The following is a 230,686-nucleotide window of genomic DNA, read 5'->3' as shown; positions in this document are numbered from 1 at the left end:
TGAAGAACCGCTATGGCTACAGCGCCGTTAACGACCTGTGGGCTAAAGCGCCGAAGGTGGGAAGCGCCGGGCAAAATACGACCGACCCGATCAGTGTGCTGAAGAGCAACATGGGCTGGAGCCAATCCGAGCTGAACGATTTCTTCGGCGACTGGGCGATGCACAACGTCAACTGGGACTATACCGATCCTGACGGCTACGATCGCAGCAGCTTTTATCGCCTCAGCTATGGGGGTTATGGTGCGCTAACACCCTCCCAGTCCAACGCTGATCAGCTATTGCGTACTACCGCGCTGGAGCCGGTCAGTGCCTCTGGCGTAAGACGATTTGCCGTGCCGTTTGATCAGGCACCGCAGCGCTGGGGTTACAACATTGTTCGCCTGATCCCGGACAGCGGTGCCACCAAGGTAACGGTGTCGTTTCAGGGTGTGGTGCAAAGCGCACCGGCGGTTAACCGCCTGCCGGGCTTAAAGAACGATCCGGTTTCGCTTACCCAGCCGGATTCCGATTGGCGTTGGGGGCTGGTGGCGATCGACTCCGCCGGTAAGAGCCGTTACAGCGCGCTGCAACGTGGCGCGTCGGCCCAAATCAGTAACTTTGCGGTGAAATCCAATGACAAAGGGCTGTATCTGGTGGTGATGGGGACACCGTCGCAAATGCATCAGATCACCTGGGATCAGGCGTATTACTCGTTGTACCGCTATCCGTGGACGGTGGAGCTGACTAACGCCTGGGCGGAAGGCTCACAGCCAAACGCGCCGACACCGACTGCCAAGGGCCGTCGCCATAGTAACGGCGGTGGTTGGGTGGCGAATGGTGCGCAAGTGGCATCGACCGCGTATGTCGGGCCATATGCCCGCGTGATTGGTGGCAAGGTGCTGGATTATGCCCGTATCGAAGATCATGCGACGGTGTTAAGCGGCACGGTTTCGGGCAATGCCCGTGTGGGTGGCCTCACTGTCGTGCAGGGCGATACGGTCATCAAAGACAATGCGCAGGTGAATACCGTGTTTAAAGGGCCGGGAGCATTTGAGCGTGGCGTGGTGGTGTCCGGCTCAGCGCAACTGCGCGGTGATGCGGAAATTCGTGGGGTTTCTGTCTCTCAGGGGGTGTTCTACGGCTTCATTGACGACAATGAGGTGCGGGACAATCAGGCCGGTGCCAGCCTGAGCGACGCGGTGCCTGAAGTGACCGAACGCCCGGCTTACGCCAAATAAGCCACAGATAGAATCGCGGGATGTTATCGGTGAGTCGATAATATCCGTGGTTGTCGATGTGAGTGGTTGTCGACGAGAGTGAATAAACAACGGGGCAGACGCCCCGTTGTTGTTGAACAATGCGCTGTAATTCGGATTACTGGCCGTTCCAGACACGCATCTGTTGGCTGCGTACCTGTAACTTTTGTTCTGGTGTCAGCGCGTTATAGTTGTTGCTAAGGCCGCTTTCCCAGTCGCCGTAAAGCGGGTTAGGCAATACGATGAACTGTGTGCCGAATTTCGCCCGGTTTGCACTGACAAACGCACGGCGTTCGTCGTTCAGCTTGTGGTACGTCGCTGCGCCGAAATCATTGAGGTTATCGCCGATATACAGCACGATCTGGTTGCCTTTCGCGCTGATTTCATCAAAGCGGGCTTGTTTATTGCTGCTCCCTTTGCTCAGCCACAGTGTCTGGCTGTTCACGTCCGGGAAACCGAGTTTTAGCATGTTTTCGCGGGTATCCGTGGCTTCGCTTTCCAGCCGGTTCGAGACATAGAACACCTGCCCGCCATGACTATTCACATAACGTGCAAATTCCACTGCGCCGGGTACGGCCAGAGCCTGACGGGCATGTGACCAGCGGCTCCAGCTTGCCGGACTAAAGGGCTGATGCTCTTTGGCCTGCCAGCCGCTGTAGGCGCTGTTATCCAGCATGGTTTCATCCAGGTCTACCACGACGACTTTTTTCTTACCGGCAGTCACGGGAGCGGCATCGAATGCCATGCGAGCCGAGTTGAATGCCTGATAACACAATGCCTGATATTCACCCGACTGCTGGAACCAGTTCAGAGCCAGCACCGACTGGTTAGAGAGCGTCGTCTGGGCTTGTTGTGACGGTGTGCTGCAACCGGTTAACGCCAGCATTACCATCAGAGCACCTGCGCTGAAAGTCAGCTTTTTCATGTGTTTTCCTTTCTTGTTTGGGCCTGGCAGGGTAAGTGCACCGCGCCGAAGTCATGGAGTACGTGCATCAACGTATCGAAACAGCAATGTATCAGAGAGTAAATACGCAGATTTTATTTGTACGCACTTTTTTAAGTGCTGTCACGAATCTGTGGGTGGACGAAGACGGGCTTCAGAAGGTGCCACCACGATGTGAGGGGCAGGGGAGTGAAGCACCTGTCTCATCAGGCGCTAAAAGAAATACAGTGAAAAACAAAGGACGATAATAATAAGAAAAATAACAGCGAATTAAATGTGAATAATTAATTGGAGAGGGTTATATCGGTTTTATTTATTTTAAAACAGAAAAGAAAATGAATATTGAAGCGGTAATATAAATTTGTTTCTTCGGGGAATCGTTGGTTGCCGTCTGAAAGATAGCTATGATAATTTGCGGGAGGCCATTCTTTATCTATTTTTTGTCATAGGGATGAAATAGATGGTTGATGGTTTTTCTTATTAATAGTTTTACTAAACAACGATTTTCTGATTAAAGGATTACGCGTTAACCGTAATCCCTCTCTTTATTTTTACTTTTAAAAACACGAATGGGCATGACGCCTAAGCAAAATAGAAACAGGAGATACTATGTTTTTAAAGAAGAAAGTGATTCTGGCAACTCTCCCTCTCTGGGCCGTATTTACTGTGCATGCTGATGATTTCGACAAACTGGATCAGGCATTGCCCTCCGGTGTTAACGCGGCATCGATTGCACCGGTGTTTGATTTCGATACTGATGGCTGCTTGCCCAGTGCCGGAATCAGTCGCAGCGGTCAGCAAAATGGCGGCCTCAATCCGACCGGTAGCCTGACAGGTGGTTGCCGCTGGACGACGTTTCTCGATAAATCCAATACACTACATCGGTACGCCTGCGTGAATAGTGGCGGTAACCGCTACTGCGGCCATTTTTATGCGCTCTATTTCCTGAAAGATCAGATTGCGGCGGGCGTCAAAAGCGGCCACCGGCATGACTGGGAATATGCGGCAGTCTGGACCAAAAACGGCACAGTAACGCATGGTAGCTACAGCGCCCACGGCAAGCTGACGACGGCTGCCGCTTCTAGCCTGGATAAGCAAAATGGCCACCTGAAGTTTGTCTACCATAAAGATGGCGCGCTGACCCACGCGTTTCGTTTTGCCAAATCAGGCGAGCAGGCAGAAAACCCTTATAACACCTTTGTCACGCCGGATATTGTCAGCTGGTATGCCGTGCATGGTGATGGCGTCAGCAATCAGGACATGCGTAATAAGATGAATTCGTTCGATTATGGCTCGGCAGATATTCCGATGAAGGACAACAACTTCCTGTCTAACCTGAACGCGGGCAAACCGGGTGATTACCCGAACTTCACGCAAGCCAGCGTGGACAGCGCTAAATAATGTACCGGCCGGGCCTGACAGTCCGGCTCACATCATTTTATGATTTATGTTTGTTTTTAAAGGATTTTTATACTTTCTGAGAAGGTGTGAGACGGGGTGATGGCGTCCCCAGCAGGAATCGAACCTGCAACTAGCCCTTAGGAGGGGCTCGTTATATCCATTTAACTATGGGGACCGCGTTGGCGTCGCATTATACCTGATTTAGCAGTCTTCATAAGCACTTGCCGGTGCGTTTGCTCAATCTGCCACCAGTTTTGAGCGGTATACCGGTCTTAATCATGCTATCTTCCGTTATCCGAATCGCCCTGATACGGGGATGACTGTATAGCAAGTCACTGAATTCGGTTGCGATCGCACAATGGGTGCTGGAATTTTGCGGGCGGCTAACGCAGGATCTGCACTCTGCTACGGTTGACCATCGCGTCGGCGACGGTGGCGAACCGATGAGCGTCTTTGTTCATCGTACCAGGTAAGAACCGGACAATTCCGAAGCATTGATGAGAGCTGCGTCACGTCTGGTGTTGCGATCAGGCGATTGCCATTTTCCGATATGCCGCGACAGGGCGGCACGGGCAAACCAAAGCCCGGTGTATTAAAATGATAACATGTGGCCTTGTGCGCTGACGGCCCAGTGGCAGGTCGTGCGGACCGCATGAAAGTTCAGCAGGGAGATACGTTATGAATTTTCGTCTGGGTGGTGTGGTACTGGCGAGTGTGGTGCTTGCCGGCTGTGCCAGCTCTAAAACCTCAGCGCCGGAGCAACGTTCGGATCCGCTGGAAGGATTCAACCGTACCATGTTCGGGTTCAACTACAATGTGTTGGATCCCTATGTCGTTCGTCCGGCAGCCGTAGTCTGGCGTGACTACATGCCACAGCCTGCACGTAACGGGCTAACCAATTTCTTCGTCAACCTGTCTGAACCTGCCACGATGGTGAACTATTTCGCTGAGGGGAAACCCTATCAGGCGATGATTCACCTTAACCGTTTCTTCCTCAATACCTTACTGGGTATGGGTGGCCTGATTGACGTGGCCTCGATGGCGAATCCGAAGCTGGCGAAAGAAGAACCACATCGCTTCGGCAGTACCTTGGGCTATTACCATGTGGGCTACGGGCCTTATCTGGTATTGCCGGGGTATGGCAGTGCGACATTACGTGAAGACGGTAGTGGTGTCGTGGATACGCTCTATCCACCATTGAGTTACCTCACGTTCTGGATGTCGGCGGGTAAATGGGTGGTGGAAGGGTTGGAAACCCGAGCCAGCCTGCTGGATTCCGACGGGTTGCTGCGTAATTCGTCTGATCCATACCTGATGGTGCGTGATGCTTACTTCCAGCGCCATGATTTCCTGGCGAACGGCGGTAAATCCGTTCCGGTGGTCAACCCGAATGCTAAGGCGATTGAGGGCAGTCTGGACGAAATTGATTCTAATAAATAAGTCTGGTTGTCGTGTTATACAGGTAGCTACATGGAAGTGAAACCGGAGTAATCACCGCATCAGCAATCGCTATGCAGGAAAGCAAAAGGCCGCAATTGCGGCCTTTTTTACACACACAGACGGTGTCAGAAGCTGTAGTTAAAGTTCACACCGTACAACCACGCCTGCCCTTTAGAGGTAAAGGTGTAGGAAGGCACGCTCTGGGAAATGCCCGGCTCGTGGATAGTCACTTTCTGGCCATGCATGTAAGACACACCCACATCGACTGACGCGTCTTTATTGAAGGCGTAAGTGGTACCGGTGCTCAGCCACAGACGATCCTGATCCGGAATGGAGATAGTGCGTTTGTCAGCCGGAACCGGGCTATCGTCAAACGCGATACCCGCACGGAAAGTCCAGTTGTTGTCGTAGTAGTAGGTGGTTCCCAACGCGATACGGTAGGCGTCGTGGAAACTCTCGTCTTTTTGGAACAACTGCTGGCCGTTGCTGCCGGTAGCACGCAGTTCCTGGAATGCGCTCCAACTGGTGTAGGCCAGACTGTAGTGAACGGCCCATTGCGGTGCCACACGATGGTACGCAGAAAATTCCCACATTTCCGGCAGGTTGAGCGTCAGCTTACCGGGGATGGTGGTACCACTGGTGCCGCGTGGCGCTGCCAGGTCACTTCGGAACGAACCGTTAAAGTCGATATCAACTTTGGAACGGTAGCTCAGGCCAAAACGGTTATTTTTATCCAGCTCGTACAAGAGACCGGCGTTCCAGCCATAACCCCATTCTTTACCGTCCAGATGTGTTATCTCAGCGGTTGGGCTCACGCGCAGCGCCGGGCCGATTTCACCGGCATTACGCACAATTTTGGCATCGGCGTATACGGCGTTAACACCCAGACCAAAGCTGAAATGCTGGTTGAGGCGATAGGCGGCGCTCAGGTTCAGGTTGGTCGTTTTCAGGTCGGTTTTGCCCGCAATGGAACCGGCACTGTAATTATCACTGAATTCGGTTGCCAGACCGAAGTTGGTGGTGGCAAAAGCACCTACCGCCCACTGATCGTTCAGCGGCATGATGAAATGCAGGTTAGGCACCCAGGCGTTGGGCGCGATGTTATCGGCGCTGGCGTCACGGCCGCTGCTGCTGGTGCCGTGCAGGTTGATGTCTGGGTCAATATAGGTGACACCGCCGGAAAACGACGGGCGATCAAACATCGTCATCGTGGCTGGGTTGCGGCTGCCGGAGCTGGCGTTATCTGCAATGGCACTTTCACCGGAGAAAGCACGCCCGAGGCCCGATGAAGAGAATTCATTCAACTGGAAACCCGCTGCGGTTGCATTGGATGCCATGAGCGCCAGCGCCACAGCAAGTGATGTTTTCTTTAACAGGACTTTCTGGCTCATGACCGAAACCTCACTGATATTGGCTATTTTTGTTAGCGTGTAACAAGGGACGCGCATTGTAGGGGGGCTTACTGGGCTGACAAATCAGACCAGTTACGAAAAATATAGAATTAACACTATGAAATGTTTTCTTAAAGTTCCATGTATGTTGCAAAAATGATTCAAGAATTTGGAGCTGGTTAACAAATGTTATGGTTGTGTTTAGGGTTTTTAGCTTATTTCATTGAAAAATAACGTTAATGTGTGATCTGGGTCACGTAATGCCCCTTTAGTTGGTAAGTGCTAGTGATAGGCCGTCCGTGTGAGTAAAATGAGAGCCAGATTACATTGATGGCCCGCTTCCGCTTGAGGAAGCGCCTGTCACCGCAGAGGAGTTTTGCCATGACAAACGCGATTAACAAATGTAGCGCAGAAGAAACCGCCGCCTGTTGCTGTGTGGATGTGGGAACCGTAATGGATAACACCGACTGCACGGCGTCTTACAGCCACATTTTTACCAGCCGTAGCGATGCAGAACAGATGCAGAAGCAATTAACGGAAAAAGCCCGTTCAGTTGAATCTGAACCTTGCGTGATTGATGCCCGCCTGTCTGAGGTGGACACAGGGGTCAAACTGGATATGGATTTCACCTTCAGTTGCCAGGCCGAAACCCTGATTTTCCAGCTGGGTCTGCGTTAATTCTCCGCTGTGCCAACAGCCCTGAGCGGGATCTAACCTGAGCTAACAGCGGCCCAGAACGGGTCGGGATTCCCGCACACTCTGCCTCGTTTTGTGTCTGACACGGAGCGAGGCGGTATTCCTCGCTATCATCTCGTCATTATTTCTGTCGTTCCTGCCATTTTCATTTCTGCGCTTTTGTTGTCTTGCGCCGTGTCGCTTTTCGTCTGGCTGTGCGCTGCCGTATCGCTATACCTACTGTATCGGCGTACCGGGAAGCGTGGCCGGGTTCGCTGTTTGGTATCAGCTTGTTTGCATAATGTAATCTTCAGGTTAACAATGATTTCAAACCTCCTCGACCTCTGAAAAGGGATGAACCTCATGGTTATGCGCGAAGTCACGCCGTTGCTCACCCGGCGCGGCGATCGGATTGCGATTGTCAGTGGATTGAGAACCCCGTTTGCCCGGCAGGCGACGGTATACCATGGCGTTCCGGCGCTGGAGTTGGGGAAGCTGGTGGTGAATGAGTTACTGCTGCGTAGCGGTGTTGAACCAGAGCAGGTGGACCAACTGGTCTTCGGACAGGTGATTCAGATGCCTGAAGCCCCCAATATTGCGCGTGAAATTGTGCTGGGTAGCGGCATGAGTGTGCACACCGATGCTTACAGTGTTTCCCGTGCCTGCGCGACCAGTTTTCAGGCGGTGGCTAACGTGGCGGAAAGTATTCTGGCTGGCACTATCGATATCGGTATTGCTGGTGGCGCGGATTCGGCGTCGGTGCTGCCGATTGGCGTTAGCAAAGCGCTGGCGCACACGCTGGTGTCTCTGTCTCGGGCCAAAACACTCAGCCAGCGGTTAGCGTTGCTGGCCCGATTGCGCCCCCGGGATTTACTGCCAGTAGCGCCGGCCGTCGCGGAGTATTCCACCGGCTTGCGAATGGGGGATACCGCTGAGCAGATGGCGAAAGACTACCGCATCAGCCGCGACGCGCAGGACGCGTTCGCTCACCGTTCCCATCAACGGGCGGCACAGGCCTGGGCTGACGGTGTGTTACGTGATGAAGTGATGACGGCCTGGGTGCCGCCGTATAAGCAGGCCATCAACGAAGACAACACCATTCGGCGTGACAGCGCGCCAGAACAGTATTCCCGCCTTAACCCCGCCTTTGACCGTCGCTACGGTAGCGTAACCGCGGCTAACAGTTCACCGTTGACTGATGGCGCTGCGGCGGTGTTGCTGATGAGCGAATCACGGGCCAGCGAACTGCGCCTGACCCCACTCGGTTATCTGCGCAGTTATGCCTTTAGCGCGATTCCGGTACAGCAAGACATGCTGGCCGGGCCTGCGTATGCCACGCCACTGGCTCTTGACAGGGCAGGCATCCGGCTTGATGACCTGACGCTGATTGACATGCATGAAGCCTTTGCTGCTCAAACGCTGGCCAACCTTCACCTGTTCGCCAGTGCAGAGTTCGCCCGTGACAAACTGGGCCGTAGTGCACCGTTAGGTGAGGTGGATGAGGCGCGTTTTAATGTCCGCGGTGGTTCGATTGCTTACGGGCATCCGTTTGCGGCAACCGGCGCGCGGATGATCACCCAAACGTTGCATGAATTGCGTCGACGGGGCGGTGGGTTAGGCTTGGTGACCGCTTGTGCGGCGGGTGGTCTGGGCGCAGCGATGGTGGTGGAGGTGGCGCAATGACGGAGCAGTTAGGGATGGACCAAACGGATGAGCGCGGCACCCACGCCGCTTTCCAACTGACATTTCGCCCTGACCACATCGGGGTGCTTACCGTGGATGTCCCCGGTGAAAAAGTGAATACCCTGAAAGCGGAGTTTGCTGAGCAGATGCAAGCCGTGTTGTCACAAGCCCGGCAGTACAACGGCTTGCAGGGGCTGATTATCCTGTCAGGAAAACCCGCGTCGTTTATTGCAGGCGCGGATATCGGCATGTTGGATGACTGTGCCGATGTAGCCAGCGCGCAGAAGCTGGCTGAAACCGGCCAGCACACGCTGGAGGCGATCGCCCATCTGCCGTTCCCGGTGGTGGCGGCTATTCATGGTACCTGTCTGGGTGGGGGTCTGGAACTGGCACTGGCGTGCGACTATCGGCTCTGTACCGCCGATGACAGCACCCGCCTCGGGTTACCGGAGGTGCAGTTGGGGCTATTACCGGGGGCGGGGGGGACTCAACGCCTTCCGCGCCTGATCGGCGTAGATCGTGCGCTGGAGTTAATACTCACCGGGCGACAACTGCGCGCTGCACAGGCACGGCGTATCGGATTAGTTGATGAGGTGGTGGCTCCCGCCGTCTTGCTGGAGGCGGCGCTGGGTTTTATTCGCCGGGGTAAACGGCCGGTGATCTCACCGGGCTGGCGACACCGTTTACTGATGCTGCCGTATGTTCGCCGTTGGCTGTTTGAGCGGGTGCGGCGACAGACGCTGGCAAAAACCCAGGGCAACTATCCGGCGGCGACGCGCATCATTGAGGTGGTGCGCTGTGGTCTGGAGCAGGGGCGTCAGGCGGGGTATCAGGCGGAGGCACGCGCCTTTGGGCAACTGGTCATGTCGCCGGAATCCGTGGCATTGCGGCGGTTGTTTTTTACCACCACGGCATTGAAAAAAGATTTTGGTGCGCCGGTTGCACCTGGCCCATTACGCCGTGTCGGCGTGCTGGGCGGCGGGCTAATGGGGGGCGGTATCGCCAGTGTGACGGCGCTGAATGGTCAGTTGCCGGTAAGGATTAAAGATATTCATGAACAGGGGATCACCCAGGCATTACACAGTAGTTGGCAACGGCTAAACAAGCAGGTGGCCCGTCGGCGTATGACACCGGCAGAACAGCGGCGACAGATGAGCCTGCTCTCCGGTGGCACCGATTATCGGGGGTTTGAGCATGTTGATGTGGTGGTGGAAGCGGTATTTGAGGATATCGCACTCAAACAGCAGATGGTTCGGGAAATCGAGGCGGTCACGCCACCCCATACCGTGTTTGCCACCAACACGTCATCGTTACCCATCCATCAGATTGCTGCCGGTGCCAGCCGTCCTGCGCAGGTGATTGGTCTGCATTACTTTAGCCCGGTGGATAAGATGCCGCTGGTTGAAGTCATTCCCCATGCCGGAACCGATGAGGTGACGTTAGCCACCACGGTGGCGCTGGCGAGAAAGCAGGGCAAAACGGCGATTGTTGTGGCGGATAAAGCCGGGTTTTACGTCAATCGCATTCTGGCACCTTATCTGAATGAAGCGGCTCGCTGCCTGCTGGAAGGAGAACCGGTAGAGTCGATTGACCGGGCGTTGGTACGTTTTGGTTTTCCCGTTGGTCCGTTTACCTTGCTGGATGAAGTGGGGATTGATGTGGCGATGAAAATTGTACCCGTGCTGGTCGCCGAACTGGGGGAGCGATTCTGCGCCCCTCCGGCACTGGAGGCGATAGCCAGAGATAACCGCAAAGGGCGTAAGAACGGGCGGGGGTTTTATCGCTACGATCTGTCTCGCTATGAGCAGTTGTGCAACTGGTGGCGTCGACAGCATAAAGTCTCTGATAGCCGTATCTATCGCTTGCTGGATGTCACGCCAACCGCGCATCTGGACCCGGCGTTGATGACGCAGCGCTGTGTCATGATGATGCTCAATGAAGCGGTACGTTGTCTGGATGAAGGGGTGATTCGTCGCCCTGGGGAGGGGGACATCGGCGCAGTCATGGGCATTGGGTTCCCACCGTTTCTGGGCGGGCCGTTTCATTATATGAATCAATTGGGTATCACGACGGTGGTCGGTACCCTGCGGTCACTGCAAAAGCAGTACGGCGATCGGTTTGCCCCTGCTGAAGGGCTGCTCCGGCGGCAGTCTGAACAAACCCGTTTTATCGATGACTCAATGAGTTAAAAACCTGTTCCGTTAGGGCTGATTTACTTGCCGTTTTGGTATAAGCCCCACAGGGTAAAGGCAGAGTCAGCCCCACGTTGCGTTATCTTGTTTATTCTCTCCCCCGATAGGGTGAATAAAGAGGGTAATGCATTGGAAACAGGTTTTTTGAATGACTCAACCCGATCTTGTTTAAAAAATATCATTATTTCATGACGAGAAAGCCTTCGCTGAATTTAATTTTTGGTTAAGGCTTTTAATTAATAAACGCATTAAATACAAAGACGAATTTTTTGAGGGTGTCTATTTTATCTTCTTGAAAAATAGTATTTTTAATTGGGTTATTTATAGTCTTCCTTTTACCCGGAATAACAATTCCCTGAGTGCTGGGCATAATACCGCGCTGAACTATTTAAATATGTTGTATTCGTTGCCAGTGTTGTCTGTGTTTACTATGAGTGAGGCAGCGTCTTTTTTCCAGCATTTCCCATGTTAATAAGATGAAAAAGTGTAAAAGTGTCATAAAAATAAAACCGGTGTCGGTTTGTTCTGTATTATGAGAGTTTGTAATTTTTTTATCTGAATAAAAATTATATCGCAGTTTAAAATGTTGCTAACAGAGAGGGAATTGATGGTGAATAGCATATTATGATGTGCTCATACTGATTTTCCCCTGATAAAAGCAAGGTTAATTGCCTGAAAATACGGGATGTTGGCGGTGCCGACGCGAACGTAATGGTAGGGTGGGATGACAATGGCGGTGCTCCATACAGGGGGTTGGTTGCGATTCCCTGACAATTGGGGTAAAAAAATGCGCTTTGCGTCGGTCAAAACACCATCAGCAAGACGAGGGTGGTCTCCGACACCAGGCTGTGACCTGTCGCAAAACGGCGTTGTGCCGATTCAGTTAATCTACAGCTATCCCCAGGGATTTATTGCCCTTTTTTCATCAATATAGCGGTGTAATATGCAAGTTTTTATCATGCGTCATGGTGATGCCGTACCTGACGCTGCCAGTGATGCACTCCGGCCGTTAAGCCGTCGGGGAGATGAAGAATCGCGTCAGATGGCAGCCTGGCTTAACGATCAGGCGATTGATATTGAGCGGGTACTGGTGAGTCCCTATGTGCGGGCTCAACAGACGTTACAGGTCGTAGCAGAAGTCATGCCATTACCGGAAGAGAGTGAATGCCTGCCGGAATTGACACCGGGCGGTAATGCCGAATTAGTGTGTGACTACCTGCTGGCGCTGGCAAAAGAAGGCACCAGCGCCGTGCTGGTCATATCTCATCTGCCGCTGGTAGGGTATCTGGTCGCTGGGTTGTGCCCGGCTGAGAATGCGCCCATGTTTGCCACCTCGGCCATTGCCTGCGTCGAACTGGATGATGCATCCGGAACTGGCGTTTACCACTGGCAGGTTTCCCCTTCTCAGTTAGCCGCTAAAGCAGCCAAAGCAGCTAAACTCTGAGTCGTCAATGCCCCGAGCGGTGAGCCGCATCGGGGTGAGGGTGGCTATAGCTAACAAGATGCGTCGACGATCAGTGGTTATTCATCGTCAGCGCTTTCTTGTGCCACCAGTACCAGCAAGGCGGCATCACCGCCAAATTCTTTCGGTGCCTGATGGAATGCCAACACATCCGGGTGCTGTGCCAGCCACAGCGGCGTTTGTTGTTTGAGAATATGTTTACCATGACCGTGCATCACGCAGGCACAGTAAACATGTTCGCGCTGACAGGCGGCCAACAATGCCCCGAGTTCCTGTTTGGCCTCCAGTTGCGTCAGCCCGTGTAAATCCAGAAACAGCTCCGGTGAGTAATCTCCCCGGCGCAATTTCTTCAACTCATAATGGCTGGCACCAGGACGGATATAACGTGTCGGCCCGTCGTTTTCCAGTTGCGGTTGAAATTCATCCGAAAAATAGAAACTGGCGTCCACCTGTTCCTGAATCATTCGCCGGGGCGGCAGTACGCCGGGTTTATGACGAACCGGACGGTGGACATAGGTATCCTGACGCAACCGGGTGGCACCCGCTACCGACGTGCGGAAAAGCGCCTGTTCCTCGTCATCAAGCATGAATTTTTTTTTCATTAGTGCGTTACTCTGCCTCGTCGCCGTTCTGTTTCAGAAGAGAAATACGGTATCGGTATAGAAATACGGTATCAATGTAGTCTACCTGTTCCGTGTCGGTGGCTAAACAAAACCTTATCATTCCTTGTCCATTCCCCCGACTGTTTCCCCGGCCCGCGCCGTCTGGCGGTGATATCTGCTGATTTGTCGCCGTCTTCATGGCAAACTATCGCTATCACAGAAACATGCGATCACAAGAAACAGTCGTTTGCGGAGAACACACTTGGACAAAATTTTCGTCGATGAGGCGGTCAACGATTTGCATACCATTCAGGATATGCTGCGCTGGGCGGTGAGCCGGTTTAATGCCGCCAATGTCTACTATGGCCACGGTACCGATAATCCCTGGGATGAAGCGTTACAGTTGGTGCTGCCCTCGTTGTTTCTGCCGGTCGATATTCCCGAAGACATGTACCATGCCCGGCTGACCTCCAGCGAGCGTCATCGCATCGTTGAGCGCGTGATTCGCCGCGTCAACGAGCGTATTCCGGTGGCCTATCTGACGAATAAAGCCTGGTTCTGCGGACTGGAGTTTTACGTTGATGAACGCGTGTTGGTCCCCCGTTCACCGATTGGCGAGCTGATTAACCAGCGCTTCGCCTCGCTGTTGCCGACTTCCCCGCGGCATATTCTCGATTTGTGTACCGGTAGTGGATGTATCGCCATCGCCTGTGCGCAGGCTTTCCCTGAAGCAGAAGTGGACGCGGTGGATATTTCCGCCGATGCACTGGCCGTCACCGAGCAGAATATTCAGCATCACGGTATGGAATATAACGTGACGCCGATCCGCTCCGATTTGTTCCGTGAGCTGCCTGCGATTCAATATGATCTGATTGTGACCAACCCGCCGTATGTTGATGAAGAAGACATGGCCGACCTGCCGCAGGAATACCGCTTCGAGCCGGAACTGGGGCTGGCGGCAGGCAGCGACGGCCTGGCATTGGTGCGTCGCATTATGGCGTGCGCGCCGGACTACCTGGCGGAAGACGGGGTGCTGATTTGCGAAGTCGGCAATAGCATGGTGCATGTGATGGATCAGTACCCAGACATTCCGTTCACCTGGCTGGAGTTCGACAATGGCGGCGACGGTGTGTTTATGCTGACCCGCTCTCAATTGCTGGATTGTCAGGCGCATTTCAGCGCTTACCGGGATTAATTATTCTGCAGGATGGCGCGCGGTGTGTTCCCGTCCGCCGTCTTGATGTTTTTTCAATGCTAAGGAGCCGTGATGGCAGGAAACAGTATTGGTCAGTTTTTCCGTGTCACCACCTTTGGTGAATCCCACGGTATTGCGTTGGGATGTGTGGTGGATGGCGTACCGCCGGGTATTCCGTTAACCGAGGCCGATTTGCAGCACGACCTGGATCGTCGTCGTCCGGGGACGTCCCGTTATACCACCCAGCGCCGTGAGCCGGATCAGGTACGCATTCTGTCTGGGGTATTTGAAGGGGTGACGACGGGCACCAGCATCGGATTGCTGATTGAAAATACCGATCAGCGTTCACAGGATTATAGCGCCATCAAGGACGTATTCCGTCCGGGTCATGCCGATTACACCTATGAGCAGAAATACGGTATCCGCGATTACCGTGGCGGTGGCCGTTCTTCTGCCCGTGAAACGGCGATGCGTGTGGCTGCTGGTGCTATCGCCAAGAAATACCTGCAACAACAGTATGGCGTGGCGATCCGTGGCTATCTGGCGCAGATGGGTGATGTGGTGTGCGAACTGAAAGACTGGGAGCAGGTAGAGCAGAACCCGTTTTTCTGTCCGGACCCGGATAAACTGGAGGCGCTGGATGAACTGATGCGTGCTCTGAAAAAAGACGGTGATTCTATCGGTGCGAAGGTGACGGTGGTGGCAGAGTCCGTCCCGCCGGGACTGGGTGAGCCGGTGTTTGATCGTCTTGATGCTGATCTCGCCCATGCGCTGATGAGCATCAATGCGGTTAAAGGTGTGGAGATTGGTGACGGCTTTGCCGTGGTCAACCGTCGCGGCAGTGAAAACCGCGATGAAATCACCCCGGATGGTTTTCAGAGCAACCATGCTGGCGGCATTCTGGGCGGCATCAGTAGCGGCCAAACCATTTCCGCCCATCTGGCGTTGAAACCGACATCCAGCATTACCGTGCCGGGCCGTACTATTACCCGCGACGGTGAAGCCACGGAAATGATCACCCGCGGTCGACACGACCCTTGCGTGGGGATCCGTGCAGTACCGATTGCCGAAGCGATGATGGCGATCGTGTTGATGGATCACCTGTTGCGCCAACGGGCGCAGTGTGCCGATGTGATCTGTCAGGTGCCGCGCTGGTAAGGCGGTAATACACCGTTTTTGCAGGCCACAACGAACGACATCAACAAATCGAATTACAACAGTAGATCGAATGACGACAATAGAATGAAAACAAACTGGATTGGGATGGCTGCACTGCTGTTTTGCAGCGCCGTGCTGGCGAAAACACCGTGGCAGGAGATAACGCATCCGGTGGCAGGCCAGCCTCAGGCTATCGGCGCGTTTGCCAATGGCTGCATCGTCGGGGCACAGCCGCTGGCGTTGCAGTCGCCTGATTATCAGGTGATGCGTGTTGATCAACGGCGCTATTTTGGTCACCCGGACCTGCTGGCGTTCATCCATCGGCTTAGCGCCACAGTCCATCGCACTACCGGTGGTACGGTGTTGATCGGTGATATGGGTATGCCAGCTGGTGGGCGTTTTAGCAGCGGCCATGCCAGTCATCAGTCAGGTCTGGATGTGGATATCTGGTTACAGCTGCCCCGCCAGCGCTGGAGCCAGCAACAACTGTTGCAGCCACAACCGCTGGACCTGGTCCTGGCGGATGGTAAAAACGTCAACCCGCGCGTCTGGTCGCCAGATGTACTGAAACTGGTGAAAACCGCGGCGCAGGATAACGACGTCACGCGTATTTTTGTGAACCCTGCCATCAAAAAGCAACTGTGTCTGGAAGCGGGGAGCGATCGCAACTGGTTGCACAAGGTGCGGCCGTGGTTTGCTCATCGTGCCCATATGCATGTGCGTTTGCGTTGTCCGCCGGAAAGTCTGGAGTGTCAGGAACAGGACGCACCGCCAGCAGGCGATGGGTGCGGTGCTGAACTGAACAGTTGGTTCCAGCCGCGTCAACCGGGTACACAAGCGCCGGTGAAAACAACGCCGCCGCCGTTACCGCCATCCTGTCAGGCATTACTTGATCGTCATTTGATTGCGGACTAATTCATGGAATGGTTTGTTGTCGGGCCAGATATTCTGGCCTTGTTGTTTTTGGCTAGCGTGATTGCCGGCTTTGTCGATTCAATCGCTGGTGGCGGCGGGTTGTTGTCTATCCCGGTGTTGCTGGCGGCGGGGCTTTCCCCGGCACAGGTACTGGCGACCAATAAATTGCAGGCGGTGGGGGGATCGTTTTCCGCCAGCCTGTATTTCATGCGCCGCAAAGCGGTGGATATGAAAATACTCAGGCTGACCGTGCCGCTGACGTTTCTGGGCGCGGTATTCGGTGCCTGGCTTATCCAGCAGATTCATGCTGACTTTCTGCGCAAATTGCTGCCGGTGCTGGTGATTGGCATCGGCCTCTATTTTTTGCTGATGCCGAAAGTCGGTGGCGAAGATCGGCATGCCCGTTTGTCGTTGCTGCCGTTCTCTTTGTTAGGCGGGGCCTGCGTCGGGTTTTACGACGGCTTTTTCGGGCCGGGGGCCGGGTCGTTTTACGCGCTGGCGTATGTCACCCTGCTGGGGTTCAATCTGGCCAAAGCTACCGCACACGCCAAAGTACTCAACTTCACCTCCAATTTTGGCAGCCTGCTGTTTTTCATGTTGGGCGGTCAGGTGGTGTGGGGGGTGGGTCTGGTGATGCTGGTGGGGCAAATTATCGGTGCTCGCCTGGGCGCCAGAATGGTGCTCACCAAGGGACAAAAACTGATTCGCCCGATGTTGGTTGTCATGTCTGCCCTGATGAGCATTAAATTGATTCACGACAACCACGGCAGCGAGATTGCTCGCTGGCTGGGACAGCTATTTTGATGACGATGTTGACTGACACTGAAAGTACTCACCATTACGAACAGTTGATCACTATTTTCAACCGGTGTTTTAGTGAGCAATACAATACCCGTCTGGTGAAAGGCGATGACGAGCCTATCTACCTGCCGGCCGACGAACAGGCGCCGTATCACCGCATTGTGTTTGCGCATGGATTTTATGCCAGCGCGATGCACGAAATTTCGCACTGGTGTATTGCCGGTGAAGAACGGCGCAAATTGGTGGATTTTGGTTACTGGTACTGCCCGGATGGGCGTGATGCCGAGACGCAGAGCCAGTTCGAAGTGGTGGAAATCAAACCACAGGCGCTGGAATGGATGTTTTGCGTCGCGGCCGGGTTCCCGTTTAATGTCAGTTGCGACAACCTCAGTGGCGATGTTGATCCGGACCGTATCGCCTTTCAGCGCCGGGTACACGCACAAGTGATGGTCTATCTGCAACAGGGCGTACCCAGTCGGCCTGCGCGTTTTATCGAGGCGTTGCAGGACTATTACCACACCGCGCCGCAAACGGCGGCGGACTTTCCTTATCCAGCCGATCTGTGATGTTCGGCAACGACTCCAATAACTAAGGACTATGAATGATCGCAGAATTCGAGGCGCGCATCCTGACGCTGATTGACAATTTGGTGGAGCACGGCAGTGATGATGAGCTGTTTGCCAGCGGTTACCTGCGTGGTCACCTGACGCTGGCGGTGGCGCAAGTCGAAGCGCATGACGAGCAGACCGCACAGGCGCTGCATGCACGGGTTCAGGAAAGTCTGGACCAGGCGATTAAAAACGGTGAGTTGTCGCCGCCTGATCAGGCGCTGGTCGCCCAGGTGTGGGAAGCGCTTTACCAGCAGGCGCAACGGCCTTAATACCGCTCAGGCCGACATGGGCGATGCCTGTTTCGGCCTGCCAACGCATTTTTACGCGGGGTCGTTAGCCGTGCTTTTGCCTTAACCGGAACAACAACGCCTGCCGGGCATGGGCGACGCGTGGCTGACGCAGTGCACTCGGTTGCCAGAGTAAATAGTAACTCCGGCTGGCCCGTGCTACCGGCGCGGGAATTTCAGCCAGTTCTCCTCGCTCGATATACGGTGTGCAGAGATAAGCCGGGAGCGCGCTCCAGCCAAATCCCTGGCACAATAAACTGCACAGTGCCCGTAAGTCCTGCCCGACCATGGCCGGAAGAATAGCGGGTGCCTGTACCCGATTAGCGGCAAACCAGTTATCGATAAGCGGCAGTGTCAGGCTGTAGGCCAGCAACGGCTCGGTTTGCATGGCTGCCAGCGTATCCGGTGTATTCAGCAGACGTTTGACCACCTGCGGTGCGGCGACCGCCATGATTTCATCGGTCAGCATCAGTTCGCTTTTTAAACGCGCGTCATTCGCCGGGGCCGCTGAGATCCCCAGGTCGCAATACCCTTCGATAAGACTTTGGGTAATCACGTCATAATCCCCGGTTTGCATGCGGATGCGGACCCCCACCTCCAGCAGCGGCAACAGCTGCTTAGCCACGACTTCGGCCAGAAAATCCGCATGACCAATAATTTGTAGCGCCCCGGCCAGTTCCAGCGAACGCGCCTTTGCCGATGCCAGTGCGTTTTCCGCCTCATCCAGCCTGTCACCAATATCTGCCGCCAGTTCGTCAGCAACCGAGGTTGGTACGACCCCACGCGTTTGGCGCGCAAACAACGGATGCCCCAGCGATGCTTCCAGACCAGCGATATGCTGCGATACCGCAGGCTGCGTCAGGTTCAGCGTGCGGGCGGCACCGCTAATGGAACGCTGCCGATACACCTCAATAAAGGTTCTTAGCCGAACGAGAGACATAGACTACCCATAAAAATTTTTATACCTATACCCAAATATGCTAGTTGGTCACAGCACATTAACATCAGTAAAGTGCGCTCTATCAAAGCATAACTGTCTTTTACCAGAAAATCGCCTTGCGAAGAGCAAAGAAAATTTATACCCGCAGGGCAGAAAAGACGGTACCCCCTTTTTAAGGAGCGACTACGGTGTCATTAGTACAAACAAGCAACGATTTAAAAGCGATACTGCAGACCATGAAGAATGCCCATATCGCCAATGGGCCTGCCGATGCGGCGCTACGTCGTGACCGGTTGGTACGCAGCGCTCAACTGATTCGGGAGAATTATGAATCGCTCAGCAAGGCGATGAGTGCGGATTTTGGTCATCGCAGCCGCTATCAGTCGCTGGTGGCGGATATGGCGACAACGGTAAAAACGCTGGAGCATGCCGCAGAACACGTTGCGCAGTGGATACAGCCGGAGTTTGTCGACAGCCCGATGCCGGGAATGCAGAGTTGGATACAGCATCAACCACTGGGCGTTGTTGGGGTGATAAGCCCATGGAATTTTCCCATCAATCTGGCGTTTGGCCCGCTGGCTGGTGTCTTTGCCGCGGGTAACACCGCCATGCTGAAACCTTCCGAGCTGACACCTGCCACCTCCGAACTGCTAGCTGAGCTGATCGCACGCTACTTTGACCCACTGGAGCTGGAAGTGGTGCTGGGGGATGCCACCATCGGCGCGGCATTCAGTAGCCTGCCGTTTGATCACCTGGTCTTTACTGGCAGTTCTGCTGTCGGGCGTCATGTCATGCGTGCTGCCGCAGAAAATCTGGTGCCGGTGACGCTGGAGCTGGGGGGCAAATCACCGGTGGTTATCGACCATGACGCCGATATCAGTTTGGCCGCGCAGCGTACCCTGACGGTGAAAACCTTCAATGCCGGGCAGATTTGCCTGTCTCCGGATTATGTCCTGTTGCAGGACGCGCAGATTGACGCCTTTGTTCATGCCAGCAAAGCGTTTATGACGCAGGCATTTCCGACGCTTCAACACAACCCGGACTATACTGCCATCATTTCGCCGCGGCACTATGAGCGCCTGATCGCGCTGTTAGCTGATGCGGCAAGCAAAGGGGCGACACTGGTGAGCCTCGCGCCATCGGGTGAACCGGACACGGATGCCGCGTCGCGCAAAATCGCGCCACATCTGGTACTGAATGCTACCGATGATATGCACATCATGCAGGAAGAAATTTTCGGACCGCTGCTGCCGATACGCACCTGTGCGTCACAGGAGGAGGCGATAGCGTATATCAATGCCCATCCTCGTCCGTTAGCGGCGTATTACTTTGGTCAGCAGGCTGAGCGGCAAAACACATTCGCAGAACGTACCACCTCCGGTGCACTGGTGATTAATGATGTCATGACGCATGCCAGTATCGACGCGCTGCCGTTTGGTGGCGTCGGGGCTTCCGGTATGGGGGCGTACCACGGTATTCACGGTTTTCGCCGTTTTAGCCACGACAAGCCGATTGTGGTCCAGAATGAAGAGGGGACATCCAGTCTGCGCCTGCGAGCACCCTATAGCGATAAATTGTCTCAGCTTGAAGCGTTTCTGAAGGGCTAATTCTGAACGGTTCATGCATTTGAACGAACAATGGTTTTTAACGGTTAACGTAAAGCACCCGCGACATAAAGGGTGATGTGAGGAGAATGACAATGAAAGTATTGATGGTATTAACATCCCACGACCAACTGGGAAATACGGGTAAAAAAACCGGTTTCTGGCTCGAAGAGTTTGCCGCACCTTACTATGTGTTTAAAGACGCGGGTGCCGAAATTGTACTGGCATCGCCTGCGGGTGGGCAGCCACCACTGGATCCGAAAAGTGATTTGCCGGACTTTCAAACTGAACTGACCCATCGTTTCAAAGCTGACCCCGCCGCTCAGCAGGCACTGGCATCGACGGTAACACTGGACAGCGTCCGCATGGAGGATTTCGACACAGTATTTTATCCGGGTGGGCATGGCCCGTTGTGGGATCTGGCCGAGTCAGCCACCTCGATTGCACTTATCGAAGCATTCGAACGGGCGGGTAAACCTATCGGCTTCGTGTGTCATGCGCCTGGCGTATTGCGCCATGTCAAAGCCGCTAATGGTGAACCGCTGATCAAAGGCCGTCGGGTCACCGGGTTTACCAATTCGGAAGAAGCCGCGGTGGAATTAACCGATGTGGTTCCGTTCTTGATTGAAGACGAGTTTCAAAAACTGGGCGGCGAATATAGCAAAGGCCCTGACTGGCACCCCTATCTGGTGGAAGACGGTAAGCTGATAACCGGTCAGAACCCGGCCAGCTCGGAAGCAGTCGCCCACGCATTGTTAAAGCAACTGGCTTAATTGGCTAAACCTAGAGCCTATTACAGTAGGCGTTATTGGCGCAGCTAGTTTGGACTCGGACAGCGCGGAGAACCCGGAGCGTACACGGAGTACGTGAGGAGTTCGAGCACTGCCCAGGGCCAAAATAGCAAGTGAAATAGCCCTAATGGGATAGGCTCCTAATCGGCTAAAAAGGAAATCGGCAGCATGGTCATAAAGCTACATCATCTGAATGAATCTCGCTCTACGCGTATCCTCTGGTTGCTTGAAGAGGCACAGCTTCCTTATGAGCTGATCCGCTATCAGCGTAATCCGCAGACACAACTGGCACCGGAAGAATTGAAGGCGATTCACCCGTTGGGTAAATCACCGGTGGTTGAGATTGATGGCAAGGTGGTTGCCGAGTCAGGGGCGATTGTTGAGTACATCATTCGTCGATACGCGCCACATCTGGCGCCTGACGAACAGGACGAGAGCTATGTCGAGTATCTGCAATGGATCCATTTTGCGGAAAGCTCCGCCATGCTGCCGGTGTTACTGAAAGTCTTTAACCAGTTTGAGAAGAAAAGCGGCCAGACACTGCATTTTCTGGATGACTATGCTGACACGGAATTCAGAAAAGTATTTTCTTATCTGGACGACTACCTTGCTTCACGCGAGTTTATTGTCGGGCAGCACCTGACCGGGGCCGATTTTATGCTGGGGTTCGTGGTGCAATTGGTCATCGAGCGGTTTAATTTGGGGCAGCAGTATCCCCATATTGCCCGTTATGTGGCGCGTCTTGCTGACACACCAAGCTGGCAACGGGCAAAACACCTGGATTCCACCCCGACATAACGTGCCATCGCTGGGAGGCTGTCAGAGTCTCCCGGCGACGATGCGCTAAGTGAGTAGGATCCCCTGGAAAACCGTCGGCCTGATAATTACAGATGGCTGACGGTTTTTCGTGGTTGATGGCGCTTATAGGTGATAGCGCTTATAGATGACGTCCTGCTCCATCTAGCAAAAGCGTTCCACCTCAGACAACGTTCGGATATTAATGAGCAGGTTTTCAAACAGCCGTAACGCAATACCAATACTGTTGATGTTGTAATAGAGCGCGGCATCATGCTGCTGCAAATAATGTTCGAATGTCGGTTTAGTGAGCATTTTGCTGATAGCAATCTGGCGTAAGCTCACGTGGCGGCAATTGTTGAGATAACTCTCGAACGATCGGTAATCGCTGTTGAGCAACTGCGCCAGCAAGGTCGTGAGCTGTTCAAATTCATCAACCAGCAATGCATGGTTGTCCCGGTTTTCCCTGTCGTGTTCGTCGCAGCGCATATTGTCTTTGTCGCAGTGCATAATGGTTGTTTTCCTTATTGTGTTATAGAACCTATCCCAATAAGCAATTTTCTCGCCATCTTGCCTCTGGCTGGTGCATCAACTTCCGCGCACTTAACCGTTATGGATGACGTGTACATGCGGCACCGATTACACCGGTTGGGAGAGGTTCTTTACCGGTTATCTGCGGTGGATACCGGTCCATCGCACCAGAGCAGGCTCTGATGCGATGGATTTCAGGCGGGTGGAAACCCCGCGTTAATCAAAACGTTGATAGTGGAAAGCGTCGGTTATCAGAAACTTTCCCAACTTGTTTCCCCGGCGGTGGCGACACGCTTTTTGGTCGGTGACAGAAGGCGTTGCGCGGGGGCCGATGGTGCTGATGGCGTGCCACTGGCAGCCAGTGCCGCCGCCGCATGATGACCGACGGTAAACTGTCCTACCAGTTGGTTTAAGATCAGCGCTTGTTCCTGCAAGGATTGCGATGCCGCTGAGGCTTCTTCCACCAGCGAGGCGTTTTGTTGCGTGACATCATCCATCTGGTTGACGGCCTGATGCACCTGGTCAATCCCTTTGCTTTGCTCTTCGGTGGCAGCGGAGATTTCACTCATCAGGTCGGTGACTTGCTGAATGGCCTCTTTCATGGACGACATTTTTTTGCCCACATCGCCCGCCTGCTCGGCACCGGTCAGGATCAGCGCGTTGGAGGTATCAATCAAGTCCTTGATTTCACGAGCCGCGGTAGAGGAACGTTGCGCCAGCGTACGCACTTCACCAGCCACAACCGCGAACCCACGCCCTTGTTCCCCGGCACGAGCGGCTTCCACGGCGGCGTTCAATGCCAGAATATTGGTTTGAAACGCGATGCCTTCAATCAGGGCGATAATATCGGTGACTTTACTGCCGCTGGTGCGGATCTTATCCATGGTATCGAGCATGGTCGCGACCGCGTCGGCGCTGTTGACAGATATCTGGCTGGCATTGCCTGCCAGCATGCTGGCTTGTTGCGTGTTTTCCGCGTTCTGACGTACGGTTTCGCTGATTTCCGTCATGCTGGCGGCGGTTTCTTCGAGTGAAGCGGCCTGCTGCTCCGTGCGGGAAGAAAGGTCTTCGTTACCCGCTGCGATTTGCGTTGCGGCGCTGCCAACCGATTGCGCAGAAACACTGACGGAAGCCAGTGTGCTGGCGACCCGCTGCATCAGCGCATTAAACGCCCGTGCGGTGATGCCGATTTCATCTTTACGCTGGTCGTCCGCTTTGAGAGTCAAATCCAGCGTTGTGCTGGCTGTTTCCATCACCTGGCTCATGTTGCTGAGGCTGTTGCGGATGCTCAAAATCGTTTTGATCGCCAGGAAGCTGGTCAGCAACAGTGTCAACAGCGCACCACTTAATAGGCTTATCCAGCTCTGGTTATAAATGCGGGTGTTCGTCTGGCGCAGCTCATCGCCGATTTTGACATTCAAATCGACCTGTTTACGGTAGGTGATGAGGATGTTGCGCAGGGCCTCACCGACTCCCCCCTCGCCTTGCAGCATACCCAAAGAGAGATCTTTCTGATTGGATTTTGCCGCCGTCAAAAAGGGCGGTAACGCCGACTGCAATTTTTTGGCATTGTCCATTGCAGCGAGGGCCAGCGCTTTATCTTCATCATTGGAGATATCATTCTTCATATAGTAGTCATTGAGTGACTTGATATCCTCAAGGGTTTGATTAATGCTTTGTTCTATACCGGGTAATTTACTGCTGTCTGGCGTGGTTTGATAACGGTAGAGAAAAAGCCCCAGAGCGTTGCTTTTATCCACGGCGTTATTCAGGTCCTTAATACTGGCGACAGCATTATCCTGCATATAGTCGGCGCGAGCTTGAAAGCCGGATAACAATGACAGGGTAATCACAACCAGTGCGATAAGTGCCAGAGATAGCAGCGAAAACGTTAGTAACAGGCGTTGCGTAATATTCATAACCTCTCCGTTTTATTCCTGTGATGCGTCAGATTGCAGGTGTACTGGCTTTATTATTTTGCCCCTTCATGGGCATCGCCCTGTGGGGTCGTGGTACGCGGTATTCAATATTGTTGCTATAGACCGCGTCGCTTTTTCTCATCGCTTGATTGACGTTATTGTCAGAAGGGCTACCGTGCCACTACGTCGTAAGGATCATCACGTGTCCCAGGCTGAAAGCGCAGTGGGGGAGTCGTGATGAAAATGCCAGATTGGGTTCTGCAACCCGAACTTTTGGGATACAGCTCATCGTGTAAAGCGTTGCTGAATCGTGGCGTGCCTGCGCCGGATAGGCCACCGACAACACGTGATTCATTAGCTATTATCGGCATTGAAACCGGTGTCTTGATAAGTTTGATCGAAAAAACCATTCAATGTGAAATAATTGATATGCTTTTCATATCGATATGGCGTTATTGATCGTCAAAATCATTCGTAATCCCTATCAACACCCTGCATGGAAGAAAACGTTTGCGTAGCTAACCGGATGAAAAGAAAAATAAAACACCCGTGAGCATCCGTATGCCATGCAATACTAATGATAGAAGGTCTTATGAGTGGTGGTGGAGTGATAAGGTCCACCGAATGCAGACACGCATTGTGCTATACATCAATGATGCTACATATCGATGGGTAATCACATCTGAGCTGTTGCGCGAGATAATCGGGCGGTGTTTTCCTTGCGGCTAACGACAGCCCGCGTCTTGGTATCGCTTAGCGCCCGTCCCAGTAGGCCAGAGTGGCAAGTGGAATAGCCCTAATGGAATAGGCGCTGGTTCTGTACTAACGGGTGTGTGGGCTTTTGCCTTTGAGCAATTTTCTCACCCAAAAACGATTGGGGTGCAGCGCTGCCAGCGTATCACTTGCCAGCGGCAATGGTTCGCCAAACAGTTGCGAGGCCAGGATCTCGGCCGCTAAGGGTGCTGAGCATAAACCGCGCGATCCTAATGCGCCAATCAGATAGAGGTTCGGCCAGGATGGCGCCGGTTTCACCACGGAACCAGCAGCAAGCTGTTCCGGCAGGTCCTGATAGTCCGCCAACGTTTGGTGATAATCCGGCACCTGACCGAGTAGTGGCAGATGATCACGGATGGCGCAGCGTACGCCACATCGTGCCTGTTGCCCGGAGATGTCTATCGACGTCGGCCAGTCACAGTCGGGCAGGCAGTCAATCAGCCGCTGGCGATTCTGCTGTTGATCGGTTTCGCGGTAGTCGGTGCTGGTGTCGCCACGGTGATAACTGGCACCGATACAGTGTGTCTGGTGACGCGGACTCACCGGCGTCAGGTAACCGTCATAGCACAGTACCTGACGCAACGCAGACAGCGCCGGGGTGCCAGGAATGTGGCTGACCTGACCACGTACCGCATAAACGGGCAGGTGGCGCGTGTGTTCCCAGTCGTTTATCTGATGGCCGTTTGCCAGTACTACCGTGGCATGTTGCACCTGCCGCCCATCTGCCAGTGTCAATTGCCAGCCGTTGTCAGTAGGCGTGAGTGCCGTTACATCGGTCGATAAATGAACCTGAAGTCCCTGCCGACAAGCCAGCGCGCAGGCGGAGGCGGTCAGTTCGGACGGGCATAGCCAGCCGCCTTGTGGGTAGGTGATACCGTGGGTGTGCAACGCGACACCCGCCTGCTCGGCCAGATGGTGGGCATCAACCGGTCGCACCAACGTATCGGGCCAGTTGCCTGCCAGAATCTGTGTTATCTTACGCGTGCTTTTTTCATCGTAGGCCAGTTGGCTGACGCCACACCAGTCATGTTCAAACGCCACGCCTTGTGCCGCGAGGTCGTCATAGCAGCGACGGGCGAAGCCGAACGCAGCGGCGAAGAACCCTGACAAGGCATCCTGCTTGTCGTTCAACAGCGGATAGAGTGCTCCCTGGCGATTGCCGGAGGCGCGTAGCCCTACCTGATCGTCGGCGCAATACAGTGTGACCCGTGCGCCTCGTCGCAGCAGGGCGAGCGCGGTGAGTACGGCGGCAATGCCACCGCCGACGATGGCCACCTCCTGCGGGGTGGTGGTGGCCGGGCGTGCATACCAGGGCGTAGGGTGTAACGGTTCAGTACTGTGTGACACGGTGCCGCACAGCATTTCCCGCTTCTGCCCGAATCCTTTTATTTTACTGACCTGAAAACCGGCCTGTTGCAGACCCCGGCGAACAAAACCGGCGGCGGTGAAGGTAGCGAAGGTGCCCCCGGTTCGGCACAGACGCGCCATTGCGCTAAACAACGCATCGGTCCACATGTCCGGGTTTTTGGCCGGCGCAAACCCATCCAAAAACCAGGCGTCGACACAGCGTGTCAGGCTGTGGTCCAGCGTCGGCAGCAGGGTGTTGACATCACCGAACCACAAATCCAGCGTGATGCGCCCCTGCGCCAGGATCAGCCGATGGCAGCCGGGTAGCGCCAGTGGCCAGTGCTGGCGTAATTCCTCGGCGAACGGTGCCAGTTCTGGCCAACTGGCGTGCGCGGCGGCAAGGTCTGACTGGCGCAGCGGAAATTTCTCAAAACTGATGAAGTGTAGGCGTTGTACTGCGGCCTCCGGCTGCTGCTGGCGACATTGCATGAATGCCTGCCACAGGGTCAGGAAATTTAGCCCCGTGCCAAAACCTGTTTCCGCCACGGTAACGACCGGGCCTGCATTTTCCAGGAAACGCTGTGGAAACCCATTGCCCTGTAAAAAGACATAGCGGGTTTCCGCCAGACCGTCCTGGTTGGAGAAATAGACGTCATCAAATTGTTGCGATACAGGTGTACCCTGAGCGTTCCAGTTCAGGTCCGCATGCTGGATGGAAGGGCTTGTCACGACAACTAACTCATTATTCAGGCGATGGCGGGATTCTAGCGAGTGGTTTATTAAGTCGCAAATTTGAGAAAAGTTAGTCTGATCGGACTTGTTCAGCTTACAACTGTACGCTAAAGTGCGGAGCTAAATCCAAACTCTACAAGCGGAAGAGGTATTGAATGAAACGTGCGGTGATTACGGGTCTGGGGATCCTGTCCAGTATCGGTAATAACAAAGAAGAAGTGCTGGCATCCCTGCGTGAAGGCCGTTCTGGCATCACTTTCTCTCAAGAGCTGAAAGATTCCGGCATGCGCAGTCACGTCTGGGGTAATGTCAAGTTAGATACAGCAGGCCTGATTGAGCGTAAGATCGTGCGTTTCATGAGCGATGCTTCCATTTACGCTTATTTGTGCATGGAAGAAGCCGTCAAGGATTCCGGTCTGGCTGAGGAAACTTATCAGAACAACCCGCGTGTGGGGTTGATCGTCGGTTCTGGCGGTGGTTCCCCGCGTTTCCAGGTGTTTGGCGCTGACGCTATGCGTAGCCCGCGCGGTCTGAAAGCCGTGGGTCCGTATGTGGTAACCAAGGCGATGGCCTCCGGTGTTTCCGCCTGTCTTGCCACGCCGTTCAAAATCCACGGCGTGAACTATTCCATCAGCTCTGCTTGTGCGACCTCCGCACATTGTATCGGCAACGCCGTTGAGCAGATTCAGATGGGCAAACAGGACATCGTATTTGCCGGTGGCGGTGAAGAGCTGTGCTGGGAGCTGGCGTGCGAGTTTGACGCCATGGGCGCGCTGTCCACGAAGTACAACGAAACGCCGGAACGCGCTTCCCGTACTTATGACGCTGATCGCGACGGTTTCGTGATTGCTGGTGGCGGCGGTATGGTGGTAGTGGAAGAGCTGGAACACGCGCTGGCACGTGGGGCGCACATCTACGCAGAAGTGGTTGGCTACGGCGCTACCTCCGACGGCGCCGACATGGTCGCACCGTCAGGCGAAGGCGCAGTACGCTGCATGAAGCTGGCGCTGCAGGATGTTGATACGCCAGTGGATTACATCAATACCCACGGTACGTCAACGCCGGTAGGTGATGTCAAAGAACTGTGGGCTATCCGCCAGGTGTTCGGCGACAACGTTCCGCCAATCTCTTCTACCAAAGCGATGACCGGTCACTCACTGGGTGCTGCTGGTGTTCAGGAAGCCATTTATTCACTGCTGATGCTGGAGCACGGTTTCATCGCGCCAAGCATTAACGTTGAAACACTCGACGAGCAGGCTGTGGGCATGAACGTGGTGACCGAACCGACTGAGCGTAAGCTGACGACAGTGATGTCCAACGGCTTCGGTTTCGGTGGTACCAACGCGGTGCTGGTGATGCGTAAATACGCACAGTAAACCACCAGAATCTTGTGATTGCGTAAAAATACCGGGCTTGCCCGGTATTTTTTTGCCTGAAGCTGGCTGACCGCCTATCCCGAACGCTTGGCTTGGCGAAGCGTCAGAGCAATACCCACATCAGCAACGCCACGACCACTACGGCGACTAACGCCAGACCAATAGGTTTATTGACCAGCGCCCGCCACTCCTGTGGTAACGCCATGATCAGCGGGTTGATAAACGGCTGCATGGGTGGGGTGGTAGCGTCTTGTATCTGTTGCAACCGCCGCCGGTACAGAAAAGTCACCACATCGCTAACCTGTGAGGGGGTGAGCGGCATTTGCGGCGTGAGGTTCAGGGTATTACGGGTGAAATCCTGCAACAGTTGCTGTTCTTGTTGGTCGAGCGGTTGTTTTAGCGCGGCTTGTAACGTCTGCAACGTGGTCGGTGTGTGCTGCTGTAGCAGTGCGCTTTGTGTGTTAATGAACTGACTTAACGCGTGAAAATTCTTCGCCGGTATCGGGTCGCCGATTTTTAATCCCTGCATGTCCATCAGCGTATGCCAGACTTTAGCGGGCGATTCACCGCTCAGAGCAACCAGTTTGGCAACCAATTGGTTAAGCTGGTTGTGTTCTGCGGGTAACAAGGCGCGGTCCAGTAAGGCGGCTGTTGAGGTATTGGTACCCAACCCGCCTGGTGCCACGCCAGCTTGTAACATCGCCGCCAGTTGCTGGGATGTTTGCGGCAAGGGGGAGGGGATCGTGGTCGCGGTAGGCGTTTGTGCCAACGGGAGTGTCTGCCCGTTAGCGGTATTGCCAAATGATGACGCGGCGTTACCGTCCGTAGACAACAGCGTAGCGGCCTGAGGTAACTGGCCGTTTTGCAGCAGCGTCACCACCAGTTTCAGTTGTGAAGGCGTCAGTGAACTCAGCACCGTGTGACCAAACTGCTGGCGGATAAAGTCGCTGGCCGCCTGGCGGTTATTCCCTTGCGATAGCAGGCTGGTCAATTGTTGCAGCAACTGGCGGGTATCCTGTGAGCCCTGTACTGTGCTCAGCCGGTTTTGCAAACTTTGTTCGGCGGCCGGAAACTGGCTGGCGAGCAGTTCCGCATTATTCTTGTTACCCAACTCTGCGCGCACGGTTGCCCAGACTTCTGCGGGTCTGGCACCGCTTAGGGTGGAAATCTGCGTTACCAGCTTTTCCAGCGTGGTTCGTTGTGCCAGCGTCAGCGGAAGGTCATCCGTCTGGGATGTCGCGGTTTTTGACAGCGTGGGGTCCAGCGTTTTTTCTCCCGGCAGGGAAACATTACCGGGATTACTGATCGGTTGCATGCTGCTCTCCTTACCGTAGCCGCGTGACGGATTTCGCCTCAACCCGATGACGTTATCACCATGATCGGTGTTATCTGCATGTTTATTGTCATCATAACAACGGTGCGGTATTCCCGATAGTCGTGGCGTATGAACAGGTTAATATTTCGTTAAGCAGGGCAAAAAGGCGAGAAAACGCAGAATGGGCGTGACGTCAGCGTTTCCAGTGGGCAACGCAGCACGCGGGGTGAAGAACCCACGTGCTGCGCTAGAGATTACGGTGATGTTATGTGCGCGGGACGGACTGAAGCTGAGTACGGCGATGTCGCCAGCGTTTCAATACCGGCGGCACCACCAGAATCAGCACCGCCATCCCCAGTAACGTCTGGCTGATGTGCCCTTCCCACAGGATGGATAACCCGCCGTTGCTGATGGACAATGCCCGGCGCAGGTTCTGCTCCAGCATTTCACCCAGCACAAAACCGAGGATCAGCGGCGACATCGGGAAGTGCATTTTGCGCAGCAGGTAGCCGAACACCCCCAGTCCGACCATCAGTAACAGGTCGAAGGTAGTACTGTGTACGGCGTAGACGCCAACCGCGGAAATAGCAGCAATCGTCGGTACCAGAAACCACATCGGAATCGCCAGCATACGGGTAAACAGGCCAATCATCGGCAGGTTGAGCAATAACAGCATCAGGTTACCGATCAGCATAGCGGCGATAAGCCCCCAGACGATATCCGGCTGCTCGGTAAACATGGCCGGCCCCGGCGTTATATTGTACAGCGTCAGTGCGCCCATCATCACTGCGGTGGTACCCGAACCGGGAACACCCAGCGTCAGCATCGGGATAAATGAACCACAGGCGGAGGCGTTGTTAGCCGCTTCCGGTGCCGCCACGCCGCGAATGTCACCTTTACCAAAACTGTCACTGTTGCCGCTGATTTTCTTCTCCGTCATCCAGGCCATCGCGCTGGCGATAGTGGCACCCGCGCCCGGCAGGATGCCGACAAAGAACCCCAGCAATGAGGAGCGTAATGTCGCCCCGATGCACTGCATACCTTCCCGGGCGTTAAACAGCATGCGCCCGGTCGCTCTGGTCAGCTGTTGTCCGCTACCGGTTTGTTCCAACATCAGCAGGATTTCGCTCACGGAAAACAGGCCAATGACCACCACCACAAACTGAATCCCGTCTGACAGGTGGACACTGTCGAACGTGAAGCGGTAGACGCCGGTGTTGGCGTCCACACCGACTGTCGCCATCGACAAGCCGATCAGCGCGGCCAGAAACGATTTCAGTGGGTTGTGACTCATCATGCTGCCAAGGCAGGCGATGGCGAACACCATCAGCGCGAAGTATTCCGCCGGGCCGAATGCCAGTGACCAGTTAGCCAATAGTGGCGCAAACAAAATGATACCGAGGATCGCGATACTGGAACCGACAAACGAACTGACAGCGGAAATCGACAGCGCCACGCCTGCTTTACCTTGTTGCGCCATCGGGTAGCCGTCAAGGGCGGTCATGATTGCCCCGGCATCGCCCGGGACGTTAAGTAGAATGGAAGAAATACGTCCGCCGTATTCACAACCGAGGTAAACAGTAGCCAGTAGAATCAGCGCCGATTCCGCTGGCAGTTTCAACGCGAAAGCCAGCGGCATCAGAATCGCCACACCGTTAATCGGGCCCAGACCGGGCAACAGCCCGACAACGGTACCGATAAAGCAGCCTATCAGCGCAATCATCAGGTTTTGCGGTGTCATCGCCACCGCAAAACCTTGCATCAGAAAAGACCAGATATCCATGAACCTGCCTCCCGGTTAGAGCCACGCGCCAGCGGGCAGCGTGACGTCGAGCAGTTTATCGAAGGCGTAAAACAGTGAGATGCCCATGACCGCGCCGGATAACGCCGCCATCCACCACACCGCGCCAAACAACATGCCGATACCGCAACCCAGCAATGCGGTGGTCAGCGGAAAGCCCAGCGGTTCAAACAGCCAGGCGTACAGTGCCAGCATGATGACCAGCAACAGCAAGCGCTGGCGAACAACAGCAGAAGGCCAGGTGAGGGCATCGGGTTTACGCAGCAGCATCAGAACGGCACACATTGCCATCAATCCCAGAATCGTGATGGGAAACGGGCGTGGGCCAACCGGCTCGTAGCTGTATTCGCTCTGGATTTCCCAGCCAATCACCAGACCAATCAGGCACAGCAGCAACCAGACCCCGGCAAACAGACGATCGCTCATCATGTGTTTCTCCTCTATTTAGCGACTGACATTCAGCTATTTAGCTAACCCAAACAGCTTCGCCTGCTCGCGGTAATCCTCGACCTGCTTTTTGATGTAGGCATCCAGCGCTTGTCCGGTTAGGTTGAATTCGAACAGGCCACGCAGGTCGCGTTGCTTTTTGAATTCGTCGGTGGTGGCGATGTGCTTGAACGCTTGCTCCCACCACTGGTAGCTGGCCTCGCTCACTTTAGGGCCGAGATAAAAGCCGCGAATGATGGGCCAGACTAAATCGTACCCTTGCTCTTTAGCCGTAGGGATGTTGGCCAGCGGCTCCGGCAGGCGTTGCTCGGAAAATACCGCCAGTACTCGAATCTTGCCGCCTTGCAGGTGGGGCACCATTTCGCTGATATCGCCGGAAACCGCCTGCACATGTCCGCCCAGCATGGCGGTCAGCGGTTCACCGCCGCCTTCAAACGCCACGTAGCGCATGTCACGCGGGCTGATACCGGCATGGCGTGCCAGCATCGCAGTTTTCATCCAGTCCTGGCTGCCGATAGAAGCCCCGGCTCCGACCACCACCTGACTGGGGTTTTTCTGCATGGCACCGAGCAGGTCTTTCAGTGTTTGATAAGGGGAATCGGCCCGCACGGCGATCATGCCGTAATCGGTGCCGACCGCCGCCAGCCATTTCACATCATCAACGCCATAGCGTCCGAATTTACCCTGCGCCAGATTGAGCAGCGAACCGCCGGAAAAGGCGACCACGGTGCCGGGTTCATCTGGCCGTTGCGCTACAATCGCGTTATACGCCACCGCGCCGACTCCCCCTGGCATGTAGGTGACGCGCATCGGACTGGTGAGCGTGCCAGTTTCCTGTAGCGATATCTGCAGCAATTTACAGGTCAAATCAAATCCACCGCCTGGCTTGGCGGGGGCGATGCACTCGGTTCGTGTCGGTGCGGTTGCCGGGTTGGTCGCAGCGGTGGCAATCGAACCGCACAGCAGCAGGGAAAGGGCGAGGTATTTTTTCATTGTCATTTCTTCCTGTTTTTATTATTCCCGGAACGGGACTGTTGAGGGATTGTTAATGAGGTAACCTTTCAGTTACCTTTCGGTTAGTGAAAATGTGTTCAGGATGTGATTACCGTCGCTTAAAAAAACGGCCGGTCTTGAGGGAGAATGGTTACCAGCAGGTGATGAAAGGAGAAATCAATGTGGATAAAGGCTGACGGCGATGCGACTTTTACTGGTTGAGGATCATCCTGAGCTGGCGCACTGGCTGCAAAAAGCCCTGAGCGAGGCGGGATTCGCGGTAGATCTGGTCGGCGATGGCGTGGCGGCGGATCACCTGTTGCAGCAGGAAGCCTATACGCTGATGGTGCTGGATGTGTCATTGCCGCGCATGGATGGACTGGCGTTACTGGCGCGGTTGCGTAAACGCGGGCAGAACTTACCGGTGCTACTGCTGACGGCCCGTGCCAGTGTGGCGGATAGGGTTAAAGGGCTGAATCTGGGGGCGGATGATTATCTGACCAAGCCGTTTGAACTGGCTGAACTGGAAGCACGGTTGCGCGCATTGTTGCGGCGTAGTCAGGGGCAGATACAGGATGTGCAGCGTCTGGGTTCTCTGAGCTGGCATGATGAAGGCTACTTTCTGCTACAGGACAAACCGTTGTCGCTGACGCCGCGTGAGCAGGCGGTGCTGCACACGTTGATGCAACGCCGGGGGCGACCGGTTTCACGGCAGTATCTGTATGAGCAGGTGTTTACCCTCGCCGATGAGGCCAGCACAGATAGCCTCGATCTGTACGTGCACCGTATCCGCAAAAAACTGGCGGGCAGCGATGTCATGATTGTTACGCTGCGTGGGTTGGGATATAGCCTGGAATGCCAGCATGCTGAAAGTTAATTCGCTGCGTGGCCAGTTGATGCTCTACCTCGGTGTGCCGATGGCGCTGCTGTGGGCGTTGTCGGTGTGGAGCCACTACCACAGTGCCAAAGCGGCGGCGACGCAGGCCTATGATCGCACGCTGTTGGCGTCAGCACGTACCGTGGCTGAGCGGTTGACGGTACGCAACGGTCAACTGGCGGTGGATGTGCCTTGGGTGGTGCTGGATAGCTTTGAGCGCAACATGAACGACCAACTGTATTATCAGGTCCTGACCCCGCAGGGGAATACGCTCTCTGGTTATGACGACCTGCCACCGTTGCCGCGCACGATTCCCTTGTCCCGACATTATCCGGCGCTGGCCCATTTCTATGATGCGCATTATCACGGCCGGGCTATCCGGGTGGCGGCGTTATGGCAACCGGTCAATGAGTCTGGCGTGGAGGGAATGGTGTTGATTCTGGTGGCGGAAACACTGCGCTCCCGCGAGGCCTTTGCGCACCAGCAGTTGCTGATTGCCTTGATTAGCCAAAGCGCATTGGTGTTGCTGGCGCTGCTACTGGTGCTGTTGCTGTTTCGTAAATTGCTGCGGCCGTTGCGCCAGTTGTCTGGGGTGATGGCGCGCCGTGAACCCGGTGATTTGACGCCGTTGCCCCCGCTATTACCCTGGTCCGAAATGCAGCCGTTGCTGGTGGCGTTCAACCGGTATATGGCACGACTGAGAGGTGTACTTCAACGGCAGGAACGTTTTGGCGCTGATGCCGCGCATCAACTCAGAACACCACTGGCGGTACTGAAAACGCAGGTGGGGGTGGCGCTCAATAGCCCCCAACCTGCGCAGTGGCGTGACAGCCTGACCGGCATGAGCACCACGCTGGACGATACCATCCAATTGACCGATCGGTTGTTGCAGCTATCGCGCCTGAGAGCGCAAGACAGTAAAGAACACATCTGGCAAACCGTGGATTTGGCCGAACTGGTGCGGGATGCCTGCTTTTCCCGCCTGCCACAGGCGCGCAGTCGACAGATCGATCTGGGATACGAAGGCGATGAGCATTGCCTGATTCGTGGTGAACCGTTACTGCTGGCGGAGTTGTGTGCCAACTTGCTGGATAATGCGCTGAAATACACACCGCAAGGCGGCGTGGTGACGGCTCGGGTTCAGGCGCAGCAACTGGAAATCGATGACAGTGGCCCGGGGATTCCGACGGCGGAACGCGCCCAGGCGATGAGGCCCTTTCACCGGTTAGATAACCATCACGGCTTACCGGGTGCCGGGCTGGGGTTGGCGCTGGTCAGGGATATCGCGCTCTGGCATCACGCCCGACTTCAACTGCTGGATTGCCCGTCACTGGGCGGATTGCGGGTACGCATCGCTTTTGTGGGGGACTCCTCCTGATGGTCAAATCGGTTCTGCAATACTCAACGCTTTCTTGTGTAACGCTTTTTACGAAGACGTACACTGAGCGCAATGCGCTATACGATGACCTATAGTTAATTACCGGTATAATAGTTAATTACCGGTATAAGAATGCATTCCGGAACCAGTCATAAATGCTTGGGCGTGCGGCTAGCACTGAACCTTCCCGTACTTTTTCGCCATGGAATTTGCTTACCCGTATGCCATTTTCCTGGGCGATGAGTTTGCCCGCTGCGACATCGTAATAACTGAGACCGTCTTCAAAATAAGCGTCCAGCCTTCCGATTCCGACATAGGCGAGGTCGAGTGCGGCTGACCCAAGCCGCCGGACACCAGCAGACTCCGCCATAATGCGTGTCAGCCCACAGAATAGCTGATCCTGTGTTATCACCTGCAATTGACCCGGAATGGGCAATGAGAGTGAGCACAGTGACTCTTCTGGCAATTTATCCGCTAAGCGCGCTACTCGTTGACCGTTCAGGTAAGTTCCTTCTCCCGCTATGGCGGTGAAATACTCTTCACGCAGTGGGTCGTATACTACGCCAAGGATTTCTCCTTCATCGTCGCAGAGAGCTATGCTGACGGCAAAATACGGAATGCCCCAGATAAAATTACTGGTTCCGTCGAGGGGGTCGACAACCCACATCTCTTTACGCGTTCCAGCCTGAAAGCCCGTTTCCTCGCCAAGGAACCCAAATCCTGCCGCTTCCTCAGTTAATGTGTTGAATATTGCACGCTCGGCGGCGAGGTCGGCTTGTGAGGCATAATTGGCTTGTGCCTTTTTGCTGATACCAGACGCATTCATTTTGCCAAAGCGCTTTAATAGCTCAATCCCACCGGCCAGGGCGGCCTTTTTGGCCACGCGCAGCAGTTGGTGGTTATCCAGAGAGTAGTCTGTCATGCGTGTGTTTCCAGAAAGGTTGCTTCGTCGAAGACGATACCGACCTTATTATCGACAGCGATACGTCTGGTTGTTTCTGCCCATAGGCTGTCCCAGCCGGGGATCGTCAGGCGGTAGACCCAGGCGCGTCCGATATAACGAACATCAGTGACGATAGCGTCAATGAGCCCCTGGCCTGCCTCGCAGATACGCACGTTTTCTGGACGAACAAACAGTGTGGCTGGACCACGATGAAACGCATGAGAGAGGTTAAGACAGGTACCGCTGTCAGGAGTAAAACCCTGTTCGGTTATCACGCCTTTGATAAAGTTTGCCTGACCGACGAATTCAGCCACAAAACGTGAGGCAGGGCGTGCATAAAGCACTTCTGGCGCAGACAGTTGCTCGACTTTTCCACCCTGCATAACGGCAATCCTGTCTGAGAGTTCCAGGGCTTCTTCCTGATCGTGGGTGACATAGATAGCGGTAACGCCGATACGTTTTTGTAATTCGCGCAATTCCTGACGCAGCGATACTCGCAGTTTGGCATCAAGATTTGACATGGGTTCATCCAATAACAGCAGCGGAGGATCGATAACGAGCGCGCGGGCCATCGCAATCCGCTGTTGCATACCGCCACTCATTTCGCTGGGATAGCGCTCTTCCACATGATCGAGTTGTACCTGCGCAAGCGCAAGGCGCACCCGTTTCTGGATATCCTGCCTGGGTATTTTTCGCAGCCGAAGCCCATAAGCCACATTATCGAAGATCGTTTTATTCGGCCATAAGGCATAGTTTTGAAAGACAAAACCGATATTACGATCCCACGGCGCGCGTTGCGAAACGTCGACGCCATCAAACAGGATGCGGCCATCATTGATGGGGTGAAAACCTGCAATAGCCCGAAGCAACGTCGTTTTACCGCAGCCTGATGGGCCAAGAAGCGTAAAGAACTCACCCGGCATGATGGTCATTGATATGTCATGTAGCACAAGGTGTGAGTCGTAGCGCTTCGAAACAGAGTGAATCGCCACTTCGCACCCCAGGCGACGGTTGGTGTCATCGTACATATCAGGCATGACGGTTTTTCTCCGACTGTCCATAGCGAACAACGATATAAAGGGGCACATAGACAATAAGCATGAGTATGATGGTCTGTGCTGCGCAGACGCCGAAATCGGAATCTGCGAGTGTATTTTCAAAGATCACTGCCGTCATGGGCTTCCAGGGGGGGCGATAAAGCACAATAGTCGATGATAATTCAGTCACGATGTGCAGGAATGTCAGCGTTGCTCCAGTCACTGCGCCTGCCAGCATGAGTGGTGCAGTGATAGTCAAAAATACTCTGATGGGTCTGGCACCAAGGCTGATTGCCGCTTCATCCAGTGCTGGGTGCACCTGACGCAAGGCTGCCTCTGATGCTTTGACGGTAAACGGGAGATTTCGGATAACGTAGGCCAGCACCAGGATGTACCACGTACCGGTAAGCTGAAGTGGTGCTTGGTTAAAAATAAGTATCAGCCCAATTCCCAGGACTGTGCCTGGTATGACGTAGGGCATCATGACGACGTTGTTAAGCGCAGGTGCGATCAACGTGTAGCGTTTACGTACCAGTATATAGGCAATGGCAATACCGATGGAGAAAGCCAGTAATGTGCCGACAACTCCCAGCGAAAGAGTAACCCAGGCTGAGGCCAGGCCGTTTTTCCACATTGTCAGATAGTTATCGAGAGTTGGGGTGGTGGTTGGCAACCCGGCGCGCCATTTTACAAAACTGGTGACGAGAACTGTTATATGCGGTACGAACGCCAGGAGCAGAATGAGTGCGGTAAAAAATAGGGTCAGGATATGTCCCAATCGAGATAGTCTCCGTGGCGCAGACTGCCTTGATGACACGGCGGCATACCCGCGTCTGGCAAGATATATTTGTTGCGCCATCAGGAAGAGGCTGGATAAGGTCACCAGCACCACCGCACCTGTTGCCGCGAGTGCAGGATTTCTTCCTGCTTCGCTCAGAAAAGATGTGTAAATCAAGACCGGCAGTACGTTCAGATCAAGTCCGATAATCCGCGGCGTGCCGAAGTCTGAGAGGGCGGCCATCGTCGCCAGATAAAGGCCGGTGACAATACCGGGCATAGCCAATGGAATCTCTACCGACAGCCGCACACGTAAGGGCGTCGCGCCCAGGCTTTCTGCGGCTTCGATATGTGAAGCATCGACACGGCGAAATGCGCTGTAACTCAGAAGAAAGATGACTGGAAAGACAAGCCATGCAATCACCCAGATAACGCCATACATGCCGACAATAGACGTCGTTAGTCCAAGGCTTGTGGTGATGATGCCATTGTGACCCAGTAGCAGACGCCAGGAGTAAGCCCCCAGAAAGGGAGGGGACACCGAGGCCATGGTGACCAGCAGAATGATGGCCGTTGAACCGGCGACCCGGAACCGGGCAATCATGTAAGCCAGTGATACACCCAGCATAGCGGCGAATACCGTTGCACACAGGGAAACCATCAGGCTGTTAAGCGTTGCACTACGTGTTTCCTCACGGGTGAAGAAGGAAAGGTAGTGCGTCGCTGTGAAAGAGAGGGTGGGCTCTTCAATACTGATATAGGCGTTAGCCGCATGTTGCAACACCACCGCCCCATCGGGTTGGCGTATGGCAGTCAGTGGTGTGACGGTAGTTCGGTTAAACAGGCCTCGCGGTGCCTGTTGGCTCACTATCAGTGAAAAGTCGTCAGACGCTAACTGTAATGCCCCGTTATTCAGGACGGTGAATTGAGGATTAACTGTTCCTCGAATCAGAATATTGTTCGTATCTCGCGCCAGAAAGCTGAGATGAAAGTTCGCTCCCTTACTAACATCAAGACTTCCATTTGGTTTCATGGCGATGGTAAAACCGTTGGACATCTCGGGTATAACCTCGAGCCCGGTTGGTCGATTAACGAAGGTAAAGCGACCACCATCTCCCAGCAACGAGGCACTCAGCAGGCGAGCCTGGGGCAGTAAAATGGTCGCGCAGCAAAAGAGCAGCGCAATAACGGCTATCAGTCGCCAGGGATCACGAAGTATCTTCATTTGGCGACTGCTGCCTGAAAGCGTGCGACGACAACCTGTTTAGGATCCTGTGGGGAAATAATATTGAGCTGGCTCACATTCGGCAGAACAGGGGGAGGAGCGATATCCATACGGGCTGAGCGGCGGATGGTTGCGTCACGTACCCGTTCATGAGCTGTTTTCGAGCCAAGAAAGTCGATAAAAATTTTGGCCTGCTCGATATGTGGTGCGTTTGCCACAATCGCCTGTGCGTCAATCTGGCCGGTAATGGCGTCAGTCGGATAGATAATTTTGATTGGCAGGCCATCTGCCGTCCATTTAGCACCTAAATCTTCATTGATCCAGCCAATAGCCGCTTCTCCATCGCGTATGGCGTTGAATGCATCGTCCGAGCCGGGAGCAATGCGGGCGTCTTTGACGAGACGATTGATAAAGTTCCAGCCGAACTGGCCAGCCAGCGCAGAGACAATGGTATACCCCGTCCCTGAGCGTGCGGGATCTGGGATAATCAGCGCACCTAATTTTTTCCATTTATCGTGAGCGAGATCAGCCTGAGACGTCGGCATATCGGCCGGGGGGACTCGTTTTGTGCTGACCATAATGGGTTGCAAAAGTAGAGTAAATGGGTGCCAGATATGCTGTGGATCTATGGTCACCATGCTCGCGTCAGTGTCGCTTTGAAAAGGCTGGAAAAGAGCTGTGTTCTCTTCATATGTCTGGATCGGCCCACCCCAAAGCACATCAGCCGTTGGATTAGCTGTCTCTGCACGTATACGTTCAACCACGTCCCCTGTACCGCCACGCACGACGGTCACATTAATGTCTGGGTGCGTCTTTTTAAACGCCTCAAGAACAGGCGCAGAGGTTGTTTCTCCATGAGAAGTGTAGATGACCAGTTCTGCAGCCGTAGCGTTTATGGTGGATAAAGCAGTAACAATGGTTAACGCAGTGAGATGAATATGCAGCTTGCTCATAGCGGGATAGACTCCAGACAAAAAATTAAATCCACTAAATGGTTTTATTGAGTCGATGGCGAGGGGCATTAGACGAACTTCAGGTGAAGTTATGATGACAAAAGCCATTTTTGGGAAATTTTAATTAGCTGGACACGATAAAAACGAAGCTTTTATTATCTATTTAATGGGGATAATAAAGGGCGAAGGTGCTGTCGTGCATACGGGTAACAATCACGCTTATTCTGGCCGGTACAATCGCCGACTGGTGTTTGATCTGCTACGAACTACAGGGGAATTATCCCGTAGTGACCTTGTCGAGAGCACTGGGTTGCAACCGCAAACTATCGCTAATATCACTCAGGATTTGCTTAAACGGGGTTTACTAATTGAAGAGGGGCGCTCAACCAACCGCCGTGGGGCTCCACAGAAATTTTTACGACTCAATGCACGTGCTGGCTGTGCTTTTGGCGTTCATCTGGATCGAAATGGTATCACTGCTGTTGCGTGCGACCTGTTTGCATGCGAGCTAGCTCGCAGAACTGCGCCTGTATCATGGCAAAACCCTGAGGCGAGCATTAGCAACATTGCTAAACTTGTCGCCGAACTTTCCCGGGACTGTGAAGGCATCCCTGTATGGGGGACGGGTATCGCAATGCCAACTTTGCAAGAGGCTGACTTTGAGAAGTACGTAGGATCGCCTGGATGGCAGGCATGGAGTCATGTGCCGACTGCTGATGCTGTTGAAGCGTTGTGCGGTATGCCGGTCATTGTAGAGAATGACGCGACGGCGGCAGCGCTTGCTGAACGCCAGGTTGGGTCGGCAGTTGGACTTACCCACTATGTTTATATTTTTGTTGGTCATGGACTCGGTGCAGGGATTATCGTTGACGGTTTGCCGTTTCAAGGTGCCTTCAACAATGCCGGTGAGATTGGCTTATTAAGTTGGCCATCAGAACTACAACCTGTTGCGGCTGATGTGACCCCGTTTTCATTAGAAGAACTGGCTATTACCCTGGCAGTGGATTTGAGCGCACTTGAACAGCCAGATTTTCTTAATTCGCTCTATCAGCAACGCAACAGTGAGTTGATGGCATGGCTTGAACTCAACAGTAAACGTCTGCGCATTCTGGTTTCAATCGTTGAAAACATGTTTGATCCCCAAAAAATTTTAGTCGGCGGATGCCTTCCTCCTGCACTTTTCGCATCGCTGGTGGATCGTACTTATCCACTACTTCCCTCTGTGGCCGCCAGAAAAGTAAGGCATATGCCAAGACTGGAGCATGCCATGCTGGGGGCAGAAGCCGCCGCCATCGGCGCGGCATTGCTGCCTATTATTGCGCACGGTAGCCCATTCTTCAGGCGATTGTCGCTGATGCGAGCAAGGACGGTGGTGATTGACCCCGAAATCTATTTTGATCGTGTTGCTGGCCTGCCAGTAAGCTAAATAGCCGTCATGAACCAATCCCGCTCGTCTGTGTTACCGTCAGTCGGTTTATGGCAGAATAACGCCCTTCTTTTTGTCGCGGCGACGCGGGTGTCGTCAGCGGTCTATCAGGAAAGCCAACGTGAAAATCCTTGTTGATGAAAATATGCCTTACGCTCAGACGCTGTTCAGCCGCCTTGGCGAGGTAACGGCGGTACCGGGCCGACCGATTCCGACAGAGGCCCTGAACGGGGCGGATGCCCTGATGGTGCGCTCGGTCACGAAAGTGAATGCCGAGCTGCTGACCGGCAAAGCGGTAAAGTTTGTCGGCACGGCGACAGCGGGCACCGACCATGTTGATGAAGCGTTTCTACGTCAACAGGGGATCGCGTTTTCCGCAGCCCCCGGCTGCAATGCGATTGCGGTGGTCGAGTATGTGTTTTCCGCGCTGTTAATGTTGGCAGAACGTGATGGCTTCGCGTTGACGGACCGCACCGTTGGGATCGTCGGGGTAGGGAACGTGGGGTCTCGCCTCAATGATCGGTTGACGGCGCTAGGAGTGCGGACGTTGCTGTGCGACCCACCGCGGGCGGATCGCGGTGACGAAGGGCCATTTGTGTCGTTGGATGAGGTGGTGGAGCAGGCTGATGTGCTGACGTTCCACACGCCGCTATTGCAAGCGGGGCCTTATGCCACCTTACATTGTGTGGATGCCGCACTGCTGGCTCGCCTGAAAGCAGGCACCATCCTGATTAATGCCTGTCGTGGCCCGGTGGTGGACAACGCTGCCTTGCTGGCTGCCCTTAAACGCGGCCAACACCTTAGCGTGGTGCTGGATGTGTGGGAACCCGAGCCAGAGCTATCTCTCGAACTGCTGGAACGGGTCGACATTGGCACGGCCCATATCGCCGGTTATACGCTGGAAGGCAAAGCACGCGGCACCACGCAGGTGTTCGAAGCCTGGAGCCGTTTTATCGGCCAACCGCAACAGGTCGCCTTGTCATCGTTGTTGCCAACGCCGGAACTGGCTCAGGTGAGCCTGACGGTGCCGCTCGATGAGTATCAACTCAAACGACTGGTGCATCTGGTGTATGATGTGCGCCGCGATGATGCCTTATTGCGTCAGGTCGCACAGATACCTGGTGAATTCGATCGGTTGCGTAAGTGCTATCAGGAGCGGCGCGAGTGGTCATCGTTGCATGTTGTCTGCGCTGATCGCGAAAGCGCTGAGCAACTGAACCGGTTAGGTTTCACCGCGTCGGTGAACGAACGCTAATTTCCTGTATCAAAATCAGATTAATCCGGGCGATGTCATCATCGTCCGGTGTGTTTTATTCATTATTCTTGGGGAGTACAACCACATGTCCAATGGCTGGAATATCGCGTTGCTGGGAGCGACCGGCGCTGTCGGCACCGCGTTGCTGGAGCTATTGCAGGAGCGTGAGTTTCCCGTGGGTGAGCTCTATGCGCTGGCGAGTGAAAACAGTGCCGGTGAGAGTTTGCGTTTTAACGGCCGTTCGCTGCGGGTAGAAGACGCGGCTGATTTCGACTGGTCGCAGGTGCAACTGGCCTTTTTCGTCGCCGGTGTGGAAGCTAGTGCTCGCTATGCACAAGCTGCAGGCGACGCTGGGTGTCTGGTTATCGACAGTAGCGGCCTGTTTGCGCTAGAGCCGGATGTCCCGCTGGTGGTGCCAGGGGTGAATCCGCATGTGCTGGGGGATTACCGGAATCGCAATATCGTGGCGGTGGCGGATAGCCTGACCAGCCAGTTGCTCACGGCGATCAAACCGTTGACGGAGCAGGCTGGGTTGTCGCGTCTGCACGTCAGCAACCTGTTATCGGTGTCGGCGTATGGTAAAGCGGCCGTCGATGATTTGGCGGGCCAAAGCGCACGTCTGCTCAACGGCATTCCGGCTGAAGCGAGCTTGTTCCCGAAACAACTGGCGTTCAATGTGTTGCCGCTGCTGGCCGATGGCGAAGGCAGTGTGCGTGAAGAGCGTCGGCTGGTCGATCAGGTGCGTAAGGTATTGCAGGATGACGGCCTGCCGATATCGGTCAGTTGCGTACAATCACCGGTGTTTTACGGTCATGCGCAGGTGGTGCATCTGGAAGCGTTGCGCCCGTTGTCTGCCGATGAAGCGCGTGATGTGCTGTCGCAGGCGGGTGATATCGTTCTGAGCGAAGAAGATGACTACCCGACGCAGGTGGAAGATGCCTCTGGCAATGTACAACTGAGTATTGGCTGTCTGCGTAACGATTACGGCATACCTGAGCTGTTGCAGTTCTGGTCGGTGGCCGACAACATCCGCTTCGGCGGTGCGTTGATGGCGATAGAAACCGCGGAACGGCTGATTGAGGAGTACCTGGGGTAATGACGGCGTTGCAGCATGCGGACGATGAGGCACCGCTGAAAATCGCCCTGGGGATTGAATATGACGGCAGTCGCTATTACGGCTGGCAGCGTCAGGCCGAGGTAGACAGCGTTCAGGGGTGTCTGGAAGCGGCATTATCTCAGGTGGCGAACGAGCGTATCGATGTGTTTTGCGCCGGTCGTACCGATGCCGGGGTGCATGCAACCGGACAGGTGGTGCATTTCACGACCCACGCCGTGCGCAAAGACGCCGCCTGGACGATGGGGGTGAATGCCAATCTGCCACCGGATATCGCCGTGCGTTGGGTCAACACGGTGAATGAGGCGTTTCACGCCCGTTTTAGCGCCACAGCGCGCCGTTATCGCTATGTGATTTATAACCGGCGTTTTCGGCCAGCCATCCTGTCGCATGGGGTGACGCATTATTACCTGCCACTGGATGCCGAGCGGATGCATCGAGCCGGTCAGTGCCTGTTGGGCGAGAACGACTTTACCTCGTTTCGGGCGGTGCAATGCCAGTCACGTACGCCCTGGCGTAACCTGATGCACCTGCGGGTAACGCGTCTGGGTGATTATGTGGTGGTAGACATCAAGGCCAACGCTTTTGTGCATCACATGGTGCGTAATATTGTCGGCAGCCTGATGGAGATCGGGTGCGGCAACCAGCCGGAGAACTGGATGGCTGAGCTGCTGGCGGCGAAAGATCGCACGCTGGCTGCCGCGACGGCAAAGGCGGATGGATTGTATCTGGTTGCTGTGGACTATCCAGCGCATTTCGGGATTCCCTGCGCGTCGATGGGACCGCTCTTTTTGCCTGATGAGATAAGCGACACCGACGTGACGGCGAAGCCGACATTGATATGAATTGAGTCGGTATTGAACTGAATAAGGACGCGATTATGCTCGATATTATACGGTTTATGATTGATTTTATCTTGCACATTGATGTGCATCTGGCTGAGCTGGTGGCGCAGTATGGCATATGGGTTTATGCCATATTGTTCCTGATTTTGTTTTGTGAAACCGGGTTGGTAGTGACGCCGTTCCTGCCTGGCGACTCGTTGTTGTTTGTCGCTGGTGCGCTGGCTTCGCTGCCGACCAACGACCTGAACGTCCACACCATGGTAGCGCTGATGTTGGTCGCAGCCGTGCTGGGGGATGCGGTGAATTACACTATCGGTCGATTGTTCGGTGAAAAATTGTTCCGCAATCCTCACTCACGCATTTTCCGCCGCAGCTACCTGGATCGCACCCATGCGTTTTACGAGCGTCACGGTGGCAAGACAATAATTCTGGCGCGATTTGTACCGATTGTGAGAACATTCGCGCCCTTTGTCGCCGGGATGGGGCATATGCGTTATCGCGAGTTCGCGCTGTATAACGTGACCGGGGCCGTGTTGTGGGTGTTGTTATTCACCTATGCCGGTTACCTGTTTGGCGACTTGCCGGTGGTGCAGGAGAACCTGAAGTTATTGATCGTGGCGATCATCTTCATCTCCATTTTGCCGGGGTTGATCGAGTTCTGGCGGCATAAGCGCGCCATGACGCGGCAAAATATGAAATAAGTGGAAAATTATTTTAACATCCGGTTTGACCAGTTTTTTATCCACACGCCCGGATCGTTATGGTTTAATGAGCAGCATTTACGGCTGTGTTTGTATTAACAAGCCTTAATACCCCTGTCTTGCCCCGGCTTGCCGGGATAGGACATCGCTTTATCGGCGGCGTTGCCAGGGATTGGGCAATGTGTAGCAGCGTACTGGCTGGTGCCAGGTTCAAGCAGAAAGGTTATCAATGAGCTGGATTGAACGAATTCTCAATAAAAGTAATGTCACACCTACCCGTAAGGCGAATATTCCTGAGGGAGTTTGGACGAAATGTGACAGTTGCGGTCAGGTGCTTTATCGCGCTGAGCTGGAACGTAATCTGGAAGTGTGCCCGAAATGTGATCACCACATGCGGTTATCTGCCCGGGCTCGTCTCCATGCGTTTCTGGACAAGGAAGGTATGGTCGAACTGGGCAGCGAACTGGAGCCCAAGGACGTCCTGAAGTTCAGAGACTCGAAGAAGTACAAAGACCGTATTGCTTCAGCGCAGAAACAGTCTGATGAAAAAGACGCGCTGGTGGTGATGAAAGGGACCTTGTACGACATGCCGGTGGTTGCCGCATCGTTCGAGTTTTCTTTCATGGGCGGTTCCATGGCGTCGGTGGTAGGTGCACGCTTCGTTCGTGCCGTAGAACAAGCGCTGGAAGATAACTGCCCGCTGGTTTGCTTCTCCGCCAGTGGTGGTGCCCGTATGCAGGAAGCGCTGATGTCGCTGATGCAGATGGCGAAAACCAGTGCGGCGCTGGCGAAAATGCGCGAGCGCGGTTTGCCGTATATTTCGGTACTGACCGACCCGACCATGGGTGGCGTATCCGCCAGTCTGGCGATGCTGGGCGACCTGAATATCGCCGAGCCGAAAGCGTTGATCGGTTTTGCCGGTCCGCGTGTTATTGAGCAGACCGTTCGTGAAAAACTGCCGCCGGGCTTCCAGCGTAGTGAATTCCTGTTGGAAAAAGGCGCTATCGACATGATCGTTCGTCGTGCAGATATGCGCCATAAACTGGCCAGTATCCTGTCCCGGTTGACTAACCATCCGGAACCGCAGGAACCCGCTGTGGTGCGGTTGTCCGCCTCGCACGAATCACAGAGTGATGCCTAATCAATGATGAACCGGGAGCAGGGCGGCGTTGTTGCCGTGTTCCCGGCAGTAATCAACCGTAAGTCAGTGAACGGGACTCATGGACAATCTTCAGACACCTCAAGCCACGTCGCCTTTGGCCACGTGGCTTCACTATCTTGAACATCTGCACAATCAGGCCATTGATCTGGGTCTGGATCGCATCCGGCATGTTGCGGAACGCTTGCAGCTACAACAACCTGCACCCCGCGTATTTACCGTGGCGGGAACCAACGGCAAAGGCACAACCTGCTGCACGCTGGAATCCATTCTGAGCGCTGCCGGGTTACGTGTTGGTGTGTACAGTTCGCCACATTTGCTGCGTTACACCGAGCGCGTGCGCATTCAGGGTCAGGAATTAGCAGAATCACTGCATGCTGAAGCCTTTGCGGCGATCGAAGCCGGTCGCGATGGTACGTCGCTGACCTATTTTGAATTCGGTACGCTGGCGGCATTGTGGCTGTTTAAGCAGGCACAACTGGATGTGGTGATACTGGAAGTGGGTCTGGGTGGTCGCCTGGATGCCACCAACATTGTGGATGCTGATGTCGCGGTGGTAACCAGCATCGCGCTCGATCACACCGACTGGCTGGGTAACGACAGGGACAGCATTGGTCGGGAAAAAGCGGGGATATTCCGTGGTAACCGACCGGCAGTGGTGGGTGAGCCGGACATGCCGGTATCTATCGCCGCCGTTGCGCAGGAAAAAGGTGCCCGACTGTTTCGCCGTGGTGTGGATTGGCAGTTCTCATTGCAGGATGACGGCTGGCGTTGGCAGAGCGGTGACGTGTGCTATGAGGCGCTGCCTATCCCCTCCGTGCCGTTGGCCAATGCAGCCACCGCGCTGGCAGCGTTGCAGATCTCTGATATCACACTGAGTGTTGATGTGATTTGCCAGGGGTTGCGTCAGGCGCAGCTACCGGGCCGTTTCCAGATTGTGAGCGAAAAACCGTTGTTGATTCTGGATGTCGCGCATAATCCTCATGCAGCCGCTTATCTGGCTGCCCGGCTGGCTGATTTGCCGCGTACCGGTCAGGTACGGGCGGTGGTCGGTATGCTGGCCGATAAAGATATTCCCGGTACGCTGGCGCATCTTAAGCCGCAGGTTGATGTGTGGTACTGCGCGCCGCTGGAAGGCCCGCGCGGAGCCAGTGCCGATCAGTTGGCTGAGCATCTGGCGCTTTGTACCCGGTATTCGGATGTGGCGACAGCCTGGCGGCAGGCGATGCAGGACGCCGGAGAAAATGATGTGGTGATTGTTTGTGGTTCTTTCCATACTGTCGCGCATGTGATGGAAGCGTTGGACGGGAGCGGAATGCATGGCGAGTAAGTTTCAGAATCGCCTGGTGGGAACCGTTGTGCTGGTGGCGCTGGGTGTTATCGTGCTGCCCGGGCTGTTGGATGGCAAAAAAAGCATTACGAAGACGAGTTTGCCGCCATCCCACTGGTTCCCAAGCCGGGCGATACGCTGGAGGCGGAGTCGATGCCGCCGGTCAATCAGTCGTTGCCTGCCCAGCCGCCTGAAGGCGCTGAAGCCGCAATGCAAAACAAAAATAACGCTGATGCCGACACGGTACCTGAGCCGACCCCGGCACCCGCTGTACCGGAGCGCCGTGGGGCATCGCCGTCGTCTGCCCATCCGGCGACGCCTGTCGCCCCGCTGGTGACAGAACCGCGTCAGCCAGTGCAGCAACTGGCTCCACCCGCGATGAAAGCGCAGCCAGCGAAACCGGAACCGAAAAAGCCGGAAACGAAAGCGGACACCCGGCCTAAGCCCGACGTGAAAACAGCAGAAAGCAAAACGGCAGAAAGCAAAACGGCTGATAACAAGTCATCTGACAGCAAGCCGAGCGAAAAACCGGTGGCGGAGGCTAAAACCGACACTCGATCAACAGAAAACCGATCGACAGAAAACAAGCCGGCGGACGCTAAAGCGGCATCGCAGGAGCAGGCTCCGGCAGGTCAGGCTTTTGTGGTGCAGTTAGGTGCATTGAAGAACGCTGATAAGGTTAATGAGATTGTCGCGAAGCTGCGTTTGTCGGGATATCGCGCCTATACCGTGCCATCGGCACCGGTAGCCGGGCAGATTACCCGTATCTACGTCGGGCCGGATGCATCGAAGCAGAAACTGCAGTCAGCATTGGGAGACTTGCAGCAACTGAGCGGGTTGAGCGGGCAGGTTCGGTCGTACAGCGCGCGCTGAGTCGGCCGACCGTCAGTTACAGTACATTGAGGGGTAGGGGAGCGTAGCGACCTTGCCCCTTGTGTTTTGTGGGACGAAGCAAGACGGCGGGTAGCGAACAACAGGCGCTATTTGTCGGGCGACAGGCGGTTTTTTTAATTTCTTCGCCTATCGAAAAAATCGGCAGGAAATACGCTACGCAAACGTTTTCTTTTTCTGTTAGAATGCGCCGCGAACAGGATGAGCGGCGCTATGATTGTCATCGTTCATAATTAGGATAGTTCATGGTTTGGGTTGATTACGTCATTATCGGTATTGTCGCATTCTCGGCTCTGGTCAGTCTCATCCGGGGGTTTGTACGTGAAGCGCTGTCGCTGGTGACCTGGGGGGCGGCGTTCTTTATCGCCAGCCACTACTATGCCTATCTCGCGGTCTATTTCACGCGGTTTACTGATGAGCTGGTGCGCAACGGTATCGCTATTGCCATTCTGTTTATTGCGACGTTGATTGTGGGTGCTATCGTCAATTATGTGATCGGTTCGTTGGTTGAACGCACCGGATTATCGGGCACTGACCGGGTACTGGGGATTTGCTTTGGTGCCTTACGGGGTGTGTTGATAGTCTCTGCGTTACTGTTTTTTCTCGATACCTTCACCGGTTTTTCACAGAGTGCTGACTGGAAGCAGTCCCATTTGATCCCGCAATTCAGTTATATCATCAGGTGGTTTTTTGACTACCTGCAAAGCACGTCGAGTTTCTTGCCGCGGCATATCTAGCCGCGGTAGCGCTGATGAGGAAAAGACCACATGTGCGGTATTGTCGGTATCGCCGGTTTTACACCGGTCAACCAGTCGATTTATGACGCGTTAACGGTGTTACAGCACCGTGGGCAGGATGCCGCAGGCATCGTCACCATTAATGAGACCAATTGCTTTCGCCTGCGAAAAGCAAACGGTCTGGTGAAGGATGTGTTTGAAGCCCGGCACATGCAACGGTTGCAGGGCAATATGGGGATCGGCCACGTGCGCTATCCCACCGCGGGCAGCTCCAGCGCCTCAGAGGCCCAGCCTTTCTATGTCAACTCTCCGTTCGGAATTACGCTGGCCCACAACGGCAATCTGACCAACGCCCATGAACTGCGTCAAAAGCTGTTTGAAGAAGGCCGTCGTCACGTCAATACCACGTCGGACTCCGAAATTCTGCTGAACGTCTTTGCCAAAGAGCTGGACCGTTTTCAGCACTATCCGCTGGAAGCGGATAACATTTTTGCAGCGGTGGCAGCCGTGCATCAGCAGATTCGTGGCGCTTACGCCTGCATTGGCATGATTATCGGCCACGGCATGGTGGCGTTCCGTGATCCAAACGGTATTCGTCCGCTGGTGATCGGCAAGCGTGAGCTGGAAGATGGGCGTAACGAGTATATCGTGGCGTCAGAGAGTGTCGCGCTGGATACGCTGGGCTTTGAATTTCTGCGTGATGTGGCACCGGGCGAGGCGGTATACATTACCGAAAACGGTCAGCTGTTTACCCGCCAGTGTGCGGAAAATCCGAAAAGCCACCCGTGCCTGTTCGAGTATGTCTATTTCGCGCGTCCTGACTCCTTCATCGACAAAATTTCAGTCTACAGCGCACGTGTGCGGATGGGGCAGAAGCTGGGTGAGAAAATTGCCCGCCAGTGGGAAGAACTGGATATCGATGTTGTGATTCCGATTCCCGAGACCTCTTGCGATATCGCGTTGGAAATCGCTCGTATCATCAATAAACCGTACCGCCAGGGGTTTGTGAAAAACCGCTATGTCGGCCGTACCTTCATCATGCCGGGGCAGCAAACCCGCATTAAATCCGTGCGCCGTAAGCTGAACGCTAACCGGGCAGAATTCCGCGGTAAAAACGTCCTGCTGGTGGATGACTCTATCGTGCGCGGCACCACCTCTCAGCAGATTGTTGAGATGGCGCGTGAAGCGGGCGCTCGCCGGGTTTATCTGGCGTCCGCCGCACCGGAAATTCGCTTCCCGAATGTGTACGGCATTGATATGCCAAGCGTGAACGAGCTGATTGCCCACGGCCGTGAAGTGGAAGAAATCCGTAAGATTATTGGTGCCGATGCCCTGATTTTCCAGGACCTGACCGATTTGATCGAAGCGGTGCGGGAAGATAATCCGGAAATCGTCCAGTTTGAATGTTCAGTGTTCAACGGTGTGTATGTCACCAAAGATGTGAATCAGGATTATCTCGACTATCTGGAAGCGTTGCGCAATGACGATGCCAAAGCGATGCGTAGCCAGAATGAAGTCGAAGACCTGGAACTGCACAACGAAGGTTAAGCATCATCAGCTATCGACCGATAACAATACAGGGAGCGCAAGCTCCCTTTTTTGTCGCTGTTATTCTTGCCAATCTGTAGGTGATGCGGCAAAGTCAGCGCACAAGTTGTGAGTACCGCCGCTGCGGCGGTGGCCCGTGAGGTGAAAATGAAACGACTGATTGTCGGTATTTCTGGCGCCAGCGGCGTGATATATGGGGTGCGGTTGTTGCAGGTGCTGCAACCGGTAACTGGGGTTGAAACCCATTTGGTGATGAGCCCGGCAGCCCGACAAACACTGGCGTTGGAAAGCGATCTAACCGTGCGCGATGTCCAGTCGCTGGCTGATGTGGTGCATGATTCCCGTGATATTGCCGCCAGCATTTCATCCGGTTCGTTTAAAACCGCAGGGATGGTGATTCTGCCGTGTTCTATCAAAACGCTATCTGGGATTACCCACAGCTATACCGATAGCTTGCTGACTCGTGCGGCTGACGTGGTGCTGAAAGAGCGCCGCCCGCTGGTGTTGTGTGTGCGGGAAACGCCACTTCATATCGGCCATTTGCGGTTGATGAATGCTGCTGCAGAAATGGGGGCGGTCATCATGCCGCCGGTGCCTGCGTTTTACCATCGCCCACAAACTGTGCAAGATATCGTCGATCAGACCGTTAATCGGGTACTTGATCAATTTGATATCGAATTGCCGCAAGAGCTCTTTACACGCTGGCAGGGCGCGTAAGCCTCTCATGTGATATCCCTTCGCGGCGCGATTATCGCGTCAGGCTGCCTGACGATAGTGTCATGAATTGCACTATTTTGATGCATATTGTTTTTATGGTGCACATTGTTGCACCATTGTTGTGCGCATCATGCGGGGCCGTGTTGCGCCATCCTCTCCCTCTGTCGCTGATACCAGGATAATTTATTGATTATATTGATGTGATTGTCATGATCACGGGGGCTGACTTTATGCAGAGTGGCATATTTTTTATGGCATAAAATTTGCTATATTTTGCCAAACAGCACATAAATTAATGCACACAGCAAACGTATTCATCACAACGGTTTTGCGTTCGCAGTCAACATCACTTAGGCATAGACAATCATAAAATAAGGGTAATGCAATGAAAAAAATGTTGAAACTTTTGCCCCTTGCACTGGTATTCGCGGCAGGCAGTGCGTTCGCCGAGGTTCCGAAAAATATCAAGATTGGTACCGACCCGACGTATGCGCCGTTCGAATCCAAGGATGCCAGCGGCCAACTGGTTGGGTTTGATATCGACCTGGCAAAAGACTTGTGCCAACGCATTAAGGCCAATTGCACCTTCGTGGAAAGTGATTTCGACGCGTTGATCCCATCACTGAAAGCGAAAAAGATCGACGCTATCATCTCCTCCCTCTCTATCACTGAAAAACGTCAGCAGGAAATTGCGTTCACCGACAAGCTGTACGCCGCGAATGCTCGCCTGATCGCGAAAAAAGGCTCGCCGATTGTGCCGACATTGGACGCACTGAAGGGTAAACGTGTCGGCGTATTGCAGGCATCCACGCAGGAGGCTTACGCAAACCAGTACTGGCAGCCGAAAGGGGTGGATGTGGTGGCCTACCAGAACCAGGATCTGATCTATGCCGACCTGACTTCCGGGCGCATCGATGCAGCCTTCCAGGATGAAGTGGCGGGCAGCGAAGGTTTCCTCAAGCAGGCGGCGGGTAAAGATTATGCGTTTGCTGGCCCGGCGGTGAAAGACGACAAACTGTTTGGCGTTGGTACTGGTATGGGGCTGCGTAAGGACGAAACCGATCTGAAAGTGGCGCTGGATAAAGCGTTTGCTGATATGCGTAAAGACGGTACCTACGACAAACTGGCGAAGAAGTACTTTGACTTCAACGTGTACGGTGATTAAGCCTTCCTGATTAACCACTGCCTGCCCGGTGCGGGCAGTGGCATGTCTTTTCTGAGCGGATTGATGTAATGCTTTATGGCTATTCCGAGTTAATCATGGATGGCGCGCGCATGACGCTGCAACTGGCGTTGTGCTCACTGGTGCTGTCACTGCTGATTGGTCTGGTGGGCGCGGCGGGGAAGCTCTCATCCAGTCGACTGTTGTCCGGCTTTTTTTCTGGCTATACCACCCTGATTCGCGGCGTACCAGACCTGGTGCTGATGCTGCTGATTTTTTATGGGTTGCAGATGGTGCTTAACAGCATCACCGAAACGCTGGGCGTGGATCAAATCGACATCGATCCGATGGGTGCCGGGATTATTACGGTGGGATTCATCTACGGCGCGTACTTCACTGAAACCTTCCGTGGTGCCTATCTGGCAGTGCCGCGTGGCCAGATTGAAGCGGCTGTTGCGTTTGGCTTTACTCCGATGAAGGTGTTTCGCCGCATTATGTTTCCGTCGATGATGCGATTTGCGCTGCCGGGCATCGGCAACAACTGGCAGGTTATCCTGAAAGCGACGGCGCTGGTGTCGCTGCTGGGGCTGAGCGATGTGATCAAAGCAACGCAATTGGCGGGGAAAGGTACGCACCATCCGTTCTTTTTCGCCATTGTTGCCGGTGTGCTGTATCTGATTTTTACCACCCTTTCCAACGGGGTGCTGTGGTGGCTGGAAAAACGCTACTCGCAGGGAGTCCGGAAAGTAAATTATGAGTGAGATTCTACAACAATATTGGCAGGCACTGCTGTGGAGCGACGGCTATCGCCTTACCGGGCTGGCGATGACACTGTGGCTGCTGATTATCTCGGTAACCATCGGGGGGCTGATGGCGGTTCCGTTGGCGGTGGCCCGCGTTTCGCCGCGTCGTCGTTACTGGTTGCCGGTATGGGTTTTTACCTACGTGTTTCGCGGTACACCGCTCTACGTACAACTGCTGGTGTTTTATTCTGGCGTGTACAGCCTGGAGATTGTGCGCGGTACCGATTTGCTGAACGCCTTTTTTCGTAGTGGTCTGAATTGCGCTATTCTGGCGCTGGCGCTCAACACCTGTGCCTATACCACGGAGATTTTTGCCGGTGCTATTCGCTCGGTGCCGCACGGTGAAATCGAAGCGGCACGCGCCTATGGCTTTTCGCGTTTCAAACAGTATCGCTGCATCATTTTGCCGGGTGCGTTGCGCATCGCCTTACCGGCTTACAGCAACGAAGTGATCCTGATGCTGCATTCTACTGCGCTGGCCTTTACCGTCACGGTGCCGGACTTGCTGAAAGTAGCGCGCGATATCAATGCCGCCACCTATCAACCGTTTTACGCCTTTGGCATTGCAGGGGTGATGTACCTGGCGATATCGTTCGTACTGATTGCGTTGTTCAGGAAGGCCGAACGCCGCTGGTTACGGCATCTTCACACCCGTTCATCCCATTAACCGTTCATTCCATGAAATAGTGCAGGAACAGATAAAGCATGCAGAATAATAAGCTGATGGTGACGGAATTGCGTAAGCGTTATGGTCAGCATGAGGTGCTGAAAGGCATTTCATTAGAGGCTAAAGCCGGGGACGTTATTTCGATTATTGGATCATCGGGGTCGGGGAAGAGCACCTTATTACGGTGTATCAACTTTCTGGAAAAACCGTGCGAAGGGTCTATCCATGTGAATGGACAGGAAATTCACATGGTGCGGGACAAAGACGGTCAGCTCAAGGTCTTTGACAAAAAGCAGCTACAACTGCTGCGTACCCGGTTGACGATGGTGTTTCAGCATTTCAACTTGTGGAGCTTCATGACAGCGCTGGAAAACGTCATGGAAGCGCCGGTACAGGTGCTGGGGCTGAGTAAGGCGGAAGCCCGTAAACGCGCGGAGTTCTACCTGAATAAGGTGGGGATCACCGGGGCGTCACAGGAGAAGTACCCTTCTGATTTGTCTGGTGGTCAACAGCAGCGTGTTTCCATTGCCCGCGCACTAGCGATGGAGCCGGAAGTGTTACTGTTTGATGAGCCGACTTCCGCGCTGGACCCTGAGCTGGTGGGCGAGGTGCTGCGTATCATGCAGCAACTGGCGGAAGAGGGCAAAACCATGGTGGTGGTGACCCATGAAATGGAGTTTGCCCGGCATGTGTCGAGCCACGTGATTTTCCTGCATCAGGGCGTCGTGGAAGAAGAAGGCCCGCCGGATGCGGTATTCGGCAACCCGCAAAGCCCTCGTTTACAGCAGTTCCTGTCTGGTGCGCTAAAATAACGCGGCGCACGTCACTTGCTCCTCGCGCGGGTTGAGACCACTCAGCTGGCGCGAGGGTGCAACAAGTCGTTCAAGGCTTCTTCCAGCTCAAAAAAGCGAAAACCGAATCCGGCTTTCTCCAGTTGCTGGGGAATGGCCCGCTGTCCGCCCAGTAACAGTGTCGCAGCTTCGCCCATCAGTATTCTGAGCGCCCAGCCAGGCGTGCGCATAAAGCCAGGGCGATCCAACACATTCGCCAGCATGGCGGAGAATTTCTCGTTACGCACCGGATAGGGCGACACCATGTTGAAGGGGCCGTTCAGCATGGGGGTATCCAGCAGGTATAAAATCGCGTTGGTCATATCATCGATATGAATCCATGGCAGGTATTGCCTGCCAGAGCCTATCGGGCCACCTAACCCGAGGCGGAAAACCGGTAGCATTTTTGCCAGCGCGCCGCCTTCTGCCGATAGCACCACCCCGGTACGCATCAGGCATACACGGGTCTTATCGCTTTCTGCCTCCAGCGCCAGTGCTTCCCAACGGGCGCAGAGCTCATGGGTAAAGTCATCGTGAGGTGGCTCATCTTCAGTCACCAGCGCTTGCCCCTGATCGCCGTAATAGCCAACGGCTGAGCCGGACAAAAACACCGCGGGCGGCGTCTGGCTATGGCGGATCAGCTGTGCCAGTTGCTGGGTGATGTCCCAGCGGCTATGGCACAGACGGGCTTTCTGGGCTTTGGTCCAGCGCTTATCGGCGATAGGCTCCCCCGCCAGATTGATAACGCCATCGAAGCCATCCAACGAGGTCTTATCTTCCAGTCCATGCCAATACGTAACCTTATCGCCCAAGAGTCGTCGTGCGCGTTCTGGCGAGCGGGAAACGACGGTGACCTGATGTGACAGGGACAACAAACGCGCAATCAGATGACGCCCAATAAGGCCGGTTCCTCCGGTAATCAGTAGCTTCATATGCTGGCCTCGCTTTGTGTATCAGGTTATTCCCCTGGAATTGACGGTGGTGCTTTATACGCTGGAATCGCGTTGACCCACTCTGATTTCAGCATAGATGATTCATCTGTACCTGCCGGTGATATTACCCACATCTCAGGGAATTTTTATCAGCGGAACAAGCACTTTTCCGCTTAGCTGAAACAGCATAGCGTGATGGGATAACAACAGAAAGCGTCGCGATAATCCGCGAGATGATAATCGAGAGTGAAGGGATGGTGTGCAAGAATAAACCACGCCCGATTAACCGGGCGTGGGGCTTCTCATTCGGTGTCTATCAGGCTTTTGCGGCCAGTTGATAGGCTCGCTCTGTGGCCGGACGTTCGCGAATGCGTTCAAACCAGCTTTTCACCGCCGGGAAGTCGTTAAGATCAATTCGCTGGCGTTCATGTGACACCACCCAGGGATAGGTAGCGATATCGGCAATACTGTACGTATTGCCAGCCAGCCAGGTGTGCTCGGACAACTGCTTGTTCAACACACCGTATAGCCGTTCCGTTTCTTTCTGATAGCGGTCGATAGCATAGGGCACCGGCTGCGGAGCATAGTGATTGAAATGATGGTTTTGTCCCAGCATTGGGCCAAAGCCTGCCATTTGCCAGAATAACCATTGTAGGGTGGTAGCGCGCTCCCGCATGTCGGTACTCAATAGTTTGCCGGTTTTTTCCGCCAGATAGAGCAAGATAGCCCCAGATTCGAACAGGCTGAGCGGAGCGCCCTGATCTGCCGGTTGGTTATCCACAATCGCGGGGATTTTGTTATTCGGGGAAATTGCCAGGAACGCCGGTTTAAACTGGTCGCCTGCGCTGATATCGACCCTGTGCAATTGGTAAGGTAGTTGTGCTTCTTCCAGGAACAGGGTGATTTTGTGACCGTTAGGCGTCGGGGCATAATACACATCAATCATGAATCATCTCTCCAGTGGGGGAATCATTGCCTTGAGGCTGAGGACTCCGAAAAGCAGTTAGCAGACAAAAGCCTAGCACCTTAGTGGATAAAACATAAATAACCGTTATGGCTATTCTTTTTCTTTCATACAGATAGCACGGCGTTATCGTGGTTGAATGAAAAGCGTCAGGGCTGATAATTTTGCCATGTGATGACATGGGTTTTTGGTACTATAGCGAGACTGAATGTATTCACACATCGGGATAGAACCATGAAACTGATGTTTGCCTCTGACTTGCATGGCTCACTGTCAGCCACTGAAACCCTGTTGGACCGTTTTGAACAAAGCGGCGCTGACTGGCTGATTCTGCTGGGCGATTTTCTTAATCACGGCCCCCGCAACCCGTTGCCGGATCGCTATCAACCTGCGGATGTGGCGAGTTTATTGAACCGTTATGCGTCGCAGATTATGGCGGTTCGGGGTAATTGTGACAGTGAGGTTGACCAGATGCTGCTGCAATTCCCCATTACCGCCCCCTGGCAACAGGTGCTGCTGCCAGGCAATCGCTTGTTTTTGACCCACGGGCACCTTTATCATCCGGAAAAACGACCACCGCTGCACGCCGGTGATGTGCTGGTGTTTGGTCATACCCATATCCCGGTAGCCGAGCGGCGTGATGATATTTTTTGCTTCAACCCCGGTTCTGTTAGCTTGCCGAAGGGCGGTTACCCTGCCAGTTACGGCTTACTGGACAATGGCGTGTTGCAGGTTGTGCCATTACACGGTGGGGAGGCTATTGCGCAGGTTGTGATTAGCCACTAATTTAGACGCTACTACTCTCAGGTTACATCGATAATTCCAATATTTCTAAAAACAGATGCGCATCAGCGCGTGATGACGAAAGGGTTTCAGAGGATGGTGGAACAAACACAGACGGCAGGTACAGAGTGGGTCGACATCGTTGATGAGAACAACGAGGTGATTGCCCAGTCTAGCCGCCAACAGATGCGTGCTCAGCATCTGCGACACCGCGCTACCTATATTGTCGTACATGATGGCATGGGCAAGATTCTGGTCCAGCGCCGTACCGAAACCAAAGATTTTTACCCCGGCTGGCTGGATGCAACCGCAGGCGGCGTGGTGCAAACGGGTGAGAATCTGCTGGAGTCGGCGCGCCGTGAGGCGGAAGAGGAATTGGGTATCGCGGGTGTTCCGTTTGCCGAACACGGCCTGTTTTATTATGAAAGCGATGATTGCCGGGTGTGGGGCGCGTTGTTCAGTTGCGTCATGCATGGCCCGTTTGCCCTGCAAGCCGAAGAAATTGACGAGGTGAGCTGGCTGACACCGGAGGAGATTACCGCACGTTGTGATGAGTTCACCCCGGATTCACTCAAAGCGTTGTCGCTTTGGCTAAGCCGCAACAGTGGCAGCAACAATGATTACATCAAGCCGACACGTGTGACGTCACGCGCTCAAAACGAGGAGCCGAGCGGAACACAAGACCATGATACCGTAGAAGAAGAGCATTAATTGTCGTTACGGTGACGATGGGTTGAATAAAAAACGCCAGCGGATGCTGGCGTTTGTGTTCCTGTCGTAGCGACGTATCAGTTGATGCGCCGCCACACACCCTCATCAGGCAATCTGGGTAGCCTGAATAGCAGTCAGGGCTACGGTATAGACGATATCGTCTACCAGTGCGCCACGGGACAGGTCGTTAACCGGTTTACGCATGCCTTGCAGCATTGGCCCGATGGAAATCAGGTCGGCAGAACGCTGTACCGCTTTGTAAGTGGTGTTACCGGTGTTGAGGTCCGGGAACACGAACACGGTGGCTTTACCCGCAACCGGTGAGTTCGGTGCTTTGGACTGTGCAACGTCAGCCATGATAGCCGCGTCATACTGCAGCGGACCATCGATGACCAGATCCGGGCGTTTTTCCTGCGCCAGACGGGTTGCTTCACGAACTTTATCTACATCGCTGCCCGCACCAGAGTTACCGGTGGAGTAGGAGATCATCGCCACACGCGGGTCGATGCCGAAAGCGGCAGCCGAGTCGGCGGACTGGATAGCGATTTCAGCCAGCTGTTCAGCAGTCGGGTCCGGGTTGATGGCGCAGTCGCCATACACCAGCACCTGTTCTGGCAGCAGCATGAAGAACACGGAAGACACCAGTGAGCTGCCCGGTGCGGTTTTGATCAACTGCAACGGCGGACGAATGGTGTTAGCGGTAGTGTGAACGGCACCGGAAACCAGACCGTCAACTTCGCCTTGTTCCAGCATCAGGGTACCCAGAACCACGTTGTCTTCGAGTTGTTCGCGGGCGACCACTTCGGTCATGCCTTTGCTCTTACGCAGTTCAACCAGACGCGGGACATAGCGTTCACGGGCTTCAACCGGGTCGATAATCTCGATACCTTTGCCCAGTTCTACACCCTGTGCAGCGGCGACACGCTGGATTTCATCCGGGTTGCCCAACAGCACACACTGTGCGATACCGCGTTCGGCACAGATGGAAGCAGCTTTAACGGTACGCGGTTCGTCGCCTTCCGGCAGAACGATACGTTTGCCAGCCTGACGTGCCAGTTCGGTCAGCTGATAGCGGAACGCTGGCGGAGACAGGCGACGTGAACGCTCAGAGGTGGCGGTCAGGGAGTCGATCCACTGGGCATCGATGTGGCGGGCCACGTATTCCTGCACTTTTTCCACACGCTCATGGTCGTCCGGCGGCAGTTCCAGATTGAAGCTCTGCAGGTTCAGTGAGGTCTGCCAGGTATTGGTCTTGACCATGAACACCGGCAGGCCGGTCTGGAAGGCACGTTCGCACAGCTTGCTAATAGCCGGGTCGATTTCGTAACCGCCGGTCAGCAGCAGGGCACCGATTTCAACACCGTTCATGGCAGCCAGACAGGCAGCAACCAGTACATCCGGACGGTCAGCAGAGGTCACCAACAGTGAACCAGGGCGGAAATGTTCCAGCATGTGCGGAATGCTGCGGGCGCAGAACGTTACCGATTTCACGCGACGGGTCTGAATGTCGCCGGTGTTGATCACGCGTGCGTTCAGGTGGTTGGCCATATCGATAGCGCGGGTGGCGATCAGATCGAAACTCCAGGGTACGCAACCCAGAATCGGCAGCGGGCTGTTGGCAAACAGCAGCTTCGGATCGATGTTGGCCACGCTGGCTTTGGTCGAATCGTCAAAGATCTCAGACAGATCAGGACGGGTGCGACCCTGTTCATCGACCGGTGCATTCAGTTTGTTGATGATAACGCCGGTGATGTTTTTGTTCTTGCTACCGCCGAAGCTGGAACGGGCGATGTCGATACGCTCTTTCAACTGTGCCGGGGAGTCATTACCCAGCGCCAGTACGAAGACGATTTCCGCGTTCAGCGTTTTGGCGATTTCATAGTTCAGCGCGTTGGCGAACTGGTGTTTACGGGTCGGAACCAGACCTTCAACCAACACGACTTCTGCGTCTTTAGTGTTTTCGTGGTAGCGAGCGATGATCTCTTCCAGCAGAACGTCCTGCTGGTTGCTGCTCAGCATGGATTCCACGTAGCTCATTGCCAGCGGTTCAGCGGCTGGAATGGCGGATGTGGCGCGAACGATAGTGGTGGTCTGATCCAGTGTGCTATCACCGGAACGTGGCTGGGCGATAGGCTTGAATACGCTCAGACGCACGCCTTTTTGTTCCATGGAACGAATGACACCCAGGCTGACGCTGGTCAGGCCCACGCTGGTGCCAGTAGGAATCAACATGATTGTACGGGACACGGCTTAACCTCTGTTTGCGGTTGCTCGTTGTTCAAAAACGATGCTGCTAAAACAACTCCGTCAGCCTGGGCTGACGGAGTGGGGGAGACTTAGGCGGTCAGGCTCAGTGCATCCTGAGCGATGACCAGTTCTTCGTTGGTCGGGATAACCAATGCCGGACGGGTGCCGTCTTTAGCGATGTTGCCGCCTTTGCCGAAGCGGGCAGCCAGGTTACGCTCGTGGTCAACTTCGAAGCCCAGCAGACCCAGTTGCTTCAGCGTCAGCTCACGGACCATGGCAGCGTTTTCACCGATACCACCGGTGAAGATAACCGCGTCCAGACGGCCTTCCATCAGTGCGGAGTAAGAACCGATGTACTTCGCCAGACGGTGGCAGTACACGTTCATCGCGCGCTTGGCGTCTTCTTTGGTTTCGTAGTTATCTTCCACGTAACGGCAGTCGCTGGTCACTTCAGTCAGGCCCAGCAGGCCGGATTCTTTGGTCAGCAGTTTGTTGATGCTGTCTACGCTCATACCCAGAGAATCGTGCAGGTGGAAAACCACCGCCGGGTCGATGTCACCACTGCGGGTACCCATCACCAGACCTTCCAGCGGTGTCAGACCCATAGAGGTATCAACGCATTTGCCGTTGCGAATCGCGCTAACGGAACCGCCGTTGCCCAGATGGCAGGTAATGACGTTCAGTTCGTCTACCGGCTTGTTCAGGACTTTTGCCGCTTCACGGGAAACAAAGTAGTGGCTGGTACCGTGAGCGCCGTAACGACGGATGTGATGTTCTTTGTATAATTTGTACGGCAGGGCGTACAGGTAGGCTTCTTCCGGCATAGTCTGATGGAACGCGGTGTCGAAAACAGCGACGTTCTTGTCTTTCAGGTGCGGGAATTCTTTCAGTGCTTCTTCGATGCCGATCAGGTGAGCCGGGTTATGCAGCGGTGCGAATGGAACCGCATCTTTGATACCCTGCAACACTTCGTCGTTGATCACAGCGGACTGGGTGAACTTCTCGCCGCCATGTACGATACGATGACCAATCGCGACCAGTTGAGCGGAGAGTTCCGGCTTCTGACTGAGGATGGTGTTAACGATAAAACTCAGTGCTTCACTGTGGGCGGCACCGGCACCCAGTGCGGCTTCCTGTTTGCCGCCATCGATTTTCCATTTGATGCGCGCTTCTGGCAGATTGAAACACTCGGCCAGACCAGACAGGTATTCATCCCCGTTAACGGCATCAATGATGGCGAACTTCAGAGAAGAACTACCGCAGTTAAGAACCAGTACTAACTTACTCGACATGGAAGTACCTACTTGTTATACATGGTTAAAAAAATGTCATACAACGACTAGCGTAGCGCAGAAGACGGTTGACATTTATGATTAACATCATGGCCGGGTCAACTTTCCAGACATGACAACGGAAAACACCGATGTTGATCGACTGGCGGCGTATGGACGCCCTGACGAGGTGACATCGGCGCAGCAAAAAACGGCGACAGCAAATACCCGTGAAGGGGGCTGCGCGCTAAATCAACAGTGGCCCGACTCGCTGAATGACAGGGTAACACGCTGCCTGAAAATACACAGACACGACAGTAACACGACAGCGAATACCAAACGGCGTCAGACGGCTTTTATCGCGGCCAAAAGGCTATTTTAGGATACCGATAGCAATCATTAAACACAAAATATATTTTAAGTTTGTCAATTGCAGTTGGTGATTTGTACGAATTTTTTATTTTTTATACATGAAATTGAGGTTAAGCGTGACAACGAAACCCTCCGATAAAACAGGATGGCTACAACGGTTCCGTCTTGGTCAGCACTATATGAAAACCTGGCCTGCGGATAAGCGTCTGGCGCCGGTGTTTCCTGAAAATCGAGTGGTGCGAGCCACCCGGTTTGCCATTCGCATCATGCCGCCACTGGCTGTATTTACCCTGACCTGGCAAATTGGATTGGGCGGGCAATTAGGTCCGTGCGTGGCAACGGCTCTGTTTGCGCTTAGCCTGCCAATGCAAGGGTTATGGTGGCTGGGACGTCGTTCGGTGACACCGCTACCGCCTTCTTTATTACACTGGTTTCATGAAATTCGTAATAAGCTGCTGGCGTCGGGGATGGCGTTGGCACCGGTGGAAGGGGAGCCCACTTATCAGATGCTGGCGGATGTGCTGAATCGTGCCTTCAAGCAACTTGATAAGACATTCCTGGACTCTCTTTGATGTAAACCCGGTTTTTAGCCAAAGACGCTGAGTTTTTTTCCATTCGATTCTGTTTTAAATCAAGAAACGACTGCCAGTCAGTGTGCGATTCTGCTGTCAATATCCCTTTCGTCGGAATCAGATTCAGGAGTGCACCATGGAAATGACCAATGCTCAAAGACTTATCCTGTCTAACCAGTACAAAATGATGTCGATGCTGGATCCCGATAACGCAGAGCGTTACCGTCGTTTGCAAACCATTATTGAGCGAGGATATGGGTTGCAAATGCGTGAGCTGGATCGCGACTTTGGCGATTTGAGCGAAGATGTATGCCGCACCCTCATCAATGTCATGGAAATGCACCATGCGTTGCAGGTGTCCTGGGCCAACCTGAAAGAAAAACCGGATATGGATGAGCGCCGCCTGGCGTTTCTGGGGTTCGATGCGGCAACGGAGGCGCGTTATCTTGGTTACGTGCGCTTCATGGTACATGTGGAAGGCCGTTATCCTCATTTTGATTCCGGCACACATGGCTTTAACTCACAGACCAAAATGTGGGATAAATACGTCCGCATGCTGGCGATTTGGCAATCCTGCCCACGTCAGTATCACCTGAGTGCGGTAGAGATCGCGCAAATCATCAATGCCTGATTCGGTTCAGGGGCAGATAAGTAAAGAAGGGGCTTTTTGTGGAGTGTAAAGGTTTTCTATTTGATCTTGACGGCACGCTGGTGGATTCATTGCCTGCGGTGGAACGAGCCTGGAGTAACTGGGCCATAGATCATGATATCGCGCCGCAAACGGTCCTGGATTTTATTCATGGTAAACAAGCTATTACCTCGTTGCGTCATTTTCTGGCAGGTGCCAGCGAAGAGACTATCCAACGAGAGTTTGTTGAGCTGGAGCAGGTTGAAGCGACGGATACGGCAGGTATTGTCGCTATGCCCGGTGCACAGGCGTTGCTGACTCGTCTGGATGAACTGGATATCCCGTGGGCGATAGTGACGTCAGGAACGGTGCCGATTGCCCATGCTCGCCATCGTGAGGCGGGGCTGTCTGCTCCGCGTGAGTTTATTACCGCAGAGCAGGTGGCGCGTGGTAAACCGAACCCGGATGCTTATCTGCTGGGTGCCGAACGATTGGGTCTGTCACCCGCAGAGTGTGTCGTAGTGGAGGATGCGCCAGCCGGTGTGCTGTCGGGCTTAGCCGCCGGGTGCAAGGTTATCGCGGTGAAGGCGCCAGCCGATACGCCACGTTTGGATGAGGTGGATGCCGCATTATCTTCTCTTGAGCAATTGCAGATTTCGCGTACAGCAGAGGGCTGGGTGAATATCACCCTGAAATGATGACGTAAACCCTGCTAAACATGATCAAGACCCTGCTTTGTCAGGGTTTTTTTATGGCATTCTGGGTTTAAGCGGCTCCCTTGGAGGAACAACTTCTGACCGGAGTGCCGCCTGATGAATAAGGACCGTTAACGTCAGGAGGAGGCATGTTGAGCAGTTCGCTAGTCTGGGTCGTCATTCTGTTATCGATTGCCATTGTGTTGTTTGCCACCGGTAAGCTGCGCATGGATGTGATCGCGTTGCTGGTGATTGTCGCGTTTGTCTTGAGCGGTACGCTAACGCTACAGGAGGCACTGATTGGTTTCAGCGATCCAAACGTATTCCTGATAGCGGCATTGTTTGTGATTGGTGAAGGTCTGGTGCGAACGGGCGTCGCTTATCAAGTCGGCGACTGGTTGATGCGTGTGGCCGGGCAGAGTGAAACCCGCATGCTGATTCTGCTGATGTTTACGGTAGCGCTGCTCGGGGCTTTCATGAGTTCGACCGGTGTGGTGGCTATTTTTATTCCCGTGGTGCTGAATGTTGCCGCACGAATGAAAACGACGCCAGCCCGTCTGATGATGCCGCTGGCTTTCGCTGGCCTTATCAGTGGGATGATGACGTTGGTGGCGACGCCACCCAATATGGTTGTCAGCAGTGAGTTGATGCGAACCGGAATGGCTGGGTTCAGTTTTTTTAGCGTCACGCCTATCGGTGCCGTCGTTCTGTTGACCGGGATTGTGTATATGCTGGTTGCGCGTTTCTGGCTGACCACAACAGATAGCGATGGTCAGAAAGACGGGTGGAAGCGTAAAACGTTTCGGGACCTTATCAGGGAGTATCGGCTGACCGGGCGGGCGCGTCGGCTGGCGATCCGAACCGGATCACCGCTCATCGGCCAACGTCTGGACGATTTGCAATTACGCCAGCGCTATGGTGCCAATGTGGTCGGGATTGAACGCTGGCAAAAGTTCCGACGCATTATGGTGAGCGTGAGTGGTAATAGCGAGTTACGGCTCAATGATGTGTTGCTGGTCGATATGTCGGCGTCGGAGGTTGACCTGCGTGAGTTTTGCGCCACCCAGCGGCTGGAGCCGATGGTACTGCGCGGCGAATATTTCTCTGAGCAGGCGCGCGATGTCGGTATGGCAGAGGTCTCGCTTATCCCGGACTCCGGGCTCTTGGGCAAAACGTTGCAAGAGGTCGCATTTCGCAGTCGCTATGGGTTGACGGTTGTCGGCATTCGCCGGGACGGTGAGGCGATGGAAGGGACGCTGGCTGACGAAGCGTTAAAGCTGGGCGATATCCTGCTGGTCATCGGCGACTGGAAAAACATCCGTCTGCTGCATCAGCATAAGCGTCATTTTATTGTGCTCAATTTACCAGCGGAAGTCGATGAAGTCGCCCCCGCCAGCAATCAGGCCCCACACGCGTTATTTTGTCTGGCGCTGATGGTGGCGATGATGCTCACCGACGAAATTCCTAACGCGATTGCTGCCTTGATTGCGTGTCTGTTGATGGGGCAGTTCCGCTGTATCGACATGGAAAGCGCCTACCGCGCAGTACACTGGCCGAGCCTGATTCTTATCGTCGGGATGATGCCGTTTGCGCTGGCATTACAGCAAACCGGTGGGGTCGCGCTGGTAGTAAAAGGGCTGATGGAAATTGGCGGTGATGCCGGGCCGCATGTGATGCTGGTATGCCTGTTTCTACTGTGCGCACTGACGGGGTTGTTTATTTCCAACACGGCGACGGCGGTATTGATGGCACCAATTGCGATTGCCGCGGCAGAACAGATGCAGGTTTCGCCTTACCCGTTTGCAATGATCATCGCGATTGCCGCTTCGGCTGCATTTATGACGCCGGTTTCCTCGCCGGTGAATACGCTGGTACTGGCACCAGGTGGATATCGTTTCAGCGATTTTGTTCGGGTCGGTGTGCCGTTCACCCTGGTAGTGATGGTCGTTAGCGTGGTGATGGTGCCTTGGCTATACCCATTCTGACCGTAAAACCGTAAATAAGGAAAACAGCCTGAGGCCTGACTCAGGCTGTTTGAGTTGACCTGCAAGAGCGATTACAGCGGCGATTCCTGGCTGATTTCGTCCAGTGACAGGCTGAAACTCGGAATAAACACTGTCATGAAGTAATCCATTTCCGGGCTGTGGCGTTGCTGGAGCGTTTTTTCCAGTCGCGCTTTGGCCAGCAGAAATTCATTATTGCCTGCCGATAGCTCTTCCAGACATTTCAGGTACGCGCAAAGCGCATCCGCCTGTTTAACAATCGCCTGCTCCTCTTCACTGATGTGGGATTCGTCCAGCAGTGGGCTGAAGTCCTGTTGCAGTTCGGCAGGTAACATGGTGATCAGGTTATGGCGGGCAATTTTTTCGATTTTCTTATATTCGTGGGCAATCTGTGCGTTGTAATACTTAATCGGCGTGGGCATGTCGCCGGTCAACACTTCGCTGGCATCATGGTACATAGCAAGCAAAGCAATACGGCCAACATTGATATTGCCGTTGAATTTACGGTTTTTGATCACGGCAAGCGCGTGCGCGACAAAGGCGACTTGCAGACTGTGTTCGGAGACATTTTCTGTCCGGACATTGCGCATCAGCGGCCAGCGGCTAATGAGTTTCAGGCGGGATAAATGAGCGAAGAAGTGACTCTGGACCATGAACATCTCTCGGCGTAAGGCAATAGAGGTTTATTGTGGCGGCTCTGACACCAAGAAGCAAATCAGGGCCAGCCTGAAAAAGCCGATGTGGTAAAAGGAGCAGGAGAAGATAAAGGTTCAGAATAAAAGGAAGGTGCGTTCGGCACCGTGTAGTGCCGAACGCAACGCATTACTGGTGATACCCTTCCAGGAAACGGCCCAGTTTGTTGATTGCCATGTCCAGATCATCAACACGTGGCAGCGTCACAATACGCAGGTGGTCCGGTTCCGGCCAGTTAAACGCGGTACCTTGCACCAGCAGCACTTTTTCCTGCAACAGCAAGTCCAGTACCAATTTCTGGTCGTCGTGGATATTGAACCGTTTGGCGTCAATGCGGGGGAACATATACAGCGCACCATTGGGTTTCACACAGGAAACACCGGGGATCTGGTTAATCAGTTCCCATGCACGATTGCGCTGTTCATACAGGCGTCCGCCCGGATGAATGAATTCACTGATACTCTGGTAACCGCCCAGCGCCGTCTGGATCGCGTGCTGCATCGGCACATTAGCGCACAAGCGCATGGATGCCAGCATTTCCAAGCCTTCAATATAACCGCGGGCGTGTTTTTTCGGGCCATTGAGCACCATCCACCCCTGGCGGAACCCGGCGACGCGATAGGTCTTGGACAGGCCGTTGAAGGTCACCGTCAGCAAGTCCGGTGCCAGTGCGGCAATGGAATGATGCTGGGCGTCGTCATAAAGGATTTTGTCGTAAATTTCGTCGGCAAAAATGATCAGGTTATGCTGACGCGCGATTTCAACCACTTCCAGTAGCAGTTCTTTGCTGTATACCGCTCCGGTCGGGTTGTTCGGGTTGATAATGACGATCCCGCGGGTACGGGGGGTGATTTTGCTACGGATATCATCCAGATCTGGGAACCAGTCGGATTCTTCGTCACAACGGTAGTGCACGGCGTTGCCGCTGGAAAGCGAAACCGCAGCGGTCCACAGTGGATAGTCCGGTGCAGGCACCAGCATTTCGTCACCGGTATTCAGCAACGCCTGCATTGACTGGACAATCAGTTCGGATACGCCGTTACCGATATAGACGTCTTCCAGCGTGACATCACGCATATCGCGGGCCTGATAGTGTTGCACGATAGCCTTACGAGCAGAGTACAACCCTTTTGAATCACAGTAGCCTTGCGCGGTTGGCAAATTGCGGATGACATCCACCAGAATTTCATCCGGGGCATCAAACCCAAAAGGTGCCGGGTTGCCGATGTTCAGCTTAAGTACCTTGTTGCCTTCTTCTTCCAGTCGTTTTGCTTCTTTTAGTACTGGTCCACGAATATCGTAACAAACGTTTTCCAGTTTTTTCGATTTTTCTATCGGTGACATTTAACAAGCCTTTTACAGGATCCTATTCCTGATGAGTAATCGCCTAACGCCTCTAATGTACTCTTCTCGTTGTGTGTTTTGAAGAATCATTACTATGGCTGTGATGATGCTTCCAGATTAGTGATTATTGACACAGCGGCGATAAATAGTCTTTGTTGTTAACGGAATGTTCTGAAACTGTGTCGGCGTTTTTGTTTTTCGACCTCGACTGCGAAGTAGATGACCAGAAAAAAACCATTTGGTTTCGCCCGATAATACGATCTGTCTCGCATAACGACACGTTAATCATCTTATGGTGAGGGGCTGGAGAATAATTTCGGTCACTTATTGACGTAATTGAGATACCTGTTTTAAGCGCTGAAACCGGTATCATAAAATGGCGGACGAGTTCTTGCGCCATAAAAACCATTTTTAAAATAGGGTAATAACAGAAGAGCAAGCAAATGTTTCTCTATAGAGCAGCACGGAATGTTTCCTTATTGGTGATAAAATAAAAGCTATCCAAGGTGCTGATAATAAAAAACCAGACTATTTAATCGAATAGCGTAAATGACCGAGCAGGAATAAAAAGATCAGGCATCTCCTAGAGTAAATACGATAATTATTTTCTCGTTGGAATTCGCTGCGCATAACTTCATGAAAGTTTATGTTACACATGACATTTTTGTGTATTTTTTGATTCTTTTACAAAAAAGAAATAATCTTTACATAAAAAATGTGTCACAGACTGATAGTAACTCACTGTATTAGTTGTAGTTGTATCCGGAGATTGCAGAGCACTTACGGATGGCAGGTTAGTGACAAAAACATCGATAGACACAGATTCATCAGGCTGGTTGATGGGTTTTGCGATGGGATTAAATCGCCATTTTAAACGGAATAGTTTGATCCGAAGGCCTGCCGATGTTTTGTGCGTAATGTCTTTTTCAAGCAAACAGACAATCAATGATGCACAAAGTATGCGTCAAAAGTGGAAAATAAGAGATGTCGTATATTTTGATGGCAGCAGCCCGTAAAGTAAGCGCAATCAGAATCTTATATCTGCTGACAGTAAATTGTGGTGCAGTGAGATAGCTGGTGTTTTTTTCATTTTTATTTTACTATCTAAAATAATAAAAGGGTTCTTCTTGATGGTCTGATTCCGTAATAAGATGCTTAAATAAGGAGGGTAGGGGAGAGAGGTGATTCGGGGAAAGGAATATAGTAGAGATAGCCTTTTACCGTAACCGTTCGTCTGCGATACTGTTCGTCTTTTATTGTGCATCCGACCGTTGTCGGGGCATCAACATCAACACCAGGTATGTTTGTTAAAAATTAAAATAGATAAGTGAAGAGCCGTATGACAAATACAAGTCGCCCTGTCCTCAACCTGGATCTCGATCTGTTGAGAACGTTCGTTGCTGTTGCAGATTTGAATACGTTTGCGGCAGCCGCTGTCGCTGTGTGTCGAACGCAGTCGGCAGTAAGCCAGCAGATGCAGCGTCTGGAACAGTTAATTGGTAAGGAGCTGTTTGCCCGCCACGGGCGAAACAAGCTGCTCACTGAGCATGGCATCCAGTTTCTCGGGTACGCCAGAAAAATTCTGCAGTTTAATGATGAGGCGTGCGCCTCACTGATGTATAGCGATATTCAGGGTACGCTGACTATCGGTGCTTCGGATGATACGGCGGATACTATTCTGCCTTTCATCCTGCAGCGTGTGACTACCGTATTCCCGAAATTGTCGATTGCGGTCAGCATCAAACGCAGCGCAGAAATGGCGGATATGCTGCAACAAGGGAAAATTGATCTGGTCATTACTACGTCTAATGCCGAGGATTTACCCCATGTGTTGCTGCGTACGTCACCGACGTTGTGGTATTGCGCTGCCGACTATCAGTACCAGCCGGGAGAGACCGTTTCCCTGGTGGTATTGGATGAGCCGAGTCCGTTCCGTGCGTTGGCGCTCGAGCAACTGACCGCGGCGGGTATCCCGTGGAAAATTTCCTATGTTGCTTCTACGTTGTCTGCGGTGCGTGCGGCGGTGAAAGCAGGTCTGGGGATTACGGTTCGTTCAGTCGAAATGATGAGCCCGGAGTTGCGCGTGTTGGGTGAAGAGGAAGGGTTGCCTAAGCTGCCTGATACGCGTTACTACCTGTGCAAAAATCCGGATCATGACAATGAGCTGACGAACGCCATTTTCAGCGCTATCGAGTCGGGTACGCGGTCTCATCTGCTGCCGGTGAGTGCTGGGGCAGAAAGCGATATGCGCGAGCCGCCCAACGACTGATCTGTTACGCGATATTATCGATATCACGACATAGCGGGGCGAGAAGCCCGCTATGTTCTGTCTTTTGGTTCCGTTTTTGCCCTGCCGACACATTCCCCGCTTTGCGCCCTGCTCGGGGAGTATCATCACATTTTCCAGTCGCTTATCACCATTTAGTACCGTCTAGTACCGTCGTTGTGTTCCCGTTTTATTAAAACTGCTTTTCTTTTTTTTAAATCTATGTTGACCGAATGAAAAGGTTAATGGCTGAGCAACTGGCTCAATTTTTTTACTAACATAAATGAAAAAAGTGTGTTCTGGATCAAAAAATACCCCTATTAACCCTATGGGGGAACAGGAATTCTTGTCGAAAATGGTATAGTCACCCAGCCTCTTAAGGGGTTTTTGCAGGAGGAATCGTTAACGTGAGGCGATTGACTGACTCGATTTAGTTACCGTGTTACACACAAAATGTTAACGAAACCACGTGCATGTAAAGTAATGTGCTGTTATTTTTAGTGGCGTTGAAAATAAGGTTACATAACAGGGAATCAGACCGCATTAAAGCGCTGCTTAACCTTATACGTTGTGGCGTTTTTGTGGCGAAAAATCCTTCCTTTTAATCGATGTGGCGACAAACTGCCGGGTAAAGAGCAGGTGTCTGATCACTTTTGATGAGTAAGCAAGAGTATGTCAACAACTACTGAAGTCCTCGCCCATCACTGGGCCTTTGCGCTATTCGTTATCATTGCTGTAGGTCTCTGCGGCTTTATGTTACTCGGCGGCTTCCTGCTAGGAGGCAGAGCCCGGGCACGACACAAAAACATCCCTTATGAATCAGGTATCGCTTCTGTTGGCTCAGCGCGGTTGCGCCTGTCTGCCAAGTTTTACCTGGTTGCCATGTTTTTCGTTATTTTCGACGTTGAAGCTCTCTATCTTTACGCCTGGTCAGTTTCTGTCCGGGAAAGTGGGTGGATAGGCTTCGTCGAGGCTACAATTTTCATTTTGGTGCTGTTGGCTGGTTTGGTCTATCTGGTGCGCATCGGCGCGTTGGACTGGACGCCTGTGCGTTCCAAAAGACAAGTCGTGAAATCCAATGTCGTGACCCAGACCACTAACACTCATCAGCAGTAATAGCGAGGCATTTAGAAGATGGATTATACGCTCACCCGCATTGACCCGGACGGTGAGAACGACCGTTACCCCCTCCAGAAGCAAGAGATTGTCAGCGATCCGCTTGAGCAGCATGTCAATCGCAGCGTTTTCATGGGCAACCTGGAACAGTCGCTGCACAGCATGGTCAACTGGGGGCGCAGCAATTCCTTGTGGCCTTATAACTTCGGTCTTTCCTGTTGCTATGTAGAAATGGCGACATCTTTTACCTCAGTGCACGATGTGGCGCGCTTTGGTTCCGAAGTTATTCGTGCTTCACCGCGTCAGGCGGATTTCATGGTCGTGGCCGGTACGCCGTTCTTAAAAATGGCGCCGGTCATTCAGCGTTTATACGACCAGATGTTGGCACCTAAATGGGTTATCTCCATGGGAGCCTGTGCGAATTCCGGCGGTATGTACGATATTTATTCCGTAGTGCAGGGGGTTGATAAGTTCCTGCCGGTCGATGTGTACATCCCTGGATGCCCGCCACGTCCGGAAGCCTACATGCAGGCACTGTTGCTGCTGAAAGAGTCTATTGGTAAGGAACGCCGTCCTCTGTCATGGGTGGTAGGCGATCAGGGGGTTTACCGCGCGAACATGCAATCCGAGCGCGAACGTAAACGAGGCGAGCGCATTGCGGTAACCAACCTGCGTTCTCCTGATGAGATTTGACCCCTGTGAGTGAAGGCTGTAGTGGCTACGTAAGATCACGGTAAATTCATATCACGATAAACGTGTGTAGCCATCATCAGTCACAGAAATAGCACATTTACTGTGGTGACATAATTTATGACAGATTTAACGACGCACGATGTCGCTCTGCCTGCATGGCAAACCCGTGATCACATGGATGATCCGGTCGTTGGCGAGCTGTGTAACCGTTTTGGGCCGGAAGCATTCACCATCCAGGCAACCCGTACCGGTCTGCCGGTAGTTTGGGTGAAACGCGAGCAATTGCTGGATGTAGTGGTTTTCCTGAAAAAACAGCCTAAACCCTATGTGATGCTGCTTGACCTGCATGGTGTGGACGAACGTCTGCGTACCCACCGCCAGGGGTTGCCGGATGCTGATTTTACCGTTTTCTACCACTTTATTTCGATTGAGCGTAACCGCGATATCATGTTGAAAGTGGCGCTGTCTGAAAACGATCTCAACATGCCTACCCTGACCAAACTGTTCCCTAACGCCAACTGGTATGAGCGTGAAGTGTGGGACATGTTTGGTATCACCTTCAAAGGTCACCCTCACCTGACGCGCATCATGATGCCGCAGACCTGGCAGGGTCACCCGCTGCGTAAAGATTTCCCGGCGCGTGCTACCGAATTCGATCCTTTCGTGCTGACCAAACAGCGCGAGGACATGGAGATGGAGTCCCTGACCTTCAAACCAGAAGAGTGGGGGATGAAGCGCGGTACGAATAACGAAGACTTCATGTTCCTGAACCTGGGGCCGAACCACCCGTCTGCGCATGGTGCCTTCCGTATCATCCTGCAGCTCGATGGTGAAGAGATTGTCGATTGTATTCCTGATATCGGCTATCACCACCGTGGTGCGGAAAAAATGGGTGAACGCCAGTCCTGGCACAGTTATATCCCTTACACCGACCGTATCGAATACCTCGGCGGTTGTGTAAATGAAATGCCTTATGTGCTGGCGGTGGAAAAACTGGCAGGTATCGAGGTGCCGGAACGCGTGAATGTGATTCGCGTCATGCTGTCCGAACTGTTCCGTATCAACAGCCACCTGCTGTACATCAGTACCTTCATTCAGGACGTCGGTGCCATGACGCCGGTGTTCTTCGCGTTTACCGATCGTCAGAAAATCTACGATTTGGTCGAAGCGATTACCGGCTACCGTATGCACCCGGCCTGGTTCCGTATCGGCGGTGTTGCACATGACCTGCCGCGTGGCTGGGAGCGTCTGCTGCGAGAATTCCTTGATTGGATGCCAGCGCGTCTGGACACCTACATCAAAGCCGCGCTGCAAAACAGTATTCTGAAAGGGCGTTCACAGGGTGTTGCCGCTTACAACGCTAAAGAAGCGTTGGAGTGGGGCGTAACTGGCGCAGGCCTGCGTGCTACCGGCATCGCGTTCGATGTGCGTAAAGCCCGTCCTTACTCTGGCTATGAAAACTTCGACTTTGAGATACCGGTGGGTGATGGCGTTAGTGATTGCTACAGCCGCGTCATGCTGAAAGTGGAAGAGCTGCGTCAGAGTCTGCGTATTCTGGAGCAGTGCCTGAAGAACATGCCGGAAGGTCCGTTCAAGGCTGACCATCCGCTGACTACGCCGCCACCGAAAGAGCGCACGCTGCAACATATTGAGACGCTGATTAACCACTTCCTGCAGGTTTCCTGGGGCCCGGTGATGCCGGCTAACGAATCATTCCAGATGATCGAAGCGACCAAGGGAATTAACAGTTATTACCTGACCAGCGACGGCAGCACCATGAGTTACCGAACCCGTATTCGCACGCCGAGCTTTGCGCACCTGCAACAGATCCCGGCGGTGATTCGTGGCTGTCTGGTATCCGACTTGATCGTATACCTCGGTAGTATTGATTTTGTCATGTCAGATGTGGACCGCTAATTATGCACGACCATAACAACACTCAGGATTCTATCGATGCTCCGGCGCAGGCCGCCAGCGATGTTTTTGTGTTAAGTGACACAGAGCGTGATGCTATCGAGCATGAAAAACACCACTACGAAGATGCGCGCGCGGCGTCTATCGAAGCGCTGAAAATTGTACAGAAGCAGCGTGGATGGGTACCGGATGGCGCGATTAACGCCATTGCCGATGTGCTGGGTATCCCAGCCAGCGACGTAGAAGGCGTAGCGACGTTTTATAGCCAGATTTACCGTCAGCCGGTAGGGCGCCATGTTATCCGCTACTGTGACAGCGTCGTGTGCCACATCACAGGCTACCAAGGCATTCAGGCTGCGCTGGAGAAAAAGCTGAATATCAAGCCGGGTCAGACGACATTTGATGGTCGTTTTACATTATTGCCGACCTGCTGTCTGGGAAACTGCGACAAGGGGCCGACGATGATGGTCGACGAGGATACCCATAGTCAGCTGAAGCCTGATGATCTCGATTCGTTACTGGAGCAGTATCAATGAGTAAAAACATTGTTCTGACGGCTGAGCAGCATCCTTTGACCTGGCGTTTGCGTGCCGACAAACAGCCGGTATGGCTGGACGAATACCGCAGCAAAAATGGTTATGCCGGTGCTAAAAAAGCGCTGACTGGTATGGCGCAGGATGAAGTCGTCACCCTGGTTAAAGATGCTGGTTTGCGTGGTCGCGGCGGTGCAGGTTTCTCCACGGGTCTTAAGTGGAGCCTGATGCCGAAAGACGAAAGCATGAATATCCGCTACCTGCTGTGCAACGCGGATGAGATGGAACCGGGTACCTACAAAGACCGCCTGTTGATGGAGCAGATGCCGCATCTGCTGGTGGAAGGCATGTTGATCGGCGCTTATGCGCTGAAAGCCTATCGCGGTTATATCTTCCTGCGCGGTGAATACGTTGAGGCGGCGGCCAATTTGCGCCGTGCTATCGCTGAGGCGACAGAAGCCGGGCTGCTTGGCAAAAACATCATGGGCACCGGCTTTGATTTTGAGCTGTTTGTCCACACCGGTGCGGGTCGTTACATTTGCGGCGAAGAAACAGCGCTTATCAACTCGCTGGAAGGTCGTCGTGCCAACCCTCGTTCTAAACCACCGTTCCCGGCTTCTGCTGGTGCGTGGGGTAAACCCACCTGCGTTAACAACGTAGAAACGTTGTGCAACGTACCTGCCATTATTGAGCATGGTGTGGAGTGGTATCAGGGGCTGTCAGCTGGCAAGAGTAAAGATGCCGGCACCAAACTGATGGGTTTCTCCGGACGTGTGAAAAATCCAGGTCTGTGGGAACTGCCGTTTGGCACAACTGCCCGTGAAATCCTGGAAGATTATGCCGGTGGTATGCGCGATGGTCTGACCTTAAAAGCGTGGCAGCCTGGCGGAGCGGGTACCGATTTTCTGACCGATGCCCATCTCGACTTACCGATGGACTTTGAAAACATCGGTAAGGCCGGTAGCCGTCTGGGTACGGCGCTGGCGATGGCGGTCGATAATGAAATCAACATGGTATCGCTGACCCGCAATCTGGAAGAGTTTTTCGCCCGTGAGTCCTGCGGCTGGTGTACGCCTTGCCGTGACGGCTTGCCGTGGAGCGTGAAGATTTTGCGTGCACTGGAGCGTGGTGAAGGGCAACCCGGCGATATTGAAACGCTGGAACAATTGTGCCGCTTCCTGGGGCCGGGCAACACCTTCTGCGCGCATGCGCCGGGTGCGGTCGAACCGTTGCAGAGCGCTATTAAATATTTCCGGGACGAATTCGAGGCAGGCATCGCCAGACAGGTGGTCAGTAACGCCAAACCGATTGGCGGCATTCAGCCCAACCTGCTGAAACAGCGCTGGTAATCACGTTGCCCGGTGTGTTGAGCATCATACCGGGAGTCAACGTTGATTCATCCCGCAGACAGAATTTTTGATTAGTGCCCGCCTGAGGTGGGCTGTTATGGAAGCATGCTGACTATGGCAACGATTCATGTAGACGGCAAAGAATATGAAGTGGACGGAGCGGATAACCTGCTGCAGGCTTGTCTGTCTTTGGGACTTGATATTCCTTACTTTTGCTGGCATCCGGCGCTGGGGAGCGTCGGTGCTTGCCGCCTGTGTGCGGTCAAGCAGTATCAGAACGCGGAAGATACCCGTGGTCGTCTGGTAATGTCCTGTATGACGCCAGCGTCGGATGGCGCTTATATCGCTATTGACGATGACGAAGCAAAGCAGTTCCGCAAAACCATTGTGGAATTTCTGATGACCAACCACCCGCACGACTGTCCGGTCTGTGAAGAGGGGGGGAACTGTCATCTGCAGGATATGACCGTAATGACGGGCCATAACTTCCGTCGTTACCGTTTCACCAAGCGTACGCATCACAACCAGGATCTTGGCCCGTTCATCTCCCATGAGATGAACCGTTGTATCGCTTGTTACCGTTGCGTGCGGTATTACAAGGATTACGCCGACGGTAAAGATTTGGGTGTTTACGGTGCGCATGACAACGTCTATTTCGGTCGTCCGGAAGATGGCGTGTTGGAAAGCGAATTTTCCGGCAACCTGGTGGAAGTGTGCCCGACTGGGGTCTTCACCGACAAAACCCATTCTGAACGTTACAACCGTAAATGGGATATGCAGTTCGCGCCGAGCATTTGTCAGCAGTGCAGCGTGGGATGTAACACCAGTCCTGGCGAGCGTTATGGCGAATTGCGCCGCATCGAAAACCGCTATAACGGCAGCGTGAACCATTATTTCCTGTGCGACCGCGGTCGTTTCGGTTATGGCTACGTCAACCTGAAAGACCGTCCTCGTCAGCCGTTGCAACGTCGCGGTGATGACTGGATTGCCCTGAATGCCGAGCAGGCATTGCAAGGTGCCGCCGATGTGTTGCGTCAGGCTAAACGTGTCATCGGTATCGGGTCGCCGCGCGCCAGCGTAGAAAGCAACTTCGCGTTGCGTGAGCTGGTCGGTGCCGACAACTTCTACACCGGTGTATCGCAGGCTGAGCAAAACCGTCTGCAACTGATGCTGAAAGTGTTGAAAGAGAGTGGTGTCCGTACGCCTTCTCTGCGTGAAATCGAAAGCTATGACGCAGTGCTGGTGCTGGGTGAAGATCTGACCCAGACCGGGGCGCGTATTGCACTGGCGGTCCGTCAGGCAGTGAAAGGCAAAGCGCGTGAGCTGGCGGCAGCCCAGAAAGTCGCTGACTGGCAGATTGCGGCCATCCTGAATATCGGTCATCACGCCAAACACCCGCTGTTTGTTACTAACGTCGATAGCACCCGTCTGGATGATATCGCGGCCTGGAATTACCGTGCACCGGTAGCAGAACAGGCTCGCCTGGGCTTCGCGATTGCCCATGCACTCGACAATGCTGCCCCGGCAGTTAGCGATTTACCTGCTGATCTTACCCAGAAAGTGGACGTCATCGTTCAGGCACTGGCTGGCGCTCGCAAACCGTTGATTATTTCTGGCACCAATGCCGGTAGCGACGATGTGATTGCAGCGGCTGCCAACGTTGCCAAGGCGCTCAAAGCCCGCGGTTCTGACGTCGGCATTACGTTTGTCGCCGCTTCTGCCAACAGCATGGGTGTGGCGATGATCGGTGGTGGTTCGCTGGATGATGCACTATCGCAGTTGGAAACCGGTGAAGCCGACAGTGTGGTGGTGTTGGAAAATGATCTGTATCGCCATGCGCCTGCGGCACGTGTCGATGCGGCGCTGGCAAAAGCAACCAATCTGATTGTGTTGGATCACCAGCGTACCGCGATCATGGATAAAGCCAGTCTGGTGCTGTCTTCCGCCAGCTTTGCAGAAAGCGACGGTACGCTCATCAGTCAGGAAGGTCGTGCGCAGCGCTTCTTCCAGGTTTACGAGCCGACCTACTACGACAACAAGGTGGTTATGCTGGAAAGCTGGCGTTGGCTGCATTCCCTGTATATCACCTATAACAGCCGTCAGGTGGACTGGACACAACTAGACCACGTTATCGACGCCTGTGTCAGCGCACTGCCGCAATTGGCGGCAATCAAGGACGCTGCACCGGATGCCTCGTTCCGCGTCCAGGGTCAGAAACTGGCACGTGAACCACATCGTTACAGTGGTCGTACCGCGATGCGCGCCAACATCAGCGTGCATGAGCCGCGTCAGCCACAGGACCGTGACACCATGTTCGCCTTCTCAATGGAAGGGAACAACAGTCCGTTGGCCGAGCGTCAGCAGGTGCCGTTTGCCTGGGCACCGGGTTGGAACTCACCGCAAGCGTGGAACAAATTCCAGGATGAAGTGGGCGGACATTTGCGCCACGGTGATCCGGGCGTGCGCCTTATCGAAGCGGGTGAGGGTTCGCTGCCATACTTCAGTCAGATCCCCGCGCCGTTTGCTCCTCAGCAAGGGCAATGGCAGGTTGCGCCTTACTACAATCTGTTTGGTAGTGACGAGTTGTCGCAGCGTTCTGGTGTGATTCAGCAGCGTATGCCACAGGCTTGTGCGGTCGTGAGTCAGGCGGATGCCGCGCTGTTAGGGGTTAATGCCGGCGCGTTGCTGGACATCACCTGTGGTGGTCAGACGTTGCGTCTGCCGGTGCGGTTAAGCGCTGAACTGCGTCAGGGCCAGATTGGTTTGCCGCTGGGCTTCCCGGGCATTGCTCCGGTGCTGGCGGGTGCGACCGTTGAAATGCTGCGGGAGGCTGCACAATGAGTTGGTTGACTCCGGATGTACTGGATATTCTGGCTACCGTCGGCAAAGCAGTGGTGATTCTGCTGGTCGTAGTCAGCTGCGGTGCGCTGATGAGTATGGGGGAGCGCCGTTTGCTGGCGCTGTTCCAGGGGCGTTACGGACCTAACCGCGTAGGCTGGGGCGGTTCGTTGCAACTGGTCTCGGACATGCTCAAGATGTTCTTCAAAGAAGACTGGACGCCGCCGTTTGCCGACAAGGTGATTTTCACCCTCGCACCGGTAATTGCGTTTACGTCGCTGCTGCTGTCGTTCGCTATCGTACCGGTTAGTCCAACCTGGCAGGTTGCCAACCTGAACATCGGGGTGTTGTTCTTCCTGATGATGGCAGGGCTGGCAGTTTACGCCGTGTTGTTTGCCGGTTGGTCGAGTAACAACAAATACTCGCTGTTGGGTGCGGTACGTGCGTCGGCGCAAACACTGAGCTATGAAGTGTTCCTCGGGTTGTCGCTGATGGGCGTGGTCGCGCAGGCGGGTTCGTTCAACATGGCGGATATCGTTAACGCGCAGTCCACGGTGTGGAACGTTATCCCGCAGTTCTTCGGCTTTATCACCTTTGCGATTGCGGGTGTGGCGGTGTGCCACCGTCATCCGTTTGACCAACCGGAAGCGGAACAGGAACTGGCAGACGGCTACCATATCGAGTACGCCGGGATGAAATTCGGTCTGTTCTTCGTCGGTGAATACATCGGTATCGTGACGGTCTCTGCGCTTATCGTCACGTTGTTCTTCGGTGGCTGGCATGGTCCTTTCCTGCCTCCGTTCGTCTGGTTTGCGTTGAAAACGGCGTTTTTCATGATGATGTTCATCCTGATTCGTGCGTCGTTGCCACGTCCGCGTTATGACCAGGTGATGGCATTCGGCTGGCGCGTATGTTTGCCACTGACGCTGCTGAACCTGCTGGTGACCGCTGCGGTCATTCTGTACAACGCTTGATAGGGGTGAATAAACCATGACACTGAAAGAACTTTTGATTGGTTTCGGCACCCAGGTACGCAGTATCTGCATGGTGGGTTCCAACGCGTTTAAAAAGCGTGAAACCAAAATGTATCCGGAAGAGCCGGTGAATCCACCGCCGCGCTTCCGTGGTCGTATTGTACTGACCCGTGATCCGGACGGACAGGAGCGCTGCGTCGCCTGTAACCTGTGCGCCGTGGCCTGCCCGGTGGGCTGTATCTCTTTGCAGAAGGCGGAAATGAAGGATGGCCGTTGGTATCCGGAGTTTTTCCGTATCAACTTCTCCCGCTGTATTTTCTGCGGTATGTGTGAAGAGGCCTGTCCGACGACGGCAATTCAGCTGACCCCTGATTTTGAAATGGGTGAGTTCAAGCGCCAGGATCTGGTGTACGAAAAAGAAGATCTGCTGATCTCGGGGCCGGGTAAATATCCGGAATACAACTTCTACCGGATGGCCGGTATGGCTGTTGATGGGAAAGAGAAGGGCGAAGCCGAAAACGAAGCCAAACCCATTGACGTCAAAGGCCTGCTGCCCTAAGGAGCCAAGCATGGAATTCGCTTTTTATGCGACTGCGATTATTGCGGTACTGGCAACACTACGTGTCATTACCCATACCAATCCAGTACATGCATTACTTTATCTGATTGTTTCGTTACTGGCGGTTGCCGGTGTGTTCTTCTCGCTGGGGGCGTATTTCGCCGGGGCGCTGGAGATCATCGTCTACGCTGGTGCCATCATGGTGTTGTTCGTCTTCGTGGTCATGATGCTGAACCTCGGTAATTCGGTGGATGAACAGGAAAAACTGTGGCTGAAACCTGCGGTATGGATAGGGCCGGGGGCGCTTTCTCTGATTCTGCTGGCGGTGATCGTCAAAGGGATTACCAGCATCACCGACCAGAATATCGTCGGTAATATGGTTGATGCGAAAGCGGTGGGTATCAGTCTGTTCGGGCCGTATGTACTGGCGGTTGAACTGGCGTCGATGCTGTTGCTGGCCGGTCTGGTGGTGGCTTTCCACATTGGCCGTGAAGATAAGCGCGGAGAGCTGATTGCCAAAGATCAGGATGCCGATAAGAAAATAACGGAGGAACGCGCATGATTCCGCTACAACATGGTTTGCTGTTGGCGGCCATCCTCTTTGTGCTGGGGCTGACCGGGCTGGTGATTCGCCGCAATCTGCTGTTTATGCTGATTTGTCTGGAAATCATGATTAATGCTGCGGCGCTGGCTTTTGTGGTTGCAGGAAGCTACTGGGGACAATCGGATGGTCAGGTGATGTATATCCTGGCTATTACGCTGGCCGCAGCGGAGGCCAGTATTGGTCTGGCGTTGCTGCTTCAGTTGTATCGTCGCCGTCAGACCCTGAATATTGATACTGTCAGTGAGATGCGCGGATGAACTTACTCTACTTAACTATTCTGTTTCCGCTGATCGGATTCTTGTTACTGGCTTTCTCTCGTGGACGCTGGTCGGAAAATGTTTCCGCGACCGTCGGGGTGGGGTCGATTGGCCTGGCCGCGCTGGTCACTGGCGGAGTGGTGATGGATTTTCTCAGCCAGCAACAGCCTGGCGGGGTGACCTTCTTCAGTCAGCATCTGTGGAGCTGGATGACGGTAGGCAAGTTTGACATCGGCGTTACGCTGGCGTTGGACGGTCTGTCGTTGACCATGCTGTCGGTAGTGACTGGCGTGGGTTTCTTCATCCACCTGTTTGCTTCTTGGTATATGCGCGGTGAAGAGGGATATTCCCGCTTCTTTGCCTACACCAACCTGTTCATCGCCAGCATGGTTGTGCTGGTGTTGTCAGACAACCTGCTGCTGATGTACCTCGGCTGGGAAGGGGTGGGGCTGTGCAGTTACCTGCTGATTGGTTTCTACTACACCAACCCGAATAACGGTGCGGCGGCGATGAAAGCCTTCATCGTTACCCGTGTGGGTGACGTGTTCCTGGCGATTGCGTTGTTCATCCTGTATCGCGAACTGGGTACGTTGAACTTCCGTGACCTGATGGTACTGGCACCGCAGCATTTTGCTGAAGGTTCTCCGGCTATCACCTGGGCAACACTGATGCTGTTGGGTGGCGCGGTAGGTAAATCGGCTCAGTTGCCGTTGCAGACCTGGCTGGCGGACGCGATGGCGGGTCCGACACCGGTTTCCGCGTTGATTCACGCGGCAACCATGGTGACCGCAGGCGTGTACCTGATCGCTCGTACCCACGGCCTGTTCCTGCTGGCACCGGATGTACTGCATCTGGTGGCCAATGTGGGTGCTATTACCTTGCTGCTGGCGGGTTTCGCCGCACTGGTGCAGACCGACATCAAGCGTGTGTTGGCCTACTCCACCATGAGCCAGATTGGTTATATGTTCCTGGCTCTGGGTGTTCAGGCATGGGACGCTGCTATCTTCCATCTGATGACGCATGCGTTCTTCAAAGCTCTGTTGTTCCTGTCGTCCGGCTCGGTCATTCTGGCCTGTCATCATGAACAAAACATCTTCAAGATGGGTGGCCTACGTAAGACCATTCCGCTGGTGTACGCCTGTTTCCTGGTGGGTGGCGCGGCGCTGTCGGCATTGCCGATGGTAACGGCTGGTTTCTTCAGTAAGGACGAAATCCTGGCTGGTGCCTGGGCCAACGGTCATATCAATCTGGTAGTTGCCGGTCTGGTGGGCGCGTTCATGACGTCGCTGTATACCTTCCGGATGATTTTTATCGTGTTCCATGGTGAAGCAAAAACCAAAGCCCACGCAGGTAAGGGAATCTCCCACCACTTGCCGTTGCTGGTGCTGCTGGTGCTGTCCACCTTCGTTGGCGCTCAAATTGCGCTGCCACTGCACGGCGTACTGCCTGCTACGACCGAACTTGAGCATGGCCAGGTCATGACGCTGGAAATCGCCTCCGGTGTGGTCGCTATCGCCGGTATTTTGCTGGCAGCCGCACTGTGGCTGGGCAAACGCCAGTTGGTGACCAGTGTCGCCAACAGTGCACCGGGTCGCTTCTTCTCAACATGGTGGTTCCATGCCTGGGGATTCGACTGGCTGTACGACAAGGTGTTCGTCAAACCGTATCTGGCCATTGCGACATTGCTGCAGCGTGACCCGCTGAATGCGTTGATGAATATTCCAGCCATTATTACCCGTTGGGGTAACCGTGCGCTGGTCGTCAGCGAAAACGGGCAGGTGCGCTGGTATGCCGCTTCAATGGGCATCGGCGCTGTGGTGGTACTGGCGCTGCTATTGCTGGTTTAAGCGATGCGGTAATGCAGAGGGGCGGGGCACATCACATTGCGTGGCCCCGCAGGCAGCAAGTTTTTCGTTTTCTTTAATTTAGGGACACAAAACGCCATGCTACTACCTTGGCTGATTCTTATCCCCTTTATCGGCGGCCTGCTGTGCTGGCAGCTCGAGCGTTTCGGCACGCGTGTGCCGCGCTGGATCGCGCTGATTTCAATGGGGTTAACACTGGCGCTGTCATTGCAGTTGTGGCTGCAAGGCGGCTTTTCGCTGGCGACACCGACGGGCATTCCGCAGTGGCAGTCGGAGTTCATCCTGAACTGGATACCGCGTTTCGGTATCTCTATTCACCTGGCACTTGATGGTCTGTCATTGCTGATGGTGGTGCTGACCGGCCTGCTGGGTGTGCTGGCGATCCTCTGTTCCTGGCGTGAGATTCAACGCTATCAGGGCTTTTTCCACCTGAACCTGCTGTGGATCCTCGGCGGGGTGATTGGTGTCTTCCTGGCTATCGACATGTTCCTGTTCTTCTTCTTCTGGGAAATGATGTTGGTGCCGATGTACTTCCTGATCGCGCTGTGGGGGCACAAAGGGTCTGACGGTAAAACGCGTATCGCCGCTGCGACTAAATTCTTTATTTATACGCAGGCGAGTGGTCTGGTGATGCTGATAGCCATTCTGGCGTTGGTGTTCGTTCATCACAACGCCACCGGCGAATGGACCTTTGACTATTCCCGTCTGCTGAAGACCCCGATGTCTTACGGACTGGAATACGCACTGATGCTCGGTTTCTTCATCGCTTTCGCGGTGAAAATGCCGGTAGTACCGTTGCATGGTTGGCTGCCCGATGCGCACAGCCAGGCACCGACCGCAGGCTCCGTTGACCTGGCAGGTATTCTGCTGAAAACGGCGGCGTACGGTTTATTGCGATTCAGCCTGCCGCTGTTTCCGAATGCTTCGCATGATTTTGCGCCTATCGCCATGTGGTTGGGGATTATCGGTATTTTCTACGGCGCCTGGATGGCCTTCAAACAAACCGATATCAAACGCCTCATCGCCTACACCTCGGTATCGCACATGGGCTTTGTGATGATTGCCATCTACTCCGGCAGTCAACTGGCTTATCAGGGCGCTGTAGTGCAGATGATTGCACACGGTCTGTCAGCGGCGGGTCTGTTCATTATCTGTGGTCAGATGTATGAACGTCTGCATACGCGCGATCTGCGTCAGATGGGCGGATTGTGGGGCCGTATTCGTTACTTGCCTGCGCTGTCGCTGTTCTTTGCAGTGGCTACCCTCGGGATGCCGGGTACCGGTAACTTTGTTGGCGAATTCATGATCCTGTTCGGCAGCTACCCTGTCGTGCCGGTGATTACGGTGATTTCAACGTTTGGTCTGGTGTTTGCTTCTGTGTATTCGCTGGTGATGATGCAACGTGCGTTCTACGGTGCCGCCAAATCGGATGAGCCGCTGCAGGGTATGACCGCACGTGAACTGTCACTCATTCTGCTGCTGGTGGTACTGCTGGTGCTGTTGGGTGTTTATCCGCAGCCGATTCTGGACACGTCCAGTGCGGCGATGGCGAATATCCAGCACTGGTTTACGTCATCGGTTCAGAGTTCAACAATTTCAACGACAGGGCTGTAATTCGCCATGACAATAACTCCTCAACAACTGATCGCGATGTCGCCACTGTTAATCGTCGGATTGACAGTTGTGGTTGTGATGCTGTGCATTGCGTGGCGACGCAACCATTTTATCAACGCAACGCTGACGGTCATCGGCCTGAACATTGCGCTGTTGTCGCTGTATCTGGTCGGCCAGGTTGGGCCGACCGACGTGACTCCGCTTATCCGGGTCGATGGTTTCTCGATGTTCTATACCGGTCTGGTGTTGGCAGCGAGCCTGGCGACCAGTACCTTTGCGTACCCGTGGCTGGAAGGTTTTCCGGACAATAAAGACGAGTTCTACCTGATGGTGCTGATTGCGGCGCTGGGCGGTATTCTGCTGGCGAGCGCAAACCATTTGGCTGCGTTCTTCATTGGTATCGAGCTTATCTCCCTGCCGTTGTTCGGTATGGTAGGGTATGCCTTCCGTCAGAAGCGTTCGCTGGAAGCGGCTATCAAGTACATGCTGCTGTCTGCCGCTGCGTCCTCATTCCTGCTGTTTGGTATGGCGCTGGTGTATGCCGATTCCGGCAGCCTGAGCTTTGCCAGTCTTGGCAAGAGCCTCGGAGATCACCAACTGCACGCACCGTTGCTGCTGGCTGGTCTGGGTATGATGCTGGTCGGCTTGGGCTTCAAACTGTCGCTGGTACCATTTCACCTGTGGACTCCCGATGTTTATCAGGGGGCACCGGCACCGGTGTCTACCTTCCTGGCGACCGCCAGTAAAATCGCTATCTTTGGTGCGGTAATGCGTTTGTTCTTGTACGCACCGCTGGTTGATAGCGAGTCGGTACGCACTACGCTCGGTATCATTGCTTTCGCATCGATCCTGTTTGGTAACCTGATGGCGGTGGCGCAGAGCAACATCAAGCGTCTGCTGGGGTATTCCTCCATTGCGCACCTGGGTTATCTGCTGGTGGCGTTGATTGCTGTCCAGACGCATCAGCTGGCACTGGAAACCATCGGTGTGTATCTGGCAGGTTACCTGTTCAGTAGTCTGGGCGCGTTTGGTGTGGTCAGCCTGATGTCCAGCCCGTACCGTGGTCCGGATGCAGATTCACTGTTCTCTTACCGTGGGTTGTTCTGGCATAAGCCGATTCTGTCTGCGGTGATGACGGTGATGATGCTGTCACTGGCCGGTATTCCGATGACGCTGGGCTTCTTCGGTAAATTCTATGTTCTGGCGGTAGGTGTTAACGCTCACCTGTGGTGGTTAAGTGCTGCTGTCGTGGTAGGGAGTGCCATCGGTCTCTATTACTATCTGCGCGTATTGATCAGTCTGTACCTGAGCGCACCACAGACACTGAACCGCGACACGCCGAACAACTGGGCATTGACCGCGGGTGGTGTTGTCGTGCTGATTTCATCGGTGCTGGTGTTGCTGCTGGGTCTTTACCCGCAGCCGCTGATTTCGCTGGTACAACTGGCGCAGCCACTGATGTAATCCTACTTTCTGTAATACTGAAAGCCGCGCATGTCGCGGCTTTTTTTTACGCTGAGCATCAGGCAAAGGCAGAAGAACGTCGATGACAGACAGAGCGAAATGTGCTGGCGTAAGATAAGAGCGGAAAACCGGATGACTATGCTGGAGACTAAAATCAGAAAAAGCTTGCGGAAAACTAAAGCCAGAAAGGAAATCGAGAATACGGTAAGGGAAACACCAGGAAGGGATAAAAACTAAAGCCGCCTGATCGAAGTGGGCGGCTTTTAGTCTGCGGCGTTCATCTTAAAACGGGCTGATGATAGAGCCGATACGTTCGCAGTAGCTAACGTAGATGTCGCCGAGTTTTTTGAAGAAGCTGATGAATGCGTTCATGTTGTATCTCCATTATTGTTGTTGGGGTTTTATGTGATGTTCATCACGGTTTTGATAATAATGGATAAGGAACGGCATTTCAACTTTTTCGTGATAAAAGTCACATTATTTTTACGGGTGTCGTGTGTGATGGTGAATAACGAGCCGCTAGCGGCAGGCTCGTCGTCAGATGGGTAACATCAGAAAGCACGCATCAGAGGGTGATGTGCCCATCAATCAAGGTGGTGCTGTAACCGCCAATCCACGGTTGACCATCAATGTAGGAAACGTTAACCCGGCCATCGCGGTACAGCATGGTGCCCTGACGTACCCGATAACCAAGCCGATGGTCTGCCTGCTCCGGTAACGGACTGTGCTGAATCACCCGGGCAATACAAGCGTTGGCGCTACCGGTTACCGGGTCTTCCACCACGGCATCATTCAACATAAAGAAGGCGCGCACTTCATAGTCGGTAGGCGTGCTATCGTCATGCGGTCCGTAGATAGCTACGCCATTGGTCTGGGCGAGTTGCTGCAAGCGTTGCAGGTGAACGGCGTCCGGACGAGCATTCAGGCAGGCTCGTGCACTTTCCATTCTTACTGTCAGCCAGCGTATCCCCATGTGGACATTGACAGGTCGGTTGTCTGCATGGCGTAAATGACTACCGATAGCGGCGTCGAGTAACGCGTCATGCTGAGGGTCGAGTTCGGTCATGGTGACCTCTGGTGCACGAAACGCAAGTTGACCGTCATTGCTTATCGCAACAGGTACCAGACCAACGCCACACTGCTGGATAAGCTGATGAGGAACATGTGGTGTCAGACCAGACTCCAATAGCGCGTGCGCGGTGCCAAGCGTAGGGTGACCCGCGAAGGGCAGCTCGTCTTGCGGGGTGAAGATTCGAACCCGATAATCGGCTACCGGGTCATCCGGTGCCAGCACAAACGTGGTTTCCGACAAATTAGTCCAGCGGGCAATCGCTTGCATTTGTTCGTCGCTAAGCCCATCGGCGTCCAGAATAACGGCGAGCGGATTTCCTTTAGCAGGATGCTGGCTGAATACATCGACTTGTTTGAAACGGCGTGATGACGGCATCTGATTTTTCCTTGTGCAAGCTGGCTCAGCATTCATTATGTACGCCTGGTTACACGCTGTCGTGCCCGTTTTCAATTCGCGTTTGGTGTGCATGGCGCAGATAGCGGCCAGCTCCCCTCCATCTGATTAAAAAATGTGCTTTAATCGCCGGGATTCTGGGTCCCGCTTGTGGCATAATGCGCGCCAAATCACATTCCGAATCGAGTAAGTGCTGTGCTGGTAACCAATAATATTACGATGCAATTCGGCAGTAAGCCGTTGTTTGAAAACATTTCTGTCAAATTTGGCGGCGGTAATCGCTATGGCCTGATCGGCGCCAATGGGTGTGGCAAATCGACGTTTATGAAGATCCTCGGCGGCGATCTGGCACCGAGTGCGGGTAACGTCGCTATCGATCCGAATGAGCGGATCGGTAAATTGCGTCAGGATCAGTTCGCGTTTGAACAATATACCGTGCTGGATACGGTCATCATGGGCCACGTCGAACTGTGGGAAGTGAAAGAAGAACGTGACCGTATCTATGCGCTGAGTGAAATGAGCGAAGAAGACGGTTACCGGGTGGCCGATCTGGAAGTCAAATACGGCGAAATGGATGGCTATAGCGCCGAGTCACGTGCAGGTGAACTGCTGTTGGGCGTGGGTATTCCGCTGGAGCAGCACTATGGGCTGATGAGCGAAGTCGCCCCGGGCTGGAAACTGCGTGTGTTGCTGGCACAGGCTCTGTTTTCCAACCCAGATATTCTGTTACTGGACGAACCAACCAACAACCTGGACATCGATACCATCCGCTGGCTGGAGCAGGTGCTGAACGAACGCGATAGCACCATGATCATCATTTCCCATGACCGTCACTTCCTGAATATGGTGTGCACCCACATGGCGGATCTGGATTATGGCGAACTGCGCATTTATCCGGGCAATTACGATGAGTACATGACCGCGGCAACGCAGGCGCGTGAACGTCTGCTTTCGGATAACGCTAAGAAGAAAGCGCAGATTGCCGAGTTGCAGTCGTTTGTCAGCCGCTTTAGTGCTAACGCGTCCAAGTCACGTCAGGCAACATCCCGTGCGCGCCAGATAGAAAAAATCCAGTTGGAAGAGGTGAAAGCCTCCAGCCGTCAAAACCCCTTTATTCGTTTCGATCAGGATAAGAAACTGTTCCGTAACGCGCTGGAAATCGACAGCCTGACCAAGGGGTTTGATAATGGGCCGCTGTTCAGCCAGCTAAAAATGCTGGTGGAAGTCGGGGAAAAAGTCGCGATTCTGGGTACCAACGGGATCGGTAAATCGACCTTGCTGAAAACACTGGTGGGTGAACTGGAGCCGGAATCTGGCCTGGTGAAGTGGTCTGAAAACGCGCGTATTGGCTATTATGCGCAGGACCATGAGTACGAGTTTGACGATGAACTGACAGTATTTGACTGGATGAGTCAGTGGAAGCAAGAAAACGATGACGAGCAGGCGGTACGCAGCGTGCTGGGTCGTCTGCTGTTTTCTCAGGACGATATCCGTAAAAAAGTCAAAGTGCTGTCTGGTGGGGAAAAAGGGCGGATGCTGTTCGGCAAGCTGATGATGCAAAAGCCGAACATTTTAGTGATGGACGAACCGACCAACCACCTGGATATGGAGTCTATCGAGTCGCTGAATATGGCGCTGGAGCTCTATCAGGGGACGTTGTTGTTCGTGTCGCATGACCGTGAATTCGTCAGCTCACTGGCGACCCGAGTTGTCGAGATCATGCCGGGTAAAGTGATTGATTTCAGCGGCAGCTACGAAGACTATCTGCGCAGTCGTGGAATCGAATAACATTCAGCGTATTGACGAGAAGCAGCCATTACCGGCTGCTTTTTTTATTGCGCGAAATGTTAAAACGTCGCGCAGTAGAATCATGATGGCGGTGAGATAATCAAAATCCTGAATAAAAAACCACCACAGGGCATACTTTTATCTTTGCGACTGGCAGCAATATTATCCTGCAATTACACTTTTAAAAGTAAAATAGCTAAAGTAACCGATTGAAGCGAAAGTGAGTGATAAAGATAAATCAATAATTAAAGAATGAAATCAAATAAAAACATGATTTAATAAAATCCTTTAAAATCAATATTATGACAATTTTATTATAACTGATATAAGGCGTAGTTAAATCGATTAAGCAATTCTGGATCACAAAAAAATATGTGTTTGTCACGCATTGAGATATTTTCTCATTTAATCTCAGTCCGGTGCTTTTAAAAAAGGAATGTCGCGAAGAACTTCACAGAAGACGCATAAATAGAATGGTTATTCCCCGGCCGATTGATAGAGATCAAGTCGGTGACGTTATTCTCCTCATTATTCTATGCCGACACGGAAATGTGTTACTCCGACTTGGCTACAGGAGAATAATAAAGAATGAATGGGGAAAATATGATGCTTTCCCATCACGGTATCAATCGCCGTGATTTTATGAAGCTATGTGCAGCACTTGCCGCCACCATGGGGTTAAAAGAGGCCGCTGCCGCAGAGATGGCACAGTCACTGACGTCTCCCCAGCGTCCGCCGGTGATCTGGATTGGCGCTCAGGAATGTACCGGGTGTACCGAATCCCTGTTACGTGCTACCCACCCGACCATTGAAAATCTGCTACTAAATACCATTTCGCTGGAATACCACGAAGTCCTCTCTGCCGCGTTTGGCGAACAGGCTGAGGAGAACAAGCACCGTGCTATCGAACAGTACAAAGGTAAATATGTTCTGGTGGTAGACGGTTCTATCCCGCTGAAAGATGGCGGCATCTATTGCATGGTGGCCGGTAAGCCGATTGTCGAGCATATTCGCGCCGCCGCTGAGCATGCTGCTGCTATCGTCGCTATTGGGTCTTGTTCTGCCTGGGGCGGGGTACCCGCCAGCGGTTCTAACCCAACGGGAGCCGTCAGCTTGCAAGCGGTGCTGCCGGGTAAAACCGTTATCAACATTCCCGGTTGCCCACCCAACCCGCACAACTTCCTGGCGACCGTGGCGCACATCATTACCTATCAGCGTGCGCCCGCACTCGACAGCCAGAATCGTCCCACCTTTGCTTATGCCCGCCTGATTCACGAGAACTGCGAACGTCGTCCGCATTTCGACGCGGGTCGCTTTGCCAAAGAGTTTGGCGATGAAGGGCACCGGCAGGGATGGTGCCTCTATCATCTTGGCTGCAAGGGGCCGGAAACGTACGGCAACTGCCCGACGCTGGAGTTTTGTGACGTGGGCGGCGGCATTTGGCCGGTGGGGATTGGGCATCCATGCTACGGCTGCAACGAGCAGGGAATCGGTTTTACCAAGGGTATTTTCCAACTGGCGAATGTGGAAAATCCGACGCCACGTGTTGAAAAACCGTCGGTGACCAGCCCGGAAGGCGGCAACAGCTCCGCTACCGCGACAGGGCTTATCGGCGGCGTGCTGGGGGCGGTAGCCGGTGTCAGCCTGATGGCAGTACGCGAATTGGGTCGGCAGCAAAAACAGCAGGACGCCGGCAACGCATCCCGGGAGGGTTAAGCCGTGAACAGACGCAATTTTTTCAAGCTGGCGTCCGCGGGAGCACTGCTGGCGGGGACGCCGCTTGCCAGTCAGGCGCAGGCCACCAACCGGCCGCCAATTCCTGGTGCGCTCGGCATGCTGTACGACTCGACGCTGTGCGTGGGCTGTCAGGCATGTGTAAGCAAGTGCCAGCAGGTCAACAAGCTGGAGTATAAACCGGATAGCACGGTCTATTCCGGTGGCGCGGCGACCTGGTCCAACAATGACAAGCTCAGCCCTTACACCAACAACATCATTCAGGTGTGGCGTAGCGGCGACGGCAAGAACAAAGATCAGGAAAAAGACGGTTACGCCTACATCAAGAAGCAGTGCATGCACTGCGTCGATCCCAACTGTGTGTCGGTGTGTCCGGTATCGGCGTTGAAAAAAGACCCGAAAACCGGCGTGGTGCATTACGACGCCAGCATCTGTACCGGGTGTCGTTATTGCATGGTGGCGTGCCCGTTCGATGTGCCGAAGTACGACTATGAAAACCCACTGGGCAAAATCCACAAATGCGAGCTGTGCAACCAGCCTGAGCTGGCCAGACTCGACAAAGGCGGCATGCCGGGGTGTGTGGAAGTCTGCCCGACCGGTGCGGTGATTTATGGCACCCGTGAGCAACTGCTGGAGGAAGCAAAACGTCGACTGGCGCTGAAACCGGGTGATGAATACGCCTATCCACGCCAAACGTTGGACAGGAAAGACACCTACCAGCACACCGTGCCACGCTACGAACGCTATGTCTATGGCGAGAAGGAAGCGGGCGGGACGCAGGTGCTGGTGTTGTCTGGGGTGCCGTACTCAAATCTGGAAATGCCCGCGTTGGATTCACTGTCTACCGGTGCACGTTCAGAGCACATCCAGCACACGCTGTACAAAGGCATGGTGTTACCGCTGGCGGTACTGGCTGGGTTATCCGTACTGGTGCATCGCAATACCCGTGCTGAGCGTGAGGAGACGCACGACGACTCACAGGAGAAACCTCATGACGGCGCATAAAGCAAGTCCGTTGGGCGGTCGGCTGGTGAGCTGGCCGGTGATGCTGCTGGCTCCGCTGGTGGCGATTTGCGCGATCCTGATCGTGAAACGTCTGTTTCTGGGGATAGGCTCCGTTGCCGATCTGAACGGCGGCTACCCGTGGGGGATCTGGATCGCGTTTGACCTGTTGGTCGGTACCGGTTTTGCCTGTGGCGGTTGGGCGTTGGCCTGGGCGGTGTATGTATTCAACCGTGGCGAATACCACCCATTAGTACGTCCGGCGTTACTCGCCAGCCTGTTTGGCTATTCGCTGGGTGGACTGTCAATCACCATCGACGTCGGCCGTTACTGGAACCTGCCGTACTTTTATATCCCCGGTTATTTCAATACCAACTCGGTACTGTTTGAAACCGCCGTATGTATGACTATCTACATCGGGGTGATGGCGCTGGAGTTTGCACCGGTCGTATTGGAACGCTTCGGTTGGAAGGTGTCGCTGAAACGACTCAACAAGGTGATGTTCTTCATCATTGCGTTGGGGGCATTACTGCCGACGATGCACCAGTCATCGATGGGATCGCTGATGATTTCCGCCGGTTATAAAGTGCATCCGCTGTGGCAAAGCTATGAACTGTTGCCGCTGCTGTCGCTGCTGACCGCGTTCATCATGGGCTTTTCGATCGTCATTTTCGAAGGCTCGATGGTACAAGCTGGGCTGAAAGGGCGTGGTCCGGACGAACAGGCGCTGTTCCGCAAACTGACCGGACTGGCCCATGTGCTGGTGCTGCTGTTTGTGGTGCTGCGCTTCGGTGAAATCATCTGGCACCAGAAAACCGCACTGTTGTTCGCTGGTGACCGGTTTGCGGTCATGTTCTGGTGTGAAGCCGCGTTGATGGTCTTGCCGCTGGTGCTGCTGCGCTTGAAACGCTGCCGTCAGGATGCCCGCTGGCTGTTCGTCAGCGCGCTGTGCATGCTGTTTGGCGCGGCCCTGTGGCGACTGAGCTATTCGCTGCTGGCGTTCAACCCAGGCAACGGCTACCACTACTTCCCTAAAGCGCAGGAGATCCTGATTTCCATTGGCTTCGTCGCCATTGAGGTCTGCGCCTACATCTTGTTAATCCGCCTGCTGCCGGTACTGCCCGCGCTGAAAGGCGAACATACGCATCATCAGGCTGAGGTAAAGCATGAGCCAACGCATCACCATTGATCCCATTACCCGTATCGAAGGGCATCTGCGCATTGATTGCGAAATTGAAAACGGCAAGGTCACCAAAGCCTGGTCATCCGGCACTATGTGGCGTGGCATGGAAGAGATTGTCAAAGGGCGTGACCCGCGTGATGCCTGGATGATCGTGCAGCGTATCTGCGGCGTGTGCACCACCGTGCATGCTATCGCTTCCGTGCGTGCGGTTGAGAATGGGCTTGGCCTGAATGTGCCGGTCAACGCCCAGTACATCCGCAACCTGATTCTGGCCGCGCACAGTATCCATGACCATATCGTGCATTTCTACCAGTTGTCGGCGCTCGACTGGGTGGATGTGACCTCCGCGTTGAAAGCCGACCCGCAGAAAGCGGCGACGCTGCTTAACGGGTTATCCACGTGGCCGCTGAATACCGCTGCCGAGTTCACCAAAGTGCAGCAGAAGCTCAAAGATCTGGTTGCCAGCGGTCAGTTGGGTATTTTCGCCAACGGCTACTGGGGCCACCCGGCGATGTCGTTGCCGCCGGAAGTGAACCTGATTGCCGTCGCTCACTATCTGCAGGCGCTGGAATGCCAGCGTGATGCTAACCGCATCGTGGCGATCCTGGGTGGTAAATCGCCACATATTCAAAACCTGGCGGTTGGCGGTGTGGCTAACCCCATCAATCTGGATGCCCCGAGCGTACTCAATCTGGAACGGTTGATGTATGTGAAGAGCTTCATCGACCGGTTGGGTGATTTTATCGAGCAGGTCTACAAAGTGGACTGCGCGGTGATTGCTGCCCATTACCCACAGTGGTTGTCGCTGGGACGCGGTGCTGATCATTACCTGAGCGTGCCGGAACTGCCGACCGACAACAAGAACGGTAGCTTCCTGCTGGCGGGCGGATATATCGAAAACAGCGATCTGTCGACGTACCGACCGATCACCAGCCACAGCGATAAGTTCCTGATAGACGGTATCCGTGAGAGCGGTAAACACGCCTGGTATCAGGACGATCAGCCGCTGGCACCGTGGGAAGGGCTGACCCGACCGAAGTACACCGGCTGGCATGAAGACGGCAAATACTCCTGGGTGAAATCGCCGACTTTCTATGGCAAAACCGTGGAAGTGGGGCCGCTGGCCTGGTTGCTGTGCGGTCTGGCTGCGAAGCATAAAGACACGTTGACCCATTTCTCTCAGGTTAAAGCCGCTTATCAGACGCTCAGTGGGCACCAACTGGAAGAGAAACATTTGCACTCCACGTTGGGTCGTGTGATTGGCCGTACGGTGCACTGCTGCGTACTGAAAGATACGCTGGCGCAGCAATGGCAGGCGCTGGTGGACAACATCGGTAAAGGTGATCATCAGACCTTCATCAAACCGGACTTTTCACCTGATACCGAGTTTCACGGTGTGGGCTTCGGGGAAATGCCGCGCGGTATGCTGTCGCACTGGGTGGTGTTTAAAAACGGCAAAATCACTAACTATCAGGCGGTAGTGCCGTCGACCTGGACATCCTGCCCACGTAACGGTGAGGACAAGCCCGGCCCGTACGAGCAGTCGCTGGTCGGTACACCGGTGGCGGACCCGCATAAGCCGTTGGAAGTGGTACGTACCATCCACTCCTTCGACCCTTGTATGTCTTGTGCGGTGCACGTAGTGGATACCGTGAATGGCAATGAAGTGACGCGGGTGAAGGTGCTGTGATGAATATACTGGTGTTGGGGATCGGCAATATTTTGCTGAGTGATGAAGGGGTTGGGGTGCGTCTGGTGGAACAACTGGAGCAGTGCTTTGACTGCACACCCGCCATTGATGTGGTGGACGGTGGCACCTGCGGCATGGAGCTGATGGAATGCATGGCCGGGCGTGATCACCTGATCGTTGCCGATGCGGTATTGACCGGCAAGGCACCGGGCAGTGTGACGGTGCTGCGTGACCGTGAAGTTCCGGCGTTGTTTACCCGCAAGATCTCCCCGCACCAGTTAGGTCTGGCTGATGTGCTGATGGCGTTGCAACTGACCGGTGAATTTCCCCGCCAACTGACACTGGTTGGCGTAGAGCCGGAAGCGCTCGATTCCGGTATCGGCTTGTCCGATACCGTGACCCGGGCGCTGGAGCCGGCGTTACAGCACATTATCGTCGCGCTGCGTCAAAGTGGCGTGACGGTGACGGAGAAAACCGCGCAGGAGGTGTGTGGTGACTGATATTTTTTCTGCTTCGCCACACGATGGCGGTAATAATCCGTCGGTAATACCCGATGAGCGCAAAGAATTGGCGTGGATTGCGGGGCATGATCAGAGTCCGGTGGCCTGGCTGGAAGCCGAGTTCAATCGTATTGCGCAAGAACGCATGCGGTTGTTGCCGTTTTATCGTGACGGTATTCCGGTGCGGGCCTGTGGATTTACCCTGTTTGAACAGCAGTGGTTCGGTTGCCTGTTGACGCCGTGGATGTTGAGTCTGCTGGTGCTGCCGGGGCCGGGGCAACAATGGCCCCGACGTGAGCTGTCCACCCGACTGGCATTAGCGCTGCCGTGCGGCAGCATGAAGTTTGTGGTCAGCGAAAGTGATGACGGGCAGCAGTATCTGTCCTGTTCACTGATGTCGCCGCTGGACTCGGCACTCGGTGCGGAACAGGCGTTGCAGTTGGCACAACAAAGCGCACGTATGGCGTTGTCATTGCCGGTGCAGGATGCCGATGCGCCAGAGAACCTGAGTCGCCGCGCGCTGTTCAGCCGTTATCGGAGTCAGCGGCATGCATGAAGTGTCCTTGTGCTACAACGCACTGGAGTTGATTGAACAGCAGGCGCGTCAACATGGTGCCCGCCGGGTTACCGGCGTCTGGTTGGAAATCGGCGCGCTGTCTTGCATTGAAGAAAGTGCGTTGCAGTTCTGCTTTGAGTCGGTCTGCCGTGAAACCATGGCAGAAGGCTGCCAGTTGCATGTGTCGGTGCGTCCGGCACAGGCCTGGTGTTGGGAGTGTAGCCAGCCAGTGGAAGTGACCCACCACGACAGCGGCTGTCCGCATTGCGGCAGCCATAGCCTGCGAGTTGAAAGCGGAGGCGATAGCCTGCAACTCAAGCAACTGGCGGTTGAATAAAACACGCTACGTTTTCAACGCGACGTGTCATCAGTAGAAAGCGGTCTGGTTGACCGGAGGAGTCGTATCAATGTGTACCACATGCGGTTGTGGCGAAGGAGAACGCCGGATAGAGGGCGATGAACCTGCGCATTCACACCACCATCCCCATACGCACGATCACCACCACGAACATAGCCACAGTCATGATCATGCGCATTCGCATCCTCACCATCATGACCACGATCACGGGCATGACCATCATCATGACGACGTAGCGCCCGCGCCCAGTGTGATTATCCATCATCACCATTACTATTATCACCACGGCGACGTACACCATCATTATCATGGCGCATCACGTCCGCTGGCCGTGCGTCACGCGCATGAGCATCATGCCCATACGCACGATTCGCATGACCACCATGATCACGACAACCATGATCACCACCATGAGCATGCTCATTACAGCCATGCTCATCATGGTCATGACCATCACGCACATTCACACGAACACCATCAGCAGGAAGAACGGTTCCAGCCGGTAGAGCAGGAAAATCATCTGCACTATGGGCAGGGCGCGGCAGGCACCCATGCGCCGGGTGTCGGTCAGCAACGACTGCTACAGATAGAAATGGATGTGCTGAGTAAAAACAACCAACTGGCGGCGCATAACCGCGAGCATTTCGACGCCGACCAGATTCTGGCGTTGAATCTGGTGTCCAGCCCCGGTTCCGGGAAAACCACGCTGCTGACCAATACCTTGCACTTGCTGCGCGAGCGCGTGCCGTGCGCAGTGATCGAAGGCGACCAGCAAACCACGAACGACGCCGAACGTATTCGGGCCACCGGTGTACCGGCGATTCAGGTTAATACCGGCAAAGGCTGTCATCTGGATGCACAGATGGTGCATGACGCCATGCACCGATTGCAGTTGCCAAACCAGAGCCTGCTGTTTATCGAAAACGTTGGCAACCTGGTGTGTCCGGCTGGTTTCGACTTGGGGGAACGGCACAAAATCGCCGTCTTGTCGGTCACCGAAGGCGAAGACAAACCGCTTAAGTATCCGCATATGTTTGCCGCTGCATCGCTGATGATCATCAATAAGATCGATCTGCTGCCGTATCTGGATTTCGATCTCGACGCTTGTGTTGCTAACGCGCGTCGCGTTAACCCGCAGATCGAGGTAATCGCGTTGTCAGCGCGTACTGGCGAAGGGATGGAAGCCTGGTTGGCCTGGCTGGAAGCCCAGCTTATGGGGGCGCAAACGCCGTCACAACCGTCACTGCTGTCAGGAGTCTAACCATGTGTTTGGGCGTTCCCGGTAAAGTGGTCGCTGTCGGGCCGGATTTACATTATCCGGCACGGGTGGATGTGTGTGGTGTACAGCGCGAGGTCAATATTGCGTTGGTATGCGAAGGCGACCCGGCAGAGTTGGTAGGGCAGTGGGTACTGGTGCACGTCGGTTTCGCCATGAGTCTGCTCGATGAGCAGGAAGCGCAGGAAACGCTGGCGGCGCTGCAATCCATGCAGGCGGTTGGACTGGAGCTGGATGAAGTCAGGCAAACCGGAGCCATTTATGCAGTACGTTGATGAATTTCGTGATCCCGAACTGGCGAAATCGTTGTTACAGCGCATTCAGGCGTTGGTTGACGACATGCCGCAGTTAAAGGCGCGCCCATTGCAACTGATGGAGGTGTGCGGCGGGCATACCCATGCCATTTTTAAGTTCGGTATCGACCGGCTATTGCCGCCGGAAATTGAGTTTGTGCACGGGCCGGGTTGTCCGGTGTGCGTACTGCCGATGGGGCGGATCGATGCTTGTCTGGAGATAGCCGCTCGCCCTGACGTGATCTTTTGTACCTTCGGCGACGCTATGCGGGTGCCGGGTCGTAATGGATCGTTGCAGGATGCCCGACGCCACGGCGCTGATGTCCGGGTGGTTTATTCCCCGCTGGATGCGCTGGCGCTGGCGGAGCAACACCCTGATCGACAAGTGGTGTTTTTCGGCCTGGGATTTGAAACCACCATGCCGAGCACCGCACTGACCCTGCAACAAGCCAAACGTCGCGGTATCGATAATTTTTCGCTGTTTTGCCAACACATCACTATCATTCCCACGCTGAGAAGCCTGCTGGAGCAACCCGATTTGCGTATCGACGGTTTCCTGGCGCCGGGGCATGTCAGCATGGTGATTGGTGCGTATCCTTATCAACCGCTGTGCGAGCAGTTCCATAAACCGTTTGTGGTCACCGGTTTCGAGCCGTTGGATATCCTGCAAGCGCTGCTGATGCTGGTGCAACAACTGCATGATGAACGTTGCGAAGTGGAAAACCAGTATCGTCGTATCGTGCCGGACAGTGGCAATACGCTGGCGCAGCAGGCGATGGCCGAGGTATTTGAAACCAAGGCCAGCAGTGAATGGCGTGGGTTGGGCGAAATTGCCAATTCCGGTATGCAGTTGCGGGCAGAGTATGCGGCATTTGATGCTGAGCGCCGTTTTAAACCACAGCAGCAGCAGGTGGCGGATGAGCCGCTGTCACGTTGCGGTGATGTGCTCACCGGGCGTTGCAAACCGGGTGATTGCCCGTTGTTTGGGCAGCGTTGTACGCCGCAAAATGCTATCGGCGCGTTGATGGTGTCCTCAGAAGGCGCTTGTGCCGCTTATTACCAATATCGACGGGAGTGCGCCTGATGAAGAACACCTTATTGCCAAAAGAGATTACCCTGGCGCATGGCAGCGGTGGGCAGGCGATGCAGCAACTGATCGAAGGTCTGTTCCTGCAGGCGTTCGATAACCCATTATTAGCGGAACGTGAAGATCAGGCGCGTTTATCGCTGGCGGAGCTGAATGCCGAAGGCGATCGGCTGGCGTTTACCACCGACAGCTATGTTATCGACCCGATCGAATTTCCCGGCGGTAATATCGGCAAGCTGGCGGTATGTGGTACCGCCAACGATCTGGCGGTCAGTGGTGCTGTGCCGCGTTATCTCTCCTGTGGTTTTATTCTGGAGGAAGGGCTGGCGGGAGAAACGCTGCTGCGCATCGTCAGCTCGATGGCACAAACTGCCCGCGAGGCTGGCATCCAGATCGTCACTGGTGATACCAAAGTGGTGCCGCGCGGTGCGGCGGACAAAATTTTCATCAATACCGCCGGTATTGGCGTGATTCCGCCGCATGTGCAGTGGGGAACCGGTGAAATTCGCCCCGGTGACCGTTTGATCGTCAGTGGTACGCTGGGGGATCACGGTGCCACCATCCTGAATTTGCGTGAAAAGCTGGGGCTGGAGGCCGAATTGACCAGCGATTGCGCGGTACTGGCACCGTTGATTGCGCCACTGCGCGAGATTGATGGCGTACGCGCTCTGCGCGATGCCACCCGTGGCGGGGTGACGGCGATCCTGCACGAATTCGCACAAGCCAGTGGTTGCGGCATGGAAATACAAGAGAGCGCGTTACCGGTCAAAACGGCGGTGCGTGGTATCTGTGAACTGCTGGGGCTGGAAGCGCTCAATTTCGCCAATGAAGGTAAACTGGTGCTGGCGGTGTCGCCAGAAGCGGAAAGCCGGGTCCTGGACGTTTTACAGTCTCACCCATTGGGACGCGATGCCGCGGTAATCGGCAGCGTCACCGACAAAAAACAGGTACGCCTGTGCGGCGTATTCGGCACCTCCCGCCTGCTGGATTTACCCCACAGCGAGCCCATGCCGAGGATTTGCTGACAAGCAGCTGTTGATAAACAGCCGAACTGTTTTTATCGACAAGATAGTGAGGGATTTCGTGCGCGATAAGCCATATGGTTTCTCTGTTATTTCGTCGCACGCACGACAAGGAGAGGCTCAAACGCCGCCTCTCCTTGACCACTGGCTGGTAGCTAAACTGTGCCGCTGCGCGGTGCCTTCGGCGTTCGCCTTCGCTGTTCGGGCCGCCCGTGACGCATTCCCGACGCGGCACGGGCTTTCGCCGCATCCATGCGGCTCACCCGGCGAAGTCGCCCACCTCAGCACAGTTTTTGACGCAGAAAAGACGAACATTCGTGTCTTTGCTGTAGAAACTTCATCCTATAGATCCCAAGTATAGGTTCTTACCTATGTCAGCAATTAATGTACAGACGACATCAGGCGTTGAAATTCGCGTTAAGGGCAAAGTGCAGGGGGTGGGGTTTCGGCCTTATGTCTGGCAAATTGCTCACCGGCTTGGTGCCAAAGGCAGTGTGCTGAATGACGGCGCGGGGGTGTTAGTCCGGCTGTGGCCGGTGAGCGCCGAGGCGGATTTCATCGCTGCGTTATACGCTGAGTGCCCGCCGCTGGCGCAGATTGACCAGGTCACCTGTCAGCCTTATTGCTGGGCAACACCGCCGGACGATTTCATCATTGAACACAGCGGTGCCGGGCAGATGGATACCCACATTGTCCCGGATGCGGCGACCTGTGACGCCTGCCGTCAGGAGCTGTTTGATCCGCGCGATCGTCGCTACCGTTATCCGTTTATCAACTGCACCCATTGCGGCCCGCGTTTTACTATCATCCGCCAGATGCCATATGACCGCCCGAATACGGCGATGGCGATGTTCCCGTTTTGCCCCACCTGTCAGCAGGAATACCAACATCCGGCGGATCGGCGTTTTCATGCTCAACCCAACGCCTGCCCAACCTGCGGGCCGCAGGTGTGGCTGAGTGATGCCTCGGGTGTCGTGGTACGTGGCGATGACGCTATTATGCAAGCGGCCGCCGCATTATGTGCCGGGCAGATTGTGGCAGTAAAAGGGCTGGGTGGTTTTCATCTGGCTTGTGACGCTACCCATGCGCAGGCGGTGGCACGACTGCGTGAGCGTAAACACCGCCCGGCCAAGCCGCTGGCGGTGATGTTGCCGGGTGCTGACTGGCTCGAGCAATGCAGTCGAGCGGAAAACCCCGCGCCCGCGCTGCGTCTGATGAAAAGCCCGGCGGCACCTGTCGTGCTGCTACCGCTGCGCCACGATGGCGTACTGGCAGCGGGCATTGCCCCCGGTCTGGATGAAGTGGGATTGATGCTGCCTGCCAACCCATTGCAGCACATGCTGTTGGCGGCGGTGGGTCGACCGCTGGTGATGACCTCTGGCAATGCCAGTGGTAAACCGCCCGCGCTGGATAACACGCAGGCGCTGGCTGAACTGGCGGCTATCGCTGACCTGTGGTTGCTGCATGATCGCGATATTGTGCAGCGGGCCGATGACTCGGTGGTGAGAATACAAGGCGAGCAGGCGGAGATGCTGCGGCGCGCACGCGGCTACGTGCCGGATGCCCTGCCGCTGCCGCCGGGGTTTAGCCAACAGTCCGCGTTACTCGCCATGGGGGCCGACCTCAAAAATACCTTCTGCCTGCTGCGTGATGGCTCTGCCATCGTCAGCCAGCACCTGGGCGATCTGGCTGATGACGAGGTGGAACAGCAGTACCAGCAGGCGCAAAGGCTGTTTGCTGATATCTACCGGTTTACCCCGCAGGCCATCGCGGTGGATGCCCACCCGGGGTATGTCAGCCGTCGTTTAGGGCAGCAACAGGCGCAACAGTTGGGCATCCCCTGTATCGAGGTGCTGCACCATCACGCGCATATCGTTGCCTGTCTGGCGGAACACCGCTGGCCGCGTGATGCCGGGCCGGTCATCGGGCTGGCGTTGGATGGTATCGGCTATGGCGGTGATAACCGCTGGTGGGGCGGTGAGTGCTTGTTGGTGGATTACAGCCAGTGCCAGCATCTGGGCGGGTTGCCTGCGGTGGCGCTGCCGGGCGGCGACCTGGCGGCACGCCAGCCGTGGCGTAATCTACTGGCGCAGTTTCTGGCATTTGTACCGGATTGGGCGTCACTGCCGCAAGCGGGTGTGATTCCTGTCGCGGCGCGGCCGTTGCTGACGCGTGCTATTGAGCGTGGCCTGAATGCGCCGCTGGCTTCATCCGCTGGCCGGTTGTTTGATGCCGTTGCCGCCGCCTGTGGGTTTGACGGCGAACAAAGCTGGGAAGGGGAGGCGGCATGCTGGCTGGAAGCGCTGGCCCGGCAACATCAACAGACCCGATCGCCGGTGACGCTACCGTTATCCGGCTACCAGTTAGATCTGGCTACGTTCTGGCGGCAGTTTCTGGCCTGGCACGCGACACCGGCTGACCGTGCGTTTGCGTTTCATGTGGCGTTGGCTGACGGGCTGGCGGCACTGGTGCGTCAGGCATTACGGGAGTATGGGCTGAATACGGTGGTGTGCTCAGGTGGGGTGATGCATAACCGTTTGCTGGTTGCACTGCTGCGTGAACGGCTGGCGGATGTGACGTTGCTGATGCCGTCACGTTTACCGGCCGGCGACGGTGGGCTGGCGCTGGGGCAGGCGTTGATTGCCGCCAGCCGTCTGTCAACACAAGGGTAACTGTTATAGCTTTTTTTCACCGGACTGTATCTGTTCTGATGGGGTGCGCCGTGCTACCGTTGCGCACCAATACGCAGCGGCAGAGGATTCGGTATGGACGAAGTGAAACGTATTCTGAATGAAGAAATCGAACGTCTGAATCGTGAGGAACGGCGCGATAATCGCATCCGTTTCAGTCGCCGGTTTATGGTAACCCACCCTTACTTGTTCGGCGGCATGCTGGCGAGTTATGTGCCGGTGGCGTTGATTTTGTGGTACGCACCCTATTTCGGCCTGCCTTATGTGGTGGGGTTTACGTTGTTTCTGGCGCTGATGTCGCTGGCGATGTCGATGGATATCAACCCGCGCTATCGCTTTGACGATATCGACACGCTGGATCTGCGGGTGTGCTACAACGGCGAGTGGTATAACAGTCGCCATGTGTCGGCACAGACGCTGGAGGCCTTGCTGCATAATCCACAGGTCGCCGCCGCGGTAAAAGAGGGGATCGCCCGTTTGTTGCAAACCAAGGGGTACCTCTATTTCTACGATGTTTTCTCTCTGGCCTACCGTTCAACCGCTGCGCGTTGAGGGACTGTGCGCTTTTATCGCTGTGAATAAAAATCAACGGTATGAAGCGATGACAGGGTGCGTCCTGCGTGATACGTTCAAAACTCATCTTGTTTACCGTTCTTCGAGGCCAGCGACGCGCTATGACGATGCGAAACGCAGATTGTCCCTCCTCATCACGTTCTCCTTCTTTACTCATCGTACAGATGGGTGAACCCCCCGAGCCTATCGCGCAGGCTGTCGGTCAGCAGGCTGACTGGTTTTGCAGCGCGTTGGCGGCGCAAGACGTGCAACTGCATGTGGTGCGGCCAGACGCTGGTGACGCCTTGCCGCACCCCAGTGAGCATGATGCTGCCATTATCAGTGGCTCCTGGTCGATGGTGACTGACCGGCTGGACTGGAGCGAGCGCACCGCCGAGTGGCTACGCCAGAGCGTGCAGGTCGGGTTGCCGGTGCTGGGCGTGTGCTACGGCCATCAGTTATTGGCGCATGCGTTGGGCGGCACGGTGGCAGATAACCCGAATGGACGTGAGATGGGGCTTAAGATGGTAACGCTGCATGACCATGCCGCGAATGACGCGTTGCTGACGGCGGTACCGACGCAGTTTAGCGCTTACCTCAGCCATCTTCAGTCTGTGGTGACGCCACCGCCGGGTGCTCAGGTGCTGGCGGCGTCAGAACAAGATGGATGCCAGATTATTCGTTACACGCCGCATACCTTGTCATTCCAGTTTCACCCCGAGATGGATGCTGCAGTAATGAACGCCTGCCTGCGACACTGCGCCTTGCCGGAAATAACCCATAGCGCTGAGCCGGTGTGGGCGCGGCGGTTGCTGCTGGATTTTGTCCGGCAGGCGTTGTCCCGCTAAGGAGCATGACACTGGCTAAGTTCGAACAACTGGCTGACCAGATGCGCGAGCAGTTACAGTCGGGTATCTGGCAACCGGGGGAAAAACTGCCGTCGTTGCGCGAAAAGGCGGTGCATTCGGGCCTGAGTCTGATGACGGTGCTGCATGCCTATCAGCTACTGGAAAGTCAGGGCTGGATTGTGTCGCGCCCGCAATCGGGTTATTACGCCGCCCCGCGCATTGAACGCCCGTCTGCGCCAGTGAGCGAGGGTGAAGCGGTGCATCTGACGGAAAATGTTGACGTTAACCGCTTCATTTTTGATGTGCTGCACGCCAGCCGTTCGCCCGGCGTGGTGCCGTTTGGGTCGGCTTTTCCCGATCCCCGGTTGTTTCCTCAGCGCCAGTTAACCCGTTCATTGGCGACGGTAGCACGCCGTATGCAACCGGAGAGTGCGCTGGATAACCTGCCGCCCGGCAATGAACGTTTACGCAAACAGATAGCCCAGCGTTATGCGCTGCAAGGTATCGCGGTATCGCCGGAGGAAATAGTCATTACCAGTGGCGCCATGGAGTCACTGAACCTCAGCCTGCAAATGTTGACCCGGCCCGGCGATTATGTGGTGGTGGAGTCGCCGTCGTTTTACGGCGCATTGCAGGCTATCGAACGTTTGCAGTTGAAGGCGATTGCTATCGCCACCCATCCGCATACCGGTATTGATCTGGCGGCATTGCGACAGGCATTGCAGGACTATCCGATCCGCGCCTGCTGGCTGATGACCAATTTTCATAACCCGCTTGGTTGTACGCTGGCATGGGAGAAAAAGCAGCAACTGGCCGCGCTGTTGAGCGAACATCAGGTACCGTTGATTGAAGATGATGTCTACAGCGAGCTGTACGCCGGCCCCCATCGTCCGCTGCCGGTCAAAGCGTTGGATACGCAAGGGCAGGTATTGCACTGCTCTTCGTTTTCAAAAAATCTGGTCGCCGGATTTCGTGTTGGCTGGGTGGCGGCAGGTCGCTTTGCACAAGGTGTCCAGCGGCTGCAACTGATGAGCACGCTGTCTGCCAGTGCACCGATGCAATTGGCGGTGGCCGATTATCTGGCGACCAGTAGCTACGATAGTCATCTGCGGCGTCTGCGGCGTACGCTGGAGCAACGCAAACACCGCTTATATCTGGCAATGAAAGCGCATTTCCCGGCCGGTGTGGATATTTACTACGCCGATGGTGGCTATTTTCTGTGGCTGGGGTTGCCAGATGGCATCAACAGTATTGACCTGTATCAGCAGGCACTGGCTCTGAATATCAGTATCGCGCCGGGCCGCATGTTCACGACCAGCGATAAGTTTGACCGCTACTTTCGTATCAATACCTCTTTCGAATGGCAGGAGAAAACGGAAAACGCCATTATCGCGTTGGCGACATTGTTGAGAAACGCACTCTCCTCGTCCTGATCGGTAACCCGCGTTATTTATCGTTCCCCATCAAAAATAATCGATTCACGGTCATATCATGCCGGGCGTTATTTATTTTACGTCGTCTGCGTTATTTATTTTCTTATCGTCAGACCGGTATTCCTCTTTATTCGTCGAAGCAACAGATACTCTGTTTTCTTTATAAAGAAAATCTTAATTATTTCTCATTGGTATAACGTGGCGAAGGGCATTCGTCTGCAATCGATATGTAAATAAATATATAGCGATACAAGGGGTTGGGGTCTTTTGATAATGAGAATGATTATTCTTAACTGCGTGATAACGTTAAAAAACAGCTACCCCACGATGAATTGTGACTTATTTGTTGTTATTGAGATAATTAATTGGCGCTTTTTATTCGTCGGTACATAATACATATGTTTGATAGGGGTTTATGCACTCCCCCCGTCAGCATTCATTCATATTAATAAAGCATTAATACATAAAATACGATATTACCCCCAATAATCAGAGTTGCGGGACAACGTGTTGAACAACGCCGCGCGTTGCCTTTTCAGGGTAGGGCTCAGGTGGGCCTGATAGCACTGCCGATGGACCTGCAATTCGATGTATGAGGGGTATCGCTCTGAGTGATGTCGTGCGAGGAATCTCCCATGCAGGTCAGCAGAAGGCAGTTCTTTAAAATATGCGCAGGCGGTATGGCCGGAACGACGGTCACCGCTCTGGGGTTCTCGCCCAGTGCGGCGTTAGCCGAAACGCGGCAATACAAGCTATTGCGAGCCAAAGAAACCCGGAATAATTGCACTTACTGTTCAGTCGGGTGCGGTATTCTGATGTACAGCCTGGGCGATGGGGCCAAAAACGCCAACGCCTCCATTTACCACATTGAAGGGGATCCGGATCATCCGGTGAGCCGTGGTTCGTTATGCCCGAAAGGGGCCGGTCTGGTCGATTTTATCCATAGCGATCAGCGCCTGAAATACCCGGAATACCGCGCGCCTGGCTCGGACAAATGGCAGCGCATCAGTTGGGAAGAGGCGTTCGAACGCATCGCCACATTGATGAAAAAAGACCGCGATGCCAATTTCGTTGAGAAAAACGCCGCTGGTGTGACGGTTAACCGTTGGCTGACGACCGGGATGCTGTGCTCCTCCGCTGCCAGTAATGAAACCGGAATACTGGATCAAAAATTTGCCCGCGCACTGGGTATGATCGGCATCGATACGCAAGCGCGTCTGTGTCATGGTCCAACGGTAGCGGCACTGGCACCGACCTTTGGTCGCGGTGCGATGACCAATAACTGGGTCGACATTAAGAACGCCAATGTGATTCTGGTGATGGGGGGCAACCCGGCAGAAGCACATCCGGTCGGATTCAAATGGGCCGTAGAGGCCAAGATTCACAACGGCGCCAAACTGATAGTCGTCGATCCGCGTTTTAACCGCTCGGCCGCCGTTGCCGACATGTATTCGCCGATTCGCGCCGGGTCCGATATCACCTTCCTGCTGGGTGTCGTCAATTATCTGCTTATCCACAACAAAGTGCAGATGCCGTATGTGAAGGCGTATACCAACGCCAGCCTGATCGTGCGTGACGATTACCACTTTGATGAAGGCCTGTTTAGCGGTTACGACGAGAAAGAGCGTAAGTACGACCGCACCAGCTGGCAGTATGCGCTGGATGAAAACGGTTTTGCCAAACGTGATGACACACTCAGTGATCCGCGCTGCGTCTGGAATCTGCTCAAAGAGCACGTCAGCCGTTATACGCCGGACCTGGTAACCAATGTGTGCGGCACGCCGAAGCAGGATTTCCTGACCATTTGTGAGCAACTGGCCTCGACTTGCGTACCGGATCGTACGGCTACCATCATGTATGCCCTTGGCTGGACGCAGCACACCGCAGGCGCACAGATTATCCGTACCGCGGCCATGGTGCAGTTGTTGCTGGGTAACGTTGGTATGGCGGGCGGCGGTGTGAACGCACTGCGCGGTCACTCGAACATTCAGGGCTACACCGATTTGGGGTTGTTGTCGCTGAACCTGCCGGGCTACATGCCGCTGCCATCGGAAAAACAAACCTCGCTGTCGATGTATCTGGATCAGATAACACCGAAAGCGCTGCTGCCGGATCAGGTCAACTACTGGAAGAATACGCCGAAGTTCTTTATCAGCATGCTGAAGAGTTTCTGGGGCGATAAAGCGACCAAAGAGAATGACTGGGGGTATGACTGGCTGCCGAAGTGGGACAAGAGCTACGATGCGCTGGCGTATTCCCGGATGATGCTGGACGGCAAGGTCAACGGCTATATCGTGCAGGGGTTCAACCCGATGGCGGCCTTCGCGGACTCCAACCGGGCTCGTGATGCCCTGAAAAAGCTGAAATATCTGGTGATCATTGACCCGCTGGCGACTGAAACCTCCAACTTCTGGCAGAACCACGGTGAGCTGAATGATGTCGACCCCAGTAAGATTCAGACTGAGGTGTTCCGCCTGCCGTCGAGCTGTTTTGCCGAAGAAAACGGCTCCATCGTTAACTCCGGCCGCTGGCTGCAATGGCACTATCAGGGCGCTGAGCCGCCAGGTGAAGCGCGCCACGACGGGGTGATTATCGCTGGCCTGTTCCTGCGTCTGCGTGAGTTGTATGCCAAAGAAGGTGGCGCTAATCCTGAGCCCGTGTTGAACATGAGCTGGAATTACCTGCAGCCGGAAGACCCGTCCGCCGAGGAAATTACCAAAGAAGCCAACGGCCGCGCGCTGGCGGATCTGTACGACGATAAAGGCAACCTGTTGTTGAAGAAAGGGCAACTGCTGCCTGACTTCTCGGTGCTGCGCGATGACGGCAGCACGGCCAGCTTCTGCTGGATTTACGCCGGTTCGTGGACCGAGGCGGGTAACCAGATGGCGCGTCGCGACAACGCCGACCCATCAGGTTTGGGCTGTACGCCGGGCTGGGCCTGGTGCTGGCCGCAAAACCGTCGCATTCTTTACAACCGTGCCTCGGCTGACGAACAAGGCCGCCCGTGGGATCCAAAACGTGAACTGATTCGCTGGAACGGCCAGAAGTGGACGGGGATAGATGTGCCCGATTTCGCCGCCACTGTGCCGCCGGGTAGCGCTGCCGGTCCGTTTATTATGAACGCCGAAGGGCTGGGGCGTCTGTTCGCTCTCGACAAGATGGCCGAAGGGCCGTTCCCGGCACACTATGAGCCGCTGGAATCGCCGCTGAAAACCAACCCGGTTTACAGCAAGGTTCAGGTTAACCCGGCTGCCCGTATTCTGCCTGCCGACCGCCCGTATATGGGAACGGTGGAAGAATTCCCGTTTGTTGCCACGACCTACTCGATTACCGAGTTGTTCCGCCACTGGACGAAACATGCGCGTCTTAACGCCATCGTTCAGCCGGAGCAGTTTGTGGAAATCGGCGAAGGGCTGGCGAAGCAGAAGGGTATCCAGGCCGGCGATGTGGTGAAAGTCAGCAGTAAACGAGGATATATCAAGGCGAAGGCAGTCGTTACCAAGCGTATCCGTACCCTGATGATTCAGGGCAAACCGGTGGAAACCATCGGCGTGCCTTGTCACTGGGGCTTTGAAGGCACCACCCAGAAAGGCTTTATGGCGAATATCTTGACGCCGCATGTCGGTGACGCCAACAGTCAGACGCCGGAATACAAGGCGTTTCTGGTTAATGTGGAAAAAGCGTAGTCGCGGAGAAACATTATGGCAATGCAATCACAAGATATTATCCGTCGCTCCGCGACTAACTCACTGACGCCACCGCCGCAGGCCCGCAACCATAAAGAGCAGGTGGCCAAACTGATCGATGTGACCACTTGTATCGGCTGTAAAGCCTGTCAGGTGGCCTGTTCCGAGTGGAACGACATCCGTGACGAGGTGGGGCATAACGTAGGGGTGTACGACAACCCGACCGATTTGAGCGCTAAGTCCTGGACGGTCATGAAGTTTGCCGAGTTCGAGGAAAACGGCAAGCTGGAGTGGCTTATCCGTAAGGATGGCTGCATGCACTGTGCCGACCCGGGCTGCCTGAAGGCGTGCCCGTCGGAAGGCGCGATTATCCAGTACGCTAACGGCATCGTCGATTTTCAGTCCGAGCACTGCATCGGTTGTGGCTACTGTATCGCTGGCTGCCCGTTCAATGTGCCGCGCATGAATAAGGACGATAACAAGGTGTACAAGTGCACCTTGTGTGTCGATCGTGTGGAAGTCGGCCAGGAGCCGTCGTGCGTGAAAACCTGCCCGACCGGTGCGATTCATTTCGGTACCAAAGACGAGATGAAAGTGCTGGCGGCCGAACGGGTGAAAGACCTGAACAGCCGCGGTTATCAGAATGCCGGTCTGTACGACCCGGCAGGGGTGGGGGGCACACACGTGATGTACGTGCTGCACCATGCAGACCGGCCAGAGCTGTATAACGGTCTGCCTGCTAACCCGACCATCAGCCCGGCAGTTACCTTCTGGAAAGGCATCTGGAAGCCGTTGGCGGCCATCGGTTTTGCCGCCACCTTCGCGGCCAGCGTATTCCACTACGTGGGTATCGGCCCGAACCGGGTAGAAGACGATGACGAAGCGCACCACGAGGGCAAGCAGCATGAAAAAGAGTAATCGAATTCAGCGTTACAGCGCCCCCGAGCGCATTAATCACTGGATTGTGGCGTTCTGCTTTGTGTTTGCCGCACTCAGCGGATTAGGGTTTTTCTTCCCGTCGTTCAACTGGCTGATGAGTGTGCTGGGCACGCCGCAACTGGCGCGTATCCTGCACCCGTTTGTCGGCGTGGTGATGTTTGTCGCCTTCCTGCTGATGTTTTTACGTTACTGGAAACACAACCTGATTGAGCGCAGCGATTTGGAGTGGGCGAAAAACATCCACAAAATTGCTCGTAACGAAGAGGTTGGTGATACCGGTCGGTACAACTTCGGTCAGAAGTGCGTTTTTTGGCTGGCGATTCTCTGTCTGCTGCTGTTGCTGGCAAGCGGGATTGTGATTTGGCGGCCTTACTTTGCGCCGTCGTTCTCCATCCCTGTGATCCGTGCCGCTCTGGTGGTGCACTCGGTATCCGCAGTCGGTTTGATCCTGACCATCATGGTGCATGTGTATGCCGCGCTGTGGGTGAAGGGCACCATCACCGCGATGGTGGAAGGCTGGGTATCCAGCGGTTGGGCGAAGAAACACCATCCGCGCTGGTATCGTGAGCTGCAATCCAAAGGGCAGGATAAGCACTGATCCTCATTACAAACCAGGTCAAGGAGAGGCGGCGTTGAGCCTCTCCTTGTCGTGCGTGCGATGAGGTAACAAAGAAATGACACCGTTTACCTCGCACGAAACTCTTCCCTGATCAGACAAACTTATTCGTTCACAAAGCAACATGGCTGTTTGCCTACAGCCTAACTCACCTATTTACCAGTTTTGCCGGTAGTGCCACTACCAACAGCGAACTGAGCAACAGGCAGAAAGCAAAGAACCATAGCGCGCCATTACCGCTACCGGTTAACTCCATCGCAAAACCCATAATTGAATTGCTGACCAGACCGGCGATATTAGCCAGTGAACAAGCCAGCGCAAAGCCGGTGGCCGCGGCGGTACCGGTGAGAAAGGTCGCTGGCAGGCTGAAGAACACCGGCACGGTGCCAATGATGGCGGCCTGCGCCACCGAGAACAGCAACACCGTCATCACGATATTGTGGGTGAAGAGGGTACTGGCTGCCATGGCTGCCGCACCGAGCCAAAATGGCACAATGATATGCCAGCGTCGTTCGCGTAGCCGGTCAGAACTGGCTCCCAGCAGCACCATACCTGCCAATGCTGCGATACTGGGGAGGGCGGTCAGTACGCCAATCTGTCCGATGTCAGCCACACCGGCTTGTTTAATGAAGGTCGGTAGCCAAAACCCCATCGCATAAGCACACAGCAAAATCGAAAAGTCGATACCACCCAGCATCCAGACTTTCAGGTTCAGAAAACCGTCGCGAAAGCGGTGCTTCAGGTACGGCGCTTCACGGGTGTCAATGGCCAAATCGGCACGCACCTGCATTCTTTCCGCTTCGTTCAGCCAGTGTGCGTGTTCAATGTTTTCCGGCAACAGCCAGAAGGTCAGCACACCCAGTAGTACACTTGGCAGCCCCTCCAGCAGGAACATCCACTGCCAGCCATGTAGCCCGTAAGCGGAATCAAAATGCGACATGATAAAGCCAGACAGAGGCGCACCCACCACACTGGAAAGCGGCAGGCCAATCATGAACAGGGAAATAATGCGACCGCGTCGCCAGGAAGGGAACCAGCGCGTCAGGTAAAACAGCACGCCGGGGAGAAAACCGGCTTCGGCGGCACCCAGCAGAAAACGCAGGACATAGAACTGGCCTGGTGTGGTGACAAACAGGGTTCCGGCGGATAGCAGCCCCCAGCTTATCATGATGCGTGCAATCCATAGTCGTGCGCCGACACGTTGCAAAATCAGATTGCTGGGCACCTCAAACAAAATATAGCCGACGAAGAATAGCCCGGCACCCAGACCGAAGGCGATGTCGCTGAGTGCCAACTGGTTCGCCATCTGAAGTTTCGCCAGCCCGATATTGATGCGATCAAGGTAGGCGGCGAGATAGCACAGACACAAAAAGGGAATCAATCGCCAGGCGATTTTGCGGTAAACCCGAGTGGTGCCTGATGGAGGCGTGTGAGAAGCAACGGCAGTCATAGATGTCGTTTCCAGCATGTAGACAGAATTATCGCGATACCTATCGACAGTGCTGCTTCGACATCATGCTTACCTCAAGACAACATGAACGAAAGCGAAAGCAGACTGACGGTCAGCAAGCACAGTCGTTCCATTGTGCGGTTGATGACCCGTTGTGTCCATCTTGTTTCGTTGATGTATCCACTCCGAGGTAGGCGGCGGAAAATCCTGCTGATTGTGGGGAATAACCTGCTAACATGAGGGCATCAGAACGGGGCCTTCGCCGCGAGCGCCGCGTCTCTTCAACATAGATAAACAGGAAGCATCACCTGATGAGTATTCGTATTGTGCCGCAGGAGCAACTGGCTGACAGTGAGAAAACCTCAACCATCGGCGTCATTCCTCCTTTGTTGTTTGCCAACCTAAAGAGCTTGTACCGTGGCCGTGCTGAGCGCTTGCGTCAACTGGCGCAGGATCATCCGCTGGCGGATTACCTGCTGTTTGCCGCGAGTGTGGTAGAGGCGCAGGACAAAGTGCGTCATGACCATCCGTTGGAGAAAGATCTCTCTGGGTTGCTACACCGCGGTGATTTACACGATAACGTTGCCGCGCGCCCGCCGCTGCATATCACCACCCTGACCCGCGACCCGCACTGGCATCGGTTGTTGCAGGCGTTGATCGAAGAACTCAAGCCCGCTGCCAGCGGCCAGGTGCTTGCCACGCTGGAGAATCTGGAAAAAATGTCAGCCCAGCAGTGGGATTCACTGGCGGATGCCCTGCTCAGCCAGCAGTTCACAGCGGAAAATAACGATAAAGCCCCGTTTGTCTGGGCGGCGTTGTCGCTGTACTGGGCACAGATGGCGACACAGTTGCCAGGGCGGGCACAGGCAGAACAGGGCGAACATCGCCAATTCTGCCCGGTATGCGGCAGCATGCCGGTCTCCGGGGTGGTACAGATTGGCACCACCAGCGGCCTGCGTTATTTACACTGCAATCTGTGTGAAACCGAGTGGCACATGGTGCGTGTCAAATGCAGCAATTGCGAGCAGGCAGGCAAATTGCACTACTGGTCGCTCGATGATGAGAACGCGGCTATCAAAGTGGAAAGCTGCGACGACTGTGGGACGTACCTGAAGCTGCTGTATCAGGAAAAAGATCATCGGGTCGAAGCGGTGGCGGACGATTTAGCCTCGCTGGTACTGGATGTGAAAATGGAAGAAGAAGGTTTTTCCCGCAGCAGTATCAACCCGTTCCTGTTCCCGGACAGTAACCAATAGGCTAGATAACTCAGCCTGTTGGCATGCACGGTACTGGTATTTTGGCGTCAGCGTCTGTGTCAGGCGTTGGCGTTGTATCAGTGACCCTGCTTCGACGCGTTACAATAATCATGTGCCAACGCGCTGTGTTGTCCAAAATGCAGCGCATTTTATTCTGCAACTTAAGTTATTTAGGATATATTCTTTTAAATCCCACTCTTGTGAATTATTGCATTCGTAATTAATTCATTTTAAAAATAAGACCATAAATAAAGAGAGGTGACGTTATTTTTTTGCTATCTCTTTTTTATAATAAAGCGTGTTCTTTCTAATGTGTTGGCGTTCTTCCCCTTACCAACAAACAAGCCTGATTTTTTTATATTCTGAATGGCAAGTATAGTGGCGTTGTTCAAAAAGTATTATCTGAACATGTCGTCATATTTAACTTGCCACTACATCGGTATGATGGCTTGGTTTATTTTACGTCTTTTTATTTTCGCTGTTATCTTGTATTGATAAATTAATTTTTATTTACCTTACCGTAAAAAGTCGATGTATTGCGTTATTCAATGCGCAATTCGGCTGTTATTCGGGAAATGGTGAAATATGGCTATCAGGAATTATCGCCTGACAGGCGATTGTAAAATATTTTATCTAAATCATTTAAGGACTTATTTATTATGGCTAATTCAACGAATGTTAATAATCTGATGGGATATACTAAAGGTGCACAGGTTATTCGTGTTAAACCTGTACGCCAACAAATTGATGCGCTTAATGATATCGTTTATTCCCAGATTAAAAGTACACAAAGAGTACAGCAGTTGGAAATGTCGTTGCTTGTCCCACGTACGACGACACTTAAACCGGCGATTGTCTATTTCCCCGGTGGTGGTTTCGCTTCCGCTGCGTATGCCAAATACATTGATGTGCGAATGGCGCTTGCGGAAGCTGGTTTTGTCGTCGCGGCGGCGGAATATCGTGTGGTGGCCGACAAATACCCGGCACTGATTGAGGATGCCAAATCGGCAGTGCGTTACTTGCGTGAACACGCAGCGGAATACGGCATTGACCCGAACCGAATTGGTGTGTTGGGTGATTCCGCCGGTGGTTATGTTGCGCAAATGACCGGTGCGACGAATGGGCTGCGTAGCTTTGATAAAGGGCGCTTTCTGGATAAATCGTCGGATGTTCAGGCGGTGGTTTCGGCGTACGGTATTTCCAATTTGTTGAGCATTGGCGAAGGCCTTCCAGAAAACCTGCTCGTAGTGCATGATTCGCCGGCGGTAACGGAAGCGTTGTTGGTTAATGGCACGGCATTTGGGGATTTCCCTGGCGCTACCATTACCAGCGACCCGGTCAAAGCGCTAAATGCCAGCCCGATGGGGCATATCAACGGGAAAAAACCGCCGTATCTCATCATGCACGGCAGTGCGGATACCGTCGTTTCACCGTTGCAGAGCAAGCAACTGTATGAAGCGCTGGTCGCTGGCGGGAACAAAGCGGAGTACGTGCTGCTGGAGGGCGCTGGTCATGGCGATATTAACTGGTTCCAGCCGGTGATCATCAACAAGATCGTGAATTGGTTCAAACAAACGCTGGGTGAGCCTATCACGCAAACGGCTCCGACCGGGGTAACGGTACCGACGGTCAGCTGTAATAATCAACCCAGGCTACCGGTTATGCGGCCTGGGTTCTGGTAAAGAAAGATCACCTTCACGGGGCCTACCCGTGAAGGTTGATGTCTTTCACGTATTCTTCTCCTGCCTTTTTTCCGCTCACGCTTTTCGGGCGAGCGGTTGCGGCGATAACAACAGATAGGCGGTAACCGCCAACAAGTAGCACCCCAAAATCACTAGCGCCATCGATAACGCGCTGGTGCTCCCGCCCAGCCCGGTAAACGGCACGCTCAGCGCACCAAACATGAACATGTTCAGACCAATCAAGGCCGACGCGCTGCCCGCTTTGTCGCCTTGGCTCTGCATCGCCAGCGATGACGCACAGGGGCCGACAATCCCTATCATGGCGATGGCAAAAAACAGCGGAATGAGAATAGCGATGAGCGGCGCATGTAACAAACCCGCCACCGTCAGCACCAGTGCTGCAGTCACCGCGATAGCCAGCCCGGCGCGCAGGACGCGCTGTTCGCCAAAACGCAGGCTAAAGTGGGCGGCCAGTTGTCCGGCGGCGATAAGCCCGATGCCGTTGACCGCAAAACACAAGCTGAACGCCTGCGGGCTCAAACCGTAGACCTCTTGCAGCACAAATGGCGAGGCACCGATGTAGGCGAACATGCCGGCACCGCACAGTCCTTGCGCCAGACACAAACCCATGAATGTCCGCTCCCGCAGCAGGCTACCCAATGATGACAGCATCGACCCGACACCGCCGGTGATGCGTCGTTCGGCAGGCAGCGTTTCATGGAGCCGCAGCGCGCTCATCGTCAGTAGCAAGCAGGCGATCACCGCCAGCAATGCGAAAATACCACGCCAGCTGGTGATACCCAGCAACAGCCCGCCGAATACCGGCGAGAGGATAGGCGCCAGGCCATTAATCAACATCAGCAGTGAGAAAAAACGCGTCAGTGCATGGCCGATGTACAGATCCCGTGCGGTAGCCCTGGAGAGTACTGCGCCACCCGCACCGGCGATGCCTTGCAACAAGCGGGCAACGATCAACTGACCAATATCCTGCGCCAGCGCACACCAGATGGAGGTCAACAGCAGCATGACCAGCGAGAGCAGCAGCGGCAGGCGTCTGCCCAGCTTGTCGCTCAGCGGGCCGAAGATCAACTGACCGGCACCCAGCCCGAGTAAACCGGCGGTCAGGCTGAGTTGGGTGGCGGAGGTCGAGGTGGCAAACGCGGTAGCCATCTGCGGCAGCGCAGGGAGATAGAGGTCGATACACAGCGGGCCGAGGGCGGCCAGTGACCCCAGAATCAGGGCGTACTCAAGCTGCGAACGGGATGATTTTTCAGTCATGGTGTTTTCTCTGGGAATAACGAATCAATCAGGGTCTGATACAACTGCTCCAGTACCGCAACCGGGGCGTGCTGCGGAATTAAGCTGCGAAACGTCGTGCCTTCGCACAATACGGCGATCAGTTCGGTTCGTGCGGCGATGTCCTCATCCGGAAAATGCGGAAAACGTTTTTTTATCAAGGTACTGGTGTGGGTGAACATTTTCTGCTCGGCATCCCGCATGATGTCGGCTACGCGTGGGTTGCGGGTCGCTTCAGAGGCCACTTCCAGCATCAGCAGGTTGTCATCGTCATCGCCGCCGAGGTCAGCCGGCAACTGGCGGTGGGCCAGCAGCGGGATAAAACGCTGGGGTTCGCCGTTTTCAGGCGTCATGCGCTGGAGCCGAATATCGACAATGCGACGCACGATCTCCTCGATGATGTCGTCTTTATTGACGAAGTAACGGTAAATCTGCCCGACGCTAAGCTGCGCCTGTCCGGCTATTTCCGCCATGCTGGCACCGTGAAAGCCCGAGCGACGGAAGCACAGGCGGGCAGCAGCGACTATCTGGTCACGCCGGGTCTGGGTTTTCTCTTCATGTTGGGGTGATGACATAACATTGCTCCAATGCCTGGACAACCTTGTTAACGTTATCCTTGCAAATTTTATAAGAAGTCTGACGTCAAATTTTTTATATTGAGAATGAACGTTCATTCTCAATATTAGGACAGGGACTGATGAGAGGTAAGAGCTTTATTGTAACAGCCGGTATGCTCACCGTGCTGCTGACCGGATGTGAGCGCAACACCGCTTCATCAGAGGCGATACAACCAGTATCGGTGACCGTGCAGACGCTGCATAGCGCCCCCGTGACCTTGCACAGCGAACTGACCGGCCGCGTAACAGCGGCGATGGTGTCTGAGGTTCGCCCACAGGTCGATGGCATTATCCAGCAACGGCTGTTTACCGAAGGGAGCGAAGTCAAAGCCGGGCAGGTGTTGTATCAGATAGACCCAGCCAGTTATCAGGCGGCGTTCGATCAGGCGGCGGCGACGTTGAAAAACGCCCAGTCCACGGTGCGCTCGGCCAAACTGAAAGCCGAACGTTACGCCCGCTTGTTGAAAGACGAGGGGGTAGCGCAGCAGGACGCGGATGACGCTCAGGCCACGTATGAAGAGGACGTCGCCAGCGTGGCGGAGAAAGCCGCCGCGCTGAAAACCGCGCAAATCAACCTGGCGTACACGCGGATTACCGCACCGATATCCGGTCGTATCGGCATTTCATCGGTAACGCCGGGTGCGCTGGTCACCGCCAGTCAGAGCACCGCGCTGGCGACCATTCGCCAGTTAGATCCGATCTATGTCGACCTTACCCAGTCAAGCAGTCAGCGGCTGGCGATGCTGGCACATCAGAAGCAGCAACAGGCGGCGGTGACGCTGACGCTGGAAAATGGCCAGCCTTACGACCAGACCGGCAAGCTGAAACTGGCGGAAGTGGCTGTGGACACGTCCACTGGCTCGGTAACGTTGCGCGCTGAGTTCCCCAACGCGGGCCATATGCTGTTGCCCGGCATGTTTGTGCGTGCGGCGGTGGAGACCGCTAACGTGCCCGATGCCATTCTGGCACCCCAGCAAGGCATCCTGCGGGATACCAAAGGCAATGCCTACGCGCTGGTGGTCAATAACCAGCAGGTGGTGGAGCGGCGTGAGGTGGAAACCGGCGAGGCGATCGGTAACCGTTGGTTGATAACCCGGGGGTTAACGGCCGGAGATCGTTTGGTGACGGAGGGGACCGACAAGGTGCGTGAAGGCGATAAGGTTACCGCCGTTGAGGCGACGAGTCAGCCAGCGCCGAGCGCGTCAGGCACGACGGAGGCCCGCTAATCATGTTCTCCCGTTTCTTTATTCATCGACCCGTGTTTGCCTGGGTACTCGCTATCGTGATTATGCTGGCGGGGGCGTTGTCAATAGAGTCGCTGCCGGTGGCGCAATACCCGGATGTGGCTCCGCCGTCTATCGCTATCAAAGCCAGTTACCCCGGCGCTTCCGCTGATGTGCTGGAAAACAGTGTGACCCAGGTGATTGAACAGCAGCTCACCGGGCTTGACGGGCTACTCTATTTTTCGTCATCCAGCGATTCGAGTGGTGATGTCCGCATCACCGCCACCTTTGCGCAGGGCACCAACCCGGATACCGCGCAGGTTCAGGTACAAAATAAAGTACAGCAAGCCACCACGCGTCTGCCTACGGAAGTGCAGCAACAAGGCATCACGGTGACCAAATCCCAGCAGGATTTCCTGCTGATTATGGCGCTGTACGACACAACCGATAAAAGCACGGCTGCGGATATCGCGGACTACATGGTCAGCAACCTACAGGATCCGCTCTCCCGGGTGGAAGGGGTGGGCAGCATACAAGTGTTTGGTTCCCAGTATGCGATGCGGATCTGGATGGACCCGACCAAACTGGCGGCGTACAGCCTGATGCCATCGGATATTTCCTCCGCGATTGAAGCGCAAAACACCCAGGTTTCCGCCGGGAAAATCGGCGCGCAGCCTGCCAACCGCGATCAGCAACTGACCGCTACGGTTACGGCGCAATCGCGGTTGAAAACCCCGGAGCAGTTTCGCGACATCATCGTGAAAAGTGAATCCAGCGGTGCGCTGGTACATCTTGGCGATGTGGCGCGGGTTGAGCTGGGTAATGAGGACTACACCACCACCACGCGGTTGAACGGCCACCCGGCTGCCGGTATCGCCGTGATGCTGTCATCTGGTGCCAACGCGCTGGCAACGGCGGAGCGGGTGAAAGCCAAAGTGGCGGAATTCACCGCGCAGATGCCGAAAGGCTATGCGGTGTCTTACCCGAAAGACAGCACCGACTTTATCAAGGTATCGGTAGAAGAAGTGGTGCATACCTTGTTTGAAGCCATCCTGCTGGTGGTGTTGGTGATGTTTCTGTTCCTACAGAACCTGCGTGCCACGCTGATCCCGGCGGTGGCGGTGCCGGTCGTATTGCTGGGTACCTTTGGCGTACTGGCGGTATTCGGGTATTCCATCAATACCCTGACGCTGTTCGGTATGGTGCTGGCGATAGGTCTGCTGGTGGATGATGCCATCGTGGTGGTGGAGAACGTCGAGCGGCTAATGCGCGACAAGGGCTTGTCGCCGGTGGCGGCGACGGAACAGTCGATGCGCGAGATTTCCAGCGCGCTGGTGGGGGTAGCGCTGGTACTGAGCGCGGTGTTCCTGCCGATGGCGTTCTTCGGCGGTTCGACCGGGGTTATCTACCGGCAGTTCTCCATCACCATTGTCTCCTCGATGTTACTGTCTGTCGTTGTGGCGCTGACGCTGACACCGGCACTCTGTGCTGCGTTGCTCAAACCGGTGGCGCATGCGCCGTCTAACGGTAGCGGCTTTTTCGCCCGCTTCAACCGGGGCTATGAAAATGTGCAGCAACGCTATACCGGACGCGTGACGCATGTGATAACCGGCCCGTGGCGTTATCTGGCGCTGTACGGCGTAGTGATTGTCGTCATGGGCGTACTGTTCGTGCGGCTGCCGGGCGGCTTTCTGCCCAATGAAGATCAGGGCGACGTGATGGTGATGTTCACGCTACCGGCAGGCGCCACCGAAGCCCGTACCAGTAAAGTCGGGGAGAGCATTGAGCACTATTTTCTCAATGAAGAGAAAAACAATGTTGAGGCTATTTTCGTGATTTCTGGCTTTAACTTCAGCGGCAGTGGGCAGAATGCCGGGATGGCGTTTGTGGCACTCAAGAACTGGAGCCAGCGCCCCGGTCAGGCGAACAGTTCCGTCGCGATTGCCCAACGCGCCATGCAGTCGTTGTCGGTTATCCGTGACGCTCAGGTATTCACCATGTCACCTCCGGCGGTACAGGGGCTGGGGCAGTCGGATGGTTTTACCTTTGAATTGCAGGCGACCGGCAATACGGATCGCAGCCGCTTGCTGGCGTTACGTAATCAATTGTTGGTTGCGGCAGCGAAAGACCCACGGCTGGCAGCGGTACGTCCTAACGATCTGGAGCAGATGCCGCAACTACAGGTAGACCTTGATTACGCCAGAATTCGTGCGCTGGGGTTGTCGATCAGTGATGTCACCAGCACGCTGAGCAGCGCCTGGGGCGGGACTTACGTCAATGACTTCATCGATCGCGGTCGGGTAAAAAAGGTTTACATTCAGGGGGATGCCGAGTCTCGCGGTCAGCCATCGGATCTCGATAAGTGGTTTGTCCGCGGAACCGATAGCAGTGGCAACACGGTGATGACGCCATTTTCCTCGTTTGCGTCTACTCGCTGGAGTTACGGCCCGGAAAGCCTGTCGCGTTATAACGGCCTGGCCTCCTATGAGATTCAGGGTACCGGTGCGCCCGGTGTCAGCTCCGGTAAGGCGATGGATGAAATGGAAGCGCTAGCCCGTGCGCTGCCCGCCGGTACAACCTTTGCCTGGAGTGAACTCTCCTATCAGGAGCGGCTGGCCAGCGGGCAGGCAATGTCGCTTTATGTCATGTCGATTCTGGTGGTGTTTCTATGTCTGGCGGCACTGTATGAAAGCTGGAGTATTCCTTTTTCGGTGATGTTGGTGATTCCGCTGGGTGTGGTCGGCGCGGTGCTGGCGGCGACAGTGCGTGGGCTGGAAAACGATGTGTATTTCCAGGTGGCGCTACTCACCACTATCGGGTTGTCGGCCAAAAACGCCATTTTGATTGTGGAATTCGCCGAAGCGGCTTATCAGCGAGGGGCCACCCTGTATGAAGCAGCACTGGAGGGGGCAAGCACCCGTCTGCGGCCGGTACTGATGACGTCGCTGGCGTTTATCGCCGGGGTGTTCCCATTAGCGATAGCGACCGGTGCCGGTGCCAACAGCCGCATCTCCATTGGTAGCGGTATTGTCGGCGGTACGCTGACGGCCACCGTACTGGCGATTTTTCTGGTACCGATGTTCTTTGTGATGGTCAGACGGGCCTTCCCCGGTCGCCGCACGCCAGCAGCACCGTCAACGGTAGAGTCTACCTCTACACAGGGAGAAAACTGATGCGCGTTATCATGATGGTATTGGGCGGCAGCCTGCTGTTATCCGGTTGTTCACTGGATCCGCACTATCAACGGCCATCCGCACCGGTGCCTGCCGCCTGGCCGCAAGGCGCATCCTATCCGGCGACAGCGCAGGCTCACCCACCCGCAGAGGATATTCCCTGGCGAGAGGTGATGGTGGATGACAAATTGCGCCAGGTGGTGGAGATGGCGTTATCGGATAACCGGGATCTGCGTAAAGCGATTGCCGATGTGGAGGCGGCACGGGCGCAGCTTGGCGAACAACGGGCAACCTTGTTGCCGACGATTAACGCCGGTATAGACGGTGATCGCAGCCGGTCACTCATCAGTGGCAGTGACAGCACCGTGCTAAGCAGCAGTTATGGTGCCAGCTTATCTACCAGCGCATTTACGCTCGATCTGTTTGGGAAAAACCGCAGTCTGACGGGGGCGGCGCGGGAGGCGTATTTGTCCAGTGCCGCGACCGCCACCAGTACCCGCCTGACGCTGATTGCCGATACGGCGACAGCCTGGGTGGCGCTGGCAACGGCCCGCAGCAATCTGACGCTGGCACGCCAGACGATGGAGAGTGCCGGACAATCACTGGCGGTAACCCGCAGCCGATTGCGTAATGGTGTGGCATCGGCGGTGGATGTCGCGCAAGCGGAAACCGTCTATCAACAGGCTCGTGCCGATGTCGCCAGCGCGCTAACCACCGAAGCGCAGGATAAAAATGCGCTCGATTTGTTAGCCGGACGACCCGTACCGGAGGCGCTACTGCCGGGCGATGTGGCATCGTTGTCGCAGGCGGTGAAACCGGTTGCCGCCGGTATTTCGTCTGCCGTGTTGTTGCGCCGTCCGGATGTACAGGCCGCAGAACATACGCTGAAATCGGCCAATGCCAATATTGGCGCGGCCCGTGCGGCGTTTTTCCCCAGTATTACCCTGACTGCCAGCAACGGTTTGAGTAGCGAGGCGCTGTCATCACTGTTCAGTGGTGGTGCTCACGTGTGGTCGCTGGCACCGTCCGTCAGTCTGCCTATCTTTGACGGGGGAGCCAATCTGTCGGCGTTACGCTATGCCGAAGCAGAAAAGCAGGGTTATGTCGCCAGTTACGAGAAAACGGTGCAGACCGCATTTCGCGAAGTGGCCGATGCGCTGGCGCGTAAAGGAACGATTGATGAGCAACAGGCGGCACAGCGAGATTACGTGACGGCGGCCGAACGTAGCTATCAATTGGCCAGCAACCGCTACCAGGCAGGGGTCGATACCTACCTTAACGTACTGGATGCCCAGCGCACGTTGTACAGTGCCCGTCAGTCGTTATTCAGCCTGGAGCAGTCGCGGCTGGATAATCTGATCACGCTGTATAATGTGTTGGGCGGCGGGGGGAAATAATTTAGCCTTGGCAGGCTGGGTATTATTCCCCAGCCTGTCTTTTCTCATGTCGATAATATATTCAAGCTATTATTTTTATGCCGATAATTTTTTATTTTGATATTTTTAAGTTAAATATTATTTAATGCTGATGCATTCTGGCCGTTAAGTTTGTGTCATTATTTTGATGTCGATGGAATTGTTGATAGTGAAATAAATCTTCAATTATGTGATGATTTATTCGTGCTATTTGTTTTTGAAAGATATTCAACGGTCTATTGCACCAGGCTGTTGATAAGATGTTTGCATGATTTGAGTTTCGTTGCATAAAAATAAAAATCTGTTTTTCAGGATGTAGAATATAGATAAAATCACAAGGAGAATATCTCATGAGTAAGTGTAATAAATTAATAGCCGATTTTGCTGATCGGGTGCCGGTAAATGGAAAAGGCACGTCCGATTGTCAGCATCCGGCCTCCCGGCGCAGACTTGTTGGCAACATGGCGCTATCGATGTTTTTGCTGGCTGGGAGCCCGACACTTTCACTGGCAGCTACATCCAGTTATGTGCTAACGATCACGGCCTCAACTCAGGGTACGATTACCGGTGCCGTTTCCGGTACCAGCTATGCATCCGGCACCAGGCTGACGCTGAAAGCCAGCCCGTACGGTAGCTATAGTGTGAAGGCCTGGACCGGCGATGCCGCTTCATGTGGCAGTAACCCGACCTGTACGTTGACGATGAATGGTAAAAAAAATGTTGGGATAAGCTTTAAAAGCGTACCGGTCGGTTTTGGTGCAGGGGTTACCGGGGGAGATGGCGGCGAGGTTATTACCGTAGCCACAATGGATGAATTGAAACGAGCGTTGTGTAATAACGAATCCGGTGGCACATGTAAGGACACCACACCGCGTGTTATCCAACTGAAATCGGTGATTGATTTCCGCGGACAGGACGGAAATGAAAGTAGTCTTGGTTGTACAATTTCTCATAATGACTGTGCAGTAAATGGTAAGCCTGAACGTATTTTGGCTGTGGCTAATTATTGTGATGGTCATCAGACCTATAATGTTACCTACGATGCTGCGGGCAAAAAACCACTCTTGATCGGTTCCAATAAAACATTGATTGGTATTGGCAAGAATGCTGGCATCAAAGGCAAAGGGGTTGCTATACGTAACGGTGCTTCGAATGTGATTGTGCGTAACCTGTCTATTACCGATATTAACGAAAGTGTTGTCTGGGGTGGAGATGCCGTCAGCATAGATAATGCCAGCCGAGTTTGGGTTGATCACAACTATATTGCCCGTATTGGCCGTCAGATGATTGTAACCGGCTGGGGTACTGCGGCCAATGTGACCATTTCCAATAATTTCCTGGATGGCACCACCGAAGTCGGACATTATTGCGATAAACGCCATTACTGGATGATGCTGCTGTTAGGCGAAAACCAGAGTGTGACGCTGACTGGTAACCGGATTTATAATTCCTCTGGCCGTTCTCCTGAAATAGGCAAACAAGATATCGCTAAAAGCGGTGGTATCGTGCATCTGGTGAATAACTTGTTTGATTCGAATTACAACATGGGGCTTCGTGGCGATGACAATACGATAGCCTTTGTGGAAGGGAATTATTTCACTTCAACCAATCTCCCTTTCTTACCCATCATGCTGTACGGTAGTAATCCGCTAAATAATAAAGTGTTTGCAACACTTGATTCGACCGTAGGCGCGCAACAGTCGCAGTGTCGTTCGGTGCTGGGTCGTGACTGTGTCAGCAATTATGCAACTAACAACACCGATAAATTTATTGTCAATCCAAAAGTGATGAACGATATCAATGCTTCGTCGGCCATGAAAAAAGGGCTGGGTAGTGTGACGCCGTTCAGTTACTCGCAAGTGAAATCAACGGTGGGGAATAACGTCGGTCCGCAGAATAATCTGGATAGATAATCCTTCAATAATACAGCGCGAATGCTCCATCTCGTCGTTACGTTGATGCCGACGTCCATTATCGTACCGCCCGGCATAGTCTGTCGGGCGGTGCTGTTTTCCCGCAGTCGGTGTTCCTATGCAACTTTGTTGCACTAAAGGTGTGATTAACTTAATTCACGTGCTGGTTTTATGCCTGCCCAGCCTGTTGGTGGCGGTACTTGCTGTGCGGGCGCACTATTTGCATGATGTATCATAATGTGGCAATCAGTGGTGTAGAGAGAAGAGAGAATGATAGCGGACCCTTCAACGACAATTCGTTTTCTGATGGCATCGCGCCAGTGTGAGCTGAACAGCCTGCGCGGTTTGCTGCAAAGCGGCGAACTGGTGGGGCGCATCAGTCAGCTGGTGCATATGCTACAGCGTGAGCGCGGAACCGCTAACCTGTTCCTGTGCTCGGACGGGCGGTTATGTGCCGATGAGTTGTCGCAACGCGAGCAGGATGTGCAGCAGGCCGAATTGCAGTTTATGGCGCAACTCGACGATCTGGCGCAGCGTGCCAGCCTGTTGCCGCAGGCCAGCCGACTGTTCAGCCGTGCTGCCAGCGTGGTGTATACCCTGGGATTATTGCCATCGATGCGCGAGCACATGCGCCAGCGTACGCTTGCGCAGTCATCGGTGATGACGCTATTTAACGACAGTATTCGTCATTTGTTGACGCTGGTATTTGAAGTGTCGGATACCGCGGCGGAGCCGGTTATCGCCCGTGCACTGGTGGCGATGTTTAGCTTCATGCAAGGTAAGGAACTGGCTGGGCAGGAGCGGGCGGTTGGTGCCGCGGCGTTTGCCGCCGGTGAGTTCCCGGTCAATGTTCAGCAAACGCTGATGGATTTAATCGACCGTCAGGAGCGGTGCTTTGATACCTTCGCCACCTTTGCCGATGATGCCAACCGGGAGAGCTGGCAATCGCTGGTCACCGACCGGGAGTTTGAGCGGTTACGCCGCGTCGCCTGTACCCGTGCGCCGGAGAACTTGCCGCCGGAAGGCGGTTTGCAATGGTTTGCCCTGGCAACGGCACGTATTGATGCCATGAAGCAGATTGAAGACCGGTTGTCGCAGACGCTGATGCACCTGTGCCGTGAGCGTATTGCCGCCGCGGAGCAAGCCTGCCTCGACCAGCAAGCTGATGTCGCCAGCCTGATGGCGCAACAGCAAGGTGATGACCACAGTTATTCGGTGTTTATCGCTCGCTCAGAGATGGAGCAGAGCAGTACCGGGCAAAGCGGCTGGCTTGATAGCGACGGTGTGCGGCCGCAGTTGGGGCGTTCGTTGTTGTCGCTGGTACAGCAGCAGGCGCGGCGCTTGCAGGCGTTGGACCATGAACTGGCAGCGATGCGGGCAACGCTGGATGAACGCCGCCAAATCGACCGGGCCAAAGGGTTGTTGATGCAACATCGTGGATTGAGCGAGGAAGAGGCTTACAAAACCCTGCGCCGCATGGCGATGAACCAGAACAAGAAACTCATCGAGATTGCTACCGCGATGCTGGCGGTGGCGGATGTTTTTCAGGATATGCCCTGACGGTTGCACCGCGATAAGCGGTGATACGGGCGTTGAATGCACATAAAATGTGCGCAACGTGCCAGATAACGGTGCAGCTCAGGGTAATATTTGCCGTGCAGGCCCCGCGTTTACTGAGGCTGATAACGGTTTTTCAATCTCTCGGATATCCCTGCTGAATTGATCCAGCTCAATATTTGCTATGCCACTGACGAGCAGAATAGCGTCATCGGGACTCGTCAGCTATCCGGCGCGGCACAAATGAGTTATTCAATGTGCCGTCAGATTATCGGGATATCTGACAGATTGGCACACACCTTGCTTCATCTCCGGTAACAATTCACTGCGACTTTTCCGTGCTAATGGCGGTACGGGAAAGCGCTGGGCAAAGGCGCCCATAAGCGTGCGATTTTCGCATGGCTTATGGGCGCCTTTTTGTTTTTGCCGTCGAAGGGCGGGTTGCCGAGGTGTCGTTAATGAGTGATTCCACAACCGATAAGAAAACCAGTAACCAAACACAGGCGTTTTCCCGTCGCCAGTTTTTGGTAGGGAGTGCCGCACTGGGCGGTGCCATGTTGCTGCCGGGAATGCCGGGAATAATGAACAGCGCCTGGGCGGCCGGTTCCGACGCCCCAGAGAAGAACGAGGTGCGTGTCGGCTTTATTCCATTGACTGATTGCGCCTCGGTGGTGATGGCCTCGGTCAAAGGGTTTGACAAGAAATACGGCATTACCATTGTGCCGAGTAAGGAAGCGAGCTGGGCTGCGGTACGTGACAAGCTGGTATCGGGCGAACTGGATGCTGCCCATGTGCTGTATGGGTTGTTGTACGGCTTGCAAGCCGGTGCGTCAGGGCCGCAGCACGATATGGCGGCATTGATGACCATCAACAACAACGGCCAGGCGATCACCTTGTCCAACGCCTTGCGTCAGGCAGGGGTGACGGATGCCGCCAGCCTGAAAAAATTCATCTCAGCCAGCCCAGCGGGGACCTATACCTTCGCCCAGACGTTTCCCACCGGCACCCATGCCATGTGGCTCTATTACTGGCTGGGTGCCGCCGGCATCAACCCGTTTGATGACGTGCGCACGGTGGTGGTACCGCCACCGCAGATGGTGGTGAACATGAAGATCGGCAACATGAGTGGTTTTTGTGTCGGTGAGCCCTGGAACCAGCGTGCGATTACCGATGGACTTGGCTTTACCGCCGTGACGTCGCAGGAGATTTGGGCGGACCACCCGGAGAAAGTGCTCGGTACCAGCGCTGCCTGGGTAAACGCTAACCCTAACACCGCACGGGCATTGACGGCGGCAGTACTGGACGCGTCGCGTTGGATAGACAGCTCGGACGATAACCGACGTGAAACGGCCAGCGTGATCGCCGGGCGGGCATACGTCAATACCCAGGAGGAGACGATTGTCGGGCGCATGTTGGGGCAATACGACAACGGCGCCGGTAAACACTGGCAGGACGCGCACGCGATGCGCTTCTACCACGACGGCGAAGTGAACTTCCCGTATCTGTCGGACGGCATGTGGTTTCTCACCCAGCACAAGCGCTGGGGTTTGCTGACGCAGGAGCCGGATTATCAGGCGTTAGCCCGTCAGGTCAACCGCATCGATATCTACAAACAGGCGGCCAGCATGGTCGGCAATGTACCGCTGCCGTCCAGTGAGATGCGCAGCAGCGTATTGATTGACGGTAAGCGGTGGGACGGCAGCGATCCGGCCGGTTATGCCAACAGCTTCAGCGTGAACGTCAGCGTGAAAAAGTAACGGAGAGCGACCATGAAAACGCAAGCCCAGATTCTTTCGATCGTCCCTGACGCTGAGTCGGAAAACACGACTACCGCCGACGCTGTGGTTATCACGCTGCCTGACGCCGCCACCGTCGCGCCACCGGAGGAACCGGTAGTGGCGACGCCGCGCCCTGTCTGGCGGCAGCGTCTGAGTAACGGGCTGTCCCGGTTGTTGCCGGGAGGACTCGGTATGTTGCTACTGCTGGCGGTATGGCAGATGGCGGCACTGAGCAGCAAAGGTTTCCCGACGCCGTGGCAAACCTGGCTGGCGGCGCAGAGCATTTTTGCCGACCCCTTTTACGTGGCAGGCCCTAACGATCAGGGCATTGGCTGGAATGTGCTGGCGTCGCTCAAACGCGTCGGTATCGGGTTCGGTCTGGCGGCGCTGGTGGGCATTCCCGCCGGTTTCCTGATTGGCCGTTTTCGGTTTATTGCCGCGATGTTCAACCCGATTATTTCGCTGTTGCGTCCGGTCAGCCCGCTGGCGTGGCTGCCCATCGGCTTGCTGTTGTTCCAGCGTGCCGAACCGGCATCCAGCTGGACGATTTTCATCTGCTCTATCTGGCCGATGATCCTCAACACCGCGGAAGGGGTACGCCAAATCCCGCAGGATTACCTGAATGTGGCGCGGGTGTTGAAGCTGTCTGAGTTCGCCATCATGCGCACTATTTTGCTACCGGCGGTACTGCCGAGTGTGCTGACCGGGGTTCGGTTGTCTATCGGTATCGCCTGGCTGGTGATCGTGGCAGCAGAAATGCTGACTGGCGGTATCGGCATCGGTTTTTGGATTTGGAACGAGTGGAACAACCTCAACGTGCCCAACATCATCACCGCTATTTTGGTGATTGGCGTGGTCGGGTTGTTACTTGAGCAAGGGCTGATGTTGCTGGCCAAACGCTTTAGCTATGAAACCCGTTAAGGAGAAACCGATGCGCCATCAACCGATTATTCGTATTCAGCAGGTTAGCCAGCGTTTCTCCACCGCCAACGGTTCGTTCGTGGCGCTTGATAACGTGAGCTTTGATATTCATGCCGGGGAAACCCTGAGTCTGATTGGGCATTCCGGCTGCGGTAAATCAACACTGCTTAACCTGATTGCCGGGCTGACGCTGCCGACGCACGGTGGCCTGTTGTGCGACAACCGTGAAATCGACGGACCGGGGCCGGAGCGGGCGGTGGTATTCCAGAACCATTCGCTGCTGCCGTGGCTCACCACCTACGACAACGTGGCGCTGGCGGTGAAACAGGTGTTTCGCGGTCAGATGACCAAGGCGGAAATGCACGAGTGGATTGTCCACAACCTGGAACTGGTGCACATGGGGCACGCCCTGAACAAGCGACCACATGAAATTTCCGGTGGGATGAAGCAGCGGGTGGGCATCGCCCGTGCGCTGGCGATGAAACCCAAAGTGTTGCTGATGGATGAGCCCTTCGGCGCGCTGGATGCGCTGACCCGTGCTCATTTGCAGGATGCGGTGATGGATATTCAGCAGCAACTGAATACCACCATCGTGCTGATCACCCATGACGTGGATGAAGCAGTGCTGCTGTCCGATCGGGTGCTGATGATGACTAATGGCCCGGCCGCGACCGTGGGGGAAATCATGACGGTAGCGCTGGAACGTCCGCGTTCTCGTGTCGCGCTGGCGGACGACCCGCGTTATCACCAGTACCGCCAGCAGGTACTGCATTTCCTCTACGAGAAGCAGCCGCACGCGGCCTGACGGGAGGGAGCGATGAGAGCGCATCTGGTTGTCATCGGTAACGGCCTGTCCAGCGCCCGGCTGGTAAAGAAACTGGGGCAGCTTGCAGCGCAACGCTACCGCATCACCCTCATCGATCGTGAGCCGCGTGCCAGTTATAACCGCGTACTGCTCTCGTCGGTGTTGGGGGGTGAAAAAACGTTTGAGGAAACGCAGTTGGAGCCGGTGCCCGAGTCGATGGACGTCACCGTCCTGACCGGTGAGTCGGTACTGCGTATCGACAGGGCCGCGCGGGAGGTGGTCACCGGCCGCCGCCGTCTGGCGTATGACCACCTGGTACTGGCGACGGGGTCCCGTCCGTTTATGCCGCCATGGCCGGGCATCAACCTGTCGGGAGTAACCGGGTTTCGCACACTGGATGATGTCGAGCGGATGTGGGCGGCAGTACGGCAAAAGACGCCAGTGGTGGTGATAGGTGGCGGGGTATTGGGGATTGAGGCCGCCGCCGCATTGCGCCTGCACGGTGCCGAGGTGACGTTAGTACATCGCCACACCCGGCTGATGGAGCGCCAGCTTGATGATGTCGCCAGCGATTTACTGGCTACCCGGTTGCGAGAGCGTGGCATCCGTTGCCTGACCGGTGTGCAGATCGAGTCGTTTATCGGTAATGAAAAGCGCGGGAGCGGCCAGGTTGAGGCGGTGGAGCTGGCCGACGGTACGCGTCTTCCTGCCGGTCTGGTAGTGGTGGCGACCGGCGTACAGCCGGTATGTGAGCTGGCTCGCGACAGCGGCCTGCCATGCGGACGCGGCATTGTGGTGGATGGCCAGTTGCGTACCACCGACGAGGCTATCAGCGCGCTCGGCGAATGCGCTGAAATCAATGGAGAGACAGTGGGGCTGGTGGCCCCCTGTCTGGCGCAGGCCGATGTGCTGGCGGCCAGATTGGCCGGGCAGCCGGTAGCGGATTACGTGCCGACGCCGCTGGCCACGCGCCTGAAGGTAACCGGGATTGACGTAGTGAGCGCAGGAGAACTGCATCCGCAGGCGGGCGATCAGACTCACTCATTGTCAGACCCACTCGGCGGTCATTACCGCCGTCTGATATTCCGCGACGATCGGTTGTGCGGTGCGTTGCTGTTCGGTCATGTCAACGACAGCCCGCAACTGCTGGCGGCCATGGAGACCAGGCTGCCATCGGCACCGTCATCGCTTTTATTTGGTCTTTCTTTTCCTGAAATAGACATACGGCCTGAAGCCGTAAGGATTTCTGTTATGAGTAAACCCGTATTGGTGGTAGTGGGACACGGCATGGTCGGTCACCACTTTCTGGAGCAACTGGTGGAGCGCGGCCTGCACCAGGAATATCACGTGGTGGTGTTTGGTGAAGAACGCTACCCGGCCTATGACCGGGTACATTTGTCCGAGTATTTCGCCGGGCGCAGCGCCGAGTCGCTGTCGATGGTCAGTGACGGTTTTTTCGAGCAGAGCGGTATTGAGCTGCGTACCGGCTGTCAGGTGATGGCCATCGATCGCCAGCGCCGCTGTGTGCGCGATGCGAATGGTCAGGAAACGCCTTACGATCGTCTGGTGCTGGCCACTGGTTCCTATGCGTTTGTACCGCCAATCAAAGGCAATGATCGCCCCGGCTGTCTGGTCTATCGCACATTGGACAATCTGGATGCGATTGCCGCCGAAGCACGCGAATCACGCAGTGGCGTCGTCGTGGGCGGCGGACTGCTGGGGCTGGAAGCCGCTAACGCACTGCGCCAACTGGGGCTGGAGACCCATGTGGTGGAGTTCGCGCCCCGGCTGATGGCGGTGCAACTGGATGATGGCGGCGCGCAGTTGCTCCGGCGCAAAATCGAAGCGTTGGGTCTGCATGTACACACCAGCAAAGAAACGCTCGCCATTACGGCAGGCGAGCAGGCGCGTCACCGCATGAACTTTGCCGATGGCACGTCGCTGGAAACCGATCTGATACTGTTTTCCGCCGGTATTCGCCCACGCGTTCGTCTGGCGAGTGAGGCTGGGCTGGAGATAGGTACGCGTGGCGGTATCGTGATTGACGATCATTGCCAGACGTCGGATGACGCTATCTTCGCTATCGGCGAGTGTGCGGTATGGCAAGGGCAGATATTCGGACTGGTGGCACCGGGCTACCAGATGGCGCGCACCGTTGCCGCCCAACTGGCCCGATCGGCGCAGCAGGAACAGCAGCAACAGTCTTTCACCGGCGCTGACATGAGCACCAAGCTCAAGCTGCTGGGGGTTGATGTCGCGTCAATCGGTGATGCCCACGGCAACACCGAAGGCAGCCAGAGTTATCAGTGGAACGACGAGCCGAATCAGGTCTACAAAAAAATCATTGTCTCGGCAGACGGCAAACGACTGCTGGGGGCGGTGCTGGTCGGCGACAGCAGCGATTACAGCACACTGCTGCAAATGAAACTCAACGACATGACGTTACCCGATCATCCGGAAAGCCTGATTCTGCCCGCATTGGATGGGGCGGCACCGAAAGGGCTGGGGGTGGCGGCACTGCCGGACAGCGCGCAGATTTGCTCCTGCCACAACGTCAGCAAAGCGGACATTTTCGCGGCGGTAGACAACGGTTGCACCGATCTGGCGTCACTGAAAGCCTGTACCAAAGCAGGCACTGGCTGCGGTGGTTGTGTGCCGTTACTCAAGCAGGTGATGGAATACCGGTTGCAGCAGTCAGGCATTGAGGTGAAAAAAGACATCTGCGAACACTTTGCCTATTCGCGTCAGGAACTGTACCACCTGATCCGCGTCAACCGTATCCACAGTTTCGGCGAGTTGATCGCCCGTCACGGCCACGGGCTGGGGTGTGAAATTTGTAAACCGCTGGTGGGGTCGATGCTGGCATCGTGCTGGAACGACTATGTGCTGAAACCCGAACACGTGCCGTTGCAGGATACCAATGACCGTTTTCTGGCCAACATCCAAAAAGACGGTACCTACTCGGTGGTGCCGCGTATCCCCGGTGGGGAGATCACGCCTAAAGGGTTGATTGCCATCGGTCAGGTGGCGGAACGCTACCACCTGTACACCAAAATTACCGGCGGTCAGCGCGTCGACCTGTTCGGGGCGCGGCTGGAACAACTGCCGGCTATTTGGCAGGAACTGATCGACGCCGGTTTTGAAACCGGTCATGCCTACGGCAAGTCGCTGCGTACCGTGAAATCCTGCGTGGGGTCAACCTGGTGCCGCTATGGCGTGCAGGATTCCACCGGGCTGGCGATTGCGCTGGAGCATCGTTACAAAGGGTTGCGCTCGCCGCATAAGCTCAAGATGGCGGTTTCCGGTTGTACCCGTGAGTGCGCCGAAGCGCAGGGTAAAGACATCGGTGTGATTGCCACCGACAAAGGCTGGAACCTGTACGTGTGCGGTAATGGCGGTATGAAGCCACGCCATGCCGACCTGTTCGCCAGCGATCTGGATACCGAGACGCTGTTCCGGTTGATCGACCGCCTGCTGATGTTTTACATCCGTACCGCAGACCGGCTCCAGCGTACCAGTGTGTGGCTGGATAATCTGGAAGGCGGCGTTGATTACCTGCGTCAGGTGGTGATCGACGACAGTCTGGGGATTGCCGATGAGCTGGAAAGCGAGATGCGCCATGTTATCGACAGCTACCAGTGCGAGTGGCAAACCACACTGGCGCATGACGAAAACCGGGCATTGTTCCGCGCCTTCCTCAACAGCGACACCCCGGATGAGGCGGTGGTGATGGTCCCCGAACGTGGTCAGATTCGCCCGGCACGTTTAGAGGAGAAAAAACCGATCACCGTATCCGAGACCCTCGGGGCCGATGGCTGGCAGTGCGTCGGTTTCCTCAGCGATATCCCGGCGAATGCAGGGATGGCAGCGCGAGTCGGGCATCGGCAGGTGGCGTTGTTCCATCTCCCGGCGTCGCAACCGGGCCAGGCGGCACGCGTGTTCGCGCTCGATAACCTGGAGCCGGGAAGCGGTGCTAACGTGCTGTCGCGCGGCATTGTCGGCGACGTGGACGGTGAGCCGGTGGTGATTTCGCCGTTGTACAAAAAACGTTTGCGTTTGTGTGATGGTGTCAGCCCGGATGACAGTCAGTTGCGGGTACGCGTCTGGCCGGTACGTGTCGTTCAGGATCGTATCTGGGTGGCTGATGAACCGATGAAGGTGGTAGCGACCGATATGGCGGAGGCGTTATGACCGACTGTCGCACCACTTGTCCTTATTGCGGCGTGGGTTGCGGCGTGATTGCCACGGCGCAACCGGACGGGAGGGTGACCATAAAAGGCGACAGCCAGCACCCGGCTAATCAGGGACGGTTGTGCGTCAAAGGTTCAGCGCTTGGCGACACGCTGAGTCTACAAGGGCGGTTGTTATGGCCGCTGGTAGATGGGCAGCGCGTCAGTTGGGATCAGACGCTGGACCGGGTCGCGCAATCGCTCGGCGATATTATTGCGCAGCACGGCCCGCAGGCGGTGGCGTTTTACGGTTCGGGGCAATTACTGACCGAAGACTATTACGTCGCCAACAAGCTGATGAAAGGATTCATTGGCAGCGCCAACATGGATACCAATTCCCGGCTGTGCATGGCCTCAGCGGTCATCGGCTACAAACGAGCGCTGGGTGCCGACGCGGTGCCGGGTAACTACGAGGACATCGAACAGGCGGATCTGGTGGTGCTGGTCGGCTCCAATACCGCCTGGGCGCACCCGGTGGTGTATCAACGGCTGATGCAGGCCAAACAACAGCGTCCACACATGAAGGTCGTGGTGGTGGATCCTCGCCATACCGCTACCTGCGATGCGGCAGATTTACATCTGCCGCTGGCACCCGGCAGCGATGCCGGGTTGTTCAACGGACTGCTGCGCTGGCTGGCGCAGCAATCCGCGCCGTTGCCCGATGCGCTTAGCGGTGTGGAAGCGGCGCTGGCGGCGACCGATGAGTGGACGGTAGAACAGGTGGCGCAATTCTGCCGGTTACGACACGAGGACATCACCTGCTTTTACCAGTGGTTTAGTGAGACCGGCAAGGTAGTCACGCTCTACTCGCAGGGGATTAACCAGTCTGCTTCCGGTAGCGACAAATGCAACGCGATTATCAATGTGCATCTGTTCAGCGGCCGTATCGGTCGTGCAGGTTGTGGCCCGTTTTCGATTACCGGTCAGCCGAATGCCATGGGGGGCCGGGAAGTGGGCGGGTTGGCGAACCAACTGGCGGCGCACATGGGGTTCAGCCCGCAAGAGGTGTCGCGGGTTGGCCGCTTCTGGGGCAGTGACCGGGTGGCTTCGGCACCGGGGCTGATGGCGGTGGACTTGTTCCGCGCCATCGAAGCCGGGCAGGTGAAGGCGGTGTGGATCATGGGGACCAACCCGGTGGTGTCAATGCCGGAGGCCGATCGCGTGCGGCAGGCGTTGTTGCGCTGCCCGCTGGTGATTGTCTCTGATGTGATGCGCCATACCGATACCACCGAATGCGCCCATATCCTGCTACCGGCATTGGCGTGGGGAGAAAAAGACGGCACGGTCACCAATTCCGAACGACGTATTTCCCGCCAACGCGCGTTCTTGCCTGCGCCGGGCGAGGCGAAAGCAGACTGGTGGATTGTGTCGCAGGTCGCGACGCGTATGGGGTTTGGCGAGGCGTTTGATTACCGCCACCCGGCGCAAATTTTCCGTGAACATGCCGCGTTATCCGGGTTTGAGAATCAGGGGCAGCGTGCTTTCAATATCAGCGCGCTGGCAACGCTCAGCGATGAGCACTGGCAGCAACTTACCCCGGTACAATGGCCGGTGCCCCCTCATGCCAATAGCGGTACCGCACGCTTATACGCCGATGGCCGCTGCTGGCATCCAGACGGTAAGGCGCGGCTGCTGGCAATCACCCCACAGCTGCCGGTCAATCCACCGTCCCCGGCGTATCCACTGGTGCTCAACACCGGGCGGGTACGTGACCAGTGGCACACCATGACCCGCACCGGCAAGGCGGCGCGTCTGATGCAGCATTTGCCGGAACCTTACTGCGATCTGCACCCGCAGGATGCGCTTAACGCCGGTGTACACGATGGTGAACTGGTGCGTATCAGCGCCGGGTCCGGCTGGATGTTGGCGCGGGCGCAGGTTCAGCGTGGTCAGCAGCCCGGCAGCATTTTTGTGCCCATGCACTGGAACCGGCAATTCAGCGCACAGGCGCGCGTCGATAGCCTGGTGGCGGCAGTGACTGACCCTTACTCCGGTCAGCCGGAAAGCAAGCAGGCGCGAGTACGCATCCAACGCTGGCCCGCCGTCTGGTTCGGCGAGCTGTTTGTCCGCGGCGATGTCGCCGTACCGGACTGTGGCTACTGGAGTCGAGTGACTGCGGACGGGGTGTCGCATTACGTGATCGCCGACGAGCGCACACCGGAACACTGGCTCGACTGGCTGACCCGGCAATATGACCTGAGCGACGTTGAATTTCAGCAGGCTCAGGGGGACGACCGGCTGTTTCATGCGATTGGCTGGCGAGGCACACAGGTCGCCGTGGCGCTTTATGTGGGGGCGCATCGTCCGCAACTGGCGCGTGAAGCGGTGCTGGCGGCATTTACCGTACCGCCACAGCAGTCGTCTGATCGACTGGCGTTGCTGGCGGGGTGTGCCCCACAGGGGGAAACACCGCAAGGCGCGACCATTTGCAGCTGTTTCGCGGTTGGTGAGCAGCGCATTATCGACGCTATCCGTCAGGGGTGCCACAGCGTGACGCAACTGGGTGAACAGCTACAGTGCGGGACTAACTGCGGATCTTGCGTACCGGAACTGAAGGCGTTGCTGCAACAGTATGCGACGCCAGACACATTACGCCGGGCGGGCTGAGCCGCGCCCGGAAGAAGGAGTCATTCTATGAACCTTACTCTGAATACGCTGATGGCGCAGGGCCATCAACGCCAGCCGTTACTGGCAGGTGATGTCTGGCTGGTGGGTGCCGGTCCCGGCGATGCCGAATTACTGACTATCAAGGCGCTGCGAGTGATTCAGCAGGCGGATGTGGTCGTGCATGACCGGCTGGTTTCCGCCGACATTATGGCGTTAGTAGCGCGTGACACTTTGCGCATTGATGTCGGTAAACAGCAGGGCAACCACGCACTGCCACAACCGCAAATCAATCAACTGTTGATGGAACTGGCGCAAGCCGGGCAGCGTGTCGTGCGCTTAAAAGGCGGCGATCCGTTTATTTTCGGGCGTGGCGGTGAGGAAATGGATTACCTGCATCAACAGGGTGTGCGTTGCCATGTGGTACCTGGGATTACCGCCGCGACCGGCTGTGCGGCGGCGGTAGGGTTGCCGCTGACGCACCGGGATTGTGCTCAATCGGTACGGTTTATTACCGGCCATGCCCGTGATGGCGAGCCGCAACTGGACTGGGAAACCCTGGGCGCAGGCCAGCAAACACTGGTGTTTTATATGGGGCTGAGTCATGCCAGCCGTCTGTGCCAGAAGTTAATAGCACACGGCCTGCCTGCCAGTACGCCGCTGGCGATTATTGAGCGTGGCACACAGCCGGAGCAACGCGTGATGACCGCGACGCTTGCGACCTTGCCTGCACTGATGGCGCGTTATCAGCCGCAGTCGCCCAGCTTGTTAGTGGTCGGCGAAGTGGTGCGTTTTTGTCGCCATCCGGCACTGACGGTGGCCAGCGAAGCGATGATGAAAGTGGGAACGGTGGCGGCATAAGCGACTGCCGCCCGACAGTGGGCGGTAGCCTGATGAAAGGATGTGTTATCTTCTGAGCCCGATCTCATCGACAAGCGCATTCATTTGCTCGGCAATCAGAACGGTAATGTTTTCATCTTTCAGGTTGCCCTGATCGTCGAAACCACCAGCAAAAGCGTTAGCGAAAACTTCCGGCTTGTTCAGCACATGCACATTCAGGTAGACGCAACTCTGGCGCAAATGATACTGCGCTCGCGAGGTACCCATACCGCCGCCCGCACCCATCAATGCTGCCGGTTTACCGCTTAAAATGGTGGTATCCGGCAAGCGGGATAACCAGTCCAGAATATTCTTCAGTGCCGGTGCCATGGAGTAGTTGTATTCGGTACAGGCGAACACAAAACCATCCGCCTCACTGGCCTGACGGGCGATGCGCTGCACGGATTCAGGTACCTCAGTCAAATCAGCGTTATAAAACGGTACATCCAGCAGGTCGGCAATATCCAGCGTGGCATAAGCGGGCAGTACCGACTGCGCGGCACGCAGCAATCCCCGGTTGGCAGAGGCTTTACGCAGACTGCCGGAAATACCTAACAATTTGATTTGATTCATGGTGTTGTCCTTTTTGTGTGAAAAAAATCACCAGGATAACGTCGGCGCGCGTCGCGTCAGCGTTTTCCCTGACTCGTCATAGCATAGAGCGTGGGGGGAAAATTGCCATTGAGGCGTGTGGACTATTCCGTGAGGATATTGGCGTTTTTGTACTTTAAATCTGAAGATATTAGGCACCGTAATAGCGGTCCATCAGCGGACGGTCGTTATCCAGCAGGTAGTGGTTGAAACGCTGGTAGAGATCGCTTAACTGTGAAGGATTATCACCAATCACATCCATCCCCTGATCGTCGTAGGGGAAAAGCTGCACCATCAATGACCTGTATAGTCTTCTATTTTTTTGATTACGATGCTTAATCTATTTCCGTTATAGTATCAGCTCTCTTTCTTATCTGTTTATTTAATATGAAATTATTAACATTAGCCTCAAGGATAGTGGTGCTGGGTTTCGTTTGTCTGGTTGGGGTCACTCAGGCTGACGATGATTTTCCCGTTTATCGCGGCACTATAGGCAATACCACCATTGTGGTGGAGCTGTATAACGCCCCCGGTCAGCCAGAGAACCAAAGTATTAATGGGCGTTATTTTTATACTAAATACCGCAAAGACATTGGATTATCCGGCTCACAGGATGTACAGGGCAATCTGGTGCTGTCGGAAGGCGATGATTCGATGGATGAGCAACAAGCACTGGCTGGCAAAGATCCGATACCGGTGATGGTGCTGCGTAGCCGCGATCAGAACACCTTGCAGGGCGAATGGCGCAACGGTAAAGGTAAATCCTATCCGGTGGTGCTGTCTCTGGTTACCGAATTGCCTGCGACAGCCTCACCGTTTATGCAACAGGCGTATCAGCATTCACGTTATGAATACCTGCGGCATGAAAGAGCTGAGCCAGTTATGACAAAGCAGGAAACGGTGAATGGGTATGATGTGGAATGGTGGCGGGATCCATTATCTGGCATGACGACATTTCAGTTACGCAGCGGCTATCCGGCAGAACAATTGTCGGGGTTGAATGCGATGTTGCGCAAGGAACTGTGGCAGGAGGTATTAAATTACTACCGTTGTATGCAAGGGACAGATAAAGGCTCCTATACTGAGCAAGTAAACATCAACCAGTTACTACCTTGGGTAGTGAGTTACTCTATCGCTGGCAGTGAAAGCTGTGGCAATGGTTATAACTCTGGTGTTAGAAGTGAAAGCCTATATGCTAGTGATGCTAGTCATATGGAGTTAAAGGATTTGTTCTGGGTTGGCGAGCAGCCAGCACCAGATAATACGTTGGAACCGAAAGATTACAATGATGGAATACTCCCACATTGGCTGGCTGAGCAATTCTCTGTGATGTATCCAGCAAGAATGGCTAATACGGTAAATAGTGGTGGAGGTAATACTCTGTGTGATTATCGGCGGCCTGAGGTCTGGATGTTTCCAACATGGAGCCTGACTGCTCAGGGCATTCTTTTCCACCCGACTTTCCCGACGAGTGACAGCGTTTGTGATGATGCTCCCTGGGCCATCGTACCGTGGAGTGTCGTGAAGCAACATCCTGGTCGTTTGAAGAATTTGCCGCTACCTTAATATGCACGACGAATGCCCCGGTTTGCGTGTATCCAGACCGGGGTACTCATTGTGATTCCCTGTATATACCCATCTTTCTGCAACTCGAATTATTTGGGATAGGATCAGAATACTGTATGGTTTTTGATTACGATGCTTAATCTATTTCCGTTATAGTATCGGCTTTCTTTCTTATCTGTTTATTTAATATGAATTTATTAACATTAGCCTCAAGGATAGTGGTGCTGGGTTTCGTTTGTCTGGTGGAGATGGCTCAGGCCAAGCCTGTAATATATAACGGCACGCTGGGGACAACGCCGGTAGTGATGGAGTTGGATGTTAACGTAGATGGGCGTGTGGAGAGTCGCTATTTCACTACCCCAGAGCGAGTGACTCACCATATTAATGGTCAGCACAGCAAGCAAGGGCAGTTGACGCTGAATGTCGATGTCGATGCGTTGGAGAATGACGACGAGGCCGATGCTGAGGCAAAGCCCACCAACAGCCCGGTCATCACGTTACAACCTGCCAATAATAACGGCTGGCAGGGCGAGTGGCGTCAGGGGCAGGGGACACCGATCACTGTGGTACTGTCGCCAATAGCACCGATAGCTACCGCCGGATTGTCGCCCTTTATGCAGTCACTCTACCAAGTCTCGCCTTATGACTATCTGTTGCGTGCAACGGCCGAGCCGGTGATGGTCAAACAGGGCGTCGTCAACGGCTATAACGTGGAGTGGTGGCAGGAACCGAGCGCTAAGCTGTCGATGTTTCAGTTAACCTCTGGCTATCCGGCGGAACAGCTTGCTGCCTTGAACGCTGCGCTACGAGAGAGCTTCTGGCGGACGGTGATGGCCGCTACGCAGTGTGAACATTCAGATGACAAGGTAAAGATTAGCCTGCTATCAGAGAAAATGATCAGCTATGTGGTATCCGGCGACAGGAGCTGCGGCGGCGCACACGGTTATATGGATGTATCGCCCCATAATTTGCGTGTCTCTGATGCGAGCTGGCTGACGCTGTCTGATTTGATGTGGGTAGGCGAATCACCGGTGCCGGATGATTCGGCCATCCCAGATGATTATTTGCAAGAAAACTTGCCGACATGGCTGGCGGCTGAGTTTGTCCGGCTTTATCCGAAACAGACCGCGGCGACGGATGATGAAAGCGAAGATGTTTGTGACTACAGTTCATCGGAGGTGTGGGCGAACGCGCCCTGGAGCCTGACACCCCAAGGCATCTATTTTCAGACCATGACTTCTAATTTTACGTCGCTGTGCAAAGGGTCCGGCTGGGAAATCCTGCCTTGGGATATCGTCAAACAACATCCCGGACGGTTGAAGGATTTGCCGTTGCCGTAACAGGCATCTTTCCGCGTTTGGTTGGTTAAATGCAATAAGGCCCGCATATATGATGCGGGCCTTGTCATGTTATAGCTGTCTTTCAGTGCATGAGTCGGTGATAACGGTTGTTATTGCACTCGTACGTCGAAACCGGGGAAGTATTGTTTCGCCAGTTTCTCGACGGTGCCATCGTCTTTCACTTGTTTGATAGCCTTGTCCAGTTCGGTTTTTAAGGCTTCATCGCCTTTGCGCAGGCCGAAACCGATGCCGCTGCCCAGAATCGAGGTGTCTTCTACCGGTCCGCCGATAAAGGCGTAGCCTTTACCTTCTGGCTTATCCAGGAAACCGGACTGACCTGCCGCCGCCATCACCAGCGTGCCGTCCAGACGGCCTGCCGCCAGGTCGTCATAGGCCAGGTTTTGATCTTTGTAGCTTGTCACCGTCACACCTTTCGGCTCCCAGTGCGCCTTGGCATACACTTCCTGAATCGAGCCCTGCAACACACCGATATTTTTGCCTTTCAGCGCTTCGGCCGTCGGGGCCAGACCGGTATTGGGTTTGCCGACTAACTGTGTCGGAATACGGTAGATAGGCTGGGTGAAGTCGATCGCTTCTTTACGTTTTTCCGTGATGTTCATAGCGGAGTTGATAGCGTCGAATTTTTTGGCCTGCAGTGCCGGGATCAGGGCATCAAAGGAGGTTTCTACCCAACTGCATTTGAAGTTACCGGCCTTACAAATGGCGTTGCCCAGATCGATATCGAACCCTTCCAGTTGCCCTTTGGCGTTTTTACTCTCAAACGGCGGGTATTCCGCTTCCAGACCGAAACGCAATTCAGTTTGTGCCAGTGCAACGGAAGAGGACAACAACCCCAGTGACAACATCAGTATGCTTAGTTTTTTCATAGTGGGAACGATCTCCGGTGAATCAATAAGTAGTGTTCAAATCATGATTAAACAACGGTGGCCTCAGGTAACAGCCAGGTACAGCGCTCTCTATGTACACATGACGGGTACGTGGCGACCTATTAACGACCTGTTACCTGACACAAGGCTTTTGCACCCGCCAGTAGCGTAGCGTCATCTTTAGAGAAGGAAAGACGAATTAATTTATTATCCGTACCATCGGTGTAAAACGCCGAGAGCGGAATAGTCGCCACGCCGTGCTCGACAATCAGTCGTTTGACCATATCGCTGTCGCTCTCATCGCTGAAATGCGCGAAGCTGGCCAGTATGAAGAAGGATCCGGCAGAAGGCAGCAATTCAAAGGGGCTACCTTGCAACGCGTGCGTGAGCAGATCGCGTTTTTGTTGATAGAACTGCCCCAACGACAGATAAGTCGCGGGGTCCGCCATGTACTCGGCAAAGGCATACTGCATCGGCGTGTCGGCGGAGAACATCATAAACTGGTGGATTTTAAGGATCTCATCCATCAGCGCTGCCGGGGCCAGACAGTAACCGACGCGCCAGCCCGTGACGTGAAACGTCTTGCCAAACGAGGAGACAATCACACTGCGCGCAGCCAGCTCGCTGTGGGTTGCCATGCTGTGGTGTTGCTGCCCGTCAAAGACCACGTGTTCGTAGACTTCATCAGACAGGATCACGATATCGGTGTTGCGCGTCAGGCGAGCCAGTTGCGCCAGATCATCGGCACTCAGCACCTGACCACTCGGGTTATGGGGCGAGTTAATGATAATCATGCGGGTGCGTGACGTGATGGCGGCCTGAACTTCATCCCAATCAATGCTAAAACCCGGTAACGCCAGTTTCAGTGCAACCGGTGTCGCGCCTTGCAGTCGCACAATTGGCGCGTAGCTGTCAAAGGAGGGTTCGAAATAAATGACCTCATCGCCCGGGTGTACCAATGCAGAAATAGCGGAGTAGAGCCCTTCGCTGGCGCTGGCGGTGATCGTGACCTCCTGCCCGGCGTCATAATGCTGGCCGTACAAACGCCGCACTTTTTCCGCCACCACCTCTTTGAGCGACACCAGTCCGGACATCGATGCGTATTGATTATGACCAGCGGTCATGGCGCGCGTCACCCCGGCGATCAACTCGGGAGAGCACGGAAAACTGGGCGCGCCTTGTGACAGGTTAATGGCGTTATACTGGCTGGATAACTGACCAATGACGGTGAAGATAGTGGTTCCTACATCCGGTAATTTGGAACTAAAGCGCACCGGGGTGTGAATCGGCATACGTGATCTCCGTGGGTTGCCGTTAATACTCGTACGTTAGTAACACGAGACGTTAATAACACAGTACGTCAAAACGTAATAAATGAATAACTATTCATGCATTAGACGTTGCCGGTAGTAGTACCACAATCGAATTGTTGTCATAATAGCCATGAGAAAAATGCATGGCTTGAGGCCTTTCCTGGTGATTTTATCCTCTGTCAGCGATAAGTTGCTGTGATGATGAGCCGCATACTTGATGAAATGAGCGGCCATTAGTACCAGTAATGCAGGATTAACAGGTCAGAGGTAGTGCCGACTTTTCTGCATAGTTATGTAATCAATTTACTTATGGCTACCGGCCAAAGGGCATTGCTGAACATGAATAAACGTATTCCGCCACTCAATGCGCTACACGCGTTTGTGGTCACCGCCCGCCATCTCAATTTCACTCGGGCGGCAGAGGAACTGTTTGTGACCCAGGGGGCGGTAAGCCGTCAAATCGCGTCACTGGAAGCGTGGCTGGGGTTTGCACTGTTTCAGCGTCATGCGCGCGGTTTGCGGCTCACCCCGCAGGGCAGCCAGCTACTGCCAGACGTCCGTGAGGTGTTCGAGCAACTGTTTCGGGTAACCGATCAGGTGCGTGAAAGTCGCTCGATCCGCATGAAAGCGCCGACCTGCGCCATGCGCTGGCTGGTGTCACATTTGATGCTGCTGGAGCAGTCACGGCCGGATATCCATGTTGCCCTAACCACCACTACCGAACACGGGGTCGATTTTCGTCATGAAGATTTCGATGTGGCGGTGGTATTTGCGCCACATTCAGCACCGACGCAACATGACGGCAAGCTGTTTGACGAGGTACTCTCGCCAGTACTGGCACCGCACTTGCTGTCAGTTGGGCAGACGACACTGATGCCGGAGCAACTGTCCCGGTTGACGTTACTGCATCCCACCCAGGATCAGCGTGACTGGAAATTGTGGCTCAAAACGCAGGGCATCAGCGAGCAGGTAATGCGTCGTCATCAGCAGTTCGATACGATGGATTTAGCGATCAGTGCCGCGATTCAAGGGTTTGGGATTGCGATTGCCGATGTGACGCTGGTAGAAGAAGATCTCCGCCGCCAGCGGTTGGTGATGCCCTTCAGCAGTACGGTGAAGACGGGAGCAGCCTATTATCTGGTGCACCGGCCCGGCACACAGCCGGAATGGCTGACGGATTTTCTGACCAGCTTCACCGCATGTTTATCGACGGATCAGGGCTGATGTAGCCAGGGTTCACACAGTCTGACCTGGCCTGCGTCGAAATCGACGCTGACCTGTACCCCGAGTGGCATTGTTAACATCGGGTGGGTATGGCAGCAGTCGAAATCCGCCAGTACTGGCAGCGGTTGTCCCTTAAGCACCTCGCGTAATACGGTTAACGAATCACGGCCGCTGCCCTTGTCATCGAACAATTCGTGTTTACCCAGGATCACGGCGGCCACCCGCTCAAACACGCCGCAGAGTTTCAAGTGCGCAAAGGCGCGCTCTACGGTGGAGATGTCCTTAAGCGAGTCTTCCAGCAGCAGAATGTCGCCCTCATTAATTTCCGGCATAAACGGGCTGCCCCAGATCCCGGCCATGGTGTTGAGATTGCCACCGATAAGTCGCCCCTGATACGAACCGCTGCCCTCAAAACGCCACTGGTTGGTATAGGTGGTTTTGGCACGTGACTGCTGGTTCCAGTCCACCCGTTCGTCGGTCCAGCGTGATGGCGGAGCATATGTTTGGCTGGGCTGCACAGTGCTGGTCAGTGCGACGAAACTGGCAAAGGTCTCGTCTACCAACGGTGGGAATTCGCCAAACGAGGCCACCAGCGCGGGGCCGTAAAACGTCACCAGTCCGGTACGGGCATAAATACCCAGTAATAACGCGGTCACGTCGGAGTAACCGATGATGATTTTAGGATCCCGACACAGTGCGTCGTAGTCGAGATAGGGCAGCAGTGCGTTGCTGTTGTTACCGCCGATAGTCGACATGATGCAGCGTACCGCCGGATCGCGAATCAGCGTATTCAGCTCGTCGGCACGGGCGGCAATACTGCCGGAGCGGTAGTAATCGCTTTTACCGGTCAGCGAACCGGCACGCAGGCGGTAACCGTGCTGTTGGAGAAAAGATTTCGCCCGCTCAAAACGGGCCGGCGCGAAGTGCGTTGCCGGTGAAGAGGGGGAGAAAAAACCGATGGTGTCGCCCGGATGCAACGGTGGGGGCAGTAACAGGGTATGCGACATGAATTCCTTTCTCCGAACAGGTGCCATAGGGTGGCTATCAATCATAAGTGTTTCTTCTCAATCACCGATCACTATAAAAAATAATTTCCGATGTTTTTTATAAATGGCGGCCTTCAATAACATAAGTAACATTTACCGTTCTGAAAAGCGGTAACAGCGATGCGATTCTGCTTGTGAAATGCCATTCCATTCTATTTTATTCGCCGGGTGTGAAAATTGATAACCTTCTGTCATTACAAGGTTTTATATATAGTTCATCTCTTGTTTTCGCGTCACCTCGCAGAAAAACATTTTCCCGACCGGATAAGTACGGGATAGCCATATGGTCAATGAAGACATAACAACAGACGACATTACACAGCACAGGCTTTGCAACAATGAAAATTTCGACACGATTATGGAGTTTCACCGGGATGCTATCGTTGGGCATCCTAATCATGGGCGCTATCGGCATGTTTACCGCAGAAAAGGCCAATCACTCGCTTAAGACCGTGTATGAAGACCGCACGGTGGTACTGGCCCAACTGGAAAAGATGGAATGGCTGATGCAGCGTAATCGGATATTACTGATGGATATGCTGTTATTACCGGACGCGGGCAATAAACAACAACGCGTTGAAGAACTCAATCAGAATACGACCCGGATCGATCAGGTGTGGCGTGAGTACCGTGCAACATATTTGACACCGGATGAAACGCGTCTGGCGGATCAATTCGCTGAGAATTTGCAACGCTATAACCGCGAGGGGATACAACCTACTGATTCAGCGATCCGTGCCGGACAAATGGAACAGGCAATGCGTCTCTATGACAGCAAAGTCAGCCCGCTGGAAAAACAAAGCCATGCCATACTCAGCCAACTGGTGACGTTGCAAGTTGATGTGGCTAAAGAGGAATACACCGACTCTGTGCAGCGTTACCAGTGGCTAAAAACGCTGGCTATTCTGGCGGTGCTGGCCGGTATTAGCGGCGCGGTGGTATTTGGCTGGTTGATGGTACGTGGCATCGTCCGCAGTCTGTTGCAGGCACAATCAGCCGCCGAAGCCGTCGCGAATGGCGATTTAACCTACCCGATCATCGTCCGTGGGCGTGATGAAATTACCGTCGTACTCAATACGTTGTCGCATATGCAGGAAAGTCTGGGACGCATTGTCACACAGGTGCGTCATGGTGCTGAATCGGTGAGGATGGCCAGTGGTGAAATCGCGCATGGCAATCATGATTTGTCTGCACGTACGGAATCCCAGGCTAGCGCGCTGGAGCAGACGGCCGCGTCGATGGAGCAACTATCCGCGACGGTGAAACAGAATGCGGATAATGCCCGTCAGGCAAATCAGCTGGCCCAGACGGCTAGTCAGGTGGCGGAGCAGGGTGGAAGCGTGGTCACTGAGGTGGTGGACACCATGCGGGAGATCAATGATAGCGCCCAGCGTATTGCTGACATCATCAGTGTTATCGACGGTATCGCGTTTCAAACCAACATTCTGGCGCTGAATGCGGCGGTGGAAGCGGCCCGTGCCGGTGAACAAGGTCGTGGATTCTCGGTGGTGGCGGGTGAGGTGCGGGCGCTGGCGCAGCGCAGTGCAGAGTCAGCCCGTGAGATCAAAACGCTGATTTCCAGCAGTGTCGAGCGCATCGAAAGCGGCAGCACGCTGGCTGATAAAGCCGGTAGTACCATGCATGATGTGGTCAATAGTATCCGCCGGGTGACCGACATTATGGGGGAGATCAGCTCAGCCAGCCACGAACAGAGTAGTGGCGTATCGCAGATTGGCGAGGCGGTGGTGAGCATGGAGCGCACGACCCAGCAAAACGCGGCGCTGGTCGAAGAGATGGCGGCAGCAGCGGGAAGTTTGAGTGGGCAGGCAGAAGAACTGGTGCAGGCCGTAGGGGTATTTCGACTCTCGGAGCGGGCGCCCGGCGTGGTACCGGACACCCGTAGTACAGAACAAACTACAGAACAAGCGTGGTTACCGGGTTATCAGTAACCGATAGCGGCGCCGGCGGGTCGGCGTGAATCGTTGGCGCCGTACAGATACCCTTCACGAACCTTGCCAGACACGGCTGAGTCGTTGCCGGAGTTAGCAGGGATGACTCCCTCCACACCGGGCAGACCGACCATGATCAGTTCGGTGGCACCCCAAGGGGTCTGTTCTACCATTTTATAGCCGCGTTCTTTTAACAGCTTGAGGGTATCGGCTGACAGACCTCGTTGTTCGTAGTACACCTCATCGGGTAACCACTGGTGGTGGATGCGCGGTGCATCCACCGCTTCTTGCGGCAGCATGCCAAAATCAAGAATATTCAGCGCGCTTTGCAGCGTAATGCTGATAATCCGCGACCCACCCGGTGAGCCCAGTACCAGGAAGATTTTGCCGTCTTTGGTCACCAGTGACGGGCTCATTGACGACAACGGGCGTTTACCCGGGGCAATGGCGTTGCGTTCTCCTTGCACCAGTCCATACAGGTTCTTCTCCCCGACTTTGACAGTGAAGTCATCCATCTCGTCGTTAAGGAAGAATCCGGTGCCGGGAGCGATAACGACCGCGCCGAAGCGGCCGTTCACCGTATAAGTGGTAGAGACGGCATTCCCCAGATTATCGACGATCGAATAGTGGGTGGTTTCCGGTTTTTCATGCGGTTCCATGCCGGGTTTGACCTGTTCAGACGGTGTGGCGTTGGTCTCGTCGATTTTTTTGCGGATTTGGGCTGCATAGTCTTTGCTCAACAGCCGTTCCGTGGGGTTTTTAACGAATGCCGGGTCACCCAGATAGGTGTTGCGGTCCATGTAAGCGTGTCGCATGGCTTCAGTCATCACATGGATAGCTTGCGCCGAGTTAAATCCCATACTCTTAAGGTCGTAACCTTCGAGAATATTGAGTGTTTCACACATCGTGATCCCACCGGAACTGGGCGGTGGTGATGAGATGAACTGATAACCGCGATAGCTACAGGTGATAGGTTTGGTTTCCGTTACCCGATAGTTGGCGAAATCGGCCGCTGTCAGGATACCCCCCCCTTTTTTGGACGCTTCCTCGATAACCTGAGGAAGGGTGCCGTGGTAGAACGCATCAGGGCCTTTGTCGGATATCGCCTGTAATGTGTTGGCTAAGTCAGTCTGTACCAGTCGGTCGCCCGGTTGTAAGGCGGAGCCGTCCGGGCGCAGAAAAATGCGCGCAGACTCGGGATCTTGCTTAAACCGTTTGACAGTCGTGTCGAGGATATCAGTATCGCCGCGTGTCAAAACAAAACCTTCTCGCGCCAGTTTGATGGCCGGTGCCATAACCTGCGCGCGGGTCAGCTTGCCGTATTTTTCGCGGGCCGTTTCCAGCCCCAGTACCGTACCGGGAACACCCGCTGCCAGATAGCCATACAGACTGGCATCCTTTTTAACGTTGCCGTTCGCATCCAGATACATATTGGCGGACGCGGCGGCAGGCGCTGTTTCACGGAAATTGATAAACGTATCCTGACCATCTGCCAGATGGATTGTCATAAATCCACCACCGCCGATGTTGCCGCAGCAGGGATTGACGACGGCCTGCGCATAACCGACCGCTACCGCCGCATCAATGGCGTTCCCCCCCATTTTCAGAATATCGACACCAACTTGTGATGCGAGGTACTGTGAGGTGACCACCATACCGTTTTTCGCTTCCACTGCCGGTATGGAAACCGCGTGGACTGCACCGCTGACCAGTAATGCCGTCAGACTTAACGGTAGCAGCCATTTTCCCGATGCCATAAAACCCCCTTGTTACCGGATTGATGTTGTTGTCTTTGAGTATCGTTGTGGTTGTGTCTCTATAATGCATGCCGCGTGCCACTTTATTGCTGAACACGATGACGCTTTCAGTGTAGCTGCGACAGCATGCAATACCTGGAAAATCATCAAGAATGTTACCGATTTGTGCTGTCTTAGCCTGATAAGGCGTGAGTCCAACGGTGTGTTCAGTAGAGCATGACCCGAAGAGGGATTAACCTGGGGATGAATGGGATTTTGCGGTATGCCTGGCATAGGCATCGCATACCGTTGTGACGATTTGCTCACCGACAACCTGCCCGGGAAGGCATTGCTGGCGAATGCGCTGGCAATTCTCTGCGATCTCGGGGTCGTCCAGCAGTTGGTGTAATGTCTCCTCGAACCTGTCGATCTCGTTGTCTTTAAGCCAGGCACCACACTTCATGGCTGTCACCCGACGCGCGTTATCGAACTGATCAAAGGCACTGGGTATCACCAATTGGGGGATACCGGCGGCGAAGGATTGCGCCATCGTACCGATACCGCCGTGATGGATAATGGCCGCACACCGATGCAAGTAGTGGTTCAGATTGACATGGCGTTCGATACGGATACCGGTATCGTTTGCTAAGTCATCATTGGGCTTGCCAACGATTAAACATTGATAACCACGTCGGCGGATTTTTTTTACCAGAGAAACCATCAATGCCTGTTTGCTACTGAGCGCCCAACTCGGCATAAACATGATGGTCGGCCCCTGTGCAATAAACTGCGCCAGAGAGTCATCTTGCTGATTATCCAGCAGGTTAAACAACGGAAATCCTACCTGACGGATATGTGGCGGCCAGTCTGGCAAGGGGGAGGCGAACCACTCAGGAAACAAACACAGTAACGTCGAGTCCGTACGATGTGCCCAGGAGGTCAGTACACGTTCGATACGCGGTAATCGTAGTTGATTTCTAAAGCGATTGATAAAAGGTGCCAGTGTTCTGTCAATCAGGTATTTCTCTGCGAGATGCAAAAACAGGCGGCGCAGCCGAATCGGTAACAGACGGCCCCAGGCCAGTTGGCGGTGATAGGGGGGATCGTAACTGGAGATAAATGTTGATGGCGTGACGCGCACCGGGATAACACAGCAGCCACGGGTTTCGCTGAACATTTTGGCGGAGAACGACCAGAGAGAGGTGAGAATGACCGAGTTACTGTCGACCCACGGTTCCAGCGCATCATAAGCGGCTTGCTGTTGGGCATTCATATACATCACCATTTCACTGAATGCGGATTTTTGATTCCATAAGCGTTGTGAATTAACGGCACGTAAATATTCCTCGCTACTACCTACCGGGATAAACTGTAATCCTCTTTCTTTTGCCGTTTTTTCAAAATAAGGATTGGTACAAAGGTAAACCTCCAGTCCGGCATTCTTTAATGCTTCACCTATTATAATGAATGGATAAACATCTCCGGCAGATCCCAGCGTGGATAAAAATATCCTCATGACTCCCTCCTGTGTGCACCAGAATTCTCTGATGTAATTTCATCCTTGTGATTTATTACGGTAATTAATAGTGGTGTGAAAAATAACCTCTTAGCCGACTTTTATTGTCTATTATTCCTTACCCGATGCGTGCGCGGCACTGAAGGTAGGATGTCTTACCGCTCTTTTTGCATAAGATTGTGATAGTCAATATCGGCTGGCCGGTAGCGCATTATCGCGAGTATAGGGGAGGGGATATAAGTCTGTACAGGTATTATTCTCGGGCCGGTTTATTGACTTTTGTATCAGGTTTTATTCTAAGTAAGAAATAAAATAAGCAGCAGGAAAATAACAATAATTGATTGTCACGTTAGTTTTTCTATTATAAGCAGATAATTAATACTGCTTAATTAACATGGGCTGATTATCACGGCTTATTAGGCTGAACATTAATCATTATCTGACGTCATATCTGATTAATGCCTCCACGATGATGAACCTGAACCTGACAGCACGGCGATGACATAACGGAGTGTCGGGCCATACAAAGAAAAACGCCTCGCAGTTCTTTATGAACTGCAAGGCGTTGAATTTGGCTCCTCTGACTGGACTCGAACCAGTGACATACGGATTAACAGTCCGCCGTTCTACCGACTGAACTACAGAGGAATCGCTAAGTGGTGTGGATGATAGCGGCAGCCTGAGTGCTTGTCAAAGCATGATAGCGCTGGGGATGACTGTTTGCTGAACTTATAATCAAATTATTGAAATTATTGCGGTAGTCGGCGTTTTTCACACCAGGCGATGGTCGACATTGTTCAGGAATGCACTTTCAGATAGCAATCTTTGCACTACTTTGGTGCGAGTGGGCCACGTTACGGGTGGGTAGCGGTTCATGGTGGGGAATTAGTATTGTTACTGTTGCGGCTATCACCATTGCTTTTACTTATTTTTAAGTGGGTTAAGCCATGGGAGCACTTTTTTTGATAATAGTGAAATGATCTGGCGCGCTTCTTGCTACTACTAAGCCGTAACTATTCGGGAGGTACACATGAATCTGAGACGGCTCAAATACTTTGTAAAAATCGTTGATATTGGCAGCCTGACCCAGGCCGCTGAAATGTTGCATATTGCGCAACCAGCGCTGAGCCAGCAAGTTGCCACGCTCGAAAGCGAAATGGAGAAGCAATTGCTGGTACGTAGTCGTCGTGGCGTAACGCCGACTGAAGCGGGCAAGATTCTGTATTCACATGCACAAACTATTTTGAATCAGTGCGAACAAGCAAAGCATGCGGTGAACGGTGTACGACAAACAGTAAGTGTTTAATCGGATACGGTCAGCTATACCAGCAGGTGTAGCTGACCGTATTGAATTCCAGACTTTTTTAGCGTTTGGGGTTTACGCCTCAACCTGTGCTCTACGACGGCGAATAAGCTGGTAGGCTATCGCCAACACGACAAACCACACCGGTGTCACCATCAATGCCTGTAGTGTATCTGGCTGCAGCGTCAGTAATACCAGTACGAAAGCAAAGAAAGCCAGACAAGCCCAACTCATCACAATACCGCATGGCATTTTGTATGAAGAGGACTGGTGTAGCTGTGGGCGATGCCGACGGTACGCCAGATAAGAGCATAGGATAATGCTCCATACGAACATGAACAAAATGGCGGACACGGTCGTGACCAGAGTAAACACCGTCATGACGTTGGGAATTAAATAGATCAACACCACACCGGAAAGTAGGCACAGGCATGAAAAGAGCAGGCCTGCTGAAGGTACGGCGCGTTTAGAGAGCTGGCCAAAGCGTGCCGGTGCGTCCCCTTGTCTGGCCAACCCGAACAGCATGCGACTGGTAGAGAAGACCCCACTATTGGCGGAAGACGCTGCGGATGTCAGTACCACAAAGTTAATGACGCTGGCCGCCGCCGGTAACCCTACCAGGACAAACATTTCCACAAACGGACTGCGATCGGCTGCGATATGACTCCACGGCGTCACGGACATAATCATGATCAGCGCAAAGACGTAGAACATGATGATGCGTATGGGGATGGCGTTAATAGCACGTGGCAGCACCACATTAGGATTTTTAGTTTCTGCCGCGGTGGTGCCAACCAGTTCTATACCAACAAAGGCAAAAACCGCGATTTGAAAGCCGGCGAAAAAGCCGCTGAGCCCTTTCGGAAAAAATCCCCCGTCTTGCCACAGATTGCTCACGGATGCGACCGCACCAGAAGGTGAGGTGAAGTGCATGATAACCAGTCCGGCACCGATCACGATGAGTGCGACGATGGCGACTATCTTAATCATGGCGAACCAGAACTCCATTTCGCCAAACAGCTTAACGGTAGCCAGATTCAACGTCAGGAGCAGTAACACACAAAGCAGAGAGCTAATCCACTGTGATAAATCCGGCAGCCAGAATTGTGCATAGGCACTGATGGCGACGACATCGGCAATACCAGTGACCACCCAGCAAAACCAGTATGTCCAGCCGGTAAAAAATCCGGCCCACGGTCCGAGCAAGTCGGCAGCAAAATCACTAAATGACTTGTAATTAAGGTCGGAGAGCAGTAGTTCTCCCATCGCACGCATAACAAAAAACAGCATGAAACCGATGATCATATAAACAAATATGATCGATGGGCCGGCAAGACTGATCGTTTTTCCCGACCCCATAAATAGGCCGGTGCCAATAGCGCCACCGATGGCGATTAACTGGATGTGGCGGTTGGTGAGATTGCGCCGCAGGTCGCTATGCCCGGTGTTATCCGGGGAATGAGGCGTTTGTTCTGTCATTTGTTGTAGTTTCCGGATCCTGTCTGTCGTGATAAAGGGGAGAGTGAGTCACCCACAAGTGATAAGAAATCAGAATGATTAATAATAACACGGTATTCATCTGATGATGAGTTGAGAAGATTGCGCCTGTCTATCAGGTAAAGCGGTATCCGGTGAACGCTGGGAAAAGCTACCTACCCATCCGCATCGGGTTGCCATCAGGGTGAAGTAAACCGGGAGCGGAAAATAGTGATGGGTTACAAGGTGTTCGCCGAATAGTTCGAGGTTGAAAAAAGTAGGATGAACTATTTGACAGATGGCGTTAAGAGGAGAATAATCCGTCCCCGTTGGGTCGTTAGCTCAGTTGGTAGAGCAGTTGACTCTTAATCAATTGGTCATAGGTTCGAGCCCTATACGACCCACCAACACTTCCTTTCATGAGCACGGTCGTTAAGCTCATATGAGTATTTCTCTAAGAATTTAATTACTAAGATGATTTCTTGTTCTGCTTTATTTCATTCGAAAAATTTCATCGTAAATAAAATCGATTAAATACAGCTCCGATATGTATCTGGCAAATTTATTTGCTGACGAAATATAAATCATCTTGTCAGTATTTGTGTATTGTTATTTCTATTTCTGTTTTTTTATTAATCAGGTAAGCGTGATTTATACCCACCGAACAATTGCGGTTATAATATTGTTCGGTGGGATTTGATTAGCGGCGGTAGACTGTTTTGATTTGCTTAATAGTTGTGTTGAATATCTCGGCCTGGGTTGGGTCTTCCAGTTGAGCCGCGTATTTCTCCATGTTAACGATCACTTTTCCAGCATCAGCCTGACCGATGGATTTCAGCATCAACGTCGTCAGTACTTTCAGACAGCTCACTTCATGAGCCAGTGTTTCTGGTATAGACGCTGTCGGGAAGTCATTGTTATTCATAGAATCTCCTGTGGGAAACGGAAGTCGGCGAGCAGCCCCTGAGGGTGGTCTGCACCCAATGCTTGTCGACGACATAACAAAATTTGGACCTATTATACCATACATGACAATCCATCTGGCGAGGAAAATAATCCTGTCAGAAGGTGAAGTTGTATTGTTTTTATCTGTTTATGCCACATTCTGCCTATATTTTGTTAACGTATTTTTTGGCTTTTAAATGCGTTTGATTAGAAACATTGCAACTTTTATATGGATATTTTGGGGCAGGTGTATTATTTGTAGTAAACAGTCGGTGCAACAACGTGACAAGACGGTTACAATGATGGAAAAAGTCGTCGTGTGACTGATTGCCTATACTCGTAAAACTTGATAATCTCTTGATTGTATTTATTTTTTGAAATTTTTAGACGGTAATGCCGTCTGTTTCTCTAAAAAACCAGGTTTGAAATATGAATACTGTGATGGTGGAGAGTTCCTTGTCTGATACGCACTCGGTATCATTCAGGAGCTTAAACAATAATACCACATAGTAGAATAAAAAATACATTTTTAATTAAAAAGTGTATTCATTTTTTCTAAACCATGTAGTACCACCTGCAACAAACGCGTCTGTAAGTGTTACTCTTTTTGGAGAATTGTTCTTTGATTAGCGTTTTTCTTGTTGATGACCATGAACTGGTGCGAGCAGGGATACGGCGCATTCTTGACGATATCAAAGGCCTCAAGGTTGTTGGTGAGGCGCAGTGCGGAGAAGATGCGGTCAGATGGTGCCGTAATAATAGTGTGGATGTTGTGCTGATGGACATGAACATGCCAGGAATAGGCGGTCTTGAGGCAACGCGCAAAATTGTGCGATTTTCCCCTGAAATTAAAGTTATAATGCTAACGATTTACACAGAGAACCCCTTGCCAGCTAAGGTGATGCAGGCAGGTGCGGCGGGTTATCTCAGTAAAGGGGCAACCCCGGAAGAGGTGATTTGCGCCATTCGCTCTGTGCATGCTGGTAAGCGATATATTGCGTCGGACATTGCTCAGCAGATGGCATTAAGCCAGCTGGAGCCGCAGACGGAAACACCGTTGGAGTGCCTGTCTGAGCGTGAGTTGCAGATCATGATAATGATCACGAAAGGGCAGAAGGTGACGGAGATCTCTGATCAACTCAATCTTAGCCCGAAGACGGTCAACAGTTATCGCTATCGAATGTTCAGCAAATTGAATATTAATGGCGATGTAGAGCTGACGCATCTGGCGATTCGTCATGGGCTCTTTAATGCGGAGACATTGATTAGTAGTGACTGACTGTTTTGATGCCCAGGCTTTTCTGAAGACCGTAACCAGTCAGCCTGGGGTTTACCGCATGTATGATGCCAGTGATACGGTTATCTATGTCGGTAAAGCTAAGGATCTGAAAAAACGTCTTTCCAGTTACTTTCGTGCTCATGTTGCCAGCCGCAAAACAGAGGCTTTGGTCAAAAGTATCCGTCAGATTGATGTGACGATCACGCATACTGAAACCGAAGCCCTGTTGCTTGAACACAACTACATCAAGCGTTATCAGCCACGTTATAACGTGTTGCTGCGTGACGATAAGTCCTACCCCATGATTTTTCTCAGCGGGGATACACATCCCCGGCTGTCTGTCCATCGAGGCGCTAAACATGCCAAAGGCGAGTACTTTGGTCCGTTTCCTAATGGGAATGCAGTTCGTGAAACACTGATGCTACTGCAAAAACTGTTTCCCATTCGCCAATGTGAAAACAGCGTGTACCGCAATCGCTCGCGTCCGTGCCTGCAATATCAGATTGGCCGCTGTCTGGGGCCGTGCGTTAACGGCCTGGTTAGCGAAGAGGAATACCAACAGCAGGTCGATTATGTTCGTCTGTTTCTGTCAGGTAAGGATCAGCAGGTATTAACCCGCCTGATTGAACGAATGGAGGCGGCCAGCCACGCACTGAAGTTTGAGGAAGCCGCCCGTATCCGTGATCAGATTCAGGCTGTACGCCGTGTTACCGAAAAACAATTTGTCTCTGGCGATGGTGATGACCTTGATGTCATCGGTGTGGCGTTCGATGCTGGTATGGCATGTGTGCATGTGCTCTTTATTCGTCAGGGGAAAATACTGGGTAGTCGGAGCTATTTCCCCAAGGTTCCTGGAGGCACCGAACTGGCAGAAGTGGTACAGACCTTTGTTGGCCAGTTCTATTTGCAAGGGAGTGTTTCTCGTACTTTACCATCCGACATCCTGCTAGATTTTTCCCTACCTGAGTATCAGTTGTTAGCTGAATCTCTGACTGAACAAGCGGGTCGAAAAATTCAGATTCAAACCCGACCTCGCGGCGACCGGGCGCGTTATCTCAAACTGGCTCGTACTAATGCGCATACCGCACTGACAACCAAGTTGTCACAGCAATCGACTATTCAGCAGCGTCTGACGGCATTGGCTTCTGTGCTTGGAATCGAAAAAATCAACCGCATGGAGTGCTTCGATATCAGCCACACTATGGGTGAGCAGACGGTGGCCTCCTGTGTTGTATTTAATGCGGATGGTCCGCTACGTTCGGAGTATCGACGCTACAATATTACGGGTATTACACCAGGTGATGACTATGCAGCGATGAATCAGGTACTCAGGCGGCGATATGATAAATCAATTGATGAAAGCAAGATTCCTGATGTGATCGTCATTGATGGTGGTAAAGGGCAGTTGGCGCAAGCCAGAGATGTTTTTGCGTCATTGCACGTAACCTGGGATACGACCCGCCCTGTATTGCTGGGCGTTGCAAAAGGCAGCGATCGTAAAGCCGGTCTGGAAACCCTGTTCTTCGAAGCGACGGGTGAAGGTGTAGCTCTACCGGCTGATTCACCAGCACTGCATGTGATTCAGCATATTCGTGATGATTCACACAATCATGCTATCAGTGGTCACCGTAAACAGCGTGCCAAAGTCAAAAGTACCAGCTCGCTGGAAACGATTGAGGGGGTTGGGCCAAAGCGTCGCCAAATGCTGTTGAAATACATGGGTGGATTGCAGCCGCTGATGAATGCCAGCGTGGAAGACATTGCCAATGTGCCGGGAATTTCGCATGCGTTGGCAGAAAAAATCTTTCATGCATTGAAACACTAGAGGCAATGTAGCAACATAACCCTATTATCTTTCGGGCCAGACAGTTACCCAGACGCTATGCGATTTAATATACCAACGTGGCTTACCCTGTTTCGTGTTGTGCTAATCCCATTCTTTGTGCTGGCGTTTTATCTGCCATTTAGCTGGGCGCCGATGGTATGCGCTGGCATCTTTGTTTTTGCCGCGGTAACCGACTGGTTTGATGGTTTCCTTGCCCGTCTATGGAAGCAGACCACGCGTTTCGGGGCCTTTCTGGATCCGGTGGCTGACAAAGTCATGGTGGCGGTGGCGCTGGTGCTGGTCTGCGAGCATTATCACTCGTGGTGGATTACGTTGCCTGCCGCGACGATGATTGCGCGAGAGATCATCATTTCCGCATTGCGTGAGTGGATGGCTGAACTGGGTAAACGCAGTAGTGTGGCGGTTTCCTGGATTGGCAAAGTTAAAACTACTGCGCAGATGGTGTCGTTGGTCGGTTTGCTGTGGCGACCTGAACCTATGGTTGAGGCGGCGGGGGTTGCGGCTCTGTATGTGGCGGCTGTATTAACGTTCTGGTCAATGTTCCAGTATTTGAGCGCAGCCTGGCGTGATTTGCTTGAACATTGATCGCCTCGCCTTAAAAAACAGCAAACGATTCTGGTGAGGTGATAATTTTATTGACTCACTGCGTCAGGTAAGTAGAATGCACCGCATCGACAGCAACACGGTTTATTGAAATTACTTAATAAACAATGCGTTCTGTAGAATGCGGGAATAGCTCAGTTGGTAGAGCACGACCTTGCCAAGGTCGGGGTCGCGAGTTCGAGTCTCGTTTCCCGCTCCAAGTTGATTTAGTTGTAGCGTTAAAAATGGGGCGCGTTGGCAGAGTGGCCATGCAGCGGATTGCAAATCCGTCCACCTCGGTTCGACTCCGGGACGCGCCTCCAAATTCTGAGCCCAGATGGTGGAATCGGTAGACACAAGGGATTTAAAATCCCTCGGCGTTCGCGCTGTGCGGGTTCAAGTCCCGCTCTGGGCACCATGCGTTAACGCCTTGTAATATAAGAAAATAATTAAAAGAACATGACCGCCACAAGGCGGTTTTTTCGTGCCTGTAATTTGGTAAGTGGCAGCAAAATAGCGACAGCGCTTTTCGCGGGCGTTGATAATGACGGTTTTATAAGCCGTAATAAGGCCGAATTTGAAAAAAGTTTTATTCATGAATTGTGATTAAAAATTCAGGGCGGTTCGTCCGTTTGCTTTCGGATGCTGTGGTACGGAGCTAAGTTAGTTCCAACACGATAGAAAATGCTGTGGTGTTATGCCCCAATTACCACCGTGCTTTGCATTATGCCGTGAATAAAGATGTGCTGCGCGAAGGGATGTATCAGGCGCTTTCACGGCTAATTAAGGTATAGCCATCATGTTTAGTTGGTTCAAACCAAAGCAGAATAACTGCGTGCAGGTAGTTGATAGGCTTCGTCAGATTGAAACGGTTTTTGCGCCAGAAGGATGGGAGCGACACGCAGAAATCGCTGTTGGCGGATTGAGTGAAATCGGCTTCTCAAAAGTGACTCATCACCTGTTAGTTGTTTCATCCAATGGTCGTGGGGTTATCGACTGCCAGACAGGGGAGCGTGTAGCCAGAGATTATGAAGCATATGGCTCCTGGTACGACTCGCTGAATATGACTTGCCTTGGCATTGGCCCGCTTGATGGTGAGCTGATCTCCATTGCTGGGTTATGCGGTGGTGGATTGCCAGTATACAACCGCTATGGGGAGAGACTGGAAGTCGCTGCACCAGAATGGCCTGATGAAGACGTTTATTTTTGCCCGCCGAATAAGTCAGCGTTTATTAACGGCCATCAAGCTGGATGCTGCCGTATCTTCCGCGACCAGATTCTCAGTATGGGCTTTTCCTGGAATGGGGAGTTTATGGCGGTCGCAACATCCAGCGATTTCACTGTTTGGCAACGACAAAGCCCCTGATTCAAGGTGCGTAGATATGCAAAACTCTAATCAGCGGCCCGATAGTTGTACGCGCTATCTGAAGCCTATGCGATGTCAGTGACAGCCCAAATAGTCGCCCCCGTTTTTCAGATACAAAAAAGGTGGCCTTCAGTCAGCCACCTAATAACGGAGCATTATTACGGTTCCTTCCGCGCCTGGGCCACTTGAGCTGCTGGTAGAGTCGTGCTGCCATTTGCAACATTACTTGTTGCCTGACACTCGATGATTGTATCCACCTGGTCGGCACAGGTTGCCAGTGCGGCTTCAGTTTCATCCAGCAGGGCGTTTAATTCACCGTTGGTTTGTGGGTTGGCTGGTGGAAACCGGCAGGGAGTCAGTCTGGGACAACCATTCACGGTAAGCACGGCCACCTGAGAGGGCGGGGCGCTGGCGCAACCGGATAATATCAGCAGGCAGCTCAGAATCAGCCCAGCGTTTAAACGCTTCATTTTCATGTTGTAATCTCACTATCATTTTTTGTCTCTCGGAAAGAGCCACCTGGGTGTCTGCGGCCATGTCGCGTAAACGTGCCTGCTCAATGTTGCTACGTTCAGCCTGTGCAGACAGCGCTGTTAACTGACTGGATTTTTCATTCAGTGCTGTTTGTTGCAACGACAGTGTTTGTGCTTGCTGCTCTGTCAACTGCCGGTTGGTGTGCAGCCTCCAGGACTGCACACCGATTCCAGCGCTAAGTAGCATTATGATGGCAGCAATGATCATGCTGCTTTTCATGCCAGTTCTCCTCCCGCTTGCTGATAGGCGGTAAGGAGGCGATCTATACTATGCTCGCGTTGACCATAGCCCGCTCCCGGTAATGAAGCCCATATGTTGCTACACCGAGTAATGGCGCTGGTGATCTGACCCTGTGCGATGTCTTCCAGTGCCCGCTGTTCCCGGATTAGCTGAATAGCTAGTGTGTCTTGTGAATCGGGCCCGAAATCCGGCAGTTTTAACTGCGCTTTGTATGTCGGCCAATAGCGGTAGAGCTGTTGATAGCGCCCTGCTGCAGTCGAGCGTTGTCCTTGCTTGTTGAAGATTTTTCCCGGGCGACCGTTAGCGAAGGGGTGATCATGGTAGTCGGTGAAGATCTCTGGCTTACCATCAATGCCGGTAACAATGACATCGTAGCCACGATTACGGGTAAGTGGGTGCGTTGCCGTCCCTTCGGAAAATGCCAACATATCCAGAAAGGCAGTTAGATTGGGGGAGTTAGTGGGCATCGTCACTTTCCCCCGATTTGGTCTGTTCGCTCAGTTGTTGAACACGGCGTTGAATAAGCAGTTCAATAGCCTGGTAACCAGCGATGCCGAGTGCTGCGCCAATGCCGTTAATGGCAACAGGTGACAGGTCGGGGAATTGAACCAGTGCGATACCCGCCATCATCGAGACGAATCCTCCCAGCATCACACGCCCTACAAATAGTCGGAGTGTGATGGGTTTACTGCTTGCCAGCACTTTGCCGACGGCAATCAGCGTGCCGATAATAAATAGGGAGACAATGCTTTTATCAGTTTCATTCATGTGTAAGTCCAGTCGTTGGTGTTGGAAATGGAGCAATAAAACAACAGAGATAACGGCGTGTTTTTACGTGTTGTCTCGTGGTATACGCCCGCTATTAAACCAACTGGTACAAGGCGATGGCAGCGATGGGTGATGGTTCAGTTATCAGCAAACAGGATGTTGCCGATTGCGTGATTTCTCATTTTTGAATTCATATACTAATAATGAAATTTTTATTTAGGTGAGAGAGGAATAACTAAAACTACATTATCCTTGTTATTTTATAATGTAATATGATTTTCTAGTGGGATAAATTTCTTTGGCTTCTGGATGTTGCCAGAGGCTTAATTATATTCATACAGTGTAAAGATAGTATACTCACCTCACCCCAATATGCAGGATGCAATGTATTCAAAACAGCCTTTGTTCACGGATAATCGAAGGAATATCATTTTCTTTTAACATAGTATTTACCGTGACAGGTGGGTTAAGTCTTACAAGGCTGATTCATTCAGCCATTAATGTCACTATTGATGTGAGATAGATAGCACCATAACGATTTATCTTTCTGATGACATAGTCTGATGTAGGCATCTTGGGGCCGACGGATAAATGATTTCTACAATATAATGGGGTAAGGAATGAAGTATTTAAACTGTTTCATCAGTACCGGGTTAGCAGCATTCTTCTTGGTAAATAGCACCTCTGTTCTGGCCGCAGATTGCAGTTCTGATCTCACTAGTGGAATTAGCACTAAACGTATTTATTACGTTGCACCTAATGGCAATGGTACCAACGATGGTAATAGCTTTAATTCTCCAATGAGTTTTTCTGCTGCGATGGCGGTAGTTAACCCAGGTGAGCTGATTCTTCTCAAACCAGGAACGTATACCATTCCTTATACCCAAGGGAAAGGTAATACCATTACGTTTAATAAATCAGGAAAAGAAGGATCGCCGATTTATGTGGCGGCGGCTAATTGTGGGCGCGCAGTATTTGATTTTTCGTTTCCAGATAGTCAATGGGTACAAGCGTCATATGGATTCTATGTGACGGGTGATTATTGGTATTTCAAAGGTGTTGAGGTAACACGGGCTGGTTATCAGGGCGCCTATGTCATCGGTAGTCATAATACCTTTGAAAACACCGCGTTCCATCATAATCGTAATACTGGTCTTGAGATCAATAACGGTGGTGCATACAACACTGTTATTAACTCAGACGCTTACCGTAACTATGACCCTAAAAAGAATGGTAGCATGGCCGATGGTTTCGGTCCGAAGCAGAAGCAAGGTCCGGGGAACCGCTTTATTGGTTGTCGGGCCTGGGAGAACTCAGATGATGGGTTCGATTTATTTGATAGCCCACAAAAGGTGGTGATTGAGAATAGCTGGGCATTCCGTAATGGTGTCAACTATTGGAATGATAGTGCCTTCGCTGGCAATGGTAATGGATTTAAATTGGGTGGTAATAAGGCGGTTGGTAATCACCAAATTACCCGCTCTGTTGCGTTTGGCAATGTGAGTAAAGGCTTTGATCAGAATAATAATGCTGGTGGCGTGACGGTAATAAATAATACGTCATATAAAAACGGCATTAACTATGGTTTTGGTAGCAGTGTGCAATCGGGACAGAAGCACTATTTCCGTAACAATATTTCAGTGGCTGGCTCGGTAACGGTGAGCAATGCGGATGCAAAATCTAATTCGTGGGATACAGGGCCTGCAGCTTCCGAGTCTGATTTCGTTAGCCTGGATACCTCGCTGGCTACGGTAGCGCGTGATAACGATGGAACATTACCGGAAACATCATTGTTTCGTCTTTCGGCTAATTCAAAGCTGATTAATGCCGGTACAAAGGAGAGTAATATTAGTTATTCAGGAAGTGCACCTGACCTTGGTGCGTTTGAACGTAATTAAGCGAACGATATGTGCATCAGGGCTGCAATGTGCAGCCCTGTTTTTGATTTTAAATCAAAGTATTGTAAGTAGGTTAGTTACAACTGCCCACCAATGCCCAGGATGAATCACTGCCTGGAAGGGATGTCGTGTACCAGTTCGCGGTATAGAGGCTGCCTTTATAAACAATCGACTGTCCCGCTTCGTTATGATCGGGTTGGCCACCAGCCCAATCTTTACTGACCCAGTTAGGGTAAATATTCACATTGGCACAACTAGTCGTTGCCGAGGAGTCCGGCGCGTTAGCACTGTCATTGGTCATGTCTGTAGAAACATCGCTGGATGATTCAGATTCAGACATAGCACTAGCGGCATTACTGGTTTTATAGGGCCAACTTTGAATAATCGATTTTACTTTCTTACCTGACTCAGTCAGATTTTTAGAGTCAGGATAATAGGTTGAAGCCCCTTCATTTTTATCATTCAATGCCCAGTTCGCATTGCTGATATTGTTATCACGCATAAACGTGACCCAGGCGTCTGTCTCTGAATAATTCACACCACCATTTCCATCTGCATTAACGCTACCCCACTCGGTAACAAAAAGTGGAATACCGTTATTTATCGCTTGTCGTGCCTTATTCCGCAGTGACTCGCCGTGTGTTCCTGCATAGAAGTGCAGCGTATAAGCAATGTTTTTGGCATTGATGGGGTCACGTGATGCTTCATCAACATTTTGTGACCAACTAGGGGTGCCAACAACAATTAGATTATCAGGGTCAATAGCGCGGATGGCAGAAATAACCGCTTCTGCATAGGGCTTGATGGTATAGCTCCATGATACCTGGAGCGGCTCGTTATAGATTTCATAAATCACATTTGGCTTGTCGCCATATTTTCTGGCCATCTCCTGGAAGAAGCTGATAGCTTCACTACGGTTGTTTTCTGCTGAATGCGAGTGCCAGTCTATGATTACATACATGTCGTTGGCAATCGCTGCATTGACTACCTTTTCAACCCTGGCTTTATTATTGGTCGGATCCTGGAGGTAACCGCCGTATTCCTGCACCCCCATTGCTGCACGAACAATACTGGATTTCCAGTCTTTCTTTAGTGAGGCAACCGTCTCGGCCGTATAGAATTTCTCGGCATTCCATCCGGTATTACTCCAAAATAGACTATTACCGGAAAAACTCCTTACCTTTCCTCCTGCATAGATTTTACTTCCGCTGACAGATAGCGGTTCAACACTTGCCCATGTATTACTGGAAAGACAAATCAGGCTGAGGCCTACGCAGCTACAGGAAAGAAACAGTTTTTGACGAAAGGTGTGTTTTTTTCTATTAACGGTAGCATTATTTTTTGAATCAAACAGAGGCATAAATGAATCTCCATTTCAGATAGCTATATTTCAAAGTGAGTAATAAGTAGAATGCGCAATATTGTCATTCTACCCGTTAAGGCCCTTATTCATATCGATGCATCGAATATAATAAAAGGCACTGTAATGTTATAGTCTATTTCTCCAATAGTTCCAATCCCCTTAACCATTGTGTGTGTTTTAATTTATCCTGCATGATGGAATCTAAATGCCTAATATCAGCCAGACATACCGAAGCCTATTTTTCGATGGTTAGTCATGTTAGTGAATGAAAGTCTCTAAGAATGAGATGATGCGCTAAATTAAAATAATACGAGAATTTTTCTGACAAAACCAAAATTGCTGGTGGTAAATGCCTGCGGGGTTAGCGTGATAACAACAGTTCTACTCCGATGGGTAGGTTTACGCTGTGCTTTTAATTAAGCATTGGTGAGGTAGAACAGGAAAACGCAGCAGTGATAATAAACTTCACTGCTGCAATGGAATCACGACGGATTATACGCCCAGTTTTTTGTGGTACTCTGCGCGAGTTTTCTTCAACTCATCAGTAGCCGCTTTTGCTTCCTGAAGTTTGCCTGCATCAACCAGTGCAATGGCTGCGTCAATTTGTTTGAGCAGTTTGTCCAGACCTTCATTGAAGACCTTGCTGTTTGGACTATTGTTGAATTCTGGGTCTGCTTTAGCCTTGGCTGCATGTGCTTTCATGTTCAGCAGGTCGGCTTTCAGTGTGGCGGCATCCGTGGCACTTGAGGCCCCTTTATAGCTCTTTGCCATCGCACCCATTTCATCTTTGACCGCAGCCTGACTGGCGAACGGCAGTGTGACTGCAGATGCCGCGATTGCCAGACTGATAGCCATAATAGTTTTTTTCATTGCTCACTCCTGTTAGTTAGCCTGATGGCGGGGTTCATACCCTTTATTAGTTTTCGGCAGTATTCACGACCACCTATGTATGGTCAAATGGATTTTACAATGCAGCGCCACGATAATGATGAAAGATAAAAGTCAGGGGAAGACATCCCGACTAACGCATTACATATCATGAAGATTTTGTCACTGCTGACGTAAGTGGAACATCACCGGTAGTCGATTTTTTTATTGATCGCTCTTGTTTGGTGTGGTGTAGCGCCATAGCCATTTTCCACTAACCATACGGTGATAAAACAGAACGCCACGGACAATCCAGTCAAAAAACATACCCATCCAGACGCCGACCACGCCAAAACCCAACATGATGCCCAGAATATAACCTGCGATCACCCGACACCCCCACATACCAGCCAGTGCTACCCACATGGTATAACTGGCATCTTTGGCTCCTTTTAACCCGGCTGGCAGTACCCAGGATGCCGCCCATACGGGCATAAATAGCGCGTTCAACCAGAGCAGGTGTTTAACAACCTGAATCACCTCAGGTTCATTGGTATACATTGCAGCCAACAATCCGGCGGTGGGTACTGACAGTAGTGCTAACGCACACAGGCCAATGTTCGAAAGCCAAAAGATATATTTCAGCTGTCGCTCCGGTTGCATGCGTTGCCCTTTACCCAGTCTGGAACCGACAACAATGGTTGACGTCGAGCCCAGGGCATTACCCGGCAGGTTGATCAGTGCAACAATCGAAAAAGCGATAAAATTGCCAGCGATAACCTCCGTTCCCATACCTGCGACAAAACGCTGGGTGATCAATTTACCGACATTAAACATCACCGACTCAATGCTGGCCGGGATGCCAATGCTGAGTACTTCGTAGAGGATGGCCGTGGTAAACGGAGCGAAATAACTCTGAAAGGGGATACGCAGTGCACCATTGAAACCTTTTGTCAGTGCGAACACTACACAAAACGCCCCCACGTAACGGGAGAGCGTGATCCCTAATCCGGCCCCGATAAACCCCAGTCCTTGCCATGAAGCGACACCGTAGATCAACAGCCCGCTAAATAGAATGTTCAGGATATTCATCCAGATATTAATAACCATCGGCAATCGGGTATTGCCAGCGCCCCGTAACGCTCCACACCCTACCAACGTGACCGCCAGTGCAGGGTAACCCCAGACGGTGAGGCGCAGGAATGTCAGCGCCAGTGACTTGACTGCGGGTTCGGCACTACCGGCAATCAGATCGATGATGGACTGGCCCGCGATTTCAACCAGTATTACCAGTAGCACGGAAATTAGCACCAATAATGAGATTGATTGGCGTGCGGCGTGTCGAGCCTGCTTACGGTTACGCTGGCCAAGACTAAACGCGACGACAACTGCCGTCCCAAGCGCGACAGCGGTGAAAAAAGCAATGATCAGCATGTTGAAGCTGTCCGCCAGCCCCACGGCTGCCATGGCTTCTTTACCAAGCCAGCTCACCAGAAAGGTACTGAAGATTCCCATCAGTACCACACACAATCCTTCAATGAAAATGGGAACGGCCAGCGGCGTGATTTCGCGCCTGAGTAAGACTCGGTTGGAGTGACGTTTTTTGTACCAGGCGGTATTTTTTAGCGTGCTTAACAGCTGTTTGGCTGCGTTCGAGATCATATAACCTATCTTCTTGTATTACAGGTGGACACATGGTGCATGCCTCAAGCCTTTTTTATCGCGCGTTACGTGATGATGGGGTAAAGCACCATGCTGTAGTTGAAAATATGAATCCCAGACAGCGGTTTTCCTCTTCATCCAGTGGATTGTGGCCGAATTACATGTTCGGATAACAATTCACTGAGGCGATTATAAAAGTATGTTGCGCAGAGTGGGGATGCCAATATCAGAAAAATAATAATTTAGATGAAACGGTGTTTTAAGTGGATGCGGCGATATATTCAACTGCCTGCGGCAATAACTCCGCAGCGATGTACCAAAATAATGTATCGGTAAATAAAAGTGGGAATGTGTCTTATTCGTCCAGTGTGGCCGTTGCGCTTATGATGAGTAATAGGGTGGTTGGCTGGTACGACGACCGGGATATGGAATAACAGAAGGAAAAAATATGTTCAGTCACATTATTCTTGGTGCCCGAGATATCGACATGATGATCCGGTTTTATTCGGTGATCTTGGCCGAATTAGGCTTCGTTCGGGTTCAGGAAGAGCCAGGAGGTCCTGCCGGGCAGGGATGGCATATTCCAAGGCGGCGCTGGCCTCAGTTTTATGTCCAGATTCCGGTCAATGGCTTGCCCGCGACCTGGGGAAATGGGACGCAAGTGAGCTTTGCAGTCAGTTCGCCACAGGCTGTGCGCCACGTGTGGGAAACAGCATTATCGTTGGGCGCTTATGATGAAGGGGCACCGGGTCTTCGCCCATACTATGCGGCTGATTATTATGGCGCTTATTGTCGTGACCCTGAAGGGAACAAGTTGTGTTTTGTTTATACGCCTGAGTTTGACAATACTATCGGCGGATTGGCATAAACGATTGAACAGGCTGCAGATTGAAGATGAGTGACGAATAAGGTGAACATGTGAACGTAAATGATGTGGTAACCGTAAAAACAGATGGTGAAACACGCCGAAAAGGAACGATTCTGGCGGTAGAGCCCTTTCAGGAGGGGACGATGTATTTGATCGCTCTGGAAGATTATCCCGAAGGGGTTTGGTTTTTCAATGAACGGGATAATCCAGAAGGCATCTTTGTCGAACCACATCAGCATGCCGATAAATAAACAGGCCGATACCGTTATTGGTATCGGCCGAAGTGGCTTAGAAGGTTTCCCAATTATCGCTGCCGGATTTGGCACCTAACGCAGCGGTTGCTGTCGCCGATGTCGCCAGCAAGGGTTTCGACGTAAGTGGGGCACGAGTGGGAGTCGTGTTATGGATAGCGTTGGCAAGTTTGAACGCTGATACGGCACGGGTCAGTACCATTGCCTGCTCTTCGAGTGAGGCAGCAGCAGCGGAAGCCTGTTGCACCAACGCCGCATTCTGCTGCGTGACGCTATCCATCTCTGAAATTGCCTGACCAACCTGGGTGATGCCGCGGCTTTGCTCATCCGATGCAGAAGCGATTTCATTCATAATATCAGTCACATTGGTGACGGCCTGAACAATTTCGTGCATAGTTTGGCCGGCTTTATCCACCAGCTCTGAGCCGCTGTGAACCAGTGAAACGGATTCAGAAATCAACCCTTCGATTTCCTTGGCCGCCTGAGCACTGCGCTGAGCCAGACTACGCACTTCACCGGCCACTACCGCAAACCCTCGGCCTTGCTCACCCGCACGCGCTGCTTCTACCGCGGCGTTCAGTGCCAGAATGTTCGTCTGGAAGGCAATACTGTTGATCACATTCGTGATTTCAGAAATTTTCCGTGAGCTGCCGGAAATACTGTTCATGGTATTAACGACATTTTCGACAATCTCACCCCCTTGCTTCGCCTTGCCTGAAGCATTGGAAGCCAGTTGGCTGGCATGGTGCGCGTTATCGGAGTTCTGTTTGACGGTGGCGGTCAACTGTTCCATGCTGGCAGCCGTTTGCTCGATTGCTGCCGCTTGCTGTTCAGTACGGGAAGACAAGTCGGTGTTGCCGGCGGTTATCTCAGTGGTTCCCTGATAAATGGAATCTGCGCTGTCACGGACGGTGGAAACGGTATGCACCAGCGATACCTGCATTTGCTGGATATTGTAACCCAGTATGCCGATTTCGTTCTTACCATAGATTTCGTCCGGTTGGGTCAGGTCACCTTGAGCAATACGTTGGATACGCTGCACCAGGCGATTCATCGGCTTAATCAACGTACCACGCAAGAAGAAGAAGGTGAGCATGGTCATGACAATCGCGATGGCGAAGCTGACAGCCATCAGGGTGTACCCCATTTTGGCCTCGTACTGTGCATTACTATTGAGTGCTTTGGCTCGTTCAGTACGAAAAGCAATGGCTTTCAGTAATGGCTTGTTATAGGCATCATCGAGAAGACGAACCTCTTCTGATTCGTGCGTCAGGATTTCTTCAAAATAGCCGTCTTTAGCTGCCTTGAGCATCGGCATGATGCCTTTCTCAAGATAGTCGTTATAGGCTTTATTCAACTCGGGGTCGATCGCCAAATCCGTATCGGTTTTGACGCTTCGGTTTTGATAAGCTTTGAATGCCTCTTTCGAGGCGGCAATGCGCTGTTCTGCCTGTTTTAGGTTGTTGTTGAATACGTCAGTGTCCCCAACGCGCACCGCAGCGCCAGCCTGAATAATCAACAGACGGGCTGTTCTGAGATGGTTCGAACTGTTTGACAGCCCAAGACGGACGTCAATTTCCTGAGTGACATAATCCAGACTCTGATTAGCACGCACCAGAAAATAACTGGACGTCCCGATAGCCAGGGCAAACAACAGCATAATGCCGCCCAGAATGATGACAAATAACGGCACCAGTCCAAGATTACCCAGTATGCCGGTTTTACCCTGTTGTTCAGACTTTGACATCATTTTCATATCCATTCGCTCATTTTCAGGAAAAATATATGTACATCAACCGTACTACTTGCAGGTGTAGTTTGGGTGCTTTTGTTTCTGGAAACAGCTGTGTGGCGATCCGTTTTCAAAATACCAACATAATCTAACATCGTCATATAATGTGGAACATTCATGAATTTCAATGCGATGTCGATCACGAATCTGCTGGCAGAAGGATATCAGGTTCTGTCTCTTTTTTATTCAGCCAATCGGTAGCTATTCAACATAACGGATACCTAAAAATAGGAAAATAGCCCCCTTGGAAACACAGGTGTGCATGGTCTACCAGTTTAGCAGGAACCTGGCTAATCGCTCTGATGTAAAACCCGGGGGGACTGTGGCCCCAATTTCCTTTCTGGTCCCCTTGCCGGGAAAGCAAATAAAGGAGGGGAGAGTTGAATAAAATGTCGACGCTGACGAGTTATGCTGGCAGTAGGCGGTCATTTCTGGCGGGCTATAGTGTAAGTAATCACGCATGAGGGCCTTCATCTGGTGAAGTCCAACGATATTGCGCATTTTTTCAACGAAAGGGTAATTAATGTGCCTGTATCGGTAGCGAAGTAACCCAGAATTTAACGACGTTAGCGCTTCTTCTATTAAGTTCAGCGATTGCTTTCAGCAATTCTCGTTTGTACTTTGCAGCAGGCTGAACAAACCTGGCGTAAGCTCAGGATACGTATGGGAACTTTCGCCATGACATTGCCGCTTTGCGTGATAGTAACGAGGGGGGCTCGCTCAGGTACTAAGATGTCGGGAAGAAATATGCATCTGTTATGGTCAGTCTTCTGGTGGACCCGGTGACACAGGTTGGTCAGAACATAAAGGAAACTTATAAAATAATAACCCATGTTATAAAATTAGAAATATTAATGTAAATCAAGGTGGTCGCAGAACCAGGATAAAAATTGGTAGTCATCGGATTTGTTTTTTGTTTTTAATATCAATTGCTTATGATTTTTTGTCAAAAGAGTGGGGTGACATGGGGAGTTTTTTTCTTCTGTTATGAGTATATTGTGTTCAGGAAAATTTCACAGCAGAGCAAAAATCAGTGAAATATTATGTTTTGCCCCTTTCATTTTTGTGATCGCAGTCACATAATTATCAAAATGCTGATAGGCTTGCGTTGTATGAATCAGGCTGAAGGCGGTACAGTGGCGTAGCATTAGGATTAATCCTACGTTCTATGTTGGACGCAATACAGGGAAAGGATGAGCCTGACGTTATGAAGAGATGGGATCTCAAACTTATCAACATTGATGCTGTATTTTTCGTCATATTAGAAGATTATAAAGTAATAGAATTGTCTGGCACCGATAGTTTTCATGCCACCTATGGAGAGTGATTGTTTAGCGGGTGAGCACTCTATCACCTAACTTATGTTTGAAACATAGTCTGTCGGGATGGGAATATGGGTACCTCTGAATTGCTAAAACACATTTATGACATCAATTTGTCTTATTTGTTACTGGCTCAGCGATTAATAAACGACGAAAAAGCATCAGCGATGTTCCGGTTGGGTATCAATGAAGAAATGGCTGATGCATTGATGCAATTGACCTTACCGCAAATGGTCAAACTAGCTGAAACCAATCAGCTGATATGCCACTTCCGTTTCAGTGATCACAATACGATTAAGTTATTAACACAAGAATCCCGGGCCGATGATCTGCAACAGATTCATACCGGTATTTTGTTGTCGAGTCATTTATTACAAGAGCTATCTTCAAAAGAAGAGAGCTTGCCTAAGAAAAGGGCATAATGATGGCTGAGAAAAGTATTGTTCAGGAAGCTAAGGACATACAGCTGGCGATGGAGCTCATTTCATTGGGCGCACGCCTCCAGATGCTAGAAAGCGAGACCCAGTTAAGCCGTGGCCGCTTGATTAAGCTCTATAAAGAATTGAGAGGTAGCCCCCCGCCTAAAGGGATGCTGCCGTTTTCTACCGACTGGTTCATGACATGGGAACAGAACATCCATTCTTCCATGTTTTATAACGCCTACCTGTTTTTGCTCAAGAATAGTCAATGCAGCGGTGTTGAAGCGGTCATCAAGGCTTATCGCCTTTACCTCGAACAATGTGCCCCTCAAAGCGATGTGCCGTTGCTGGCGTTGACCCGCGCCTGGACACTGGTACGCTTTGTCGATAGCGGCATGTTGCAGCTGTCCTCATGCAATTGCTGCAAGGGCATGTTTATCACCCATGCACACCAGCCTAAAAACAGTTTTGTCTGCAGTTTATGCCAGCCACCTTCCCGAGCAGTAAAAAGACGTAAACTTTCGCCGAGTGTTGCCGATATGATACCTCAACTGCTGGACGAACAGGTTAAGCATGCAGTCTGAGCCTGATGGCGATTTTGTGGTTCTGTCATCGTGCGTTCATTGCTCGATGGCAGTATCCCCTCCAAATAAGTCGTTGGTAAGACTGCATTTATAACTCTCTCAGCTACCCTTTTACTATCTATAAGGAATTCTTGTGCTGGTTATATTGGGTTATCTTGTCACTATAGGCTCCATACTTGGCGGTTATCTTATCGTTGGTGGCGAGTTGGGGGCGTTGTATCAGCCTTCTGAACTGCTGATTATCGGTGGCGCGGCAGTAGGGGCCTTTATTGTCGGTAACAATGCCAAAGCTATCAAAGCGACGATGAAGGCTTTGCCGGTGCTATTTCAGGGCTCCAAATATACCAAAGCTGTGTATATGGACCTGATGGCAGTTTTATTCCGGTTGATGGCCAAGTCTCGCCAGCAGGGTATGCTTTCTCTGGAATTTGACATCGATAACCCGAAAGAGAGTGAGATATTTTCCAATTATCCCCGCATTCTTGCTGATAACTACATTGTCGAATTCGTTACGGATTATCTGCGTTTGATGGTTAGCGGCAACATGAATGCGTTTGAAATTGAAACGCTGATGGATGAAGAGATCGAAACCGTCGAGCATGAAGTTGAAGTACCGGCTACCAGTTTGAACCTGATGGGGGATGGTTTGCCCGCATTTGGTATCGTAGCTGCAGTTATGGGGGTGGTGCACTCTCTGGCGTTCGTTGATCGTCCTGCGGCGGAGCTGGGTATGATGATTGCTCACGCTATGGTGGGGACGTTCCTGGGTATTTTGCTGGCTTACGGTTTCGTGTCGCCTTTGGCATCACTGTTGCGTCAGAAGAACTCAGAGAAGCTCAAGGTGCTACAATGTATCAAGGTAACCCTGTTATCCAGCCTGAATGGCTATGCGCCACAGATTGCCGTTGAGTTTGGACGTAAAACGCTTTATTCAACCGTGCGCCCTTCATTTACTGAAATGGAAGAGCATATTCGTAATGTGAAGGCTCCGGCACAGCAGGCATCGGAAAATGACGCATGAAACACCAGCATCCCATTATCCGCAAAAAACGTAAATCGGGACATGCCGCTCACCATGGTGGTTCATGGAAGATTGCTTATGCTGACTTCATGACCGCTATGATGGCGCTTTTTTTGGTCATGTGGTTGATTGCCATTTCCTCGCCTTCCCAGTTGGCTCAGATTGCTGAGTATTTCCGTACACCACTAAAAATTGCTATTACATCTGGTCCGAAGATTAGTGATGCTTCCAACCCTATCCCTGGTGGCGGTTCTGACCCCACACAGCAGGAAGGGGATGTGAAGCGGCAGATTGATACAATGGATGGGCGTCTTGAAGAAATTAAGCTGAATAAATTGCGGGAACGACTCGATCAATTGATTGAAGCGGATCCGCGCCTCAGAGCATTAAGGCCGCATCTGTTGATTGAAATGGTTGATGAAGGTTTGCGCATCCAGATTATTGATAGTAACAATCGCCCCATGTTTAAGACGGGGAGTGCGCAAGTCGAGCCTTACATGAGTGATATTTTGCGAGCCATCGCGCCGATTTTAAATGATATTCCCAATAAGATCAGTTTATCGGGCCATACTGATGATGCGCAGTATGCGATGGGAGAGCGTGGCTATAGTAACTGGGAGCTTTCAGCTGATCGTGCTAATGCTTCCCGGCGTGAGTTAATTGCGGGCGGACTGGCCGATGGCAAAGTTTTGCGTGTTGTGGGTATGGCTGACACGATGAATTTGAAGCAGGCGAAAGGCGGCAGTGATGCCATCAACCGGCGAATCAGTCTGGTTGTCCTGAATAAGCAGGCTCAGGAGAATATCGAACGTGAGAATGCTGAAAGCAGTGCAGTAAACATTGATAAAATAGAAAATTTACAAAACATGGGGATGGATAAAGCCAAGCCAGTTACCGCGCCTGCCGATAACGGTAACAGTACGGCTACACCACAACCCGAAACCAATGGGACGCCTGTATCTGGCTCAACTGTGGCTCCTGTTCAGGCACCCGCAACAGCGGCGCCTGCGCCGGGAGCGAACGGCTCATCGGCAACAAGCCGTCGGCAGCCTACGACAGCTTTGCCAGCAGCACCTGATAGCCAGGCGACACCTTCTTCAACAAGCCGCGATTCACAGCAGAGGTGACCCACGTGAGCATGGACATGAGTGCTTTTTATCAAACATTTTTTGATGAAGCAGATGAATTGTTGGCGGACATGGAGCAGCATCTATTGCAACTTGATCCGTTAGCGCCCGATACGGAACAGATGAATGCCATATTTCGTGCTGCTCACTCGATTAAAGGGGGCGCGGGAACGTTTGGTTTCACTGTATTACAGGAAACTACTCATATACTAGAAAACCTGTTGGATGGTGCCAGACGCGGTGAAATGCGACTGAGCACTGACATTATCAACCTGTTTTTGGAAACCAAAGATATCATGCAGGATCAGTTGGATGCTTACAAAACCGCGCAAGAGCCCAACGCCGAAAGCTTTGAGTATATCTGCCAGGCTCTGCGCCAGCTTGCTCTGGAGTCCAAAGATAATGGCACTGCCGGAGCGGCCGCCCCTGTCAAAGCAGCAGAGGCTGAACAATCGGTTTCCGCACCCTCAGCCGCGGCGTCTGCTGGTGGCCACTCGGGATTGCGTATAGCCCTTACCAACCTGAAAGAATCGGATATTCCTCAGTTACTCGAAGAGCTGGGTAATCTCGGAACAGTCAAGGACTCCGTCCAGACTAGTAACAGTGTTGAACTGACGCTAGATACATCAGCCAGCGAAGATGATATCAGTGCTGTTCTGTGTTTTGTGCTGGAGCCCGATCAGATTAGCTTCAAGTCAGCTACCGGTGAGGCACCCGTAGCCCAAGCTGCACCTGTCGCTGCCGCCGAACCTGTCGAGGACGCTCCTGCGGTTGCACCAGCGCAGCCTGCTGCACCGGTTGCGGCTGCACCTGCACCTGCACCTGCGGCTAAGCCTGCTGGTGGCAATAATGATGCCGCTAAAGGCAGACAGAAAACAGGTGATACCAGTATCCGTGTAGCGGTGGAAAAAGTTGACCAGCTCATTAACCTGGTTGGCGAATTAGTTATTACTCAGTCTATGCTGGCTCAGCGTTCCAGTGCTCTTGATCCTGTTGCGCATGGCGACCTGCTCAATAGCATGGGGCAACTGGAAAGAAACGCCCGCGATCTGCAAGAGTCAGTGATGTCCATCCGTATGATGCCGATGGAATATGTGTTCAGCCGTTTCCCGCGTCTGGTGCGCGACCTGGCGGCTAAATTGGGTAAAGAAGTTGAGCTGACTTTGCAAGGGAGTTCAACTGAACTGGATAAGAGCCTGATTGAACGCATCATTGACCCATTAACGCACCTTGTGCGTAACAGTCTTGATCACGGTATTGAGTCACCCGATAAGCGTATTGAATCAGGTAAGCCTGCGGTAGGGAACCTGACGCTGTCCGCGGAACATCAGGGCGGCAATATTTGCATCGAAGTGATTGACGATGGTGCTGGTCTGAATCGTGAACGTATTCTGGCCAAAGCGTTGTCCCAGGGGATGGCTGTCAGTGAAAGCATGACTGACGAAGATGTCGGTATGCTGATCTTTGCTCCAGGTTTTTCTACTGCAGAGAAAGTGACTGATGTGTCAGGCCGTGGCGTGGGTATGGATGTGGTGAAACGGAATATTCAGGAAATGGGTGGCCATGTTGAAATCCATTTCGTGAAAGGTAAAGGAACGACAATTCGCATTCTGCTGCCGCTGACACTGGCCATACTTGATGGGATGTCAGTCAAGGTTAACGATGAAGTCTTTATTCTGCCACTTAACGCCGTGATGGAATCTCTGCAGCCTCAGTCTGAGGATTTGTATCCTCTGGCAGGGGGAGAGCGAGTGTTGCAGGTTCGTGGCGAATATCTGCCACTGATTGAGCTGTATCAGGTATTCGATGTCGCTGGAGCAAAAACGGATGCCACTCAGGGTATCGTCGTTATTCTGCAGAGTGCTGGCCGTCGTTATGCCTTGCTGGTTGACCAGTTGATTGGTCAGCATCAGGTTGTTGTGAAAAACTTGGAAAGCAACTACCGCAAGGTGCCAGGCGTTTCAGCCGCAACTATTTTGGGTGATGGTAGCGTAGCGCTGATTGTGGATGTTTCTGCGTTGCAGGCGCTTTATCGGGAAAAGCGTGTGGTTGAAACCGCAGCTTAACAGCAAATTACAGCTATAGATTAAAGGTGAGAAACATGACTGGACTTGCAAATGTCACAAAATTAGCAGGCGAGACAGTAGGTCAGGAATTTTTGATTTTCACGCTGGGTGATGAAGAATACGGCGTGGATATTTTGAAGGTTCAAGAAATTCGCGGTTACGATCAAGTTACCCGTATTGCCAATACCCCAGAGTTTATTAAAGGTGTAACCAACCTGCGTGGCGTTATCGTGCCAATTGTCGATCTGCGCATCAAATTCATGCAGCAGGAAGTCGAGTATGATGACAATACCGTTGTTATCGTATTGAACCTGGGACAGCGTGTTGTGGGCATCGTGGTTGATGGCGTTTCTGATGTTCTGTCCCTGACGGCTGAACAAATTCGCCCGGCACCGGAGTTTGCTGTAACACTGTCAACAGAATACCTCACCGGACTGGGTTCGCTGGGGGAACGCATGTTGATTCTGGTAGATATTGAAAGGCTACTCAGTAGCGAAGAAATGGCGCTAGTTGATAGCGTCATGAAGGTTTGATAAAAAAGCCATACTGGGCCACTTCGGTGGCCCATATCATTTATCACCCCCAATCTCTGGAAGTTAAAAGGTTATAGAGATACCAAAGCATCAGGGATCGTTGCAATTAAGGTTTTAATATGCTGAATCGTATAAAAGTTGTTACTGGGCTTGTTATTATTCTTGGACTATTTATTGTTCTCCAAATCATTTCCGGCGGACTATTTTTTTAATGCGTTGAAGTCGGACAGAGATATCTTCACGACGACAAGAATTATTAACCAACAAAAATCAGAGCTGGAATCGACCTGGTCTTACTTATTGCAAACGCGTAACACGCTGAACCGTGCAGGAACACGTTACGCGATGGATATCTCTGGTGGGGTTTCCGGCGGGGTATCTGCGAAAGATCTGATTGAGCTGGCGAAAAAGCAACTGGTGATCGCCAATACCCATTTTGCCAATTATGAAAAAATTCCGTATACAAATCAGCAAGATCCGGCTGTTGCTCAGACGGTAAAAGATAATTACACCGCACTGAACAATGCATTAAGTGAGTTGATTGTCTTTATCTCTACTGGAAAGCTGAAGGAATTTTTTGATCAACCTACCCAGGGTTTTCAGGACAGGTTTGAGAAGGCTTATTATTCTTACAAAGACTCTTACGATAAAGTTTATGCCAGTGCCGTAGAAGAGAATAATGCGTCTTATTCGACGGCGTTGTGGTTGTTGGTTTCTGTCACTATATTTGTTGTAGTAATGGCGTTGATCGTCTGGTTGGGTATCAACCGTTCGTTGGTTCAGCCATTGCATAATCTTATTGAACATATTCGTCATATGGCGAAAGGTGATCTGACGACCCGGATTGATTTTCATGGCACCAATGAGATGGGCATTCTGGCTGACAGTCTGCGACATATGCAAACCGAGTTTTTTACAACGGTGAGTGCGGTTCGACAGAGTGCAGAAGCTATTTACACCGGTGCATCGGAAATCAGTGCTGGTAACACTGACTTGTCCTCAAGAACGGAACAGCAGGCTGCTGCACTTGAAGAGACCGCCGCTAGCATGGAACAGCTCACCTCTACCGTGAAGCAGAATGCTGAAAACGCCCGGCAGGCAAGCCAACTGGCTTTGAGTGCGTCTGAGACTGCGCAAAAAGGCGGGAAAGTGGTCGATAATGTGGTGAAAACCATGCATAACATTGCGGGAAGCTCGCAGAAGATTGCTGATATCACCAGTGTGATCGATGGTATCGCGTTCCAGACTAATATTCTGGCGCTAAATGCCGCGGTTGAGGCTGCCAGGGCAGGGGAACAGGGACGAGGTTTCGCTGTTGTTGCGGGAGAAGTCCGTAGCCTGGCTCAGCGTAGTGCGCAGGCGGCGAAAGAGATTAAGTCTCTGATTGACGACTCGGTAAATCGGGTTGAAGAAGGTTCCGTACTGGTTGAAAGCGCCGGTGAAACGATGGGAGAAATAGTGGGTGCTGTTACTCGCGTGACTGACATCATGGGAGAAATCGCATCGGCTTCTGAGGAGCAAAGTCGCGGTATCGACCAAGTCGGTCAGGCGGTGACCGAAATGGATCGGGTTACCCAGCAAAACTCCGCGTTGGTTGAAGAGTCGGCTTCTGCGGCCCACTCGCTCGAAGAGCAGGTTCGAGTGCTGAATCAGGCTGTAGCGGTGTTCCGTTTATCGGAAAATAACGCCATGACAAGCCGGCCTGCTGCGGTTGCTGCTTCGACACGTGGAGTTGCCAGACCCGCGTTGCTGGCAACCTCAGTAACGACGGACGTAGAGAAAAAGGTCAGAGCCAGTAAAACCACGGATAACTGGGAAACCTTTTAATCGTTTTTAATGACTGAATCGGGTGGGTCGGGATATGGCCTACCCGATTGATAGTTAGATAGTAATGGAAATTTATCCTGAGCAATGATGTTGAGTATAAATTTCCGATTGGCTAATTTTTCGGCTTTCAGTTCTATTTCTGATGAAAGTGGTGTCGCAGAACAGAAAAAATAGCTGATAAGATCTATATTTATGCTGTTTACTTAAGATTTTTTTAAGGGATTTTGTGCAGTAATAGTCCCTAGGCTACACAGAGGAACTGACGGTTTTGAGACAAATGTTGCAGTTTTAATTTTTGTTGCCGTTATGACGCCTCTTTAGTTAAAGAAAGGTTTAATACAGCCGATTTATATAACTAATGCCAATTGTATAGGCGTATTTTAGCGAGCCTCAAAGGGCGGCTCTCAGTCAGCAGCGTTGGTTGGTAACGATGGTGCTACTCAGGGAGTGTGGCGACGATGAAGGTTGAATTGTTTTAGTGTGAACAATCTTCATGATGAACAATGTCAAACGCATCAATTTAAACCATTGTATGATTACCGCTATTAATTCGTCGGAAAAAGACGGATAAAAGCAGGTTTCCCAGTGGTATGTTGATAGATAGCGTTCATCGCGTGGCGCAGCTTGAGATAAGGCATTAGACCTGTAATAGTCATAATGGGAAGTCTGATTGAAAAACAATAAAATCATCTATCCATTTTCGGGCGGTCAGATATGAATAATACACCATCGCCAAATCGTTCAGGTTCTACATCTATTTTGAGCCAGATGGTTGAACGGTTGCCGCTGTCTGATGTTCACTTCCGGAGAATCAGTCAGCTCATCTATCAACGTGCTGGTATTGTACTGGCCGACCATAAGCGTGAAATGGTCTATAACCGTTTGGTCAGACGATTGCGTTTGTTGGGAATCAATGATTTTGGTCAGTACCTCGCGCTATTGGAATCAGATCCCAATAGTGCTGAGTGGCAGGCGTTCATCAATGCGTTAACAACTAATTTGACGGCATTTTTTCGCGAGGCACATCATTTTCCTATCCTTGCTGAGCATGCCCGCAAACGACCGGGTGGGTACAGCATCTGGTGTACTGCAGCCTCCACAGGGGAGGAACCGTATTCTCTGGCTATGACGCTGGCGGAAGTTTATGGCGATCGCGCCAGTAACTGCCAGATAACAGCCAGTGATATTGATACACAAGTTTTAGAGAAAGCGTCTGCAGGTATTTATCGACAGGAAGATCTTCGATCGCTTTCTCCACAGCAGATGCAGCGCTTCTTTTTGCGTGGAACCGGGCCGCACAGTGGTCTGGTCAGGGTTCGTCCGGATCTGGCGAACATGATTCATTTTCAGCAAGTGAATTTGTTGGCGCCAGAGTGGTCTGTACCTGCGCCGTTTGATGCGATCTTTTGTCGTAATGTAATGATTTATTTTGATAAAGAGACTCAGGAACGCATTTTACGTCGTTTTGTTCCGCTACTTAAACCAGGCGGATTATTGTTTGCCGGACACTCAGAGAACTTCAGTCAGATCAGTCGGGAATTCTACCTGCGCGGGCAGACTGTTTATGGGCTGGCTAAGGAAAGATAATGAGCAAAATAAAAGTATTATGTGTTGATGATTCTGCCCTGATGCGACAGATCATGACCGAAATCATTAATAGTCATCCCGATATGGAAGTGGTTGCTACTGCACCTGACCCATTGGTGGCACGCGATCTGATCAAGAAATTCAACCCGCAGGTGTTGACGCTTGATGTGGAAATGCCACGTATGGATGGCCTTGATTTTCTTGAGAAGTTAATGCGCCTTCGCCCAATGCCGGTGGTGATGGTGTCTTCGTTGACGGGGAAAGGTTCTGAAATTACTTTGCGGGCGCTTGAACTTGGGGCTATTGATTTTGTTACCAAGCCTCAATTGGGTATTCGCGAGGGGATGTTGGCATACAGTGAGCTGATTGCGGAAAAAATCCGCATGGCTGCCAAAGCACGCCTGCCGCAGCGTAGTACGGGGGTTGCACCTTCGGTATTGCTCCCCAGTATGCCGCTGCTCAGTAGTGAAAAGCTGATCGCAATTGGTGCGTCAACCGGTGGGACTGAGGCAATCAGACATGTTTTACAACCACTGCCGCCAACCAGCCCGGCGTTACTGATTACTCAGCATATGCCGCCAGGATTTACCAAGTCTTTTGCTGAGCGACTGAACAAGCTGTGTCAGATTACAGTAAAAGAAGCTGAAGATGGTGAACGTGTCCTGCCAGGACATGCTTATATCGCACCTGGCGCTCGTCATCTTGAGCTGGCGCGTAGTGGCGCGAACTATCAGGTAAAATTGCATGATGGTCCGCCGGTCAATCGTCATCGTCCTTCTGTTGACGTACTGTTCCACTCTGTTGCACAGTACGCCGGACGAAATGCAGTAGGAGTAATCCTAACCGGCATGGGGAATGATGGTGCCGCAGGAATGCTGGAGCTTCATAATGCGGGAGCCTATACGATCGCGCAGAATGAAGCCAGTTGTGTAGTATTCGGTATGCCTCGAGAGGCTATTGCACTCGGTGGTGTCGATGAGGTGGTGGATTTGCACCAGGTGAGTCAGCGGATGCTGGCACAAGTTTCTGCCGGACAGGCATTACGTATATAGCAGCTCCGGGGTGAGCAATAATATTAGGAGTAGGTATGGCTGATAAAGAACTCAGATTTTTAGTAGTGGATGATTTTTCGACAATGCGCCGTATTGTTCGAAATCTACTAAAAGAACTGGGCTTCAACAATGTGGAAGAAGCGGAGGATGGCGCTGATGCTCTGAACAAACTTCGTTCAGGCGGTTTCGATTTTGTCATTTCTGACTGGAACATGCCTAATATGGACGGATTGGAACTGTTACAGGCTATCCGTGCCGACGGCGCGCTTTCCAAGCTCCCAGTGTTGATGGTAACCGCTGAAGCAAAGAAAGAGAATATTATTGCTGCAGCACAGGCTGGTGCCAGCGGTTATGTTGTTAAACCGTTTACTGCCGCTACGCTTGAAGAAAAGCTGAGTAAGATTTTCGAAAAGCTTGGTATGTAAGGAGATGCCATGAATCCACATCCGATGCCCATTAACGATCATGCGTCTGCTACAGAGATTATTTCTCGTATCGGGCAATTGACACGCATGCTGCGTGACAGCCTGAAAGAGCTTGGTTTAGATCAGGCGATCACCGAAGCGGCCGAAGCGATTCCTGATGCTCGTGATCGTCTTGATTATGTTGTTCAAATGACTGCGCAGGCTGCAGAGCGTGCATTGAGTTGTGTTGAAGCAGCCCAGCCTCGTCAGAACCAACTGGAAGAAGAATCTAAAGCCCTGAAAACCCGTTGGGATCAGTGGTTTGAGAATCCGATTGAACTCTCTGAGGCACGCGAGTTGGTTACTGATACGCGTAGCTACCTTGAGTCCGTTCCGGATCATACTGCGTTTACCAATGCCCAGTTACTGGAAATCATGATGGCACAGGATTTCCAGGACTTAACCGGGCAAGTTATTAAACGCATGATGGATGTTGTTCAGGAAATCGAAAAACAACTGCTGATGGTATTGCTGGAAAACATTCCAGAGAAACCGTCTGATGCACGTCGTGCGAACGAAGGCCTGCTTAACGGGCCTCAGGTTGATAAAACCGCTGCAGGCATTGTTTCCAATCAGGATCAGGTCGATGACCTGTTGGATAGCTTGGGTTTTTGATTTCACCCCGACACCCATTGCATCCTTCGTATGAGTGGGCATCGTGGCGTAAAGTATGTGGATTTTTACGGTCGGGCTTGTCCCGATCGTAAATTCCTGCCTCCTTTCTTATGCAATAAAATAAATAGCCACTTATTTTCTCCTTTGTTCTACCCATAAGAATTTGCCGGATTTTGTCATGCTAGCGTTGTATAACTTTATGTCAGCGAGCGTTAACAGGAGCGGCTCTAGTGGCAGATGATAGCGATCTGGAGAAAACAGAAGCTCCCACCCCCCAACGAACAGAAAAAGCCCGAGAAGAAGGTCAGATCCCCCGATCGAAGGAGCTGACGTCAGTGTTCATGCTGATTGCCGGTCTCGCTATTTTATGGGGATATGGTTCCAGTATGGCTGGCAGATTGTCCGATATGATGGCTAAGGGGTTGATTTTTGACCACGGCTTCATCAATGACGAACGGTTGATCATCTCCCATGTTGGTTCGTTGCTCGAGCAGGCGGTGCTGGCGCTTGTTCCTATCTTGTTTGGATTAGTCTTGGTCGCCTTGGCCGCTCCCGTATTGCTGGGTGGCCTGATTTTCAGTACTAAGGCGATAAGTTTCGATTTTGGCAAGATGAACCCGTTATCTGGGTTGAAGCGGATGTTTTCGACCCAGGTGTTGGCTGAGTTATTTAAAGCAATCCTTAAAGCCGTTATTGTCGGCCTTATTACTTTTTGGTTTCTCCGGCACAACTGGAATAGTATGTTGCACCTTGTGTCGGAACCTATGGGGATGGCGATAAAAGATGCGCTGAATATCGCTTTCCTGTGCTGTTTTTGGGTGATCCTCGGGCTGTTCCCTATGGTGGGCTTTGACGTGGGGTGGCAGATATGGAGCCATATTAAGCGGTTACGCATGAGCAAGCAGGAAATTCGTGACGAATACAAAGAGCACGAAGGGGATCCGCATATTAAAAACCGCATCCGCCAACAGCAGCGGGCGATGGCACAGCGCCGAATGATGTCAGATGTACCAAAAGCAGATGTTATCGTCACCAACCCGACTCATTATGCTGTTGCACTGAAGTATGATGAAAAGAAAATGAGTGCACCTCGGGTACTGGCCAAAGGTGCTGATCGCATAGCGCAGCGTATACGTGAACTCGGTACAGAGAATCGTATCCCGATACTGGAAGCGCCCCCGTTGGCTCGAGCTCTTTACCGTCACACTGAAATTGGGCAGCAGATCCCGACCGGATTATATGCCGCTGTTGCCGAAGTGCTTTCGTGGGTCTATCAGCTCAAACGCTGGAAACGTGAAGGCGGATTGATTCCGCGTAAACCTAAAAACTTACCTGTGCCGGATGCACTGGATTTTGCTAAAGAGAAAACAACCGATGGCTAACCTGGCCTCTTTACTTCGCCTACCTGGCAATATGAAAGGTTCGCAATGGCAGATTCTGGCAGGACCTGTTCTGATATTGCTTATCCTGTCGATGATGGTTCTGCCGCTGCCACCGTTTGTTTTGGACCTGCTATTTACGTTCAACATTGCACTGTCCATTATGGTGTTGCTGGTTGCGATGTTTACCCAGCGTACACTCGATTTTGCGGCCTTCCCGACTATCTTGTTGTTTTCCACACTGTTGCGTTTGTCACTTAACGTTGCGTCGACACGTATCATTCTAATGGAAGGGCATACTGGCGCTGGTGCGGCAGGGAGAGTGGTTGAAGCCTTTGGTCACTTCCTGGTAGGGGGTAATTTTGCCATCGGTATTGTGGTGTTTATTATCCTGGTTCTGATCAACTTCATGGTCATCACCAAGGGTGCTGGGCGTATCGCGGAAGTTGGCGCACGCTTTACCCTGGACGGGATGCCCGGTAAACAAATGGCGATTGATGCCGATTTGAACGCCGGGTTGATTGGTGAGGATGAAGCCAAAAAACGTCGCTCTGAGGTCACCCAGGAAGCGGATTTCTATGGCTCCATGGACGGTGCGAGTAAGTTCGTGCGTGGTGATGCTATCGCCGGGCTGATGATTATGGCCATCAACATCATCGGTGGCTTACTGGTAGGGGTCGTTCAGCACGATATGGTGCTGGGGCAGGCTGTTCAAAACTACACGCTTCTGACCATCGGTGATGGTCTGGTTGCACAAATTCCGGCACTGGTGATTTCAACCGCTGCCGGTGTGATTGTGACTCGGGTCAGTACCGATCAGGATGTCGGTCAACAGATGGTGAGCCAACTGTTCAATAACCCACGTGTCATGATCTTAAGTGCGGGGGTATTGGGGCTGATTGGTCTGGTTCCTGGCATGCCTAACTTTGTCTTCCTGCTGTTTACCGCAACGCTGTTGGGGTTGGCCTGGTGGATGAAGAAAGGTGACGAGAGTAAAGCCGCATTTGCCGCGACAGAGGCAGCGACTGCGACCCCGACAGCACCACAGGTGATAGAGGCCAGTTGGTCTGACGTACAACTGGAAGACCCGCTTGGAATGGAGGTGGGATACCGCCTGATCCCTATGGTGGATTTCCAGCAAAACGGTGAGTTACTTGGGCGTATCCGTAGTATCCGCAAGAAGTTTGCTCAGGAAATGGGGTTCCTTCCACCAGTAGTGCATATTCGGGATAACCTGGATTTGCAGCCAGCCAGCTATCGCATCCTGATGAAAGGGGTCGAGATCGGTAGTGGTGAAGCACATCCGGGGCGTTGGATGGCGATTAACCCTGGCAATGCGGTGGGTACGCTACCGGGGGATCTGACTAAAGATCCGGCTTTTGGTTTGCCTGCTGTCTGGATAGAAAGTGCATTGAAAGAACAGGCACAAACTCAAGGGTTTACTGTAGTTGAAGCCAGTACAGTGGTAGCGACACACCTGAATCATTTGCTTAGCTTGCACGCCAGTGAGTTGTTTGGCCGTCAGGAAGCGCAACAACTGATGGATCGCGTATCTCAGGAAATGCCAAAGCTAACCGAAGATTTTATCCCGGGCGTAGTGACGTTAACCACGTTACACAAAGTACTGCAGAATTTGTTAAGCGAGCAGGTATCGATCCGCGATATGCGCACGGTCATCGAAACGTTGGCTGAGCATGCGGCAGTACAAACGGATCCTAATGAACTGACGACTGCTGTACGCATTGCACTCGGACGGGCTATCACTCAGCAGTGGTTCCCGGGTGATACGGAACTTCAGGTCATCGGTCTTGATGGCGCACTGGAACGTTTGCTCTTGCAAGCGCTTCAGGGGGGCGGCGGTCTGGAACCAGGATTGAGTGACCGGTTACTGGATCAGGCTCGACAGGCATTGCAACGACAGGAGGTACTGGGGGCACCGCCGGTATTGTTGGTCAACCACGCACTGCGTGGGTTGTTGTCGCGATTCCTGCGCCGCAGTCTGCCACAAATTGCCGTACTGTCGAACCTTGAGATCAGCGATAGTCGTCAAATCAGGATGACATCAATGATTGGTGGCGAGCTTTCCTGATGAAGAAAATCATGATGGCCGCGCTTTGGGGGATGGCGGCAGCAATATCATCGCCCTCAGCCTATGCTCAGCAGGGCGGCTGGAATGCCAGCCTGACAGGGCCGTCATTTCAATACAAAGGGATGTTAGCATCTTCCCCTGCTTTTCTCCCGCCCCCCGGATTGGGTGTTAGCACTGCCCAATCCGTCACAGTAATCTACTGGCGATATCAATTGAAATCTCCCGCACCGATAGATTTGGCTGTTAAGCTCTGTGCGGCTAATCGATGCGTTAATCTGGATGGTGCCAGTGGGCAAACCTACGGATTACAAGGTATACCGGCGAATAGTGAGTTTAGAATGCTATTTTATGTACCTGGCTCTGGGCGTATGGCAACGTCCGTCGATGTGGCGTCTAACGAGATATCAGTAAACTACAAGTAACCCATTCGTAATGAACGGTGATGGCTTACAGGCAGCAGTCACCGGTATAGTGAATGAGTAAATAAAGCGGAACGAGATTAGATACTAATCCGACGCCCAGAGATTGAATTGCTCCGTGACTGACCGTCAGGCCCATACAGAGACTGTGCATGGCGTGGTTTTAGTACCGCCAGTGCTTTTTCATTATGATCGAGGTGGTAGCCAAGCAACAACCCGTTGTGCTGGTTTTTATCACGTAGTGCTTCACTTAACTCGGTAACCTGCTGCCAGACTTGAGCGACAGTCGGGTGAGAACTGTAGGGGGCTTTTACTCGTAATGCAGACTCGCCCTGAAGACGGATCTTATCCAGGTGCTGGATAGTTGTTAACAACGAACTCTTTCTATCGGTGATCACTTGTAGAGCAGGGCCATCAACATGACCGGCGCAGAGCAACGACTGCTCATCAGACAACACGGCTTCAAGTTCACGCATGTTGAGCAGTAGTTGCTCTAGCAGCTTTACAAGTTTTTCCATTGAGTTACTCGCCTGAAATCAAGTCCTGAGCATTTTTGATTAATGCATCAGCAATTTTACCGACGTTCATTTTTAATGAGCCGTCACGAATAGCCTGTTTCAGCGTTTCGACACGCTGTACATCGATATCCTGGGCAGATGGCTGCATAAGTTTGGACTGAGCGTCACTCAACTTCACCTGAGTACCCGTCACAGAACTTTGCTGCCCGGTTTCTTCTTTACGCTTTAATTTTGCTACGTCGCCAGTATCCCGTGGCTGAACCTGGCTTACCGGTTTGACTGACTGGGTCCGATCAATGCTCATGGTAGTGTGCTCATGTCATAAAAGGTATAAATGATGATAATCAGTGAGATAGGTTTAATTGCCCACTCAGGTTGCTAACTTGACCAGCATTATCATCAGCGACTATGTTCATCATATCGGCAGTATTGAGCATTACTTTAGCAAATTATTGTGAGATCAGAATAATCCCATCCCCGTTCGCGATACCAGAAACAACCTGTCCTGACGCTGTACGAGCTCGCGCTTGCTGCCCTGATGCTGCATTGTTCATTGCCTTCCCTTCGCTGCGGACACTAAAGCCATCGCCTTGCGCAAGAATCTGGACGTTTTGCCCGGCACGGATCACCCATGGCTTTCTGATCATCACTTGGGTGATGGCTTGGCCGGGGGCGATATCTCGCAACGCAATGGCACCCTGGACGTCTTCTTGTGTAAACAAAGCATGAGGAGGCAGTTGGTCTATCCTGCCGCGGACCATCCGGATATCTCCAGATGCCAGCTCGGTACCCCGGCTAATCGGAGCCGCTGCCGCCACGTAATTCCCAGTAACTTGTACTTCAACCTGAACAAAACGTCGGTCCTGATTGCAACGCACTGACACGGAAAGGTTACCCCACATCCTTGCGTTTCCTGGCAACGAAATCTGTGGGTTGTCACAGACGAGCCATTGCGCTTCGGGCGTTTTCACGACGACGTTTACGGTATTGGATGAGCCTTTGAAGTTATCAGAAAAAAAACGGGATAACTGTGATGCAAGATCGGCAGCATTCACCAGTATCGGGGTAAACAGCAAACCCAAGATCGATAACTGTATGTATTTTCTGATATCCCGCATCTGTTTTATGCTCTCTCAAACCCGGTTAATTTCACGCTACCAGTGTAACGGCACTTGCTTACAGTTAAGGCAATAAATAGCGCTTCATTTTATGCCTATTCTTGCGATGATTTTTGCAGGATGAGAATTATCCTACGCAGACTAAAGTTTAAATTGCGGAGGGAGCATGCTCGATAAATTGGATGCGGCGCTACGGTTTCAGCAAGAAGCGTTGAATCTCCGTGCCCAACGTCAGGAGATTCTGGCGGCTAACATTGCTAACGCCGATACCCCTGGTTATCAGGCGCGTGACATTGATTTCGCCAGCGAACTGAACAAGGTCATGGAGCAAGGGCGTACCAGCCCTCAATCCGTCTCGCTGAGCCTGACGTCTACACGTCACATTCCTGCGCAGGCTGTAGAACCACCCGCGCTCGATCTGCTCTACCGCGTGCCGACTCAACCTGCGCTTGATGGCAACACTGTTGATATGGATCGCGAGCGTACCAATTTCGCGGATAACAGTCTCAAGTATCAAAGTAGCCTGACCCTCATCAGCGGGCAGATTAAAGGGATGATGTCGGTATTGCAGTCCGGGTCATCATAACAGTATTGGTGACAGATATAAGGTTGATGTCTCATGTCGTTACTTAATATTTTCGATATTTCCGGCTCGGCGCTTTCTGCCCAGTCTCAACGCCTTAATGTCAGCGCCAGTAACCTGGCTAACGCTGACAGCGTTACAGGGCCTGATGGTCAGCCTTATCGTGCCAAGCAGGTAGTTTTTGAGGTCGATGCGGCTCCGGGGCAGGCGACCGGCGGTGTGAAAGTCGCCAAAGTGGTTGAAGATCCTTCGCCGGAAAAATTGGTCTATCAGCCGGGTAATCCGCTGGCCGATGCCAAAGGTTATGTCCGCATGCCGAATGTGGATCCGGTCAATGAGATGGTGAACACCATTTCAGCATCCCGAAGCTATCAGGCGAACGTGGAAGTATTGAATACCACAAAATCGATGATGCTAAAGACTCTCACCATTGGTCAGTAATCTGGAGAAATCATGGCTACTACCTCTTCTGTCAGTAGTGCTCAAAATACGACATCGACGACGTCGACATCGTCTATTAGCGGAAGCAGTGCTGCTGACTTACAGAACAGCTTTCTGACTCTTCTGGTTGCTCAGCTGAAGAATCAGGATCCCACAAATCCGATGGATAACAACCAACTGGTTTCACAGCTGGCTCAGTTAAACACGGTGAGCGGTATCGAAAAACTGAACACTACCCTCGGCTCCATCTCTACGCAAATCAATAGCAATCAATCTATCCAGGCTGCGTCATTAATCGGTCATGGTGTTTTGGTGCCCGGTAGCACCGTATTGGTTGGCAAAGAAACCACCACACCGTTTGGCGTTGAACTGGAAAGTGCAGCGGATAGCGTTAGCGTCAACGTCACTGACAGCTCAGGAAAAGTGATTCGTACCATTGATCTGGGAGCATTGAGCGCCGGGGTTCATGCATATTCCTGGGATGGCAAGGCTACTGATGGTACAACGGCACCGGATGGTTCTTATACTATTTCAGTGTCTGCGACCTCAAACGGTACTCAACAGGTTGTTCAGGCTCTGAATTATGCCTATGTGAATGGTGTTGTGACCAATAGCAGCGGTGCATTGCTGGATTTGGGTCTGAGTGGCCAGTCCACGCTGGATAATGTACGCCAGATTTTGTAGCAGTTACGGATATAACGCGCGTCACTTTTTAGTGAATAACAGTTCATCAATATTCAGGAGAGCATCATGAGCTTTTCTCAGGCGGTCAGTGGCTTAAACGCTGCCTCTAGTAATCTGGACGTCATTGGTAACAACATTGCCAACTCCGCTACTGTTGGCTTTAAAGCCAGCAACATCTCTTTTGCCGATATGTACGCAGGCTCCAACGTAGGCTTGGGTACCAAAGTCGCGTCCGTACTGCAGGATTTCGGCAACGGTTCCATCAACAACACATCGCGTGCGCTTGATGTAGCCATCAACGGTAACGGTTTTTATCGACTGCTCGATACTAACGGTAGCGTGGTTTATAGCCGTAACGGCCAGTTCACGTTGGACAGCAGCCGTAATATCGTCAACTCTCAGGGCCTGCAATTGACGGGGTATCCCGCCACCGGTACACCACCGACCATTCAACAGGGTGCAAGTCCGGTTGCGCTAAGTATTCCCGAAACGACTATGTCGGCTAAAGCGACGTCGACGGCTTCGATTATTGCCAACCTGAACTCTTCTGACAGCACCAATACCTGGAACGCAACCGACCCGACCAACACCTCAAACTACAAAGGTTCTATTACTACCTACGATAGCTTGGGTAACGCACACAACTTCGGGCTGTATTTCGTGAAAACCGCTGCTAACAGTTGGGACGTGTACGCACAGGACACCAGCATTAGTGGTGCCGGTTTCCAGGGGCCGACGACATTGTCTTTCAACACGAGCGGTGCACTGACCACCACCACGCCTGCAACCATCAGCATGGCGTCACTGAACGGTTCTGCTGCCAGCACCTTTACGCTTGCCTTTACCGGTACAGTTCAGCAAAACAGCGGTTCCAACAGTACCAAAACGCCAACACAGGATGGTTATGCGCCGGGCGAACTGACCGGTTACAGCATCAGCGACGATGGTACAGTTGTCGGTTCTTACTCCAACTCGAAAACTCAGGTACTCGGTCAGATTGCATTGGCTAACTTTGCTAACCCGGAAGGGCTGTCTCCTCAGGGGGATAACGTTTGGGCGGCAACCAGCAATTCTGGTCAGGCGGTAGTCGGTCTGGCGGGTTCCGGTAACCTCGGGAAGCTGGTAGGCAAGGCAACAGAGAGTTCTAACGTTGATATGAGTAAAGAGCTGGTTAATATGATCGTTGCTCAGCGTAACTATCAGTCAAATGCTCAGACGATCAAGACGCAGGATCAGATACTCAACACGTTGGTTAACCTGCGTTAATTATCATAACGAGGATATTGCATGGATCACGCTATCTATACAGCGATGGGCGCGGCAAGTCAGACGCTGGAGCAACAAGCTGTTACGTCGCATAACATGGCTAACGCCTCTACGCCGGGTTTCCGTGCGCAACTGGCTGCGATGCGTGCCGTGCCAATCCAGGGGGTTACGAATGAAACCCGCACACTGGTAGTGTCCTCGACACCAGGGGTGGATACCACCCCGGGTTCTATGGATTACACCGGGCGTTCTATGGATGTTGCACTTTCTCAGGACGGCTGGCTGGCAGTACGAGCAGCGGACGGCAGTGAGGCTTATACCCGTAATGGTAATATGGAGATTAATTCCAACGGGCAACTGACCGTTCAGGGCAACCTGGTCATGGGTGATGGCGGGCCGATCGAGGTTCCACCACAAACCCAACTGACTATCGGTCCCGATGGCACCATCAATGCCCTGAACCCCAGTGATGCCGCCAATACGGTAACTCAAATCGGGCGTTTGAAATTGGTCAAAGCGACAGCGAATGAAGTGGTTCGCGGCGATGACGGTTTCTTCCGTGTTTCACCTGCTGTACAGCAGCAGCGTGGTGCGGTACTGCAGAATGACGCCACGGTCAGAGTCATGCCTGGGGTACTGGAAGGTAGTAACGTCAATACGGTTGAATCGATGGTGGAAATGATCTCCAACTCGCGCCGTTTTGAGATGCAGATGAAAGTGATTAGCAGCGTTGACGATAATACGCAGCGTGCTAATCAGATACTTGCGATGAATTAAGTGCCCTTGCGCACAGGAGTGACTCGATGATCCGTTCTTTATGGATTGCCAAAACCGGTCTGAACGCCCAGCAAACCAATATGGATGTTATATCCAACAACCTGGCAAACGTCAGCACCAACGGTTTTAAACGTCAGCGTGCCGTATTTGAAGACCTGATGTATCAAACTGTACGCCAGCCGGGGGCGCAGTCTTCTGAACAGACCACTCTGCCGTCAGGTCTGCAGTTGGGGACGGGGGTGCGTCCGGTTTCGACCGAGCGTATCCATACGCAAGGGGGGTTGACTGAAACCGGTAATGCTAAGGACTTGGCAATCAACGGCGCAGGTTTCTTTCAGGTATTGATGCCGGATGGCACAACCCAGTATACCCGTGATGGCTCTTTCCAACTGGATTCAAATGGACAGTTGGTGACATCCAGCGGTTTTCAGGTTCAACCAGCGATCACTATTCCGGCGAATGCAACCAACATTACAGTTGGTCGTGACGGTGTGGTGACCGTGACTCAACAGGGACAAACTGCACCTGTTCAGGTCGGACAGCTCAACCTGGCCATGTTTATCAACGAGGCCGGATTGCAGAATATGGGTGAAAACCTGTACGCAGAAACAGCCAGTTCTGGTGCACCGACCCAGAGTACGCCTGGATTGAATGGCGCAGGCCTGATTATGCAAAAATATGTTGAAACATCGAACGTGAATGTGGCTGAAGAATTGGTTTCCATGATTCAGACTCAGCGCGCGTATGAAATCAACAGTAAGGCTATCTCGTCCACGGACCAGATGCTGCAAAAACTGACCCAGTTATAATCTTTCCTGGGTAGCGTTTGTGTATAAGATAGGGTGGCTTTTTACTGATTTGTGCGTAGCGTGCAAATGGGTGAAGTAGCCACCTTGATTCAATGTGTGGATAGGTTACTGAAAGTAAGGCGATATCCGTAGTGATGATGAATACGAAGTCGGTTGCCGCATTGCAGCCGTGTCGGCCCCGGTTGCTGGCATACGTGATGATGTTAACACTGTCCGGTTGCGCCTATGTACCTCATGATAAGGTTGTCACTGGACCAACGACAGCGCAACCGGCATCGCCGTTACAGGCTATCCCTAATGGGTCTATTTTCCAGACCGGTCAGGCGATGAATTACGGGTATCAGCCGATGTTTGAGGATCGTCGACCGAGAAACGTCGGGGATACGCTGACTATCGTGTTGCAGGAAAACGTCAGTGCCAGCAAGAACTCGTCGGCGAATGCCAGCCGGGATGCATCCAGTTCCTTTGGTATGACCACGACACCACGTTTACTTGAAGGGCCTTTGGGCAACAACCGGGCGGCACTTGATGCTACCGGTAAAGATGCGTTTACCGGGAAGGGCGGCGCTAACGCGAATAATACCTTCACTGGCACAATCACCGTGACGGTCGATCAGGTGCTGACAAATGGCAATTTGCACGTCGTTGGTGAGAAACAAATCGCCGTTAATCAGGGAACCGAGTTTATTCGCTTCTCTGGGGTGGTAAACCCAAGGACTATCAGCGGCAGCAACACCGTGCCGTCGACGCAAGTGGCGGACGCGCGTATGGAATATGTGGGTAATGGCTACATTAACGAAACGCAGACCATGGGCTGGCTGCAGCGCTTCTTCCTTAATGTTTCGCCGTTCTAAATTGATGAGGCACATAATGCGGATCACTTCAGTTTTTACTCTTTTTCTTGCTTTGTTGGTGATGGTGGCTCCGCCAGCATCAGCTGAGCGTATCCGCGATTTGGTGACGATTCAGGGGGTGCGTGATAACGCGCTCATTGGTTATGGTCTGGTTGTCGGGCTGGATGGTACGGGTGACCAGACCACTCAGACTCCGTTCACCACTCAAAGTTTGAATAACATGCTGTCCCAATTAGGGATAACCGTTCCTGCCGGCACCAATATGCAGTTGAAAAACGTAGCGGCAGTCATGGTAACAGCTAAATTACCACCGTTTGCTCGTGCAGGGCAGGCTGTCGATGTGGTGGTTTCCTCTATGGGTAATGCCAAGAGCCTGCGAGGCGGTACATTGCTGATGACGCCGCTGAAAGGTGTAGATAATCAGGTCTATGCTATCGCTCAAGGTAACCTTTTGATCGGCGGCGCAGGTGCGGCGGCTGGTGGCAGCAGTGTTCAGGTCAACCAGTTATCAGGTGGTCGTATTAGTGGTGGTGCGATTATTGAACGTGAGCTGCCGAACACTTTTGGGACCGGCAATACGATTATGCTGCAGTTAAATCAAGACGATTTCACCATGGCGCAGAGTATCAGCGATGCGATTAATCGCTTCGGTCGAGGCGGTTCTGCGGCACCACTGGACTCCCGTACTGTGCGGGTTATCGTACCAGCTGGCAACAGTGCTCAGGTTCGCTTCCTGGCGGATATGCAGAATATTGAGGTCAATGTCGGTACGCTGGATGCCAAAGTCATCATTAACTCCCGTACCGGCTCAGTAGTGATGAACCGCAATGTTCAGTTGGAAAACTGTGCCGTTGCACAGGGCAACCTGTCTGTGACAATCAATCAACAGAATGTGGTGAGTCAGCCCAATACACCGTTGGCCGGTGGGCAGACGGTCGTTACGCCGCAAACGGAAATTTCTATGCGTCAGGAAGGCGGGGCATTACAGCGCGTGAACTCGAGCGCTAACCTCAACAGTGTGGTTAGGGCCTTGAATTCACTTGGTGCCACGCCAATGGATTTGATGTCAATTCTTCAGGCGATGGAAAGTGCAGGTTGCCTGAGAGCGAAGCTGGAAATCATCTAATGAGTGACATGAAGACGTTTAACAACCCGGCCTATGAAACACAGTCGCTTAACGCGCTAAAGCGGGATGTATCAAGCCATCCCCAAAGCCGGGAAGGGATCCGTGCTGTGGCCAAGCAGTTGGAAGGCGTCTTCGTGCAAATGATGATGAAGAGCATGCGTGATACGCTACCGAAAGATGGTATGTTCAGTAGCGATCAGACGCGCATGATCACCTCAATGTATGATCAGCAACTGGCGCAGCAGATGTCATCTGGTAAAGGGGTCGGACTTGCGGCGCTCATTGAAAAACAGATGATGGGACAGGGTATTGTCGGGATTGAGCAACCTGCACCATCGACGCCCTTTAAGCCTGATGGTCAGTTGGCTCGCAATATGCCTTCATTTGTGATGGAGCAGATGGTGCGTAAAGCGATGCCTAAGTTGCCGGAAAAATCATCGCCATTACCCATGAGTAGCGCTGATTTTATTTCCCGTTTATCTACACCTGCGATGCTGGTTAGTCAGCAAAGTGGTATTCCGCATCACCTCATTATGGCGCAAGCCGCCCTTGAATCAGGTTGGGGACAGCATGAAATCCCTACTACCGACGGGCGTCGTAGCCACAACATTTTCGGTATTAAAGCTGGCAGCAACTGGGATGGACCGGTCACGGAAATCACCACGACAGAATACGAACAAGGTGTTGCCAAAAAAGTCACTGCGGCCTTCCGTGTGTATGGTTCTTATCTGGAAGCGTTGAATGACTATGCCAAATTGTTAACCCAGAATCCCCGTTATGCCGGCGTGTCTGCGGCGGCAACAGCGGAACAGGCTGCCGTAGCATTACAGCAGGCTGGGTATGCGACGGATCCGGCTTATGCGAAGAAGCTGGTGAGCATGATCCAGCAGATGAAAAACTCAGGCGAAAAGGCAGTTCAGGCCTATACACATGATCTGAGCGGGATTTTCTAATTTTTCTCAAGTTTTCAGCCCGCCTGCCGATAGCTATACAAGTTAATTTATAACGGCGATATCTTTTTGTGCCCGGCAATAGGTTGTGCCCTGTCTGCGCATGAGTAAGAGTAAAAGGAACCCAGCATGTCCAATTTGATTAACACCGGAATGAGTGGTTTGAGTGCAGCACAAGCGGCACTGAGCACTGTCAGTAACAACATCAGTAATCAGGCTGTTGCAGGGTATAGCCGTCAAAACGCGCTGTTGGCACAGAGTAATGGTACAACAACCTCTGCTGGTTACATTGGTAATGGGGTTACGGTTGTCAGCATTAACCGTGATTACAACGATTTCATCGCCAAGCAGTTGCGCGCAGCGCAGGCAACCAGTAGTGCTACGACTTCTTATTACGACCAAATCTCTAAGATTGACAACCTGCTATCGAGTAGCTCATCCAGCCTGTCAACCTCTATTCAGGATTTCTTTAAAAACCTGCAGAACCTGACGAGTAACTCCAGTGATTCGTCCGTTCGTCAGACTGTGTTGGGTAAAGCGAATGCGTTGGTCAATCAGTTCAAAATTACTGACCAGTATTTGCGCGATATGGACAGCAACATCAATGGTGAGCTCTCCGTCACTGTGACGCAGATCAATACCTATGCCCAGCAAATCGCCGATATCAACGATCAGATTGTACGCCTGAAAGGCGCGAATAATGGCGCGGCACCAAATGATTTGCTGGATCAGCGTGATTCACTGGTTGATTCGTTGAATAAGCTGGTCGGCGTTGATGTCGCGGTTCAAGACGGCAATATGTACAACGTCTCTCTGAAAAACGGCCTGACGCTGGTACAAGGTAAAAGCTTCAATACGCTTGTTGCTACGACATCCAGTACTGATCCTACCCGTACTACTATTGCTTACAACGATGCCATAGCCGGTGTGAGCGAAGTGAAAGAGAGCACAATTACCGGCGGCTCTCTCGGCGGTCTGCTGAATTTTCGCACTAGTACGCTCGATAGCGCTCGTAACCAATTAGGTCAGATGGCGCTGGCGTTTTCTGATGCTTTCAACCAGCAGCACAAAGCGGGTTTTGACCTGAACAATGCTCAGGGAGGCGATTTCTTTAACGTGGGGTCATCAGTTACGTTAAAAAGTGCCAATAATACGTCTACTGCCGAATTGAGTTCCTCCTATCTCAGTGATACCTACTCAATGCAGTATAACGGAACGTCATGGAGTGTTACCCGGTCTGATGGTACTACTGCCAGTTCAACGTTATCGGGTTCGGCGTTAACGTTTGATGGTTTCACTATCGATATTTCCGGTTCTGCCGCTTCGGGTGATACCTTCAGCTTTAAAGTATCACCAGGACAGTCTTCAATTTCGCAGACCGCGCCAGCGACAACCTCCGCTGCGTCGTTGACACGCAATGATAACAACTACATCAAAGCGAGCGATTACACCGTTAAATTCGTTGGCCCAGCTGCCAGCGACTGGTCAATTACTCGTCTGTCAGATGGTTCTAACTTGTCTTCTTCTGCGACCTATACCGCAGCCAGTGGGTCAACACCTGCCAGTCTGATTTTTGATGGTATGAAACTGGATATCACCGGTACACCAGCGGCAAAAGACGTGTTCACTGTGAAAGGTGTGCGTGACGTAGTCGTCGGTATGTCTGTTGCCATCTCGGACTCTTCCAAGATAGCAGCGGCCGGTTCTTCGTTGACCTCCGCTGGTGGTGGGGTTAGTGATAATACGAATGCTAAAGCATTACTGAATTTGCAGACAGTTAAGGTCGTTGAAGGCAAATCGAGTATCAGTCAAGCATACGCTAGTCTGGTTGGGGACATCGGTAACAAGACGAGTACAGCTAAGGTGACTGATACATCCCAGAAGAATGTGGTGTCGCAGTTAACCACCGAACAGCAGTCTGTGTCCGGTGTAAACCTGGACGAAGAGTATGGTGATCTTGTTCGTTTCCAACAGTATTACATGGCGAATGCCAAGGTAATCCAGACGGCTTCGACGATCTTTGATTCCCTGTTAGCGATCCGGTAACTAAGTTTGTGACGATAAAATCAGTAAGGAAATAAGTTATGCGACTGAGTACCAGTATTATTTTTCAGCAAAGTATGCAGGGCGTCACAGACGGGCTGTCAAATTTCAGCAAAACGGGCCAACAGTTAGCCAGTAATACCCGAGTGGTTAACCCTTCTGATGATCCCATCGCGGCGTCTAAAGCGGTGATGGTCAATCAGGCACAGGCGCAGAACGATCAATATTCTTTGGCGCGTACGTTTGCCGAAAATGGCATGAATAGCGAGCTGTCCGTACTGACTAACGTTGCGACTGCATTGACCAGCGCCAGTACCACACTGTTAAGTGCTGATGGTACAAAGAATGATAACGATCGCCAGCTTATCGCCACGTCGTTGCGTGGGTTGAAAGCCCAGTTGCTCAACCTGGGAAACAGCACCGATGGTAATGGTAACTTTGTCTTTGGTGGTTACAAAACCGATGCTCAACCGTTTACTACCAATGCTGCCGGTACAGTGAGCTATGTGGGTGGTAATCAGGCTATTTCTCAGCAGGTGGATGCTGATCGTGTCATGACGGTTGGACATGTCGGGTCTGACGTATTTAATAATGCTAGCGGCACCGCAGATATCTTCGGCGCTTTGGACAGTGCGATTAGTGCATTAGAAACACCGCTGGAAGGGGCCACTGATGCAGTGAAGGCTGCGAATACGGCCTCTATCAACGCGGCTAGCCAGAGTCTCAAAAATGCGCTGACGAATGTTTCTTCTGCGCAAGCGACCCTGGGGGTTCAATTGCAGGAAGTCGATACATTGAACAGTATTGGTACTGATCGCAGCAATGCCAATAAACAAACATTGAGTGACTTGGTTGATATCGATATGGTCGCAACCATCTCCACATACATGATGCAACAGCAATCCTTGCAGGCATCATATAAAGCATTTAGCGATATGCAGGGCCTCTCGCTGTTCCAGCTAAACAAATAACATGGAATAGCGGTCCAGTATTTGGATACGCTTAAACCGGGCGTATTCTTTTTGGCATGTCATCCTTCATAAGATGACATGCTTTTTTTTATTGTACGCCGTGCATAAAAAAGCTCGAGGACACCAACGCGCGAGGGATTATCCGGCAAATTGGCTTAGCAAATCAGCCAGTAGATCATAGGTTTCGCCAAACAGTTTTTCGGCATAAGGGGAAATAAGGAAAAGCAGGAATCCTACGGTAATAATCCCGGTAAAGAGGGTGATAGGAAAACCGATAGCGAAGATGGTTAATTGTGGTGCCAGCCGGCTTAATAACCCAAGCGCCATGTTAATGGTGAGCAGTAATGTAATGAGCGGGAGAGCAAGCATCAGCCCGTTAGAGAAGATCCTTCCGCCAGCGCCTGCCAGGGACATAAATACGTTACCGCTGACAGGTGCTGCCCCTATGGGAATGGTATGGAAACTGTCAACCAGCAGTGAAATCAGCCATAGATGCCCATTCATCGACAGGAAAAGTAACAATGCCAGCAGGTTCATGAACCGGGCGATGACAGGCATATTGGGGCCACCGCTGGGGTCAAAGAACGTAGCGAATGACAGCCCCATCTGGAGGCCGATAATCTCTCCCGCCAGTCGGATCGCAGCAAATGCCAGTTGCATGGTGAACCCCAGCATGACCCCGATCACGACTTGCTGAAACAGCATCCATACGCCTGTTGCAGAAAAGATAGGGATCGAGGAATGCGGGATATTCGGCGCAATGACAATAGTGATGAGCACACCTATGCCGATTTTCACACGGCGGGTAATAGCCCGTTCGCTAAAAATGGGGGCGGTGCTAATCAGTGCCAGAATCCTGACCAGTGGCCAGAAAAACTGATTAAACCAGCCGATCATATCAATGCTGCTGAGGGTAACCATACCTACCCGATCATGTTAGGGAACTGGCTGAACATTGCACGCATGTAGTCAAGAATGACGCTGAGCATCCACGGCCCGGCCACCACAAGGGTAAAAAACACCGTTAGCACTTTAGGGATGAACGACAAGGTCATTTCGTTGATTTGTGTAGCCGCCTGAAGCATGCTAACAATCAAGCCACTCACCAGCGCGGCGATAAGAGGGGGGCCTGCCAGCATCAGTGCTATTTTCATTGCTTCATAGCCTAAAGCCATAACGGATTCAGGAGTCATACAGGCATTCCTCTGATGTGGTGGACAGCAGCATCCGCACTAACTAAGTATAGAAACTCTGGGCCAGCGACCCCAACAGTAATTGCCATCCGTCAACCAACACGAAAAGCATCAGTTTGAACGGCAATGAAATCGTCGCAGGAGGGACCATCATCATACCCAGTGCCATTAATACGCTGGCGACAACCAGGTCAATCAGCAGAAAAGGAATAAAAATCGTAAAACCGATCTGAAAGGCGGTCTTCAGTTCGCTGGTAACATAAGCTGGCACTAACACTCGCATTGGAACAGCTTCCGGGCCTTGCAGCGAAGGAATCTGAGCCAAACGGGTAAACAATGCTAAATCCGCTTCCCGGGTTTGTCGCAGCATAAACTCACGCAGCGGTTTCGAACCTTTATCAATAGCAACTTCCATGCTGATTTTGTCTTCACTGAACGGGCGGTAGGCCTCGTCGTAAATACGGTTCAGTACGGGAGACATAACAAAAAAAGTCAGAAACAGACTGAGACCCAGCAGAACCTGGTTAGGCGGTGCCGTAGGCGTACCTAACGCGTTACGCAACAAGCTCAGCACGATGATGATACGAGTAAAGCACGTCATCATCAGCAACACGGCTGGAATAAAGCTCAGCGCAGTGATGAAGATCAGGGTCTGAACGGGCAAGGACCAGCTTTGTCCACCATTAGGCAGTGGGTGGCTGATAATGCTGGGCAACTGTGCCAATGCATGAGGCGCCATCAGCAACAACATAGAAGCCGCAAGATAACGAAGCAGGCGGAACCAGGTAGCAAGTGAAATCGGACGCTGGGGGGTACTCATTCGGTTTTTTCCGGACGCTTGGTCGCTTTCTTAAGAAACTGAAGAAAATCGGCTGGCGCGATGCTTTCTGCCGACGCAGCATCGTTAATGGGGCGAGCAGGCAGGGTGTGCAAATGGGTTATTTGTTGGGCTGTAACCCCCAATACAAGCCAGGTGTCATCAACTTCAACGATCACAATACGCTCACGTTGTCCAACCTGATAGGCCGACACCATTTTCATGATATTGCTGTTTTTAGTCTGTGGCGCAAAACCCAGTTTTCGTAGTGCCCAGGCAACCAGCAAAATCAGCAATAACACGCCGCACAATGCGGTACCAACTTGCGACAAGAGCGCACCGCCAGAAATAACGGATTCAGCAGCCACAGGTGGCTGCTGAATGGTCGATGTAGTCTGTTGTGCGGTGCCAGCCATTAACGGCCTAGCCTGCGCATACGTTCTGATGGCGTAATAATATCGGTGATACGCACACCATACTTGTCGGAAACGACAACTACTTCACCCTGAGCAATCAGATACCCGTTAATCATGATATCCAGTGGCTCACCGGCCAAACCGTCTAGTGCCACGACTGAGCCCTGTGACAAGCGCAGCAGCTCTTTAATCGTCATTTTGGTTCGACCTAACTCCACGGTCAATTTAACCGGGATATCCAAAATCAGGTCGATATCCTGCATTGACCCCTGGGTATCCTGCACATCAAAGTTTTTGAAGATATTTTCAGTACTACCCGACGCGCCTTTTTCTGCCGACTGCTGCTCATTAAATGCATCAGCCCACAGATCGTCCACGGAATCCGTTTCTTCGGACGGTTTCTTGATGTCACTCATTGAGCGGTTCCTCGTCATTCAGAGAATTTAAAATGGGGTTAATCAAGTGTTCAACACGCAAGGCATACTGACCATCTAACGTACCGTATTGGCATGTCAATACAGGCACGCCATCCACATGTGCTACCAGGCGTTCAGGTTTATCAATCGGCAAAATATCTCCGGGCTTGAGTTTTAATACCTTTGACAGTCGAACCGGAATATCAACAAAGTTAGCAACCAGCTCTAACTCTGAGTGCTGCACCTGTTTTGCCAGTGTTTCACGCCAGTGCTGGTCTTCCTGCTGCGAGTTTTCCAGCGGCGGGTTGGCGAGCAGCTCGCGTAAAGGTTCAATCATGGAGAAAGGAATACAGATGCTGAATTCACCGGTCAGCGTACCAATTTCCAGGTGGAAAGGGGTGGTTACCACAATATCGTTTGGCGACGTAGTGATATTGGTGAATTTTACCTGCATTTCCGAACGCACGTACTCCACATCGAGCTTATAAATCGCGTTCCAGGCGTCACTGTAGGATTCGAGAGCCAGTTTCAGCATGCGACGCACTACGCGCTGCTCGGTGTGTGTAAATTCTCGGCCTTCAACCTTGGTAGGAAAACGGCCATCGCCACCGAACAGGTTGTCGACGGCAATAAAAACCAGACTGGGTGAAAACACGAATAGCGCAGTACCGCGCAAGGGCTTCAGGTGTATCAGGTTGAGGTTGGTTGGAACCGGCAGGTTACGTGCAAACTCATGATACGGCTGAATCTTGATGGCACCAACGGTAATATCAGGGCTACGACGAAGCAGGTTAAACAAGCCCATACGAAACTGGCGCGCGAAACGCTCGTTGATGATCTCCAACGCTTGCAGACGCTCACGGATAACGCGTCGCTGTGTATTGGGATCATAGGGCTTCACATCCCCGTCTTTTTGGGAAGCGGTGCTGCTGGCATCAGCGCTACTATCACCACTGTCACCGTTTAGCAGAGCATCAATCTCTGCTTGTGAAAGAATGCTGTCACCCATAGTGATTACCGCAAAATGAAAGCAGTGAACAGGACATCGCTGACGACCTGGTTAGGTTGTCCAGGGACCAGCGGTGGGCTTAATACCTGCTTGATATCTTCAACCAGTTTTTGTTTACCTTGTTCCGTTGCCAGAACAGATGAGCTCTGGCGGGAAAACAGCATAATCAAACGACTGCGAATTTCTGGCAGATAGTTCGTCAGGCGTGCACGGGTTGCTTCATCCGGCAATCGCAGGGTTATTCCCACGTACAACACCCGATCCGGGTTGTTATCCGGAGATAACAGGTTAACAGTGAATGTATCCAAAGGCATGAATACAGGTGCCGGCGGCGGCGGCGGCTCGCTGGATGCCGTCTCGGTTTTTTTATGATTCAAGAACCACCAGCCAGCACCCGCTCCAGCTGTAGCTGCTAGGGCGATAACAATCAAGATTATCAGCCAGAGGGAGCGTTTTTTACCACCTGACTGGGCTTTCTTATTAGACGTAGCCAATGATGTATCCTGTTATTTATCAGTATCTCATGGCAATGTTAGCCATGAGATAAATGCGTGATATCATGATTATCCTGCCTATTCACCGCATCAATACAATGAATAAACAATAAAAAAAGCGTTAACTTTTTCATTAGGCAAAGATATCAACGCCATTAAGCCCCGTTGCCATTGACTGCAACTGTGCTGGTACTACCAGTGTTTCTGCTTCAGCGCCGGTACGATCAGACTGACCAAATTGCTGTTGGTAAGACGACGTATTACCACCGCCATTTCCATTGGCATTACTTGCCACCTGCTGCTGAGACTGCTGCCAGCTACTGGCGTCTGAGCCTACGCTGCTTTGTCCCAGATTGATACCATTCTCAGCCATAGCACTGCGCAGATGGGGGAGAGCGGATTCCAATGCGGAGCGCACCTGACTATTGCCAGAGACCAGATGAATCTGGGCCTGATTATCTTCGATTTTCAACGTGATATGCAGTGACCCGAGCTCTTCGGGATGTAGTTTCAATTCTGCTGTCTGCTGCCCGTTACGGGTAAACATAACAACTTGTTGACCCAGTGCGTCATTCCACTGTTGGGTGCCCAAGGGCGCATTAATCTGGCTGGTGACATGCTGTGCTGCCGGCTGGGTTGGCGTCGCATTACTGGCAAACAAGGTAGATAGTGCTTGTAATGACGAGTGTGTGCCTGCGTCGGCAGTTGCGGTGGCGGCAACCGGGTTGCTGGCACTGTCCTCTTTACGGGAGACCAGCAGAGCATCCTCTTTGGACTGGTCGTAGCCATTTTCAGTAGCGCGTAACCCGGCATTTTGGGCAGCCGTAACGGATGCACCGGTGCCAGACAGCGTTGAGCCTGTATTTGCCGCTGTTGCAGATGTGTTCAGTGCAAAATTGCCTTGTGCTGATGTATCAGTGTTTTTTGTCGAGCTGATTAACGAGCTCAGAACACTGTTGTCGCCTTTACCCTTTTTTAGTGCATCCAACGCATCAGATACCGATTGCGCCGAGCCTGTGCCGTCAGTGGTCAATTTCCCCTGGGCAGAGGTTTGTGCCGGAATCATAGCGAACAATGCCTGCATGGCTAATGCGTCGGTATTTGCTGTTTTTTCGTCTTTTACACTGTCTTTTTTCTGCGCTTTTGCCAGCAGTGACTCAAGGGAATTACCCGACTGCAGATCACTCAGTGTCAGCGTTCCTTTGGTCAACGCACTCAGAATGGCATTCAACTCATCGCTGTTTGCCTCAATACCACTTTTGGCGAGCGCATCTTTGAATTCAGCCGCTTCCTGATCGCTAATGGCCGTTTTCTTGGTCGATTGCGTTGCCGAGAGTTTTTGCGACAGTAATTGCACAAAATTTTCTGGCAGTTGATCCTTGCCCAGCAGCGCAAGTAGAGAGTTCCCCTGAGGCGTAGTCGTGCTTGCGTCAATCGTTGTAGTAGTTGGCATTGCTGGCAAGTTCATAATTATGTTTTCCTCATTGATGCACGTTGGGCGAACTCATCCATCCGCTTTTGTTCCAGGCGATTTTCGTGCGCCAGCATTTTGGTTTGTTCACGTTGTTGCAGCGTACTAAATGCATTTAACCGCTGTTGTTTTTCCTGCCAGGCTTTCACCGCCTGATCCAAACGTGAAGACCAATTTAATAACTGATGCTGGTGCTGCTCAATCGCTTTTTCCAGAGTCAAAATAAATTGCTGGTAATTCTGCCAGGCGGTATTGGCCATGCCTTCGGTCATTGAATCGCTGAGCCGCTGGCGATAATCATCATGGTAACCTAGCAACATATTCAATTGCTGTTCAGCCTGCGAATAGGCTTTTTGTACCTGGCCCAGATGCGTTGTTGCCGCATCGACTTCCTTTTGGGCTAAATCACGGAGCATGACGAAGGTTGATTGACTACTCATTCGCCCTCCTATCTATTATACGGGAAAATGTTATTGAGTGCCTGACAGGCTTCATCAAATGAACTGCGCTCAAACATTCCCTGCTGCAAAAAATGTTGCATTTGCGGATACAGCTGTATCGCCCGATCAAGCATAGGGTCGCTACCAGCGGCATAGGCACCCACATTAATCAGGTCGCGATTGCGCTGGTAACTGGATAACGACTGTTTGAACTGCCTCACCGCAGAATAATGGTTCTCATCGATTAATGCTGTCATAGCACGGCTAATCGATGCTTCTATATCAATCGCCGGATAATGCCCGGATTCTGCCAACTGACGGGACAACACAATGTGGCCGTCCAAAATCGCGCGGGCAGAGTCAGCAATCGGATCTTGCTGATCGTCACCTTCGGTCAACACCGTATAAAATGCAGTGATCGAACCACCGCCTGAAATACCGTTACCTGCACGTTCTACCAGTGCTGGCAGTTTCGCGAAAACTGAAGGTGGATAACCTTTGGTTGCTGGTGGCTCGCCAATTGCCAGTGCAATTTCACGCTGGGCCATCGCATAACGCGTCAGCGAATCCATAATTAACAATACATGATGTCCACGATCGCGGAAATCTTCTGCGATACGTGTAGCATAAGCCGCACCCTGCATACGCAGCAGGGGAGAGACGTCCGCTGGTGCTGCGATCACCACTGAACGTGCGAGCCCTTCAGTACCGAGGATGTTTTCAATGAAGTCTTTGACTTCACGCCCACGCTCCCCGATTAACCCAACGACAATCACATCAGCTTGAGTATAGCGCGCCATCATACCGAGAAGCACACTTTTACCCACGCCGGATCCAGCGAAAAGCCCCATGCGTTGACCACGGCCAACGGTCAGCAAGGCATTAATAGCCCGAACACCGACATCCAATACATGTTCGATCGGCGTACGCTGAAGAGGGTTAAATGGCGCTGTCATCAGCGGGGCGCTGTAGCCGGTATCCGGCGTCGGCAGACCATCCAGTGGCTTGGCACTCCCGTCCAGCACTCGTCCCAGCAATGCCGGACCTAATGGCAATTGCTTGCCCTGGCTGCTGCCTGACAGGCCAACACGTTCGTAGACACGAGCGCCGGGGATGATGCCTTCGACTTCTTCAAGCGGCATCAGGAACAGTTTCTGACCATTAAATCCGACGACTTCACTTTCAACTTCGTCAACCTGATTGCCGGTTTGCCGTTCAATCAAACAGGTCGAACCTAATGGCATATGCAGGCCAGTTGCTTCAAGCACCAATCCCGTTGCCCGCGTTAGCCGTCCGTAACGGCGTATCGAAGGTGTATTGGTGATGCGTTTTTCAAATGCATCGATGGAAGAAAGCCAACGGGAGAGACGCACTGTCATCACAGTTCTCCCGGCGCAGCCAGTCGGCAAAGTTCATGCCAGCGTGTGGCAATGCTCGCGTCGAGATCCCCTTCTTCAGCGCTGACTTTGCATCCACCGGGATGTAACTGGTTATCCGCCAACAACCGCCAGCCATGCAGACTGAGGGTTGGCCCGAGGTGCTGCTCTACCATCTCCAGATCTGAAGGGTGCACCCGCAACTGCGGTTTACCGCTAAACATAGGTTCTTGCTGAATAAGCTGCTGTATTTGCCCCATCAGTGCGGTGCCGTCACAAACCGGCGATTGACCAATGACCTGTCTGGCGGCGGTTAAAGCCAGTTGCATCAGCCGTGAAACGATGACGCTGTCAAGAGAATCCAATGTTTGCTGGAATTCATTGACCATTTGCTGCATCTGGGCAATAACCGGCTGCTGCTGCTGAACTGCATTTTGCAATCCCTGCTGTGTACCCGCCTGCAGTCCATCCTGATACCCTGCTGCGTATCCCTGTTGTTTGCCTTCAGCAAACCCGGTTTCGCGAGCCTGTTGCAGTACCTGTTCACGCAATGTTGCCAGGTCATCCTGCGGTTGCTGAAAATCAGACATAGCGAAAAAGCCGTTATCATCTTCCGATGACACCGGGGTTGACGCGGAAGAGGGCGCAGCCGCTGTTGCCGCCTCTTTAACTGCAGGGGCGGTAGGGGCGGAAAGGTCATCCAGCTTCCACGGTTGCCAGTCAAGATCACTGGAAGAATTAGACAAACGCGTCATCACCACCACCGATAATCATTTCTCCGCTGTCTGCCAGACGACGCACAATAAGCAGAATGGCTTTCTGTTCGTTTTCCACCTGAGACATACGGACTGGGCCACGGGTCGCCAGGTCGTCGCGCAGAATTTCTGCCGCACGCTGCGACATGTTGCGCAGGAACTTCTCGCGTAGCGGCTGCTCGGCGCCTTTCAGAGCGATCAGCAAAGACTCGGACTCCACTTCCTGCAGCAGACGCTGGATACTGCGGTCGTCCACTTCCACCAGGTTTTCGAACAGGAACATTTCGTCGATAATTTTTTGCGCCAGTTCGCCGTCGAATTCGCGTACTGCATCGATAACGGCTTCTTCGTGCTGCGTTTTCATCAGGTTGATGATTTCTGCCGCAGTACGAACACCACCCATCTTACTGCGTTTGAGGTTTTGACCATCCAACAGTCCGTTAAGCACTTCGGTCAATTCCGCCAGTGCCGACGGCTGCACGCCACCAAAGGTGGCGATACGCAACATAACGTCATTACGCATACGTTCATCGAAATGCGCCAGAATATCCGCCGCCTGTGCACGTTTGAGGTGCACCAGAATGGTCGCGATAATCTGCGGATGTTCGTCGCGAATAAGGTCAGCAGCGCTTTGCGGTTCCATGAAGTTGAGCGTTTCCATACCAGTAGACGTTTCTTTGCTTTCAAGAATGTCTTCCAGCAGGCTAGAGGCACGCTCTTCACCCAGCGCTTTAACCAGCACAGAACGGAGGTATTCGCCTGCATTGACGCCCAATGCGGCATACTGCTCAGCTTCAAGATCAAACTCGCGTAGCACTTCCAGTAACTCAGACTGAGATACCTGCTTCATGTTGGCCATCGCAGCACTGAGATGCTGAACTTCACGCGTTGAAAGGTGCGTAAATACTTCCGCTGCACGATCTTCGCCGATGGTCATTAATAAGACGGCGCTTTTTTCTGTACCTGTCAGACTCATAGTTCGTTACTCATCCAGTGGCGGATTACCAGTGCGACAACACGAGGATCGTTCTCGGCCAGCTCACGAATACGCTGGCTGTGCATCTCGGCATGAGCCCGCTGTTCGGATTTCTTCTGTATTTCCTCTTCCATTGCACTGATGGTGACGGAGACATCCGAATCCTGACCACGCAGCGCAGCAGCAGCCTCGGCAGCTTGTTGTATCTGAGTACGTCTTTGCAACTGCGGACGCACCAGTTTGCGATACATAATCCAACCAACAATCAGTACCAGCAGCCAGCGGCCTGCTTCAATCAGCAGATCGAAGAATGCTTGTTTCTTCCAGAAGGGCAGTTCACCCGCAGAAGTGTCAGTGACGGTGAATGGCGTGTTGACTACGTTCACGGAGTCACCACGATCACTGGAGAAGCCCATGGATTCACGTACTAACGCTTCGATTTTCTTGAGCTGTTCATCACTGAGCGCTGCTGGCTTACCATCTTCGCCTTGTGTGTAGTTAACTACTACGGCGACAGACAAACGCTGAACGCTTCCAGTGCTTTGTTTGGTATGGCGAATGGTACGGTCAACTTCATAGTTGATTGTCTGATCACGACGGCTGTTGAATGTCTGGTTTGCCGAATTGCTTGCCGATGTTTGGGTATTGTTCCCCGTAGCATTAGCGTTGTTCGCGTTATTGGTATTGTTAGCGTTATTGGCATTATTCGCGTTGTTTGCCGGCGGTGTTGAAATAGGCGCTGTCGGCGCTGGGGTCGGGGTATTAGACAGCGCGCCAGGCACACCACCTACATTCGGCCCACCACGCTGGTCGCTTTGACTGGTCTGCTGAGAACGTACCGCGGCCTGATTGGGTGTCTGGTTCGGCTGATATTGTTCATCAGTCTGTTCACGATTGGCAAAATCGATTTGAGCAGTGACCTGCGCATGTACATTGCCCGCGCCGACTACCGGAGTCAGGATGGCTTCAATGCGGCGCTGGTAATTACTTTCTACCTCGTTGGCATATTTCAACTGCGCGGCATTCAGATCACGTCCCGAACCATCGTTTTGCGTCAGCAGTTTGCCTGTCTGATCAACGACGGTCACCTTGTCGGCGGGGAGTCCGGCTACGCTGCTGGAAACGAGGTAGGTAATCGCGTTGATTTGGCTATCATCCAGTGCACGGCCTGGTTGCAGTGTGACGGTAACCGCTGCAGAGGGAGATTTTTGCTCGCGTACAAACAATGAGGGTTTAGGAATAGCCAGGTGAACGCGAGCACTCTGGATTGGCCCCAGCGTTTCCATGGTTCTTGCCAGCTCACCTTCAAGGGCTCGCTGGTAATTAATTTGTTCGCTGAACTGGCTGATACCGAATTTTTCTTGATCGAGCAGTTCAAAACCGACTGCACCACCTTTCGGCAGACCTTGCTGGGCCAGTTTCAATCGGGTTTCATAGACTTTGTCTGCCGGGATCAGAATGGCTGCACCGTTTTCCGCAAAGCGGTAAGGGATATTCATTTTTCCCAGTTCGGAAACAATGCTGCCACCATCGCGCTCGTTAATATTGGTATAGAGCACGCGATAATCTGGGCCACGAGCCCACAATGACAAGGCGACAACAATAGCAATCGTTGCTGCCGCAGCAATCAACAAAGGGATTTTAGGATTGGCACGCAAACGGTTGAGTATCTCGCCAAAGCTTTTCCCACCGGTAGCGGCTCCGGATGTTAAGGCGTTCATACTCTATCTCTGCCTGGTTGCTGAACGATATGGATAACGTTGTAACGTAACAAAACAGAACTCCCTGATTGCGCAATCATAAAAACTCATCACCGACATTTACCGGCATGCCATTATTTTCCGTAACGCGAAAATTGATGGGTCGATAAGCTGGCATTTTTAATGTCATTTATACGATTTACTACCTTACGGATATGATAGCGTAGTAAACCGGTAAAGAGATGTATGTGAAATAAACTGCGTTACCAGCGGTTTTTTCTTGCTGGTGTTATGTATGTTTATAATTTATTTCGTTTTTATTATGTTCTCAATCTTTAGTTGAGGAATAGAGCATGTCTATTCAGGGTATTGATGCGGTATTGCAGCAAATGCAGGTTACCGCAACCAAAGCTGCCGGTGGACTGGATTCCACTGCAGCGTCGCAGTCTGGCTTTGCCAGTGAGCTGAAAGCTGCAATTGAGAAAATCAACGAAACGCGCACACAAGCTCAGGCACAAGGCGAGGCGTTTACGTTAGGTAAGCCGGGGGTTGCCCTGAACGATGTGATGATTGATAACCAAAAGGCTTCCATTGCTTTGCAGATGGGCGTTCAGGTGCGCAACAAACTGGTGTCAGCCTACCAGGAAGTGATGAATATGACGATATAATCGCAAGTCAATGATTTTGCGATGCAATCCAGGAGCGTTATATATTGCGCTTTTGTATCAGGGTGAATAGTCACTGGCTATTCACCCTGATTTTTAAGAAAAATGTATGTACCTAAAATAATTCGAGTTGCAGTACAACACGCCAGCGTGTTGAACAACGTCACGCGTTGGCCCTTTAGAGCCCTGTAACGTAGCGATCGAGCGACAAATTCGTTGGGAACGAATTTGACCAGCCAACGGCTGGCCTCCGGTGAGAGACAGGATGTCTCTCATTTCATCCCCAGGAGCTTACACAAAAAAATGACTGGGGTGAGTGACAAATTGGCATAAGTCTATTTGAACGCAGCCAACGCACCTGTAACTTGAAGTATGAAGGGTATAGTCATAAATATCGTAGCGATGAGCCCGTTCTTAGTGGTCAGGGCTCGTCAGTGAATAAGGCGGCGGTGTTAATCAGGACTGGGGTTTCCCAGGAAGAATATCGTTGGAAAACTCGGCGTATGTATTATTGACTGATTTTTGGTTTTGAGACTGCTGGATCAAGACTGCCAGCTCTTGCATTCTGTTTTGTAGCAGTTCCTTCACCTGCGCTTCCGTATCCAGTATATCCTGAAGCAGTTGCCGGAACTGTAATTGCACCGTGCTGGGGATATTGGCAGGGACTGTAATCTGGCTGATTCTCTCTATTGACTGAATATAAACAATTTCCTGTTCAACAACATCATCCCATAATCCATTGAGGGCCATGGTTTTGATATTCCGGATGAGTGTGAGTAACCCCTGATACTCAGTTAGTAATGGAGAGAGATTTTCCATTAGCGCGTTTCCGTCGTTGATTGATAACCCGGCCCAATTTGTTTCCATGCATCCGCAATGTTATCAAGGAGAGCTTCCACTTCCATAATTGCCTGCAAATCATTATTAATATTGGCATGCAATAATCGACGCACCATGTAGTCGTAAAGGTCGGCAAGGTTTTCTGCCAGTTCGCCGCCGTTTTCCATATCTAATCCGAGCTTCAAGCCATTACTGATGATATCAATGGCTTTAGATAGCGCATTCCCTTTGCCGACGACGTCATTCTGCTCAAGAAGAATTCTTGCCCGGACAAGTGCACTTTTAGTCCCGTCAAATAGCATAACGATCAGATGATGTGGGCTGGCGCTCATTACTGCGCTTTCCACACTTACCTGAGCATACGCCTGACTGGCACTCTTTCTATACATGACCATGCGTTGAATAACCGATTAATAATGATAAAAAATAATACTTATCGTTATCTGACGTGCTACAAAATAGAGCACGTCAGATACATCTGGGCTAATTAGCTGCTGCTGGTTTTATTAAACTGCTGTGTCAGGTAACTACTGGTTGACGACAGTGTAGACAGCAAAGTGTTGAGCTGGGTAAATTGAGTCTTATAGCGACTCATCGTCGCATCAATACTGTCCTGAATACTGGCAAGCTGTTTAGTTACGGTTGCCTGACTCGTCTTGATGCCAGCCTGAGCTGATTTGATCAATCCATCACTTGAATCCAGCGTCTTGCTCAGATAATTCCCTGCCTGGGTTGCGAATCCGGTAGTGGAGCCGTCGCCGGTGAGGAATGTCGTTACACTACCCGCGCTGGTTTTGAGTGTATTTGTCAGTTTGGTGTTATCGACAAGCAGTTTGCCGTTATTGGTTGGATCCTGAGTAATTCCCAGGTCAGCCATGGTATGCAGACTACCACTACCAGTTTGTAGGTTGGTCATCAAACTCTGTAACTGTCGTTGAATGGTACGAACGGTACTGTCACCAACCAGTGCGCCGTTACTGGCAGATTGGCTGCCGCTACTTTGCTCGGCTGCAGTCGGTGCAGTGTAGTTAGTCTGCTTGCTTATAGTATCCAGTACGTTGTTGTAGGCTGTGACCCAGTTCTGGATTGCTTGTTGTGTACCGGTAGCATCTGAGGAAATGCTCAGACTTTCTGCAGATGAACCGGTCGTTGATGCTGCTTTAAGATTCAGCGTTACGCCAGTGATAGCGGTAGTCACCGTATTGCTTTGGCTAGTGACCGACATGCCATTAAGCGTAAACGACGCATCTTTGGCGGCTACCTGTTCAGTGAAACTACCCAGCGGGCTGGACAGGTTACCGCTTACGGAGATAGTCATTGCAGATTGCGTACCGGTATTTTTTGCGGTCAGCATCAGGTAGTTGCTGGTGCCGTTATTAATGATACTGGCGCTGACGCTGCCACCGGCATTGTTAATAGCGTCACGGATATCATTCAATGACGTTTTGTCATCCGTTAAAGTAATACTCAGAGGGGTCGACTGGCCAGGCTGAGAAATTGTAATTGTACTGCTGGTGCTAGATGTGCCGCCGGACACCAGAGCAGTCGAGGCACTGCTAAAAGCCCCTGAGATTTGCGACTGTGCCTGAGCCAGGTTATTAACAAAAATGCTATAAGTCCCGGCCACAGCGGTACTGTCTGTGCTTGCACTGAATGCCGTGTTAGTGCTTGTCACTGCAGTCGATGTAATATTCTTTATATTCTGCAGTGTTGTGGTTGCAGTCTGCAGACTCTTCATCGACGCTTCGACTGCGCTATAAGCAGTTGCTTGTGCGCTCAGCGAGGTTTGTTTGTTTTGGTAAGGGGTCAAACGCTGTTCTTCGACAGTTTGCAGCTTGGTGAGCAGAGAACTCAGGTCGAGTGAGGAACCACTGACCGAGGTACCCAAGTTCATACCTATCGAAGAGATAATGTCTGCGTTACTGCTAACCGTCGTAGCCATAGGAATACCCTTGCATTGAAATTGTGAACTGACAATCTTATCGGCACTGTATCCGAAAAGTTTACGGGCGTAATGTAAATTTCAGCGTAATCGTTAATCGCCTTGATTTCCATCACACCAACATACTCTGGTGACTCTATCACGGTATTATGAACGTAATGCAAAGAAACAGTACTGCGTTGGTGCTCATGGCCGGGCAAGTGGTACATCGGATGTCGTGCGTCTGGACACTGGCTATCAATCAAATAGTACGCGTGTTTTCCATCCATGGTCTTTTGATATGACATCAGCAACGAGACATCAACAAAGGCGATGTGTAATTGTGTATGGTGAACTTTTATCCGGTTGGCCTTTTAGATGGTCTAATAAGCCGCCATTTATATAAGATGTACGTGGTTAGCGTATTCTATCATCGCCTTTTCCCCTTCATCTCATCTTTGCAAAGGCCGTCCAGTCTGGGTTTTTAAGGGATCAGCGGAAATTTCAAAAAAAACTAAAGGTTGTTTTACCCCGGCCGATACAGTTAGTGACGGTGATGACACCGGGGGCAACAGCCCATCCCCATTAATAGAGATGAAAGGAATACAATTATGGCAGTCATTAATACTAACAGCATGTCGCTGTTGGCCCAGTCCAACCTGAACAAATCTCAATCTTCCCTGCAGACTGCTATCGAACGTCTGTCCTCTGGTCTGGCTATCAACAGCGCCAAAGACAACGCAGCAGGCTCTGGTATCGTTAACGGCATGACTGCTCAGATCAAAGGTCTGACCCAGGCTTCCAAAAACGCCAACGACGGTGTGTCTCTGGTTCAGACCGCTGAAGGTAACCTGGACACCATCAACGACAACTTGCAGCGTATCCGTGAACTGGCCGTACAGGCAGCGAACGACACCAACGGTACTAACGACCGTTCTGCAATCCAGACTGAAATCAACCGTCGTGTTGACGAAATCAACCGTGTTGCTGCCAGCGCAAACTTCAACGGCAAAAAACTGCTGGACGGTTCTGTTACCGCTACTGGCTTCAACATTCAGGTTGGTGCTGGTACCACTTCTAACGACTCCATCTCTGTTGGTAGCTCTGCACTGATCAACGCAACTGCTGGTGGCCTGGGTATCACCGCTACCAATACCGACGTATCTAATGCTGCTGGCGCTACTGCACTGGTTGCGGCAATTGATACTGCTCTGCAGACCGTCAACACCGCTAAGGCAAACATTGGTGCGACTCTGAACCGCTTCCAGTCTACCATTGACAACCTGAGCAACACCATCAACAACCTGAGCGGTGCTCGTAGCCGTATTCAGGATGCTGACTACGCGACCGAAGTATCTAACATGAGCCGTGCGCAGATTCTGCAGCAGGCTGGTACTTCAGTACTGGCTCAGGCTAACCAGGTTCCGCAGACTGTTCTGAAACTGTTGCAGTAATCTCGGTTTACGCAGTGATGAATTCAGAAACCAACCCTTCGGGGTTGGTTTTTTTATTCTGTGATGTTATCGCGATAAATAAAATTATCAGAATAAAAATCGACTTCTTAAGCGATGAAATAGGGAAGTTATAATTTGATGCTCAGAGGATTGGTGAAAAAGGTTTTCTTATATACTGGAAGCAATTTTATCTCCGCATAAAGTATTGAAGGAAATGCCTTGTGACCATGCCAGATACACAGCCTTTAGCGAATAATACTGACCTGGGTGAAGATACTGGTAAAGCACCACTGAGTTCGATGTCACCTCCCATCCCTCACACTGCCCCCTTTCATTTGCAAGCCACAGCACATCTTTACGGCATCAAGTCCGCTGCGCCGGAAAAGGCGCGTGTACTTGAGATTGGGTGTAAAGATGGTGGCAATTTGTTGCCTTTTGCGCTGGCAAATCCACAGGCGCAGGCTGTCGGGGTCGATCTTGATGCGGAGCAAATTGAAAAAGGCAACGGACTGATACAGCAGCTCGAATTGGAGAACATTGCATTATTCGCACTGGACCTGGAGTCTCTACTGGCCTGCGATCCTGGGACATTCGATTACATTATTATCCACGGTTTGTTTAGTCTCATTGGCGGTGAAACGCGAGATGCTTTGCTGCGATTCTGCCATCAGCATCTGACAACTGAAGGCATTGTCTGCTATTGCTACAATACTTACCCAGGATGGAAAACCGGCGAAATTCTACGGGATGCTATTCAGCTTCATAGCGGTCTTGCTAGCGATGAACAGACGGCGAATGCCAGTGCCCGAGCCATGTTGACCTACATGTCTTTAGGGACTGCGCCGGATAACCCTCAAAATGCCGCACTGAAATCGTTCATTGAACAAGCTGAAAAACAGTCTGATGTAGACTTCGCGTTGCTCTATCTACAAGGGCTGAATCAGCCTTGCTATTTTGTTGATTTCTATTCACAAATTACGCAGGCTGGCTTCTCCTATGTAGGAGATGTTCGCGCATACACCGAGCTGGCGGAGCATTATGGCGATCAGGTTTCGCATTTGCATGAGACGATTTGCCCTGAAAATACGGTCTATTTGCGCCAGCAGTATCTGGATTTCGCTGTCAACCGTTCTCAGCGTTTTAGCATACTGGTTCCGCAGGAACGCGCAGGCGATATCCTGTCCGGGCCTGATCTGGCAAAACTTGCAGATTTCAATTGGGCTGGAAATTTCCAACGTGTCAGAGCCGATGGCAATAGAATATTAAACGCCCACACCTCCAGTACCGGCGAAACCATCAGTACTGACAACCCAGTGGTTTTAAGTATTCTCGATGCGTTAGGTGAGTCTTGGCCTGCCAGCCTGAGTCTGGAACAATTGGTCTTTAATACGCGTTTCCCGGAAAAAGAAACGGATAATCACCAGCAGGATGTGCTGGATGCGCTCAGAAGTTTGTTTGCAAAAGGGATCGACGGTGTTTACGTTCGGATAGGGAATTGTCCTTATCGTAACAGCCGACACAAGACGCTGACCGGGTTGCCAGGGCTTGCTACAACTGACCTGGCATTCAATTTTTGGCATGAGCCGGTTTCACTCGATAGTGATGAGCGACTTTTTCTGCAGCATTTACCCCCATCGCTTAAGGATAACGACAACGCCTTTTATAGCCAACTCTGGGCGTTACGTAATAAAGGCGTGGTATGGGGAACGCCACGGGCATGGCGAGATTACCTGCAGGAAGCGATAGTAAAAGCGGATGCCACGCAGGTTGCCGTCTATATTCAGTCACTGGTGGTGTACGTCAGTGAAACGAATGCGGGTGGCTTCATCGAACCAGAAAAGCCCGTGACACATAAAAAGAATAAACTACAGGATAAGAATCCGCTTAGTCGCAAGGTATACGAAGAGATGGATCGCCTCACTGCGCTGGGGCATTTCGCTGAAGTCAGAACGAAAGCAGAAGAAATTATTAGTACTTACCCAGATAACCTGAGTGTCTGGTACCCCTTCGTGAATACCTATGTGCGCACCGGCGATTTTGATGGCGCACTGGGCGTCATTACCCGGGCCATCGCATTGATGCCTTTTAACTGGGATTTCTATGTCGATTTATCGGTGTGCTTCTGGAAAAAGAATGAATGGCACCATGGCATGGCACTGACCAGAAAGGTACTGCGTTGCGATAAGCGAAAAGGACTGGCATGGGATACGTTGGCGGTATTGTTGAACATTACCCATAACCTTGATTCGGCGTTTATTTGTATGGAAAAAGCACTACAAATAGACCCTGAAAACCCCAACTTTATCAGCCATATGGGGATGATTTGCCATAATCTGGGCCGTAAGGACGCCATCAAGTATCACCGTAAAACGATTGAATTGATGCCAGAGGCGTTCCATCTGTACAGTAACTTGTTACTGGGGCTGTCCCATGATGTCGACGTGACGCCGCAAGCGTTGTATCAGGAGCATGTCTTATTTGGTAACCGCGTTGAAGCCGCTGCTGCGAATTATCATCAGCACTTTAGTTATATACAGAACAAAGATAGCCAACGCCCGTTACGTATTGGTTTTATTTCCGGCGATTTTGGTGATCATCCGGTAACTAACTTCCTGGAACCTATCTGGAATTCGCTTGATCGCAATCTATTCTCTCTTTACGCCTATTCAAGTTTTCAACGTAATGATGCAAAGGCTGAAAGTTTAAAACAGACTGCGGCCAATTGGCATAACGTCGATAAGATGGGCGATCTGGAATTGGCGATGCTCATCAATCAGGATGAGATAGACATCCTGATCGATCTGTCCGGCCATACAGCGTATAACCGCCTGCCTGTTTTAGCACTGAAGCCTGCACCGATCCAGATGACCTGGATTGGTTATCCCGGCACCACGGGGATGAAGACGGTTGACTACATTCTGCTTGATGTGCATTACCGTCAAGGTGGGGCACTGGATCCGTATCTGACAGAAAAAATCATTTATTTGCCCTCGGTTAAATACTTTGAGCCAGTTAAAGACAGCCCGGATGTAAACGAGCTTCCGGCCTTAAAGAATGGCTATCTGACGTTTGCCAGTTTTAACCGCCCGCAGAAAATTTCTGATGAAACACTGGCTTTATGGGCTAAGGTCCTGACGACGATACCGAATTCTCGTCTGATCATGGGATACATGACGGGCCAGGAAACAATAGATTATTTCCGTACGCGACTGCTTGAGTGTGGTGTCAACGAGGAGCAGCTATCTTTCCGCATGCGAACCGGCCTGAAAGAGTATTTGGGAATGCACCGCGAAGTGGATCTGCTGCTGGATACCTATCCGTATACCGGCGGAACGACGGTGAGTCATGCGGCCTGGATGGGGGTTCCTGTACTGACCCGTGAAGGGGAGTCTATTGCCTCACGACAAGGCAGTGTCACGATGCGCATTCTGGGGCTGGATGATTTTATCTCGACGAGTGAAGACGAGTTTCTCCAAAAGGCGTTGTACTGGAGCCAGTCGTTGGAAAAACTGAGTGATGTGCGTGCCGGTATTCGGGGACGCATTGCCGCCAGAATGAATTCCGTCCTGTCTCCGTCTGTGTATTTCGAACATGCGATACGTAATGCATGGCAGATTTATTGCGAAGGAAAAGAGCCCAGCTCATTCAGCATTGACTGGGAAAGTGAGTCATAAAACTGACGAAGGTACCGCTGTTTTCGTCTGTGTGGCAAGGTGTGGCGGGAGCAGTGATAGCGATAAAAAATAGATAACGCTGCGTTATGCATGGCGACATAAGCGCAAGGACAGGTGAATGATGAGCAAGAATATCTATGTAACGAGCCCTTTACTGCCTCAGCTTGATGAGTTTATGCCTTATCTGGAAAAGATATGGGATAACAAGTACCTGACAAATGGTGGGCCTTTTCACCAACAGCTTGAGCAGGTATTGGCCGAGTATCTGGGTGTTAAGCACCTGTGCTTGTTTACCAATGGCACGCTGGCGCTGCTGACGGCATTGCAGGCGTTGCGTATCACTGGTGAGGTTATCACCACGCCTTATTCGTTTGTGGCGACATCGCATTCGTTATTGTGGAATAACCTGAAGCCTGTCTTTGTGGATATCGATCCGGTCACCTGTAATCTAGATCCTAAAAAGATCGAAGAGGCGATTACGCCACTTACGTCCGCTATTCTTCCTGTGCATTGCTACGGTATTCCTTGTGATGTGGATAAAATTCAGGAAATTGCCGATGTATATGGTCTGAAAGTGATTTATGACGCAGCGCACTCTTTTGGCGTAAAAAAAGAGGGAACCAGTATTCTGAATTACGGCGATCTCTCTATTCTGAGTTTTCATGCAACTAAGGTATTCAACACCATCGAAGGCGGTGCGATTATCTGCCCTGATGCGAAAATGAAGAAACGGATTGATTATCTGAAAAATTTTGGTTTTGCGGATGAAACGACTGTTGTTGCGCCCGGTATTAACGGCAAGATGAACGAAGTGCAGGCCGCGTTTGGCTTACTGCAACTGAAATATATTGATCAGGCGCTGGAAGATAGAAAACACATTTATCACTATTATCGTGACGGGTTGGCCCGGATTAATGGTTTAACAACGCTGAGTGTACCTGACTCAATTGACTGGAATTATGCCTATTTCCCGCTCTTTATGGATGATTGCTCATTCGATACTCGAGAAAAGCTATATAGTGCGTTAAAAGCGCAGGGCATTATGTCTCGCCGGTATTTCTATCCGTTAATCAGCAGTTTCCCAATGTACCGTGGTATTAACAGCGCGAGTGCCGCTAACTTGCCTGTAGCGACGAATGTGGCCAACTCAGTATTGTGCCTTCCTATTTACCCAGGGCTGGAAACTGAAGACCAGGATCGCATCATTGAGATTATCGAACGCACGTTGAATGAAAACGTGTGTTAATGAACCGCTCTCCTTATCGCGACTGAACGCGAGCAGGGGGCTTATCTCCTCAGGAGATACCTGAAATTTTGTAACAGAGAATGGATATGTCTACGATAGATGCCTTAATGCTTGATGCCGGTTTTTCTGCGTTACCACTGCTGGAAGCGTGCCTGGAGCAGGGGATTGCCATCGGTGTGTGTAGCGGTAAACCGGGCGATCCAGGTCATATCCGTGCAACCCGGTCGATTGTTGAAGATTATTCGGACAAAGAGGCAATTCTCGGTATTGTCAGAAAGGAAAATATTAAAATTATCCTGCCTGGTGTGACGGATGTGTCTTACGAAACCGGGGCCTGGGTTGCTGAATCATTAGGTATGCCGGGTTTCGATTCGGTTGAGACAACCAACATTTTGCTGAGAAAGGACGAATTCCGTACTTATGCTCAGCGCAAAGGCTTACCTGTTCCTACCGCGGTACGTGATATTGCCTGTGCCGGAGAACTTTCGTACCCGATTTTAGTGAAGCCTGTGGATGCCTATAGCGGGCGTGGCATTACGTTAGTCCAATGTGAGCAGGATATTTTACCTGCTTACCAGATGGCGGCATCGGCGTCGGCAAGCGGTCAAGTCGTGATAGAAGAGTTCAAACAAGGCTCATTGCACAGTCACTCTGCCTTTATTCGTAATGGAGAGATAGCCTGTGAGTTCTTCGTTAATGAATATTGCACCGTTTACCCTTATCAGGTGGATAGCAGTTGTATTGCCCATCAGATGAGTGAAGCGCTGAAAAATGCTGTGAGCGATTGTATTAACAGCATTGTTGCTGATCTGAAATTATGCGATGGCTTGCTGCATACACAGTTTATTGCCAATGGTGATAACTTTTGGCTGATTGAGCTAACCCGACGTTGCCCGGGCGATCTTTATTGCCAGCTGATTCGTTATTCCACAGATGTGCCGTATGCAGAATATTTTGTGGCGCCTTTTTTATCGTCATCCACGATATTTGCCAATAAGCGACCGCCTGCCCACCACTATGTCGCCAGACACACGGTATCGGTATCTGAAAAGACTATCTTTAACGCGTTGCGCTATCACCAGTTGCCCGGTGAGTTACTGGAAAGTGTTTTATTGAAGAAAAGTGGTGAAATGCTGAATCCGGCTCCAGGTGATCGCGCTGCGGTGGTCTTTATGACCTTTTCTGATCAAACTCAGTTGTTAGGTAATACCGAGGGTCTGAAACATCATCTGACGGTGAGCCACTCTTTTCTGGGAAAAACGAAATGAAAAGTATAACCAGCTCCGGGGGAGCACTCAAAATCGGGTTCATCGGTGGTGGTATTAATTCGGCGATTGGCGAGACACATAAGATCGCTTCGCAAATGGATGGCCATTTCGAACTGGTGTCGGGTTTCTTTAGTCGTCATGAGAATATTAATCAGCAGACTGCCGCCAGCTGGGGAATCCCTGAGGATCGCGTATATCGTGACCTGGATAGTTTCTTACAAGCGGAAGCCAGTAAACTGGATGCGGTCGTTATCCTGACGCCGACACCGACGCATAAAGATATTGTTATTGCCTGTATTGAACATCAATTGCCGGTCATTTGTGAGAAATCGTTAGCCACTAATGTTGAAGAGGTCGCAGCCATTCAGCATGCTCTGGAAAAAATGAACGGAACCTTGCTGGTTACCTTTAACTATTCTGGCTACCCGATGGTTAGGGAACTGAGGCAGCGTATTGCCAGTGGTGAGCTGGGCCAGATTAGACAGGTGATGGTTGAGATGCCTCAGGAGGGATTTCTGCGCCATGTCAAAAGTGGGGCGGTACCTCGCCCACAAGACTGGCGGCAGCATGATGGTGTGATCCCTACCGTGTCATTAGATCTGGGCGTTCATGCTCATCAGATGGTGGATTACATTATTGGTGAGCAGGCCCAGGACGTGTATGCCGTACACCACCGTTTTGGCGAGATCCCTGATGTTGTGGATACCGTTCATTGCATTTCCGGTTATACCAACCAGGTTGTGTGTAATTACTGGTACACCAAAGCGGCGTTGGGGTGCCGCAACGGTTTACGTATCCGGATTTACGGCAGCAAAGGGGCGGCGGAATGGTTACAGATGGATCCTGAACATTTGAAACTCAGCAATATCAATGGCATTTCCAGCGTAATAGACCGAACTCACCCAGATAATCTGGTGGCGTCACAAGCGCGATACCACCGTTTTAAAGCTGGGCACCCGGCTGGATTTATAGAAGCGTTCGCCAACTATTACGAGGACATCGCTTCTTATCTTAAAGACGGCGCGTGTGAGTATGTGTTTGGTAGCGATGTTGCGATGAGGGGGATTCGCTATCTTCAGGCCGCTGCCACCAGCGCGCATAAAGGAGAAAAAGTGCGGATCACGGAATAAGCGATGCCCTGATGAAATATAAAACAATGTGTTGCTGATTTTGTACTGTATCGGTTTAGAGATCACCCGGTGTTATTACTGTCACTAAACTTTTACTGGTAAAACTGCGATGACGGATAACAGCCATGTCAGAGCGGTGCATGATGAGGGTGATGACTCATGGCGATATCAGAAGGTATTGGAGAGAAGACGAATGAATACAACCAGTAAGCCCGCGGCAGTTAATAGCGCAACAGCTAACTTTTTTGAGCGGTTTACCCGTGTCGATGGGACTAAGCGCTATGTATTGGGCGTGAACCCGTATGCAGAAGCGGTCGCCAGAGTCGCACCGGTTGATGGTTTTATTGACGAGTACACTACCCTAACGACATGGTTAGGCAAGCCGGTGCTGCGCCTGAATCAAGTCGAGAAAGACAGCATGGTGGTGTCTGCGGTGACCAATTCTCGTCCTAAAACTGGCGTAGCGAAACTGAGAGCGGCTGGCGTCAAAGAGGTGATGGACTATTTCGCGTTTGCTGATCTGAGTAACGGTACCGTTCCACAGCTTGAATGCATCACGGACATGCGCAAAGAACATGCGACCAATACCGCGAAATTTGAGTGGATTCGTGGGTTGCTGGTAGATGATGAGTCTCGCCAGGTATTTGACGATATTTTGCGTTTTCGTCTTGAAGCCAATCTGTCAGCCATCGAAAAATATGATTTTTGTGTCGACAGACAGTACTTCGAACCATTTGTCGCATTTTCCGAGGGCGAAGTCTTTGTCGATGGTGGTGGGTTTGATGGTTTTACCAGCCTGGAATTTGCTAAGCGTTGCCCAGAGTATGGCAGTATTCATTTCTTCGAACCGGGCAGTGATACCCTGGTGTTAGCGAAAGAAAATATGCGTGATTTGCATAACGTTAACTATCATCTGCTGGGGTTGTTCGACCGGAATACTACGCTGAGCTTTTCTTCGGGTGACGGTTCAGCCAGCCATATTTCGGAAGACGGAGATGTGAAAATTGAAGTCGCGACGCTGGATAGCGTCGTGAATGAACCGGTCAGCTTTATCAAACTTGATCTGGAAGGAGCGGAAATCGCCGCATTAACCGGAATGAAACAGCATATTCTGGATGATCATCCGAAGCTGGCGGTGGCGGTTTATCATTATCCTAGCGACTTTTGGAAGATCCCCGAATATATTCTGAGCCTTCGGAGTGATTATCGCATTTATTTGCGTCATTACACCGAAGGGTGGGCTGAAACCATTATGTTCTTTATCCCTGTGGCCGACTGACACGTCCTTATTCGGGTGATGGTATTAATCACCCGAAAAGACATTCTGTTATATGTATGGTCATGTTGCTGTAACAGTAAATACAACAATTGAAGGTTGTTTATGGCGGATTACACGCAGGTAAAATCAACACATCAATACTATCGGGATGTGTTCAGTCGTGAATTGATGATTGGCAGCATTGGTGATTTGCCGAAAAAAATTGTTCTTGATGTCATCGTCAATAGAAGCAGCGATCTCTATGCCCTAAACAAAAATCTGGCCGCCAGTCAGAGCAATTTACCCGAGGCCCAGGATCGCGCATTAAAATTACTGCTTAATGCGATAGCGCTGTCTAATCTGTCTTTGGATGAAAAGTGGGACGGTCAGCAGGTACGTATGCCGACCGAATACATTAATAGTGTTATCAGCTATCTTAGCGATGTGCTGGAGTTGGCTCCGAATATTGAGTATTTAGTTGCATCGATCCAGCTTCTTTTCCGTATTGGCGCGGTAGAGCAGGCGATTGGACTCATCGAGAACAATTTAGATACTCTGCAAGATGTGCCTGTTATCTTTAAGATTTTACTGCTTACTTGTATTCTGGAAGAGGATTACGAGTATGCATTCTTACTTGTCAAAAAAATGACGGCGAACTCCTATCTTATTGGTGAAGATCCGTTAGCTTTATTGATGGTTGTGTCGACCATATTCAAAAATGGTGGTTACCCCGACTCCTATATTGATTTTAGTTCACTGATATCAAAAACAGAAGATATCAACTACGATCATTATCAATGGCTACTGAAAAGAGAGTTAGATAATGATAAGCCTACTGTATTGATTGCCTGTGATATCAAGTATTACCATCAGCATGCTGCGTATCTGATTTACTCTCTTTACGAGACGAACCGTGAAAAATTCAATGTGCATCTGCATGTTTATAATATTGATGATGCAACGGCAGAAGATATCAAAACCAAGCATGCCCAATTTCCTGAGTTAAATATTTCTTGTACATCCGAATTCATTGCTGATGTAACGGGTATCAATGTGCACTACGCTTGCAGACGATTTGTTGCGGCCAATTATCTGTTACCTATCATGAAAGGCCCGTTGATCGTTGTCGATGCAGATTGTCTGATGAGAAATGACTGGCAATTTGTCGGACATAAAATAGGAAGCGCTGACATTGCTTTGACGAAAAGTGAGAGTGCACCGTTCTGGGAAAAAGCGATTGCTGGGTTTGTTTATCTAAATGGTGGTGAGGAATCCAGACGTTTCGTCAAAAAAGTTGCGCTTTTTATATGGAATAACTTGATGAAAAATAACGCCGTCTGGTTTTTAGATCAGGTCGCGTTATCTGCTGTCCTGGATGGTATTGGAAAGTCGACCCATATATCACGTATTGATGCTTCTTTTGTCTGTGATGTTAATCACAGGGAAGGCTCATTTTCCTGGGTGGTGACGACTATCAAGGATGCCCAAAATCGCTATGCAGAATATAAAGATTATCTATCTGAAAAGTATGGTAATAAAATTAATCACTAAAGTCAGTCGATGATTGGGAATAAGGTGGTGGTTTACACCACCTTATTTAGCATAAAGCGGATTGTAGAGTAATAGCAGTCTGATTTTTCCTTCATCATGACAATTATTGTGTTAATAGTTTCTTTCATTATCAGTCAGTAACTGCACATCAATATCACAAAAAATGCGCCTTTCCTGTCGGGGTAGGTATCCACCTTGCGCTATAGCCGCTACAATTTTCAGAAATGGGAAATTGGCAGCATATCTGAAAAAAGCCTTTTTTCTGCACCTATTCTTCCGATTGTCATAGTATGCTAAACGCATAATGATGTTGAGCACCTTAATTTTATAGGTATTTATCACTGTGAGCGAACTGTATACCGCTGAAGGCACAATGGATAAAAATTCATTATGGAAGCGCTATGTTCCGTTGGTGCGCCATGAAGCCTTGCGGTTGCAGGTTCGTCTTCCGGCAAGCGTTGAGCTTGATGACCTCCTGCAGGCAGGGGGCATTGGGCTGCTCAGTGCCGTAGAGCGTTATGATTCGTTGCAAGGTACGGCATTTACTACCTATGCCGTGCAACGTATTCGTGGCGCGATGCTGGATGAGTTGCGCAGCCGGGACTGGGCGCCACGTAGTGTCAGGCGTAACGCCCGGGAAGTGGCTCAGGCAATGCAGCAGGCTGAACAGTCACTCGGCCGGGCCCCAACCGAACAGGAAGTGGCCCAAACCCTGAACATCTCGTTAGAGGAATATCGTCAGATTCTGCTGGATACCAACAATAGCCAGCTGTTTTCTTACGATGAGTGGCGGGAAGAGCATGGGGATAGCGCTGAGGCGTTACTGGAAGGGAATGAGGATGCCAATCCATTAAACCTGTTGATGGACGTAAATCTACGTCAACGGGTGATGGACGCGATTGAAAACCTGCCGGAGCGCGAAAAAATGGTGTTGACTCTCTACTACCAGGAAGAACTGAACCTGAAGGAAATCGGTGCGGTTCTTGAGGTGGGTGAGTCGCGCGTTAGTCAGTTGCATAGCCAGGCGATAAAGCGTCTGCGTGCAAAATTAATGAGTGACGTTTAATTTGGAGCACACAGACATGTAGTTGTACCACCCTACAGTCAGGAATGGACTCATGCCTCAATCAACCAGGAAGAAGCAGCTTCTTAGCCGTTACTTGAAGGACTTCAAACACAGACAAACACACTGCGCTCATTGCGCCAAAGAACTGGATCGTGTGTCGCTGGTATTTCGTGATCAGCTCATCAACAAGAAGTCGATTGCCATGATGGATAGACTGATTGACAACACGATCTGGGAGTCTGTGCAGGAAGAACTCATCCCGCTATGCCGTTTTTGCAGCGAGGTCTCCTGCAATACGCACGCCAATTACTTCGATATCAAAGCGTTTACACAGTATTTGATAGAGCAGACAGAAGTGCGACACAGCACGATGCGTGAATATGTCATTCGCTTACGACGTCTGGATGAATTACTGTTGGCGAAAAATTACCCACAGGAAAGTTTCACCTCAGACGGTAATATTCAGCAGCGTGTCTGCGATTATTTACCTGATATCGAGCAAAATACATACCGCAGCGCTCTGCGCAAGTACGATCAATATCTGCATTGGCAGAAACATTACTAACCTCCGAACTCCTCCGTCAACTGGCGGAGGATATCTCCCCAGCACGCGTCCCTTGTGTGACTCATCGAATATATACCCGCCATCATTCAGGTTACTGGCGCGTTGCCCTGCAACTCGAGTAATTTGGTATAGCTTGCCTGACGCAGAGTGGGCGCAATATAGAGTTTTATGTTATGGCTATGCAAAAATACTTGCCATGAAGGGGCAAAATAGAGCACTGTCATCGTAATGACATCTAAGGACGGTAATTTTACCCCAGATGTCGGATGCCTGATGCGGTCAATCATTATTCATCCGAATAGTTATTGTCACAGTGAGGAACGCGAATGGTAGAGTCCTTCCCTGGACGGAATAGTCAGCAAATTCGCCCGTTTCTGCCGCCTTATCAAGGCGGAGGTTCTCTCTCCCGCTCCGTTTTTTCACTGTCTCCCGGTTGTTGTGATAATCCCCATAGAGCGATTTCCGCTCCATTCACTTATGCCAATGTCGAACGCACATCTTCGCAAGAGGAGCGGTGTCGGTTATGTATTGGTTTTCGTCATTTCCAACGCTACGGCTTAATAAGGAAGCCAAACCTCATTTGTGAACAAAACACCGTCGATCTCAGGTCGTTCGGTCAGTGAAACAAACTGTAAGGTGCCACTATGGGAAGACAAAAAGCAGTGATCAAAGCGCGTCGTGAAGCCAAACGTGTTATCAGACGTGAATCGCGCAGTCATCGTCAGCGTGAAGAAGATTCGGTCACTTCTCTGGTTCAGTTGGGCGGCATTGAAGCTATCGGTATGGCGCGTGAGAGCCGTGACACCTCAATAATTGAGGCCCGAAACCCGGCGCAGGAACACTACTTGTCTGCAATAGAAAATAAACAGTTAATCTTTGCCACTGGCGAGGCTGGTTGTGGCAAAACGTTTCTCAGTGCGGCCAAAGCGGCTGAAGCACTGCTTCATAAAGAGGTTGAACGCATTATCGTGACACGGCCGGTCTTGCAGGCTGAAGAAGATCTTGGCTTCCTGCCGGGCGACATTGCGGAGAAGTTCGCGCCGTATTTTCGCCCTGTCTATGACGTGTTGCAACGTCGACTTGGCTCCTCTTTCCTGCAGTATTGCCTGCGACCGGAAATCGCTAAAGTGGAAATTTCGCCGTTTGCCTACATGCGTGGGCGGACGTTCGAAAATGCCGTAGTGATTCTGGATGAGGCCCAGAACGTTACCGTCAATCAGATGAAGATGTTCCTGACACGCTTGGGCGAGAACGTGACAGTGATTGTTAATGGAGACATTACCCAGTGTGACTTACCTGCTGGTGTGAAATCCGGTCTGCGGGATGCGCTGGAGCGATTTACGGAAGACGATATGGTCAGCATCGTGACCTTTGGTAAAGAGGATTGTGTGCGCTCGGAATTGTGTCATCGCACCCTGGTGGCCTATTCCTGATACCAGGCCTACATCCAAGTAAAAAGGGTTGCTCGCGCAACCCTTTTTTATCGCTATACCTGACGACTTAGCGGTGGCTCAAACGTAGGTGACCGGCACCACTCATGGTGTGTGAGTCAGTAAAGTGTGCGCTCGTTTCGAGTTTGAAAACTTCGACCGACTGACGCAACTTGGTTGCCTGCTCGTTCAGTGAGTCTGCGGCCGAAGAGGCTTGTTCCACCATGGCGGCATTCTGCTGTGTGACGGCCTCCATCTGGTTAATGGCGGTATTGATTTGGGAGATACCGCGACTCTGTTCTTCTGAAGCCAGCGAGACTTCGTTGACCAGGTTGGACACGTTTTGAATCACGCCCTTCACGTTGCTGATAGCATCGCGGACTTCATCGGCTTGCACCGCACCATGTTTCACCGCGGAAATCGCACTATCGATCAGGTTTTTGATCTCTTTGGCTGCAGACGAAGAACGCTGCGACAGTGTACGAACTTCACCAGCGACCACCGCAAAGCCTCGGCCATGTTCACCCGCCCGGGCTGCTTCCACCGCGGCATTCAGCGCCAGAATATTGGTCTGGAAAGCGATGCCTTCAATCAGGTTGGTGATATCGGCAACTTTGGCGGAGCCGCTGGCGATATCTTCCATGGCATGCATCATACGTTGTACGGCTTCATCACCGTGCTGAACCGCTACACTTGCCTGCTGGCCCAACTTGTTGGCCTGTGCCGTATTGTCGACGTTACTTTCGATCGTGGATGAAATCTCATGCATGCTGGCGGCTGTTTGTGCCAGAGACGAAGCCTGCTCTTCTGTGCGGGCAGAGAGGTCTTCATTGGCTGCGGCAATTTCACCGGATGCCGTCGATACACTTTCACTGGCAGAACGAACGTCGGACAATACCATCGCAAAACGTTGGATCAGATTATTGAACGCGCCTGATGTCTGGCCAATTTCATCATTTTTACTGGCATCGGCATGCAAGGTCAGGTCCAGGTTTTCACTGACGGTGATCAGCGTCTGGCGTAAGGCATTCAGGCTGTTGCGCACGTAACTGATAATTACCGTGGAGAAGGTGCCGGCAACCAGTAATGCCACCACAATCAAGCCAACCAGTCCGAAGAACGCTTGCTTGAAGCTGGTATTATTTTGCTCCTGTAGTCCACCAGCCAGCGTGACGTTATAGTCGTACTGCTCCTGGAACCCTTTCACCAACTTTTCCTGTGCCAGAGTGAGGTACCCCTGAGAGGAAAAAGCCTTTTCTGCTGCCTGCGTGTCGGTTTGTGATTGCTGGAACAGCTTATCTTTCGCGGCACGGAAATCATTCAGGTATTGCAGATTATCATTCGCCATCTGTAAATCTTTGGGATCAGAAATCAGATCCTTTTTGTAAATGGCATTCAGCTTTTCCACTTTGGCGAGTGAGTCATCGAGTGCACGTTTTAAGGTATTCCGTTGTTGTTCTTCTCGGGTCAGAAAGATGAGTGCCAATGCACTGCGAGCATCATTTAATGCATTATTGGACCGCACCAGATTGTCGAGGCTGGGTAAGGTATTCACCATCACATATTCCAGACGGTCCTTTGACTGGCTAAGTGATTGAAGCCCAAAGCCACCTACGCTAATCAATGCGAGGGCGAAGATACTGATTACGATAGCTAGTTTTTTTACGATAGTCATGTTGGAATACTCCGCCAAGGAAATACACGATGGTAAAAATACAAGGGTACAATGTTCTTTCAGAAATAAATTTATTTTATTTAGATTAAGTGAACATTAATGGAAATAAAAAACCGCTTTGTATTTTCTTCCACCGGTTAAGTATAACCTGAGTGACTAATTATCGTTTTAACTTTTTTGTTTTACATCAATGTTTTGTCTGTTTAATTCACCAGATACCGTTTTGTTTTGCTCGGAAGATATGAGTAAGACAGGTGTATGGAGCGGATTATTATATGAAATAAACGTTAATTTTATTCTGATACAAGAGAAACGGTGTTTTATGATAAGTACCGATATTTCTCTCATTCACCAGGTGACGACATATTGCGTTTAACTGTCTGGGAGAAGGAAATGTCTGGTCGGGATTGACTCGCGCGTGGCGCTCGCCCTGCGGGCCGCCTGCAGCGGTCCAAAACGGTAAGGCTGTTTTGTCGAACCCTGTCGGGGGCTCTCATCCGTCCCATCATCGGTTAAAAGC

Annotated in this window: 194 protein-coding genes, 6 tRNA genes and 3 pseudogenes (1 of these 203 only partly in view); 139 read left to right on the top strand and 64 right to left on the bottom strand. The window is 52.5% G+C overall.

The window, feature by feature from the left end; all coding sequences use genetic code 11:
• Window positions 1-1,217: the 3' portion of an Svx/AvrXca family virulence/avirulence protein gene (locus tag DZE2538_RS13280; RefSeq protein WP_038916536.1), read on the top strand. The gene continues 640 nt to the left of window position 1, outside the view; the window shows 1,217 of its 1,857 coding nt (coding positions 641-1,857); its start codon lies off the left edge, out of view; the stop codon is at window positions 1,215-1,217.
• A 136-nt stretch (window positions 1,218-1,353) separates the two neighbouring features.
• Here DZE2538_RS13280 and DZE2538_RS13275 read toward each other — a convergent pair whose 3' ends face one another.
• Window positions 1,354-2,160 (bottom strand): 5'-nucleotidase, lipoprotein e(P4) family, encoded by an 807-nt coding sequence (locus DZE2538_RS13275; RefSeq protein ID WP_038916535.1) that lies wholly within the window; start codon window positions 2,158-2,160, stop codon window positions 1,354-1,356.
• 627 nt (window positions 2,161-2,787) lie between these two features.
• Here DZE2538_RS13275 and DZE2538_RS13270 point away from each other — a divergent pair.
• Complete coding sequence (locus tag DZE2538_RS13270) at window positions 2,788-3,579, top strand: NPP1 family protein (RefSeq protein ID WP_019844054.1); 792 nt, start codon at window positions 2,788-2,790, stop codon at window positions 3,577-3,579.
• A gap of 100 nt (window positions 3,580-3,679) precedes the next feature.
• Here the strand turns inward: DZE2538_RS13270 and DZE2538_RS13265 are convergent.
• Window positions 3,680-3,754, bottom strand: a tRNA-Arg gene (locus tag DZE2538_RS13265).
• A 503-nt stretch (window positions 3,755-4,257) separates the two neighbouring features.
• On the opposite strand from DZE2538_RS13265, the gene mlaA reads away from it, so the two are divergent.
• The gene (mlaA, locus tag DZE2538_RS13260; protein ID WP_038916534.1) at window positions 4,258-5,019 is read left to right on the top strand and encodes a phospholipid-binding lipoprotein MlaA; all 762 of its coding nucleotides are present in this window, start codon (window positions 4,258-4,260) and stop codon (window positions 5,017-5,019) included.
• Window positions 5,020-5,144: 125 nt separating this feature from the next.
• Here mlaA and fadL read toward each other — a convergent pair whose 3' ends face one another.
• Window positions 5,145-6,410 carry a long-chain fatty acid transporter FadL gene (fadL, locus tag DZE2538_RS13255; protein WP_038916533.1) on the bottom strand — a complete coding sequence of 422 codons (1,266 nt, stop codon included), beginning with the start codon at window positions 6,408-6,410 and terminating at the stop codon, window positions 5,145-5,147.
• A gap of 381 nt (window positions 6,411-6,791) precedes the next feature.
• On the opposite strand from fadL, the gene DZE2538_RS13250 reads away from it, so the two are divergent.
• The 4 genes from DZE2538_RS13250 to sixA all read left to right on the top strand — a co-directional run bounded on the left by DZE2538_RS13250 (window position 6,792) and on the right by sixA (window position 12,404).
• Window positions 6,792-7,088: a YfcZ/YiiS family protein gene (locus DZE2538_RS13250; RefSeq protein ID WP_023640267.1), complete on the top strand. Its 297-nt coding sequence runs from the start codon at window positions 6,792-6,794 to the stop codon at window positions 7,086-7,088.
• Window positions 7,089-7,454: 366 nt separating this feature from the next.
• Window positions 7,455-8,768: an acetyl-CoA C-acyltransferase FadI gene (gene fadI, locus DZE2538_RS13245; RefSeq protein WP_038917190.1), complete on the top strand. Its 1,314-nt coding sequence runs from the start codon at window positions 7,455-7,457 to the stop codon at window positions 8,766-8,768.
• Window positions 8,765-10,957, top strand: coding sequence for a fatty acid oxidation complex subunit alpha FadJ (gene fadJ / locus DZE2538_RS13240; RefSeq protein WP_038916532.1), 2,193 nt, complete (start codon window positions 8,765-8,767; stop codon window positions 10,955-10,957). Before fadI ends, fadJ begins: the two co-directional genes overlap by 4 nt.
• Window positions 10,958-11,903: 946 nt before the next feature.
• On the top strand, window positions 11,904-12,404 hold the full coding sequence (gene sixA, locus DZE2538_RS13235) for a phosphohistidine phosphatase SixA (RefSeq protein WP_019844036.1): 501 nt from the start codon (window positions 11,904-11,906) through the stop codon (window positions 12,402-12,404).
• A gap of 77 nt (window positions 12,405-12,481) precedes the next feature.
• Here the strand turns inward: sixA and smrB are convergent, their stop codons facing one another.
• Complete coding sequence (gene smrB / locus DZE2538_RS13230; protein WP_012885447.1) at window positions 12,482-13,024, bottom strand: endonuclease SmrB; 543 nt, start codon at window positions 13,022-13,024, stop codon at window positions 12,482-12,484.
• Window positions 13,025-13,286: 262 nt separating this feature from the next.
• Here smrB and prmB point away from each other — a divergent pair, with 262 nt between their 5' ends.
• The 6 genes from prmB to DZE2538_RS13200 all read left to right on the top strand — a co-directional run bounded on the left by prmB (window position 13,287) and on the right by DZE2538_RS13200 (window position 17,973).
• The gene (gene prmB, locus DZE2538_RS13225; protein WP_038916531.1) at window positions 13,287-14,219 is read left to right on the top strand and encodes a 50S ribosomal protein L3 N(5)-glutamine methyltransferase; all 933 of its coding nucleotides are present in this window, start codon (window positions 13,287-13,289) and stop codon (window positions 14,217-14,219) included.
• Between the two features lie 72 nt (window positions 14,220-14,291).
• Window positions 14,292-15,377 (top strand): chorismate synthase, encoded by a 1,086-nt coding sequence (gene aroC, locus DZE2538_RS13220; protein ID WP_012885445.1) that lies wholly within the window; start codon window positions 14,292-14,294, stop codon window positions 15,375-15,377.
• Between the two features lie 84 nt (window positions 15,378-15,461).
• Entirely contained in the window at window positions 15,462-16,292 is an 831-nt protein-coding gene (mepA, locus tag DZE2538_RS13215; RefSeq protein WP_023640260.1) for a penicillin-insensitive murein endopeptidase, read from the top strand.
• A gap of 3 nt (window positions 16,293-16,295) precedes the next feature.
• Window positions 16,296-17,096 carry a sulfite exporter TauE/SafE family protein gene (locus tag DZE2538_RS13210; RefSeq protein ID WP_012885443.1) on the top strand — a complete coding sequence of 267 codons (801 nt, stop codon included), beginning with the start codon at window positions 16,296-16,298 and terminating at the stop codon, window positions 17,094-17,096.
• Window positions 17,096-17,659, top strand: coding sequence for an elongation factor P hydroxylase (locus DZE2538_RS13205; protein WP_012885442.1), 564 nt, complete (start codon window positions 17,096-17,098; stop codon window positions 17,657-17,659). The genes DZE2538_RS13210 and DZE2538_RS13205 overlap by 1 nt, the downstream gene beginning before the upstream one ends.
• Window positions 17,660-17,694: 35 nt before the next feature.
• Window positions 17,695-17,973 (top strand): YfcL family protein, encoded by a 279-nt coding sequence (locus DZE2538_RS13200; protein WP_019844033.1) that lies wholly within the window; start codon window positions 17,695-17,697, stop codon window positions 17,971-17,973.
• Between the two features lie 64 nt (window positions 17,974-18,037).
• Here the strand turns inward: DZE2538_RS13200 and DZE2538_RS13195 are convergent, their stop codons facing one another.
• Window positions 18,038-18,931: a LysR family transcriptional regulator gene (locus tag DZE2538_RS13195; RefSeq protein ID WP_016941126.1), complete on the bottom strand. Its 894-nt coding sequence runs from the start codon at window positions 18,929-18,931 to the stop codon at window positions 18,038-18,040.
• 188 nt (window positions 18,932-19,119) lie between these two features.
• On the opposite strand from DZE2538_RS13195, the gene DZE2538_RS13190 reads away from it, so the two are divergent.
• The 3 genes from DZE2538_RS13190 to DZE2538_RS13180 all read left to right on the top strand — a co-directional run bounded on the left by DZE2538_RS13190 (window position 19,120) and on the right by DZE2538_RS13180 (window position 22,124).
• Window positions 19,120-20,538: a coniferyl aldehyde dehydrogenase gene (locus DZE2538_RS13190; protein ID WP_023640258.1), complete on the top strand. Its 1,419-nt coding sequence runs from the start codon at window positions 19,120-19,122 to the stop codon at window positions 20,536-20,538.
• 92 nt (window positions 20,539-20,630) lie between these two features.
• A complete protein-coding gene (locus DZE2538_RS13185; protein WP_019844031.1) occupies window positions 20,631-21,308 on the top strand; it encodes a type 1 glutamine amidotransferase domain-containing protein in 678 nt (225 codons plus the stop codon).
• A gap of 186 nt (window positions 21,309-21,494) precedes the next feature.
• Window positions 21,495-22,124, top strand: coding sequence for a glutathione S-transferase family protein (locus tag DZE2538_RS13180; RefSeq protein ID WP_038914310.1), 630 nt, complete (start codon window positions 21,495-21,497; stop codon window positions 22,122-22,124).
• Between the two features lie 162 nt (window positions 22,125-22,286).
• Here DZE2538_RS13180 and DZE2538_RS13175 read toward each other — a convergent pair whose 3' ends face one another.
• A complete protein-coding gene (locus tag DZE2538_RS13175; protein ID WP_019844029.1) occupies window positions 22,287-22,631 on the bottom strand; it encodes a hypothetical protein in 345 nt (114 codons plus the stop codon).
• 272 nt (window positions 22,632-22,903) lie between these two features.
• Window positions 22,904-24,571 carry a methyl-accepting chemotaxis protein gene (locus DZE2538_RS13170; RefSeq protein ID WP_038916530.1) on the bottom strand — a complete coding sequence of 556 codons (1,668 nt, stop codon included), beginning with the start codon at window positions 24,569-24,571 and terminating at the stop codon, window positions 22,904-22,906.
• Window positions 24,572-24,808: 237 nt separating this feature from the next.
• Here DZE2538_RS13170 and DZE2538_RS20910 point away from each other — a divergent pair, with 237 nt between their 5' ends.
• Window positions 24,809-25,030: a hypothetical protein gene (locus tag DZE2538_RS20910; protein WP_152486143.1), complete on the top strand. Its 222-nt coding sequence runs from the start codon at window positions 24,809-24,811 to the stop codon at window positions 25,028-25,030.
• Between the two features lie 363 nt (window positions 25,031-25,393).
• On the opposite strand, the gene mnmC is transcribed toward DZE2538_RS20910, so the two are convergent.
• Window positions 25,394-27,421 carry a bifunctional tRNA (5-methylaminomethyl-2-thiouridine)(34)-methyltransferase MnmC2/FAD-dependent 5-carboxymethylaminomethyl-2-thiouridine(34) oxidoreductase MnmC1 gene (mnmC, locus tag DZE2538_RS13165; RefSeq protein ID WP_038916529.1) on the bottom strand — a complete coding sequence of 676 codons (2,028 nt, stop codon included), beginning with the start codon at window positions 27,419-27,421 and terminating at the stop codon, window positions 25,394-25,396.
• 158 nt (window positions 27,422-27,579) lie between these two features.
• On the opposite strand from mnmC, the gene fabB reads away from it, so the two are divergent.
• Complete coding sequence (gene fabB, locus DZE2538_RS13160; RefSeq protein ID WP_019844026.1) at window positions 27,580-28,800, top strand: beta-ketoacyl-ACP synthase I; 1,221 nt, start codon at window positions 27,580-27,582, stop codon at window positions 28,798-28,800.
• 103 nt (window positions 28,801-28,903) lie between these two features.
• Here fabB and flk read toward each other — a convergent pair whose 3' ends face one another.
• The 4 genes from flk to DZE2538_RS13140 all read right to left on the bottom strand — a co-directional run bounded on the left by flk (window position 28,904) and on the right by DZE2538_RS13140 (window position 33,362).
• Entirely contained in the window at window positions 28,904-30,115 is a 1,212-nt protein-coding gene (gene flk, locus DZE2538_RS13155) for a flagella biosynthesis regulator Flk (RefSeq protein WP_038916528.1), read from the bottom strand.
• A gap of 265 nt (window positions 30,116-30,380) precedes the next feature.
• On the bottom strand, window positions 30,381-31,898 hold the full coding sequence (locus tag DZE2538_RS13150) for a tripartite tricarboxylate transporter permease (protein ID WP_038916527.1): 1,518 nt from the start codon (window positions 31,896-31,898) through the stop codon (window positions 30,381-30,383).
• A gap of 15 nt (window positions 31,899-31,913) precedes the next feature.
• Complete coding sequence (locus DZE2538_RS13145; protein WP_023640251.1) at window positions 31,914-32,342, bottom strand: tripartite tricarboxylate transporter TctB family protein; 429 nt, start codon at window positions 32,340-32,342, stop codon at window positions 31,914-31,916.
• A gap of 36 nt (window positions 32,343-32,378) precedes the next feature.
• Window positions 32,379-33,362: a tripartite tricarboxylate transporter substrate binding protein gene (locus tag DZE2538_RS13140; RefSeq protein ID WP_038914306.1), complete on the bottom strand. Its 984-nt coding sequence runs from the start codon at window positions 33,360-33,362 to the stop codon at window positions 32,379-32,381.
• Between the two features lie 196 nt (window positions 33,363-33,558).
• Here DZE2538_RS13140 and tctD point away from each other — a divergent pair, with 196 nt between their 5' ends.
• A complete protein-coding gene (tctD, locus tag DZE2538_RS13135; RefSeq protein WP_019844022.1) occupies window positions 33,559-34,233 on the top strand; it encodes a transcriptional regulator TctD in 675 nt (224 codons plus the stop codon).
• Window positions 34,220-35,611, top strand: coding sequence for a sensor histidine kinase (locus tag DZE2538_RS13130; protein WP_038916526.1), 1,392 nt, complete (start codon window positions 34,220-34,222; stop codon window positions 35,609-35,611). Before tctD ends, DZE2538_RS13130 begins: the two co-directional genes overlap by 14 nt.
• A gap of 118 nt (window positions 35,612-35,729) precedes the next feature.
• Here the strand turns inward: DZE2538_RS13130 and DZE2538_RS13125 are convergent, their stop codons facing one another.
• Genes DZE2538_RS13125 through DZE2538_RS13110 form a run of 4 tightly spaced genes read right to left on the bottom strand, consistent with a single transcriptional unit; the run spans window position 35,730 to window position 40,546 of the window.
• Window positions 35,730-36,533 (bottom strand): inositol monophosphatase family protein, encoded by an 804-nt coding sequence (locus tag DZE2538_RS13125; RefSeq protein WP_023640248.1) that lies wholly within the window; start codon window positions 36,531-36,533, stop codon window positions 35,730-35,732.
• Window positions 36,530-37,591, bottom strand: a complete 1,062-nt coding sequence (locus DZE2538_RS13120) for an ABC transporter ATP-binding protein (RefSeq protein ID WP_050568690.1) — start codon at window positions 37,589-37,591, stop codon at window positions 36,530-36,532. Before DZE2538_RS13120 ends, DZE2538_RS13125 begins: the two co-directional genes overlap by 4 nt.
• Window positions 37,584-39,593, bottom strand: coding sequence for an ABC transporter permease (locus tag DZE2538_RS13115; protein ID WP_038916525.1), 2,010 nt, complete (start codon window positions 39,591-39,593; stop codon window positions 37,584-37,586). Before DZE2538_RS13115 ends, DZE2538_RS13120 begins: the two co-directional genes overlap by 8 nt.
• Entirely contained in the window at window positions 39,590-40,546 is a 957-nt protein-coding gene (locus DZE2538_RS13110; RefSeq protein WP_038916524.1) for an extracellular solute-binding protein, read from the bottom strand. The genes DZE2538_RS13115 and DZE2538_RS13110 overlap by 4 nt, the downstream gene beginning before the upstream one ends.
• Before the next feature lie 310 nt (window positions 40,547-40,856).
• On the opposite strand from DZE2538_RS13110, the gene DZE2538_RS13105 reads away from it, so the two are divergent.
• The 15 genes and pseudogenes from DZE2538_RS13105 to hisP all read left to right on the top strand — a co-directional run bounded on the left by DZE2538_RS13105 (window position 40,857) and on the right by hisP (window position 55,713).
• Window positions 40,857-41,972 carry an ROK family protein gene (locus tag DZE2538_RS13105; protein WP_236616966.1) on the top strand — a complete coding sequence of 372 codons (1,116 nt, stop codon included), beginning with the start codon at window positions 40,857-40,859 and terminating at the stop codon, window positions 41,970-41,972.
• A 121-nt stretch (window positions 41,973-42,093) separates the two neighbouring features.
• On the top strand, window positions 42,094-43,227 hold the full coding sequence (gene pdxB, locus DZE2538_RS13100; protein WP_038916523.1) for a 4-phosphoerythronate dehydrogenase PdxB: 1,134 nt from the start codon (window positions 42,094-42,096) through the stop codon (window positions 43,225-43,227).
• An 85-nt stretch (window positions 43,228-43,312) separates the two neighbouring features.
• Window positions 43,313-44,323 (top strand): aspartate-semialdehyde dehydrogenase, encoded by a 1,011-nt coding sequence (locus DZE2538_RS13095; RefSeq protein WP_038916522.1) that lies wholly within the window; start codon window positions 43,313-43,315, stop codon window positions 44,321-44,323.
• Window positions 44,323-45,186 carry a tRNA pseudouridine(38-40) synthase TruA gene (truA, locus tag DZE2538_RS13090; protein ID WP_050568688.1) on the top strand — a complete coding sequence of 288 codons (864 nt, stop codon included), beginning with the start codon at window positions 44,323-44,325 and terminating at the stop codon, window positions 45,184-45,186. Before DZE2538_RS13095 ends, truA begins: the two co-directional genes overlap by 1 nt.
• A 35-nt stretch (window positions 45,187-45,221) precedes the next feature.
• Window positions 45,222-45,887 carry a DedA family protein gene (locus DZE2538_RS13085; RefSeq protein ID WP_012885423.1) on the top strand — a complete coding sequence of 222 codons (666 nt, stop codon included), beginning with the start codon at window positions 45,222-45,224 and terminating at the stop codon, window positions 45,885-45,887.
• 229 nt (window positions 45,888-46,116) lie between these two features.
• A complete protein-coding gene (gene accD, locus DZE2538_RS13080; RefSeq protein WP_019844012.1) occupies window positions 46,117-47,028 on the top strand; it encodes an acetyl-CoA carboxylase, carboxyltransferase subunit beta in 912 nt (303 codons plus the stop codon).
• 79 nt (window positions 47,029-47,107) lie between these two features.
• A complete protein-coding gene (gene folC, locus DZE2538_RS13075; protein WP_019844011.1) occupies window positions 47,108-48,376 on the top strand; it encodes a bifunctional tetrahydrofolate synthase/dihydrofolate synthase in 1,269 nt (422 codons plus the stop codon).
• Window positions 48,366-49,249: pseudogene (gene dedD / locus DZE2538_RS13070) on the top strand (cell division protein DedD). The gene folC and the pseudogene dedD overlap by 11 nt, the downstream one beginning before the upstream one ends.
• A gap of 263 nt (window positions 49,250-49,512) precedes the next feature.
• Window positions 49,513-50,004, top strand: a complete 492-nt coding sequence (cvpA, locus tag DZE2538_RS13065) for a colicin V production protein (RefSeq protein WP_019844009.1) — start codon at window positions 49,513-49,515, stop codon at window positions 50,002-50,004.
• A gap of 30 nt (window positions 50,005-50,034) precedes the next feature.
• Window positions 50,035-51,552, top strand: coding sequence for an amidophosphoribosyltransferase (purF, locus tag DZE2538_RS13060; RefSeq protein ID WP_012885418.1), 1,518 nt, complete (start codon window positions 50,035-50,037; stop codon window positions 51,550-51,552).
• Window positions 51,553-51,699: 147 nt separating this feature from the next.
• Window positions 51,700-52,269, top strand: coding sequence for a UbiX family flavin prenyltransferase (locus DZE2538_RS13055; protein WP_023640239.1), 570 nt, complete (start codon window positions 51,700-51,702; stop codon window positions 52,267-52,269).
• Window positions 52,270-52,654: 385 nt separating this feature from the next.
• Window positions 52,655-53,434 carry a lysine/arginine/ornithine ABC transporter substrate-binding protein gene (locus tag DZE2538_RS13050; protein WP_019844007.1) on the top strand — a complete coding sequence of 260 codons (780 nt, stop codon included), beginning with the start codon at window positions 52,655-52,657 and terminating at the stop codon, window positions 53,432-53,434.
• 68 nt (window positions 53,435-53,502) lie between these two features.
• Window positions 53,503-54,192, top strand: coding sequence for a histidine ABC transporter permease HisQ (locus DZE2538_RS13045; protein ID WP_023640237.1), 690 nt, complete (start codon window positions 53,503-53,505; stop codon window positions 54,190-54,192).
• Window positions 54,185-54,901, top strand: a complete 717-nt coding sequence (locus DZE2538_RS13040; RefSeq protein ID WP_019844005.1) for an ABC transporter permease — start codon at window positions 54,185-54,187, stop codon at window positions 54,899-54,901. The genes DZE2538_RS13045 and DZE2538_RS13040 overlap by 8 nt, the downstream gene beginning before the upstream one ends.
• Before the next feature lie 38 nt (window positions 54,902-54,939).
• On the top strand, window positions 54,940-55,713 hold the full coding sequence (gene hisP / locus DZE2538_RS13035; protein ID WP_023640236.1) for a histidine ABC transporter ATP-binding protein HisP: 774 nt from the start codon (window positions 54,940-54,942) through the stop codon (window positions 55,711-55,713).
• Between the two features lie 41 nt (window positions 55,714-55,754).
• Here hisP and DZE2538_RS13030 read toward each other — a convergent pair whose 3' ends face one another.
• Window positions 55,755-56,663: a TIGR01777 family oxidoreductase gene (locus DZE2538_RS13030; RefSeq protein ID WP_038916521.1), complete on the bottom strand. Its 909-nt coding sequence runs from the start codon at window positions 56,661-56,663 to the stop codon at window positions 55,755-55,757.
• 316 nt (window positions 56,664-56,979) lie between these two features.
• Complete coding sequence (gene yfcG, locus DZE2538_RS13025; protein ID WP_019844002.1) at window positions 56,980-57,609, bottom strand: GSH-dependent disulfide bond oxidoreductase; 630 nt, start codon at window positions 57,607-57,609, stop codon at window positions 56,980-56,982.
• 252 nt (window positions 57,610-57,861) lie between these two features.
• Here yfcG and yfcE point away from each other — a divergent pair, with 252 nt between their 5' ends.
• Together yfcE and yfcD are read left to right on the top strand one after the other, a co-directional pair.
• Complete coding sequence (gene yfcE / locus DZE2538_RS13020; RefSeq protein ID WP_038916520.1) at window positions 57,862-58,413, top strand: phosphodiesterase; 552 nt, start codon at window positions 57,862-57,864, stop codon at window positions 58,411-58,413.
• A gap of 93 nt (window positions 58,414-58,506) precedes the next feature.
• Window positions 58,507-59,121: an NUDIX hydrolase YfcD gene (yfcD, locus tag DZE2538_RS13015; protein WP_016941091.1), complete on the top strand. Its 615-nt coding sequence runs from the start codon at window positions 58,507-58,509 to the stop codon at window positions 59,119-59,121.
• A 105-nt stretch (window positions 59,122-59,226) separates the two neighbouring features.
• On the opposite strand, the gene pta is transcribed toward yfcD, so the two are convergent.
• Window positions 59,227-61,368: a phosphate acetyltransferase gene (pta, locus tag DZE2538_RS13010; protein ID WP_016941090.1), complete on the bottom strand. Its 2,142-nt coding sequence runs from the start codon at window positions 61,366-61,368 to the stop codon at window positions 59,227-59,229.
• Window positions 61,369-61,457: 89 nt separating this feature from the next.
• Window positions 61,458-62,660 carry an acetate kinase gene (ackA, locus tag DZE2538_RS13005; RefSeq protein WP_012885407.1) on the bottom strand — a complete coding sequence of 401 codons (1,203 nt, stop codon included), beginning with the start codon at window positions 62,658-62,660 and terminating at the stop codon, window positions 61,458-61,460.
• 467 nt (window positions 62,661-63,127) lie between these two features.
• On the opposite strand from ackA, the gene yfbV reads away from it, so the two are divergent.
• The 4 genes from yfbV (at window position 63,128) to DZE2538_RS12985 (ending at window position 66,891) form a co-directional block, all read left to right on the top strand.
• On the top strand, window positions 63,128-63,583 hold the full coding sequence (yfbV, locus tag DZE2538_RS13000) for a terminus macrodomain insulation protein YfbV (protein WP_019844000.1): 456 nt from the start codon (window positions 63,128-63,130) through the stop codon (window positions 63,581-63,583).
• 136 nt (window positions 63,584-63,719) lie between these two features.
• Window positions 63,720-64,214: a YfbU family protein gene (locus DZE2538_RS12995; RefSeq protein WP_012885405.1), complete on the top strand. Its 495-nt coding sequence runs from the start codon at window positions 63,720-63,722 to the stop codon at window positions 64,212-64,214.
• A gap of 38 nt (window positions 64,215-64,252) precedes the next feature.
• Window positions 64,253-64,909, top strand: coding sequence for a sugar phosphatase (locus DZE2538_RS12990; protein WP_038916519.1), 657 nt, complete (start codon window positions 64,253-64,255; stop codon window positions 64,907-64,909).
• 146 nt (window positions 64,910-65,055) lie between these two features.
• The gene (locus tag DZE2538_RS12985; RefSeq protein WP_193744566.1) at window positions 65,056-66,891 is read left to right on the top strand and encodes an SLC13 family permease; all 1,836 of its coding nucleotides are present in this window, start codon (window positions 65,056-65,058) and stop codon (window positions 66,889-66,891) included.
• Window positions 66,892-66,962: 71 nt separating this feature from the next.
• Here the strand turns inward: DZE2538_RS12985 and yfbR are convergent, their stop codons facing one another.
• Together yfbR and DZE2538_RS12975 are read right to left on the bottom strand one after the other, a co-directional pair.
• Window positions 66,963-67,562, bottom strand: coding sequence for a 5'-deoxynucleotidase (yfbR, locus tag DZE2538_RS12980; protein ID WP_016941083.1), 600 nt, complete (start codon window positions 67,560-67,562; stop codon window positions 66,963-66,965).
• Window positions 67,563-67,731: 169 nt separating this feature from the next.
• Window positions 67,732-68,946, bottom strand: a complete 1,215-nt coding sequence (locus tag DZE2538_RS12975; RefSeq protein ID WP_012885401.1) for a pyridoxal phosphate-dependent aminotransferase — start codon at window positions 68,944-68,946, stop codon at window positions 67,732-67,734.
• 1,339 nt (window positions 68,947-70,285) lie between these two features.
• Between DZE2538_RS12975 and lrhA the strand changes: the two genes are divergently transcribed.
• The 14 genes from lrhA to nuoN all read left to right on the top strand — a co-directional run bounded on the left by lrhA (window position 70,286) and on the right by nuoN (window position 86,992).
• Window positions 70,286-71,215: a transcriptional regulator LrhA gene (lrhA, locus tag DZE2538_RS12970; RefSeq protein WP_038916518.1), complete on the top strand. Its 930-nt coding sequence runs from the start codon at window positions 70,286-70,288 to the stop codon at window positions 71,213-71,215.
• 669 nt (window positions 71,216-71,884) lie between these two features.
• Window positions 71,885-72,328, top strand: a complete 444-nt coding sequence (locus DZE2538_RS12965) for an NADH-quinone oxidoreductase subunit A (RefSeq protein ID WP_012885399.1) — start codon at window positions 71,885-71,887, stop codon at window positions 72,326-72,328.
• Window positions 72,329-72,346: 18 nt separating this feature from the next.
• Entirely contained in the window at window positions 72,347-73,021 is a 675-nt protein-coding gene (locus DZE2538_RS12960; RefSeq protein WP_012885398.1) for a NuoB/complex I 20 kDa subunit family protein, read from the top strand.
• A 117-nt stretch (window positions 73,022-73,138) separates the two neighbouring features.
• Window positions 73,139-74,938: an NADH-quinone oxidoreductase subunit C/D gene (gene nuoC / locus DZE2538_RS12955; protein ID WP_019843996.1), complete on the top strand. Its 1,800-nt coding sequence runs from the start codon at window positions 73,139-73,141 to the stop codon at window positions 74,936-74,938.
• Between the two features lie 2 nt (window positions 74,939-74,940).
• Window positions 74,941-75,471 (top strand): NADH-quinone oxidoreductase subunit NuoE, encoded by a 531-nt coding sequence (gene nuoE, locus DZE2538_RS12950; RefSeq protein ID WP_019843995.1) that lies wholly within the window; start codon window positions 74,941-74,943, stop codon window positions 75,469-75,471.
• Window positions 75,468-76,817 carry an NADH-quinone oxidoreductase subunit NuoF gene (gene nuoF, locus DZE2538_RS12945; protein ID WP_012885395.1) on the top strand — a complete coding sequence of 450 codons (1,350 nt, stop codon included), beginning with the start codon at window positions 75,468-75,470 and terminating at the stop codon, window positions 76,815-76,817. The genes nuoE and nuoF overlap by 4 nt, the downstream gene beginning before the upstream one ends.
• Window positions 76,818-76,931: 114 nt before the next feature.
• Window positions 76,932-79,658 carry an NADH-quinone oxidoreductase subunit NuoG gene (nuoG, locus tag DZE2538_RS12940; RefSeq protein ID WP_038917186.1) on the top strand — a complete coding sequence of 909 codons (2,727 nt, stop codon included), beginning with the start codon at window positions 76,932-76,934 and terminating at the stop codon, window positions 79,656-79,658.
• Window positions 79,655-80,629 (top strand): NADH-quinone oxidoreductase subunit NuoH, encoded by a 975-nt coding sequence (nuoH, locus tag DZE2538_RS12935; RefSeq protein ID WP_019843993.1) that lies wholly within the window; start codon window positions 79,655-79,657, stop codon window positions 80,627-80,629. Before nuoG ends, nuoH begins: the two co-directional genes overlap by 4 nt.
• A 16-nt stretch (window positions 80,630-80,645) precedes the next feature.
• Window positions 80,646-81,188, top strand: a complete 543-nt coding sequence (gene nuoI / locus DZE2538_RS12930) for an NADH-quinone oxidoreductase subunit NuoI (RefSeq protein WP_012769140.1) — start codon at window positions 80,646-80,648, stop codon at window positions 81,186-81,188.
• A 10-nt stretch (window positions 81,189-81,198) separates the two neighbouring features.
• The gene (gene nuoJ, locus DZE2538_RS12925) at window positions 81,199-81,750 is read left to right on the top strand and encodes an NADH-quinone oxidoreductase subunit J (protein ID WP_019843992.1); all 552 of its coding nucleotides are present in this window, start codon (window positions 81,199-81,201) and stop codon (window positions 81,748-81,750) included.
• Window positions 81,747-82,049 carry an NADH-quinone oxidoreductase subunit NuoK gene (gene nuoK, locus DZE2538_RS12920; RefSeq protein ID WP_012885391.1) on the top strand — a complete coding sequence of 101 codons (303 nt, stop codon included), beginning with the start codon at window positions 81,747-81,749 and terminating at the stop codon, window positions 82,047-82,049. Before nuoJ ends, nuoK begins: the two co-directional genes overlap by 4 nt.
• Window positions 82,046-83,896, top strand: a complete 1,851-nt coding sequence (gene nuoL, locus DZE2538_RS12915; RefSeq protein ID WP_019843991.1) for an NADH-quinone oxidoreductase subunit L — start codon at window positions 82,046-82,048, stop codon at window positions 83,894-83,896. Before nuoK ends, nuoL begins: the two co-directional genes overlap by 4 nt.
• Before the next feature lie 96 nt (window positions 83,897-83,992).
• Window positions 83,993-85,528: an NADH-quinone oxidoreductase subunit M gene (gene nuoM / locus DZE2538_RS12910; protein ID WP_019843990.1), complete on the top strand. Its 1,536-nt coding sequence runs from the start codon at window positions 83,993-83,995 to the stop codon at window positions 85,526-85,528.
• A gap of 6 nt (window positions 85,529-85,534) precedes the next feature.
• Window positions 85,535-86,992, top strand: a complete 1,458-nt coding sequence (gene nuoN / locus DZE2538_RS12905) for an NADH-quinone oxidoreductase subunit NuoN (RefSeq protein WP_012885388.1) — start codon at window positions 85,535-85,537, stop codon at window positions 86,990-86,992.
• 565 nt (window positions 86,993-87,557) lie between these two features.
• Here nuoN and DZE2538_RS12895 read toward each other — a convergent pair.
• Window positions 87,558-88,439 carry a PhzF family phenazine biosynthesis protein gene (locus DZE2538_RS12895; RefSeq protein WP_038916517.1) on the bottom strand — a complete coding sequence of 294 codons (882 nt, stop codon included), beginning with the start codon at window positions 88,437-88,439 and terminating at the stop codon, window positions 87,558-87,560.
• Window positions 88,440-88,652: 213 nt separating this feature from the next.
• Between DZE2538_RS12895 and DZE2538_RS12890 the strand changes: the two genes are divergently transcribed.
• From DZE2538_RS12890 to fdoI, 19 genes are all read left to right on the top strand, one after another.
• Window positions 88,653-90,245, top strand: coding sequence for an ABC-F family ATPase (locus DZE2538_RS12890; protein WP_038916516.1), 1,593 nt, complete (start codon window positions 88,653-88,655; stop codon window positions 90,243-90,245).
• 588 nt (window positions 90,246-90,833) lie between these two features.
• A complete protein-coding gene (gene hybO / locus DZE2538_RS12885) occupies window positions 90,834-91,961 on the top strand; it encodes a hydrogenase 2 small subunit (RefSeq protein WP_012885385.1) in 1,128 nt (375 codons plus the stop codon).
• A 3-nt stretch (window positions 91,962-91,964) separates the two neighbouring features.
• Complete coding sequence (hybA, locus tag DZE2538_RS12880; protein WP_012885384.1) at window positions 91,965-92,984, top strand: hydrogenase 2 operon protein HybA; 1,020 nt, start codon at window positions 91,965-91,967, stop codon at window positions 92,982-92,984.
• The gene (gene hybB, locus DZE2538_RS12875; protein WP_019843986.1) at window positions 92,971-94,170 is read left to right on the top strand and encodes a Ni/Fe-hydrogenase cytochrome b subunit; all 1,200 of its coding nucleotides are present in this window, start codon (window positions 92,971-92,973) and stop codon (window positions 94,168-94,170) included. Before hybA ends, hybB begins: the two co-directional genes overlap by 14 nt.
• Window positions 94,148-95,854, top strand: coding sequence for a hydrogenase 2 large subunit (hybC, locus tag DZE2538_RS12870; protein ID WP_016941064.1), 1,707 nt, complete (start codon window positions 94,148-94,150; stop codon window positions 95,852-95,854). Before hybB ends, hybC begins: the two co-directional genes overlap by 23 nt.
• Window positions 95,854-96,354: a HyaD/HybD family hydrogenase maturation endopeptidase gene (locus tag DZE2538_RS12865; protein WP_019843985.1), complete on the top strand. Its 501-nt coding sequence runs from the start codon at window positions 95,854-95,856 to the stop codon at window positions 96,352-96,354. The genes hybC and DZE2538_RS12865 overlap by 1 nt, the downstream gene beginning before the upstream one ends.
• Window positions 96,355-96,400: 46 nt before the next feature.
• Window positions 96,401-96,910, top strand: a complete 510-nt coding sequence (hybE, locus tag DZE2538_RS12860) for a hydrogenase-2 assembly chaperone (RefSeq protein WP_050563630.1) — start codon at window positions 96,401-96,403, stop codon at window positions 96,908-96,910.
• Entirely contained in the window at window positions 96,903-97,247 is a 345-nt protein-coding gene (hypA, locus tag DZE2538_RS12855; RefSeq protein ID WP_012885379.1) for a hydrogenase maturation nickel metallochaperone HypA, read from the top strand. The genes hybE and hypA overlap by 8 nt, the downstream gene beginning before the upstream one ends.
• A gap of 70 nt (window positions 97,248-97,317) precedes the next feature.
• Window positions 97,318-98,529: a hydrogenase nickel incorporation protein HypB gene (gene hypB / locus DZE2538_RS12850; RefSeq protein ID WP_050568687.1), complete on the top strand. Its 1,212-nt coding sequence runs from the start codon at window positions 97,318-97,320 to the stop codon at window positions 98,527-98,529.
• A gap of 2 nt (window positions 98,530-98,531) precedes the next feature.
• Window positions 98,532-98,819, top strand: a complete 288-nt coding sequence (gene hybG / locus DZE2538_RS12845) for a hydrogenase maturation factor HybG (RefSeq protein ID WP_013318684.1) — start codon at window positions 98,532-98,534, stop codon at window positions 98,817-98,819.
• The gene (gene hypD / locus DZE2538_RS12840) at window positions 98,806-99,921 is read left to right on the top strand and encodes a hydrogenase formation protein HypD (protein WP_038916515.1); all 1,116 of its coding nucleotides are present in this window, start codon (window positions 98,806-98,808) and stop codon (window positions 99,919-99,921) included. Before hybG ends, hypD begins: the two co-directional genes overlap by 14 nt.
• Window positions 99,921-100,949, top strand: coding sequence for a hydrogenase expression/formation protein HypE (gene hypE, locus DZE2538_RS12835; RefSeq protein WP_019843980.1), 1,029 nt, complete (start codon window positions 99,921-99,923; stop codon window positions 100,947-100,949). Before hypD ends, hypE begins: the two co-directional genes overlap by 1 nt.
• A 368-nt stretch (window positions 100,950-101,317) precedes the next feature.
• Window positions 101,318-103,618, top strand: coding sequence for a carbamoyltransferase HypF (hypF, locus tag DZE2538_RS12830; RefSeq protein ID WP_038916514.1), 2,301 nt, complete (start codon window positions 101,318-101,320; stop codon window positions 103,616-103,618).
• Window positions 103,619-103,711: 93 nt separating this feature from the next.
• The gene (locus DZE2538_RS12825; RefSeq protein WP_023640220.1) at window positions 103,712-104,188 is read left to right on the top strand and encodes a YlaC family protein; all 477 of its coding nucleotides are present in this window, start codon (window positions 103,712-103,714) and stop codon (window positions 104,186-104,188) included.
• Between the two features lie 122 nt (window positions 104,189-104,310).
• The gene (locus tag DZE2538_RS12820) at window positions 104,311-105,036 is read left to right on the top strand and encodes a glutamine amidotransferase (protein ID WP_330217004.1); all 726 of its coding nucleotides are present in this window, start codon (window positions 104,311-104,313) and stop codon (window positions 105,034-105,036) included.
• A gap of 11 nt (window positions 105,037-105,047) precedes the next feature.
• The gene (locus DZE2538_RS12815; RefSeq protein ID WP_023640219.1) at window positions 105,048-106,469 is read left to right on the top strand and encodes an aminotransferase-like domain-containing protein; all 1,422 of its coding nucleotides are present in this window, start codon (window positions 105,048-105,050) and stop codon (window positions 106,467-106,469) included.
• 635 nt (window positions 106,470-107,104) lie between these two features.
• The gene (fdnG, locus tag DZE2538_RS12810; protein ID WP_019843975.1) at window positions 107,105-110,155 is read left to right on the top strand and encodes a formate dehydrogenase-N subunit alpha; all 3,051 of its coding nucleotides are present in this window, start codon (window positions 107,105-107,107) and stop codon (window positions 110,153-110,155) included.
• A 15-nt stretch (window positions 110,156-110,170) separates the two neighbouring features.
• A complete protein-coding gene (gene fdxH / locus DZE2538_RS12805) occupies window positions 110,171-111,073 on the top strand; it encodes a formate dehydrogenase subunit beta (protein ID WP_012885369.1) in 903 nt (300 codons plus the stop codon).
• A complete protein-coding gene (fdoI, locus tag DZE2538_RS12800; RefSeq protein WP_023640218.1) occupies window positions 111,060-111,692 on the top strand; it encodes a formate dehydrogenase cytochrome b556 subunit in 633 nt (210 codons plus the stop codon). The genes fdxH and fdoI overlap by 14 nt, the downstream gene beginning before the upstream one ends.
• 166 nt (window positions 111,693-111,858) lie before the next feature.
• On the opposite strand, the gene DZE2538_RS12795 is transcribed toward fdoI, so the two are convergent.
• A complete protein-coding gene (locus DZE2538_RS12795) occupies window positions 111,859-113,160 on the bottom strand; it encodes an MFS transporter (protein ID WP_038916512.1) in 1,302 nt (433 codons plus the stop codon).
• 311 nt (window positions 113,161-113,471) lie between these two features.
• Between DZE2538_RS12795 and fdhE the strand changes: the two genes are divergently transcribed.
• Entirely contained in the window at window positions 113,472-114,416 is a 945-nt protein-coding gene (gene fdhE / locus DZE2538_RS12790; RefSeq protein ID WP_038916511.1) for a formate dehydrogenase accessory protein FdhE, read from the top strand.
• Between the two features lie 659 nt (window positions 114,417-115,075).
• Window positions 115,076-116,098, top strand: a complete 1,023-nt coding sequence (locus tag DZE2538_RS12785) for an alpha/beta hydrolase (RefSeq protein WP_236616965.1) — start codon at window positions 115,076-115,078, stop codon at window positions 116,096-116,098.
• Between the two features lie 75 nt (window positions 116,099-116,173).
• Here DZE2538_RS12785 and DZE2538_RS12780 read toward each other — a convergent pair whose 3' ends face one another.
• Window positions 116,174-117,376, bottom strand: coding sequence for a multidrug effflux MFS transporter (locus DZE2538_RS12780; RefSeq protein ID WP_038916510.1), 1,203 nt, complete (start codon window positions 117,374-117,376; stop codon window positions 116,174-116,176).
• On the bottom strand, window positions 117,373-117,969 hold the full coding sequence (locus tag DZE2538_RS12775; RefSeq protein WP_038916509.1) for a TetR/AcrR family transcriptional regulator: 597 nt from the start codon (window positions 117,967-117,969) through the stop codon (window positions 117,373-117,375). The genes DZE2538_RS12780 and DZE2538_RS12775 overlap by 4 nt, the downstream gene beginning before the upstream one ends.
• Window positions 117,970-118,091: 122 nt before the next feature.
• Between DZE2538_RS12775 and DZE2538_RS12770 the strand changes: the two genes are divergently transcribed.
• From DZE2538_RS12770 to cobA, 11 genes are all read left to right on the top strand, one after another.
• Window positions 118,092-119,237: an efflux RND transporter periplasmic adaptor subunit gene (locus tag DZE2538_RS12770; RefSeq protein ID WP_050568686.1), complete on the top strand. Its 1,146-nt coding sequence runs from the start codon at window positions 118,092-118,094 to the stop codon at window positions 119,235-119,237.
• 2 nt (window positions 119,238-119,239) lie between these two features.
• Window positions 119,240-122,407, top strand: coding sequence for an efflux RND transporter permease subunit (locus DZE2538_RS12765; protein WP_038916507.1), 3,168 nt, complete (start codon window positions 119,240-119,242; stop codon window positions 122,405-122,407).
• Complete coding sequence (locus DZE2538_RS12760; RefSeq protein ID WP_038916506.1) at window positions 122,407-123,804, top strand: efflux transporter outer membrane subunit; 1,398 nt, start codon at window positions 122,407-122,409, stop codon at window positions 123,802-123,804. The genes DZE2538_RS12765 and DZE2538_RS12760 overlap by 1 nt, the downstream gene beginning before the upstream one ends.
• Before the next feature lie 368 nt (window positions 123,805-124,172).
• The gene (locus tag DZE2538_RS20040; RefSeq protein ID WP_050568685.1) at window positions 124,173-125,735 is read left to right on the top strand and encodes a pectate lyase family protein; all 1,563 of its coding nucleotides are present in this window, start codon (window positions 124,173-124,175) and stop codon (window positions 125,733-125,735) included.
• Between the two features lie 270 nt (window positions 125,736-126,005).
• On the top strand, window positions 126,006-127,295 hold the full coding sequence (locus tag DZE2538_RS12750) for a nitrate regulatory protein (RefSeq protein WP_023640210.1): 1,290 nt from the start codon (window positions 126,006-126,008) through the stop codon (window positions 127,293-127,295).
• Between the two features lie 455 nt (window positions 127,296-127,750).
• Window positions 127,751-129,049 (top strand): ABC transporter substrate-binding protein, encoded by a 1,299-nt coding sequence (locus tag DZE2538_RS12745; protein ID WP_038917183.1) that lies wholly within the window; start codon window positions 127,751-127,753, stop codon window positions 129,047-129,049.
• A gap of 12 nt (window positions 129,050-129,061) precedes the next feature.
• A complete protein-coding gene (gene ntrB, locus DZE2538_RS12740; protein ID WP_012885357.1) occupies window positions 129,062-129,991 on the top strand; it encodes a nitrate ABC transporter permease in 930 nt (309 codons plus the stop codon).
• 10 nt (window positions 129,992-130,001) lie between these two features.
• Window positions 130,002-130,796 (top strand): ABC transporter ATP-binding protein, encoded by a 795-nt coding sequence (locus DZE2538_RS12735; protein ID WP_038916505.1) that lies wholly within the window; start codon window positions 130,002-130,004, stop codon window positions 130,794-130,796.
• A gap of 12 nt (window positions 130,797-130,808) precedes the next feature.
• Window positions 130,809-134,987 carry a nitrite reductase large subunit NirB gene (nirB, locus tag DZE2538_RS12730; protein ID WP_080638986.1) on the top strand — a complete coding sequence of 1,393 codons (4,179 nt, stop codon included), beginning with the start codon at window positions 130,809-130,811 and terminating at the stop codon, window positions 134,985-134,987.
• Window positions 134,984-137,632: a nitrate reductase gene (locus tag DZE2538_RS12725; RefSeq protein ID WP_038916504.1), complete on the top strand. Its 2,649-nt coding sequence runs from the start codon at window positions 134,984-134,986 to the stop codon at window positions 137,630-137,632. Before nirB ends, DZE2538_RS12725 begins: the two co-directional genes overlap by 4 nt.
• Window positions 137,633-137,659: 27 nt before the next feature.
• Window positions 137,660-138,490 carry a uroporphyrinogen-III C-methyltransferase gene (gene cobA / locus DZE2538_RS12720; RefSeq protein WP_038916503.1) on the top strand — a complete coding sequence of 277 codons (831 nt, stop codon included), beginning with the start codon at window positions 137,660-137,662 and terminating at the stop codon, window positions 138,488-138,490.
• Window positions 138,491-138,535: 45 nt separating this feature from the next.
• On the opposite strand, the gene DZE2538_RS12715 is transcribed toward cobA, so the two are convergent.
• Together DZE2538_RS12715 and DZE2538_RS20405 are read right to left on the bottom strand one after the other, a co-directional pair.
• Window positions 138,536-139,081: an NADPH-dependent FMN reductase gene (locus tag DZE2538_RS12715; protein ID WP_019843959.1), complete on the bottom strand. Its 546-nt coding sequence runs from the start codon at window positions 139,079-139,081 to the stop codon at window positions 138,536-138,538.
• A gap of 169 nt (window positions 139,082-139,250) precedes the next feature.
• Window positions 139,251-139,394: a DUF3885 domain-containing protein gene (locus DZE2538_RS20405; RefSeq protein WP_228669689.1), complete on the bottom strand. Its 144-nt coding sequence runs from the start codon at window positions 139,392-139,394 to the stop codon at window positions 139,251-139,253.
• Window positions 139,395-139,486: 92 nt separating this feature from the next.
• Between DZE2538_RS20405 and DZE2538_RS12710 the strand changes: the two genes are divergently transcribed.
• Window positions 139,487-140,665 carry a hypothetical protein gene (locus DZE2538_RS12710; protein ID WP_038916502.1) on the top strand — a complete coding sequence of 393 codons (1,179 nt, stop codon included), beginning with the start codon at window positions 139,487-139,489 and terminating at the stop codon, window positions 140,663-140,665.
• A gap of 221 nt (window positions 140,666-140,886) precedes the next feature.
• Window positions 140,887-142,005: a hypothetical protein gene (locus DZE2538_RS12705; protein ID WP_236616964.1), complete on the top strand. Its 1,119-nt coding sequence runs from the start codon at window positions 140,887-140,889 to the stop codon at window positions 142,003-142,005.
• A 110-nt stretch (window positions 142,006-142,115) separates the two neighbouring features.
• Here the strand turns inward: DZE2538_RS12705 and DZE2538_RS12700 are convergent, their stop codons facing one another.
• Window positions 142,116-142,892, bottom strand: coding sequence for a transporter substrate-binding domain-containing protein (locus DZE2538_RS12700; protein WP_019843955.1), 777 nt, complete (start codon window positions 142,890-142,892; stop codon window positions 142,116-142,118).
• A 122-nt stretch (window positions 142,893-143,014) separates the two neighbouring features.
• On the bottom strand, window positions 143,015-144,184 hold the full coding sequence (locus tag DZE2538_RS12695) for a pyridoxal phosphate-dependent aminotransferase (RefSeq protein ID WP_038916500.1): 1,170 nt from the start codon (window positions 144,182-144,184) through the stop codon (window positions 143,015-143,017).
• A gap of 360 nt (window positions 144,185-144,544) precedes the next feature.
• Here DZE2538_RS12695 and DZE2538_RS12690 point away from each other — a divergent pair, with 360 nt between their 5' ends.
• A complete protein-coding gene (locus DZE2538_RS12690) occupies window positions 144,545-145,429 on the top strand; it encodes a LysR family transcriptional regulator (RefSeq protein ID WP_026357830.1) in 885 nt (294 codons plus the stop codon).
• Here the strand turns inward: DZE2538_RS12690 and DZE2538_RS12685 are convergent.
• On the bottom strand, window positions 145,420-146,436 hold the full coding sequence (locus tag DZE2538_RS12685) for a S66 family peptidase (RefSeq protein ID WP_038916499.1): 1,017 nt from the start codon (window positions 146,434-146,436) through the stop codon (window positions 145,420-145,422). The genes DZE2538_RS12690 and DZE2538_RS12685 overlap by 10 nt on opposite strands.
• Window positions 146,437-146,813: 377 nt before the next feature.
• Between DZE2538_RS12685 and DZE2538_RS12680 the strand changes: the two genes are divergently transcribed.
• Window positions 146,814-148,424 (top strand): methyl-accepting chemotaxis protein, encoded by a 1,611-nt coding sequence (locus DZE2538_RS12680; protein WP_023640200.1) that lies wholly within the window; start codon window positions 146,814-146,816, stop codon window positions 148,422-148,424.
• Here the strand turns inward: DZE2538_RS12680 and ggt are convergent.
• The 3 genes from ggt to DZE2538_RS12665 form a co-directional block, all read right to left on the bottom strand.
• Window positions 148,418-150,181, bottom strand: a complete 1,764-nt coding sequence (gene ggt / locus DZE2538_RS12675) for a gamma-glutamyltransferase (protein WP_019843950.1) — start codon at window positions 150,179-150,181, stop codon at window positions 148,418-148,420. The two genes, DZE2538_RS12680 and ggt, sit on opposite strands and share 7 nt — an antisense overlap.
• 232 nt (window positions 150,182-150,413) lie before the next feature.
• Window positions 150,414-151,676, bottom strand: coding sequence for a glycosyltransferase (locus tag DZE2538_RS12670; protein WP_038916498.1), 1,263 nt, complete (start codon window positions 151,674-151,676; stop codon window positions 150,414-150,416).
• A 572-nt stretch (window positions 151,677-152,248) separates the two neighbouring features.
• Window positions 152,249-152,324 (bottom strand) — tRNA-Asn (locus tag DZE2538_RS12665).
• Window positions 152,325-152,706: 382 nt separating this feature from the next.
• Here DZE2538_RS12665 and DZE2538_RS12660 point away from each other — a divergent pair.
• Window positions 152,707-152,973 (top strand): annotated as a pseudogene (locus DZE2538_RS12660) (LysR family transcriptional regulator); the annotation flags it as partial.
• A gap of 81 nt (window positions 152,974-153,054) precedes the next feature.
• On the opposite strand, the gene cycA reads toward DZE2538_RS12660, so the two are convergent.
• Window positions 153,055-154,458 (bottom strand): D-serine/D-alanine/glycine transporter, encoded by a 1,404-nt coding sequence (gene cycA / locus DZE2538_RS12655; RefSeq protein WP_038916497.1) that lies wholly within the window; start codon window positions 154,456-154,458, stop codon window positions 153,055-153,057.
• Window positions 154,459-154,786: 328 nt separating this feature from the next.
• Here cycA and DZE2538_RS12650 point away from each other — a divergent pair.
• A tRNA-Lys gene (locus tag DZE2538_RS12650) sits at window positions 154,787-154,862 on the top strand.
• Window positions 154,863-155,155: 293 nt separating this feature from the next.
• Here DZE2538_RS12650 and DZE2538_RS12645 read toward each other — a convergent pair.
• The gene (locus tag DZE2538_RS12645; protein WP_019843897.1) at window positions 155,156-155,380 is read right to left on the bottom strand and encodes a DUF2594 family protein; all 225 of its coding nucleotides are present in this window, start codon (window positions 155,378-155,380) and stop codon (window positions 155,156-155,158) included.
• A gap of 642 nt (window positions 155,381-156,022) precedes the next feature.
• On the opposite strand from DZE2538_RS12645, the gene uvrY reads away from it, so the two are divergent.
• The 7 genes from uvrY to DZE2538_RS12610 all read left to right on the top strand — a co-directional run bounded on the left by uvrY (window position 156,023) and on the right by DZE2538_RS12610 (window position 160,473).
• Window positions 156,023-156,679 carry a UvrY/SirA/GacA family response regulator transcription factor gene (gene uvrY, locus DZE2538_RS12640; RefSeq protein ID WP_019843896.1) on the top strand — a complete coding sequence of 219 codons (657 nt, stop codon included), beginning with the start codon at window positions 156,023-156,025 and terminating at the stop codon, window positions 156,677-156,679.
• Window positions 156,672-158,504 (top strand): excinuclease ABC subunit UvrC, encoded by a 1,833-nt coding sequence (gene uvrC, locus DZE2538_RS12635; RefSeq protein WP_038913647.1) that lies wholly within the window; start codon window positions 156,672-156,674, stop codon window positions 158,502-158,504. Before uvrY ends, uvrC begins: the two co-directional genes overlap by 8 nt.
• 57 nt (window positions 158,505-158,561) lie before the next feature.
• Window positions 158,562-159,110 carry a CDP-diacylglycerol--glycerol-3-phosphate 3-phosphatidyltransferase gene (gene pgsA, locus DZE2538_RS12630; protein ID WP_019843894.1) on the top strand — a complete coding sequence of 183 codons (549 nt, stop codon included), beginning with the start codon at window positions 158,562-158,564 and terminating at the stop codon, window positions 159,108-159,110.
• 141 nt (window positions 159,111-159,251) lie between these two features.
• A tRNA-Gly gene (locus DZE2538_RS12625) sits at window positions 159,252-159,327 on the top strand.
• A 29-nt stretch (window positions 159,328-159,356) separates the two neighbouring features.
• Window positions 159,357-159,430, top strand: a tRNA-Cys gene (locus tag DZE2538_RS12620).
• 8 nt (window positions 159,431-159,438) lie between these two features.
• Window positions 159,439-159,525: transfer RNA gene (locus DZE2538_RS12615), tRNA-Leu, on the top strand.
• A 381-nt stretch (window positions 159,526-159,906) separates the two neighbouring features.
• The gene (locus tag DZE2538_RS12610; protein ID WP_038916496.1) at window positions 159,907-160,473 is read left to right on the top strand and encodes a hypothetical protein; all 567 of its coding nucleotides are present in this window, start codon (window positions 159,907-159,909) and stop codon (window positions 160,471-160,473) included.
• Window positions 160,474-160,631: 158 nt separating this feature from the next.
• Here DZE2538_RS12610 and lysC read toward each other — a convergent pair whose 3' ends face one another.
• The 4 genes from lysC to DZE2538_RS12595 are packed head-to-tail and all read right to left on the bottom strand — an operon-like array spanning window position 160,632 to window position 162,015.
• Window positions 160,632-160,901 (bottom strand): Rz1-like lysis system protein LysC, encoded by a 270-nt coding sequence (gene lysC / locus DZE2538_RS21275; protein WP_236617020.1) that lies wholly within the window; start codon window positions 160,899-160,901, stop codon window positions 160,632-160,634.
• On the bottom strand, window positions 160,786-161,226 hold the full coding sequence (lysB, locus tag DZE2538_RS12605; protein ID WP_038916495.1) for an Rz-like lysis system protein LysB: 441 nt from the start codon (window positions 161,224-161,226) through the stop codon (window positions 160,786-160,788). Before lysB ends, lysC begins: the two co-directional genes overlap by 116 nt.
• A complete protein-coding gene (locus tag DZE2538_RS12600) occupies window positions 161,223-161,714 on the bottom strand; it encodes a glycoside hydrolase family 24 protein (protein ID WP_038916494.1) in 492 nt (163 codons plus the stop codon). Before DZE2538_RS12600 ends, lysB begins: the two co-directional genes overlap by 4 nt.
• On the bottom strand, window positions 161,704-162,015 hold the full coding sequence (locus DZE2538_RS12595; protein ID WP_012884185.1) for a phage holin family protein: 312 nt from the start codon (window positions 162,013-162,015) through the stop codon (window positions 161,704-161,706). Before DZE2538_RS12595 ends, DZE2538_RS12600 begins: the two co-directional genes overlap by 11 nt.
• A 620-nt stretch (window positions 162,016-162,635) precedes the next feature.
• Here DZE2538_RS12595 and DZE2538_RS12590 point away from each other — a divergent pair.
• Window positions 162,636-163,913: a right-handed parallel beta-helix repeat-containing protein gene (locus DZE2538_RS12590; RefSeq protein WP_023640191.1), complete on the top strand. Its 1,278-nt coding sequence runs from the start codon at window positions 162,636-162,638 to the stop codon at window positions 163,911-163,913.
• A gap of 73 nt (window positions 163,914-163,986) precedes the next feature.
• On the opposite strand, the gene DZE2538_RS12585 is transcribed toward DZE2538_RS12590, so the two are convergent.
• The 3 genes from DZE2538_RS12585 to DZE2538_RS12575 form a co-directional block, all read right to left on the bottom strand.
• Window positions 163,987-165,273, bottom strand: coding sequence for a cellulase family glycosylhydrolase (locus DZE2538_RS12585; protein WP_038916493.1), 1,287 nt, complete (start codon window positions 165,271-165,273; stop codon window positions 163,987-163,989).
• A 495-nt stretch (window positions 165,274-165,768) separates the two neighbouring features.
• Entirely contained in the window at window positions 165,769-166,146 is a 378-nt protein-coding gene (locus tag DZE2538_RS12580; protein ID WP_023640189.1) for a cytochrome b562, read from the bottom strand.
• A 222-nt stretch (window positions 166,147-166,368) separates the two neighbouring features.
• Window positions 166,369-167,805: an EmmdR/YeeO family multidrug/toxin efflux MATE transporter gene (locus tag DZE2538_RS12575; RefSeq protein ID WP_038916492.1), complete on the bottom strand. Its 1,437-nt coding sequence runs from the start codon at window positions 167,803-167,805 to the stop codon at window positions 166,369-166,371.
• Between the two features lie 448 nt (window positions 167,806-168,253).
• Between DZE2538_RS12575 and DZE2538_RS12570 the strand changes: the two genes are divergently transcribed.
• Window positions 168,254-168,673: a VOC family protein gene (locus DZE2538_RS12570; RefSeq protein WP_038916491.1), complete on the top strand. Its 420-nt coding sequence runs from the start codon at window positions 168,254-168,256 to the stop codon at window positions 168,671-168,673.
• 50 nt (window positions 168,674-168,723) lie between these two features.
• Window positions 168,724-168,924 carry a protein DsrB gene (dsrB, locus tag DZE2538_RS12565; protein WP_038916490.1) on the top strand — a complete coding sequence of 67 codons (201 nt, stop codon included), beginning with the start codon at window positions 168,724-168,726 and terminating at the stop codon, window positions 168,922-168,924.
• A 37-nt stretch (window positions 168,925-168,961) separates the two neighbouring features.
• On the opposite strand, the gene DZE2538_RS12560 is transcribed toward dsrB, so the two are convergent.
• Window positions 168,962-170,686 carry a methyl-accepting chemotaxis protein gene (locus DZE2538_RS12560; RefSeq protein ID WP_038916489.1) on the bottom strand — a complete coding sequence of 575 codons (1,725 nt, stop codon included), beginning with the start codon at window positions 170,684-170,686 and terminating at the stop codon, window positions 168,962-168,964.
• 1,423 nt (window positions 170,687-172,109) lie between these two features.
• On the opposite strand from DZE2538_RS12560, the gene flhD reads away from it, so the two are divergent.
• From flhD to DZE2538_RS12490, 14 genes and pseudogenes are all read left to right on the top strand, one after another.
• Entirely contained in the window at window positions 172,110-172,460 is a 351-nt protein-coding gene (gene flhD, locus DZE2538_RS12555; RefSeq protein WP_038916488.1) for a flagellar transcriptional regulator FlhD, read from the top strand.
• Between the two features lie 2 nt (window positions 172,461-172,462).
• The gene (gene flhC, locus DZE2538_RS12550; RefSeq protein ID WP_023640182.1) at window positions 172,463-173,041 is read left to right on the top strand and encodes a flagellar transcriptional regulator FlhC; all 579 of its coding nucleotides are present in this window, start codon (window positions 172,463-172,465) and stop codon (window positions 173,039-173,041) included.
• A 133-nt stretch (window positions 173,042-173,174) separates the two neighbouring features.
• Entirely contained in the window at window positions 173,175-174,062 is an 888-nt protein-coding gene (motA, locus tag DZE2538_RS12545) for a flagellar motor stator protein MotA (RefSeq protein WP_012884198.1), read from the top strand.
• Window positions 174,059-175,189, top strand: a complete 1,131-nt coding sequence (motB, locus tag DZE2538_RS12540; RefSeq protein WP_038916487.1) for a flagellar motor protein MotB — start codon at window positions 174,059-174,061, stop codon at window positions 175,187-175,189. Before motA ends, motB begins: the two co-directional genes overlap by 4 nt.
• Window positions 175,190-175,206: 17 nt before the next feature.
• Window positions 175,207-177,255, top strand: a complete 2,049-nt coding sequence (gene cheA / locus DZE2538_RS12535; protein WP_201765531.1) for a chemotaxis protein CheA — start codon at window positions 175,207-175,209, stop codon at window positions 177,253-177,255.
• A 35-nt stretch (window positions 177,256-177,290) separates the two neighbouring features.
• Complete coding sequence (cheW, locus tag DZE2538_RS12530) at window positions 177,291-177,788, top strand: chemotaxis protein CheW (protein WP_023640179.1); 498 nt, start codon at window positions 177,291-177,293, stop codon at window positions 177,786-177,788.
• 119 nt (window positions 177,789-177,907) lie between these two features.
• Window positions 177,908-179,615 (top strand): annotated as a pseudogene (locus DZE2538_RS12525) (methyl-accepting chemotaxis protein).
• A 714-nt stretch (window positions 179,616-180,329) separates the two neighbouring features.
• On the top strand, window positions 180,330-181,202 hold the full coding sequence (gene cheR / locus DZE2538_RS12520) for a protein-glutamate O-methyltransferase CheR (protein ID WP_023640177.1): 873 nt from the start codon (window positions 180,330-180,332) through the stop codon (window positions 181,200-181,202).
• The gene (locus DZE2538_RS12515) at window positions 181,202-182,254 is read left to right on the top strand and encodes a protein-glutamate methylesterase/protein-glutamine glutaminase (RefSeq protein WP_012884204.1); all 1,053 of its coding nucleotides are present in this window, start codon (window positions 181,202-181,204) and stop codon (window positions 182,252-182,254) included. The genes cheR and DZE2538_RS12515 overlap by 1 nt, the downstream gene beginning before the upstream one ends.
• A gap of 35 nt (window positions 182,255-182,289) precedes the next feature.
• Window positions 182,290-182,679, top strand: a complete 390-nt coding sequence (cheY, locus tag DZE2538_RS12510; RefSeq protein ID WP_012884205.1) for a chemotaxis response regulator CheY — start codon at window positions 182,290-182,292, stop codon at window positions 182,677-182,679.
• 9 nt (window positions 182,680-182,688) lie between these two features.
• Window positions 182,689-183,333 carry a protein phosphatase CheZ gene (gene cheZ, locus DZE2538_RS12505; protein WP_012884206.1) on the top strand — a complete coding sequence of 215 codons (645 nt, stop codon included), beginning with the start codon at window positions 182,689-182,691 and terminating at the stop codon, window positions 183,331-183,333.
• A 230-nt stretch (window positions 183,334-183,563) separates the two neighbouring features.
• Entirely contained in the window at window positions 183,564-184,715 is a 1,152-nt protein-coding gene (gene flhB, locus DZE2538_RS12500) for a flagellar biosynthesis protein FlhB (protein WP_023640176.1), read from the top strand.
• Window positions 184,708-186,801 carry a flagellar biosynthesis protein FlhA gene (gene flhA / locus DZE2538_RS12495; RefSeq protein ID WP_019843846.1) on the top strand — a complete coding sequence of 698 codons (2,094 nt, stop codon included), beginning with the start codon at window positions 184,708-184,710 and terminating at the stop codon, window positions 186,799-186,801. The genes flhB and flhA overlap by 8 nt, the downstream gene beginning before the upstream one ends.
• A complete protein-coding gene (locus DZE2538_RS12490) occupies window positions 186,801-187,223 on the top strand; it encodes a flagellar protein FlhE (RefSeq protein ID WP_050568683.1) in 423 nt (140 codons plus the stop codon). Before flhA ends, DZE2538_RS12490 begins: the two co-directional genes overlap by 1 nt.
• A 77-nt stretch (window positions 187,224-187,300) precedes the next feature.
• On the opposite strand, the gene DZE2538_RS12485 is transcribed toward DZE2538_RS12490, so the two are convergent.
• The 3 genes from DZE2538_RS12485 to flgA form a co-directional block, all read right to left on the bottom strand.
• Window positions 187,301-187,738 carry a flagella synthesis protein FlgN gene (locus DZE2538_RS12485; protein ID WP_019843844.1) on the bottom strand — a complete coding sequence of 146 codons (438 nt, stop codon included), beginning with the start codon at window positions 187,736-187,738 and terminating at the stop codon, window positions 187,301-187,303.
• Between the two features lie 4 nt (window positions 187,739-187,742).
• Window positions 187,743-188,042, bottom strand: a complete 300-nt coding sequence (flgM, locus tag DZE2538_RS12480) for a flagellar biosynthesis anti-sigma factor FlgM (RefSeq protein ID WP_012884211.1) — start codon at window positions 188,040-188,042, stop codon at window positions 187,743-187,745.
• Window positions 188,043-188,187: 145 nt separating this feature from the next.
• A complete protein-coding gene (gene flgA / locus DZE2538_RS12475) occupies window positions 188,188-188,856 on the bottom strand; it encodes a flagellar basal body P-ring formation chaperone FlgA (RefSeq protein ID WP_019843843.1) in 669 nt (222 codons plus the stop codon).
• 166 nt (window positions 188,857-189,022) lie between these two features.
• Between flgA and flgB the strand changes: the two genes are divergently transcribed.
• The 11 genes from flgB (at window position 189,023) to flgL (ending at window position 199,360) form a co-directional block, all read left to right on the top strand.
• Window positions 189,023-189,442, top strand: coding sequence for a flagellar basal body rod protein FlgB (flgB, locus tag DZE2538_RS12470; protein WP_023640173.1), 420 nt, complete (start codon window positions 189,023-189,025; stop codon window positions 189,440-189,442).
• Window positions 189,443-189,475: 33 nt separating this feature from the next.
• Window positions 189,476-189,880 carry a flagellar basal body rod protein FlgC gene (flgC, locus tag DZE2538_RS12465; protein ID WP_012769280.1) on the top strand — a complete coding sequence of 135 codons (405 nt, stop codon included), beginning with the start codon at window positions 189,476-189,478 and terminating at the stop codon, window positions 189,878-189,880.
• Between the two features lie 12 nt (window positions 189,881-189,892).
• Window positions 189,893-190,564, top strand: coding sequence for a flagellar hook assembly protein FlgD (gene flgD / locus DZE2538_RS12460; protein WP_023640172.1), 672 nt, complete (start codon window positions 189,893-189,895; stop codon window positions 190,562-190,564).
• A gap of 66 nt (window positions 190,565-190,630) precedes the next feature.
• Complete coding sequence (gene flgE / locus DZE2538_RS12455; protein ID WP_023640171.1) at window positions 190,631-191,830, top strand: flagellar hook protein FlgE; 1,200 nt, start codon at window positions 190,631-190,633, stop codon at window positions 191,828-191,830.
• 21 nt (window positions 191,831-191,851) lie between these two features.
• Entirely contained in the window at window positions 191,852-192,607 is a 756-nt protein-coding gene (locus DZE2538_RS12450) for a flagellar basal body rod protein FlgF (protein ID WP_012884216.1), read from the top strand.
• A 26-nt stretch (window positions 192,608-192,633) separates the two neighbouring features.
• Entirely contained in the window at window positions 192,634-193,416 is a 783-nt protein-coding gene (gene flgG / locus DZE2538_RS12445) for a flagellar basal-body rod protein FlgG (RefSeq protein WP_012884217.1), read from the top strand.
• Between the two features lie 137 nt (window positions 193,417-193,553).
• Window positions 193,554-194,270 carry a flagellar basal body L-ring protein FlgH gene (locus tag DZE2538_RS12440; RefSeq protein WP_033581297.1) on the top strand — a complete coding sequence of 239 codons (717 nt, stop codon included), beginning with the start codon at window positions 193,554-193,556 and terminating at the stop codon, window positions 194,268-194,270.
• 16 nt (window positions 194,271-194,286) lie between these two features.
• The gene (locus tag DZE2538_RS12435) at window positions 194,287-195,396 is read left to right on the top strand and encodes a flagellar basal body P-ring protein FlgI (protein ID WP_012884219.1); all 1,110 of its coding nucleotides are present in this window, start codon (window positions 194,287-194,289) and stop codon (window positions 195,394-195,396) included.
• Window positions 195,396-196,349: a flagellar assembly peptidoglycan hydrolase FlgJ gene (gene flgJ, locus DZE2538_RS12430; protein WP_019843838.1), complete on the top strand. Its 954-nt coding sequence runs from the start codon at window positions 195,396-195,398 to the stop codon at window positions 196,347-196,349. Before DZE2538_RS12435 ends, flgJ begins: the two co-directional genes overlap by 1 nt.
• Before the next feature lie 126 nt (window positions 196,350-196,475).
• The gene (flgK, locus tag DZE2538_RS12425) at window positions 196,476-198,392 is read left to right on the top strand and encodes a flagellar hook-associated protein FlgK (RefSeq protein WP_038913696.1); all 1,917 of its coding nucleotides are present in this window, start codon (window positions 196,476-196,478) and stop codon (window positions 198,390-198,392) included.
• Between the two features lie 38 nt (window positions 198,393-198,430).
• Window positions 198,431-199,360: a flagellar hook-associated protein FlgL gene (gene flgL, locus DZE2538_RS12420; protein WP_023640168.1), complete on the top strand. Its 930-nt coding sequence runs from the start codon at window positions 198,431-198,433 to the stop codon at window positions 199,358-199,360.
• Window positions 199,361-199,498: 138 nt separating this feature from the next.
• Here flgL and fliR read toward each other — a convergent pair whose 3' ends face one another.
• From fliR to fliF, 13 genes are all read right to left on the bottom strand, one after another.
• Window positions 199,499-200,281 (bottom strand): flagellar biosynthetic protein FliR, encoded by a 783-nt coding sequence (fliR, locus tag DZE2538_RS12415; protein WP_038916485.1) that lies wholly within the window; start codon window positions 200,279-200,281, stop codon window positions 199,499-199,501.
• Between the two features lie 2 nt (window positions 200,282-200,283).
• Complete coding sequence (gene fliQ / locus DZE2538_RS12410) at window positions 200,284-200,553, bottom strand: flagellar biosynthesis protein FliQ (protein WP_012884224.1); 270 nt, start codon at window positions 200,551-200,553, stop codon at window positions 200,284-200,286.
• A 43-nt stretch (window positions 200,554-200,596) separates the two neighbouring features.
• Window positions 200,597-201,304 (bottom strand): flagellar type III secretion system pore protein FliP, encoded by a 708-nt coding sequence (fliP, locus tag DZE2538_RS12405; protein WP_373565212.1) that lies wholly within the window; start codon window positions 201,302-201,304, stop codon window positions 200,597-200,599.
• A gap of 65 nt (window positions 201,305-201,369) precedes the next feature.
• The gene (gene fliO, locus DZE2538_RS12400; RefSeq protein WP_038916484.1) at window positions 201,370-201,786 is read right to left on the bottom strand and encodes a flagellar biosynthetic protein FliO; all 417 of its coding nucleotides are present in this window, start codon (window positions 201,784-201,786) and stop codon (window positions 201,370-201,372) included.
• Entirely contained in the window at window positions 201,786-202,202 is a 417-nt protein-coding gene (gene fliN, locus DZE2538_RS12395) for a flagellar motor switch protein FliN (RefSeq protein WP_012884227.1), read from the bottom strand. The genes fliO and fliN overlap by 1 nt, the downstream gene beginning before the upstream one ends.
• Window positions 202,195-203,211 carry a flagellar motor switch protein FliM gene (gene fliM, locus DZE2538_RS12390; protein WP_019843832.1) on the bottom strand — a complete coding sequence of 339 codons (1,017 nt, stop codon included), beginning with the start codon at window positions 203,209-203,211 and terminating at the stop codon, window positions 202,195-202,197. Before fliM ends, fliN begins: the two co-directional genes overlap by 8 nt.
• A 5-nt stretch (window positions 203,212-203,216) precedes the next feature.
• Complete coding sequence (fliL, locus tag DZE2538_RS12385) at window positions 203,217-203,705, bottom strand: flagellar basal body-associated protein FliL (RefSeq protein ID WP_012884229.1); 489 nt, start codon at window positions 203,703-203,705, stop codon at window positions 203,217-203,219.
• A 133-nt stretch (window positions 203,706-203,838) separates the two neighbouring features.
• Window positions 203,839-205,173 (bottom strand): flagellar hook-length control protein FliK, encoded by a 1,335-nt coding sequence (locus DZE2538_RS12380; protein ID WP_038916483.1) that lies wholly within the window; start codon window positions 205,171-205,173, stop codon window positions 203,839-203,841.
• A gap of 2 nt (window positions 205,174-205,175) precedes the next feature.
• On the bottom strand, window positions 205,176-205,616 hold the full coding sequence (fliJ, locus tag DZE2538_RS12375) for a flagellar export protein FliJ (protein ID WP_012884231.1): 441 nt from the start codon (window positions 205,614-205,616) through the stop codon (window positions 205,176-205,178).
• A gap of 8 nt (window positions 205,617-205,624) precedes the next feature.
• The gene (gene fliI / locus DZE2538_RS12370; RefSeq protein ID WP_019843828.1) at window positions 205,625-206,995 is read right to left on the bottom strand and encodes a flagellar protein export ATPase FliI; all 1,371 of its coding nucleotides are present in this window, start codon (window positions 206,993-206,995) and stop codon (window positions 205,625-205,627) included.
• Entirely contained in the window at window positions 206,995-207,756 is a 762-nt protein-coding gene (gene fliH, locus DZE2538_RS12365) for a flagellar assembly protein FliH (RefSeq protein ID WP_019843827.1), read from the bottom strand. The genes fliI and fliH overlap by 1 nt, the downstream gene beginning before the upstream one ends.
• Window positions 207,731-208,723: a flagellar motor switch protein FliG gene (gene fliG, locus DZE2538_RS12360; protein ID WP_012884234.1), complete on the bottom strand. Its 993-nt coding sequence runs from the start codon at window positions 208,721-208,723 to the stop codon at window positions 207,731-207,733. The genes fliH and fliG overlap by 26 nt, the downstream gene beginning before the upstream one ends.
• Window positions 208,720-210,444 carry a flagellar basal-body MS-ring/collar protein FliF gene (gene fliF / locus DZE2538_RS12355; protein ID WP_019843826.1) on the bottom strand — a complete coding sequence of 575 codons (1,725 nt, stop codon included), beginning with the start codon at window positions 210,442-210,444 and terminating at the stop codon, window positions 208,720-208,722. The genes fliG and fliF overlap by 4 nt, the downstream gene beginning before the upstream one ends.
• A gap of 332 nt (window positions 210,445-210,776) precedes the next feature.
• Between fliF and fliE the strand changes: the two genes are divergently transcribed.
• Window positions 210,777-211,091 carry a flagellar hook-basal body complex protein FliE gene (fliE, locus tag DZE2538_RS12350; RefSeq protein ID WP_012884236.1) on the top strand — a complete coding sequence of 105 codons (315 nt, stop codon included), beginning with the start codon at window positions 210,777-210,779 and terminating at the stop codon, window positions 211,089-211,091.
• Between the two features lie 453 nt (window positions 211,092-211,544).
• On the opposite strand, the gene fliT is transcribed toward fliE, so the two are convergent.
• The 3 genes from fliT to fliD form a co-directional block, all read right to left on the bottom strand.
• Window positions 211,545-211,907, bottom strand: a complete 363-nt coding sequence (gene fliT / locus DZE2538_RS12345) for a flagellar protein FliT (protein ID WP_023640162.1) — start codon at window positions 211,905-211,907, stop codon at window positions 211,545-211,547.
• The gene (fliS, locus tag DZE2538_RS12340) at window positions 211,907-212,317 is read right to left on the bottom strand and encodes a flagellar export chaperone FliS (RefSeq protein ID WP_023640161.1); all 411 of its coding nucleotides are present in this window, start codon (window positions 212,315-212,317) and stop codon (window positions 211,907-211,909) included. Before fliS ends, fliT begins: the two co-directional genes overlap by 1 nt.
• A 98-nt stretch (window positions 212,318-212,415) precedes the next feature.
• Window positions 212,416-213,870, bottom strand: a complete 1,455-nt coding sequence (gene fliD / locus DZE2538_RS12335; protein ID WP_023640160.1) for a flagellar filament capping protein FliD — start codon at window positions 213,868-213,870, stop codon at window positions 212,416-212,418.
• Window positions 213,871-214,460: 590 nt separating this feature from the next.
• On the opposite strand from fliD, the gene DZE2538_RS12330 reads away from it, so the two are divergent.
• From DZE2538_RS12330 to phoH, 10 genes are all read left to right on the top strand, one after another.
• A complete protein-coding gene (locus DZE2538_RS12330) occupies window positions 214,461-215,303 on the top strand; it encodes a flagellin N-terminal helical domain-containing protein (protein WP_012884240.1) in 843 nt (280 codons plus the stop codon).
• A gap of 227 nt (window positions 215,304-215,530) precedes the next feature.
• Window positions 215,531-218,977, top strand: coding sequence for an O-linked N-acetylglucosamine transferase family protein (locus DZE2538_RS12325; RefSeq protein ID WP_050568733.1), 3,447 nt, complete (start codon window positions 215,531-215,533; stop codon window positions 218,975-218,977).
• 121 nt (window positions 218,978-219,098) lie between these two features.
• The gene (locus DZE2538_RS12320; protein ID WP_038915067.1) at window positions 219,099-220,223 is read left to right on the top strand and encodes a DegT/DnrJ/EryC1/StrS family aminotransferase; all 1,125 of its coding nucleotides are present in this window, start codon (window positions 219,099-219,101) and stop codon (window positions 220,221-220,223) included.
• A gap of 107 nt (window positions 220,224-220,330) precedes the next feature.
• Complete coding sequence (locus DZE2538_RS12315) at window positions 220,331-221,491, top strand: ATP-grasp domain-containing protein (RefSeq protein ID WP_226066642.1); 1,161 nt, start codon at window positions 220,331-220,333, stop codon at window positions 221,489-221,491.
• Complete coding sequence (locus DZE2538_RS12310) at window positions 221,488-222,621, top strand: Gfo/Idh/MocA family protein (protein WP_038916482.1); 1,134 nt, start codon at window positions 221,488-221,490, stop codon at window positions 222,619-222,621. The genes DZE2538_RS12315 and DZE2538_RS12310 overlap by 4 nt, the downstream gene beginning before the upstream one ends.
• 193 nt (window positions 222,622-222,814) lie before the next feature.
• Window positions 222,815-223,900 (top strand): FkbM family methyltransferase, encoded by a 1,086-nt coding sequence (locus DZE2538_RS12305; RefSeq protein ID WP_038913705.1) that lies wholly within the window; start codon window positions 222,815-222,817, stop codon window positions 223,898-223,900.
• Window positions 223,901-224,002: 102 nt separating this feature from the next.
• The gene (locus DZE2538_RS12300; protein ID WP_038916481.1) at window positions 224,003-225,430 is read left to right on the top strand and encodes a hypothetical protein; all 1,428 of its coding nucleotides are present in this window, start codon (window positions 224,003-224,005) and stop codon (window positions 225,428-225,430) included.
• A 343-nt stretch (window positions 225,431-225,773) separates the two neighbouring features.
• The gene (locus DZE2538_RS12295; RefSeq protein WP_012884247.1) at window positions 225,774-226,496 is read left to right on the top strand and encodes an RNA polymerase sigma factor FliA; all 723 of its coding nucleotides are present in this window, start codon (window positions 225,774-225,776) and stop codon (window positions 226,494-226,496) included.
• A gap of 52 nt (window positions 226,497-226,548) precedes the next feature.
• Complete coding sequence (fliZ, locus tag DZE2538_RS12290; RefSeq protein ID WP_012884248.1) at window positions 226,549-227,061, top strand: flagella biosynthesis regulatory protein FliZ; 513 nt, start codon at window positions 226,549-226,551, stop codon at window positions 227,059-227,061.
• A 644-nt stretch (window positions 227,062-227,705) separates the two neighbouring features.
• Window positions 227,706-228,494, top strand: coding sequence for a phosphate starvation-inducible protein PhoH (phoH, locus tag DZE2538_RS12285; RefSeq protein WP_019843807.1), 789 nt, complete (start codon window positions 227,706-227,708; stop codon window positions 228,492-228,494).
• A 67-nt stretch (window positions 228,495-228,561) separates the two neighbouring features.
• On the opposite strand, the gene DZE2538_RS12280 is transcribed toward phoH, so the two are convergent.
• Window positions 228,562-230,166 (bottom strand): methyl-accepting chemotaxis protein, encoded by a 1,605-nt coding sequence (locus DZE2538_RS12280; RefSeq protein WP_038916480.1) that lies wholly within the window; start codon window positions 230,164-230,166, stop codon window positions 228,562-228,564.
• Between the last annotated feature and the right edge of the window lie 520 nt (window positions 230,167-230,686).

The organism is Dickeya zeae NCPPB 2538 (assembly GCF_000406165.1).
GTDB classification, from domain to species: Bacteria; Pseudomonadota; Gammaproteobacteria; order Enterobacterales; family Enterobacteriaceae; genus Dickeya; species Dickeya zeae.
The sequence above is the reverse complement of the archived record's forward strand: the minus strand, read 5'-3'. Positions and strand labels throughout refer to the sequence as shown.

Excerpts from the sequence above, each read along its gene's own strand:
- DZE2538_RS13275 (WP_038916535.1), bottom strand. The coding sequence starts at position 2,160 with ATGAAAAAGCTGACTTTCAGCGCAGGTGCTCTGATGGTAATGCTGGCG.
- DZE2538_RS13270 (WP_019844054.1), top strand. The coding sequence starts at position 2,788 with ATGTTTTTAAAGAAGAAAGTGATTCTGGCAACTCTCCCTCTCTGGGCC.
- mlaA (WP_038916534.1), top strand. The coding sequence starts at position 4,258 with ATGAATTTTCGTCTGGGTGGTGTGGTACTGGCGAGTGTGGTGCTTGCC.
- fadL (WP_038916533.1), bottom strand. The coding sequence starts at position 6,410 with ATGAGCCAGAAAGTCCTGTTAAAGAAAACATCACTTGCTGTGGCGCTG.
- DZE2538_RS13250 (WP_023640267.1), top strand. The coding sequence starts at position 6,792 with ATGACAAACGCGATTAACAAATGTAGCGCAGAAGAAACCGCCGCCTGT.
- fadI (WP_038917190.1), top strand. The coding sequence starts at position 7,455 with ATGCGCGAAGTCACGCCGTTGCTCACCCGGCGCGGCGATCGGATTGCG.
- fadJ (WP_038916532.1), top strand. The coding sequence starts at position 8,765 with ATGACGGAGCAGTTAGGGATGGACCAAACGGATGAGCGCGGCACCCAC.
- sixA (WP_019844036.1), top strand. The coding sequence starts at position 11,904 with ATGCAAGTTTTTATCATGCGTCATGGTGATGCCGTACCTGACGCTGCC.
- smrB (WP_012885447.1), bottom strand. The coding sequence starts at position 13,024 with ATGAAAAAAAAATTCATGCTTGATGACGAGGAACAGGCGCTTTTCCGC.
- aroC (WP_012885445.1), top strand. The coding sequence starts at position 14,292 with ATGGCAGGAAACAGTATTGGTCAGTTTTTCCGTGTCACCACCTTTGGT.
- mepA (WP_023640260.1), top strand. The coding sequence starts at position 15,462 with ATGAAAACAAACTGGATTGGGATGGCTGCACTGCTGTTTTGCAGCGCC.
- DZE2538_RS13210 (WP_012885443.1), top strand. The coding sequence starts at position 16,296 with ATGGAATGGTTTGTTGTCGGGCCAGATATTCTGGCCTTGTTGTTTTTG.
- DZE2538_RS13205 (WP_012885442.1), top strand. The coding sequence starts at position 17,096 with ATGACGATGTTGACTGACACTGAAAGTACTCACCATTACGAACAGTTG.
- DZE2538_RS13200 (WP_019844033.1), top strand. The coding sequence starts at position 17,695 with ATGATCGCAGAATTCGAGGCGCGCATCCTGACGCTGATTGACAATTTG.
- DZE2538_RS13195 (WP_016941126.1), bottom strand. The coding sequence starts at position 18,931 with ATGTCTCTCGTTCGGCTAAGAACCTTTATTGAGGTGTATCGGCAGCGT.
- DZE2538_RS13185 (WP_019844031.1), top strand. The coding sequence starts at position 20,631 with ATGAAAGTATTGATGGTATTAACATCCCACGACCAACTGGGAAATACG.
- DZE2538_RS13180 (WP_038914310.1), top strand. The coding sequence starts at position 21,495 with ATGGTCATAAAGCTACATCATCTGAATGAATCTCGCTCTACGCGTATC.
- DZE2538_RS13175 (WP_019844029.1), bottom strand. The coding sequence starts at position 22,631 with ATGCACTGCGACAAAGACAATATGCGCTGCGACGAACACGACAGGGAA.
- DZE2538_RS13170 (WP_038916530.1), bottom strand. The coding sequence starts at position 24,571 with ATGAATATTACGCAACGCCTGTTACTAACGTTTTCGCTGCTATCTCTG.
- DZE2538_RS20910 (WP_152486143.1), top strand. The coding sequence starts at position 24,809 with ATGAAAATGCCAGATTGGGTTCTGCAACCCGAACTTTTGGGATACAGC.
- fabB (WP_019844026.1), top strand. The coding sequence starts at position 27,580 with ATGAAACGTGCGGTGATTACGGGTCTGGGGATCCTGTCCAGTATCGGT.
- flk (WP_038916528.1), bottom strand. The coding sequence starts at position 30,115 with ATGCAACCGATCAGTAATCCCGGTAATGTTTCCCTGCCGGGAGAAAAA.
- DZE2538_RS13150 (WP_038916527.1), bottom strand. The coding sequence starts at position 31,898 with ATGGATATCTGGTCTTTTCTGATGCAAGGTTTTGCGGTGGCGATGACA.
- DZE2538_RS13145 (WP_023640251.1), bottom strand. The coding sequence starts at position 32,342 with ATGAGCGATCGTCTGTTTGCCGGGGTCTGGTTGCTGCTGTGCCTGATT.
- DZE2538_RS13140 (WP_038914306.1), bottom strand. The coding sequence starts at position 33,362 with ATGACAATGAAAAAATACCTCGCCCTTTCCCTGCTGCTGTGCGGTTCG.
- tctD (WP_019844022.1), top strand. The coding sequence starts at position 33,559 with ATGCGACTTTTACTGGTTGAGGATCATCCTGAGCTGGCGCACTGGCTG.
- DZE2538_RS13130 (WP_038916526.1), top strand. The coding sequence starts at position 34,220 with ATGCTGAAAGTTAATTCGCTGCGTGGCCAGTTGATGCTCTACCTCGGT.
- DZE2538_RS13125 (WP_023640248.1), bottom strand. The coding sequence starts at position 36,533 with ATGACAGACTACTCTCTGGATAACCACCAACTGCTGCGCGTGGCCAAA.
- DZE2538_RS13120 (WP_050568690.1), bottom strand. The coding sequence starts at position 37,591 with ATGCCTGATATGTACGATGACACCAACCGTCGCCTGGGGTGCGAAGTG.
- DZE2538_RS13115 (WP_038916525.1), bottom strand. The coding sequence starts at position 39,593 with ATGAAGATACTTCGTGATCCCTGGCGACTGATAGCCGTTATTGCGCTG.
- DZE2538_RS13110 (WP_038916524.1), bottom strand. The coding sequence starts at position 40,546 with ATGAGCAAGCTGCATATTCATCTCACTGCGTTAACCATTGTTACTGCT.
- DZE2538_RS13095 (WP_038916522.1), top strand. The coding sequence starts at position 43,313 with ATGTCCAATGGCTGGAATATCGCGTTGCTGGGAGCGACCGGCGCTGTC.
- truA (WP_050568688.1), top strand. The coding sequence starts at position 44,323 with ATGACGGCGTTGCAGCATGCGGACGATGAGGCACCGCTGAAAATCGCC.
- DZE2538_RS13085 (WP_012885423.1), top strand. The coding sequence starts at position 45,222 with ATGCTCGATATTATACGGTTTATGATTGATTTTATCTTGCACATTGAT.
- accD (WP_019844012.1), top strand. The coding sequence starts at position 46,117 with ATGAGCTGGATTGAACGAATTCTCAATAAAAGTAATGTCACACCTACC.
- folC (WP_019844011.1), top strand. The coding sequence starts at position 47,108 with ATGGACAATCTTCAGACACCTCAAGCCACGTCGCCTTTGGCCACGTGG.
- cvpA (WP_019844009.1), top strand. The coding sequence starts at position 49,513 with ATGGTTTGGGTTGATTACGTCATTATCGGTATTGTCGCATTCTCGGCT.
- purF (WP_012885418.1), top strand. The coding sequence starts at position 50,035 with ATGTGCGGTATTGTCGGTATCGCCGGTTTTACACCGGTCAACCAGTCG.
- DZE2538_RS13055 (WP_023640239.1), top strand. The coding sequence starts at position 51,700 with ATGAAACGACTGATTGTCGGTATTTCTGGCGCCAGCGGCGTGATATAT.
- DZE2538_RS13050 (WP_019844007.1), top strand. The coding sequence starts at position 52,655 with ATGAAAAAAATGTTGAAACTTTTGCCCCTTGCACTGGTATTCGCGGCA.
- DZE2538_RS13045 (WP_023640237.1), top strand. The coding sequence starts at position 53,503 with ATGCTTTATGGCTATTCCGAGTTAATCATGGATGGCGCGCGCATGACG.
- DZE2538_RS13040 (WP_019844005.1), top strand. The coding sequence starts at position 54,185 with ATGAGTGAGATTCTACAACAATATTGGCAGGCACTGCTGTGGAGCGAC.
- hisP (WP_023640236.1), top strand. The coding sequence starts at position 54,940 with ATGCAGAATAATAAGCTGATGGTGACGGAATTGCGTAAGCGTTATGGT.
- DZE2538_RS13030 (WP_038916521.1), bottom strand. The coding sequence starts at position 56,663 with ATGAAGCTACTGATTACCGGAGGAACCGGCCTTATTGGGCGTCATCTG.
- yfcG (WP_019844002.1), bottom strand. The coding sequence starts at position 57,609 with ATGATTGATGTGTATTATGCCCCGACGCCTAACGGTCACAAAATCACC.
- yfcE (WP_038916520.1), top strand. The coding sequence starts at position 57,862 with ATGAAACTGATGTTTGCCTCTGACTTGCATGGCTCACTGTCAGCCACT.
- yfcD (WP_016941091.1), top strand. The coding sequence starts at position 58,507 with ATGGTGGAACAAACACAGACGGCAGGTACAGAGTGGGTCGACATCGTT.
- ackA (WP_012885407.1), bottom strand. The coding sequence starts at position 62,660 with ATGTCGAGTAAGTTAGTACTGGTTCTTAACTGCGGTAGTTCTTCTCTG.
- DZE2538_RS12995 (WP_012885405.1), top strand. The coding sequence starts at position 63,720 with ATGGAAATGACCAATGCTCAAAGACTTATCCTGTCTAACCAGTACAAA.
- DZE2538_RS12985 (WP_193744566.1), top strand. The coding sequence starts at position 65,056 with ATGTTGAGCAGTTCGCTAGTCTGGGTCGTCATTCTGTTATCGATTGCC.
- yfbR (WP_016941083.1), bottom strand. The coding sequence starts at position 67,562 with ATGGTCCAGAGTCACTTCTTCGCTCATTTATCCCGCCTGAAACTCATT.
- DZE2538_RS12975 (WP_012885401.1), bottom strand. The coding sequence starts at position 68,946 with ATGTCACCGATAGAAAAATCGAAAAAACTGGAAAACGTTTGTTACGAT.
- lrhA (WP_038916518.1), top strand. The coding sequence starts at position 70,286 with ATGACAAATACAAGTCGCCCTGTCCTCAACCTGGATCTCGATCTGTTG.
- DZE2538_RS12965 (WP_012885399.1), top strand. The coding sequence starts at position 71,885 with ATGTCAACAACTACTGAAGTCCTCGCCCATCACTGGGCCTTTGCGCTA.
- DZE2538_RS12960 (WP_012885398.1), top strand. The coding sequence starts at position 72,347 with ATGGATTATACGCTCACCCGCATTGACCCGGACGGTGAGAACGACCGT.
- nuoC (WP_019843996.1), top strand. The coding sequence starts at position 73,139 with ATGACAGATTTAACGACGCACGATGTCGCTCTGCCTGCATGGCAAACC.
- nuoE (WP_019843995.1), top strand. The coding sequence starts at position 74,941 with ATGCACGACCATAACAACACTCAGGATTCTATCGATGCTCCGGCGCAG.
- nuoF (WP_012885395.1), top strand. The coding sequence starts at position 75,468 with ATGAGTAAAAACATTGTTCTGACGGCTGAGCAGCATCCTTTGACCTGG.
- nuoG (WP_038917186.1), top strand. The coding sequence starts at position 76,932 with ATGGCAACGATTCATGTAGACGGCAAAGAATATGAAGTGGACGGAGCG.
- nuoH (WP_019843993.1), top strand. The coding sequence starts at position 79,655 with ATGAGTTGGTTGACTCCGGATGTACTGGATATTCTGGCTACCGTCGGC.
- nuoI (WP_012769140.1), top strand. The coding sequence starts at position 80,646 with ATGACACTGAAAGAACTTTTGATTGGTTTCGGCACCCAGGTACGCAGT.
- nuoJ (WP_019843992.1), top strand. The coding sequence starts at position 81,199 with ATGGAATTCGCTTTTTATGCGACTGCGATTATTGCGGTACTGGCAACA.
- nuoK (WP_012885391.1), top strand. The coding sequence starts at position 81,747 with ATGATTCCGCTACAACATGGTTTGCTGTTGGCGGCCATCCTCTTTGTG.
- nuoL (WP_019843991.1), top strand. The coding sequence starts at position 82,046 with ATGAACTTACTCTACTTAACTATTCTGTTTCCGCTGATCGGATTCTTG.
- nuoM (WP_019843990.1), top strand. The coding sequence starts at position 83,993 with ATGCTACTACCTTGGCTGATTCTTATCCCCTTTATCGGCGGCCTGCTG.
- nuoN (WP_012885388.1), top strand. The coding sequence starts at position 85,535 with ATGACAATAACTCCTCAACAACTGATCGCGATGTCGCCACTGTTAATC.
- DZE2538_RS12895 (WP_038916517.1), bottom strand. The coding sequence starts at position 88,439 with ATGCCGTCATCACGCCGTTTCAAACAAGTCGATGTATTCAGCCAGCAT.
- hybO (WP_012885385.1), top strand. The coding sequence starts at position 90,834 with ATGAATGGGGAAAATATGATGCTTTCCCATCACGGTATCAATCGCCGT.
- hybB (WP_019843986.1), top strand. The coding sequence starts at position 92,971 with ATGACGGCGCATAAAGCAAGTCCGTTGGGCGGTCGGCTGGTGAGCTGG.
- hybC (WP_016941064.1), top strand. The coding sequence starts at position 94,148 with ATGAGCCAACGCATCACCATTGATCCCATTACCCGTATCGAAGGGCAT.
- DZE2538_RS12865 (WP_019843985.1), top strand. The coding sequence starts at position 95,854 with ATGAATATACTGGTGTTGGGGATCGGCAATATTTTGCTGAGTGATGAA.
- hypA (WP_012885379.1), top strand. The coding sequence starts at position 96,903 with ATGCATGAAGTGTCCTTGTGCTACAACGCACTGGAGTTGATTGAACAG.
- hypB (WP_050568687.1), top strand. The coding sequence starts at position 97,318 with ATGTGTACCACATGCGGTTGTGGCGAAGGAGAACGCCGGATAGAGGGC.
- hybG (WP_013318684.1), top strand. The coding sequence starts at position 98,532 with ATGTGTTTGGGCGTTCCCGGTAAAGTGGTCGCTGTCGGGCCGGATTTA.
- hypD (WP_038916515.1), top strand. The coding sequence starts at position 98,806 with ATGCAGTACGTTGATGAATTTCGTGATCCCGAACTGGCGAAATCGTTG.
- hypE (WP_019843980.1), top strand. The coding sequence starts at position 99,921 with ATGAAGAACACCTTATTGCCAAAAGAGATTACCCTGGCGCATGGCAGC.
- hypF (WP_038916514.1), top strand. The coding sequence starts at position 101,318 with ATGTCAGCAATTAATGTACAGACGACATCAGGCGTTGAAATTCGCGTT.
- DZE2538_RS12825 (WP_023640220.1), top strand. The coding sequence starts at position 103,712 with ATGGACGAAGTGAAACGTATTCTGAATGAAGAAATCGAACGTCTGAAT.
- DZE2538_RS12820 (WP_330217004.1), top strand. The coding sequence starts at position 104,311 with ATGACGATGCGAAACGCAGATTGTCCCTCCTCATCACGTTCTCCTTCT.
- fdnG (WP_019843975.1), top strand. The coding sequence starts at position 107,105 with ATGCAGGTCAGCAGAAGGCAGTTCTTTAAAATATGCGCAGGCGGTATG.
- fdxH (WP_012885369.1), top strand. The coding sequence starts at position 110,171 with ATGGCAATGCAATCACAAGATATTATCCGTCGCTCCGCGACTAACTCA.
- fdoI (WP_023640218.1), top strand. The coding sequence starts at position 111,060 with ATGAAAAAGAGTAATCGAATTCAGCGTTACAGCGCCCCCGAGCGCATT.
- DZE2538_RS12795 (WP_038916512.1), bottom strand. The coding sequence starts at position 113,160 with ATGACTGCCGTTGCTTCTCACACGCCTCCATCAGGCACCACTCGGGTT.
- fdhE (WP_038916511.1), top strand. The coding sequence starts at position 113,472 with ATGAGTATTCGTATTGTGCCGCAGGAGCAACTGGCTGACAGTGAGAAA.
- DZE2538_RS12785 (WP_236616965.1), top strand. The coding sequence starts at position 115,076 with ATGGCTAATTCAACGAATGTTAATAATCTGATGGGATATACTAAAGGT.
- DZE2538_RS12780 (WP_038916510.1), bottom strand. The coding sequence starts at position 117,376 with ATGACTGAAAAATCATCCCGTTCGCAGCTTGAGTACGCCCTGATTCTG.
- DZE2538_RS12775 (WP_038916509.1), bottom strand. The coding sequence starts at position 117,969 with ATGTCATCACCCCAACATGAAGAGAAAACCCAGACCCGGCGTGACCAG.
- DZE2538_RS12770 (WP_050568686.1), top strand. The coding sequence starts at position 118,092 with ATGAGAGGTAAGAGCTTTATTGTAACAGCCGGTATGCTCACCGTGCTG.
- DZE2538_RS12765 (WP_038916507.1), top strand. The coding sequence starts at position 119,240 with ATGTTCTCCCGTTTCTTTATTCATCGACCCGTGTTTGCCTGGGTACTC.
- DZE2538_RS12760 (WP_038916506.1), top strand. The coding sequence starts at position 122,407 with ATGCGCGTTATCATGATGGTATTGGGCGGCAGCCTGCTGTTATCCGGT.
- DZE2538_RS20040 (WP_050568685.1), top strand. The coding sequence starts at position 124,173 with ATGAGTAAGTGTAATAAATTAATAGCCGATTTTGCTGATCGGGTGCCG.
- DZE2538_RS12750 (WP_023640210.1), top strand. The coding sequence starts at position 126,006 with ATGATAGCGGACCCTTCAACGACAATTCGTTTTCTGATGGCATCGCGC.
- DZE2538_RS12745 (WP_038917183.1), top strand. The coding sequence starts at position 127,751 with ATGAGTGATTCCACAACCGATAAGAAAACCAGTAACCAAACACAGGCG.
- ntrB (WP_012885357.1), top strand. The coding sequence starts at position 129,062 with ATGAAAACGCAAGCCCAGATTCTTTCGATCGTCCCTGACGCTGAGTCG.
- DZE2538_RS12735 (WP_038916505.1), top strand. The coding sequence starts at position 130,002 with ATGCGCCATCAACCGATTATTCGTATTCAGCAGGTTAGCCAGCGTTTC.
- nirB (WP_080638986.1), top strand. The coding sequence starts at position 130,809 with ATGAGAGCGCATCTGGTTGTCATCGGTAACGGCCTGTCCAGCGCCCGG.
- DZE2538_RS12725 (WP_038916504.1), top strand. The coding sequence starts at position 134,984 with ATGACCGACTGTCGCACCACTTGTCCTTATTGCGGCGTGGGTTGCGGC.
- cobA (WP_038916503.1), top strand. The coding sequence starts at position 137,660 with ATGAACCTTACTCTGAATACGCTGATGGCGCAGGGCCATCAACGCCAG.
- DZE2538_RS12715 (WP_019843959.1), bottom strand. The coding sequence starts at position 139,081 with ATGAATCAAATCAAATTGTTAGGTATTTCCGGCAGTCTGCGTAAAGCC.
- DZE2538_RS20405 (WP_228669689.1), bottom strand. The coding sequence starts at position 139,394 with ATGGTGCAGCTTTTCCCCTACGACGATCAGGGGATGGATGTGATTGGT.
- DZE2538_RS12710 (WP_038916502.1), top strand. The coding sequence starts at position 139,487 with ATGAAATTATTAACATTAGCCTCAAGGATAGTGGTGCTGGGTTTCGTT.
- DZE2538_RS12700 (WP_019843955.1), bottom strand. The coding sequence starts at position 142,892 with ATGAAAAAACTAAGCATACTGATGTTGTCACTGGGGTTGTTGTCCTCT.
- DZE2538_RS12695 (WP_038916500.1), bottom strand. The coding sequence starts at position 144,184 with ATGCCGATTCACACCCCGGTGCGCTTTAGTTCCAAATTACCGGATGTA.
- DZE2538_RS12690 (WP_026357830.1), top strand. The coding sequence starts at position 144,545 with ATGAATAAACGTATTCCGCCACTCAATGCGCTACACGCGTTTGTGGTC.
- DZE2538_RS12685 (WP_038916499.1), bottom strand. The coding sequence starts at position 146,436 with ATGTCGCATACCCTGTTACTGCCCCCACCGTTGCATCCGGGCGACACC.
- DZE2538_RS12680 (WP_023640200.1), top strand. The coding sequence starts at position 146,814 with ATGAAAATTTCGACACGATTATGGAGTTTCACCGGGATGCTATCGTTG.
- ggt (WP_019843950.1), bottom strand. The coding sequence starts at position 150,181 with ATGGCATCGGGAAAATGGCTGCTACCGTTAAGTCTGACGGCATTACTG.
- DZE2538_RS12670 (WP_038916498.1), bottom strand. The coding sequence starts at position 151,676 with ATGAGGATATTTTTATCCACGCTGGGATCTGCCGGAGATGTTTATCCA.
- cycA (WP_038916497.1), bottom strand. The coding sequence starts at position 154,458 with ATGACAGAACAAACGCCTCATTCCCCGGATAACACCGGGCATAGCGAC.
- DZE2538_RS12645 (WP_019843897.1), bottom strand. The coding sequence starts at position 155,380 with ATGAATAACAATGACTTCCCGACAGCGTCTATACCAGAAACACTGGCT.
- pgsA (WP_019843894.1), top strand. The coding sequence starts at position 158,562 with ATGCGATTTAATATACCAACGTGGCTTACCCTGTTTCGTGTTGTGCTA.
- DZE2538_RS12610 (WP_038916496.1), top strand. The coding sequence starts at position 159,907 with ATGTTTAGTTGGTTCAAACCAAAGCAGAATAACTGCGTGCAGGTAGTT.
- lysB (WP_038916495.1), bottom strand. The coding sequence starts at position 161,226 with ATGAAAAGCAGCATGATCATTGCTGCCATCATAATGCTACTTAGCGCT.
- DZE2538_RS12600 (WP_038916494.1), bottom strand. The coding sequence starts at position 161,714 with ATGCCCACTAACTCCCCCAATCTAACTGCCTTTCTGGATATGTTGGCA.
- DZE2538_RS12595 (WP_012884185.1), bottom strand. The coding sequence starts at position 162,015 with ATGAATGAAACTGATAAAAGCATTGTCTCCCTATTTATTATCGGCACG.
- DZE2538_RS12590 (WP_023640191.1), top strand. The coding sequence starts at position 162,636 with ATGAAGTATTTAAACTGTTTCATCAGTACCGGGTTAGCAGCATTCTTC.
- DZE2538_RS12585 (WP_038916493.1), bottom strand. The coding sequence starts at position 165,273 with ATGCCTCTGTTTGATTCAAAAAATAATGCTACCGTTAATAGAAAAAAA.
- DZE2538_RS12580 (WP_023640189.1), bottom strand. The coding sequence starts at position 166,146 with ATGAAAAAAACTATTATGGCTATCAGTCTGGCAATCGCGGCATCTGCA.
- DZE2538_RS12575 (WP_038916492.1), bottom strand. The coding sequence starts at position 167,805 with ATGATCTCGAACGCAGCCAAACAGCTGTTAAGCACGCTAAAAAATACC.
- DZE2538_RS12570 (WP_038916491.1), top strand. The coding sequence starts at position 168,254 with ATGTTCAGTCACATTATTCTTGGTGCCCGAGATATCGACATGATGATC.
- DZE2538_RS12560 (WP_038916489.1), bottom strand. The coding sequence starts at position 170,686 with ATGGATATGAAAATGATGTCAAAGTCTGAACAACAGGGTAAAACCGGC.
- flhD (WP_038916488.1), top strand. The coding sequence starts at position 172,110 with ATGGGTACCTCTGAATTGCTAAAACACATTTATGACATCAATTTGTCT.
- flhC (WP_023640182.1), top strand. The coding sequence starts at position 172,463 with ATGGCTGAGAAAAGTATTGTTCAGGAAGCTAAGGACATACAGCTGGCG.
- motB (WP_038916487.1), top strand. The coding sequence starts at position 174,059 with ATGAAACACCAGCATCCCATTATCCGCAAAAAACGTAAATCGGGACAT.
- cheA (WP_201765531.1), top strand. The coding sequence starts at position 175,207 with ATGAGTGCTTTTTATCAAACATTTTTTGATGAAGCAGATGAATTGTTG.
- cheW (WP_023640179.1), top strand. The coding sequence starts at position 177,291 with ATGACTGGACTTGCAAATGTCACAAAATTAGCAGGCGAGACAGTAGGT.
- cheR (WP_023640177.1), top strand. The coding sequence starts at position 180,330 with ATGAATAATACACCATCGCCAAATCGTTCAGGTTCTACATCTATTTTG.
- DZE2538_RS12515 (WP_012884204.1), top strand. The coding sequence starts at position 181,202 with ATGAGCAAAATAAAAGTATTATGTGTTGATGATTCTGCCCTGATGCGA.
- cheY (WP_012884205.1), top strand. The coding sequence starts at position 182,290 with ATGGCTGATAAAGAACTCAGATTTTTAGTAGTGGATGATTTTTCGACA.
- cheZ (WP_012884206.1), top strand. The coding sequence starts at position 182,689 with ATGAATCCACATCCGATGCCCATTAACGATCATGCGTCTGCTACAGAG.
- flhA (WP_019843846.1), top strand. The coding sequence starts at position 184,708 with ATGGCTAACCTGGCCTCTTTACTTCGCCTACCTGGCAATATGAAAGGT.
- DZE2538_RS12490 (WP_050568683.1), top strand. The coding sequence starts at position 186,801 with ATGAAGAAAATCATGATGGCCGCGCTTTGGGGGATGGCGGCAGCAATA.
- DZE2538_RS12485 (WP_019843844.1), bottom strand. The coding sequence starts at position 187,738 with ATGGAAAAACTTGTAAAGCTGCTAGAGCAACTACTGCTCAACATGCGT.
- flgM (WP_012884211.1), bottom strand. The coding sequence starts at position 188,042 with ATGAGCATTGATCGGACCCAGTCAGTCAAACCGGTAAGCCAGGTTCAG.
- flgA (WP_019843843.1), bottom strand. The coding sequence starts at position 188,856 with ATGCGGGATATCAGAAAATACATACAGTTATCGATCTTGGGTTTGCTG.
- flgB (WP_023640173.1), top strand. The coding sequence starts at position 189,023 with ATGCTCGATAAATTGGATGCGGCGCTACGGTTTCAGCAAGAAGCGTTG.
- flgC (WP_012769280.1), top strand. The coding sequence starts at position 189,476 with ATGTCGTTACTTAATATTTTCGATATTTCCGGCTCGGCGCTTTCTGCC.
- flgD (WP_023640172.1), top strand. The coding sequence starts at position 189,893 with ATGGCTACTACCTCTTCTGTCAGTAGTGCTCAAAATACGACATCGACG.
- flgE (WP_023640171.1), top strand. The coding sequence starts at position 190,631 with ATGAGCTTTTCTCAGGCGGTCAGTGGCTTAAACGCTGCCTCTAGTAAT.
- DZE2538_RS12450 (WP_012884216.1), top strand. The coding sequence starts at position 191,852 with ATGGATCACGCTATCTATACAGCGATGGGCGCGGCAAGTCAGACGCTG.
- flgG (WP_012884217.1), top strand. The coding sequence starts at position 192,634 with ATGATCCGTTCTTTATGGATTGCCAAAACCGGTCTGAACGCCCAGCAA.
- DZE2538_RS12440 (WP_033581297.1), top strand. The coding sequence starts at position 193,554 with ATGAATACGAAGTCGGTTGCCGCATTGCAGCCGTGTCGGCCCCGGTTG.
- DZE2538_RS12435 (WP_012884219.1), top strand. The coding sequence starts at position 194,287 with ATGCGGATCACTTCAGTTTTTACTCTTTTTCTTGCTTTGTTGGTGATG.
- flgJ (WP_019843838.1), top strand. The coding sequence starts at position 195,396 with ATGAGTGACATGAAGACGTTTAACAACCCGGCCTATGAAACACAGTCG.
- flgK (WP_038913696.1), top strand. The coding sequence starts at position 196,476 with ATGTCCAATTTGATTAACACCGGAATGAGTGGTTTGAGTGCAGCACAA.
- flgL (WP_023640168.1), top strand. The coding sequence starts at position 198,431 with ATGCGACTGAGTACCAGTATTATTTTTCAGCAAAGTATGCAGGGCGTC.
- fliR (WP_038916485.1), bottom strand. The coding sequence starts at position 200,281 with ATGGTTACCCTCAGCAGCATTGATATGATCGGCTGGTTTAATCAGTTT.
- fliQ (WP_012884224.1), bottom strand. The coding sequence starts at position 200,553 with ATGACTCCTGAATCCGTTATGGCTTTAGGCTATGAAGCAATGAAAATA.
- fliP (WP_373565212.1), bottom strand. The coding sequence starts at position 201,304 with ATGTTGTTGCTGATGGCGCCTCATGCATTGGCACAGTTGCCCAGCATT.
- fliO (WP_038916484.1), bottom strand. The coding sequence starts at position 201,786 with ATGGCTGGCACCGCACAACAGACTACATCGACCATTCAGCAGCCACCT.
- fliN (WP_012884227.1), bottom strand. The coding sequence starts at position 202,202 with ATGAGTGACATCAAGAAACCGTCCGAAGAAACGGATTCCGTGGACGAT.
- fliM (WP_019843832.1), bottom strand. The coding sequence starts at position 203,211 with ATGGGTGACAGCATTCTTTCACAAGCAGAGATTGATGCTCTGCTAAAC.
- DZE2538_RS12380 (WP_038916483.1), bottom strand. The coding sequence starts at position 205,173 with ATGAACTTGCCAGCAATGCCAACTACTACAACGATTGACGCAAGCACG.
- fliJ (WP_012884231.1), bottom strand. The coding sequence starts at position 205,616 with ATGAGTAGTCAATCAACCTTCGTCATGCTCCGTGATTTAGCCCAAAAG.
- fliI (WP_019843828.1), bottom strand. The coding sequence starts at position 206,995 with ATGACAGTGCGTCTCTCCCGTTGGCTTTCTTCCATCGATGCATTTGAA.
- fliG (WP_012884234.1), bottom strand. The coding sequence starts at position 208,723 with ATGAGTCTGACAGGTACAGAAAAAAGCGCCGTCTTATTAATGACCATC.
- fliF (WP_019843826.1), bottom strand. The coding sequence starts at position 210,444 with ATGAACGCCTTAACATCCGGAGCCGCTACCGGTGGGAAAAGCTTTGGC.
- fliE (WP_012884236.1), top strand. The coding sequence starts at position 210,777 with ATGTCTATTCAGGGTATTGATGCGGTATTGCAGCAAATGCAGGTTACC.
- fliT (WP_023640162.1), bottom strand. The coding sequence starts at position 211,907 with ATGGAAAATCTCTCTCCATTACTAACTGAGTATCAGGGGTTACTCACA.
- fliS (WP_023640161.1), bottom strand. The coding sequence starts at position 212,317 with ATGTATAGAAAGAGTGCCAGTCAGGCGTATGCTCAGGTAAGTGTGGAA.
- fliD (WP_023640160.1), bottom strand. The coding sequence starts at position 213,870 with ATGGCTACGACGGTTAGCAGTAACGCAGACATTATCTCTTCGATAGGT.
- DZE2538_RS12330 (WP_012884240.1), top strand. The coding sequence starts at position 214,461 with ATGGCAGTCATTAATACTAACAGCATGTCGCTGTTGGCCCAGTCCAAC.
- DZE2538_RS12325 (WP_050568733.1), top strand. The coding sequence starts at position 215,531 with ATGCCAGATACACAGCCTTTAGCGAATAATACTGACCTGGGTGAAGAT.
- DZE2538_RS12320 (WP_038915067.1), top strand. The coding sequence starts at position 219,099 with ATGAGCAAGAATATCTATGTAACGAGCCCTTTACTGCCTCAGCTTGAT.
- DZE2538_RS12315 (WP_226066642.1), top strand. The coding sequence starts at position 220,331 with ATGCTTGATGCCGGTTTTTCTGCGTTACCACTGCTGGAAGCGTGCCTG.
- DZE2538_RS12310 (WP_038916482.1), top strand. The coding sequence starts at position 221,488 with ATGAAAAGTATAACCAGCTCCGGGGGAGCACTCAAAATCGGGTTCATC.
- DZE2538_RS12305 (WP_038913705.1), top strand. The coding sequence starts at position 222,815 with ATGAATACAACCAGTAAGCCCGCGGCAGTTAATAGCGCAACAGCTAAC.
- DZE2538_RS12300 (WP_038916481.1), top strand. The coding sequence starts at position 224,003 with ATGGCGGATTACACGCAGGTAAAATCAACACATCAATACTATCGGGAT.
- fliZ (WP_012884248.1), top strand. The coding sequence starts at position 226,549 with ATGCCTCAATCAACCAGGAAGAAGCAGCTTCTTAGCCGTTACTTGAAG.
- phoH (WP_019843807.1), top strand. The coding sequence starts at position 227,706 with ATGGGAAGACAAAAAGCAGTGATCAAAGCGCGTCGTGAAGCCAAACGT.
- DZE2538_RS12280 (WP_038916480.1), bottom strand. The coding sequence starts at position 230,166 with ATGACTATCGTAAAAAAACTAGCTATCGTAATCAGTATCTTCGCCCTC.